201 protein-coding genes (2 of these 201 only partly in view) are annotated in these 227,417 nt (G+C 68.0%); 72 read left to right on the top strand and 129 right to left on the bottom strand.

Going from position 1 to position 227,417, the window contains the following annotated elements; all coding sequences use genetic code 11:
- The 12 genes from WIX39_RS09995 to WIX39_RS09940 form a co-directional block, all read right to left on the bottom strand.
- A protein-coding gene (locus WIX39_RS09995) for a BolA family protein (RefSeq protein ID WP_093048598.1) crosses the window boundary here: on the bottom strand, positions 1-224 show its 5' portion. 19 nt of this gene lie to the left of the window's left edge; only the first 224 of its 243 coding nucleotides appear in the window; the start codon lies at positions 222-224; its stop codon lies beyond the left edge, outside the window.
- Positions 225-245: 21 nt separating this feature from the next.
- Positions 246-1,010, bottom strand: coding sequence for an ABC transporter permease (locus WIX39_RS09990; protein WP_081266453.1), 765 nt, complete (start codon positions 1,008-1,010; stop codon positions 246-248).
- A complete protein-coding gene (locus WIX39_RS09985; RefSeq protein ID WP_081266454.1) occupies positions 1,007-1,954 on the bottom strand; it encodes an ABC transporter ATP-binding protein in 948 nt (315 codons plus the stop codon). Before WIX39_RS09985 ends, WIX39_RS09990 begins: the two co-directional genes overlap by 4 nt.
- A 33-nt stretch (positions 1,955-1,987) precedes the next feature.
- Positions 1,988-2,263 carry an STAS domain-containing protein gene (locus WIX39_RS09980; RefSeq protein WP_081266455.1) on the bottom strand — a complete coding sequence of 92 codons (276 nt, stop codon included), beginning with the start codon at positions 2,261-2,263 and terminating at the stop codon, positions 1,988-1,990.
- Positions 2,264-2,273: 10 nt separating this feature from the next.
- Positions 2,274-2,930, bottom strand: a complete 657-nt coding sequence (locus WIX39_RS09975) for an MlaC/ttg2D family ABC transporter substrate-binding protein (RefSeq protein ID WP_081266456.1) — start codon at positions 2,928-2,930, stop codon at positions 2,274-2,276.
- 165 nt (positions 2,931-3,095) lie between these two features.
- Positions 3,096-3,803, bottom strand: a complete 708-nt coding sequence (locus tag WIX39_RS09970) for an MlaA family lipoprotein (RefSeq protein ID WP_409194992.1) — start codon at positions 3,801-3,803, stop codon at positions 3,096-3,098.
- 35 nt (positions 3,804-3,838) lie between these two features.
- Positions 3,839-4,330: an outer membrane lipid asymmetry maintenance protein MlaD gene (gene mlaD, locus WIX39_RS09965; RefSeq protein WP_081266458.1), complete on the bottom strand. Its 492-nt coding sequence runs from the start codon at positions 4,328-4,330 to the stop codon at positions 3,839-3,841.
- A 38-nt stretch (positions 4,331-4,368) separates the two neighbouring features.
- A complete protein-coding gene (gene mlaE / locus WIX39_RS09960) occupies positions 4,369-5,151 on the bottom strand; it encodes a lipid asymmetry maintenance ABC transporter permease subunit MlaE (protein ID WP_081266459.1) in 783 nt (260 codons plus the stop codon).
- Entirely contained in the window at positions 5,148-6,008 is an 861-nt protein-coding gene (locus WIX39_RS09955; RefSeq protein ID WP_106935545.1) for an ABC transporter ATP-binding protein, read from the bottom strand. Before WIX39_RS09955 ends, mlaE begins: the two co-directional genes overlap by 4 nt.
- Before the next feature lie 67 nt (positions 6,009-6,075).
- The gene (locus tag WIX39_RS09950) at positions 6,076-7,554 is read right to left on the bottom strand and encodes a glutamate synthase subunit beta (RefSeq protein ID WP_409194991.1); all 1,479 of its coding nucleotides are present in this window, start codon (positions 7,552-7,554) and stop codon (positions 6,076-6,078) included.
- 34 nt (positions 7,555-7,588) lie between these two features.
- Positions 7,589-12,346, bottom strand: a complete 4,758-nt coding sequence (locus WIX39_RS09945) for a glutamate synthase-related protein (RefSeq protein WP_081266462.1) — start codon at positions 12,344-12,346, stop codon at positions 7,589-7,591.
- A gap of 185 nt (positions 12,347-12,531) precedes the next feature.
- The gene (locus tag WIX39_RS09940) at positions 12,532-13,227 is read right to left on the bottom strand and encodes a transposase (RefSeq protein WP_081266463.1); all 696 of its coding nucleotides are present in this window, start codon (positions 13,225-13,227) and stop codon (positions 12,532-12,534) included.
- Positions 13,228-13,295: 68 nt separating this feature from the next.
- Between WIX39_RS09940 and WIX39_RS09935 the strand changes: the two genes are divergently transcribed.
- On the top strand, positions 13,296-14,033 hold the full coding sequence (locus WIX39_RS09935) for a DUF1266 domain-containing protein (RefSeq protein WP_409194990.1): 738 nt from the start codon (positions 13,296-13,298) through the stop codon (positions 14,031-14,033).
- On the opposite strand, the gene WIX39_RS09930 is transcribed toward WIX39_RS09935, so the two are convergent.
- The 11 genes from WIX39_RS09930 to WIX39_RS09880 are packed head-to-tail and all read right to left on the bottom strand — an operon-like array spanning position 14,020 to position 24,656.
- Positions 14,020-14,904, bottom strand: a complete 885-nt coding sequence (locus tag WIX39_RS09930) for a class I SAM-dependent methyltransferase (RefSeq protein ID WP_106935549.1) — start codon at positions 14,902-14,904, stop codon at positions 14,020-14,022. The two genes, WIX39_RS09935 and WIX39_RS09930, sit on opposite strands and share 14 nt — an antisense overlap.
- Positions 14,901-15,476, bottom strand: coding sequence for a DUF1415 domain-containing protein (locus tag WIX39_RS09925; RefSeq protein ID WP_285414973.1), 576 nt, complete (start codon positions 15,474-15,476; stop codon positions 14,901-14,903). Before WIX39_RS09925 ends, WIX39_RS09930 begins: the two co-directional genes overlap by 4 nt.
- Positions 15,473-16,717 (bottom strand): CynX/NimT family MFS transporter, encoded by a 1,245-nt coding sequence (locus WIX39_RS09920; protein WP_409194989.1) that lies wholly within the window; start codon positions 16,715-16,717, stop codon positions 15,473-15,475. Before WIX39_RS09920 ends, WIX39_RS09925 begins: the two co-directional genes overlap by 4 nt.
- A gap of 8 nt (positions 16,718-16,725) precedes the next feature.
- Positions 16,726-17,856 carry a deoxyguanosinetriphosphate triphosphohydrolase gene (locus tag WIX39_RS09915; protein WP_081266468.1) on the bottom strand — a complete coding sequence of 377 codons (1,131 nt, stop codon included), beginning with the start codon at positions 17,854-17,856 and terminating at the stop codon, positions 16,726-16,728.
- A complete protein-coding gene (aroB, locus tag WIX39_RS09910) occupies positions 17,853-18,962 on the bottom strand; it encodes a 3-dehydroquinate synthase (RefSeq protein WP_409194988.1) in 1,110 nt (369 codons plus the stop codon). The genes WIX39_RS09915 and aroB overlap by 4 nt, the downstream gene beginning before the upstream one ends.
- A gap of 34 nt (positions 18,963-18,996) precedes the next feature.
- Entirely contained in the window at positions 18,997-19,545 is a 549-nt protein-coding gene (locus WIX39_RS09905; RefSeq protein WP_081266470.1) for a shikimate kinase, read from the bottom strand.
- A gap of 23 nt (positions 19,546-19,568) precedes the next feature.
- Positions 19,569-21,740 (bottom strand): type IV pilus secretin PilQ, encoded by a 2,172-nt coding sequence (pilQ, locus tag WIX39_RS09900; protein ID WP_081266471.1) that lies wholly within the window; start codon positions 21,738-21,740, stop codon positions 19,569-19,571.
- On the bottom strand, positions 21,737-22,276 hold the full coding sequence (locus WIX39_RS09895) for a pilus assembly protein PilP (RefSeq protein ID WP_081266472.1): 540 nt from the start codon (positions 22,274-22,276) through the stop codon (positions 21,737-21,739). Before WIX39_RS09895 ends, pilQ begins: the two co-directional genes overlap by 4 nt.
- Positions 22,273-22,950 carry a type 4a pilus biogenesis protein PilO gene (locus WIX39_RS09890; RefSeq protein ID WP_081266473.1) on the bottom strand — a complete coding sequence of 226 codons (678 nt, stop codon included), beginning with the start codon at positions 22,948-22,950 and terminating at the stop codon, positions 22,273-22,275. Before WIX39_RS09890 ends, WIX39_RS09895 begins: the two co-directional genes overlap by 4 nt.
- 6 nt (positions 22,951-22,956) lie before the next feature.
- Complete coding sequence (locus WIX39_RS09885) at positions 22,957-23,580, bottom strand: PilN domain-containing protein (protein WP_081266474.1); 624 nt, start codon at positions 23,578-23,580, stop codon at positions 22,957-22,959.
- Entirely contained in the window at positions 23,577-24,656 is a 1,080-nt protein-coding gene (locus tag WIX39_RS09880) for a pilus assembly protein PilM (protein WP_081266475.1), read from the bottom strand. The genes WIX39_RS09885 and WIX39_RS09880 overlap by 4 nt, the downstream gene beginning before the upstream one ends.
- 239 nt (positions 24,657-24,895) lie before the next feature.
- On the opposite strand from WIX39_RS09880, the gene WIX39_RS09875 reads away from it, so the two are divergent.
- Complete coding sequence (locus WIX39_RS09875) at positions 24,896-27,307, top strand: penicillin-binding protein 1A (RefSeq protein ID WP_409194987.1); 2,412 nt, start codon at positions 24,896-24,898, stop codon at positions 27,305-27,307.
- 12 nt (positions 27,308-27,319) lie between these two features.
- On the opposite strand, the gene cyaY is transcribed toward WIX39_RS09875, so the two are convergent.
- The gene (cyaY, locus tag WIX39_RS09870) at positions 27,320-27,652 is read right to left on the bottom strand and encodes an iron donor protein CyaY (protein WP_081266477.1); all 333 of its coding nucleotides are present in this window, start codon (positions 27,650-27,652) and stop codon (positions 27,320-27,322) included.
- 12 nt (positions 27,653-27,664) lie between these two features.
- Here cyaY and lptM point away from each other — a divergent pair, with 12 nt between their 5' ends.
- Together lptM and lysA are read left to right on the top strand one after the other, a co-directional pair.
- A complete protein-coding gene (gene lptM, locus WIX39_RS09865; protein ID WP_409194986.1) occupies positions 27,665-27,952 on the top strand; it encodes an LPS translocon maturation chaperone LptM in 288 nt (95 codons plus the stop codon).
- A complete protein-coding gene (gene lysA, locus WIX39_RS09860) occupies positions 27,949-29,238 on the top strand; it encodes a diaminopimelate decarboxylase (RefSeq protein ID WP_409194985.1) in 1,290 nt (429 codons plus the stop codon). The genes lptM and lysA overlap by 4 nt, the downstream gene beginning before the upstream one ends.
- 27 nt (positions 29,239-29,265) lie before the next feature.
- On the opposite strand, the gene WIX39_RS09855 is transcribed toward lysA, so the two are convergent.
- The 5 genes from WIX39_RS09855 to WIX39_RS09835 form a co-directional block, all read right to left on the bottom strand.
- Positions 29,266-29,928: a sulfite oxidase heme-binding subunit YedZ gene (locus tag WIX39_RS09855; RefSeq protein ID WP_409194984.1), complete on the bottom strand. Its 663-nt coding sequence runs from the start codon at positions 29,926-29,928 to the stop codon at positions 29,266-29,268.
- A gap of 28 nt (positions 29,929-29,956) precedes the next feature.
- Complete coding sequence (gene msrP, locus WIX39_RS09850; protein ID WP_409194983.1) at positions 29,957-30,979, bottom strand: protein-methionine-sulfoxide reductase catalytic subunit MsrP; 1,023 nt, start codon at positions 30,977-30,979, stop codon at positions 29,957-29,959.
- Positions 30,980-31,095: 116 nt separating this feature from the next.
- Positions 31,096-32,412 (bottom strand): c-type cytochrome biogenesis protein CcsB, encoded by a 1,317-nt coding sequence (gene ccsB, locus WIX39_RS09845; protein WP_106935557.1) that lies wholly within the window; start codon positions 32,410-32,412, stop codon positions 31,096-31,098.
- Positions 32,409-34,580, bottom strand: coding sequence for a cytochrome c biogenesis protein ResB (locus WIX39_RS09840; protein WP_409194982.1), 2,172 nt, complete (start codon positions 34,578-34,580; stop codon positions 32,409-32,411). Before WIX39_RS09840 ends, ccsB begins: the two co-directional genes overlap by 4 nt.
- 121 nt (positions 34,581-34,701) lie before the next feature.
- Positions 34,702-35,382 carry a c-type cytochrome gene (locus tag WIX39_RS09835; protein ID WP_081268055.1) on the bottom strand — a complete coding sequence of 227 codons (681 nt, stop codon included), beginning with the start codon at positions 35,380-35,382 and terminating at the stop codon, positions 34,702-34,704.
- Between the two features lie 73 nt (positions 35,383-35,455).
- Between WIX39_RS09835 and yihA the strand changes: the two genes are divergently transcribed.
- Positions 35,456-36,196: a ribosome biogenesis GTP-binding protein YihA/YsxC gene (gene yihA, locus WIX39_RS09830; protein WP_409194981.1), complete on the top strand. Its 741-nt coding sequence runs from the start codon at positions 35,456-35,458 to the stop codon at positions 36,194-36,196.
- Between the two features lie 86 nt (positions 36,197-36,282).
- The gene (locus WIX39_RS09825) at positions 36,283-37,194 is read left to right on the top strand and encodes an alpha/beta fold hydrolase (protein ID WP_106935559.1); all 912 of its coding nucleotides are present in this window, start codon (positions 36,283-36,285) and stop codon (positions 37,192-37,194) included.
- A 95-nt stretch (positions 37,195-37,289) separates the two neighbouring features.
- Here WIX39_RS09825 and WIX39_RS09820 read toward each other — a convergent pair whose 3' ends face one another.
- Entirely contained in the window at positions 37,290-38,174 is an 885-nt protein-coding gene (locus WIX39_RS09820) for a lipid A biosynthesis acyltransferase (RefSeq protein ID WP_081268058.1), read from the bottom strand.
- On the bottom strand, positions 38,171-39,061 hold the full coding sequence (locus WIX39_RS09815; RefSeq protein ID WP_409194980.1) for a lysophospholipid acyltransferase family protein: 891 nt from the start codon (positions 39,059-39,061) through the stop codon (positions 38,171-38,173). The genes WIX39_RS09820 and WIX39_RS09815 overlap by 4 nt, the downstream gene beginning before the upstream one ends.
- 217 nt (positions 39,062-39,278) lie before the next feature.
- Here WIX39_RS09815 and metK point away from each other — a divergent pair, with 217 nt between their 5' ends.
- Entirely contained in the window at positions 39,279-40,466 is a 1,188-nt protein-coding gene (metK, locus tag WIX39_RS09810) for a methionine adenosyltransferase (RefSeq protein ID WP_081268060.1), read from the top strand.
- Positions 40,467-40,487: 21 nt separating this feature from the next.
- Here the strand turns inward: metK and WIX39_RS09805 are convergent, their stop codons facing one another.
- Both WIX39_RS09805 and WIX39_RS09800 read right to left on the bottom strand, forming a co-directional pair.
- Positions 40,488-41,915, bottom strand: a complete 1,428-nt coding sequence (locus tag WIX39_RS09805) for a sensor histidine kinase (RefSeq protein WP_409194979.1) — start codon at positions 41,913-41,915, stop codon at positions 40,488-40,490.
- Between the two features lies 1 nt (position 41,916).
- Positions 41,917-42,591, bottom strand: coding sequence for a response regulator transcription factor (locus WIX39_RS09800; protein WP_081268062.1), 675 nt, complete (start codon positions 42,589-42,591; stop codon positions 41,917-41,919).
- Positions 42,592-42,765: 174 nt separating this feature from the next.
- On the opposite strand from WIX39_RS09800, the gene WIX39_RS09795 reads away from it, so the two are divergent.
- The 3 genes from WIX39_RS09795 to WIX39_RS09785 are packed head-to-tail and all read left to right on the top strand — an operon-like array spanning position 42,766 to position 45,523.
- Positions 42,766-43,800 carry an ABC transporter substrate-binding protein gene (locus WIX39_RS09795; protein WP_409194978.1) on the top strand — a complete coding sequence of 345 codons (1,035 nt, stop codon included), beginning with the start codon at positions 42,766-42,768 and terminating at the stop codon, positions 43,798-43,800.
- A 2-nt stretch (positions 43,801-43,802) separates the two neighbouring features.
- On the top strand, positions 43,803-44,624 hold the full coding sequence (locus WIX39_RS09790) for an ABC transporter ATP-binding protein (RefSeq protein ID WP_409194977.1): 822 nt from the start codon (positions 43,803-43,805) through the stop codon (positions 44,622-44,624).
- A 20-nt stretch (positions 44,625-44,644) separates the two neighbouring features.
- Positions 44,645-45,523 (top strand): ABC transporter permease, encoded by an 879-nt coding sequence (locus tag WIX39_RS09785; RefSeq protein ID WP_081268065.1) that lies wholly within the window; start codon positions 44,645-44,647, stop codon positions 45,521-45,523.
- A gap of 284 nt (positions 45,524-45,807) precedes the next feature.
- Here WIX39_RS09785 and WIX39_RS09780 read toward each other — a convergent pair whose 3' ends face one another.
- The 4 genes from WIX39_RS09780 to WIX39_RS09765 form a co-directional block, all read right to left on the bottom strand.
- A complete protein-coding gene (locus WIX39_RS09780; RefSeq protein ID WP_409194976.1) occupies positions 45,808-47,931 on the bottom strand; it encodes a TonB-dependent receptor domain-containing protein in 2,124 nt (707 codons plus the stop codon).
- Positions 47,932-48,005: 74 nt separating this feature from the next.
- Positions 48,006-48,194: a hypothetical protein gene (locus WIX39_RS09775; protein ID WP_106935565.1), complete on the bottom strand. Its 189-nt coding sequence runs from the start codon at positions 48,192-48,194 to the stop codon at positions 48,006-48,008.
- Positions 48,191-49,339, bottom strand: coding sequence for a PepSY-associated TM helix domain-containing protein (locus WIX39_RS09770; protein ID WP_081268067.1), 1,149 nt, complete (start codon positions 49,337-49,339; stop codon positions 48,191-48,193). The genes WIX39_RS09775 and WIX39_RS09770 overlap by 4 nt, the downstream gene beginning before the upstream one ends.
- A gap of 30 nt (positions 49,340-49,369) precedes the next feature.
- The gene (locus WIX39_RS09765; RefSeq protein ID WP_409194975.1) at positions 49,370-51,490 is read right to left on the bottom strand and encodes a TonB-dependent siderophore receptor; all 2,121 of its coding nucleotides are present in this window, start codon (positions 51,488-51,490) and stop codon (positions 49,370-49,372) included.
- Between the two features lie 178 nt (positions 51,491-51,668).
- On the opposite strand from WIX39_RS09765, the gene WIX39_RS09760 reads away from it, so the two are divergent.
- From WIX39_RS09760 to WIX39_RS09750, 3 genes are all read left to right on the top strand, one after another.
- Positions 51,669-53,261 carry a phospholipase D family protein gene (locus tag WIX39_RS09760; RefSeq protein ID WP_409194974.1) on the top strand — a complete coding sequence of 531 codons (1,593 nt, stop codon included), beginning with the start codon at positions 51,669-51,671 and terminating at the stop codon, positions 53,259-53,261.
- 111 nt (positions 53,262-53,372) lie between these two features.
- Positions 53,373-54,041, top strand: coding sequence for a response regulator transcription factor (locus WIX39_RS09755; protein ID WP_081268070.1), 669 nt, complete (start codon positions 53,373-53,375; stop codon positions 54,039-54,041).
- Positions 54,038-55,432, top strand: a complete 1,395-nt coding sequence (locus tag WIX39_RS09750; RefSeq protein WP_409194973.1) for a sensor histidine kinase — start codon at positions 54,038-54,040, stop codon at positions 55,430-55,432. Before WIX39_RS09755 ends, WIX39_RS09750 begins: the two co-directional genes overlap by 4 nt.
- On the opposite strand, the gene WIX39_RS09745 is transcribed toward WIX39_RS09750, so the two are convergent.
- The 6 genes from WIX39_RS09745 to WIX39_RS09720 form a co-directional block, all read right to left on the bottom strand.
- A complete protein-coding gene (locus WIX39_RS09745; protein WP_409194972.1) occupies positions 55,420-56,244 on the bottom strand; it encodes a MipA/OmpV family protein in 825 nt (274 codons plus the stop codon). The genes WIX39_RS09750 and WIX39_RS09745 overlap by 13 nt on opposite strands.
- Positions 56,245-56,409: 165 nt before the next feature.
- Entirely contained in the window at positions 56,410-59,025 is a 2,616-nt protein-coding gene (locus tag WIX39_RS09740) for a PepSY domain-containing protein (RefSeq protein WP_409194971.1), read from the bottom strand.
- Between the two features lie 13 nt (positions 59,026-59,038).
- A complete protein-coding gene (locus WIX39_RS09735; protein WP_106935571.1) occupies positions 59,039-59,758 on the bottom strand; it encodes a hypothetical protein in 720 nt (239 codons plus the stop codon).
- The gene (locus tag WIX39_RS09730; RefSeq protein WP_106935572.1) at positions 59,759-62,239 is read right to left on the bottom strand and encodes a TonB-dependent siderophore receptor; all 2,481 of its coding nucleotides are present in this window, start codon (positions 62,237-62,239) and stop codon (positions 59,759-59,761) included. It lies immediately after the preceding gene.
- Between the two features lie 130 nt (positions 62,240-62,369).
- Complete coding sequence (locus WIX39_RS09725; RefSeq protein WP_106935573.1) at positions 62,370-63,395, bottom strand: FecR domain-containing protein; 1,026 nt, start codon at positions 63,393-63,395, stop codon at positions 62,370-62,372.
- The gene (locus WIX39_RS09720; protein WP_106935574.1) at positions 63,395-63,904 is read right to left on the bottom strand and encodes a sigma-70 family RNA polymerase sigma factor; all 510 of its coding nucleotides are present in this window, start codon (positions 63,902-63,904) and stop codon (positions 63,395-63,397) included. The genes WIX39_RS09725 and WIX39_RS09720 overlap by 1 nt, the downstream gene beginning before the upstream one ends.
- A 254-nt stretch (positions 63,905-64,158) precedes the next feature.
- On the opposite strand from WIX39_RS09720, the gene WIX39_RS09715 reads away from it, so the two are divergent.
- Both WIX39_RS09715 and groL read left to right on the top strand, forming a co-directional pair.
- Positions 64,159-64,449, top strand: a complete 291-nt coding sequence (locus WIX39_RS09715; RefSeq protein WP_007835162.1) for a co-chaperone GroES — start codon at positions 64,159-64,161, stop codon at positions 64,447-64,449.
- Positions 64,450-64,478: 29 nt separating this feature from the next.
- On the top strand, positions 64,479-66,131 hold the full coding sequence (gene groL / locus WIX39_RS09710) for a chaperonin GroEL (RefSeq protein ID WP_081268077.1): 1,653 nt from the start codon (positions 64,479-64,481) through the stop codon (positions 66,129-66,131).
- Between the two features lie 109 nt (positions 66,132-66,240).
- On the opposite strand, the gene WIX39_RS09705 is transcribed toward groL, so the two are convergent.
- The 14 genes from WIX39_RS09705 to WIX39_RS09640 all read right to left on the bottom strand — a co-directional run bounded on the left by WIX39_RS09705 (position 66,241) and on the right by WIX39_RS09640 (position 82,187).
- Positions 66,241-67,359 (bottom strand): metallophosphoesterase family protein, encoded by a 1,119-nt coding sequence (locus tag WIX39_RS09705; protein ID WP_106935575.1) that lies wholly within the window; start codon positions 67,357-67,359, stop codon positions 66,241-66,243.
- Complete coding sequence (locus WIX39_RS09700) at positions 67,356-68,702, bottom strand: MFS transporter (RefSeq protein WP_106935576.1); 1,347 nt, start codon at positions 68,700-68,702, stop codon at positions 67,356-67,358. Before WIX39_RS09700 ends, WIX39_RS09705 begins: the two co-directional genes overlap by 4 nt.
- Before the next feature lie 21 nt (positions 68,703-68,723).
- The gene (locus tag WIX39_RS09695; RefSeq protein WP_106935577.1) at positions 68,724-69,974 is read right to left on the bottom strand and encodes an arsenic transporter; all 1,251 of its coding nucleotides are present in this window, start codon (positions 69,972-69,974) and stop codon (positions 68,724-68,726) included.
- 157 nt (positions 69,975-70,131) lie between these two features.
- The gene (gene xylB, locus WIX39_RS09690) at positions 70,132-71,601 is read right to left on the bottom strand and encodes a xylulokinase (RefSeq protein WP_106935578.1); all 1,470 of its coding nucleotides are present in this window, start codon (positions 71,599-71,601) and stop codon (positions 70,132-70,134) included.
- A 33-nt stretch (positions 71,602-71,634) separates the two neighbouring features.
- A complete protein-coding gene (locus WIX39_RS09685; RefSeq protein ID WP_081268082.1) occupies positions 71,635-72,591 on the bottom strand; it encodes an AraC family transcriptional regulator in 957 nt (318 codons plus the stop codon).
- A gap of 11 nt (positions 72,592-72,602) precedes the next feature.
- Complete coding sequence (locus WIX39_RS09680) at positions 72,603-73,571, bottom strand: carbohydrate kinase family protein (RefSeq protein WP_409194970.1); 969 nt, start codon at positions 73,569-73,571, stop codon at positions 72,603-72,605.
- Between the two features lie 30 nt (positions 73,572-73,601).
- A complete protein-coding gene (locus tag WIX39_RS09675; RefSeq protein WP_106935580.1) occupies positions 73,602-74,273 on the bottom strand; it encodes a transaldolase family protein in 672 nt (223 codons plus the stop codon).
- Positions 74,274-74,416: 143 nt separating this feature from the next.
- A complete protein-coding gene (locus WIX39_RS09670; protein WP_106935581.1) occupies positions 74,417-75,205 on the bottom strand; it encodes an L-iditol 2-dehydrogenase in 789 nt (262 codons plus the stop codon).
- Positions 75,202-76,596: a D-arabinitol 4-dehydrogenase gene (gene dalD / locus WIX39_RS09665; protein WP_106937543.1), complete on the bottom strand. Its 1,395-nt coding sequence runs from the start codon at positions 76,594-76,596 to the stop codon at positions 75,202-75,204. Before dalD ends, WIX39_RS09670 begins: the two co-directional genes overlap by 4 nt.
- An 85-nt stretch (positions 76,597-76,681) precedes the next feature.
- A complete protein-coding gene (locus WIX39_RS09660) occupies positions 76,682-77,722 on the bottom strand; it encodes an ABC transporter ATP-binding protein (RefSeq protein ID WP_106935582.1) in 1,041 nt (346 codons plus the stop codon).
- Positions 77,723-77,892: 170 nt separating this feature from the next.
- Entirely contained in the window at positions 77,893-78,729 is an 837-nt protein-coding gene (locus tag WIX39_RS09655; RefSeq protein WP_106935583.1) for a carbohydrate ABC transporter permease, read from the bottom strand.
- 12 nt (positions 78,730-78,741) lie between these two features.
- On the bottom strand, positions 78,742-79,599 hold the full coding sequence (locus WIX39_RS09650; RefSeq protein ID WP_081268489.1) for a carbohydrate ABC transporter permease: 858 nt from the start codon (positions 79,597-79,599) through the stop codon (positions 78,742-78,744).
- 153 nt (positions 79,600-79,752) lie between these two features.
- Positions 79,753-81,063, bottom strand: coding sequence for an ABC transporter substrate-binding protein (locus tag WIX39_RS09645; protein ID WP_106935584.1), 1,311 nt, complete (start codon positions 81,061-81,063; stop codon positions 79,753-79,755).
- A gap of 194 nt (positions 81,064-81,257) precedes the next feature.
- Positions 81,258-82,187: a LysR family transcriptional regulator gene (locus WIX39_RS09640; protein WP_199851947.1), complete on the bottom strand. Its 930-nt coding sequence runs from the start codon at positions 82,185-82,187 to the stop codon at positions 81,258-81,260.
- 93 nt (positions 82,188-82,280) lie between these two features.
- Between WIX39_RS09640 and WIX39_RS09635 the strand changes: the two genes are divergently transcribed.
- The gene (locus WIX39_RS09635; RefSeq protein WP_106935585.1) at positions 82,281-83,264 is read left to right on the top strand and encodes a Bug family tripartite tricarboxylate transporter substrate binding protein; all 984 of its coding nucleotides are present in this window, start codon (positions 82,281-82,283) and stop codon (positions 83,262-83,264) included.
- A gap of 38 nt (positions 83,265-83,302) precedes the next feature.
- On the top strand, positions 83,303-84,352 hold the full coding sequence (locus WIX39_RS09630) for a 4-hydroxythreonine-4-phosphate dehydrogenase PdxA (RefSeq protein WP_081268492.1): 1,050 nt from the start codon (positions 83,303-83,305) through the stop codon (positions 84,350-84,352).
- Positions 84,353-84,419: 67 nt separating this feature from the next.
- On the opposite strand, the gene WIX39_RS09625 is transcribed toward WIX39_RS09630, so the two are convergent.
- The 3 genes from WIX39_RS09625 to tal all read right to left on the bottom strand — a co-directional run bounded on the left by WIX39_RS09625 (position 84,420) and on the right by tal (position 87,404).
- A complete protein-coding gene (locus WIX39_RS09625) occupies positions 84,420-84,752 on the bottom strand; it encodes a DUF805 domain-containing protein (RefSeq protein WP_081268493.1) in 333 nt (110 codons plus the stop codon).
- 139 nt (positions 84,753-84,891) lie between these two features.
- Positions 84,892-86,445 carry a glucose-6-phosphate isomerase gene (gene pgi / locus WIX39_RS09620; RefSeq protein ID WP_409194969.1) on the bottom strand — a complete coding sequence of 518 codons (1,554 nt, stop codon included), beginning with the start codon at positions 86,443-86,445 and terminating at the stop codon, positions 84,892-84,894.
- A 2-nt stretch (positions 86,446-86,447) separates the two neighbouring features.
- A complete protein-coding gene (tal, locus tag WIX39_RS09615; RefSeq protein ID WP_106935587.1) occupies positions 86,448-87,404 on the bottom strand; it encodes a transaldolase in 957 nt (318 codons plus the stop codon).
- 256 nt (positions 87,405-87,660) lie between these two features.
- On the opposite strand from tal, the gene WIX39_RS09610 reads away from it, so the two are divergent.
- Positions 87,661-88,329: a lipocalin family protein gene (locus WIX39_RS09610; RefSeq protein ID WP_106935588.1), complete on the top strand. Its 669-nt coding sequence runs from the start codon at positions 87,661-87,663 to the stop codon at positions 88,327-88,329.
- Here the strand turns inward: WIX39_RS09610 and WIX39_RS09605 are convergent.
- The 4 genes from WIX39_RS09605 to WIX39_RS09590 are packed head-to-tail and all read right to left on the bottom strand — an operon-like array spanning position 88,275 to position 93,294.
- The gene (locus WIX39_RS09605) at positions 88,275-88,937 is read right to left on the bottom strand and encodes an HAD family hydrolase (RefSeq protein WP_409194968.1); all 663 of its coding nucleotides are present in this window, start codon (positions 88,935-88,937) and stop codon (positions 88,275-88,277) included. The two genes, WIX39_RS09610 and WIX39_RS09605, sit on opposite strands and share 55 nt — an antisense overlap.
- Positions 88,938-88,949: 12 nt before the next feature.
- Positions 88,950-90,002, bottom strand: coding sequence for an ABC transporter ATP-binding protein (locus WIX39_RS09600; protein ID WP_409194967.1), 1,053 nt, complete (start codon positions 90,000-90,002; stop codon positions 88,950-88,952).
- 16 nt (positions 90,003-90,018) lie between these two features.
- A complete protein-coding gene (locus WIX39_RS09595) occupies positions 90,019-92,280 on the bottom strand; it encodes an ABC transporter permease (protein ID WP_106935590.1) in 2,262 nt (753 codons plus the stop codon).
- Positions 92,281-93,294: an ABC transporter substrate-binding protein gene (locus WIX39_RS09590; RefSeq protein ID WP_081268500.1), complete on the bottom strand. Its 1,014-nt coding sequence runs from the start codon at positions 93,292-93,294 to the stop codon at positions 92,281-92,283.
- Positions 93,295-93,437: 143 nt separating this feature from the next.
- Here WIX39_RS09590 and zwf point away from each other — a divergent pair, with 143 nt between their 5' ends.
- On the top strand, positions 93,438-94,910 hold the full coding sequence (zwf, locus tag WIX39_RS09585; RefSeq protein WP_081268501.1) for a glucose-6-phosphate dehydrogenase: 1,473 nt from the start codon (positions 93,438-93,440) through the stop codon (positions 94,908-94,910).
- A 24-nt stretch (positions 94,911-94,934) separates the two neighbouring features.
- Here the strand turns inward: zwf and ygiD are convergent, their stop codons facing one another.
- From ygiD to WIX39_RS09545, 8 genes are all read right to left on the bottom strand, one after another.
- On the bottom strand, positions 94,935-95,843 hold the full coding sequence (ygiD, locus tag WIX39_RS09580) for a 4,5-DOPA dioxygenase extradiol (RefSeq protein ID WP_106937545.1): 909 nt from the start codon (positions 95,841-95,843) through the stop codon (positions 94,935-94,937).
- Between the two features lie 76 nt (positions 95,844-95,919).
- The gene (locus WIX39_RS09575; protein WP_081268502.1) at positions 95,920-96,966 is read right to left on the bottom strand and encodes an ABC transporter ATP-binding protein; all 1,047 of its coding nucleotides are present in this window, start codon (positions 96,964-96,966) and stop codon (positions 95,920-95,922) included.
- Positions 96,963-98,033: an ABC transporter ATP-binding protein gene (locus tag WIX39_RS09570; RefSeq protein ID WP_106935591.1), complete on the bottom strand. Its 1,071-nt coding sequence runs from the start codon at positions 98,031-98,033 to the stop codon at positions 96,963-96,965. Before WIX39_RS09570 ends, WIX39_RS09575 begins: the two co-directional genes overlap by 4 nt.
- Before the next feature lie 22 nt (positions 98,034-98,055).
- On the bottom strand, positions 98,056-98,967 hold the full coding sequence (locus WIX39_RS09565; protein WP_081268504.1) for an ABC transporter permease: 912 nt from the start codon (positions 98,965-98,967) through the stop codon (positions 98,056-98,058).
- A gap of 123 nt (positions 98,968-99,090) precedes the next feature.
- Complete coding sequence (locus WIX39_RS09560) at positions 99,091-100,674, bottom strand: ABC transporter substrate-binding protein (protein WP_106935592.1); 1,584 nt, start codon at positions 100,672-100,674, stop codon at positions 99,091-99,093.
- Positions 100,675-100,705: 31 nt separating this feature from the next.
- Positions 100,706-101,977 carry a M20 aminoacylase family protein gene (locus WIX39_RS09555; RefSeq protein ID WP_106935593.1) on the bottom strand — a complete coding sequence of 424 codons (1,272 nt, stop codon included), beginning with the start codon at positions 101,975-101,977 and terminating at the stop codon, positions 100,706-100,708.
- A gap of 1 nt (position 101,978) precedes the next feature.
- On the bottom strand, positions 101,979-102,959 hold the full coding sequence (locus tag WIX39_RS09550) for an ABC transporter permease (RefSeq protein ID WP_081268507.1): 981 nt from the start codon (positions 102,957-102,959) through the stop codon (positions 101,979-101,981).
- Positions 102,960-103,144: 185 nt separating this feature from the next.
- Positions 103,145-104,410, bottom strand: a complete 1,266-nt coding sequence (locus tag WIX39_RS09545; protein ID WP_106935594.1) for a porin — start codon at positions 104,408-104,410, stop codon at positions 103,145-103,147.
- 281 nt (positions 104,411-104,691) lie between these two features.
- Here WIX39_RS09545 and coq7 point away from each other — a divergent pair, with 281 nt between their 5' ends.
- Entirely contained in the window at positions 104,692-105,321 is a 630-nt protein-coding gene (gene coq7, locus WIX39_RS09540) for a 2-polyprenyl-3-methyl-6-methoxy-1,4-benzoquinone monooxygenase (RefSeq protein ID WP_106935595.1), read from the top strand.
- A gap of 15 nt (positions 105,322-105,336) precedes the next feature.
- Here coq7 and WIX39_RS09535 read toward each other — a convergent pair whose 3' ends face one another.
- Positions 105,337-105,786, bottom strand: coding sequence for an OsmC family protein (locus tag WIX39_RS09535; protein ID WP_106937546.1), 450 nt, complete (start codon positions 105,784-105,786; stop codon positions 105,337-105,339).
- Between the two features lie 271 nt (positions 105,787-106,057).
- Between WIX39_RS09535 and WIX39_RS09530 the strand changes: the two genes are divergently transcribed.
- Entirely contained in the window at positions 106,058-107,299 is a 1,242-nt protein-coding gene (locus tag WIX39_RS09530) for a porin (protein WP_106935596.1), read from the top strand.
- 109 nt (positions 107,300-107,408) lie between these two features.
- On the opposite strand, the gene WIX39_RS09525 is transcribed toward WIX39_RS09530, so the two are convergent.
- Positions 107,409-108,539 (bottom strand): hypothetical protein, encoded by a 1,131-nt coding sequence (locus WIX39_RS09525; RefSeq protein ID WP_106935597.1) that lies wholly within the window; start codon positions 108,537-108,539, stop codon positions 107,409-107,411.
- Positions 108,540-108,589: 50 nt separating this feature from the next.
- Here WIX39_RS09525 and ilvA point away from each other — a divergent pair, with 50 nt between their 5' ends.
- On the top strand, positions 108,590-110,194 hold the full coding sequence (ilvA, locus tag WIX39_RS09520) for a threonine ammonia-lyase, biosynthetic (protein WP_106935598.1): 1,605 nt from the start codon (positions 108,590-108,592) through the stop codon (positions 110,192-110,194).
- A gap of 73 nt (positions 110,195-110,267) precedes the next feature.
- Here ilvA and WIX39_RS09515 read toward each other — a convergent pair whose 3' ends face one another.
- Positions 110,268-110,852, bottom strand: coding sequence for a type II secretion system protein N (locus WIX39_RS09515; protein ID WP_106935599.1), 585 nt, complete (start codon positions 110,850-110,852; stop codon positions 110,268-110,270).
- A gap of 49 nt (positions 110,853-110,901) precedes the next feature.
- Here WIX39_RS09515 and gspG point away from each other — a divergent pair, with 49 nt between their 5' ends.
- From gspG to WIX39_RS09450, 13 genes are all read left to right on the top strand, one after another.
- Positions 110,902-111,342 (top strand): type II secretion system major pseudopilin GspG, encoded by a 441-nt coding sequence (gene gspG, locus WIX39_RS09510; protein WP_081268515.1) that lies wholly within the window; start codon positions 110,902-110,904, stop codon positions 111,340-111,342.
- The gene (locus tag WIX39_RS09505; RefSeq protein ID WP_081268516.1) at positions 111,317-111,823 is read left to right on the top strand and encodes a GspH/FimT family pseudopilin; all 507 of its coding nucleotides are present in this window, start codon (positions 111,317-111,319) and stop codon (positions 111,821-111,823) included. Before gspG ends, WIX39_RS09505 begins: the two co-directional genes overlap by 26 nt.
- Positions 111,820-112,215: a type II secretion system minor pseudopilin GspI gene (gspI, locus tag WIX39_RS09500; protein WP_081268517.1), complete on the top strand. Its 396-nt coding sequence runs from the start codon at positions 111,820-111,822 to the stop codon at positions 112,213-112,215. Before WIX39_RS09505 ends, gspI begins: the two co-directional genes overlap by 4 nt.
- On the top strand, positions 112,215-112,913 hold the full coding sequence (locus WIX39_RS09495; RefSeq protein WP_106935600.1) for a PulJ/GspJ family protein: 699 nt from the start codon (positions 112,215-112,217) through the stop codon (positions 112,911-112,913). Before gspI ends, WIX39_RS09495 begins: the two co-directional genes overlap by 1 nt.
- Positions 112,910-113,881: a type II secretion system minor pseudopilin GspK gene (gene gspK, locus WIX39_RS09490; RefSeq protein ID WP_106935601.1), complete on the top strand. Its 972-nt coding sequence runs from the start codon at positions 112,910-112,912 to the stop codon at positions 113,879-113,881. Before WIX39_RS09495 ends, gspK begins: the two co-directional genes overlap by 4 nt.
- Before the next feature lie 126 nt (positions 113,882-114,007).
- Positions 114,008-115,219 carry a type II secretion system protein GspL gene (gspL, locus tag WIX39_RS09485; RefSeq protein WP_106935602.1) on the top strand — a complete coding sequence of 404 codons (1,212 nt, stop codon included), beginning with the start codon at positions 114,008-114,010 and terminating at the stop codon, positions 115,217-115,219.
- Positions 115,216-115,764 (top strand): type II secretion system protein GspM, encoded by a 549-nt coding sequence (gene gspM, locus WIX39_RS09480; RefSeq protein ID WP_409194966.1) that lies wholly within the window; start codon positions 115,216-115,218, stop codon positions 115,762-115,764. Before gspL ends, gspM begins: the two co-directional genes overlap by 4 nt.
- A 10-nt stretch (positions 115,765-115,774) precedes the next feature.
- Positions 115,775-116,575 (top strand): type II secretion system protein N, encoded by an 801-nt coding sequence (gene gspN / locus WIX39_RS09475; protein ID WP_409194965.1) that lies wholly within the window; start codon positions 115,775-115,777, stop codon positions 116,573-116,575.
- A gap of 5 nt (positions 116,576-116,580) precedes the next feature.
- The gene (gene gspD / locus WIX39_RS09470) at positions 116,581-118,884 is read left to right on the top strand and encodes a type II secretion system secretin GspD (protein ID WP_106935605.1); all 2,304 of its coding nucleotides are present in this window, start codon (positions 116,581-116,583) and stop codon (positions 118,882-118,884) included.
- 58 nt (positions 118,885-118,942) lie between these two features.
- Positions 118,943-120,334 carry a GspE/PulE family protein gene (locus WIX39_RS09465; RefSeq protein ID WP_409194964.1) on the top strand — a complete coding sequence of 464 codons (1,392 nt, stop codon included), beginning with the start codon at positions 118,943-118,945 and terminating at the stop codon, positions 120,332-120,334.
- Between the two features lie 19 nt (positions 120,335-120,353).
- Positions 120,354-121,592 carry a type II secretion system inner membrane protein GspF gene (gene gspF, locus WIX39_RS09460; RefSeq protein ID WP_409194963.1) on the top strand — a complete coding sequence of 413 codons (1,239 nt, stop codon included), beginning with the start codon at positions 120,354-120,356 and terminating at the stop codon, positions 121,590-121,592.
- A 25-nt stretch (positions 121,593-121,617) separates the two neighbouring features.
- Positions 121,618-122,517: a 5'-nucleotidase gene (locus WIX39_RS09455; RefSeq protein WP_081268526.1), complete on the top strand. Its 900-nt coding sequence runs from the start codon at positions 121,618-121,620 to the stop codon at positions 122,515-122,517.
- 56 nt (positions 122,518-122,573) lie between these two features.
- Positions 122,574-123,965: an 8-oxoguanine deaminase gene (locus WIX39_RS09450; RefSeq protein WP_409194962.1), complete on the top strand. Its 1,392-nt coding sequence runs from the start codon at positions 122,574-122,576 to the stop codon at positions 123,963-123,965.
- A gap of 12 nt (positions 123,966-123,977) precedes the next feature.
- On the opposite strand, the gene WIX39_RS09445 is transcribed toward WIX39_RS09450, so the two are convergent.
- The 10 genes from WIX39_RS09445 to WIX39_RS09400 all read right to left on the bottom strand — a co-directional run bounded on the left by WIX39_RS09445 (position 123,978) and on the right by WIX39_RS09400 (position 134,072).
- Positions 123,978-125,267 (bottom strand): c-type cytochrome, encoded by a 1,290-nt coding sequence (locus WIX39_RS09445; RefSeq protein WP_409194961.1) that lies wholly within the window; start codon positions 125,265-125,267, stop codon positions 123,978-123,980.
- Positions 125,268-125,281: 14 nt separating this feature from the next.
- A complete protein-coding gene (locus WIX39_RS09440; RefSeq protein WP_081268528.1) occupies positions 125,282-125,998 on the bottom strand; it encodes a c-type cytochrome in 717 nt (238 codons plus the stop codon).
- Positions 125,995-126,183, bottom strand: coding sequence for a DUF2970 domain-containing protein (locus WIX39_RS09435; RefSeq protein WP_106935607.1), 189 nt, complete (start codon positions 126,181-126,183; stop codon positions 125,995-125,997). The genes WIX39_RS09440 and WIX39_RS09435 overlap by 4 nt, the downstream gene beginning before the upstream one ends.
- Positions 126,184-126,279: 96 nt before the next feature.
- Complete coding sequence (locus tag WIX39_RS09430) at positions 126,280-127,551, bottom strand: MFS transporter (RefSeq protein WP_409194960.1); 1,272 nt, start codon at positions 127,549-127,551, stop codon at positions 126,280-126,282.
- Between the two features lie 141 nt (positions 127,552-127,692).
- Positions 127,693-127,827 carry a hypothetical protein gene (locus tag WIX39_RS09425; RefSeq protein WP_267898692.1) on the bottom strand — a complete coding sequence of 45 codons (135 nt, stop codon included), beginning with the start codon at positions 127,825-127,827 and terminating at the stop codon, positions 127,693-127,695.
- Positions 127,828-127,900: 73 nt separating this feature from the next.
- Positions 127,901-128,725 (bottom strand): phosphonoacetaldehyde hydrolase, encoded by an 825-nt coding sequence (phnX, locus tag WIX39_RS09420; protein ID WP_409194959.1) that lies wholly within the window; start codon positions 128,723-128,725, stop codon positions 127,901-127,903.
- Positions 128,726-128,774: 49 nt separating this feature from the next.
- Positions 128,775-129,914: a TIGR03364 family FAD-dependent oxidoreductase gene (locus WIX39_RS09415; RefSeq protein WP_409194958.1), complete on the bottom strand. Its 1,140-nt coding sequence runs from the start codon at positions 129,912-129,914 to the stop codon at positions 128,775-128,777.
- Entirely contained in the window at positions 129,914-131,629 is a 1,716-nt protein-coding gene (locus tag WIX39_RS09410) for a putative 2-aminoethylphosphonate ABC transporter permease subunit (protein WP_409194957.1), read from the bottom strand. Before WIX39_RS09410 ends, WIX39_RS09415 begins: the two co-directional genes overlap by 1 nt.
- A gap of 303 nt (positions 131,630-131,932) precedes the next feature.
- The gene (locus WIX39_RS09405; protein WP_081268534.1) at positions 131,933-133,012 is read right to left on the bottom strand and encodes an ABC transporter ATP-binding protein; all 1,080 of its coding nucleotides are present in this window, start codon (positions 133,010-133,012) and stop codon (positions 131,933-131,935) included.
- 25 nt (positions 133,013-133,037) lie between these two features.
- Positions 133,038-134,072, bottom strand: a complete 1,035-nt coding sequence (locus WIX39_RS09400) for a putative 2-aminoethylphosphonate ABC transporter substrate-binding protein (protein ID WP_285413307.1) — start codon at positions 134,070-134,072, stop codon at positions 133,038-133,040.
- Between the two features lie 267 nt (positions 134,073-134,339).
- On the opposite strand from WIX39_RS09400, the gene WIX39_RS09395 reads away from it, so the two are divergent.
- Both WIX39_RS09395 and WIX39_RS09390 read left to right on the top strand, forming a co-directional pair.
- The gene (locus WIX39_RS09395) at positions 134,340-134,900 is read left to right on the top strand and encodes a phosphonate degradation HD-domain oxygenase (protein WP_409194956.1); all 561 of its coding nucleotides are present in this window, start codon (positions 134,340-134,342) and stop codon (positions 134,898-134,900) included.
- Between the two features lie 95 nt (positions 134,901-134,995).
- Positions 134,996-136,795, top strand: a complete 1,800-nt coding sequence (locus WIX39_RS09390; protein ID WP_409194955.1) for an ABC transporter ATP-binding protein/permease — start codon at positions 134,996-134,998, stop codon at positions 136,793-136,795.
- On the opposite strand, the gene queC is transcribed toward WIX39_RS09390, so the two are convergent.
- Positions 136,777-137,481 (bottom strand): 7-cyano-7-deazaguanine synthase QueC, encoded by a 705-nt coding sequence (gene queC / locus WIX39_RS09385; RefSeq protein WP_409196335.1) that lies wholly within the window; start codon positions 137,479-137,481, stop codon positions 136,777-136,779. The genes WIX39_RS09390 and queC overlap by 19 nt on opposite strands.
- 79 nt (positions 137,482-137,560) lie before the next feature.
- Between queC and WIX39_RS09380 the strand changes: the two genes are divergently transcribed.
- From WIX39_RS09380 to WIX39_RS09365, 4 genes are all read left to right on the top strand, one after another.
- A complete protein-coding gene (locus tag WIX39_RS09380) occupies positions 137,561-137,971 on the top strand; it encodes a DUF2177 family protein (protein ID WP_081268539.1) in 411 nt (136 codons plus the stop codon).
- A 191-nt stretch (positions 137,972-138,162) separates the two neighbouring features.
- Entirely contained in the window at positions 138,163-139,629 is a 1,467-nt protein-coding gene (locus WIX39_RS09375) for an alkaline phosphatase (protein WP_106935615.1), read from the top strand.
- Positions 139,630-139,661: 32 nt separating this feature from the next.
- A complete protein-coding gene (locus tag WIX39_RS09370) occupies positions 139,662-141,194 on the top strand; it encodes an alkaline phosphatase (RefSeq protein WP_234382077.1) in 1,533 nt (510 codons plus the stop codon).
- A complete protein-coding gene (locus WIX39_RS09365; RefSeq protein ID WP_409194954.1) occupies positions 141,191-141,901 on the top strand; it encodes a hypothetical protein in 711 nt (236 codons plus the stop codon). Before WIX39_RS09370 ends, WIX39_RS09365 begins: the two co-directional genes overlap by 4 nt.
- Before the next feature lie 80 nt (positions 141,902-141,981).
- Here WIX39_RS09365 and WIX39_RS09360 read toward each other — a convergent pair whose 3' ends face one another.
- Entirely contained in the window at positions 141,982-142,461 is a 480-nt protein-coding gene (locus WIX39_RS09360; protein WP_409194953.1) for a DUF1854 domain-containing protein, read from the bottom strand.
- Positions 142,458-144,749, bottom strand: coding sequence for an ABC transporter ATP-binding protein (locus tag WIX39_RS09355; RefSeq protein ID WP_106935618.1), 2,292 nt, complete (start codon positions 144,747-144,749; stop codon positions 142,458-142,460). Before WIX39_RS09355 ends, WIX39_RS09360 begins: the two co-directional genes overlap by 4 nt.
- Before the next feature lie 139 nt (positions 144,750-144,888).
- Between WIX39_RS09355 and cphA (WIX39_RS09350) the strand changes: the two genes are divergently transcribed.
- From cphA (WIX39_RS09350) to WIX39_RS09330, 5 genes are all read left to right on the top strand, one after another.
- Complete coding sequence (cphA, locus tag WIX39_RS09350) at positions 144,889-147,126, top strand: cyanophycin synthetase (protein ID WP_409194952.1); 2,238 nt, start codon at positions 144,889-144,891, stop codon at positions 147,124-147,126.
- A 37-nt stretch (positions 147,127-147,163) separates the two neighbouring features.
- The gene (gene cphA / locus WIX39_RS09345; protein ID WP_409194951.1) at positions 147,164-149,731 is read left to right on the top strand and encodes a cyanophycin synthetase; all 2,568 of its coding nucleotides are present in this window, start codon (positions 147,164-147,166) and stop codon (positions 149,729-149,731) included.
- 158 nt (positions 149,732-149,889) lie between these two features.
- Entirely contained in the window at positions 149,890-150,294 is a 405-nt protein-coding gene (locus tag WIX39_RS09340; RefSeq protein ID WP_409194950.1) for a hypothetical protein, read from the top strand.
- 66 nt (positions 150,295-150,360) lie between these two features.
- Positions 150,361-150,798 carry a hypothetical protein gene (locus tag WIX39_RS09335; protein WP_285413299.1) on the top strand — a complete coding sequence of 146 codons (438 nt, stop codon included), beginning with the start codon at positions 150,361-150,363 and terminating at the stop codon, positions 150,796-150,798.
- A gap of 162 nt (positions 150,799-150,960) precedes the next feature.
- Entirely contained in the window at positions 150,961-151,239 is a 279-nt protein-coding gene (locus WIX39_RS09330) for a hypothetical protein (RefSeq protein ID WP_081268548.1), read from the top strand.
- Positions 151,240-151,284: 45 nt separating this feature from the next.
- Here WIX39_RS09330 and WIX39_RS09325 read toward each other — a convergent pair whose 3' ends face one another.
- From WIX39_RS09325 to WIX39_RS09280, 10 genes are all read right to left on the bottom strand, one after another.
- Positions 151,285-152,202 (bottom strand): dihydrodipicolinate synthase family protein, encoded by a 918-nt coding sequence (locus tag WIX39_RS09325; protein ID WP_081268549.1) that lies wholly within the window; start codon positions 152,200-152,202, stop codon positions 151,285-151,287.
- Positions 152,203-152,213: 11 nt separating this feature from the next.
- Entirely contained in the window at positions 152,214-153,950 is a 1,737-nt protein-coding gene (locus tag WIX39_RS09320; RefSeq protein WP_409194949.1) for an IlvD/Edd family dehydratase, read from the bottom strand.
- 8 nt (positions 153,951-153,958) lie between these two features.
- On the bottom strand, positions 153,959-154,996 hold the full coding sequence (yjfF, locus tag WIX39_RS09315) for a galactofuranose ABC transporter, permease protein YjfF (RefSeq protein ID WP_409194948.1): 1,038 nt from the start codon (positions 154,994-154,996) through the stop codon (positions 153,959-153,961).
- On the bottom strand, positions 154,993-156,027 hold the full coding sequence (locus WIX39_RS09310) for an ABC transporter permease (protein ID WP_409194947.1): 1,035 nt from the start codon (positions 156,025-156,027) through the stop codon (positions 154,993-154,995). Before WIX39_RS09310 ends, yjfF begins: the two co-directional genes overlap by 4 nt.
- 139 nt (positions 156,028-156,166) lie before the next feature.
- Positions 156,167-157,690, bottom strand: a complete 1,524-nt coding sequence (locus tag WIX39_RS09305; RefSeq protein ID WP_285413296.1) for a sugar ABC transporter ATP-binding protein — start codon at positions 157,688-157,690, stop codon at positions 156,167-156,169.
- Between the two features lie 9 nt (positions 157,691-157,699).
- Complete coding sequence (gene mmsB, locus WIX39_RS09300; protein ID WP_285413295.1) at positions 157,700-158,914, bottom strand: multiple monosaccharide ABC transporter permease; 1,215 nt, start codon at positions 158,912-158,914, stop codon at positions 157,700-157,702.
- Entirely contained in the window at positions 158,901-160,427 is a 1,527-nt protein-coding gene (mmsA, locus tag WIX39_RS09295) for a multiple monosaccharide ABC transporter ATP-binding protein (protein WP_081268572.1), read from the bottom strand. Before mmsA ends, mmsB begins: the two co-directional genes overlap by 14 nt.
- 41 nt (positions 160,428-160,468) lie before the next feature.
- Positions 160,469-161,539, bottom strand: a complete 1,071-nt coding sequence (gene chvE, locus WIX39_RS09290; protein ID WP_081268555.1) for a multiple monosaccharide ABC transporter substrate-binding protein — start codon at positions 161,537-161,539, stop codon at positions 160,469-160,471.
- A 12-nt stretch (positions 161,540-161,551) separates the two neighbouring features.
- Positions 161,552-162,517, bottom strand: coding sequence for an ABC transporter substrate-binding protein (locus tag WIX39_RS09285; RefSeq protein ID WP_081268556.1), 966 nt, complete (start codon positions 162,515-162,517; stop codon positions 161,552-161,554).
- Positions 162,518-162,592: 75 nt separating this feature from the next.
- On the bottom strand, positions 162,593-164,059 hold the full coding sequence (locus WIX39_RS09280) for an aldehyde dehydrogenase family protein (RefSeq protein ID WP_409194946.1): 1,467 nt from the start codon (positions 164,057-164,059) through the stop codon (positions 162,593-162,595).
- Between the two features lie 144 nt (positions 164,060-164,203).
- On the opposite strand from WIX39_RS09280, the gene WIX39_RS09275 reads away from it, so the two are divergent.
- Positions 164,204-165,163, top strand: a complete 960-nt coding sequence (locus WIX39_RS09275) for a LysR family transcriptional regulator (RefSeq protein WP_081268558.1) — start codon at positions 164,204-164,206, stop codon at positions 165,161-165,163.
- Between the two features lie 21 nt (positions 165,164-165,184).
- Here the strand turns inward: WIX39_RS09275 and WIX39_RS09270 are convergent, their stop codons facing one another.
- On the bottom strand, positions 165,185-165,958 hold the full coding sequence (locus WIX39_RS09270; protein WP_081268559.1) for an SDR family NAD(P)-dependent oxidoreductase: 774 nt from the start codon (positions 165,956-165,958) through the stop codon (positions 165,185-165,187).
- Positions 165,959-166,099: 141 nt separating this feature from the next.
- On the opposite strand from WIX39_RS09270, the gene WIX39_RS09265 reads away from it, so the two are divergent.
- Positions 166,100-167,041, top strand: coding sequence for an SMP-30/gluconolactonase/LRE family protein (locus WIX39_RS09265; protein WP_409194945.1), 942 nt, complete (start codon positions 166,100-166,102; stop codon positions 167,039-167,041).
- Positions 167,042-167,052: 11 nt separating this feature from the next.
- On the opposite strand, the gene WIX39_RS09260 is transcribed toward WIX39_RS09265, so the two are convergent.
- The 4 genes from WIX39_RS09260 to WIX39_RS09245 form a co-directional block, all read right to left on the bottom strand.
- Positions 167,053-168,132, bottom strand: coding sequence for an aldose epimerase family protein (locus WIX39_RS09260; RefSeq protein WP_409194944.1), 1,080 nt, complete (start codon positions 168,130-168,132; stop codon positions 167,053-167,055).
- Positions 168,129-169,097 (bottom strand): alpha/beta hydrolase family protein, encoded by a 969-nt coding sequence (locus tag WIX39_RS09255; protein WP_409194943.1) that lies wholly within the window; start codon positions 169,095-169,097, stop codon positions 168,129-168,131. Before WIX39_RS09255 ends, WIX39_RS09260 begins: the two co-directional genes overlap by 4 nt.
- Positions 169,094-173,857, bottom strand: a complete 4,764-nt coding sequence (locus WIX39_RS09250) for a CapA family protein (RefSeq protein ID WP_409194942.1) — start codon at positions 173,855-173,857, stop codon at positions 169,094-169,096. The genes WIX39_RS09255 and WIX39_RS09250 overlap by 4 nt, the downstream gene beginning before the upstream one ends.
- A gap of 150 nt (positions 173,858-174,007) precedes the next feature.
- Positions 174,008-175,207 carry a cation:proton antiporter gene (locus WIX39_RS09245; RefSeq protein WP_409194941.1) on the bottom strand — a complete coding sequence of 400 codons (1,200 nt, stop codon included), beginning with the start codon at positions 175,205-175,207 and terminating at the stop codon, positions 174,008-174,010.
- A 171-nt stretch (positions 175,208-175,378) separates the two neighbouring features.
- Between WIX39_RS09245 and WIX39_RS09240 the strand changes: the two genes are divergently transcribed.
- From WIX39_RS09240 to WIX39_RS09230, 3 genes are all read left to right on the top strand, one after another.
- Positions 175,379-176,110 carry a hypothetical protein gene (locus WIX39_RS09240; RefSeq protein WP_155742526.1) on the top strand — a complete coding sequence of 244 codons (732 nt, stop codon included), beginning with the start codon at positions 175,379-175,381 and terminating at the stop codon, positions 176,108-176,110.
- A gap of 309 nt (positions 176,111-176,419) precedes the next feature.
- Positions 176,420-176,791, top strand: a complete 372-nt coding sequence (locus WIX39_RS09235) for a hypothetical protein (protein ID WP_409194940.1) — start codon at positions 176,420-176,422, stop codon at positions 176,789-176,791.
- Between the two features lie 53 nt (positions 176,792-176,844).
- Positions 176,845-177,201 (top strand): hypothetical protein, encoded by a 357-nt coding sequence (locus WIX39_RS09230; RefSeq protein WP_081268427.1) that lies wholly within the window; start codon positions 176,845-176,847, stop codon positions 177,199-177,201.
- A gap of 184 nt (positions 177,202-177,385) precedes the next feature.
- Here the strand turns inward: WIX39_RS09230 and WIX39_RS09225 are convergent, their stop codons facing one another.
- Positions 177,386-178,255, bottom strand: coding sequence for a helix-turn-helix domain-containing protein (locus WIX39_RS09225; protein WP_409194939.1), 870 nt, complete (start codon positions 178,253-178,255; stop codon positions 177,386-177,388).
- 182 nt (positions 178,256-178,437) lie between these two features.
- Between WIX39_RS09225 and WIX39_RS09220 the strand changes: the two genes are divergently transcribed.
- The 5 genes from WIX39_RS09220 (at position 178,438) to WIX39_RS09200 (ending at position 183,271) form a co-directional block, all read left to right on the top strand.
- Positions 178,438-179,307, top strand: coding sequence for a fumarylacetoacetate hydrolase family protein (locus WIX39_RS09220; protein WP_409194938.1), 870 nt, complete (start codon positions 178,438-178,440; stop codon positions 179,305-179,307).
- A 10-nt stretch (positions 179,308-179,317) separates the two neighbouring features.
- Complete coding sequence (locus tag WIX39_RS09215; RefSeq protein ID WP_081268430.1) at positions 179,318-180,106, top strand: alpha/beta fold hydrolase; 789 nt, start codon at positions 179,318-179,320, stop codon at positions 180,104-180,106.
- A 61-nt stretch (positions 180,107-180,167) separates the two neighbouring features.
- Entirely contained in the window at positions 180,168-181,508 is a 1,341-nt protein-coding gene (locus WIX39_RS09210) for a metal-dependent hydrolase family protein (protein WP_409194937.1), read from the top strand.
- A 217-nt stretch (positions 181,509-181,725) separates the two neighbouring features.
- The gene (locus tag WIX39_RS09205; protein WP_409194936.1) at positions 181,726-182,397 is read left to right on the top strand and encodes a tRNA-uridine aminocarboxypropyltransferase; all 672 of its coding nucleotides are present in this window, start codon (positions 181,726-181,728) and stop codon (positions 182,395-182,397) included.
- A gap of 571 nt (positions 182,398-182,968) precedes the next feature.
- A complete protein-coding gene (locus tag WIX39_RS09200; RefSeq protein ID WP_081268433.1) occupies positions 182,969-183,271 on the top strand; it encodes a putative quinol monooxygenase in 303 nt (100 codons plus the stop codon).
- A gap of 25 nt (positions 183,272-183,296) precedes the next feature.
- On the opposite strand, the gene WIX39_RS09195 is transcribed toward WIX39_RS09200, so the two are convergent.
- Positions 183,297-183,596: a hypothetical protein gene (locus tag WIX39_RS09195; RefSeq protein ID WP_409194935.1), complete on the bottom strand. Its 300-nt coding sequence runs from the start codon at positions 183,594-183,596 to the stop codon at positions 183,297-183,299.
- Between the two features lie 494 nt (positions 183,597-184,090).
- Here WIX39_RS09195 and WIX39_RS09190 point away from each other — a divergent pair, with 494 nt between their 5' ends.
- Complete coding sequence (locus tag WIX39_RS09190) at positions 184,091-185,224, top strand: NADH:flavin oxidoreductase/NADH oxidase (protein WP_409194934.1); 1,134 nt, start codon at positions 184,091-184,093, stop codon at positions 185,222-185,224.
- Here WIX39_RS09190 and WIX39_RS09185 read toward each other — a convergent pair.
- Genes WIX39_RS09185 through WIX39_RS09175 form a run of 3 tightly spaced genes read right to left on the bottom strand, consistent with a single transcriptional unit; the run spans position 185,221 to position 187,499 of the window.
- Complete coding sequence (locus WIX39_RS09185; protein WP_409194933.1) at positions 185,221-185,754, bottom strand: GNAT family N-acetyltransferase; 534 nt, start codon at positions 185,752-185,754, stop codon at positions 185,221-185,223. The genes WIX39_RS09190 and WIX39_RS09185 overlap by 4 nt on opposite strands.
- A gap of 5 nt (positions 185,755-185,759) precedes the next feature.
- Positions 185,760-186,356, bottom strand: a complete 597-nt coding sequence (locus WIX39_RS09180; RefSeq protein WP_409194932.1) for a helix-turn-helix domain-containing protein — start codon at positions 186,354-186,356, stop codon at positions 185,760-185,762.
- Positions 186,357-186,413: 57 nt separating this feature from the next.
- The gene (locus WIX39_RS09175) at positions 186,414-187,499 is read right to left on the bottom strand and encodes a hypothetical protein (protein ID WP_409194931.1); all 1,086 of its coding nucleotides are present in this window, start codon (positions 187,497-187,499) and stop codon (positions 186,414-186,416) included.
- 175 nt (positions 187,500-187,674) lie between these two features.
- Here WIX39_RS09175 and putA point away from each other — a divergent pair, with 175 nt between their 5' ends.
- Complete coding sequence (putA, locus tag WIX39_RS09170; protein ID WP_409194930.1) at positions 187,675-191,415, top strand: trifunctional transcriptional regulator/proline dehydrogenase/L-glutamate gamma-semialdehyde dehydrogenase; 3,741 nt, start codon at positions 187,675-187,677, stop codon at positions 191,413-191,415.
- Between the two features lie 9 nt (positions 191,416-191,424).
- On the opposite strand, the gene WIX39_RS09165 is transcribed toward putA, so the two are convergent.
- Together WIX39_RS09165 and WIX39_RS09160 are read right to left on the bottom strand one after the other, a co-directional pair.
- A complete protein-coding gene (locus WIX39_RS09165) occupies positions 191,425-191,817 on the bottom strand; it encodes a carboxymuconolactone decarboxylase family protein (RefSeq protein WP_409194929.1) in 393 nt (130 codons plus the stop codon).
- Positions 191,818-191,865: 48 nt separating this feature from the next.
- Positions 191,866-192,306, bottom strand: a complete 441-nt coding sequence (locus WIX39_RS09160) for a YbaN family protein (protein ID WP_234382081.1) — start codon at positions 192,304-192,306, stop codon at positions 191,866-191,868.
- 191 nt (positions 192,307-192,497) lie between these two features.
- On the opposite strand from WIX39_RS09160, the gene WIX39_RS09155 reads away from it, so the two are divergent.
- Positions 192,498-194,636, top strand: coding sequence for a TonB-dependent siderophore receptor (locus WIX39_RS09155; protein ID WP_409194928.1), 2,139 nt, complete (start codon positions 192,498-192,500; stop codon positions 194,634-194,636).
- A 33-nt stretch (positions 194,637-194,669) separates the two neighbouring features.
- Here the strand turns inward: WIX39_RS09155 and glmS are convergent, their stop codons facing one another.
- Positions 194,670-196,550: a glutamine--fructose-6-phosphate transaminase (isomerizing) gene (glmS, locus tag WIX39_RS09150; RefSeq protein ID WP_081268439.1), complete on the bottom strand. Its 1,881-nt coding sequence runs from the start codon at positions 196,548-196,550 to the stop codon at positions 194,670-194,672.
- Positions 196,551-196,688: 138 nt separating this feature from the next.
- On the opposite strand from glmS, the gene WIX39_RS09145 reads away from it, so the two are divergent.
- Positions 196,689-197,183 (top strand): Lrp/AsnC family transcriptional regulator, encoded by a 495-nt coding sequence (locus WIX39_RS09145; protein ID WP_409194927.1) that lies wholly within the window; start codon positions 196,689-196,691, stop codon positions 197,181-197,183.
- A 9-nt stretch (positions 197,184-197,192) separates the two neighbouring features.
- Here the strand turns inward: WIX39_RS09145 and glmU are convergent, their stop codons facing one another.
- Positions 197,193-198,620, bottom strand: coding sequence for a bifunctional UDP-N-acetylglucosamine diphosphorylase/glucosamine-1-phosphate N-acetyltransferase GlmU (glmU, locus tag WIX39_RS09140; RefSeq protein WP_409194926.1), 1,428 nt, complete (start codon positions 198,618-198,620; stop codon positions 197,193-197,195).
- A 31-nt stretch (positions 198,621-198,651) separates the two neighbouring features.
- Here glmU and WIX39_RS09135 point away from each other — a divergent pair, with 31 nt between their 5' ends.
- Positions 198,652-199,506: a DUF6279 family lipoprotein gene (locus tag WIX39_RS09135; RefSeq protein WP_409194925.1), complete on the top strand. Its 855-nt coding sequence runs from the start codon at positions 198,652-198,654 to the stop codon at positions 199,504-199,506.
- Between the two features lie 16 nt (positions 199,507-199,522).
- Here WIX39_RS09135 and WIX39_RS09130 read toward each other — a convergent pair whose 3' ends face one another.
- Genes WIX39_RS09130 through WIX39_RS09100 form a run of 7 tightly spaced genes read right to left on the bottom strand, consistent with a single transcriptional unit; the run spans position 199,523 to position 207,615 of the window.
- Complete coding sequence (locus WIX39_RS09130; protein WP_106935648.1) at positions 199,523-200,785, bottom strand: CoA transferase; 1,263 nt, start codon at positions 200,783-200,785, stop codon at positions 199,523-199,525.
- A 15-nt stretch (positions 200,786-200,800) separates the two neighbouring features.
- The gene (locus tag WIX39_RS09125) at positions 200,801-201,997 is read right to left on the bottom strand and encodes an acetyl-CoA C-acetyltransferase (RefSeq protein ID WP_106935649.1); all 1,197 of its coding nucleotides are present in this window, start codon (positions 201,995-201,997) and stop codon (positions 200,801-200,803) included.
- A gap of 4 nt (positions 201,998-202,001) precedes the next feature.
- On the bottom strand, positions 202,002-202,814 hold the full coding sequence (locus WIX39_RS09120) for an enoyl-CoA hydratase/isomerase family protein (RefSeq protein WP_081265682.1): 813 nt from the start codon (positions 202,812-202,814) through the stop codon (positions 202,002-202,004).
- Positions 202,807-203,556, bottom strand: coding sequence for an SDR family NAD(P)-dependent oxidoreductase (locus WIX39_RS09115; RefSeq protein ID WP_106935650.1), 750 nt, complete (start codon positions 203,554-203,556; stop codon positions 202,807-202,809). Before WIX39_RS09115 ends, WIX39_RS09120 begins: the two co-directional genes overlap by 8 nt.
- Before the next feature lie 37 nt (positions 203,557-203,593).
- Positions 203,594-204,463 carry a MaoC/PaaZ C-terminal domain-containing protein gene (locus WIX39_RS09110; protein WP_409194924.1) on the bottom strand — a complete coding sequence of 290 codons (870 nt, stop codon included), beginning with the start codon at positions 204,461-204,463 and terminating at the stop codon, positions 203,594-203,596.
- A 12-nt stretch (positions 204,464-204,475) separates the two neighbouring features.
- A complete protein-coding gene (locus WIX39_RS09105; RefSeq protein ID WP_409194923.1) occupies positions 204,476-206,632 on the bottom strand; it encodes an acetate--CoA ligase family protein in 2,157 nt (718 codons plus the stop codon).
- Complete coding sequence (locus WIX39_RS09100; RefSeq protein ID WP_081265678.1) at positions 206,629-207,615, bottom strand: tripartite tricarboxylate transporter substrate binding protein; 987 nt, start codon at positions 207,613-207,615, stop codon at positions 206,629-206,631. Before WIX39_RS09100 ends, WIX39_RS09105 begins: the two co-directional genes overlap by 4 nt.
- Positions 207,616-207,745: 130 nt before the next feature.
- Between WIX39_RS09100 and WIX39_RS09095 the strand changes: the two genes are divergently transcribed.
- Entirely contained in the window at positions 207,746-208,693 is a 948-nt protein-coding gene (locus tag WIX39_RS09095) for a LysR family transcriptional regulator (protein WP_081265677.1), read from the top strand.
- Here WIX39_RS09095 and WIX39_RS09090 read toward each other — a convergent pair.
- Positions 208,677-209,447, bottom strand: a complete 771-nt coding sequence (locus WIX39_RS09090) for a Crp/Fnr family transcriptional regulator (RefSeq protein ID WP_172839755.1) — start codon at positions 209,445-209,447, stop codon at positions 208,677-208,679. The genes WIX39_RS09095 and WIX39_RS09090 overlap by 17 nt on opposite strands.
- A gap of 92 nt (positions 209,448-209,539) precedes the next feature.
- Between WIX39_RS09090 and WIX39_RS09085 the strand changes: the two genes are divergently transcribed.
- Positions 209,540-209,944, top strand: coding sequence for a BLUF domain-containing protein (locus tag WIX39_RS09085; protein ID WP_081265675.1), 405 nt, complete (start codon positions 209,540-209,542; stop codon positions 209,942-209,944).
- A gap of 65 nt (positions 209,945-210,009) precedes the next feature.
- Here WIX39_RS09085 and WIX39_RS09080 read toward each other — a convergent pair whose 3' ends face one another.
- Positions 210,010-210,333, bottom strand: a complete 324-nt coding sequence (locus WIX39_RS09080; protein WP_106935654.1) for a DUF2917 domain-containing protein — start codon at positions 210,331-210,333, stop codon at positions 210,010-210,012.
- A 173-nt stretch (positions 210,334-210,506) separates the two neighbouring features.
- Here WIX39_RS09080 and WIX39_RS09075 point away from each other — a divergent pair, with 173 nt between their 5' ends.
- Positions 210,507-211,490, top strand: a complete 984-nt coding sequence (locus tag WIX39_RS09075; protein ID WP_081265673.1) for a LysR substrate-binding domain-containing protein — start codon at positions 210,507-210,509, stop codon at positions 211,488-211,490.
- A 9-nt stretch (positions 211,491-211,499) separates the two neighbouring features.
- Here WIX39_RS09075 and WIX39_RS09070 read toward each other — a convergent pair whose 3' ends face one another.
- Positions 211,500-212,117 (bottom strand): 5-formyltetrahydrofolate cyclo-ligase, encoded by a 618-nt coding sequence (locus tag WIX39_RS09070; protein ID WP_409194922.1) that lies wholly within the window; start codon positions 212,115-212,117, stop codon positions 211,500-211,502.
- Between the two features lie 9 nt (positions 212,118-212,126).
- Between WIX39_RS09070 and WIX39_RS09065 the strand changes: the two genes are divergently transcribed.
- From WIX39_RS09065 to WIX39_RS09055, 3 genes are all read left to right on the top strand, one after another.
- Entirely contained in the window at positions 212,127-214,157 is a 2,031-nt protein-coding gene (locus WIX39_RS09065) for a lytic transglycosylase domain-containing protein (RefSeq protein ID WP_106935656.1), read from the top strand.
- A 10-nt stretch (positions 214,158-214,167) separates the two neighbouring features.
- Complete coding sequence (locus tag WIX39_RS09060) at positions 214,168-214,728, top strand: MgtC/SapB family protein (RefSeq protein WP_106935657.1); 561 nt, start codon at positions 214,168-214,170, stop codon at positions 214,726-214,728.
- A gap of 98 nt (positions 214,729-214,826) precedes the next feature.
- Positions 214,827-215,510, top strand: coding sequence for a glutathione S-transferase family protein (locus tag WIX39_RS09055; RefSeq protein ID WP_409194921.1), 684 nt, complete (start codon positions 214,827-214,829; stop codon positions 215,508-215,510).
- Between the two features lie 21 nt (positions 215,511-215,531).
- Here WIX39_RS09055 and WIX39_RS09050 read toward each other — a convergent pair whose 3' ends face one another.
- Positions 215,532-216,257, bottom strand: coding sequence for an OmpW/AlkL family protein (locus tag WIX39_RS09050; RefSeq protein WP_106935658.1), 726 nt, complete (start codon positions 216,255-216,257; stop codon positions 215,532-215,534).
- Positions 216,258-216,421: 164 nt separating this feature from the next.
- On the opposite strand from WIX39_RS09050, the gene WIX39_RS09045 reads away from it, so the two are divergent.
- From WIX39_RS09045 to otsA, 4 genes are all read left to right on the top strand, one after another.
- A complete protein-coding gene (locus WIX39_RS09045; RefSeq protein ID WP_409194920.1) occupies positions 216,422-217,690 on the top strand; it encodes a multifunctional CCA addition/repair protein in 1,269 nt (422 codons plus the stop codon).
- Between the two features lie 76 nt (positions 217,691-217,766).
- Positions 217,767-218,567 (top strand): trehalose-phosphatase, encoded by an 801-nt coding sequence (gene otsB / locus WIX39_RS09040; RefSeq protein ID WP_409194919.1) that lies wholly within the window; start codon positions 217,767-217,769, stop codon positions 218,565-218,567.
- A complete protein-coding gene (locus tag WIX39_RS09035; protein ID WP_409194918.1) occupies positions 218,564-220,486 on the top strand; it encodes a glycoside hydrolase family 15 protein in 1,923 nt (640 codons plus the stop codon). Before otsB ends, WIX39_RS09035 begins: the two co-directional genes overlap by 4 nt.
- A complete protein-coding gene (otsA, locus tag WIX39_RS09030; protein WP_081265665.1) occupies positions 220,483-221,868 on the top strand; it encodes an alpha,alpha-trehalose-phosphate synthase (UDP-forming) in 1,386 nt (461 codons plus the stop codon). Before WIX39_RS09035 ends, otsA begins: the two co-directional genes overlap by 4 nt.
- A 122-nt stretch (positions 221,869-221,990) precedes the next feature.
- Here otsA and WIX39_RS09025 read toward each other — a convergent pair whose 3' ends face one another.
- A complete protein-coding gene (locus WIX39_RS09025) occupies positions 221,991-222,332 on the bottom strand; it encodes a hypothetical protein (protein WP_409194917.1) in 342 nt (113 codons plus the stop codon).
- 181 nt (positions 222,333-222,513) lie between these two features.
- Between WIX39_RS09025 and WIX39_RS09020 the strand changes: the two genes are divergently transcribed.
- Entirely contained in the window at positions 222,514-224,034 is a 1,521-nt protein-coding gene (locus WIX39_RS09020; protein ID WP_234382087.1) for a PLP-dependent aminotransferase family protein, read from the top strand.
- On the opposite strand, the gene WIX39_RS09015 is transcribed toward WIX39_RS09020, so the two are convergent.
- The 5 genes from WIX39_RS09015 to WIX39_RS08995 form a co-directional block, all read right to left on the bottom strand.
- On the bottom strand, positions 224,007-224,933 hold the full coding sequence (locus tag WIX39_RS09015) for an ROK family protein (protein WP_081265662.1): 927 nt from the start codon (positions 224,931-224,933) through the stop codon (positions 224,007-224,009). The genes WIX39_RS09020 and WIX39_RS09015 overlap by 28 nt on opposite strands.
- A gap of 36 nt (positions 224,934-224,969) precedes the next feature.
- Positions 224,970-225,164: a DUF2905 domain-containing protein gene (locus WIX39_RS09010; protein WP_056509065.1), complete on the bottom strand. Its 195-nt coding sequence runs from the start codon at positions 225,162-225,164 to the stop codon at positions 224,970-224,972.
- Between the two features lie 10 nt (positions 225,165-225,174).
- A complete protein-coding gene (gene hisN, locus WIX39_RS09005; RefSeq protein WP_081265661.1) occupies positions 225,175-225,960 on the bottom strand; it encodes a histidinol-phosphatase in 786 nt (261 codons plus the stop codon).
- Positions 225,961-226,053: 93 nt separating this feature from the next.
- The gene (locus WIX39_RS09000) at positions 226,054-226,923 is read right to left on the bottom strand and encodes an ABC transporter permease (protein WP_081265660.1); all 870 of its coding nucleotides are present in this window, start codon (positions 226,921-226,923) and stop codon (positions 226,054-226,056) included.
- 118 nt (positions 226,924-227,041) lie between these two features.
- Positions 227,042-227,417 carry the 3' portion of an ABC transporter ATP-binding protein gene (locus tag WIX39_RS08995; RefSeq protein ID WP_409194916.1) on the bottom strand. It continues 482 nt past the right edge of the window, so the window shows 376 of its 858 coding nt (coding positions 483-858); its start codon lies off the right edge, out of view; it ends in the stop codon at positions 227,042-227,044.

Genomic DNA, 227,417 nt, shown 5'->3' with positions numbered 1-227,417 from the left:
CATTCGGCCGGCGTGTAGGTCTTCATCGAAAGCGCGTGCACCTCGTCGGTGTGCATTTTCGCACCGAGGGTGGCGTAGACCCGCTGATGGCGCTGGATCGAGCGCTTGCCCTCGAATTCGGCCGAGACGATGGTGGCGTACCAATGCCGGCCGTCGCCCTCGAGCGTGATGTGCTCGCATGGGAGATGGGACTGGATCAGGGCCTGGAGTTGTTCGGCGGTCATGGGATTTTGGGGAAGAGGCGCTCAGCTACGGATCTTGTAGCCGATGCGCAGCAGGTGGACGGCAATGGCGCTCACCACCAGCCAGGCGGTGCCGACGATGCCCAGGCTCAGCCACGGCGAGGCGTCGCTGACGCCGAAGAAGCCGTAGCGGAAGCCGTCGATCATGTAGAAGAACGGGTTCAGGTGGCTCACCTTCTGCCAGAAAGGCGGCAGCGAGCCGATCGAATAGAACACGCCCGACAGGAAGGTCATGGGCATGATCAGGAAATTCTGGAACACCGCCATCTGGTCGAACTTCTCGGCCCAGAGGCCGGCGATGAGGCCCAGCGTGCCCAGCATGGCCGCGCCCAGCAGCGCGAACACGATGATCCACAGCGGCGCCACGAAGTCGGGCACTGCGAAGAGCATGGTCACCAGGAACACGCCCAGCCCCACGGCCAGCCCGCGGATGATCGACGAGCCCACGTAGGCGAAGAACCAGCCCCAGTGCGACAGCGGCGTGAGCAGCACGAACACCAGGTTGCCCATGATCTTGCTCTGGATGATCGACGAAGAGCTGTTGGCGAAGGCGTTCTGCAGCACGCTCATCATCACGAGGCCAGGCACCAGAAAGGCCGTGTAGCCGACCGTGCCGTAGACCGTCACGCGGCCCTCGAGCACATGGCCGAACACCATGAGGTAAAGCAGCGCGGTGAGCACCGGCGCGCCGACGGTCTGGAAGCCGACCTTCCAGAAGCGCAGCGTTTCCTTGTAGAGCAGCGCGCGCCAACCGGTTACCGCCATCATCTTGCAACCTCCAGCGGGGTCTGCTCGCCCGCCATCAGGTCGATGAACACGTCTTCCAGGTCGGCCTTGCGCATTTCCACGTCTTCCACCGCGACGCCGGCTTCGCGGATCGCGGCCAGCAGTTGTTCGACTTCATGGGCGTTCTGCGCCGGCAGCTGCACGATGCGCCCGGTGATGCGCGCGTTCTTCGCGATCTCCCAGGGCAGCATGGCGTCGGTCTTGAACCGCAGCACGTTGCTCGCAGCCGATTTCAGCAGTTCGCTGGTGCGGGCCAGCGCGATCACGCGGCCCAGCTTGAGCATGGCGATGCGGCTGCACAGCGCCTCGGCCTCTTCCAGGTAATGGGTGGTGAGCAGCACGGTGCTGCCCTGCTTGTTGAGCCTGGCGACGAACTGCCAGAGCGTCTGGCGCAGTTCGACGTCGACGCCGGCGGTGGGCTCGTCGAGCACGATCACCGGCGGCTTGTGCACCAGCGCCTGCGCCACCAGCACCCGGCGCTTCATGCCGCCGGAGAGCTGGCGCATGTTGGCCGTGGCCTTGTCGGCGAGGCCCAGGCTCTGCAGCAGCTCGTCGATCCAGGCCTCGTTGTTCTTGATGCCGAAGTAGCCCGACTGGATGCGCAGCGACTCGCGCACGTTGAAGAAGGGGTCGAACACCAGCTCCTGCGGCACGATGCCCAGCTGGCGGCGGGCCTGCGCGAAGTCGCGCTGCACGTCGAAGCCGTGGACGCTGATGGCACCCGACGTGGGACGCGAGAGCCCCGCGAGCATGCTGATCAGGGACGTCTTGCCGGCGCCGTTGGGACCGAGCAGGCCGAAGAATTCGCCCGGTTCGATCTGGAAGCTGACCTCGTCGACAGCCTTCAGCCCTTGCTTGCCTTGGGCTTTCTGCTGTTTGGAGGGGGGGTAGGTCTTGGAGACCGATTGGAATGAGATCGCGGGCATGGGAGCCCGCGATTTTACGGGGCTGTTACTTTTTCAGGGCGCGGCGGGCAAAAGGCCCGCAACGCCGTACAGGGTGGCCAGTTCGCGCAGCCGCGGGGAGAGGCCCTTGACCGAGAACCCCCGGCCCAGCGCGCTCGATTCGCGGCGGCACTCCAGCAGCACGGCCAGCGCCGACGAATCGAACTGGGCCAGCGCGCTCGCGTCCACCACGGTGGAAGACGAATCGGTCTGGCCCTTCAGCCCCTGCTGCAGCATGCGCATGCAGGCGGGGGCCTCGTCATGGGTGAGCCGGGTGGGCAGGACCAGCATCGCTCGGCCCTCAGCCCTTGGCGTTGCCCTTGTTTCGCGCGGCCAGCGCGGCGATCAGGCCGTCGATGCCGCTCTTGTTGATTTCCTGCGCGAACTGGGTGCGGTAGGTATCGACCAGCCACACGCCCAGCACGTTCAGGTTGTAGACCTTCCAGCCGGCGCCCTGGCCGGGGGTCTTTTCAAGGCGGTAGTCCAGCTGGACCGGGTCGCCACGGCCCGTGACCTCGGTACGCACCAGCACGTCGGTGTCGCTTGGCGAGCCGCGGAACGGGCGAACGGTGACGGTCTGGTCGGTCACCTGGTCGAGCGCGCCGGCATAGGTGCGCACCAGCAGGGTCTTGAACTCGTCCTGCAGGCGCTTTTGCTGCTCCGGCGTGGCGGTGCGCCAAGCCGGGCCGACGGCCGAGGCCGTCATGCGCTGGAAGTTGACGTTGGGCATGATCTTGCTGTCGACCAGCACCATGATCTTGTTCACGTCACCCGACTTGATGCTGGTATCGGACTTGATGGTCTCGAGCACGTCGGTCGAGAGGCGCTTGACGAGCGCATCGGGCGCTTCGTCGGCTGCGCGCGCGGGCTGCACGAAGGCGACAGCGGCACCGAACAGCAGGGCGCCGGCCAGCACCAGGCGGCCGAGATCGCGTCGTTGCAAGGTCTTGTTGTTCATGGAGAGTCCCTCAATCAAGTTTGAAAATCTGCGAAGCACGTCAAAGCAGCGGTGTGCACAGACAAGAACGGGTTCGAGCGGCACGGCGCCTACCGGGTTCCTGTCCGGGAGGTGAAGCCTTGCAACCGGATGCAAGCAGCTCAGCCTCCCGAGCGCGCCGCACGCTTACTTTCCGGCGCCGTCGTCAGGCGGGTTGCCGTCGTAGATCTGGCTTTGGCGGCGCTGCAGGAAAGCGTCACGCGTGAACGAATACTTGTCGAGCGCCGCGTCGCCGAGCAGGCGGCCGGCCCGCAGGTACTGGGAACGGGTGTCGACCACGTCCAGCACCGTCAGCGAATTGCGCCAGGCAACGTCGTGAATGTGGTTCACCGGGTCGCCCCAGAAATCCAGCGGCTTGGCCGCAGCGTCGCGCACGGTGGACGGGCCCAGCAGCGGCAGCACGAGGTAGGGGCCGGGGGCCACGCCCCAGTAGCCGAGCGTCTGGCCGAAGTCTTTCTCGTGGCGGGGAATGCCCGCTTCGGTCGCGACATCCAGCAGGCCGCCAAGGCCGAAGAACGTATTGACGTTCAGGCGCATGAAGGTTTCCGCGCTGTCCTGCAGCTTGAGCTGGGCCACGTTGTTGGCCAGGCTCCAGACGTCGCCGATGTTGCCGAAGAAGTTGTTCACCCCGGTACGCACCATGGAGGGCAGCACCTTCTGGTAGGCCGTGGCTACCGGGACGAGCACCGCGTCGTCGACGGTGTCGTTGAAGCGGGTGACACCGCGGTTGAACGGCTCGAGCGGGTCGGCCGGGTTGGCATTGGGGCCGGTGGCGCATCCGGCCACGAACGCGAGGACCGCTGCGGCACTTGCCCAGCGCAGGCCGCTACCCATGCGGTGCACGGGGCTTGACAGATTTGATCGTGTTTTCATTTTTTGTTGGCTGTTCCGGCCGACGAGGTATTACCTTCCGCCGCCTTGCTGTACAGGAACTGACTGATCAGGTTCTCCAGCACCACGGCCGACTGGGTCGCGGTGATGGTGTCGCCTGCCTGCAGGTTCTTGTCGTCGGCGCCCGCCTCGATCCCGATGTACTGCTCGCCGAGCAGGCCACTGGTCAGGATCTTCAGAGAGCTGTCCTTGGGAAAACTGTAACGGTTTTGCAAAGCCAGTGTTACGTTGGCCTGAAAGGTCTTGTCGTTGAAGGAGATCGACTCCACGCGGCCGACCACCACGCCGGCGCTCTTGACCGCGGTCTGGGGCTTGAGCCCGCCGATGTTGTCGAAGCGCGCCGTCACCGAGTAGGTCTTCTGGAAGTTCAGGCTCAGCAGGTTGGCCGACTGCAGAGCGAGGAACAGCAGCGCAGCCGCGCCGATCAGGACGAACAGGCCGACCCAGATGTCGTTGTTGGAACGTTGCATGGTTTGCACTCTCTAGAACGATTGGGGCCCGGCCCCTTTTAGATACTGAACATCATGGCGGTGAGCAGGAAATCGAGCCCCAGTACCGCCAACGACGCCGTGACCACAGTTTTGGTGGTCGCCCGCGAAACGCCCTCGGGCGTGGGCTGGGCCTCGTAGCCCTGCAGCAGCGCGATGAAAGTGACGGTGAAGCCGAACACGATGCTCTTGATGACGCCGTTGCCGACGTCGCGCCACACATCGACGCCGCCCTGCATCTGGCCCCAGAACGCGCCCGGGTCGACGCCCAGCATCAGCACGCCCACCACGTAGCCGCCCATGATGCCGACCGCGCTGAACACCGCCGCCAGCAAGGGCATGGTGATGACGCCGGCCCAGAAACGCGGCGCAAGGATGCGCTGCACCGGATCGACCGCCATCATTTCCATGGCGCTCAGCTGCTCGTCGGCCTTCATGAGGCCGATTTCTGCGGTGAGGGAAGTACCGGCGCGCCCGGTGAACAGCAGCGCCGCCACCACGGGGCCCAATTCGCGCACCAGGCTCAGCGTGACCAGCAGGCCCAGCGCCTCGGACGATCCGTACCGCTGCAGCGCGTAATACATCTGCAGCCCCAGCACGAATCCCACGAAGAGCCCCGACACGCCGATTATGGCGAGCGAGTAGTTGCCCAGGAAATGGATCTGGTCGCGCACCAGGCCGAAGCGCCGCATGATCCGCGCGCCGGGGCCGACCAGGCGCATGAAGAGCTTCGCGCCGTGGCCCAGGTTGGCCAGATGGCTGCGCACCGCAAAGCCGACATCGGCAGGCTTCCACCAACTCATGAGCGGCCCCCTTCGACATTGCCGAAATCGGCTTCGATGCTGACGCCGGGGTAGTGGAAACGAACCGGCCCGTCGGGCAGCGCATTCACGAACTGGTGCACCAGCGGATCGTCGCTGTTGCGCACGTCGTCGGGCGCGCCCTGCGCCGCGATGCCGCCGTTGGCCAGGATGATCACGTGATCGGCGATGCGGAAGGTCTCCTCCAGGTCGTGCGACACGATGATGCTGGTGAGCCCGAGCGTGTCGTTGAGCTGCCGGATCAGCCGCGCGGCGGTGCCGAGCGAGATCGGGTCCAGCCCGGCGAAGGGCTCGTCGTACATCACGAGGTCGGGGTCCAGCGCGATCGCGCGTGCCAGCGCCACGCGGCGCGCCATGCCGCCCGAGACCTCGCTGGGCATCAGGTCGCGCGCACCGCGCAGGCCGACCGCGTCGAGCTTCATGAGCACGATGTCGCGTACCAGCGCTTCGGAGAGTTGTGTGTGCTCACGCAGCGGGAAAGCCACGTTGTCGAACACGCTCATGTCGGTGAACAGCGCGCCGAACTGGAAGAGCATGCCCATGCGCCGACGCGCCGCATAGAGCGCCTTCGCGTCGAACCTGACGACATCCTGACCATCGAAAAGGACCGCGCCGCGCTGTGCGCGCTGCTGCCCGCCGATCAACCGCAGGACCGTGGTCTTGCCGCCACCCGAAGCGCCCATGAGCGCCGTCACCTTGCCGCGCGGCACACTGAAGGACACGCCGTCGAGGATGGCGCGCGCACCGTAGCCGAACGTGACGTCGCGAAACTCTACGAAAGGATGTGGCTGTGTAGCAGGGTCCATCTCAATAAAAAAGCCGGGCGCCCTTTCAAGCATCCCGGCATGCGGTTTTGCAGCGGATGATAACGGGGCCGCGACGGCGACCACGAAACTGAAACAAAATTCAGCGCGGCAAGTAGCTGAATCCCATCAGAAACTCATCCACCGACCGCGCGGCTTGACGGCCTTCGCGAATCGCCCACACAACCAGCGACTGCCCGCGGCGGATGTCGCCGGCGGCAAAAACCTTCGGTACGTTGGTGGCATAGCCGCCGATGAAGTCGACCGTCGCCTTGGCGTTGCCGCGTGCATCCTTCTCCACGCCGAAGGCGTCGAGCACGGTGGCCACGGGGCTCACGAAGCCCATGGCCAGCAGCACGAGGTCGGCCTTGAGCACCTGCTCGCTGCCGGCGACTTCCTGCATCTTGCCGTCCTTCCATTCGACGCGAACGGTCTTCAGGCCGGTGACCTTGCCCTTCTCGCCGATGAATTCCTTGGTGGAGATGGCGAACTCGCGCTCGCAGCCCTCTTCATGGCTGGAGCTGGTGCGCAGCTTGATCGGCCAGTAGGGCCAGGTCAGCGGGCGGTTTTCTTCTTCGGGCGGCTGGGGCATCAGCTCGAACTGCGTGACGCTCACGGCGCCGTGGCGGTTGCTGGTGCCCACGCAGTCGGAGCCGGTGTCGCCGCCGCCGATGACGATGACGTGCTTGCCGTCGGCGCGCAATTGGCCCTTGACCTTGTCGCCCGCGTTGACGCGGTTCTGCTGCGGCAGGAACTCCATCGCGAAATGGATGCCGTCGAGGTCGCGGCCGGGCACCGGCAGGTCGCGCGACTGCTCGGCGCCGCCGGTGAGCAGCACGGCGTCGAACTCTTTCTGCAGCTGCTCGGGCGTGACGGTTTCCTTGGCCAGGTTCGTGACCTTGGAGCCCTTGCCCAGCGGGTCTTTCGCGGCGCCGACCATCACGCCGGTGCGGAACACCACGCCTTCGGCCTTCATCTGCTCCACGCGGCGGTCGATATGCGACTTCTCCATCTTGAAGTCGGGAATGCCGTAGCGAAGCAGGCCGCCGATGCGGTCGTTCTTCTCGAACAGCGTCACGTCGTGGCCGGCACGCGCCAGTTGCTGCGCAGCCGCCATGCCGGCCGGGCCCGCGCCCACCACGGCCACCTTCTTGCCGGTCTTGTGCTTGGCGACGCGCGGCGCCACCCAGCCTTCGTCCCAGGCACGGTCGATGATCGCGTGCTCCAGCGACTTGATGCCGACCGCGTCGTCGTTCACGTTGAGCACGCAGGCCGCCTCGCAGGGCGCGGGGCAGATGCGGCCGGTGAACTCGGGGAAGTTGTTGGTCGAGTCGAGCACCGCGAAGGCGTTCTGCCAGTCGTTGCGGTACACCAGGTCGTTGAAGTCCGGAATGATGTTGTTGACCGGGCAGCCGCTGTTGCAGAACGGCGTGCCGCAGTCCATGCAGCGCGCACCCTGCACCTTGGCCTGCTCGGCGTTCAGGCCGACGACGAATTCCTTGTAGTGCTTGACGCGCTCGTCAACGGGCTTGTAGCCCTCTTCGATGCGCTCATGCTCCATGAAGCCGGTGATCTTTCCCATCGTGCTTTCCTTTGTTCTCTGTACTCGTGGGCGCTCAGACCGAAGCCGGGGCCGTTTGCGGTGCGGGGGCCGTCAGCGCATGCGGCTCGAGGCCGATGTGCGCGTTGTTGCCGGTGCTGGTGAGCTCGACCTTGCGGTCGTGCAGCTCGGCCAGCGCGCGCTTGTATTCGTTCGGGAACACCTTCACGAACTTGGTGCGCGACACGGCCCAGTTGTCGAGCAGCTCGCGCGCGCGCTTGCTGCCGGTCCAGCGATGGTGCTCTTCGAGCAGCTTCTTGAGCTGGGCTTCGTCGGTCTCGCCGCCGTGCCAGATCTTGCGGTGCACGCTCGCGGTCTGCTCGGCCGAGGTCAGCACCTTGTCGAGCGACACCATCGAGAGGTTGCAGCGCGAGGCGAACTGGCCGTCCTCGTCGTACACGAAGGCGACGCCGCCGCTCATGCCGGCCGCGAAGTTGCGGCCCGTCTTGCCGAGCACGGCCACCGTCCCGCCGGTCATGTATTCGCAGCCGTGGTCGCCGGTGCCTTCGATGACCGCCGTGGCGCCCGACAGGCGCACCGCGAAGCGCTCGCCGGCCACGCCGCACAGGTAGGCCTCGCCGGTGGTCGCGCCGTACAGCGCGGTGTTGCCGACGATGGTGTTGCGTACCGCTTCGCCGCGGAAGTCGAGGCTGGGTCGAACCACCACGCGGCCGCCCGAGAGGCCCTTGCCGGTGTAGTCGTTGGCGTCGCCGATCAGGTACAGCGTGATGCCGCGCGCCAGGAAGGCGCCGAACGACTGGCCGCCCGTGCCTTCGAGCTGGATGCGGATCGAGTCGTCGGGCAGGCCCTGCGGATGCACCTTGGTCAGCGCGCCCGAGAGCATGGCGCCCACCGAGCGGTTGACGTTGCGCGCCACCTCGATGAACTGCACCTTCTCGCCCTTCTCGATGGCGGGGCGCGACTTCTCGATGAGCTTCACGTCGAGCGCCTTGTCCAGGCCGTGGTCCTGGTTCTCGACATGGAAGCGCGGCACGTCGGCTGGCACGCTCGGCAGCGCGAACAGGCGGCTGAAGTCGAGGCCCGAGGCCTTCCAGTGCTCGATGCCCTTGCGCATGTCGAGCAGGTCGGCACGGCCGATCAGGTCGTCGAACTTGCGGATGCCCAGCTGGGCCATGATCTGGCGCACTTCTTCGGCAACGAAGAAGAAGTAGTTGACGACATGCTCGGGCTTGCCGGAGAACTTCTTGCGCAGCACCGGGTCTTGCGTGGCCACGCCCACCGGGCAGGTGTTCAGGTGGCACTTGCGCATCATGATGCAGCCCTCGACCACCAGCGGCGCCGTGGCAAAGCCGAACTCGTCGGCGCCCAGCAGCGCGCCGATGGCGACGTCGCGGCCGGTCTTCATCTGGCCGTCGGCCTGCACGCGGATGCGGCTGCGCAGGCGGTTGAGCACCAGCGTCTGCTGCGTCTCGGCCAGGCCGATTTCCCACGGGCTGCCCGCATGCTTGATGGACGACCAGGGCGATGCGCCCGTGCCGCCGTCATGGCCGGCGATCACGACGTGGTCGCTCTTGCACTTGGCGACGCCCGCGGCGATGGTGCCCACGCCGATCTCGCTCACCAGCTTCACGCTGATGCTGGCGTGCGGCGCGGTGTTCTTCAGGTCGTGAATCAGCTGTGCCAGGTCTTCGATCGAGTAGATGTCGTGGTGCGGCGGCGGCGAGATCAGGCCCACGCCCGGCACCGCATAACGCTGCTTGCCGATGTACTCGGTGACCTTGCCGCCCGGCAGCTGGCCGCCCTCGCCCGGCTTGGCACCCTGTGCCATCTTGATCTGGATCTGGTCGGCCGAATGCAGGTACTCGGCCGTGACGCCGAAGCGGCCCGACGCGACCTGCTTGATGCGCGAGCGCAGCGAGTCGCCGTCGCGCAGCGGCATGTCGACCTCGACGTTGGCCGCGCCGATCACGCTCTTGAGCGTGTCGCCCTGCTTGATCGGGATGCCCTTGAGTTCGTTGCGGTAGCGCGCGGGGTCTTCACCGCCTTCGCCGGTGTTGCTCTTGCCGCCGATGCGGTTCATGGCCACGGCCAGCACCGAGTGCGCCTCGGTGCTGATCGAGCCGAGCGACATCGCGCCGGTGGCGAAGCGCTTCACGATTTCGGACGCAGCTTCGACCTCGTCGACCGGAATGGCCTTGGCGGGGTCGATCTTGAACTCGAACAGGCCGCGCAGCGTGAGGTGGCGGCGGTTCTGGTCGTTGATGAGCTGGGCGTATTCCTTGTACGTGTTCCAGTTGTTGGCGCGCGTGCTGTGCTGCAGCTTGGCGATGGCGTCGGGCGTCCACATGTGCTCCTCGCCGCGCGTGCGCCAGGCGTATTCGCCGCCGGCGTCGAGCATGTTGGCGAGCACCGGGTCGTCGCCGAAGGCCGCCTTGTGCATGCGGATGGCTTCCTCGGCGATCTCGAAGACGCCGATGCCTTCCACGCGGCTGGCGGTGCCGGTGAAGTACTTGTTGACCGTCTCGCTGTTCAGGCCGATGGCTTCGAACAGCTGGGCGCCGCAGTAGCTCATGTAGGTGCTGACACCCATCTTCGACATGATCTTCGACAGGCCCTTGCCGATGGCCTTGACGTAGTTGTAGACCGCCTTGTCGGCGCTCAGCTCGCCCGGCAGGTCGGCATGCATGGCCACCAGCGTTTCCATGGCGAGGTAGGGGTGCACGGCTTCCGCGCCGTAGCCGGCCAGCACGCCGAAGTGATGCACTTCGCGCGCCGAGCCGGTCTCGACCACCAGGCCGGCCGTGGTGCGCAGGCCTTCGCGAACCAGGTACTGGTGCACGGCCGACAGCGCCAGCACGGCGGGAATGGCCACCTGCGTCGGGCTCACGCCGCGGTCGCTGATGATCAGGATGTTGTGGCCGCCCTTGATGGCGTCCACCGCTTCGGCGCACAGCGAGGCCAGCTTGGCTTCGACGCCTTCGTCGCCCCACGCGAGCGGGTAGGTGATGTCGAGCACGTAGCTCTTGAACTTGCCCTGCGTGTACTTGCCGATGTCGCGCAGCTTCGCCATGTCGGCGAAGTCGAGGATCGGCTGGCTCACTTCGAGCCGCATCGGCGGGTTGACCTGGTTGATGTCCAGCAGGTTGGGCTTGGGGCCGATGAAGGACACCAGCGACATCACGATGGCTTCGCGGATCGGGTCGATCGGCGGGTTCGTCACCTGCGCGAACAGCTGCTTGAAGTAGTTGTACAGCGGCTTGTTCTTGCTGGAGAGAACGGCCAGCGGGCTGTCGTTGCCCATGGAGCCGATGCCCTCTTCGCCGGCCTGCGCCATCGGGCTCATCAGGAACTTGATGTCTTCCTGGGTGTAGCCGAAGGCCTGCTGGCGGTCGAGCAGCGCGACTTGCGAGAGCGGCGCGGAGACCGGCTCGGCCTTGACGCTGTCGAGCTTGATGCGCAGGTTTTCGATCCACTGCTTGTAGGGCTTGCTGTTGGCGAGGTTGGCCTTGACCTCCTCGTCGTCGATCATGCGGCCCTGTTCCAGGTCGATCAGGAACATCTTGCCGGGCTGCAGGCGCCACTTGCGCACGATCTTCTGCTCGGGCACGGGCAGCACGCCCGATTCGGAGGCCATGATGACCAGGTCGTCGTCGGTCACGCAGTAGCGCGAGGGACGCAGGCCGTTGCGGTCGAGCGTGGCGCCGATCTGGCGGCCGTCGGTGAACACGATGGAGGCCGGGCCGTCCCAGGGCTCGAGCATGGCGGCGTGGTACTCATAGAACGCGCGGCGGCGCGGATCCATGGTGGCGTGCTGTTCCCAGGGCTCGGGAATCATCATCATCACGGCCTGGCTGATGGGGTAGCCGGCCATCGTCAGCAGCTCGAGGCAGTTGTCGAAGGTGGCGGTGTCGGACTGGCCGGCGAAGCTGATCGGGTAGAGCTTCTGCAGGTCGGCGCCCAGCACGGGCGAGGACATCACGCCTTCGCGGGCCTTCATCCAGTTGTAGTTGCCCTTGACCGTGTTGATTTCGCCGTTGTGGGCGACGTAGCGGTACGGGTGGGCCAGCGGCCACTCGGGGAAGGTGTTGGTGGAGAAGCGCTGGTGCACCAGGCCCAGGGCCGAGACGCAGCGCTTGTCCTGCAGGTCGAGGTAGTAGGTGCCGACCTGGTCGGCCAGCAGCAGGCCCTTGTAGACCACGGTGCGGCTCGACATGCTGGGAACGTAGTATTCCTTGCTGTGCTTGAGCTTCAGGCGCTGGATGTTGGCGCTGGCGGTCTTGCGGATCACGTAGAGCTTGCGTTCCAGCGCGTCCTGCACGATCACGTCGTTGCCGCGGCCGATGAACACCTGGCGCAGCAGCGGTTCCTTTTCGCGCACGGTGGGCGACATGGGCATGTCGCGGTTGACCGGCACGTCGCGCCAGCCGAGCAGCACCTGGCCTTCGGCCTTGATGGCGCGTTCCATTTCCTGTTCGCAGGCTTCGCGCGAAGCGTGTTCCTTCGGCAGGAAGATCATGCCGACGCCGTACTCGCCCGGCGGGGGCAGCGTGACACCCTGCTTCGCCATTTCTTCGCGGTACAGGTGGTCGGGCAGTTGGATCAGGATGCCGGCGCCGTCGCCCATCAGCTTGTCGGCACCCACAGCGCCGCGATGGTCGAGGTTTTCGAGGATCTTCAAGCCCTGCAGCACGATGGCATGGCTTTTCTCGCCCTTGATGTGTGCGACGAAGCCGACGCCGCAGGCATCGTGCTCGTCGGCACCGGAATACAGACCGTGTTCTTGGAGATGTTGAATCTCGGCAGCCGTCGTCATGGGCGCGCTCCTTCAGTTTTCGCAGGGAAAGGGAGCATATTGCGATGCACAAAGAATGCCAAACACTTTAATGGGGGTCAGATTCGAATTAAATCTTGAGTTTTCTTGTCAGAATTTAATTGGGGACACATTAAAAAAAGTAGCAAAGGCCTGAGACGGGTCAAAGGCTTGGCGTCGATCCGGCTTCAGGAAACGGTGCCTGAAGGCGGCCGGCCCGCCTTGGCCTTCACCACCCGCCGCTCCGTCGACTTCTGCAAAGTGCCCAGAAAATCATCGTCGCCCGCCGCCCAGCCGCGCAGGGTGGCCTCGGTGAGCGCATCCTGGTCGGCCATGCGTACGCCGGCGCGCACCAACTCGACATAGGCGGCCTCGCGCGCGAACGGCGTATTGCCGAGTTCCCAGTACAACGGGTGCGGCGTCAGCAGCTTGTCGTGCCGCAGCCCCGCGTAGTGGCCGTGGCTGGACCAGGGAAAGTCGCGCGCGTCGGCCACCATGCCGGCCCGCACCGGGTTGAGGTCGATGTAGGCCATGCAGGTCAGCAGGTAGCGCTCGGTCTGGATCAGCGTCGACCTGTAGCGCCCTTCCCACAGGGTGCCGCTGCGGCCGTGGCGGTCATTGAAATAGCGCACGTAGCTTCGCCCCACCGACTGCATGAACTGCGGCAGGCCGGTGGTGCTGTCGGGCGTCGCCAGCAGGTGGAAGTGGTTGTCCATCAGCACGTACGCATGCACCGCGACGCGGAAGCGCACGGCGTTCTCGGCCATCAGCGCGAGCAGCTTCTCGTGGTCCGCCCGGTCCACGAAGATCGGCTGGCGGTTGTTGCCGCGCTGGATCACGTGGTGCGGCATGCCTGCCAGGGTGAGACGGGGAAGACGGGCCATGGATGGTGTTGACGCTCGGGACTTGTATGCTAAGCGGCCCGTTTACAAACAATTGGTGGGAGCCGCGAATGTTCAAGCTTTTCAAGGAATTGATCGATTCGGTGAAGGAAGGCATGGCGGAGGGAAGGGCCGAACTGGCGCAGGAAGCCGCCGAGCGCGAGGCGAAGCTGCAGGAAACCGGTGCGGCGCTGGACGCGCGCCTCGCCGCCTCGTCCCGCTTCGAGAACTTCGCCGTGGCGCTGGCGGCCGTGTACCGGGAGACCTTCGCGTCCGACCTGCGGGAGGCCGAGGAAGCCCGTCGCAGCGCGGTGCATCTGCTGTGCATCGGCATTGCAGACAAGGAGATCGAGCCCTGGAAGAAGCTGCTGGACCGCGACTTCTCCGTCACGGACGGCGAAAGCGCCGAAGCCACGGTGGGAACCATCGCCGGCGACCTCCCCTCCCAGCCCAACGACGGCGACCTGGCGCTGTGGATCGGCCGCGCCAGCCACCTCGCCACGGGCGCGGCGGCAGTCGGCCATGTGGAAGCCCATACGGCACTGGCTTGGCTGGTGCCCGTCGTGGAACTGGCCGTCGAGCGTTTCAGCGGCTGGGACGACTACGCACGCAACTTCCTCGCGGGCGAACGCGACGCGCCGGGCAGCAATTTCGTCGGGCGCAAGCTCCTGGCTTCAGTGACGGAGAAACTGCTCGAAAACGAGCGCAGTCCCTGGAAGACCGTGGCCTGGCCCACGCGGGACGAGCTGCCCGCCCTGCTGGCCTCACGTCCCGCCCGAGAGAACACCGCGGGGCTCAGCCCAGCTTGAAGCGCGTGTCGCCCAGCGCGTCGAGCCCGAACTGCGACAGCAGCTCGCCCAGGCGCGCCGCCGCGCTCGCCTTGCGCTGGCCCGTGTAGCGCGCCAGGATCAGCTCGTTCTTCATGCTGTGCTCCCAGCCGACCAGTTCGGTGACGGTGACGCTGTAGCCGTTGGCTTCCAGATACAGGCAGCGCAGCACGTTGGTGAGCTGGCTGCCGATCTCGCGCGTGTGCAGCGGATGGCGCCACAGCTCGGCCAGCGGGGTGCGCGAGAGCGCCAGCGCCTTGGTCTCGCGCAGGCAGGCGGCCACCTCGGCCTGGCAGCAGGGCACCAGCACCATGCAGCGTGCTTTCTTGGCAAGGCCGAAGGCAATGGCGTCGTCGGTGGCCGTATCGCAGGCATGCAGCGCGGTGACGACGTCGATCTGCGCAGGCAGCTCGCTCGCCTGCGCGGATTCGGCCACGGTGAGATTCAGGAACGACATGCGGCCGAAACCCAGCCGCTGCGCCAGGGCGCGCGAGCGCTCGACCAGCTCGCTGCGCGTCTCGATGCCGTACACATGCCCGCCCTGCCGCGCGCGGAAGAACAGGTCATAGATGATGAAGCCCAGGTACGACTTGCCCGCGCCATGGTCGGCCAGCGTGGCCCCGGCGCCTTCTTCCGGCAGCTCGCGCAGCAGCTGCTCGATGAACTGGAACAGGTGGTAGACCTGCTTGAGCTTGCGCCGCGAATCCTGGTTGAGCCGGCCCTCGCGGGTGAGGATGTGCAGCTCCTTGAGCAGCTCCACCGACTGGCCAGGCTTCAGCACTTCGGCCAGCTCGGCGTCGGCCTTGGCGAGCTTGTTCGTCTTTGCCGCCTTGGGGGCGAATCTGGTGTTCATGGCTTGGCACTCCCGGGGCCGACGTCGAGCGCCGCCCAGCCCGTCGGGCCGAGAGCTTCGAGCGTGTCGATGTTGCGCTCGAAGATCGCTTCCGCCTCGGGAAACGCATCGACCGCGCGGTCCACGCTCTCCTCGCGCAGCAGGTGCAGCGTGGGATACGGCGCGCGGTTGGTGGCGTTGCCGATGTCGTCCGGCTCCGTGCCGGCGAACTGGAATTGCGGATGGAAGCTCGCCAGCTGGAACACGCCGTCGAAACCTGCGCGGGCGAGCCGGCGCTCGGCACGCGCCGTGAAATCGTTGAAATCCAGAAAATCGGCCAAGGTGTTCGGTGCAATCAAAAGGGTGGTGTCGCGCACGGCGGCGTCGAGCGCCGCGAGGTCTCTGGCTTCGGCCAGCAGCGCGTCCATCAGGTCGGCTTCTTCGGCGGGTTCGTACACGGCGTAGTGGATCTGCCCCTTCACGTGCACCGCCTTCGCAAAGGGGCACAGGTTCAGGCCGATCACCGCTCGTTCGAGCCAGCGCCGCATGTCGGCGCAGGCCTGGGCGGCCCCGATTGTCGCCGGGCCGCTCATGCCATCCCCGCCGCAGGGCGAATCCGCCCCAGTCGCCGCGCGATCGTCATGCCGACCAGCGAGCAGGCCAGCGTGGCCGCCCAGGTCCAGTGCCAGCCGCCGACGCGATGCGCCACCCAGGCGACCGCCGGCGGCGCCAGAAACTGGCCCAGCGAGGAGGCCTGCTGCATCAGGCCGACGGTGGTGGACACCGTGGCCGGCCCGGGCGCGAACCGCACGCCGAGCAGAAACAGCGTCGCCGGCACCATGCCCCCGCCCAGCGAGAAGGCGCAGACCGCGACGTAGCGCAGCGCAGGCGGCAGGCCCAGCGCATCGGCGCCCTGCCCGGCCTGGGCGAAAGCCGCGACGCCGCCGAGCGCCATCGCGAGGAAGCCCCATTGGAGCAGCCGCTCGGGCGCCACGCCGCGCTGCAGCCAGCGGCCGCCGGCAATGTTGCCGACGATGTTCATGGCGGCTGCCAGCGCGGTCAGCAAGGCATTCCAGCCGGACGGCACGCCGGCGCCGGCATAGATGGCCGGAAGAAAGCCGATCACCGCCATCCATTGGGCGGAGTAGACGGCGAAGGTCAGCGCGACCAGCCAGGGCGCGCGCGCACCCACCGTGGCGCGCAGCCGGGACGACCAGGCCGTCGAAGCGCCGCCCGCAGCGGCCGGGCGCAGCCGGTCGGCCGGCACCGCCAGCCAGAGCCAGAGCGCGGCCACGGCCGAAACCACCGACAGCGCCCACCACCAGTCAGGCCATCCGCCCCAGCCGATCAGGGCCGGCCCAACCAACAGCGCCAGCGCAACGCCGAGCGGCATGTAGGCGCCCCAGAGCCCCAGCGCGGCCTTGTCGGCGCCCGGAGGCGTCAAGGCGCGGATCAAGCCCGGGCCCGGCATGACGGTCAGCAGAAAACCCACGCCTTCGACGGCCCGCAGCACAAGCAGCCACCGCACCGCAGGGGAGCCTTCAACCGCGCCGCTGCCGACCCAGCCGCCCAGCAGGCTGGCGACCGTCAGGACCACGAGCCCCGTCAGCATGCTGCGCCGCAGGCCGATGCTGTCGGCCGCGAGCCCGGCAACCAGCCCCAGCGTCATGCTGGCGACCTGCACCAGCGACAGCAGGAAGCCAGCCTCGACCAGCCCGATGCCCAGCGAAGCCTGCAGCGCGGGCACCGCGGGCGGCAGCTTGCCGAGGTGCAAGGCGCCGCTCACGCCACCCAGCAGCACGGCGAAGGCGGCAACCGGAACGCGGGGACGCACGGCCGGGCTCACGCGATCCCCCGCCGTCCGGTGAGCCTTTCATGCTCGCGCACGGCGAAGCGGTCGGTCATGCCGGCGATGTAGTCGGCCACCGCGCGGGGCCGGTCACGGCGGTCGGCATACGAGGCGGGCATCTCTCCGCCGCGCTCGATGTAGGCGTCGAACAGCTCCCGCACCACCTGCTGCGCCTGGTCGGTGGTCTGGGTGACCTGCGGATGGCGGTACAGGTTGCGAAAGAGAAAGCGCTTGAGCGCTTCGGATTGCGCCTGCATCGTCTCGCTGAAGGCGACGAGAGGCGGGGCATGCCGCACGGCGTCGGCATCGGCCGGTGCAACGGCTTCGATCGCAGCGCGCGTCGTGTCGATCACGTCGTAGACCTGCGCGCTGAGCATGCGCCGGATGGTCTCGTAGAGCACGCGGCGGCCCTGCAGCCGGGGGTATTCGGCGAGCGCTTCGCGGCGATAGCGCTCGAACAGCTCCACTTCGCCCAGTTGCTCGACGCCGATGAGCCCGGAACGCACCCCGTCGTCGATGTCGTGCGCGTTGTAGGCGATGGCGTCGGCCAGGTTGCACAGCTGCGCCTCCAGGCCCGGCTGCGTACGGTCCAGGAAGCGACGGGCCACGCCATGGGGCTCGGCCGCCTCCAGCCGTTCGGCATTGGCGCGCGAGCAGTGCTTCAGGATGCCTTCGCGCGTCTCGAAGCTCAGGTTCAGGCCGTCGTACTGCGGATAGCGATGCTCCAGCGCATCGACCACGCGCAGGCTCTGCAGGTTGTGCTCGAAGCCGCCGTGCTCGGCCATGCAATCGTTGAGCGCATCCTGGCCCGCGTGGCCGAAGGGCGTGTGGCCCAGGTCGTGGGCCAGCGCGATCGCCTCGACCAGGTCTTCGTTGAGGCGCAGCGCCCGCGCAATCGAGCGCCCCAGTTGCGCGACTTCCAGCGAATGCGTGAGCCGCGTGCGGAACAGGTCGCCTTCGTGGTTCAGGAAGACCTGCGTCTTGTAGACCAGCCGGCGGAAGGCCGTGGAATGCACGATGCGGTCGCGGTCGCGCTGGAAGGCGTCGCGCGTGGGCGCGGGCGGCTCCGCATGGCGCCTGCCGCGCGACTGCGCGGGCTGGCAGGCATAGGCCGCGAGGCTCATCCCTCGCAGCACTGCGCGAGCACTTCGCGCACGAGCGCGTCGGGCGCGCTGCGAACCACGGCCGAGCCGGGCTTGTCGATCACCACGAAGCGGATTTCGCCGGCTTCCGACTTCTTGTCGACGCGCATCAGTTCCAGGTAGCGCTCCGCGCCGAGGGCCGGGCCGACGATCGGCAAGCCGGCGCGTTCGATCAGCCGCGTCAGGCGCTCGACGAATGCGGCATCGACGCCGCCCAGGCGCTGCGACAGATGGGCCGCCATGACCATGCCGCAGCCGACCGCCTCGCCGTGCAGCCACTCGCCGTAGCCCAGGCCCGATTCGATGGCATGCCCGAAGGTGTGGCCGAAATTGAGGATGGCGCGCAGGCCGGTCTCGCGCTCGTCCTGCCCGACGACCAGCGCCTTGATCTCGCAGCTGCGCTTGACGGCATGGGCCAGCGCGGCCGGATCGCGCGCGGTCAGCGCCTCGATGTTGGCCTCGATCCAGTCGAAGAAGGCCATGTCGTAAATCGGGCCGTATTTGATGACCTCCGCCAGCCCCGCGCTGAGCTCGCGCGGCGGCAGCGTCTGGAGCGTGCCCAGGTCGCACACCACGAGCTGCGGCTGGTAGAACGCGCCGATCATGTTCTTGCCGAGCGGATGGTTGATGGCCGTCTTGCCGCCGACCGAGGAGTCGACCTGCGCCAGCAAGGTGGTCGGCACCTGCACGAACGGCACGCCGCGCATGTAGCTTGCGGCGGCGAAGCCCGTCATGTCGCCCACCACGCCGCCGCCCAGGGCGAACAGCACGGTCTTGCGGTCGCTGCCGCGGCCCAGCAGTTCGTCGAAGATCAGGTTCAGCGTCTGCAGGTTCTTGTGCGCTTCGCCATCGGGCAGCTCGAGCAGGTGCACGGTGCGGAAGCGGCCGGCCAGCACGGCCTGCAGCGCCTTGGCGTAAAGCGGCGCCACCGTGGTGTTGCTGACGATCAGTGCGCTGGCCGCGGCCGGCGTGGCGGCAAAGCTCGCGGGGTCGTCCAGCAGGCCGGCGCCGATGAGGATCGGGTAGCTGCGGTCGCCGAGCTGGATGTCGACGCGTTCTGGCGGAGCGGAAAGTACGGACAGGGACATGGCAGCGAGTTTAGGCGCTGCGGCCGGGGCCGGCTCAGTCGGAGGGCTCTTCCGGGTGGGCACCCGGCTCGACGATCCCGGCCAGCTCCAGCTGCATGACGATGATGTTCACCAGCATGGCGATGGACGGACGGCCGGTGTCGACCACGTCGTGCGCCGTGGCCCTGTAGAACGGATCGCGCGCGTCGTGCAGTTCGCGCAGCCGGCCCAGCGGGTCGGCCACCTGCAGCAAGGGGCGCTTGACGTCGTGGCGCAGGCGCCGGAACAGGTCTTCGGGCGAGGAGCGCAGATAGATCACGTGGAAGTGATCGCGCAGCTGGGTGCGGTTGGCTTCCCGCAGCACCGCGCCGCCGCCGGTGGCCAGCACGCCCTGGGCGTTGGCCGCCAGGTCGGCGATCACGGTTTGTTCGAGGTCCCGGAAGGCGGCCTCCCCTTCGCGGTCGAAGTAATCACGGATCGAGCAGCCGATGCGGTGCTCGATCACGTGGTCGGTATCGACGAATGGAAGGTTCAGCCGCATCCCCAGGCGCCGGCCCACTGCGGATTTTCCGGCGCCGGGCAAGCCGACGAGTGCGACCGCCACGCGGTGGCTGCTACGCCCGCGCGTCAGCGCGCGGCGTTGCGGTCGGTAATCATCTTCGGGGTGATAAAGACGAGCATTTCAGTCTTGTTGGCAACGCGTTCGCGCTTGCGGAACAGTGCACCCAAGTAGGGCACTTCACCCAGCACCGGCACGCGCGATTCGTCATTGGTTTCGGTGAGTTCGAAGATACCACCGATGACGACCGTGCCGCCGTTCTCGACCAGCACTTCGGTCTGCACGTGCTTGGTGTTGATGGCCGGGCCGGCGGAAGTGTTGACGCCGCGCGCATCCTTGCTCACGTCCAGGGTCAGGATGATGTTGCCCTCGGGCGTGATCTGCGGCGTCACTTCCAGCTTCAGCACGGCCTTGCGGAACGAAATGGAGGTCGCGCCGCTGGACGTGGCCTGCTGGTAGGGAATTTCCTCGCCCTGCTCGATCAGCGCCTTGGTCTGGTCGGCCGTGATCACGCGGGGGCTGGAAACCAGCTTGCCCTTGCCATCGGCTTCGAGCGCGGAGATTTCGAGGTTCAGCATGCGCGAGAAGCTCGAATTGAAGAGCGAGAACGCGAAGGAACCGGCCGAGTTGCCCGTGCCGCCCGCATCGCCTGCAGGCAGGTTGATGAAGTTGCTGCTGGTCGGCGAGCCGAAAGTGACGGTCGGGCTCGTGGTGGTCGAGCTCAGCGTCGTGGTGCCGCCGGTCGTCGTGGACGAAGAGGTGGTTCCCCCGCCGGTCACCGAGGGCCAGGTGCCGAACGAGTTGTTGCGGTTGATCACGCCGCCGCCCAGCTTGACGCCCAGCGACTTGCCGAAGGTGTCGGAAGCTTCGACGATCCGGGCTTCGATCAGCACCTGCCGCACCGGGATGTCCAGCTTCTGGATGAGGTCGGCGATCTGCGCGAGCCGCGACGGGATGTCCGACACGAACAACTGGTTCGTGCGGGATTCCGCGATCACGCTGCCACGGGGGCTCAGGATACGGGTGGTGGTACCACCACCGCCCCCGCCACCGCCGGAGGCGCCCGTGCCGGTCAGGCCTTGCGCAATGGCAATGGCCTTGGTGTAGTTGAGCTGGAACGACTGGGTCCGCAGCGGCTCCAGGTTCTCGATCGTGGCCTTGGCCTCGAATTCGAGCTTTTCCTTGGCGTTGATCTCATCCTTGGGCGCGATCCACAGCACGCTGCCGTTCTTGCGCATGCCCAGGTTCTTCGCCTGCATGATGATGTCGAGCGCCTGGTCCCAGGGCACGTCCTTCAGGCGCAGCGTCAGGGCGCCGGTCACCGAGTCGGAGGTCACGATGTTGAAGTTCGTGAAGTCGGCGATCACCTGCAGGAGCGAACGGATCTCGATGTTCTGGAAGTTCAGCGAGAGCTTTTCGCCGTTGTAGCCGACGCCCTGGGTCAGCTTGGTCGGATCGACCTTGCGGGCCCGCATCTCGACCACGAACTGGTTTTCGCTCTGGTAGGCGCTGTGCTCCCAGTCGCCCTTGGCCTCGATGGTCATGCGAACGCGGTCGCCGGCCTGCTGCGAGGTGATCAGCTGCACCGGGGTACCGAAGTCCGCCACGTCGAGGCGGCGGCGCAGGCCTTCGGGCAAGGTCGACTTGGTGAACTCCACGACGAGGTTCTTGCCCTGCTGCTTGACGTCGACGCCGACCTGGTTGTTCGGCAGATCGACGATCACGCGGCCGGTGTTGTCGGAGCCGAGGCGGAAGTCGACATCGCGCAGCGGCAGGGTGTCGCGGTTGCGGTTTTCGGCGAAGGTGGTGGCGGCGGACACGGCAAGCGCCGTACCGGCCACGGGCTCGAGCACGACCAGCAGCGACTTGCCCTGGATTTCGGCCTTGTAGGCGGTTGCCTGTTTCAGGTTCAGCACCACGCGGCTGCGGTCGCCGGCCTGGACCACGTTGACCGAGCGCAGGTTGCCCTGGTTCACTTCGATGGCGGAGCGTCCGATGGCGTTCGTGACGCCCGGGAAATCAAGCGCGATGCGTGCAGGCGTCTGAACGGCGAATCCCGCCGGAACCGCGGCGAGCGGCTGCGCGAGGTCGATGCGGATCACTTCCGCGCCGGATTGCGTCGAGCTGGTGACGGATTCGATCGCGTTCTGCGCATGGGCCACGGCCCAGGCGCCCAAGGTCAGCAGACCCAGCCCGGCAGCGCGCAGCCACTGTGCCATCGTTGATTTTTTCTGGTTCATTTCGCACTCTCTTGCAACTGCAGCGTGGCTACGCGTTCGATCCATTCACCGGCGGCGTCCTGCACGATTTCGCGCAAGGCCACTTCGGTTTCGTTGATACGGGTGATGCGCCCGTAGTTGAGCCCCAGGTATTCGCCGACGCGCACCTTGTAGAGCAGCTTGTCGACACGCACCAGCGCCACCGGCTGGCCGTTGCGGTTCATGCTGCCGACCATCGCCATGGCGTCGAGCGGGAAGGCTTCGAGCGCTTCCTTGCGGCGCGCCAGCTCGGGCGCGATCAGCTCCGAGGTGCTCGGCTGGTTCGATTCGCGGCGCAGCGCCTGCGTGAGCTTCAACATGTTGAACGGCTCGAACGAGGAAGCTTCGGTGTAGGTCTGCGGCGTGAACTTCTTGGGCTCCGTGATGCGGGGCACCGAGGGCTTCACCTGGGCGCGCTGCTCGGCCATCCAGCGCTGCAGGTCTTCCTGGTCGGAATCGCAGGCGCTGAGGCCCGCGGCGACCAGCATGACCCCTATGACTTTGGTGGCGACTTTCATTTCTTCGCCTTCGGTGCTGCAGCGCGCTTCTGGGCAGCCCGCTCGTCATCGTCGAGATAGCGGAAGGTGCGCGCCGTGGCGTCCATCGTCAGCGTGTCCTTGTCCTTCAGCGGGGTGATCGTCACGCCGTTGAGCGTCACGATGCGCGAGAGGCCGGCGACGTCGGCCACGAAGGCGCCCATGTCGTGGTACTTGCCGGTGACGCGGACCGCGATCGGCAATTCGGCGTAGTAGTCCTTGACCACCACCTGCCCGGGCCGGAACAGCTCGAACTGCAGGCTGCGGCCAAGCCCGGCCTGGTTGATGTCCGAGAGCAGCGCATCCATTTCCGCCTTGCTGGGCAGCTGCTTCTCGAGCAGGGTCACGTACTGCTGCACCTGCTCGCGCTGCTTCTTCAGCAGGTCGAGGTTGGCGGCCTGCGCGACCTTCTTCTGATAGTCGGCCTTGAGCGTGACTTCCTTGTTGCGCTCGGCTTCGAGTTCGTCGTTCGAATTGGTCAGCCAGACGAACCACAGGGCCACCAGCACCAGTGCGGTCACCGCCAAGCACAGCGCATAGCGCGGTATGGCCGGCCACACGGAGGGGTCGTTCGGATTGAGCCCGCGGAACTGCTCGCTGAAACGCTGCAATGCAGCGCCGACATCCACTTTGGGTAAGGATCGTTTGCTTGCCATGATCGGTTACCCCTTGGATTGCGCCGCGGCGGGCGTCAACGCCTTGTCGGCGGCTTCCTTCTGGGCGTCGGTGGGCCGCTTCAGGCCGATGCGCATCGTGAAGTTGGCGACGCGTCGCTGGTCACGCTGGCTCAGGTTGACGTTCGCCGAAGTGATTTCGACCAGTTCCGGCTTCACGAGCCAGGGGCTGTTGTTGCCCAGGTTGCGCAGCAGTTCGGACACCCGCTCGTTCGACTGCGCCATGCCTTGCAGCGTGACGGTCTGGTTGTCCTGCTTCATGCTGGTCAGGTAGACGCCGTCGGGCAACTGCCGCACCAGTTCGTTGAAAAGGTGGACCGGAAGATTCCGGTCGCCCTGGAGGTCTTCGACCGCCTGCTGGCGTGCGCGCAGGGCCGCGATTTCTTCCTGCAATGTCGAGATTTCCTTGATCTCGACTTCGAGCTTCTTGATCTCCGCCTGGAGAAAGCTGTTCTTCGATTGCTGGGCGGAAATCTGGGCTTCGTACCAGAGGTATCCCAGCACGGAAATCAGTACACCCAGAAGAGCCGCGGCGCCCAGGGTTCCATAGAACGCCTCGCGCCGCCGCTTGCGGGCGGCTTCGCGGTGCGGGAGCAGATTGATCAGGATCACTGCAGAAATCTCCGCATGGCCAGCCCGCACGAGGTGAGGTAGGAAGGTGCTTCGCGCCGCACCTTCTTCTCCCGGATGTTCGGGCCGAAGTCCATGCCGTCGAAGGGATTCACCAGGGAACAGGCGAACGAGGTCTGGCGCGTCACCGCGTTGGTCAGCCCGGGCAGCGACGAGGAGCCGCCCGCCAGCAACACATAGTCCACGCGGTTATGCGGCGTGCTGGTGAAGAAGAACTGCAGCGCACGCGCGATTTCCTGGGCGATGCTTTCCACGAAGGGCTTGAGCACGCCGGAGCCGTAGTCGTCGGGCAGGTCGCCGCTGCGCTTCTTGGCCTCGGCCTCTTCCGCGGAAAAACCGTACTGCCGGACGATCAGCTGGGTCAGCTGGGCGCCGCCGAATGCCTGGTCGCGGTCGTACAGCACTTCCTGATTGCGCAGCACCTGCATGCTGGTGGTGAAAGCGCCCACTTCGAAAAGCGCGACGACGGCGTCGACGCCCTTGCCGGGCAATTGCTCGATCAGCCGGGCGGTCGCCAGGCGCGATGCATAGGACTCGACGTCCAGGATCATCGCCTTCAGACCCGCCGCTTCGGCCAGGCCTTCGCGATCCTGGACCTTCTCCTTGCGGGAAGCCGCAATCAGTACTTCCACGTCGCCGGCCGAAGTCGCACTCGGGCCGGTCACGCAGAAGTCGAGGCTCACCTCATCCAGGGAGAACGGGATGTACTGATTGGCTTCCGACTCGACCTGAATCTCGAGCTCCTGCTCGCTCATGCCGCCCGGAAGAATGATCTTCTTGGTGATCACCGCGGAAGGGGGCAAGGCGAGCGCGACGTTGCGCGTGCGCGTACCGCTCTTGCGGACGACGCGGCGCACGGCTTCGGCCACTTCGTCGAATTTCTCGACGTTGCCGTCGGTGATCCAGCCACGCTCCAGGGGCTCGATGGCACAGCGTTCCAGGACCAGCTTGCCGCTGGCCTCACGGCCGAGCTCGACCAGCTTGACGCTGGACGAACTGACGTCCAACCCCAGCAGGGGAGCGTTCTGACGACGAAACAATGATCCAAGAGAAGCCAAGTGAGGTCCCTTTTCCCCTGTATTTGTAACCAATGGAAAAACTTGCGTTCGGTTGCATGCTAGCAGCAGGCGTAGCGGCAACCAAGCGACGCCAGGGGGCAAAGTTCCGGAGCGTTGTCAAAAGCTGACGGCAAAGCCGCATTCTGTAACTTTTGAATTAGCGCGTCGCGAGGGTAACAAAGATCGGATGGTTCGAAGGGAGCGGCTTTTTATAATGTCGGGTGACTCCCCGGCCCTCCATGCAAGAAAAAACTTCAAGCCCCACAGGGCCAGCCAAGACCCCTCCCCCCAAACGCCCAGCCTGGCTGAGATGGCTGCTGCGCCTGTTCTTCTGGGGATTCGGCATTGCCGCGGCCGGCGTGCTGTCGGTCCTGTGCGTGGTGGCGGTGGCCCTGGCGGTCGCGTATCCCAACCTGCCGGACATCAGCGAGCTGTCGGACTATCGGCCCAAGCTGCCGCTGCGGGTGTTCTCGGCGGAAGGCACGCTGATCGGGGAATTCGGGGAAGAGCGCCGCAACCTGACGCCCATCTCCGCCATTCCCAAGGTCGTGAAGGACGCCGTGCTGGCCGCCGAAGACTCGCGCTTCTATGACCACGGCGGCGTCGACTACAAGGGCATGGTGCGCGCCGGCCTGGCCAACCTGAACCGGGTGAAGAGCCAGGGCGCATCGACCATCACCATGCAGGTCGCGCGCAACGTCTACCTGAGCTCCGAAAAGACGCTGACCCGCAAGGTCTACGAAGTGCTCCTGACCTTCAAGCTGGAGCACCTGCTGACCAAGGACCAGATCTTCGAGATCTACCTGAACCAGATCTACCTCGGCAACCGCGCCTATGGCTTTGCCGCCGCGTCCGAAGCGTATTTCGGCAAGCCCCTGCAGGAACTCACGATCGCCCAGGCCGCCATGCTGGCCGGCCTGCCGAAGGCGCCTGGCGCGAACAACCCGGTGAACAACCCGCAGCGCGCGCGCGGCCGTCAGTTCTACGTGATCGACCGCATGCAGGAGGCCGGCTTCATCACCGCCGAACAGGCGGCCGAGGCCAAGAAGGAAGAGCTGCACCTGCGCGACGCCGCCGACCCGAACCGCCTGCATGCCGAATACGTGGCAGAGACGGTGCGCCAGCTGATGTACGCGCAATACGGCGACAGCACCTACACGCGCGGCCTCAAGGTCTACACCTCGCTGGTGGCGGCCGACCAGGCTGCCGCCTACAAGGCGCTGCGCAAGGGCATCATGGATTACGAGCGCCGCCAGATCTATCGCGGACCCGAGAAGTTCGTCGACCTGCCCGCCGACGCCAAGGACCTCGACGAAGCGGTGGACGACGCGCTCAGCGACCACCCCGACAACGGCGACGTGATGGCCGCCGTGGTGCTCAAGGCCACGCCCAAGCAGATCGACGCGGTGCGCGCCAACGGCGACGCAGTGCAGATCACCGGCGAAGGGCTCAAGCCCGCGCAGTCGGGCCTCTCCGACAAGGCGCCGCCCAACATCAAGATCCGTCGCGGCGCGGTCATCCGCGTGGTGAAGACGCCGAAGAACACCTGGGAAATCACCCAGCTGCCCGAAGTGGAAGGCGCCTTCGTCGCCATGGATCCGCGCGACGGCGCCATCAAGGCGCTGGTCGGCGGCTTCGATTTCGGCAAGAACAAGTTCAACCACGTGACCCAGGCCTGGCGCCAGCCGGGTTCGAGCTTCAAGCCGTTCATCTACTCGGCGGCGCTCGAAAAGGGCTTCACCCCCGCCACCGTCATCAACGACGGCCCGCTGTTCTTCGATGCGGGCACCACCGGCGGCCAGCCCTGGGAGCCCAAGAACTACGGCGGCGGCTACGACGGCCCGATGTCGATGCGCACCGCGCTCATGAAGTCGAAGAACCTCGTGTCGATCCGCATCCTGCAGTCCATCGGCACGCGCTACGCCCAGGAGTGGATCACCAACTTCGGCTTCGACAAGGACAAGCACCCCGCCTACCTGCCGATGGCGCTGGGCGCCGGCTCGGTCACGCCGATGCAGATGGCGGTGGGCTACTCGGTGTTCGCCAACGGCGGCTACCGCGTCAACCCCTACCTCGTGACCCGCATCACCGACCACAAGGACAAGGTGCTGGTCGACAAGCAGCCGCCGCTGCTCAACGAGTCGCTGCGCGCCATTCCACAGCGCAACGCATTCATCATGGACACGCTGCTGCAGTCGGTGGCGCGCGCCGGCACCGCCGCCAAGGCGCAGGCCATGCTCAAGCGGCCCGACCTCTACGGCAAGACCGGCACCACCAACGACTCACTCGACGCCTGGTTCGCCGGCTTCCAGCCGACCATGACCGCCATCTCGTGGATCGGCTACGACACGCCCCGCAACCTGGGCGACCGCGAAACCGGCGGCGGCCTGAGCCTGCCGATCTGGATCAACTACATGGAAACCGCCATCAAGGGCGTGCCGGTGACCGACATCGCGACGGCACCGCCCTCCGGCATCGTGAACTTGGGTGGCGAGTGGTACTACGACGACTACGCACCGGGCCGCGGCGTGGCATCGCTCGGCGTGGAAGCCGCGCCCGTGGCACCGGTCGAAGCCCTGACCGGCGCACCGGTCAGCCCGCCGGCCCCGCCCGAGGAACGCAGCCGCATCCTCGATCTCTTCAGGAACTGACGCGGCGGCGGATCAGGCAGCCGCGAATTCCAGCGGCTGCCCGGCCTGCAAGGTCGCTTCGCGCGAGAGATTGGCGAAGAGTTCTTCGCCGGTCTTGGTGTCGACCCAGGCCTTGCCGTCGTGCCGGTAGTGATAGCCGCCCGAACGCGCGGCCAACCAGATTTCCTGCAGGGGCTTCTGCAGATTCACGATCAACTGGCTGCCGTTCTGGAATGAAATCGTGATCATCCCGCCAACCCTCTGGTTGTCGATGTCGGCATCGGTCGCGTCGTTGATGCGGTCGCAGCTCTCCTCGATGGCGGCGAGCGCGGCTTCGGCGCGGTCCATGTACTCAATGTCGGTCATTACAATTTCGCTATGTTGAACGTTCGCCAAATTCTAGTGAGCACCCGCGTCCGCGCTGCGCTCATGGTCTGCCTCGCCGCAGCCACCAACGGTCTGGCCGCTTGCGGCCAGAAGGGGGCCCTGTACCTCCCAACCGATCCTGCGGCGGCCCAGCGGGCGACGTTGCCCCAACTGCTGACGCCGGGCGGATCGGATTCCACTTCGAGCACGAACACCCCCCCCACGCCAGCCTCGCCGGCCACACCAGCCAGCGGCACCACCACGAACAACACCAACGACAGCAGCGGAACCCGCAAATGACCGGCAGCGTTTCTTCGTCCTCATCCCTGCCCGGCCAACCCCACATCGCCGAGCGCGATGGCGCGCTGCACGTCGAAGGTGTCGCGCTCGACGCGCTGGCCCGCGAGCACGGCACCCCCCTCTTCGTCTACTCGAAGCAGTGGATGCTCGACGCCCTGGCCGCGTACCAGCGCGGCTTCGAGGGGCGCGATGCCCTCATCTGCTACGCCATGAAGGCCAACTCGTCGCTCGGCGTGCTGCGCGTGTTCGCCGAGGCGGGCTGCGGTTTCGACATCGTCTCCGGCGGCGAGCTGTCGCGCGTGCTGGCGGTCGGCGCCGATCCGAAGAAGATCATCTTCTCGGGCGTCGGCAAGACGCGCGCCGAGATGCGCCAGGCCCTCGCGGCCGGCATCGCCTGCTTCAACGTCGAGAGCGAGGCCGAACTCGACGTGCTCAACGAGGTTGCCGCCGCCGAAGGCCGGCGCGCGCCGATCAGCATCCGCATCAATCCGAACGTCGATCCGAAGACGCATCCGTACATTTCCACCGGCCTGAAGGGCAACAAGTTCGGCATCGCGCATGACCGCGCGGTGGAGGCTTACCGCCACGCCGCGAGGCTGCCGGGCCTCGAGGTGGTCGGCATCGACTGCCACATCGGCTCGCAGATCACCGAAGCCTCTCCATACCTCGACGCCTGCGACCGCGTGCTGGACCTCGTGGAGGCCATCGAGGCGGCCGGCGTGCCGATCCATCACCTCGACTTCGGCGGCGGCCTGGGCATCGACTACAACGGCGAAGTGCCGCCCAAGGCCGATGCGCTCTGGCAGCAGCTGCTCGCCAAGCTCGACGCGCGCGGCTTCGGCGGGCGCAAGCTGGTCATCGAACCTGGCCGCTCGCTCGTCGGCAATGCGGGCGTGTGCGTGACCGAGGTGCTCTACACCAAGCCCGGCGAAGACAAGAACTTCTGCATCGTCGACGCGGCCATGAACGACCTGCCAAGGCCCGCGATGTACCAGGCTTTCCAGCGCATCGTGCCGGTGCGCGCCCGCGCCGGCGACGCACCGGTCTACGACGTCGTCGGCCCGGTCTGCGAAAGCGGCGACTGGATCGGCCGCGACCGCGCACTCAACGTGGTGGCTGGCGACATGCTCGCCGTGCTGTCGGCCGGCGCGTATTGCATGAGCATGTCCAGCAACTACAACACGCGCGGCCGTGCCGCCGAGGTGCTGGTGAGCGGCGCGACCGCCAAGCTGATCCGCCGCCGCGAGACGATGGAAGACCAGCTGCGCGCCGAGATCGACGGCTGATCCGTCCTTGCCCGGCAGTCCCGCCGGTCAGCCGGTGCGCAGCGGCTTGCTGCCGCCGCGCGCCGTGGCAGCGCCAGCGGCAGCCCTTGCCTTGCGCTTGCGCGCGAAGTCCCACACGCGCCAGGCAAGCAGCACCGCGATGATCGCCGCGTAGACGAACACTTCGGCGAAGTTGTTCTTGCCCGCGCGCATCCAGAAGAAGTGCAGCAGGCCGAGCCCCGCGATCACGTACACCAGCTTGTGCAGCATCTGCCAGCGCTTTGCGCCCATCGCCTTGATCGCGCGGTTGAACGAGGTGGCGGCCAGCGGCGTCAGCAGCACGAAGGCGGTGAAACCCACCAGGATGAACGGCCGCTTCGCAATGTCCTTGACGATGTCGCCCCACTCGAAGCCCATGTCGAACCAGCTGTAGCACAGCAGGTGCAGCACCACGTAGAAATACGCGAACAGGCCCAGCATGCGGCGATACCGCGCGAGCGCGTTCCACTTGCTCATCACGCGCAGCGGCGTCACCGCCAGCACGATGCAGATGAAGCGCAGCGTCCAGTCGCCCGTGGCACGGATCAGGAACTCGGCCGGGTTCGCGCCGAGCCCGTCGGTGAAGGCTCCGTAGGCCAGCCGCGCGAACGGCAGCAGGCACAGCAGGAAGATGACCGGCTTGGTGGCCGGGTGCATGAGCAGCTTGTTCATGGGGCAGCGGCCGGACGGCGACGCAGGCTCAGTAGTTCTTCTTCAGGTCCATGCCGGCGTAGAGCTGGCCGACCTGGGCTTCGTAGCCGTTGAACATTTCCGTCTTGCGGCGCTTGGCGAACAGGCCGCCGCCGTCGCCGATGCGGCGCTCGGTGGCCTGGCTCCAGCGCGGATGGTCGACGTTCGGGTTCACGTTCGAATAGAAGCCGTATTCGTTGGCGGCCGCCTTGTTCCAGGCCGTGCTGGGCTCCTTCTCGACGAAGCGGATCTTGACGATCGACTTGGCCGACTTGAAGCCGTACTTCCACGGCACCACCAGCCGCACCGGCGCGCCGTTCTGATTGGGCAGCACCTCGCCGTACATGCCGAAGGCCAGCAGCGTGAGCGGATGCATCGCCTCGTCCATGCGCAGGCCTTCGGTGTAGGGCCAGTCGAGCACGCGCGAGCCGACGAAGGGCATGGTCTTGGGGTCGGCCAGGGTGACGAACTCGACGAACTTGGCGTTGCCCTGCGGCTCGACCTTCTTGATCAGCTCGGCCAGCGAGTAGCCGACCCACGGAATCACCATCGACCAGCCCTCGACGCAGCGCAGGCGGTAGATGCGCTCTTCCTGCGCGCTGAGCTTGAGCAGATCTTCGATGCCGTACTTGCCCGGCTTCTTGACCAGGCCCTCGACCTCCACCGTCCACGGCCGCGTCTTGAGCGTGCCGGCGTTCTTGGCCGGGTCGGCCTTGTCGGTGCCGAACTCGTAGAAGTTGTTGTAGGTGGAGGCGTCCTTGTAGTCGGTGAGCTTGTCCATGGACATGGCACCCGGCACCGCCGACTTGGCGCCAGGCAGCGCCGCGAGCTTGCCCGGCGCCGCCGCCTGGGCCCACGCCTCGCGCGCCGCGAAGCTCGCCAGCGCCGCGCCCGCCGCGCCGCCGGCCATGAGCTTCAGCAGGTCGCGCCGGCTCTCGTATGCAGCGCGCGGCGTGATTTCGCTCGGCACCGGATGGATGAAACCGTTGTCGTCGCTGCTGTGGCGGCGAAGCGGACGGGAATGAAACGACATGGCAAGCCTTTCGCTGGAATCTTTGTGCTCAGGGTAGTTCGTGACCAGCCCCGATTTGGTTACGCGCCGGCAGGGCGCGCGGTTTCAATTCTTCGCGAAAGACTGCGGGCGCGCGCCTACAGCGTTCCGTAGCTGTGCAGGCCGCTCAGGAACATGTTGACGCCCAGGAAGGCGAAGGTGGTGACCGCCAGGCCGCCCAGCGCCCACCACGCGGCCACGGTGCCCCGCAGCCCCTTCACGAGCCGCATGTGCAGCCAAGCCGCGTAGTTGAGCCAGACGATCAGCGCCCAGGTTTCCTTCGGGTCCCAGCTCCAGTAGCCGCCCCAGGCATCCGCCGCCCACAGGGCGCCGAGCACGGTGGCGATGGTGAAGAAGGCGAAGCCGACCGTGATCGACTTGTACATGACGTCGTCGAGCACGTCGTTGGCCGGCAGCCGCGCCGCGATGCGCTTGCGACCGAGCAGGATGCCCGCGGCGATCAGCGCCGAGATGCCCGCGTAGACCACCCAGTAGCTGCCGCCGGCTTCCTGCACGCGCTGGCGGAAGGCCACGGGCACGAAGCACAGCGCCACGCCCAGCAGCCAGATCGGCGTGAGCTTGTACCAGCGCTTCTCGTCGGCCTGTTCCTTGATGAGATATGCGAAGGCCACCATGGCCGCCAGCGCGAAGGTGCCGTAGCCGATGAAGTTGGCCGGCACGTGCAGCTTCATCCACCAGCTCTGCAAGGCGGGTACCAGCGGCTGGATTTCGTGCGCCTCGCGCACGATGGTGTACCAGAGCAGGAAACCGACCGCCGCGCTCACGACCAGCATCACGAAGGCGCCGAGCGCGCGCGTGTTGTAGCGCTCTTCGAAGTACAGGTAGAACGCCGCCGTGAGCCAGCAGAACAGCACGAACACTTCGTACAGGTTGCTCACGGGGATGTGTCCGATGTCCGGGCCGAGCTGGTGGCTCTCGTACCAGCGCACCATGGTGCCGATCAGCGCCATCGTCACGGCGGCCCAGGCGAGGCGCGAGCCGATCATGTCGAAGGTGTCGGACTGCCTGCCGCCGAAGAAGCCGAGCCAGTAGAACAGCGTGCTCATGAAGAACAGCACGCTCATCCACAGGATGGCCGACTGGCTCGACAGGAAGTACTTGAGCCAGAACACCGTGTCGGCACGCGCCAGGTCGCCCTGGTACGAGCTGATGGCCAGCAGCGACGCGGCCGCCACCACGATGGCCAGCACCCGCAGCGGGCGCCAGAACCAGCCGATGGCGATCATCGAGATCACCGCGGCGGCGAGGATCGGCTTCTCGTAGTAGTCCATCGACCCCGCATAACGCGTGAACGCGAACAGGCCGCCCGCCAGCACCAGCGCCGCGAACACCCAATCGAACAGGTTGCGGCGCGAGAGCCAGCTTTCATTGAGCGTGAGGGTCGTGGTGTTCATGTTGTCTCGGGTTCCGTCTTCTTCAGGGCGAGCAGCTTGTGCTTGAGGTGCTCGAATTCGCGGTCGCTGTCCATGGTCTTGCGATTGACCGAGAACGCCATCGTGGCAGTGGTGGCGCCGTCGGCCGCGCTGCCATCGGGCGTCAGCCACACCCAGAGGCGCCGTTCGCGCACATACAGCATGGCAAAAATCCCGATGATCAGCAACAGGCAGCCCAGATAGACGACGTTCTTGCCAGGGGCGCGCGCCACCTGGAACACGCTGGCCTGCACCTGGGTGAAGTCGGTCATCATCATCGCGACCGGGGCCGGGTAGAAGTGCGCGTCGCTGATGGCCAGCACGGCCTGCGTGAGGTAGGCCTGCGACTTCTCGTCGTTCGGCAGCACGGCCAGGCCGGCGCCTTCGCGGCTCAGGTTGAGCACCTCGAACAGCACGTCGTTGAGGATGCGCACCAGCACGCCGCCCGCGCGCTCGCGCTCGGCCTCGGGCACGTTGACTTCCATGAACTCCGCGATCGCCTGCCAGCCGCCCAGGGCGGTGGCGTCCGGCCTGGCGCGCTCGCTGCCCGAGAACAGCGCCAGCGCGCGGGTGGCCGACACGCGCAGCTGCTCGGCCATTTCGGGGCGCTTCGGGTCGGTGGCCTTGGCGATGTAGCGCTCGATGGCGCGCGCGCGGATGTCGGGGTCGGCGAGCGCGGCGCGCATGCGCACGAAGCCGTCCATGGAGCCCTGCTCGTCGGCCGGCACGCGCAGGTAGCGGAACGGGTCGTCGGGCTTCTCGCGCATGCCGAGCAGGAACACCGGCTGGCCGTCGCCGGTGTCGACCGGCACCATGTAGTTCTGGTACTCGCGCGCCTGGCCGGCGGCGTCGCGCAGCTTGTAGCCGATGCTCGGGCCGATGTTGCGCAGCACCTTCGGCTTGTTGACCTTGTTGGCAGCGCCCAGGCGCGACTCGATGTCGTGGCGCAGGTCGACCTTGCGCACGTCGGCGCCGCTGCTCATGGCGCCGGCGTCGGCGAAGTTCTCGACGTTGATCACGCGCAGCGCGGCGTATTCGAGCGTGAGCTTGTCCTTGCCGTTGGTGATTTCGGTGCTCGGGCCGCCGATGATGCCCTCGACCTCGAAGGGCTTGGCCGCGGCCGCCATCGGCACCGCCTTGAGCTTCACCTTGGAGCCGCCATCGTCGAAGCTCGACTGGTAGATCTCCACGCCCTTGTAGCTGGCCGGATGGTTGACCTCGATGCGCGCCGGCACCTGCTCGCCGGTTTCGCGGTCGTGCAGCACCACTTCGCTGGCGAACAGCTTGGGCATGCCGGTCGAGTAGTAGTCGACGATGAACTTCTTCAGCTCGATGGAGAACGGGAGTTCCTGCAGCAGCACGCCGTCGGCCTGGTTCAGGATGGCCACGCTGCCCTGCCCGCCCTCGGGCACGAGGATGTTGCCGCGGAAGGTCGGGTTGCTGGCTGACAGGCGGTGCTCGGGCGCCACGTCGGCGATCATGCCGCCGCCGGTGAACACGCTCTTGCCGTTGAACCAGGTCTGCGCGCGCACGATGAGGTCGCCGTCCAGCAGGCCGCCGATGCACACCAGCACGATCGCGCTGTGGGCTGCGATGTAGCCCAGCTTGTGGGCGCCGCCCGCGCGCGCCGCGACCATCCAGCCCGCGCCGGTCGGGCGGCTGCCATGGGTGGCCTCGCGCTGCTGCAGCTTGACCTTCCAGCCGCCGCTCACCAGCAGTTGCCCGATGCGCCTGGCGGCGGCCTCGGGGGTTTCGCCCAGGCGGCTCTCGGCGCGCTGGCCGAAGGCCTTCAGGCTCTGCGCGCGGATGTCTTCCTTGAAGGTCTTGAGGTCGACCAGGATGCGCGGCGTGTTGCGCGCGACGCACAGCGAAGTGCTGATCACCAGGAACAGCAGGATCAGCATGAACCACCAGGCGCTGTAGACCGTGTCGAGACGCGCCGCGCGGAAAAGCTCGGCCCAGAAGGGCCCGAACTGGTTGATGTAGTTGTTGATCGGCTCGTGCTGCTTGAGCACGGTGCCGATGATCGACGCGATGCAGATGACGGTGAGCAGCGCGATCGCGAAGCGCATCGACGACAGCAGTTCCACCGCAGCGCGAAGCATTTGCGGGCCGCGATGAACGCGAAGGCCATGGGTGGAGACGGACATCGGGGCGAAAAGTATGGGAGGACGGGAAAAAAGCAAAAGGGCGGGCCATCCTGGTGGATCGGCCCGCCCTTTGTTTGGGGTTGTTGTCGGCGGTTAGTTCACGCTCGGGGGCGCGCCGTCATCAGCGCAGGCCGGCGATGTAGTCGGCCACGGCGGCGATTTCGCGGTCGTTGAGCTTGGCGGCGACGCCGGTCATGGGCGCGCTGTTGGTGCGCACGGGGGTGCCGTCGCCGCGGAAGGCCTTGAGCTGGGCCACGGTGTATTCGGCGTTCTGGCCACCCAGGCGCGGGTATTGGGCCGGCAGGCCGGCACCGTTGGGGCTGTGGCAGCCGGCGCAGGCGGGAATGGAGCGCTCGCCGATGCCGCCGCGGTAGATCTTCTCGCCCAGCGCCACGGTGTCCTTGTCCTTCGAGAAGCCGGTCTTGATCTTCTTGGAGGCCACGAACCAGGCGATGTCGCGCATGTCCTGGTCGCTCAGGTTGGCGGCCATGGGGCTCATGATGCTGTTCTTGCGCTTGCCGGACTTGAAGTCCTGCAACTGCTTGAGGATGTATTCGGGGTGTTGCTGCGCCAGCTTGGGGTTCGCCGCGATGGTCGAGTTGCCGTCGGCGTTGTGGCACGAGGCACAGCTCTGGACCGTGGGCGTGCTCGCGCTGAACAGCGTGTCCCCCTTGGCGGGGTCCGGCTTGGCCGGTTTGGCCGGCGCCGCAGCGGGAGCCGCGGCGGGTTCATCGGCTGCAGAACTCACGCTGGATGCGAGGCCCACGAGGGCCGCAAGCACAATATTGGCAAACAACTTCATATCGGGGGCTTCGAATTTATTGGCGCAAAACCTCACGATTCTACAATGTGGGTCTAGTTTCGAAAGTCCGTAGATGCCCTCCCCGCGCGCCAAGCCCGCTGCCTATCCTCCCCGCGCGGCGCCCGCCGCGGACCCCCAGGTCGCCGAACGCGAGCGCGTGGCGCTGGGCTGGCTGCACACAGCCCACTTCCTCACCAGCGCCCCGCAGCTGGAGCACCTCCCCCCTGTAGACCTGCCCGAGATCGCCTTCGTCGGCCGTTCCAACGCGGGCAAGTCGACCGCCATCAACACGCTCACGCAGCAGACGCGCCTGGCCTTCGCCTCCAAGACGCCCGGCCGCACGCAGCACATCAACCTGTTCGGCATCGGCAAGCAGAAGGTCGACGACGCCGTGCTGGCCGACCTGCCCGGCTACGGCTACGCGGCCGTGCCGCGCGAGGCCAAGCTGCGCTGGCAGCGCGTCATGGGCAACTACCTGATGACGCGCGAGAGCCTGCGCGGCGTGGTGCTGATGTGCGATCCGCGCCAAGGCCTGACCGAACTCGACGAAATCCTGCTCGACGTGATCCGACCGCGCGTGGAACAGGGCCTGAAGTTCCTGGTGCTTCTGACCAAGTCCGACAAGCTCACGCGCAGCGAAGCCGCCAAGGTGCTGTCGATTACGCGACTGAACGCCGGCGGCGGCGAGGTGAAACTGTTCTCCGCGCTGAAGAAGCAGGGCGTCGGCGAGGCTGCCGAACTGCTGTGGCGCTGGGTGCACCCGGAAGGCGGCGAGGCGCCGCCGGAGCCACCCGCGCCACCACCGGAGGCCTGACCCGGCAACAGGCTGCACCGGTCGTCCCATCTGCATAGTTCACTATCAAAAGAATAGCGACAGTCAACCCGAAGGAGACAAGAAGCATGATCGAGACATTCCAACGCAGCCTGCCCAATGGCACCACCCTGAGCTGCCGCGCCACCGGCGAGCCGGGCCGGCCGCTGATGGTGTTCCTGCACGGCTTTCCGGAGGCCGCGTTCATCTGGGACGAACTGCTCGAATATTTCGCGGATCCCGCCCACGGCGGCTACCGCTGCGTGGCACCCAACCTGCGCGGCTTCGAGAAGTCGAGCGCGCCGACCGACGTGGCGGCCTACAAACCGCACCTTCTGATCCAGGACATCCAGCAGCTCGCCGCCACCGAGAGCGCCGACGGCACCATGGCCGCGCTGGTGGCCCACGACTGGGGCGGCGCCTTCGGCTGGGGCTACGCCAACGCTTACCCGCAGCAGGTCGGCAAGCTGGTCATCATCAATTCGCCGCATCCGGGCACCTTCACGCGCGAACTGCGCAACAGCGCGGCGCAGCAGCAAGCCAGCGCCTACATGAACTTCCTCGCGCGCCCCGACGCCGAGGCGCTGCTCGCGGCCGACGACTTCAAGCGCATGTGGCCCTTCTTCACGCTGATGAAGGCCGGCCCGGACGGCTTCGGCTGGCTCACCGAAGAAGTGAAGCAGAAGTACCGCGAAGTCTGGGGCGCGGGCCTCACGGGCGCCTGCAACCTGTACCGCGTGACGCCCATGAAGCCGCCGCTGCCGGGCCAGACCATCGACGGCATTCCGGTGCTGCCGCGCGAACGGCTCACGGTGAATGTGCCGACCTTCGTGTTCTGGGCGCTCGACGACGCGGCGCTGCTGCCCGGCCTGCTCGACGGCCTGGAGGACTACGTGCCGAAGCTCGAGATCAAGAAGGTGCCGGACGCGACCCACTGGATCGTGCACGAGCAGCCGCAGTTGGTCGCCCGCGAGATCGAGGGCTTCCTGCAGCGCAACTGAGGCGGCCGCCGCCGGGCCGCCCCTAGGCGAGCCGCGCCTCCCCCATGGGGGGTGGAGTTACACGCAGCGAAGCGAAGTGAAAAGCCGGGGGGCTTTCAATATATAGGAGGCTCGCCCTCGGGGCGCGTTTTGAAGCGGCGATGCACCCAGTAGTACTGGGAAGGCATCGTGTCGATGTAGCCCTTCAGCCGCTCGTTCATGAGCGCCGTGTCGGCCTCGACATCGTCGGTCGGAAAGTTCTGCCAGGTCGGCAGCACCTGGATCTCGTAGCCGTCGCGCGTGAGCTTCGACACCACCGGCACCACCTTGGCCTTGCCCAGCCGCGCAAAGCGCGACAGCGAAGGCACGGTGGCCGCCTGCACACCGTAGAACGGCACGAAGATGGTCTGGTCGCGGCCGAAGTCCATGTCGGGCAGCAGGTACAGCAAGCCGCCCTTGCGCAGGCCCTGCAGCACCGGCTTGATGCCGTCCACCCGGTTGAGCGCCGCCACGTCGCCGAAGCGGGTGCGGCCTTCGCGGATCCAGGCATCGACCATCGGGTCGCGCTGGGTCGTGTAGATGGTGGCCGAGGGGCGCGCCGTGTGCATGGTCAGCGCGGTGGCCGCGGCGTCGAGGCCGTAGAAGTGCGGCGCGAACAGGATCATCGGCGCGTCGCCCTCGGCGATCTCGCGGATCTCCGAAGCCGCGCCGACCACCTTCAGCCGGCTCGCCACCACCTTTTCAGGGGCATGCCAGAGCCAGCCGCGGTCGAGCCACGACTGCGCCACGAAGACGAAGGTCTCGCGCGCGATGGCGCGGCGCTCGGCCTCCGACTTCCCGGGGAAGCAGACCGCGAGGTTGGTGTCGACCACGCGCCGCCGCGGCACGGCCACGGTATGCAGGATGCGGCCGAGGATCGCGCCGAAGCCGCGCACCAGCGGCAGGGGCAGCGGCGCGATCGCACGCATGAAGCCGATGCCGAGTCGGGAACCGAGGCTCATGCGGCCTCTCCGGTGGCGGCGGCCACGCGCTCGGCGCGCGGCTCCTTGTAGCGGGCGTAGTCCCACACGTACTGGCCGGGCAGGCTGTGGATCAGCCGGCCGATGCCGTCGTTCATGGCCGCGGCGGCCTCCTCGATGGAGGCGGAGGGGTCGGTCAGCGCGGTGCCGACGATCGGCTCGAAGCGGATCACGTAGCCGGCCCCCTTGGGCAGGCGTTCGCAGACGCTCAGGAAGCAGGCCGCGCCAGTCTGTTGCGCGAGGCGGGGAAGCAAGGTCATGGTGTAGGCGGGGCGGCCCAGGAACGGCGCCCAGACGCCCTGCCCCAGCGGGGGCACCTGGTCGGGCAGGATGCCGGTGTAGCCGCCACTGCGCAGCGTGCGGATGAGGCCGCGCACGCCGCTGTTGTTGGTGGGAAGCGTCTGCAGACCGGGCCGGTCGCGCGAGCCGGCGGCGATCAGGTCGGCCATCCATTTCTTGCGCGCCGGGCGGAACAGCGCGGTGATGGGCCCGTAGGCCGCCAGGAAGCGTTCGCCGATGGCCTGGCCGCACATTTCCCAGCTGCCCAGGTGCGGCGCGACGAGGATCACGCCCTTCTTCGCCTGCATGGCGGCCTCGAAGGCCTCGACGCCTTCCCAGCGCACCACGCGGTCCAGCACGGTCTGGCCGTGCGGGCGCAGCCAGAGCCAGGGCAGTTCGGAGGCCATCTTGCCGGCGGCGGCAATGGCGGGACGGTATTGGCCCGGAGCGAAGCCCGCGCTCTCGGCGTTGGCCTTGAAGCGGCGGCGGTAGCCCGGCGCGCACCACCAGACCAGCCAGCCCAGCATGGCGCCGAGACGATGCATCAACGGCATCGGCAAGCGGGCAAGCAGGCGAAACAGGGTGATCATTGAAAACGGGAGGGGGTCAAAAAACGGACGCGCGCGCATGGTAGGCACGGCTCGAATAGAATCCAAATTGTCGCCGAGTTACGGAACAACTTGCAGGGCGACAAACACAAGCGCCGAGGCGATTGTGCCCCGCCGGGCAACCGGCATCTGCTAAAGCGTTCGCCAGGGCTCCGCAGAGTTGGCAACGCGCCAAATCACTTCAAGGAGTTTTGAACAAATGGCGAACGATTTCCTCTTCACTTCCGAATCCGTCTCCGAAGGCCACCCCGACAAGGTCGCCGACCAGATCTCGGATGCCATCCTGGACGCGATCTTCGAGCAGGACCCCCGCAGCCGCGTGGCCGCCGAGACGCTGACCAACACCGGCCTCGTGGTGCTCGCCGGCGAAATCACGACCAACGCGCACGTCGACTACATCCAGGTCGCGCGCGACACCATCAAGCGCATCGGCTACGACAACACCGACTACGGCATCGACTACAAGGGTTGCGCCGTGATGGTCTGCTACGACAAGCAGTCCAACGACATCGCCCAGGGCGTGGACCACGCATCCGACGACCACCTGAACACCGGCGCCGGCGACCAGGGCCTGATGTTCGGCTACGCCTGCGACGAAACGCCCGAGCTGATGCCCGCGCCCATCTACTACGCGCACCGCCTCGTCGAGCGCCAGGCCCAGCTGCGCAAGGACGGCCGCCTGCCGTTCCTGCGCCCCGACGCCAAGAGCCAGGTCACGATGCGCTACGTGGACGGCAAGCCGCACAGCATCGACACCGTGGTGCTCTCCACCCAGCACAGCCCCGACCAGAGCGAGACGCCGACCAAGATGAAGGCCTCGTTCAACGAAGCCATCATCGAGGAGATCATCAAGCCCGTGCTGCCCAAGGAGTGGCTCAAGGACACGCGCTACCTGATCAACCCGACCGGCCGCTTCGTCATCGGCGGCCCGCAGGGCGACTGCGGCCTCACCGGCCGCAAGATCATCGTCGACACCTACGGCGGCGCATGCCCGCACGGCGGCGGCGCGTTCTCGGGCAAGGACCCGTCCAAGGTCGACCGCTCGGCCGCCTATGCCGCGCGCTACGTGGCCAAGAACATCGTGGCCGCCGGCCTGGCGCGCCAGTGCCAGATCCAGGTGGCGTACGCCATCGGCGTGGCCGAGCCGATGAACATCACGGTCTACACCGAAGGCACCGGCGTGATCTCCGACGAGAAGATCGCCGAACTCGTGCGCGAGCACTTCGACCTGCGCCCGAAGGGCATCATCCAGATGCTCGACCTGCTGCGCCCGATCTACCAGAAGACCGCCGCCTACGGCCACTTCGGCCGCGAAGAGCCCGAGTTCACCTGGGAAGCCACCAACCAGGCAGCCGCCCTGCGCGCAGCCGCCGGCATCAAGGGCTGACGAGCCCCGGCCGCCGCTTCCTCAGGCGGCGGCAGCCGAAGGAAAACGCACAGTGACCAGCAGCCCCCGCGCCTCGCGCGGATTGGCTGCCAGGTCCACGTTCGCATCGAAGGCGCGTGCGATCTCCCGCACGATGGCCAGCCCCAGGCCCGTGCCCTCGGTGTCCTGCGACACCCGGTAGAAGCGCTCGAACACGCGCTCGCGCGCCTCGGCCGGAATGCCGGGGCCGTTGTCTTCCACGGTCAGCTCGACCACCCCCTCCACCTTCCGCACGCCGACCGTCACCCGGCCGCCTTCCTGCGTGTAGCGCAAGGCGTTGTCCAGCAGGTTCGTGGCCAGCGCATCGAGCAGCGCCGGCTGGGCCTGCACCACGGCCTCGCCCGGCGCGGCCTCCGACTCCAGCCCCAGGTCGATGCCGCGACGGTCCGCCAGCGCCGCGAGCTGCTCGACGCAGCGCAGCGCCACCGCCGCAAGGTCGACAGGCTCCAGCCGCGTGTGTGCATCGCCGTGCTCGGCCTGCGCCAGCAGCAGCAGCTTGTTGGTCACGTCGACCAGCCGGCGGTTGCTGGTCTGCATCTCCTGCCACATCGCGTCCATGTCGGCGCGGCGCGTGTCCCATTCGCCGCGGTGCTGCCGCGTGTAGCGCGCGAACTCGATCTGCGAGGCCTGCATGGCCAGCGGCGTGCGCAACTGGTGCGCCGCGTCGGCAATGAAGCGCCGCTGCGCCTCCGAGTGCGCCTTCAACTGCGCCACGAAGCGGTTGATGGTGTCGGCCACCGGCCGCAGCTCGGAGTGCAATGCGCCGGGGTCCACCACCAGGTCGAGGTGCAGCGGGTCGCGCTGCGCGAGCTGCTGGCTCAGCCGCACGATGGGGCGCAGCTCGAGCGTCAACGCCGCCACGGCCAGCGCGATGGAGAGCGCCAGCGCCACCAGCAGGTACTCCATCGACGGCCACCAGAGCGTGCGCAGCATGTGGTCGCGGCTGCCCTCGGTCTTGCCGACGGCGATGGTGATGTCGCGCGCGCCACCGGCCTCGTACATCGCGCGCGTGGTGACCACGGCGCGCAGCGGCACGCCGGCGAAGCGGGTGTCGTACCACTGCGCACGGTCGATTCCCACGGGCTTGCGCACGGCGGGCAGCGGAAAGTCGGCCGAGCCGGCCAGCACCTCGCCGTTGGCGCCGGTCACGCTGAGGAACACGCGGTCGCGCTCGGGCGACACGAACAGGCTCAGCGCCGACGGCGGCACGCTGGCCTTCACGTCCTCGTCTTCCCAGATCAGGCGGTCCGACAGCACCTTGGCCGACGACAGCAGGTCGTGGTCCTGCACATAGTCGGCCACCTCGGCGGCGTTGCGCCAGTTGAGGTATCCGCAGATGGCCACGAACACCGACATCGGCAGCAGCAGCCACAGCGCAAGGCGCAGGCGAAGGCTGGCGCGCCCGGGCACCCTAGTCTTCCTGGCGCGTGCGCAGCAGGTAGCCCACGCCGCGCAGCGTGATGATGGTCGCCTGGCTGGCCTCGAGCTTCTTGCGCAGCCGGTGGATGTAGATGTCGACCGCATCGGCGCTGGGCTCGTCGTCCAGGCCGAACATCGCGTCGATCAGCGCCTGCTTCGACACGGTGCTGCCGGCCTTCAGCATCAGCGTTTCCAGCAGCGTGCGTTCGCGCGGCGGCAGCGACAGCTCTTCGCCCGCCAGCGCGAACTGCCGCGTGCGCAGGTCGTAGCGCAGGTCGCCGCAGGCGATGTCGTTGGCCTTGCCGGGCATCTGCCGGCGCACCAGCACCTTGATGCGCGCCACCAGCTCGCGGATCTCGAAGGGCTTGACGAGATAGTCGTCGGCGCCGATCTCCAGGCACAGCACCTTCTGGTCGAGCGACGCGGTGGCCGTGAGGATGATCACCGGCACCGTGTCGCCGCGCTCGCGCAGCCTGCGAAGCACGGCCTTGCCGGAGAGCTGCGGGATGTTCAGGTCGAGCAGCACCACGTCGTAGGCCGTCTGCGTGAGCAGCCTGTCGGCGGCGTCGCCGTCGTCCACGTGGTCGACCACGAACTCCTGCTCGCGCAGCAGGCTGGAGAGCCAGTGCGCGAGTTGCGGGTTGTCTTCGATGAGCAGCAGCTTCATGGGGTCGGGGGTGGTGGCCGTGGATTCTAGGAAGCATCGGCAAGTCCTAGGGATAACCATGACAAATCATGCGGACCGCCGAAAGCTGGCCGAAAGACGCCGCTTCCTAGACTGGCCCCGTCCCGCGGCAGATGTGCGCGGCCCCCCGATCCAATACCAACACGGAGAGACACCATGTCCCTGTCGCCATTCGCCACCCGCCGCACCCTGCTGGCCGCCGCCCTGTGCACCGCCCTTGCCGCCACCGCGCCGCTCGCGCAGGCCGCCGATGCGCCCATCACCATCATGGTGGGCGGCATCAACAAGATCATCTACCTGCCGGCCAAGCTCACCGACGCGCTGGGCTACTTCAAGGACGAAGGCCTGAACGTCGAGCTGCAGTCGCAGCCGGCCGGCGTCGACGCCGAGAACCAGCTGATCGCCGGTGCCGTGCAGGGCGTGGTGGGCTTCTACGACCACACCATCGACCTGCAGAGCAAGGGCAAGGAAATCCAGGCCATCGCCGTGTTCTGCAAGGTGCCGGGCGAAGTCGAGCTGGTGTCGACCAAGGCCGCGGCCGCCGGCTTCAAGACCATGGCCGACGCCAAGGGCGGCAAGACGCTGGGCGTGACCGGCCTGGGTTCTTCCACCGACTTCCTCACGCGCTACCTGGCCGACCGCGCCGGCGTGGCCTCCAAGGACTACTCGCTGCTGCCCGTGGGCGCGGGCAACACCTTCATCGCGGCCATGAAGCAGGACCGCATCCAGGCCGGCATGACCACCGAGCCCACCGTGTCGCAGATGCTCAAGACCGGCGACGCCAAGGTGCTGGTCGACCTGCGCACCGAGCCCGACACCGTCAAGGCGCTGGGCGGCCTCTACCCCGCGGCCAGCCTGTACGTGCAGAACACCTGGGCCGAATCGCACAAGGCCGAGGCCACCAAGCTGGCCCGCGCCTTCGCCCGCACCATGGAGTACATCCACACCCACAGCGCCGAGGAGATCGCCGAGAAGGTGCCGCGCGACTACTACGGCACCGACAAGGAGCTCTACGTGCAGGCGCTGAAGGCCTCGCTGCCGATGTTCACCACCGACGCCAAGATGCCCGCCGGCGGCCCCGAGACCGTGCTGAAGGTTCTGGCCACCTACAAGCCGCTGGTCAAGAGCAAGAACATCGACCTGTCGAAGACCTACACCAACGCCTACCTGTCGGCAGCGGCGGCCAAGTGACCATGCGCAACGGAACACCCCCCAGCAGCAACAACAGCAACGGCGCCGTGACGTCGGCGATCGACTTCAACGACGTGTCGCTGCGCTTCATCTCGCAGGACGGCAACGCCACCGTGGCGCTGCGCAACTTCAGCATGTCGGTGGCGCGTGGCGAGTTCGTCGCCATCGTCGGGCCCACGGGCTGCGGCAAGTCGACCACGCTGAACATGATCACCGGCCTGCTCAAGCCCACCGTGGGCGACGTGAAGGTGATGGGCAAGCCCGTGACCGGCGTCGATCCGCGCATCGGCTTCGTGTTCCAGGCCGACGCGGTGTTCCCGTGGCGCAGCGTGGAAGACAACGTGGCCGCCGGCCCGATCTTCCGCGGCAAGCCGAAGAAGGAAGCGATGGAACTGGCCCAGGAGTGGATCCACCGCGTCGGCCTCTCTAAGTTCGGCAAGCACTACCCGCACCAGCTCTCGGGCGGCATGCGCAAGCGCGTGGCGCTGGCGCAGACCTTCATCAACAACCCCGAGATCCTGCTGATGGACGAGCCCTTCTCGGCGCTGGACATGCAGACCCGCACGCTGATGCAGGACGAGCTGCTGCAGCTGTGGTCGGGCAACGGCGGCAGCGTGGTGTTCGTCACGCACGACCTGGAGGAAGCGATTGCGCTGGCCGACCGCGTGTTCGTGCTGTCGGCGCGCCCCGCCACGCTCAAGCGCGTGTACGAGATCGACCTACCTCGCCCGCGCGTCATGTCCGAGGTGCGCTACGACCCGCAGTTCATCGAGCTCTCCAAGCACATTTGGGACGACCTGCGCGAAGAAGTGGTGATTCAGTGAACACGACGACGACAAGAACCATGACCACACCCTCCACCACCACACCGACGGCAGCCGTGCTGCCCTCGTCGCTCAGCGACGCCGCGCTGGCGCGCGAATCCGAGGTCGCGCAGGCGGCCATCCGCGGACGCCGCCGCATGATCATCGGCCTGCGGCTGGCGGTGCTGGTGATCGCGCTCGGCGGCTGGGAGATCGCGGCGCGCCTGAAGTGGATCGACCCGTTCTTCTATTCGATGCCTTCGATGATCTACGACCAGCTCGTGGAGTGGATGCGCGACGGAACCTCGCAAGGCTCGCTGTGGATGCAGGTGGCGGTGACGCTCGAGGAAACGGTGATCGGCTTCCTGATCGGCTCGATCGCCGGCGTGCTGTGCGGCATCGTGCTGGGCCGCAACAAGCTGCTGTCGGATGTGTTCAGCCTCTACATCCAGATCGCCAACTCGATTCCGCGCGTGGTGCTGGGCTCGATCTTCGTGATTGCGCTGGGCCTGGGCATGGCCTCGAAGGTGGCGCTGGCGGTGGTGATGGTGTTCTTCGTGGTGTTCGGCAACGCCTTCCAGGGTGTGCGGGAGGCCGACAAGTACATGATCGCGAACGCGCAGATCCTGGGCGCTTCGCCGCGGCAGGTGACGATGTCGGTGGTGATTCCGTCGGCGATGTCGTGGATCCTGGCAAGCCTGCACGTGAGCTTCGGCTTTGCGCTGGTGGGTGCGGTGGTGGGCGAGTTCCTCGGCGCGAAGGAAGGCATCGGGCTGCTGATCTCCACGGCCCAGGGCGCTTTCAACGCCAGCGGTGTGTTCGCGGCGATGATCGTTCTGGCCGTGGTTGCGTTGGCGGCCGATTTCCTGCTCAGTTCGCTGGAGAAGCGGCTGTTGAAGTGGCGGCCTGCTGCGTTCTGATTCTTTCTATTCGGTTTTTTTCAGGGCGTGTACGAAGGCCACCGGGTAGCTCCCTCCGCGAATGTCCCCCGGGCTTCGCCCTCCTCCTTTATTTCGCTGCGGGAGCTACCCGGCGCCCTTCGCACATGGACGCAGCGCTTGTTCGGCTCGACCAACCAGTGCTCTGAACGATCCCGCTGGCGGGGTGCTCTGCGCAGCGAAATAAAGGAGGAGGCCGCAGGCCGGGGGACATTCGCGGAGCAGAGTACCCCGTCGGCGGGATCGCGCCCCGAACGACCACACCGTCAGAACCTGTAGGCGCCGCTCAACCCCACGGTCCAGTTCCGGCCCAGCGCCGGTTCGTAGAAACGCCCGTTGCCTTCATTGACGATCACCGAGCCTACGTAGCGGCGGTCGAACAGGTTGTCGACGCGCGCGAAGGCGTTGAGCTCCCAGCGCTCCCACTTCTTCAGGTAGCCGGCATAGACGGCCGCCACCGCATAGCCCGACGCCACGGCCGTGTTGACGTCGTTGGCCAGGATGCGCCCGAGCGCGCGCACTTCCGCGCCGGCACGCCAGCCCTCGGGCGGCACCCAGCCCAGCGACGCGAACAGCGATTGCCTCGCGATGCCGGGAATGCGGTTGCCCGCCGCCACGGTGTTGGCCGTGCCGCAAGGCGACGGCGAGCAGAAGGCATCGCGGTAGGTCGCGTCCAGCCACGTGTAGGCCAGCTGCGTGCGCCAATGGCTGGCGGTCTCGTGCTGCCAGCCCAGTTCGAAGCCGTTGCGCTTGGTGCGGCCCGCGTTCTGGAAGGTCGCGCGGCCGCCGATGTTGGTGTCGGTCACGATCTCGTCGCGCGTGCGGGTCTGGAACAGCGCCGCCGTCAGCAGCCCGCCCGCGAGCCGGGCCTTGGCGCCGACCTCCAGGCTGTCGTTCACCGAAGGCTGCAGCGCGAAGTTGAGGCCGCTGGCGCCGTTCGCGCGGTATGACAGCTCGTTGAGCGTCGGCGTCTCGAAGCCGCGGCCGGCGGAGCCGTACAGCGCGAGGTCGGGCGTGGCCTGGTAGCGCAGCGACGCCACGGGCAGGGTCTTGCTGTAGCGCGCGCTGCCGCTGTCGTCGCGGTTGGCGCCGATGATGTAGCGGTCGTGCGAATCGAAGTGCACGCTGCTGCGGCGCACGCCGGCCTCCAGCGTCCAGCGCTCGGCAAGGCGCCATGTCGCCTGCGCGTAGGGGTCGAGGTTCCAGACGGTGTTGAGCTCGTTGCGGCGCAGGCGCCCCTGCACGCCGAGGACCGGGTTGGCGAGCGGACCCAGGTAGTTCTCGTAGCCGCGCCGCTTTTCGCGCAGGTTGTCGTAGCCCAGCCCGGCAACCACGTCGAGCGGCCGGTCGGCAAGCTGCAGCGCGGCGCTCCAGCGCAGGTCGATGCCGCCGTACTGCCGCGACAGGTCGATCACGCCGCCCGCATGCAGCGGGTTCTGCTGCGCCGAAGGCGGAATCGACTGGTACTGCGTGGTCTCGCGCTGCCCCCCATAGACCATGAGGCGCAGCGCCTGGCCGGCATCGATGCGCCGCTCGTAGAGCAGCCCGGCCTGCGTCTGCTCGACCGTCTTGCGCGTGTCGTACTGGGTGGCGAGCGGCGCGTTGCGCGGCGCCAGCGCGTACTGGTCGGCCGTGAGGCCGAGCGGGTCTTGCGCGTCGATGCGCACGCTGTTCATCACCAGCGTGAGCTTGTCGCCGTTGTCCAGCGCGATGCCCAGCTTGCCGTTGGCGATGTCGCGCCGCGCGGCGCTGTGCTCGCGCCAGCCGTCGGTGCGGAAGCGGCTGGCGTCGAGCATGTAGTCGACCGCGCCCTGCGAGCCGCTGAGCTGCAGCGACTGCCGCCAGGTGCCGAAGCTGCCGCCCGCGAGCGAATACGCCAGCCGCGGCGCTCCCTCGCCCGATGCGGTGAAGGCCTGCACCACGCCGCCGGAAGAATTGCCGTAGAGCGCGGAGAACGGTCCGCGCAAGACCTCGACACGGTCCACCGAGCCGATGTCGATGTTCGAGGTCTGGCCCTGCCCGTCGGGCAAGGTGGCGGGAATGCCGTCGACGTACAGCCGCACGCCGCGCACGCCGAAGGTGGAGCGCGCGCCGAAGCCGCGGATCGACAGTTGCAGGTCTTGCGCGTAGTTCTGCCGGTTCTGCACCTGCAGCCCGGGCACGGCGCCCAGGCTTTCGGAGAGATTGACCTGCAAGCGGCTGTCGCGCATTTCTGCGCCGTCGACCCGGTCGACCGAACCGGGCACGTTGAAAGGCGTGACCTCGCCGCGCGGCGTGGAAACCGTGATCTCGCGCAGTGCGGCCGGTGCCGCCTCCTGCGCATCGGCCGGCGACGGGACATGAAGCGACAGGCAGGCAACGGCGGCGGCGGCAACGGGCGAGAGTTTCATCGCGCCCATTCTGGGGCCATGCCGCCCGCCCGGGACCTCAGGCTTTCACCGGGTGCCGGCGCAAGCCGGGCGTCCTAGCGGGCGGAAGACCGCAGCCAGCCGAACCAGACGCACACGACAACCGGAACGCCCAGCGCGATCCAGGCAAGGATGTCGCCGAAGCCGCCGTCGCTGAAGAGCGCGGAGACCAGGCCCAGTGTCGTGAGCAGGCCGAGCACGATCGGCCAGCCCCACATGCGCCAGAAGCCGTGTCGATGCTTCATGCCCGGGCCTTCATTGCCGCGGCCGGCTCGGGTGGCTGCGTGGCGGGTGCGGCGCTGCCGCGCTTGAGCCAGAGGTACAGGCCGCTGCCCAGCACGATGATGGTCGCGATGTCGAGCAGCGCCCACAGGATCTGCATCGGCATGCCCCCGTAGTCGCCGAAGTGCAGCGGCTGCGACACCAGCAGCGCCGTGAGGTACCAGGGCAGCTTGGGCGCCGCCGTGACCTCCGCGGTCTTGGCGTCGACCAGCACCGGCTGGAACAGCTTGGAGCTGAAGGGTTCGTTGCCGCGCAGGAAGAAGGTGTTGTGGTGCGGACTCGAGAACGAGGTGCCCGGGAACGCGATGAAGGACAGCTTCATGCCGGGCGCGCGCTGCAGCGCGGCTTCCATCGAGCTTTGCACCGAGCCGCGCTGCGACACCGCCACCACCGGCTCGTTCTTGTAGGGCGCCAGCAGCGCGCTGAGCTGGTCGTACTGCCAGTACTTGATGAGCAGGTCGGCCCATGTGTTGATCATGCCGGTGGAGCCCACCACGAACAGCCACACCAGCGTGACCACGCCCAGCAGGTTGTGCAGGTCGAGCCACTTCAGGCGCGGGCGCTTGTCGCGCCGCACCGTGCCGAAGTCGAGCTTGCGCATGAACGGCGAATAGAGCACCACGCCCGAGACGATGGCCACCAGCAGCAGCAGGCCCATGAAGCCGAGGAACAGCTTGCCCGGCAACCCGGCGAACAGGTCGACGTGCAGCTTGAACATCACGTACATGAAGCCCTCGTCGAACTTGGGCTGGGCGAGCACGTCGCCCGTGCGCGCGTCGACCGCGACCGACTTGAAGTCGTCGGTGGGCGCCGGCGTGGGCGTGAGCGTGACGAACCACAGGCCGTCGTCGTCCTCGGGCTGCGAGGCGAACTGCACCACGCGGTCGGGGTGCTTGGCCTTGGCGATCTCCAGCACGCGGTCGAGGCTGATGCGCGGCGTGTCCGCCGGCATCTTCGGCGCCTCGACCTCGGTGCCGAGCAGGTGGCCGATCTCGTGGTGGAAGATCAGCGGCAGGCCCGTGATGCATAGCAGCAGCATGAACACGGTGCACACGAGGCTGCTCCACTTGTGCACCCAGGCCCAGGTCTTGATTGTTCGGCTGTTCATGTGGTGGCGGCTCCGCTCGAAGGGCGGCGATCAGAAGCGATAGGTGGCGCTGGCCACAACGCTGCGGCGCGCACCGAACCAGCAGTCGCCGCGCGACAGGCAGGTGCTGAAGTAGGTCTTGTCGGTCGCGTTGTTGATGTTCAGCGCGTAGCGCCACCTGTCCGACTCGTAGGCCAGCATCAGGTCGAGCAGGGTCACCGAGGGAACGCGAGGCCCGGCGCTGGAGCCGTCCACGTCGGTGAAGCCGCTCATGTAGCGCACGCCCGCACCGGCGGAGAAGCCCGGCACCCCCGCGATGGAGAAACGGTACTTGCCCCACACCGAGGCCTGGTTGCGCGGCTGCTCGGTGAGCTTGGCGTCGACGTCGATGTTGGTGTAGTTGGCGATCAGGTCGAAGTTGCGGCCCAGCGTCGTCTTCAGCTCGAGCTCCACGCCCTTGTTCTTCGTCGCATCGACCTGCCGGCCGTAGTTGGGGTTGCTGCTGTCGGAGACGAGGCGGTTCTTTTCCTTCAGCGAGAAGACCGACGCGGTGAAGCTCGTCGGCGAGCCGGCGGGCTGGTACTTGACGCCGGCCTCCACCTGCTCGCCGCGCAGCGGCTTGAACAGGTTGCCCTCGGCGTTGGTGCCGGCCTGGGGCGTGAAGGATTCGGTGTAGCTCAGGTACGGCGACCAGCCCGAAGGCAGCGTGTACATCACGCCCAGCCGGCGCGAGGTGGCGCTGGTCGTCTCCGAGGCGCTGCCCGCGGTGCCGGCGGTGCTGCGGTCGTAGCGCAGGCCGGCCACGAAGATCCAGTTGTCCAGCTTCATCTGGTCCTGCACGTAGATGCCGGCATTGCGCTGGGTGGTGCGCGGCCTGCGCGTCAGCTCGGTGACCGGCACGTAGCCGACGCCATAGACCGGCGCGTAGGCATCGATGGTGCTGTAGACGGAGCCTTCGGTCTTGTCCTGGCGCTGGCGCGAATACTCCGCGCCCACCAGCAGCGTGTGGCGCAGCGCGCCGGTGTCGAAATGGCCTTCGACGTGGTTGTCGATGCCGGTCATGCTGGTCCATGCCAGCGACTTGTCGTTGTAGCGGCCGAGCAGGCGCTGGCCGGCCGGGTCGAGCGACCAGCCGCCGGGCACGGAGAAAGAATCGGCGTAGTGGTAGTGCGAGTCGTTGAAGGTGCGCGATGCGCGGAAGTTCTGCCTGAAGGTCCAGCGCTCGTTGAACTTGTGCTCGAACTGCCAGCCGAAGGTCTTGCGCTCGGTGTCGTAGCCGTCGCCCGGCTCGCCGATGAAGCGGCTGGACGGCAGCGGGCCGTTGATGTTCGGCAGGATGGTGCCCTGCCAGGGGAAGAACTGCGAGGTGCTGCCGGTCTTGTCCTTCTGCCACAGGGCCTGCAGCGTCAGCGAGGTCGCGGCGCTGGGGCGCCAGGTGAGCGACGGCATGATGAGCGAGCGGTCGTCCGGCACGTAGTCGACCTGCGTGTCGGACTTGCGCTGCAGCGCCACCAGGCGGTACGACCATTGGCCGTCGGCGGTCAGCGGGCCGGTCAGATCGGCCTGGAGCTGCTTGCGTCCGAAGGAGCCGAGCTGCACGCCCACCTCGCGGTAGGCCTGCTGCTGCGGCAGCTTGCTGACCATGTTGATCACGCCGCCCGCGGTGCCTGCGCCGAACAGCATGCCGGCCGGCCCGCGCAGCACTTCGAGGCGCTCCAGCGTGTACGGGTCGGGCCGCGCCGTGGCGGTGTACCAGCCGGAAGAATAGGTCTGCAGCCCGTCGAGGTAGACGGAGGGATCGCTGCCGCGCACCGAGAAGCTGTCGGAGCGCGAATCGATGCCGTAGGCGTCGGAGCGCACGCCGGCGGCGTAGGTGAGCGCGTCCTGAAGGTTGGTGGCGCCCTGGTCGACCATCTGGTCGCGGGTGACGACGGTCACCGACTGCGGCGTCTCGGCCAGCGGCGTGTCGGTCTTGGTGGCCGTGACCGCATTCTTTGCGCGGTAGCCGATCACCGACGTCTTCGCGGTCTCGGCTTCGGCATTCGCGTCCACCCTCACTTCCGGCAGGGAAGCTGCGTTCGCCGTCTGGGCCAGCACCTGGTGCTGCGTGTAAATAGCCAGGCACCCCACCAGCACCGATGCGGCCTTGCGCCGCGCCACCAATCTAGACATTCCTTCTCCACTCCAAGACACAATTAAGAAGCATTCTCATTCTAATTGTCAAAAAGTCTCGGCCGGCCGATTTCCAACAGGTTCGCAAGGGCGTTGCGTTGCGAAATTGCGTCTTCAAAAAAGGGCCGAAAGGCTACGATCCCGCCCGCACGCTTCCTCTCATGCGTCGGCAGGCCCCATGTTCATCAAGCTCATTGCCTTTCTGTTTCCCGCGCTGCGCGGTCCGGCTCTGTGGCTGATTGCCCTTGCACTGACCGGCTGCGCCGGCCTGCCGCCGCGCGCGCCCGAGCCGCCGGTGAAATTCATCGCCGCCTCGCCGGCCACGGAGCTCGGCCGCGCGGCCATCGCCCTGAACACGCCGCCGGACGGGCTGACGAGCATGCGCCCGCTGATCGAGGCGTCCTACGCGCTCGATGCGCGGCTCGAGCTGATGCGGCGGGCCCAATCCTCCCTCGACGTGCAGACCTACCAGCTCGGCAACGACAAGACCGGCCGCCTGCTGCTGCGCGAACTGCGCAATGCCGCGCGGCGCGGCGTGCGCGTACGGCTGCTGCTCGACGACTTCTACACCGCCGGCATGGACCGCCTGCTGCTCGGACTGGCCGCAGAACCCAATGCCGAAGTGCGGCTGTTCAACCCCTTCGTGAATGCGCGCGAACATTCGTCGGGCCGCTGGCTGGAGTTCTTCTCCGACTTCCGCCGGCTCAACCACCGCATGCACAACAAGCTGTTCCTGGCGGACGGCGCGATGGCCATCGCGGGCGGACGCAACCTCGCCGACGAATATTTCCTGCGCAGCGAGAGCGCCAACTTCATCGACTTCGAACTGCTGCTGGCCGGCCCGGTCGTGCCCGAGGCCGCGGCCATCTTCGACACCTACTGGAACAGCGACGTGGTCTACCCGCTGCAGCGGGTCGCCAGCACCAGCCGCTCGACCGAGACGCTGAAAGCCGACTTCGAGGCGGCCACCTCCCCGGCCAACGCCCCGCCGCCCGGTCCCCTGCCCCTCACCGACCTGCTCGGCGACCCGCCCCTGGGCGCCCAGCTCGCCAACATCGACGAAGCGAAATGGATGCGCGCCGAGGCCAACGCCTCCGCCGACAGCCCCAACAAGGCGCTGGGCGTCATGGCGCATCCCACCGAATCGCTGGCGCAGCGCTTCCATGAGATGCTGGCCACGGCGCAGTCGAACGTGGTGGTGATCTCGCCCTACTTCATTCCGGGCGACGAGGGCATGGAGCGCATCCGCATGGGCCGCGAGCACGGCGTGAACATCACCGTCATCACCAACTCGCTGGCCGACAGCGACGAGCCGCTGGTCAACATCAACTACAACCGCTACCGCGTCGACATGCTCAAGCTGGGCGTGAACCTGTACGAGGTCAGCACCCAGCAGCTGCGGCGCAGCGGCCAGTTCCGCGACCTGCTGAAGAAGGCCCGCGGCCGCCTGCACGCCAAGCTGGCGCTGGTGGACCGCCAGTGGGTGCTGCTCGGCTCGATGAACCTCGACCCGCGCTCGGCCCGGCTGAACACCGAGTTCGGCGTGCGCGTGCGCAGCTTCGACCTGACGCAGGCCCTGCTTTTCGCCTACCAGCTCGACGACATCGAAGGCGTCTACCGCGTCACGCTCAAGCCCGACGGCCAGAACGTGCAATGGGTCGGCACCGGCGACGTCGACAACGAAGTGCTCGACAGCGAACCCGACTCCAGCATGCTGACGCGGCTGCAGCTGCTGCTGTTCTCCTGGTTCGTGCCGACCGACCAGCTGTAGCAGCCGTGACGCGGCGACGCCGTGCCGCGCATCGAATCTTAAAAAGCGACTAACAATCCCCGGGCATCATTCGGGCAGCCGCACCTGGTCACAAGAAATCCTGTCCCTTCGATGCACCTGCTTCTCGTGGAAGACGACGACATGCTGGGCGAAGCCGTGTGCGACGGCGCCCGGCAAGGCGGCTGGTCGATCGACCGCGTCGACTGCGCCTCCGCTGCCCGCGTCGCCCTGATCGATCACGCCTATGCCGCCGTGCTGCTGGACCTGGGACTGCCTGGCGGCGATTCGGGGCTGACGGTGCTGCGGTCGATGAGAACCCGCTACGACCCGACCCCGGTGCTGATCCTTACGGCGCGCGACCAGCTCAGCGAGCGCATCCATGGCCTCGATGCAGGCGCCGACGACTACCTGGTCAAGCCGTTCCAGTTCGACGAGCTGTGGGCTCGCTTGCGTTCGGTCATCCGCCGCAGCCGAGGGCGTGTGATCCCGGTCTTCACGCGGGGCGACGTCGAGGTCGACCGCAGCCGCCGCATGGTCACCAGGGCCGGAGTCGAGGTGCCGCTGAGCGCGCACGAGTACCGCACGCTGCTCGCCCTGCTCGAGCGCCCCGGCCACGTCGTCACCCGCGACCAGCTGCAGGACGCGGTCTACGGAAACGCCAGCGTGGTCGAGAGCAACACCATCGCCGTCTTCATCCACCAGCTGCGTCGCAAGCTCGGCGACGACCTGATCCGGACCGTCCATGGCCACGGCTACGTCGTCGGCCAACGTTCGCCGTGAAGCCCAAGTCGCTGCATGCGCAGATGATCGCAATGATCGGTGCGACCATCGTGCTGTGCTGGGTCGGGGCGCTTGCGCTGCTGTTCGCATACCTCGCCCACAACAAGACCAGCACCTGGGACGACAAGCTCAAGACCATCGCCATCCGGCTGCTCACCACGATCCCCGCCGACGCCGACCTGACGGTGACGGGGCCCGCCCTTCGGCTGCGCAATCCGGCGCTGGAGCGCAGCGAGAAGCTGGCCTTCCAGGTCTGGATCAACCGCCGGCAACTTGCGGTGCCCTCGCCGGGCGCACCGGCAACTCCCCTGCGGCCCGACTTCGAGGATGGTCCCGCCACGACGGAAATTGCAGGCCAGCGCTGGCGCGTCTATTCGGTCTCGGATGCCGACGGACGAGTCCATGTGCAGGTCGGCAATCCCCATAGCGTGGTGGACGCCGAAATCCGCAACGACGCGCTGACCGGCTTGGTGCGCACATCGATCGTGCTGCTGGTCGTGGGAGCCCTCATGTGGATGGTCGTGCACACCTCACTGAAACAGGTGGTGGCGCTGGAGGCCGCGATGCGCGGCCGCCGCAAGTTCGACCTCACGCCGCTGTCCCCGGATGCCTTGCCTCGCGAACTCCATCCGCTGGTGGCGTCGTTCAATCATCTGCTACTGCAGCTTGCCGAATCGATCGAAGGCGAGCGCCGTTTCATCGGCGATGCCGCACACGAACTGCGCACGCCGCTGGCCGCGCTGCAGGCACAGGCGCAGATCGCGCTACGCGCGAACACCGTGGCAGACAAGGACCTGGCACTGACCAAGCTTCTTCGCGTCGCGCAGAGCAGTTCGCGGCTGTCGGAGCAGTTGCTCGACCTGGCGCGCCTGAATGCCGGTGCCAATGCGCCGCAGCATACGCCGGAGGATCTCGGCGATCTCGTCCTGCACGTCGCGCGCGACTTCGACACGCATGCGCTGCAGCACGAGCGCTCCTTGCTCCTCGAAATAGGCCGGTGCACCATCCGCTGCAACGTCGATGAAATAGGCATCCTGCTGCGCAACCTGATCGACAACGCGCTTCGCTACACCTCGAAGGGCGGCCGCGTCAGGGTCGGCTGCGGCTACCAGCCGGACGCCGAGCCGGGGCAAGCGCCAAAGGTGTATCTCGACGTGGCCGACGACGGCCCGGGTGTGGCGCCGCCGGAACGCCAGGCGATCTTCGAGCGCTTCCATCGGGCCGCCGGCACCTCGGCGCGCGGAAGCGGCATCGGCCTGTCACTGGTGGCCGGCATCGCGCAATCGCATCACGCGACGATCGAAACCGGGAACGGACTGGACGGGCGCGGCTTTGCCGTCCGGATCGTGTTCCCTGCCGCAACGGCGGGCGCCGACGTTCAGAACCCGTAGACGTATCCGAGTCGCACGCCGGCCTGGTTCGCGCGACTGACCAGGGGACTGCTCTTGATGCCGCTGCCGAAGCGGGTCGTACCCAGGTCCAGGAAGACTTGGTGCTGCGGCCCCAACGCATAGTCCACGCGCAGGCCTGCTTCGACATTGGCGGTGGCCTTGCCGGCATATTGGGCGCGGCCGCGGCGGACCTCGGCAGTCTTCACACCGTAGTAATAGTCGACGTATCTGCGGTCGACCCGCTGCAGCGCCACGCGCGGCGTGAAGCCGAACGAACCCGCGGAAAAGCGCCGGTCCAGCTGCACCTCGAACCTCGTGCCCTTGCTGTTGCCCGAACCATCGGCCAGCAATTCGGCCGAGAGGTTGGCGATGTCGGAGCGCCAGATGGCCGCCCCGCCCAGCCAGATGCTGCCCTTGCGCTTGTCCATGCCGGCGAGGTAGGGCGAATCCTTGGACTCGTAGCCGTCGCTGGCGTAGCGTGCACGCAGACGCAGCAGCACAGGCCCCGCGGACGGCAACTTCACTTCGATGCCCGGGGGTCCCACGCTTATCCAGCTGTTCTCGTAAGCCACGAAGGGGATGGCCAGGGTCTTGTCCTTGAAATCGCGGTAAGGCTTGCGCTCCGTGATCGCGCCGAAGCCAACTCCCCATTGCGGCGAGGCCACCTCGCCCGCGATGTATTCCGCGATCTGAGTCTGCGCCCATGCCGGCGAAAGACCGGCGGCGCAGGCAGCGCTCATCGCGATGAATGTGAAAGATGCGCGCGCGTGGCGCTTCCTGCCCGGGCTCGAAAGGCGGCTTGGCTTGGTCATGAAGATCCTCGGTTGAAAAATCCAGTGCTCCTGGCGAGCGCTGCCGTTCCGTAAGCGTGGTTGGACCGCGAAACAGAACACGCCGCTGCCTGCGACGTGGATCCTGACGGGACGGCTTTAAGGACTTTTTAGGGATTCACTTCACGGATGCTTCGCTCTCGTCGCCTAGTAAACGTCCCGCCGATAGCGCCCTTGCGCAATGAGGTCTTCCAGCGCGGAGCGCCCCAGCACTTCCTCGAGCACGGCATCCACGCCGGCCGCCATGCCGTGCAGGCTGCCGCACACGAAGACCACGGCGCCGTCGCCGATCCAGCGCTGCAGTTCGGGCGCCGCCTCGCGCAGCCGGTCCTGCACGTAGATACGCTCGGGCTGGTCGCGCGAGAACGCCAGGTCGATGCGCGCAAGAGCACCCTGCGCGCGCCACCGCGTGAGTTCGTCCATGAAGAAGGCATCGCACGCGCTCTGGCGTTCGCCGAACAGCAGCCAGTTGCGATGAAGCCCCCGCGCCGCGCGCTCGCACAGATGCCCGCGCAACCCCGCATAGCCCGAACCGTTGCCGATGAAGATGCAAGGCCGCTCGTCCGCCACCGGCTCGAAGCCCGGGTTGGCCAGCAGGCGCAATTCCACTTGCGCCGACGGCATCGCATGTACCGTGAGCCAGCCCGAGGCGAGCCCCAGGCCCGACTCATGGCGCGCCTGCCGCACCAGCAGCCGGATGCGCCCTTCTGCCGGCACCGAGGCAATCGAGTAGCGACGCGGCGCCAGCGGCACGAGCGCATCGGCCAGCGCCTGGGCATCTGAAACCTGCGACAGCTCATCCGGCGCCGGCATCGCGCTGCATGCCAGGGCCTCGCGCAGCATGCGGTTGCGGCCTTCGAACCGCACCTGCGCATCGCCGTCCAGCGATGCCGAGCGCAGCAGGGCAGCCACCGTTTCCGGCGCATGGCGCGGCCGCAGTTCGGCCAGTGCGCCCGGTCGCCATGAAGGCAGTTCGCCCTGCACCGAAGGCGTCAGTTCGATCTCGCAAAGCGGATGCCCCAGGCTGCGCGGGTTGAGCAGGCGGCGCGCGCACAGCGTCCATGCGCCGAAAAGCTGCTCCTCGGGCACGGCGCCGAGCGCATCGGGCATCGCGCCGCCCCGGGCCCCGGGCATCGCGCCCAGGTGCCGCCGCCACACGGCCAGCGCACTGGCGTCGCCGTTGTCGACCTCGACCATCGGAAACAGCGACTGCGCACCGGCCGCGACCAGCGCATGGTCCAGCGTGTGTCCGAAGCCGCAGAAGCGCGCGTAGTGCCGGTCGCCCAGCGCCAGCAGGCCGTAGCGCAGGTGCGACAGCGCCTCGCCGCCGACCTGCGCAAGCCGCTGCGCGAACCGGCGCGCGGCATCGGGCGGGCCGCCCTCGCCGAAGCTGCTGGCGACGATCAGCACGTGCCGGTGGTGCCGCAACTGCTCGGGGTCCAGACGCGCCAGCGACGCCACGGTCACCGGCAGCCCCGCGCCCTCGAGCGCGGCGGCGCTGCGCATGGCGAGGCCCTCGGCCGTGCCCGACTGGCTCGCGAAGGCCACCAGCACGCGTTCCGACGCAGGCTCCTCCATGCCGCCGGCCGGCCGCAACGCCGCTTCCAGCGCCGCGCGCTCGGCCCGCACCGCGCGCTTCTTGCGGCGCCTGTCGAGGTACAGCAGCCAGCCGGTGATGGAAAACACCGGCAGCATCAGCGCCGCCAGCAGCATCGCGATGCGCCCCGGCATGCCGAAGTAGGTGCCCATGTGAAGCGGATAGATCGCCGCCAGGAAGCGCCCGCCCGCCGTCTTGCCGGCATGGCGCTCGTCCTGCGTCACCTCGCCGCCCGGCAGCCGCACCGTCATGCGGTTGCGCGCGCGTTCGTGGGCGGGCGCCGTGTCGAGCCAGGTGAACAGCACCGACGGCGCGGCGCCCGAGGGCACGCGCAGGATGACCTCGCTCCAGCCGCCGGCCTCGCGCGCCTTCTGCTCGAAGACGGCCCAGGCGGGCGCGACATCCACCACGGCGGCATCGTCGCGCGCCACGTTGCGCATGCGCGGCGCGGTGCGCGCCTGCTGCGCGGCCACGCGGGGATGGCCGGCCATCGCATCGACACGGTCGCGCACCGCGTCGAAGGCCCAGTACAGCCCGCTGGTGGTGAACACGATGTACATCAGCAGCGCGCAGGTGCCCATCACCGAATGCAGGCCCCACAGAAACGAGCGCCCCTTGAGCGCCGGATCGAAAGTGAGCCACGCGCGCCAGTCGAGCGGGCGGCGCGGCCATCGCAGATAGAGGCCCGAGAGCGACAGCAGCAGCAGGCCCATCGCGAGCACGCCGGCCACCACCCGCCCCGGCTCGCGCGGCAGCAGCAGCCAGCGATGCAGCGACTCGACCCATTCGAAGAAGCCGGCGCCCGCGAGCGGCGGCAGCGCGGTGCCCGCGTAGGGGTCGAGGTAGACGGTTTCGCCGCGCCGCTCACCCGGCGGCGGCGCGAAGATCACCCGCGCGGCCGCGCCCGGCTCGGCGAACAGCGCAAGCGTGCCGACCTGGCGCCCGGGCCACGCCTGCCTTGCCGCCGCGAGCAACTGCGCCGGCGTGAGCTCGGGCACGGCCTGCGCCGGCACGTGGCGCCCGTGCGGGTTGAGTGCATCGATGATTTCCTCGCGGAACGACAGCACCGCGCCGCTCAGGCCGATGACGATCAGCACCGTGCCGGCCGTGATGCCGATCAGCCAGTGCAACTGGAACCAGAGCTGGCGCAGCGCGGGGAATTTCATCGATTCTTTGTTTTCAGCGGATGCCGGCGGTCCAGTCGACGGCCGCGTCGAACAGCATCCGGCCCGCGGGCGAAAGGTTGGTGAAGGTCTCGTTGCCGAGGAAGAACATCACGCGGCGCGCCGGCGCGAGCGACTCGTAGTCCATGGTGGCGCCCTTCTCATAGCCGAAGATGGCCGCCTTCTCTGGCTGGCCGTACAGCGTGGCGATGGTGGTGGCGCCCAGGCCCGGCTTGCCCCAGCTCATGCCGCCCTGCCTGGCGTAGACGTTCGTCACGCCGGCCGGCAAGCCCGCCGACATGGGATGCGGCGCATTGACCAGCCACAGGTAGCGCTCCTTGGCGGCTTCGCCGAAGTCCGTGTCATGCCGCTTGCCGGTCATGGCCAGGTCGTCGAGCAGGTCATTCTCCCAGGTGAGCAGCGGCACCGGCAGTTGGCGCCAGGCGCCGCTCACGTCCTTGGCGGCGACGGTGGACGAGATCACGACGAGGTCCGCGCCGGCCGCCACCGACGGCGCGGCCGACTGGTCCTGCAGCGTCACGGCAAAGCCGCGCGACTCGAGGTGTGCCTTGACCTTCTCGTCGGCCGGAAGGCTGGGGCCGTCGCGCTGCACCAGCAGCACGACCTTGCGGCCCTGCCCCGGCAACTCGGCGGCGCTTGCGTCTGCCGTCGAGAGGCCGCACGCCATCAGAAGAACGACGGCCACGCGGCGGGTGATGTGAATGAGCGGCTTCATCTAGAACTCGAAGGTCGTGAGGAACGAGACTTGGCGCGCATCGCCCATCGAGATGAAATAGGTGTTCGCTGCCGACGGGTAGTAGGTCTTGTCGAACAGGTTCTTCACGTTCAACTGGAACTTGACCTTCTTGCCATACAGGCGCGTGTCGTAGGTGGCGAAGGCATCGACCGTGGTGTAGCCCGGCAGCACGAAGCTGTTGGCCGAGTCGCCCGCGCGCTTGCCGACGTAGTGCGCGCCGGCGCCCATGCGCAGCCTTCCTTCGCCGCCGAACACCTGGCCGAAGTCGTACACGGCCGAGAGCGACGCGGTCTGCCGCGCCACGTTCCAGAGCCGGTTGCCGGCGTACAGCGGGTCTTCCGTGGTCTTGGCGTCGATGTAGGCGTAGCTCGCGATCGCGCTCCAGTTCTTGCTCAGCTGGCCCGCAACGTCCACTTCGAGGCCGCGCGAACGGGCCGCGCCCGAGGTGCGCCAGTCGGTGAGCTTGGTCACGTCGTTGAACTGCGAGACCAGCACGTTGCGCTTGTGGATGTCGAACAGCGCCACGGTGCCGGTCACGCCGCCGGGCATGTCGAACTTGGCGCCGAGCTCCCACGACTTGGCTTCCTCGGGCTTCACCGAAGCATCGAGCACGTAGCCGCTCGACAGCGGCGCGATGGTCGACGCCGGCTTGAGCGACTGGGTGTAGCTGCCGTAGAACGACACGGTATCGGTCCACTTGTAGATCAGCCCCAGGCGCGGCAGCAGCTTGGAGCCGTAGGTGTCGGTGTTGACCTTGAAGGGCCGCCCGCGCCCCGCAAGCTGCGACCACGCCTGGTAGCGCAGCGCGGCCACCGCGATCCAGCGGTCGTTCAGGTGAATGGAGTCCTGGAAGAACAGCGACTGGTTGTGCAGCCTGTCGGTCTGGTCGCTGTCGCTCGCCGACACGGTGCTCGACGGCGCCTCGAGGCCGTACACCGGCAACAGGTAGCTGAAGGTGCTCCTGGCGGCCTGGCGCAGCAGGTCGGCGCGGTAGATCCTGCGGTACTCGGCGTCCCAGCCGAACTGCAGGTCGTGGCGCATGCCGCCCAGCTCGACGGTGCCGTCGACATACGCGGTGGCGTAGCTGTCGGTGCTCAGCGCGCCGTGGGTGGCGTCGTTGCTGCGCGCGAGCGTGCCGCGCGTGGTGTTGATGCCGTTCACCCGCAACTGGTTGGCGTCGTAGGTTTCCTGGTTGTAGCTGAGGTTCAGGTGGCCGGCCCAGCCGCCGCCGAACTGGTGGTCGACCGAGAGCTGGCCCAGGTGCGTCTCGCCGCGCATCTCGTTGAAGGGCTCGTCCAGGCGCTGCGTCCTGGGCAGCGCCAGCGGGCGCTGGGTGCGCGGGTCGAGCGCGGTGCCGCGGTCGAAGGGCGTGACGTACCTGCGGTACTCGTACCAGAGCACGGCCTGGGTGTCGTCGCCGTACCAGGCCAGCGACGGCGCCACCAGCGTCTCGCGGTGCTTGCCGAAGTTGCGCCAGTAGTCCTCGTCCACATGGTCGACGATCAGCCGGTAGGCCAGCCCGTTCTCGCCGATGGGGCCGGTGGTGTCCAGCGTGGCGCCGCCGCCGTCGCGCCCGCCCGCGTAGCCCGAGCCCAGCAGCGACAGGCTCGTGCGCTGCCGCAGTTGCGGCTTCTTGCTCACCACGTTGATCACGCCGCCCGGGTCCATCAGGCCGTAGAGCTGCGACGACGGGCCCTTGAGCACTTCGACGCTCTCGGCCGCCGCGTTCATGCCGCGGCCCTGCACCAGCGGCATGCCGTTGTGCATGATCGAGCCGTCGCGGTTGCCGCCGAAGCCGCGCTTCATGATGGTGTCCTGCGTGCCGGCCAGGGTGTTGCCCTGGTTGATGCCGCTGACGTTGGTGAGCGCGTCGTCGATGTTGCGCGGACGCTGGTCGCGGATGACCTGCGCGGGCACCACGTTCACCACCTGCGGAATCTCCAGCACCGGCGCGGTGGTCCGCAACGTGGAGGCGTCGGGCGTGGGCTGGTAGCGGTCGTCCGCGTCGGCGGGTGCCGGCGCCGCGCGGGCCACCACGCGCACCGCCGGCAGCGTGCCGTCGGCCTCGCCCGATTCGCCCGCCGATGCCTCGGGCGCCGCGGCGCTCTTGCGCAGCGTGAATTCACCCGCCCCGCCTTCCACCGCCTCCAGCCCGGTGCCCGAGAGCAGCGCCGCAAAGCCCGCGCGCACCGTGTAGCTGCCTTGCAGGCCGGCGGAGTTCAGCGCCCGCGTGCTCGCGGGGTCGAAGGACAGCGCCACGCCCGACGCCGCGGCAAAGCGCCCGAGCACCGTGGCCAGCGGGCCGGCGTCGATGCGGTAGCTGCGGGCCGCCTGGTTCTGCGCGCGGGCGCCGTCGGCGGTGTCGGCGGCCACGGCCGCGATCGGCAGGGCCATCGTCGCGGCGAACAGGCACAGCAGCGCCTTGCGGACGGGGTTGGGTGATGAGGGGTGCGCGTGCATTCTTCGGAATTCCTTCGGCATTGATTGCGGATTCATGGTTCTCAATGGGTAGGCCGAACGAAATCGAAAAACATGAAAGGCGGCGGCCAAGAAAATGCAAATGCGCCGAAGCGCATGGCCGCATGCGGAATCAGGCAGGCACCAGCGACACCCAATAGCGCGTGAGGCCGCTCACGCGCACCGGAAACGCCCGCACGATGACAGCCAGCGCCTTGCCGGTGTCCATGACCGGAAAGGCGCCCGACACCCGGATGTCCGCGACGGCGGGGTCGCAGGCCAGCCGGCCGCGGTGGTAGCGCGCAAGCTCGGCCACCACGTCGCCCAGCCGCCAGTCGTTGACGACGAGGCTGCCGTGCTCCCAATCGGCCGATGCGGGATCGGCCGGCTGCGGCGCATCGACGCTGTCGCCGGTGAAGGCCACCTGCTGCCCGGCCTCCAGCCGCACCACGTTGCCGGGCGCGTGCGAGGCGCGGACCTCGACGGCGTCTTCGAGCACGCTCACCACCGTGCGCGCGCCGTCGCTGCGCACCGTGAAGCGCGTACCCAGCGCGAGGATGCGGCCATGCGGCGTCGCGACCAGGAAGGGGCGGCTGTCGATGCGCGCCGCACCCGGCAAGCCGCGGTGCCTTGCCGTCTCGGCCAGGATCTCGCCTTCGCGCAGGGTGACGAGCCTGTGCGCGGCGTCGATGGACACATCCACCGACGTGCGGGTGTTGAGCTTCAGCAGCGAGCCGTCGGCCAGCGTGACGGAACGCTGCTCGCCGGTGCCCGTGCGGTAGTCGGCCAGCCAGGCGCGCCAGCCGCCGTCGGTGCCGGCCACCTGCCACGACACGTATGCCAGCGAACCACCGCCCGCCAGCACGGCAATGCCGCGCAGCACCCGGCGCCGGTCGGCATGCGCAGCCCGCAGCGTGGAGGCCGCCACGTGCGCCGGCACGCGCTTGAACGTCGCCTGCATGGCCTCGAAGCGCTGCCAGGCGCGCTGGTGGTCGGGGTGAGCGCGATGCCAACGGCGCCAGTTCTCGCGGTCGGCCTCGGTGGCATCGCCGGAGCACAGCCGGGCGTACCAGGCGATGGCCTCCTTGCGGACCTCGGCTTCGCTGCGCGAGGGCGCGCCGATGCCGTCGGGCGTCAGCTCGAAGCCGGACTTCATCATCACGGCGCGAGCATGTAGCAATGCTCGAGCGCCTTGAGCATGTAGTTGTTGACCGTGCGCACCGTCACGCCCAGGCGGGCGGCGATTTCCGCATAGGTGAGTCCGTCGAGCTGCGACAGCATGAAGGCCTGCCGCACCGGCGGCTTCATGCCGTCGAGCATGGCGTCGATGGCCACCAGCGCCTCGAGCACGATGGCCCGCGCTTCGAGCGACGGCAATTGGGGTTCGGGCAGCGCGGCGAGGGTGTCGAGGTAGGCACGCTCCAGTGCCCGGCGCCGGTGGAAGTCGACGACCAGCCCGTGCGCGATGGTGGCCAGGTAGGCGCGCGGTTCAGCCGCGGCAACGGGCTCCCTCCTGCTCAGCAGCCGCACGAAGGTGTCGTGCGCCAGGTCGGCGGCGTTGTGCGAGCAGCCCAGCTTCTTGCGCAGCCAGGCGTGCAGCCATCCGTGATGGTTGCTGTAGAGCGTTTGCACCTCGTGCTGAACTAACGCGAACTCGCCGGCCGGCATGGGTGGGATCTCCGCGCAGCCGCGATGGCTTCGCTCGGTTATTAATACGAATAGTTCTCAATTGTACGCTTTCGCCGGATGCCTTCCAACCAGCTGGCACGCACACTGCCCTTGAAACGTCATCGATTGCCCTTATGATTAGCACTCGCTGCTGACGAGTGCTAACAGCCCTCGCTTCCAGTCGATGGGCTGCCGGCCTCCGGTCCGGCGCCCGACCACAAACCCGTTTCTTATCCATACATCCAGGAGATGCAATGAAACTTCGTCCTTTGGCCGATCGCGTGATCGTCAAGCGTGTTGACAGCGAAACCAAGACCGCCTCCGGCATCGTCATCCCCGACGCAGCCGCCGAGAAGCCCGATCAGGGCGAAGTCCTGGCCGTGGGCCCGGGCAAGCGCAACGACAAGGGCGAGCTGGCCGCACTGACCGTCAAGGTCGGCGACCGCGTCCTGTTCGGCAAGTACAGCGGCCAGACCGTCAAGGTCGGCGGCGACGAACTGCTGGTCATGAAGGAAGACGACCTGTTCGCGGTCGTCGAGAAGTAATTCAAACATCCCATTCGGAGTAATAAAACATGGCAGCAAAAGACGTAGTCTTCGGCGGTGAAGCCCGCGCACGCATGGTCGAGGGTGTGAACATCCTGGCCAACGCAGTCAAGGTCACCCTGGGCCCCAAGGGCCGCAACGTGGTGCTCGAGCGCTCGTTCGGCGCCCCCACCGTCACCAAGGACGGTGTGTCGGTCGCCAAGGAAATCGAACTCAAGGACAAGCTGCAGAACATGGGCGCCCAGCTCGTGAAGGAAGTGGCCTCCAAGACCAGCGACAACGCTGGTGACGGCACCACGACCGCTACCGTGCTGGCTCAAGCCATCGTTCGCGAAGGCTTCAAGTACGTGGCCGCAGGCATCAACCCGATGGACCTGAAGCGCGGCATCGACAAGGCCGTGACGGCCCTGGTCGAAGAGCTGAAGAAGGCTTCGAAGCCCACCACCACGTCGAAGGAAATCGCTCAAGTCGGCTCGATCTCGGCCAACAGCGACGAAACCATCGGCAAGCTCATCGCCGACGCGATGGACAAGGTCGGCAAGGAAGGCGTGATCACCGTCGAAGACGGCAAGTCGCTCGAAAGCGAACTGGACGTCGTCGAAGGCATGCAGTTCGACCGCGGCTACCTGTCGCCCTACTTCATCAACAACCCCGAGAAGCAATCGGCGCTGTTGGACAACCCCTTCGTGCTGCTGTTCGACAAGAAGATCAGCAACATCCGTGACCTGCTCCCCACGCTGGAACAAGTCGCCAAGGCCGGCCGTCCGCTGCTGATCATTGCCGAAGAAGTCGAAGGCGAAGCCCTGGCTACGCTGGTCGTGAACACGATCCGCGGCATCCTGAAGGTCGTGGCCGTCAAGGCTCCTGGCTTCGGCGACCGCCGCAAGGCCATGCTGGAAGACATCGCCATCCTGACGGGCGGCAAGGTCATCGCTGAAGAAGTGGGCCTGACGCTCGAAAAGGTGACGCTGGCCGACCTGGGCCAGGCCAAGCGCATCGAAGTGGGCAAGGAAAACACCATCATCATCGACGGCGCCGGCGCTGCTGCCGACATCGAAGCCCGCGTGAAGCAAGTGCGCGTGCAGATCGAAGAAGCCACGAGCGACTACGACCGTGAAAAGCTGCAAGAGCGCGTGGCCAAGCTGGCCGGCGGTGTTGCCGTGATCAAGGTCGGCGCCGCCACCGAAGTCGAAATGAAGGAAAAGAAGGCTCGCGTCGAAGACGCCCTGCACGCTACCCGCGCCGCAGTGGAAGAAGGCGTGGTTGCTGGTGGCGGCGTGGCTCTGCTGCGTGCCAAGCAAGCCGTGGGCGACCGCGTCAAGGGCGACAACGCCGACCAGGACGCCGGCATCAAGCTGGTGCTGAAGGCCATCGAAGCCCCCCTGCGCGAAATCGTGAACAACGCCGGCGGCGAAGCCTCGGTGGTGGTGAACGCGGTTCTGGCCGGCAAGGGCAACTACGGCTTCAATGCCGCCAACGACACGTACGGCGACATGCTCGAGCTGGGCATCCTGGACCCGACGAAGGTCACCCGCACCGCACTGCAGAACGCCGCTTCGGTGTCCTCGCTGCTGCTGACGACCGAAGCCATGGTGGCTGACGCTCCGAAGGACGACGCTCCTGCCGGCGGCGGCATGCCCGACATGGGTGGCATGGGCGGCATGGGCGGCATGGGCATGTAAGCCCGAAGGCCGGGAACACTTTCCCGGCCGAGCCGCTCGATCCGTCGAGCAACAAGAAGAGCCGGGCATGCCCGGCTCTTTTTTTTTGCCCGCGGGGCCGCGCGCCCGCCTACCAGCCGCCGCCGTTGCGGTTGGGTCCGCGCTGCGTGCCGTCCATGCCCGCGGGCGCCCAGGCTCCGATGGTGTGGCAAGCATGGCCCGGCGCGACCAGCTGGTGGCGCCGGGGCAGGTCGTCCACCGGCCTGACCAGCACCTCGACGCTGTCACGCGCCTCGCCGCATGCGACGACGACTCGGTGCAGGCCGGCACCGACACCCTCCAGGCTGGCCTGCCAGAGGCCGGCGCCCGCGTCCTGCATGGGAGACGGTGCGCCCGCGTCCAAGGACACCTCCATCGGCGCCGTGGCGTGGCCGATGCGCCGTGCCACGACCTGCAGCGTGCCGGGCCGCGGCACCTGGCGCGGGTCGGTCACGCGGGTGAGCAGGCGCACATCGCAGGGGCTCACGATCTGCACGTGCGGCCAGGGTTGGCCGATGCGGCGGAACCGCACGCTCGGCACCGAGTCGTGCACGCACACGAGCGAGAAGCCCGGCCGGCCGTCGTCCTCCTCGATCTGCGCGGTGGAGCGCGTGGCGCCGTAGACCACCCAGCCGTCGTTGAGCAGCTCGTTGTAGTGCGTGTGGCCGGTATCGACGAAAGCGACCCGGGCATCGGCGAACAGGCGCGCCAGTTGCTCGCCACCGTCCGCCATGTCGCCCGGAAAGGTGTGCATGAATACCAGCGGCGTCTGCCCTTCGGCCTGCGCCCGCGCGAGTTCGCGGGTGGCCCGATGCAGGTGGTGCGCGCTGAGCCGGAAGTCGGGGCCGCCCTGGCCCGCGCTCACCACATCCAGAAAGATGCAGCGATGACCGCCGAAGACTTCGCACTCCGGCCGCTGCGCCGGCGCGAAGGAAGCCTCGTAGGTCGCCAGGCTGCCGCCCTCGAAGTCGTGATCACCGGGGATCGCCCGCCAGGGCAGCGTCAGCGGGCTCAGCGCCTGCACGATCGCCGCGTACTGCGCTGCGATGGCGTGGTTGGCGTTGTCGCCCGGCAGGTAGACGAAGGCGGCATCGGCGGCATGTGCGTTGGCCTCCTGCACGATCTGCCGCAGCCGCGGCAGCGCGGCCCAGTCGTCGGCCTCGTCCATGTGCAGGTCGCCGACGTGGAGCCAGTAGATGGAGGAAGTCATGCGCCGGCCCTCCTGCGTTCGGCACCGCGAGCCGCCTCGCCGCCCGCGCCCGCACAGGCCGGCATCAGCAGCGCGCCGAAGCCGACCCACAGCGCCACCGAGACCAGCGCGAAGCCGCCCAGCACATAGAAGGCCAGCTGGTAGCCGAAGAGCTGGGCCAGCCAGCCGCCGATGGCTGGCGAAAGGCTCGCGCCCAGGCCCTGCACCGTCATCACCGCGCCCTGGCCGACGTTGACGCGGCCGGTGCCGTTGAGCAGGCAGGCCACCAGCCCCGGCACCGCCACGCTCTGCAGCCCGGCGCCGATGCCGTCGAGCGCCTGCACCGGCCACACACCCCACGACTCGATGAAGCTGCCGGCCAGCAGGCCGCGCACCGGCAGCGCAATGAAGGAGACCAGCATCACCAGCCAGTAGCCGCGCCCGGCCGCCATGCGCATCGCGATCAGCGCGGTGACGATCATCACGCCCTGCGCGACCACCACGGTGAGCGCCGTGAAGGCGGCCGGATCGCCCTTCCCGGCACCGACCACGGCCAGGCCGTAGAGCGGCAGCATCGCGCCGTTGCCGAGGTGGAAGCAGGCCAGCGCGGCGGCCAGGATGAGCATCGGCCGGTTGTGCAGCAGCGTGCGAAAGCCCTGGGCCTGCCCGGGTTCGCCGTCCTTCCTGTCGCCCTCCTCGTCTTCCAGGCCGCGCGCCGCGCGATGGTCGATCACGCGCCCGGGAATCGCCAGCACCGACGCGATCGCGAACACGCCGAAGGCCGCCGCGAGGAAGAAGATGGCCGGCATGCCGTACCTGTAGCCGAGCCAGCCCGACAGGCCGGCGCCGATCATGTTGCCGGCGTGGTTCCAGGCCTGGTTGCGGCCGTTCTGCGCATTGAAGCCGCGCTGGCGCACGATGCCCAGCGTCATGCCGGCGACTGCCGGACCGATGGCCGCACCGGCGATCGCCGTGGCGATCTGGCTGGTGGTGACGACGATCCAGGCCTGCGACCACAGGATCAGGAACGAAGCCAGCACGGTGCAGATGCCGGTGACGACGACGACCAGCCGCTTGCGCGTGGTGCTGTCGATGAAGGCGCCTGCCGGCACCGTCATCAGCATCCCGGCGATGCCGCCGGCGGTCATCACCGAGCCGATGGCGCCGGTCTGCCAGCCGCGCTGCTGCAGGAACACGCCGAGGAACGGCCCGATGCCGGCCTGCATGTCGGCCATGAAGAAGTTGAGCGAGCACAGCGCGCGCGTGGCGCGCTTGCGGTCGGCATCGCCATCGTTGCCGGGGTTGCCGACGCCGGGGGGTGCGCCGGATGGTGCGCCGGGTGCGGCGAGAGTCGAGGTGGACATGGTGAGGTCTCCTTGAAAAACTCAAGCCGTCAACAGCCGTGCGCCCAGCGCCAGGCACAGGGCCGGCGGCATCACGAGCACGCCGACCTTCAGGAAGCGCACGAAGCCCACGTCCTCGCCTTCGCGGCGAATCGCGATGAGCCAGAGGATGGTGGCGAGCGAACCGGTGATCGAGAGATTGGGGCCGAGATCGACACCGATCAGCAGCGCATCGACGATGGAGGCGGGCGGGTGGGCCTGCTGCACCATGGTGCTGGCCAGCAGGCCGGCCGGCAGGTTGTTGACCAGGTTCGAGCCGAAGGCCAGCAGCGTCCCGGCGATGGCCCCCGTGGCGCGTTCGCCGTGCTGCGCGCCCGCCATGAGCCACTGCGCCAGCCGCTCGGTCAGCCCGGTCCTGGAGATCGCCTCGACCAGCACGAACAGGCCCGCCACCAGCGGCAGCACCGTCCAGGACACCTCGCGCAGCAGCGGCAGCGGACTGGAACGGTCACGCAGCAGCACCACGGCAGCGGTGAGCACGCCCATCACGCAGGTCGGCAGGCCGAGCGACCAGTCCATGGCCGATACGGCCATCAGCACCACGGCGGTGGCGATCAGGCCGGCCAGCGCGGTGCGCCCTCCGCTCGATAGCGGCGCCATCCGCGACGGTACCTCGCAGCCGCCCGCCAGCTCGCGCCGCTGGGTGAAGCGCAACACCAGGAAAGTGCTCCCGATGGCCAGCACCGAGGGCAGCGTGAAATGCAGGAGCCAGGGCCACAGCGCCGGCATGTGCTCGCCGTAGAGCACCAGGTTGGCGGGGTTGGAGATCGGCAGCACGAAGCTCGCCGCGTTGGCGACGAAGGCGCAGATGAACAGATAAGGCAACGCCGGCGCGCGGGCCTGGCGCGCGGCGGCGAAGACGGCCGGCGTGAGCACCACCGCGGCGGCGTCGTTCGAAAGGAAGGCGGTGACCACCACGCCGACCAGATAGACCAGCAGGAACAGGCGGCTGCGCGAGCCCTTCGCCTGCCGGACCGCATGGCTTGCGACCCAGTCGAACAGGCCTTGGCGGCGTGCCGTTTCCGACAGCAGCATCATGCCGATCAGGAACAGGTAGACGTCAGTGCCCTTGCCGACGGCGGTGAGCGCGTCCGACAGCGGCAGCAGGCCCAGCGCCACCGCCAGCACGCCGCCCGTGACCGCCCACACCGCCTCCGGCCAGTTGAAGGGGCGAAGCAGCACGCCGGCCGTCACGGCCGCCGTGAGGCTCCAGAGGGACAGATGACTCGACATTGCAAACGCCTCGCGATGGGTTGTTTGTGTGACAGGCGAGGCGGAGTCTGGGCGACCGGACGCACGCGTCCTGTCGGCCAATGTCGCAGTGCGGCGCGGCCAGCGGGCGCACCTTGGCGCAGTCGCTGTGCGCGATCGATGTGGCAGGCCCGAAGAGTCAGCCTGCGCTCAGCAATTGGAAGCTATGGCGCAGCGACAGATACAGCGCGCGAAAGCGCGCATGCCGCGCGCGATGGCCTTCGGCGCCGGCGGTCCGGGGCTCGAAGCGCTGGCGCACCGCGGGCGGCGTGCACACCGCCTCCAGCGTGCCGCCATCGGCCAGCCAGGCCAGTCGCGCCGCGCCCAGCGCACCGCCGGCTTCACCGCCTTCGCCAAGCGTGAGCGGCACTTCGAGGATGTCGGCCAGCAGCTGCGACCACCAGGCGCTGCGCGCGCCGCCACCGACCAGGGCCAGCGCGCCCTCGGGCAGCCGCAGGGTGTCGAGGCCGTCGCGCAGGCCGAAGCTCACGCCCTCGACCACGGCGTAGGCGATTTCCGCCGGCCCGTGTGCATGCGTGAGCCCGAAGAGCACGCCCTGGGCATCGGGGTTGTTGTGCGGCGAGCGTTCGCCCGACAGGTACGGCAGGAACAGCGGGCACCGCTCGCGTTGCGCCGACGGCACCAATGCCGCCGCTTCGAGCAGCGCGGCCTCGTCGGCAAACTTGAAAGCCTTCGCGGCCCAGCTCACCGCGCTCGCGGCGGAGAGCATCACCGACATCTGGTGCCAGCGCTTCGGCAGCGCATGGCAGAAGGCGTGCATCGCCTGCGCCGGGTTCGGCAGGAAGCGGTCGGTCGACACGAACACCACGCCTGAAGTACCCAGCGAAACGAAGCCCTGCCCCGGCTCGACCAGCCCCATGCCGACCGCGCTGGCGGCGTTGTCGCCGGCACCGCCCGCGATCTTCACGCCGCCCGGCATGCCCCAGCGCGCCGCGAGTTCGGGCTTGAGCAGCGCCGAAACCTCGCTGCCTTCGACCAGCCGCGGCATGTGCGCGCGCGTCAGCCCGGTGGCGGCGAGCAGTTCGTCGGACCAGTCGCGCGCACCCACGTCGAGCCACAGCGTGCCGGCCGCGTCGGACATCTCGCTGACCGCCTCGCCGCTGAGCATGAAGCGCAGCCAGTCCTTCGGCAGCAGCACGCGCGCCACGCGGGCAAAGAGTTCGGGCTCATGCTCGCGCACCCACAGCAGCTTGGGCGCGGTGAAGCCCGGCATCGCGAGGTTGCCCGCGATGTCGCCGAGCCGCGGCACGGCGCGCGTGAGCGCTTCGCACTGCGCGCCGCTGCGGCCGTCGTTCCACAGGATCGCGGGCCGCAGCACCTCGCCGGCCGCATCGAGCAGCGTGGCGCCGTGCATCTGCCCCGACAGGCCGATGGCGCGCACCGCCGACAACGCCTCGCCGTGCGCCTCTCGCAACTGCGCCATGACCTGCTCGAGCGCCTGCCACCACTGGGCCGGCGCCTGCTCCGACCACAGCGGATGCGGCCTCTGGACCGTGAGCGGCGCGCGCGCCACGCCCACGATGCGGTGATCGTCGGCGAGCAGCAGCGCCTTGAGCTCGGACGTGCCGAGGTCGAGTCCAAGATACAAGATGACCCCCTGGTTTCGTGCTTGGTGGCAAGCTTAGGAAGAGATGCCGCCGCCGAAGCGCGTGTCGGCCTGGCGGCGGAATTCGCTGGGCGTCATGCCCTTGATCTCGAGAAAGCGCCGGTTGAAGTTGGCCACGTTGTTGAAACCCACCTGGTAGCAGATGTCGGTCACGTAGTGGTCGGTCTGCATCAGCAGGTGGCAGGCGCTGTTGATGCGCACGCGGTTGACGAAGTCGGTGAAGCTGTTGCCGGTGGAGCGCCTGAAGAAGCGGCTGAAGCGGCTTTCGCTCATGCCCAGTTCGGCCGCCACGTCGGACATCGAGATCGGGTCCGCCATGTTGTTGGTGATGCGGTTGACGATGCCGTTGATCTGGTCGACCTGCGCGTCGCCGTCCGCGCCCTGCGCGCCCTGCATCTGCACGCTCGACAGCAGCCGATAGTCGGTGCATTGGGAGAGATCGGCCATGAAGTCGAGGAACAGGCCCAGGCGCCGCACGCCGCGCGCGGCCTTGATGCGGTCCCAGTGCGCCTGTGCCTGCTGCGACATGCCGAAGAACTCGATGCCGTGGCGCGCGCGCTCCAGCAGCTGCATCACCTCGCGCAGTTCCGGAATGCCGGCGGCCGCGCTCTCGATGGGTTCGTGGCGGAACTGGATCACCCGGTCGCGCCCCGCCGCGCCGCCTTCGGGCACGTCCAGCGAGATCCAGTTGTGCGGCAGGCGCGGCCCGCACAGCACCAGGTGCCCGGGCTGGAACGGCCCGATCCAGTCGCCGATGAAGGCCTTGCCCGATGTCTCGGTGATCAGGTGCAGCTCGTAGTCTTCATGGAAGTGCCATCGCACCAGCGGGCTGGGGAAGCCGTGCGCCAGGCAGCGCACCAGGCCGGTTTCTTCGGGCGCCTCGTAGCCCAGCGAGGGGGAGCGCGCGAAGTCGCGTTCCAGCTCGGGTTGGCGCTGGCGGGGGACCGAGCGTTTGCGTGTGGACGTCGTCATGGCGGCACGGTTCAGGACCGGGAAGCAACAGCCGTATTTTCTTCCTTCGCCAGCGCGGCGTGAACCGCCTCCAGCGTGGGTGGATCGGCACCCTCGCGGGTGCAGTTGAGGGCGGCGGCGGTGGCGGCGAAGGCCATCACCTCGCGCCATGCGTCGTCGCCCAGCTCGCCGAGCTGCTCCGGCCGCTCGACGCCGTGCGCCAGCAGCGAGACCGACAGCCCCGCCGTGAAGGTGTCGCCCGCGCCGATGGTGTCGACCACCTCGACGCGCGGCGCGGCCACCGTGACCGGCGCGCGACCCGCGCGCCAGAGCGTGGCGCCGTCGCCGCCGCGCGTGACGATCACCGCGCGCGCGCCGGCCGCGAGGCAGTCGGCGGCCAGCGCGTCCACCGGCTGGCCGGGCGCGAGCAGCGCCGCGTCCTCGTCGCTCAGCTTGACCAGGTCGGCCATGCCGAACCAGCCGGCCACGCGCTTGCGGTAGGCGGCCATGTCGGTGATCAGGCTGGGCCGCACGTTGGGGTCGAACACGACCACGCGCCGCCCCCGGTTCGCGGCGACGAGGTCGGCGATGCGCGTGGCGGCCGGGTCCTGCAGCAGCGAGATCGACCCGAAATGCAGGAAGCGGCACTCCGGCGGCAGCTGCGGCAGCGGCTCGGGCGCCCAGGTGGCGTCGGCGCTGCCCTGCGTGTAGAAGGCGTAGCGGTTGGTCTGCGGCGTGCGTTCGACGAAGGCCAGCGTCGATGGCGCGCCGCTGCGCAGGATGAAGCTGGTGTCCACGCTGTTCTTCTGCAGGAAGCCCATCAGCCGTTCGCCGAACAGGTCGGTCGACAGCTGCGTGAGAAAGCCGGTCGGCTGCCCGAGCCGCGCGCAGGCCACGGCGGTGTTCAGCGGCGAGCCGCCTTCATGGCCCAGGAATGCCAGGGTGCCCGCCTCGCCGGCGGTGAAATCGATCAGGGCTTCGCCCGTGAGTGCAATGCGCATGGTGTGCGGGTCGGGATTCGGTGTCGTCGGTCAGGGCAAGGTGCGCGCATCGGCCAGGAAGCCGCGCTCGGCGGACAGTGTCGCGGAATGGTCGAGCAGTTCGGCAAACAGCCGCGGCGGAATGGTGATGGCGCCCACGCCGAGCCCCAGCAGCGAAAGATACGCCTCGCGCGACCGGATGCTGGCCACCAGCAGCCGCGTACCCGAGGCCGGCCGCCGCGCGACCAGCGACTGCATCTGCGCGATCAGCGCCAGGCCGTCGATGCCCGCGTCTTCCAGCCGGCCGAGGTACGGCGCCGCATAGGCCGCGCCCAGCTGCGCCGCGAAGTGGGCCTGCTCGGGCGCGTACACGGCGGTCCAGGTGACGGGCACGCCCTGCGCGATGAGCCGCGCGCCGGCGTCCAGGCCCTGCCGCGTGGCGGGGATCTTGATGACGAGTTGGCCGCGGTCGAAGTGCGGCAACAAGGCTTGCGCGTCTTCGAGCATGCCGTCGACGTGTTCGGAACAGACCTGCGCCTGCACTTGGCGCGCGCCCAGTTCGATGCAGCGCGCGAGCAGTCCGGGCACGGCAGCGCGGCCGACGCCCGCGCGCTTGAGCAGCGTCGGGTTGGTCGTCACGCCGTGCACCACCGGGTGGGGCAGGCAGGTCTGTATCTCGGCCAGGTCGGCGCTGTCGAGGTACAGGTGGAAGTCTTCAATCATTTGTTGCTTCCTGTGGGGCGAGCTGTTTCGGGGTGAGTGCGCAGGGCACCGGGTACTCCCCTCCGCGAATGTCCCCCGCCGGCGTGAGCGCCCCACGAACAAAGCCCATGAAAAACAAAAACCGATCTCATCGACAACCCAGCTCAAGACATGACATTACCGCCATCGACATTCAAGGTCTGCGCCGTGATGTAGCGCGCCTCGTCGCTGGCCAGGAACACCGCCGCCCCCGTGATGTCTTCCGGCACGCCCATGCGGCCGAGCGGCACCGCCAGCCCGACCTGCCGCTTCTTCTCTCCGGGCGGCAGGCCCTCGGCCTTGGCGAACAGGCTGTCGACATGGTCCCACATCGGCGTATCGACCACACCGGGCGCAATGCCATTGACACGTATGCCGTGCGGCGCCATCGCCAGCGCGGCGCTCTGCGTGTAGCTGATGACCGCCGCCTTGGTCGCGCAGTAGTGCGACACCAGCGCCTCGCCCCGGCGTCCGGCCTGCGAGGCCATGTTGATGACCGAAGCGCCCTGCGTGCCCGCTTCCACCATGTGCCGCAGCACCGCCTGCATCACGAAGAACATGCCCTTCACATTGACCGCGAACAGCTTGTCGAACGACGCCTCGTCGCTGTCCAGCAGCGGCGCGAGGTCGAACACCGCGGCGTTGTTGAACAGCGTGTGCACCGGCCCGAAGGCGACCTGCGCCTGCGCCAGCATGTGGGTGATGGCGGCGGTGTCGGTCACGTCGGCAGCGATGTAGGCAAGCTTGCCCGGCTGCTTTTGCTGCAGCGCGCGCACCGCGTCGGGCGCGGCGGTGGCGCGGTCGACCACCGTGCAGCGCGCGCCCTCGGCGATGCAGGCTTGCGCCACGGCCAGGCCGATGCCGCCTCCCGCGCCGGTCAGCAGCACATGACGGTCTTGAAGGCGGGCGTTCATGGCTTGCTCCCTGTTTTTTCTGCGACGAAGCGCGCAACGCGCTCGTCGGCGCGGCGCACCGCGTCGACCAGCCGGGCGTCGCCGGCGATGTTGCCCCACAGCCCCGCATCGGCGCACAGCGCAGCAAACGGGTCGGCCGCATCGCAGATTGCATGCGCCACCGCTTCGTCCATGCCCTGGTCCTGGTAGGCGTAGGGCAGCGCACCCTGGTGCCAGCGCTGCAGGAAGGCCAGGAACAGCGCGGGCAGCATCGCCACGCTGTCGATGCCCTGGCCCGCCGCCAGCCGCTCGCGCACCGTCGGGGCGATGAAGCCGGGAATCTTCGAGAAGCCGTCCGCCGCCACGCGCTGGTTGGTGTCGCGGATGGCGGGGTTGCCGAAGCGGTCGAGCACCACGTCGCGATAGGCCGCGAGGTCGATGGGGCTGGGAGTCAGGCACGGAATGACGTCGTCGGTGACGTAGTCGAAGGCCATCCTGCGGATGGCCGCGTCGTGCGTGCCTTCGTGGATGAAGCCGAGCCCGACCAGCGTGCCCGCCCAGGCAATGCAGCTGTGCGTGGCGTTGAGGATGCGGATCTTGGCCTCTTCGTACGGCTGCACCGACTCGACCAGCTCCACGCCCACGCGGCCCCAGTCGGGCCGGCCGGCCGCGAAGTCGTCCTCGACGACCCACTGGATGAAGCTCTCGCCGGTGATGGCCGCCGGGTCGTCGCGCCCAGTGGCCGCCTTGACGCGCGCGCGCAGCTCGGGCGGCGGGCGCGGCGTGATGCGGTCGACCATCGCGTTCGGACAGCGCGTGTTCGCGTTCACCCAGGCCAGCAGGCCGGCGTCGCCCGCGAGTTCGATGAACTCCAGCAGCCCGGCGCGAAAGCGCTCGCCGTTGTGGCGCAGGTTGTCGCAGTTCAGCAGCGTCACGGCGCCGGCATCGGCCGCCTTGCGCGCGCGCAGGATGGCGCAGACCGCGCCGTAGATGGTCACGTTGTCGCCGCCGGCCTCGCCCTTGCGCGCGCGTTCCACATCGGCCGCGAGGTCGCTGAACGACAGGTCCAGCCTGCCCTTGTTGTCGAGGTAGTAGCCGGCCTCGGTCACGGTGAAGGACACGATGCGGGTCGACGGCGCCGCGCCGCGCGCGACCACGTTCGCCAGCGAGCGCTCCCACGGCAGCACCTCGCGGATGGCGTCGATCTGCTCGTAGCGGTATTCGCCCGCGGGCGACACGGTCTCGAGCGTGTAGCGCCCGCCCTGCGCCTGCAGCGCCGCGACGATGTCGGCCATATCCGGCCGGATGTTGGCGCCCGACAGCGACCAGCGGGTGTCGCCCGCGTCGATCAGCCGCTGCAGGTACACCGCCTGGTGGGCCCGATGGAACGAGCCCAGGCCGAGATGAAGCACCGTGAACTCCGTGGGAGCCGGTGGAATTTGCGCGATGGTCACGGGAATGTCCGTTGAAAAGGCGTTGGAAGAAATCTGGAATCGATCACGCGCCGACCGAGCGGCCTTCGCGGTTGAACAGGTGCAGCACCGACGGATCGAGCTCCACGGCCACGTCGTCGCCGGCCTGCAGCGGCGTGCGGTCGTTCTGCCGCGCGATCAGCGGCACGCCGCCCACGTCGACGTGGATCAGCGTGTCGGCGCCCAGCGCCTCGATCAGCTCGACGCGGCCCTGCACGTCGCTCACCGGCGCGCCCTGCTTCGGATGCACGCGCAGGCCTTCCGGCCGCACGCCCAGGAAGCCGTCGCTCGGCAGCCTGCCGCCGGTGGCGGCCGAGAAACTGGGAATGGCATTGGCCGCCACCATGTTCATCGACGGCATGCCGATGAACTGCGCGACGAACTGGTTGGCCGGGTGGTCGTACAGCTCCAGCGGCGTGCCGACCTGCTCGATCAGCCCGTCCTTGAGCACCACCACGCGGTCGGCCAGCGTCATGGCCTCCACCTGGTCGTGCGTGACGTAGATGGTGGTGGCGCCGAGCGCGCGGTGCAGCTTGTGGATTTCCACCCGCGTGTTGCCGCGCAGCGCCGCGTCGAGGTTCGACAGCGGCTCGTCGAACAGGAAGACCTTGGGCGCGCGCACGATGGCGCGGCCGATGGCCACACGCTGGCGCTGGCCGCCCGAGAGGTCCTTGGGCGTGCGGTCGAGGTACTGCGTGAGATTGAGCGTCTTGGCCGCGTACTCGACCTTGGTCTTGATCTCGTCCTTCGGCACGCCCGCCAGCTTCAGCGCGAACGACATGTTGTCGTACACGCTCATGTGCGGATACAGCGCGTAGCTCTGGAACACCATCGCCAGGTCGCGCTTGCCCGAAGGCGTCCAGGTGATGTCCTTGCCGTCGAGCAGCAGGTTGCCGCTGGTGATGGGCTCCAGCCCGGCAATCAGCCGCAGCAGCGTCGACTTGCCGCAGCCCGAGGGCCCGACGAAGACGATGAACTCGCCCTTCTTTATCTGCAGGTCGACGCCCTTGATGATGTGGATGTCACCAAAGCTCTTCTTGATGTTCTTGAGTTCCAGGTAGGCCATTCACGACTCCTTGATGTTTTGTGAGCGGGCAAACGAGGTGCCCAGAGCGCTTGAGAGCGCGCAGCGCAATCCGGGAGCTGCCGCGGAACCGGCTTTGCCGGGCCGCTGGCGGCGCCCCCGCGAGGGGGTTGGCGAAGCGACACGAAGTGCGCGAAGACTGGGGGTGGTGTTCATTTCACGGCACCGAAGGTCAGGCCTTGGACGAGCTGCTTCTGGCTGAACCAGCCGAACACCACGATGGGCGCGATGGCCATCAGCGAGGCGGCCGACAGCTTGGCCCAGAACAGGCCCTCGGGGCTGGAGTACGAGGCAATCAGCGTGGCCAGCGTGCCGGCCTTGGCCGAGGTGAGGTTGAGCGCCCAGAAGGCTTCGTTCCAGCTCAGCACCAGGCACAGCAGCCCGGTCGATGCGAGCCCGCCCACTGACAGCGGCAGCACCACGTGGCGGAACTCGGTCCACAGGCTGGCGCCGTCCATGCGCGCGGCCTCCAGGATCTCGTTGGGAATGTCCTTGTAGGCGCTGTAGAGCATCCACACCATGATCGGCAGGTTCGACAGCGTGAACACGATGGTCAGCGCGGGCAGCGAGTCGAGCATGCCGGCGGTCTGCGCCAGCACGTAGATCGGCACCAGCGCGCCCACGGCCGGCATCATCTTGGTGGAGAGCATCCACATCAGGATGTCGCGCGTTCTCTTCGTGCGAAAGAACGCCATCGAATACGCCGCCGGCGCCGCGATCAGCAGGCCGATGACGGTCGAGCCCAGGCTGGTGATGAGCGAGTTGCGCGCATACAGCAGGTAGTCGCTGCGGCGCTGCACCTCGCCGAAGTTGTCGAGCGTGGGCTCGAAGATGAAGAGCGGCGGCACGTGGATGGCCTGCAGTTCCGTCTTGAAGGCTGTGAGGAACAGCCAGCCGAGCGGAAAGAACAGCAGCAGCGCGACGGCCCACGCGCCCACGGTGCGAATGGCCTGCGGCAGGAAGTTGCTGGGGGCTTGTTGTTGTTGCATGACGTGTGCGCCTCAGTCGAGGTTCTTGCCGATGATCCGGATGAGGAACACGGCAACTATGTTCGCCAGCACCACCGCGAACAGGGCGCCGGCCGAAGCCACGCCCACGTCGAAGTTCATGAGCGACTGCTTGAAGATCATGTAGGTCATGTTCGTGCTCGCGTTGCCCGGGCCGCCATTGGTGGTGATGGCGATCTCCGCGAACACGCTGAGCAGGAAGATCATCTCGATCATGATCACCACCGCCATCGGGCGGCCGAGGTGCGGAATGGTGAGATAGAAGAAGCGCTGCACCGGGCTCGCGCCGTCCATGCGCGCGGCCTCCATCTGCTCGCGGTCGAGCGACTGCAGCGAGGTGATGAAGATCAGGCAGGCGAAGGGCAGCCACTGCCAGGCCACCATGATGATCACCGACAGCAGCGGGAAGTCGGTGAGCCAGTCCACCGGCTGCGCACCGAAGAAGCGCCACAGGTCGGCCAGCACGCCGTAGATGGGGTTCATCATCATGTGCTTCCACAGCAGCGCGTTGACCGCGGGCATGACGAAGAACGGCGAGATCAGCAGCACCCGCACGATGCCGCGCCCGGGGAAGGGCTCGTTCACCAGCAGCGCGAGCAATACGCCCAGCACCACGGTGATGACGATCACGCTGCCGATCAGCAGCAGCGTGTTCCATGTGGCGGGCCAGAAGTCGGGGTCGGTGACGAAGTAGTGAAAGTTCTCGATGCCCGCGAACGTGCGCTCGCCGGGCTGCATGAGGTTGTAGTTGACGAACGAGAAGTACAACGTCATCAGCAGCGGCACGATCATCCAGAGGAAGAGCGTGAGCACCGCGGGCGCCATGAGGGCGCGGGGCAGGAGTCTTTTCATGGGCAAGTCCCTTCTTGTTGTCTCTGGCTCCTTCCCCCTTTGGGGGAAGGCTGGGATGGGGGCTGCCCCTGTTCAGGCGCGGCGTTGTCGCGAGCGCCGCGTGCCCCCACCCCGACCCTCCCCCAGCGGGGGAGGGAGCAAGCCCGGCTTGGCTTACTTGTAGTAGCCCGCCTTCTTCATCTCGCGTTCCGCCGCCGTCTGCGAGGTCTTCAGCGCCTGGTCCACCGTGACCTTGCCCGACAGCGCCGCGCTCATCTGCTGCCCCACCGCCACGCCGATGGCCTGGAACTCGGGAATCGCCGCGTACTGCACGCCGACGTACGGCGACTTGGGCAGCGTGCTGTCGGTCAGGTTGGCGCTGTCGATGGCCTTCTTCTCGGCTTCGGCGAACTTCGCGACCTTCTGGAACTCGGGGTTCGCGTAGGTCGACTTGCGCGTGCCGGTCGGCACCGAGGCCCAGCCGGTTTCCTTGGCCACCAGGTTGATGTAGTCCTTGGAAGTGGCCCACTTGATGAACTTCTGCGCCGCGTCGTCCTTGGTCGAGCTGGCGGGAATCGCGAGGTTCCACGACCACAGCCAGTTGGCGCCCTTGGGCGTGACGGCGGTCGGTGCCTGCGCGAAGGCCACCTTGTCGGCCACCTTCGACTGCTTCGGGTCGCTGATGAACGAAGCCGCGATGGTGGCGTCCACCCAGGCCGCGCACTTGCCTTCATTGAAGAGCGCCAAGTTCTCGTTGAAGCTGTTGGCCGAGGCGCCCGGAGGGCCGTCCTTCTTCATCATGTCGACGTAGAAGGTGATCGCATCCTTCCAGGGCTTGGTGTCGACCTGCGGCTTCCACTGCATGTCGAACCACTGGCCGCCGTTGGTGTTGACCAGCGTGGTCAGGAAGGCCATGTTGTCGCCCCAGCCCGGCTTGCCGCGCAGGCACATGCCGTACACGCCGTTCTTGGGGTCGTTGGCCTTGTCGGCGAACTCCTTGACCTGCGCCCAGGTCGGCTGGTCGGCGAACTTCACGCCCACCTTGTCGGCCAGGTCCTTGCGGTACATGAGCATGGAGCTCTCGCCGTAGAACGGGGCCGCGTAGAGCTTGCCCTCGTAGGACAGGCCGTTGCGGATGGCCGGCAGCAGGTCGTCGATGTCGTAGGCGGCATCGGTGGCGATGGGCTTGAGCCAGCCCTTCTTCGACCAGATCGGCGCCTCGTACAGGCCGATGGTCATCACGTCGAACTGGCCGCCCTTGGTGGCGATGTCGGTGGTCACGCGCTGGCGCAGCGTGCCTTCTTCCAGCGTGACCCACTTGAGCTTGATGTCGGGGTTGGCCTTCTCGAAGAAGGGCGTGAGCTTCTGCATCTCGATCATGTGGCCGTTGTTGACGGTCGCGATCACGAGTTCGGTGGCGGCCTGGGAAACGACGCCCGTGCCGATGAGTGCGAGGACGAAGCCCGCTTTCAGAAAACGCTTCATGTTGTCTCCTAGAGGTGAGCGACGCCCTGTTGTTGTCGGGTCGCCGTGCCGGGAATTCTGGAGAAGCGCGCCTGCGGCTTTGGTACTTCGAATGTCGGCACTGGTACTTTCATGCACCAGTTGACTGGGAGATTCCCTAGTCAGCGCAATACAGCATGCATACGGGGCGGTCCAAAGGCCTCAAACACACCGCCTCACACGCCGCCGAGCAGCTGGCGCCGGAACTGCACCGCCGCCGGCGACAGCGGCCGGCCCTCGCGGGTGATGAGGCAGATGGGCGGCACGCGCACCGGCAGCTCGATCGGCACGGTGCGCAGCACGCCCAGCCGGGCGTAGTGGCCGGCCTGCGAGGCGGGCATCACGGCCGCCATGTCGGAGTTCTCGAGCAGCGCCGTGATGGCGATCGGCGATGCCGTTTCGATGATGTCCAGCCGCGCCCGGATGCCGGCCTCGCGCATCGCCGCCTCGAAGCGCCCGCGCTGCGGCGAACCCGGCGGCTGCAGCACCCACGACCAGTGCGCCATGTCCGCCAGCGTGAGGTTGGCGCGCTCGAACACCGGATGCCCGGCGCGCACCACCACCACCTGCGACTCGCCCAGCAGCGGCACGCTCGCGTACCTGGCCTCGTCGTGCCCGTCGGTGAGCCGGCCCAGCACGAGGTCGACGTCGCCCTGCTCCAGCTGCGCCTGGATCACGTCGCTGGTCTCGACCACCACCGACACGGCCACCTGCGGATGGCGCCGGTGGTACTCCACCAGCGCCGGCGCCAGCAGCTCGGGCACCGCGCCCGGCACGCTGCCCACGCGCAGCGCGCCGCTCAGGCCGGAGCGCAGCGCCAGCATCTCCTCGCGGGCGGTGCCGAAGTCGCTGAGCACGCGGTGGGCATAGCGGATCAGGATCTGGCCGTAGGGCGTCGGCTCCATGCCGCGCGCAAGGCGCTCGAAGAGCCGTTCGCCGAGCGAGTCTTCCAGCTGCTGCAGCAGCTTGGTGGCCGCCGGCTGGCTGATGTTCATGGCCTCCGCCGCGCGGCCGAGGTGCCTGTGGGTGTCGAGCCGGGCCAGCAGGAGCAGCTGGCGTGGCCGCACATGGAGCATCAGCGAAGCGTCTGTGAGGCCGGGAGTCATGCACAAAAGTATATGGATTCCCCGGCTTTTTCGATTGGATCGCAAACCCGAAGCTCCGTACGCTCGGCGCCATAACATGCTGGAGACAACCCGATGAAGCTTTCTTTGCTGGCCCGCGCGGCGGGGCTCGCGGCGGCCCTGCTGGCCCCGATGGCGCCGCTCACGGCCGTTGCGCAGGCGCCCTACCCCGACAAGCCGATGCGCATCATGGTCGGCGCCTCGCCCGGTGGCGGCACCGACATCCTGGCGCGCGTGCTGGCCGACAAGTTCTCGCAGACCCTCAAGCAGACGGTGGTGGTCGAGAACCGCCCCGGCGCCTCGAACACCATCGCGGGCGAACTCACGGCCCGCGCGCCGGCCGACGGCGCCACCCTGCTGCTGGCCACCAACACCGCACAGGCGGTGGCGCCCCACATCCTCAAGCTCAAGTACGACCCGCTCAAGGACCTGCAACCCATCGGGCTGGTGGCGGTGATGCCCAACGTGCTGGTGGTGTCGGCCAGCTCGCCCTACAGGTCGGTGAAGGATCTCGTGGCGGCCATGGCTGCCAAGCCGGGCGGCTTCAAGTACGCCTCTTCAGGCATCGGCAGCACGCAGCACGTGGGCGGCGAGGCCTTCAACCTGTCCACCGGCATGAAGTCGATCCACGTGCCCTACAAGGGCAGCTCGCAGGCGCACGTCGACATCATCGCGGGCGAGGTCGACATGATGTTCGACAGCACCTCCTCGGCCATGGGCCAGATCAAGGCCGGCAAGTTCCGCGCGCTGGCCGTGAGCGCGCCCCAGCGCTCGCCCGAGTTGCCCGACGTGCCCACGCTGGCCGAGCAGGGCATCAAGGGCGCCGACGTGTCCACCTGGTACGGCCTGTACGTGACGGCCGGTACGCCGCGTCCCGCGGTCGAGCGGCTGAGCGCCGAACTCGGCCGCACGCTGAAGCTGGCCGACGTGCAGGCGCGCATCAAGGCGCTGGGCGGCGAACCCGGCGGCCTGACGGGCGAGCCCTTCGCGGCCATGAACCGGCAGGAGTTCGAGCACTACGGCCAGCTCGTGCGCGAAGCCAACATCAAGGCCGAGTGAGCCGGCCGCTACCTTTTTTCCACAACGCATCCGACAACATGCCCACCCCATCCCCAACCCCCGGCGTGACACTCGCCAAGCCCCGCATCGCCGTGCTGCTCGGCGACCCGAGCGGCATCGGCCCCGAAATGGCCGTGAAGCTGCTGGCGCGCCAGCGCAACCTGGATGCGGCCCGCGTGCTGCTGATCGCCGACCCGGTCGTGCTCGCGGCCGGCGAGCGGGTGGCGGGCGCGAAGCTCGATGTGCTGACGGCCGACAGCCTCGACACGCTGCGCTTCGAGGACGGCCGGCCCACCCTGCTCGCGAAGGACTGGATGCAGGGGCAGGAGCCGGTGCTGGGCGAATCGAACGAGCCATCGGGCCGGGCGTCGTTCGAGGCGCTGGAGCTGGCCACCGCCGCCGTGCGGCGCGGCCAGGCCGACGCGATCCTGTTCGCGCCGCTCAACAAGCATTCGCTGCGCCTGGGCGGCCTGGTGCACGAGGACGAGCTGCGCTACATGCAGGAGCGCTTCGCCGTCACCGGCTTCGTCTGCGAGTTCAACCTCACCGGCTCGCTCTGGACCTCGCGCGTGACCTCGCACATTCCGCTGAAGGACGTGGCGAGCCACATCACCGTGCAGGGCGTGAGCGACGCGGTGAAGATCATCGCCGCCGCGTTGCGCCGCTCGGGCGTGGCGCATCCGCGCATCGCGGTGACGGGGCTCAACCCGCACGCGGGCGACGGCGGCTCGATCGGCATGGAAGAAATCGAAATCATCGCGCCAGCCATCGAGCGACTGCGCGCCGAAGGCTTCGACGCGCGCGGCCCGTTCTCTCCCGACACGGTGTTCATCGGCGCGCGGCGCGGCGACGTCGACGCAGTGGTGTCGATGTACCACGACCAGGGCCAGATCGCGATGAAGCTCATGGGCTTCGAGCAGGGCGTGACCCTGCACGGCGGCCTGCCGGTGCCGGTGGCCACGTCGGCCAGCGGCAGCGCCTTCGACATCGCGGGCCGGGGCATCGCGCAGATCGAGGGGCTGCAGCAGGCCTTCGACCTGTGCGTGCGCATGGCCAGCGGCGCGCCGGTGCGCGTGCCGGCCGGCTGAGGCAAACAAAAAGGGCCGCTTGCGCGGCCCTCGGAAACCATGGCGCCTAACGGCGCCGCTTCAATGTTCAGGCGGCCGGCGGCGCACCGTGGGCGTTGGGCTCCGGCTGCGTCGGCTGCACGTAGAAATAGATCAGCACGAGGTTGATGACCGGGATCAGCATCAGCAGCTGGAGCCAGCCGCTCTTGCCAATGTCGTGCAGGCGGCGCGCGCCCACCGCCAGCGCGGGCAGCAGGAAGGCCAGCGCGGCGATCACGTACACGTATTGGTGGATAAGGCTCGCCACGATGAGAACGACCACCTCGGCAAGCACGAACCACCAGTACTCCGAGCGCGTGGCCCGGCCGGTGAAGTCGGCGTACTTGTTGAAGCAGGTCTTGACCGCTGTTTGAAAATCCATTTATCGGCTCCTCTTGATTGATCCCAGGGAAATTTCCCTGGGCCGATCATATCGGCGCATCTTTCAACCACAAATACAGCCAAAAACAGCCATCTGCTCGCAAACAAACGGCTTATTCAGTGCATTCCGGGCGGTCGATTCAGCTGCCGAGGCGCTTGAGGAGGCCGGCCGTGGAGGCGTCGAGGCCGGTGATGTCGCCCGAAGCCAGGCGCGGTTCGATGTCCCTGGCGAGCACCTTGCCCAGCTCCACGCCCCACTGGTCGAAGCTGTTGATGCCCCACAGCGCGCCGCTGGTGAACACGCGGTGCTCGTACATCGCGAGGAAGGCGCCCAGCGATTCGGGCGTGAGCTTCTCGAACACGAAGAAGGTGCTCGGCCGGTTGCCCGGGAAGTTCTTGTGGCCGCCCTCGTCGAGCTTGCCGACCATCAGCGCCTGTGCCTGCGCGAGCGCGTTGGCCAGCAGCTTGGGGTGATGGCCTTCGAGGTCGTGCGAGGCGTCGCGCACCGCCAAGAATTCGAGCGGGATCACGTCCGTGCCCTGGTGCAGCATCTGGAAGTAGGCATGCTGGCCGTTGGTGCCCGGCTCGCCCCACAGCACCGGCGAGGTGCCGAATGCCACCGGCTTGCCGTCCGCATCGACCTGCTTGCCGTTGCTTTCCATCTCGAGCTGCTGCAGGTAGGCCGGCAGGCGCTTCAGGGCGCTGTGGTACGGCGCGATGCCGCGGCTGGTGAACTTGTGGAAGTTGCGATACCAGACGTCGAGCAGGCCCAGGCGCACCGGCAGGTTCTGCGCGAGCGGCGCGGTGCGGAAGTGCTCGTCCATGGCATGTGCGCCTGCCAGCAGCCGGCGGAAACCGTCGGCGCCGATGGCCAGCGCAATCGGCAGGCCGATGGCCGACCACAGCGAATAGCGCCCGCCCACCCAGTCCCAGAAGCCGAAGGTGGTGTCGATGCCGAACTTCTTCGCCGCTTCCACGTTGGTGGTGAGCGCCGCGAAGTGGCCCGCGATGTCGGTGCCGCCCGATTGCTCGTACCAGCGCTTGGCCGACTGCGCGTTGGTCATCGTCTCGGCCGTGGTGAAGGTCTTCGAGGCAATGAGGAAGAGCGTGTGCTCCGGCGCCAGGCCCTTCAGCACGCCCGCCAGTTCATGGCCGTCGACGTTCGACACGAAATGGAAGCGCTTGCCCGGCGCGGCGAACTCGGCCAGCGCCAGCACAGCCATCTGCGGTCCGAGGTCGGAGCCGCCGATGCCGATGTTCACCACGTCGGTGATCGTGTGGTCGGCGCGGACCTTCTCGGCATAGGCCAGCATCGCGTCGAGCGTGGCGTGCACCTCGCGCAGCTCGTTCGCGGTCTTCGGGCCGGTGGGCGCATCGGCCGGCGCGCGCAGCAGCGTGTGCAGCACGGCGCGGTCTTCGGTGTTGTTGATGTGCTCGCCGGCGAACATGGCGTCGCGGTGCGCCTCGAGGCCGCATTCGCGGGCCAGCGTGAGCAGAAGCTCTTCCGTGCGCGCGTCGATCAGGTTCTTCGACAGGTCGGCGAACACATACGGCGCCTCCTGGCTGAAGCGCTCGAATCGGCCGGCGTCGTCGACGAAGGCGTGGCGCACGTCGAACTGGCGGCCCGCGATATCGAAGGCGGATTGCAGCTGCGCCCAGGCCGGCGCACGGTCGCAGCGAAGTTGCATGGCCATGTCTACTTGCCGCTTTCCTGCATGAGCTTTTCAAGCTTCACCGCGTCGGCCGCGAAGGCGCGGATGCCTTCGGCGAGCTTCTCGGTGGCCATGGCGTCTTCGTTGAGCGCGAAGCGGAAACCGGCTTCGTCGTAGCTCACCTTGGGCGCGTCGCCCTTGGCCGCGGCCTTGGCGTCGAGCGCATGTTCGAGCGGCTCGTTGCTGGCGGCCAGCTCGGCCAGCAGCTCGGGGCTGATGGTCAGCAGGTCGCAGCCGGCCAGCGCCTTGATCTGCCCGACGTTGCGGAAGCTCGCGCCCATGACTTCGGTCTTGATGCCGTGCTGCTTGTAGTACTCGAAGATCTGGCGCACCGACTTCACGCCGGGGTCGTTCGCGCCGGCGCTGGCGGCCTCGTCCCACTTGGCGCCGGCCGTCTTCTTGTACCAGTCGTAGATGCGGCCCACGAAGGGCGAGATGAGCTGCACGCCGGCCGCACCGCAGGCCACGGCCTGCGCGAACGAGAACAGCAGCGTCAGGTTGGTGCGGATGCCCTTCTGCTCGAGCGCGCGCGCGGCCTCGATGCCTTCCCACGTGGAAGCCACCTTGATGAGCAGGCGCTTCTCGGTGTCGATGCCTTCGGCCTTGTAGAGCGCCACGATGCGCTCGCCGCGCGCGATGGTCGCGGCGGTGTCGAACGACAGGCGGGCATCGACTTCGGTCGACACGCGGCCCGGGATGATGGAGAGGATTTCGGTGCCGAAGCGCACCAGCAGGCGGTCGATGACCTCGTCGAGCGGCTTGCCCGCGTGCTTCTTCACGGTCTCGTCGAGCAGCGGGCGGTATTCGGGCTTCTGCACGGCCTTGAGGATCAGCGACGGATTGGTGGTCGCGTCCTGCGGCTTGGAAACGCTGAGTTGCTTGAAGTCACCGGTGTCGGCGACGACGGTGGTCCACTGGCGGAGGGCATCGAGTTGGTTCATGAAATCATTATCCTGTGCGGGTTATGACAAGTCCTGCACGCAGTTGCGCGTTGGCCGATGTTTTCATGCGCACCGTAGCACGGGTTTCCGCGCGGCTCCATCAGCCTGATGCCCGTGGGGTTGTCCGCTTCTTCATGGGGCGCGTCCGGCCTCCTCGCCCTACAGCGGCTGTGGTCCGCGACTGACGGCCGGGCGCCCGCCCCCCACTTACCCTGAAGCGGATGCTGAACTTTTCCATCCCTTCCAGGAGTGCCCCATGACCCAACGCCCGCGCCCCACGGCGCCCGCCGTCCGACCTTTCGACGACCGCCGCACCAGCCATGCGATCGGCGCCATGGCCACGGCCTTCGTGGTGGGCGGCGTCGCGACCTGGCTGGCGCTGGGGGCGGCGCGCACCGCACGTGCCCAGCCGGCCGGCCCGGCTGATGGCGCTCCGCTGATGCGCGCGCCGCTGCAGGTGGTGGCCCCGGTCGACCTGCAGCGCTATGCCGGCATGTGGCACGAGCAGGCCCGCCTGCCCAATCGATTCCAGAAACAATGCGCCGGCCCCGTCACCGCCGAATACACGCCGCAGCCCGACGGCACCGTGCAGGTGGTCAACCGCTGCGTTCGGGAGGACGGCAACTTCGACGAGGCCGTCGGCACCGCGCGCGTGGTGCCCGTGGCGGGACAGCCCGGCGCGGGCCGCCTCGAAGTGCGCTTTGCGCCGGCATGGCTCAGCTGGCTGCCGCTGGTGTGGGGCGACTACTGGATCCTGAAGCTCGACCGCGAATACCAGGTCTCGCTCGTCGGCACGCCGGACCGGCAGTACCTCTGGGTGCTGTCGCGCGCGCCGCGGCTCGATGCTGCGGTGCTCGAAGCCGAACTCGACTACGCCCGCAGCCTGGGGTTCGACACCGACAAGGTCGTGCTGACCGGCAGGTAACGCTGCAGCTGCGACGGCAGCATGGCCGGCGAGGTGCAATGGATGGCGTGCCAGCCGAAGGCACGGGCCATTTCCACGTTGGCGGCGGAATCGTCGATGAACACCGTCTGCTCGGGGTCGAGGCCATGGCGCATGGCCAGCACCTCGTAGATCTCGCGCTCCGGCTTGAGGAATTTCACGTCGCCCGAGAACACACCGCCGTCGAAGCGCCGCATGAAGGCATGCCGGCGCTCGATGGCCCTGGCGTAGGGCGCGGGCATGTTCGACAGGTAGTACAGCCGCAGCGGCTGGCCGGCTTCGCGGTATTCCATGAGCTGCTCGAGCATGGCCACCGTGACCGGGATGGGCTCCAGCCGCTCGCCCAGACCCTGCAGCATCGCGTGCAACGGCTCCGGCGGCAGTGCCAGCCGGGCCGACATGCGGGCGATGGCGTCATCCAGCGTGCGGGTGCCGCAGTCGAAGCCGGTCCAGTCGTCGTGATGGAAAAGCGCCCGCCCCATCGCGGCCGCGGCGGCCTCGGTGGGTGCATGGGACGCCAGGTGAGCCTGTACCAGGCGGGCGGGCTCCCATGCGAACAGCACGGCGCCCAGATCGAAAACCACGTTCATGGCGCCATTGTTTCATGCGCCGGGCACCACGCTCACGCCGTGGGCTCCCAGGGACAGCGTCGCCTGGGCACCTGCGGCCAGCGGCCGCGACAGGTCGGTCGACACCACGAAGACCGGCCCCAGGGTGGTGTCGAAGCCATATTCATAGAAGCTGCCCAGGTAGGCCGACTTGCGCAACGTGGCCGGCAGGCCGTCCGCCGCGCCGTGGGCGCCGATCTGCCAAGCCTCGGGCCGCACCGCCACCTTCACCGTGCCGGGCGCCACCGCGTAGCGCGGCTGCAGGCGCAGCGGCCCCAGCGCCACGCTGCCGTCGGCCTGCGCCGTGGCGGGAAACACCATCGCCTCGCCCATGAAGCCGGCGACGAACTCGCTCTCGGGCCGGCCGTAGAGCTGCTCGGGCGTGCCGCGCTGGGCGATCACGCCATGGTCCATGACGATGATCTGGTCGCTCACGGCCAGCGCCTCGCTCTGGTCGTGCGTGACGTAGGCCACCGTGAGCTTCAGCCGCTGCTGCAGCGTGCGGATCTCTTCGCGCATCTCGCGCCGCAGCCGGGCGTCGAGGTTGGACAGCGGCTCGTCGAACAGCAGCACCGCCGGCTCCAGCACCAGCGCGCGCGCCAGGGCCACGCGCTGCTGCTGGCCGCCCGAAAGCTCGCTGGGCAGGCGCTCGTCGAAACCCACCAGGCCCACGCCGCGCAGCGCCTCGCGCGCCCGCGAAGTGGCCTCGTCCTTCTTCACGCCGCTCATGCGCAGGCCGTAGCCCACGTTCTCGATCACGTTCATGTGCGGGAACAGCGCATAGCTCTGGAACATCATGCTGACGTTGCGCTCGGCCGGGCCCAGCGTGGTCACGTCGCGGCCGCCCATGAAGATCGAGCCCGAGGTCGGCGACTCCAGCCCCGCGATCATGCGCAGCGTGGTCGTCTTGCCGCAGCCCGAGGGGCCGAGAATGGTGGTGAGCGTGCCCACGGGCACCTCGAAGCTGATGCCCTTGACGGCCAGCGGCGCGTTCTTGTCGGTGCCGTAGCGCTTGGTGACGTTGCGGAATTCGATGCCGTTGCTCATGTGTTGTTCTCCCGTTTCAATGCACCGGCGCGGCCACCACGGGTGCCGCTCCCGCCTTGCGCCGCCCCAGCTTGCGCTCCCCCACCACCCACTGCACCAGCGCAATCGCCAGCGACATCAGGATCATGAGCACCGTGCAGTAGGCCAGCGCAATGCCGTAGTCGCCGTTGCCGACGCGGCCGATGATGTAGGTGGTGGCCAGTTCGTTCTCGGCCGTGACCAGGAAGATCACCGCGCTCACCGTGGTCATGGCGCGCACGAAGCTGTAGACCAGCGCGGCCACCAGGGCGGGCTTGAGCAGCGGCAGCACCACCTTGAAGAGCGTCTGCGAGGTCGATGCGCGCAGCATCAGCGAGGCTTCGTCGAGCGAGCGGTCGAGCTGCTTGAATGCCGCGGTGCCGGCGCGCACGCCCACCGGCAGATTGCGGAACATGAAGCACAGCACGATGATCAGCCCCGTGCCCGTGAGCTCGAAGGGCGGTACGTTGAACGCCAGGATGTAGCTCACGCCCAGCACCGTGCCCGGAATCGCGAAGGCCAGCAGCGCGCCGAACTCGAAGAGCCCCTGCCCCTTGAACTCGTTGCGCGCCAGCAGCCAGGCAATGAGCAGGCCCAGCGCGGCGGTGATCGGCGCCGAGATGCCCGCGAGCTTGAGCGTGGTGATCAGCGAGTTCCACGCCGTGCCCGCCCACACCAGCCCGAACTGCCCCCACTCCAGCGCGAAGGCGCTCTTGAAGTGGTTCAGCGTGAAGCTGTAGTCGCGCCCCCAGGTCTGCACGAAGCCGCCCGCGAAGGCGAACAGGTAGACCACCGCGGTGAACGCGATCCACGGCATGGCGATGCAGTAGATGGCGCGGCGCACGCCGTCGGGCAGCGCCATCGCGATGCCGGCGTCGCCCTTGCCGCTCACGGTGGTGTAGTTCTGCTTGCCCAGCAGGCCGCGCTGCAGCGCGAACACGCCGAGCGCGAACAGCGTGAGCACCCAGGCCAGCGAGGCCGCGCGGCCCTGGTCGTACTGCGCGCCGACGATGGCGAAGAAGATGTCGGTCGACAGCACCGAGAACTGCCCGCCCACCACCACCGGGTTGCCGAAGTCGGCAATGCTTTCGATGAAGCCGACCAGGAAGGCATTGGCCAGCCCGGGCTTCAGCAGCGGCAGCGTGATGGTGAAGAAGGTGCGGCGGCGGTCGGCGCGCAGCATCTGCGCCGCCTCTTCCAGGCTGGGCGCGATGCCCTGCACCACGCCGCGCATGATCATGAAGGCGATGGGCGTGAAGGCGAACAGCTGCGCCACCAGCACGCCCGGCATGCCGTAGAACCAGCGTGTGGGCTCGATGCCGAACACGCTCTCCAGCACCTGGTTGACGATGCCGGCGCGGCCGAACAGCAAGATGAGCCCGAGCCCCACCACGAAGGGCGGCGTGATGATCGGCAGCAGCGCCAGCACCCGCAGCGCGCCCTGCCCGCGCTTGCTGCCGCGCTCGGCCATCAGCGCCATCAGCGTGCCCAGGAAGGTGGTGCCGGCGGCCGTGAGCAGCGCCAGCACCAGCGTGTTCCAGGCCACGCCGCAGCGCACGCCGCCGCTCAGGCAGCCCAGGCCCCAGATGCGTTCGGTGAACACGCGGGCGACGAAGGCCGTGATCGACCACTGCCCGTCTTCATTGAAGAAGGCGCCCGACAGCGCCTTGCTTACCGGGTAGGCGATGAACAGCGCCATCAGCACGCCGCAGCCGACGACGGCAGCCGCCACGAACAGGTCGCCCTTGAACAGGCCCAGCCGCGCGATGCCGAAGGCCATCAGCAGCACCAGGGCCGTGAGCGCCACGAAGCCGCCCGCGCCGATGCCGAACTGGTTGACCGCCAGCTCGCCGAACTGCGCGTTGAGCGCGGCAAAGCTCCAGCCGCGCGCACCGATGGTGAAGCCCGCCACCGCCAGCCCGAGCGCGCCTGTCAGCCCACCCGCCAGCAGCCATCGCCCTTGCGCCTTGCCGGCCGGCAGCCAAGCGCCCACGGCGCACAGCAGCAGCCCCGCCAGCCCGATGAAGAGCCAGCCGCGCCCCTGCGTGGCCGCCTGCATCAGTCCGTTGGCGCCCTCCGCCTGGCTGAACACCTGCGGAACGGCTTCGTACCAGGTCGAATCCTGGATCGCATACCAGGGCAGCAGCAGGTAGGCCGCCAGGCCCAGCGCGACCCATGCCCAGATCCAGCGCTGCGAACGCCGGGCGGCGGCCAGCGACGCCGGATTGACCGGCGCGCCTTCGATAGCGCGCGCTTCCACTTAGCGGGGCAGCGAATTGACGTCTTTTTCCCAGCGCGCGATCAGGCGGCGGCGCTCGGCGCTGGCGCCGTACTTGGCGTAGTCGTAGTTGATGAACTTGATCTTCTTGAAGTCGGGAATGCGCGGGTCGAGCTTGGCGTTCACGTTGCTCGGCAGCTGGAACTGCTTGTTCGCGGCGCCCAGTTCCTGCGCGGCGGGCGTCAGCGCCCATTCATAGAACTTCTTGGCGGCGTCGAGGTTGCGTGCTCCCTTGATGATGCTCATGGAGCCGATCTCGGCGCCGGTGCCGTCGCTCGGCGTGATGGTCTCGACCGGGAAGCCCTGCATCTTCTCGCCGGGGCCGTCATGCACGAAGCTGATGGAGATGGCGGTTTCGCCGCGCGCCACCGCCTTGATCGGGCCGGTGCCCGAGCGGGTGTACTGGCCCACGTTCTTGTGCAGCGCCTTCAGGTACTCGAATGCCTTGTCCTCGCCCATCATCTGCACCAGCGTGGCGATCATGGTGTAGGCGGTGCCGCTCGACGCGGGGTTGGCCACCTGGATGTCGCCCTTGTATTCGGGCTTGAGCAGGTCGGCCCAGGTCTTGGGCACCGGCAGCTTCTTCTTGGCCAGCAGCTCGGGGTTGTAGCCGAAGCCCAGCGGGCCCGAGTAGATGCCGACAGTCTTGTAGCCCGACTGCTTGGCCTGCTGCTGCGCCCAGGGGTGCAGCTGCGACAGCGTGGGCGACTTGTATTCGAGCGTCAGGCCCTGTTCGGCCGCCTGCAGGTGCGGGTCGCCGGTGCCGCCGAACCAGACGTCGGTCTTGGGGTTGTCCTTCTCGGCGATCAGCTGGGCCAGCGCCTCGCCGGAACCCTTGAGCGCCATGTTGATGCGCACGCCGGTGGTACGCGCGTAGACGGTGGAAATCACGTTGCACCACTCGGCCTGGACCGAGCAGATGACATTGACGGTCTGCGCCGACGCCGCGGCCGACAGACCCAGCAGCGCGGCTGCGGTAAAAAGCTTGCTCTTCATTCGAAATCTCCACCTCGGCATAAAAAAATGGCCTTGCGGCCGTGGTGCAGCGTAGCTTTAGTACAGGTCTCGCGAATCGGTACAAGTACCATCGCGACTGGCACATCGGCCTGCTCGGCACTCAGACAAAGGAAAGTTTTCTCATGAGCTTCGATCTCGTTCTGTTCGGCGGTACTGGCGACCTCGCATGGCGCAAGCTCATGCCCGCGCTGTTCCAGGCATTCCGGCACGGCAGCCTGCCGCAAGACGGGCGAATCATCGGGGTGGCTCGCGACGATCACTCCGACGACCAGTACCGCGAGCTCATCCAGTCGCGCTTCAATGCGGTCGAAGGCGCCAAGCGGCCCTCGCCCGACGAGTTCAAGAAGTTCGCGTCGATGCTGCACTACCTGCGCATGGACCTGTCCAAGACCGAAGACTACGCGCGCCTCTCCGAACTGCTCAAGCAGCGCGACGCCGACACGGTGGTGATGTACGTGGCCACCGCGCCCGCGCTCTTCACGCAGGTGGTCGAGCAGATCGCCGCCGCCGGCATGAACGGCCCCAGGACGCGCATCGTGCTGGAAAAGCCGCTGGGCCACGACCTGGCTTCCAACCGCGCCATCAACGCGGCCGTGGGCAAGGTGCTCGAGGAAAAGCAGGTCTTCCGCATCGACCACTACCTGGGCAAGCCCTCGGTTCAGAACCTGTTTGCCATGCGCTTCGGCAATGCGCTGTTCGAGCCCATCTGGCGCCGCGAGCACATCGCCAACATCCAGATCACCATCGCCGAAGACCTGGGCGTGGAAAAGCGCGGCGCCTTCTACGACCAGACCGGCGCGCTGCGCGACATGGTGCAGAACCACGCGCTGCAGCTGCTGTGCGCCATCGGCATGGAGCCGCCGATCAACTCGCACGCCGACGCCATCCGCGACGAAAAGCTCAAGGTGCTGCGCGCGCTGAAGCCCTGGACGCCCGAGAGCCTGAGCCTGCACGCGGTGCGCGGCCAGTACACGGCCGGCACGGCCTACGGCGAGCGGGTGCAGGGCTACCGCGACGAGCCGGGCGTGAATCCCGACAGCCGCACCGAGACCTTCGTGGCGCTGCGCACCGAAATCGCCAACTGGCGCTGGGCCGGCGTGCCCTTCTACATCCGCACCGGCAAGCGGCTGGCCTCGCGCGACGCGCGCATCGAAGTCAATTTCAGGCCCACGCCGCACGCCATCTACCGCGCGCCGGCCGGCAACGTGAACAAGTTCGTCATCAACCTGCAGCCCAAGGACGGGCTGGAGCTGCACATGCTCGCGCAGGCCCAGGACAACCGCCAGCGCAGCAACGGCAACCAGAGCTCGGCCAACCAGCTGGCGCCGGTGCAGCTGGACCTGGACTTCGACAAGCGCTTCGGCGCCGAGCGCGTGGGCGCCTACGAGCGCCTGCTGCTGGACGTGATCGACGGCCGGCTCAACCTGTTCGTGCGCAGCGACGAGCAGGAAGAAGCCTGGCGCTGGGTCGAGCCGCTGATCGACAGCTGGGAATCGGACGGCGGCCCGCGCCCCTATGCGGCCGGCACCTGGGGCCCGAGCGCGTCGAGCGCGATGATCGCGCGCGACGGCTTCTCCTGGGGCGAGGAGCAGTAAGGCCAGCTCGGGCCCGGGCCGCGCTCAACCGAACTGCAGGCAACGCATGCTGAGCGTGCCCGACTGGAACCCCTCGTAGACCGTCTTCGCGCGCTCGCCGCTGCTGGCCGCGCCAAGGGCGTAGAGAAACGGGTAGTAGTGGTCGGGCGTGGCCACCGCGGTCGACGCGCCTTCGAGCTTGGCGTAGTCGACCAGCGCGCGGTCGTCGCGGCCGGCCAGCGCGGACTTCACCGCATCGTCGAAAGACTGCGCCCACGGGCGGCTGGCGCTCGGGCCGTCCGGCGTTCCGCGGTCGGTGGCGCGCAGGTTGTGCACCACGTTGCCGCTGCCCATCACCAGCACGCCCTTGTCGCGCAAGGCCGCCAGATCCCGCCCCACCGCATAGTGGAAGGCCGCCGGCTTGTCGTAGTCGATGCTGAGCTGGAACACGGGCACGTCGGCCTTCGGGTACAGGTGCTTCAGCACCGTCCAGGTGCCGTGGTCCAGGCCCCACTGGTCGGTGCCGATCACCGGCGCCTGTTTCACCGCGCCGACGGTTTCCCGCGCGAGCGCCGGGTGGCCGGGCGCGGGGTATTCGACGTCGAACAGCGCCTGCGGGAAGCCGCCGAAGTCGTGGATGGTCTTCGGCCGCTCCTGCATGCCGACGCCCGTGGCGCCCCGGCTCAGCCAGTGCGCCGACACGCTGAGGATGGCCGACGGCCGCGGCAGCTCCCGCCCCCACGCCGACAGGCGCCGCGTGAAGGCGTTGTCGGTGATGGCGTTCATGGGCGAGCCGTGCCCGATGAAGACGACCGGCATGCGCCGCGTGGCCGCGCCGGCGGCCTGCACGCTGCAGGCCAGGGAAGCCAGCACGGCGGTTGCGCCAAGGGCGGTGCCCATGAGGAAGCCGCGGCGGCCCAGTTCGGAGCTTGCAAGAGTGGTCGTGATCGGCATGGCGGCACTCTGCAACAGTTTTCTGCGCAAGGCGGTGCCTTTGCGCACACTTTTTCGAAGATGGGCGGCCGCCGCGCTAGATGCGCCCCTCTTCGACCGCGTGGCAAGCCACCTGCACGCCCTTGATGCCCAGCAGCTTCGGCCGCTCCGCCGAACAGCGCGCATTGGCATGCGGGCAGCGCGGATGGAAGGCGCAGCCCGTGGGCGGGTTCAGCGGATTCGGCACCTCGCCCTGCACCGGTGTGCGGGAGCGGCCGGTGTGCTTCATCTGCGGAATGGCGTCCAGCAGCATGCGCGTGTACGGATGCTGTGGCGCGGCAAACAGTTTCTGCTTGTCGGCCACCTCGACCAGCCGGCCCAGGTACATCACGCCGACCTGGTCGGCCACGTGGCGCACCACCGCGAGGTTGTGCGAGATGAAGAGGTAAGTCAGGCCCTGCTCGCGCTGCAGGTCCTTCATGATGTTGAGCACCTGCGCCTGCACGCTCACGTCGAGCGCCGAGGTGGGCTCGTCGCACACCAGGAACTCGGGCTGCGTGGCGAGCGCGCGGGCAATGGAAATGCGCTGGCGCTGGCCGCCCGAGAACTGGTGCGGATACTTGCTCATGTCCAGCGGCGACAGGCCGACCGACTTCAGCAGTTCGCCCACGCGTTCGCGCAGTGCGGCCTTGTCGCTGATGATGCCGTGCTCGCGCAGCGGCTCGCCGATGATGTCCTCCACGATCCAGCGCGGGTTCAGGCTCGCGTAGGGGTCCTGGAAGATCATCTGGATGCGGCGGCGCAGCTTGCGGCCTTCGGGGGTCTTGAACGCGGCGTGCGCGTCCTGCCCGTCGAACTGCAGGCCGCCGCGCGTGGGCGCATACAGGCCCACCAGCAGGCGGGCCACCGTGCTCTTGCCGCAGCCCGACTCGCCCACCAGCGCCAGCGTCTTGCCGCGCTCTATGGAGAAGCTCACGCCGTCCACCGCATGCAGCAGCACGCGCGGCTTGCGTTCGAGCACGCGGTTGAGCCAGGGCGGCGAAACGTCGAAGGTGCGGGCCAGGTCGTGGGCCACCACCAGCGGTTCGCCTGCCGCGGCGGGTGCGGTTGCGTTGCCGCGGGGTTCGATCACTGCTGCGCTCATCGCGTCACCTCGCTCAGGGGTTCTGCCGCTTCGGGCGTGGCGCGTTCGCCGGCCGCCAGGGCGTCGTGGTGCCGCGCGGCCAGTTCGGCCTGGCCGGTGTGCGGGTCGGTGGCGTCGTGCAGCCAGCAGGCGGCGCGGGTGGCGCCGGCGTGCATGAGTTCCGGCCGATCGGTCAGGCAGCGTGCAAAGGTGCGCGGACAGCGCGGGTTGTAGGCGCAGCCCGTCGGAATGGCGTTGAGCCGCGGCATGGCGCCGTCGATCTGGTTGAGCCGCTCGCGGTCGCTCGCCATGTCGGGAATCGATGCCATCAGGCCCGAGGTGTAGGGGTGCGCGGGCTGGTGGATCACCTCGTGCACCGGGCCGATCTCGGCGATGCGCCCGGCATACATCACGGCCACGCGGTCGCAGGTCTCGGCGATCACGCCCATGTCGTGGGTGATGAGCATCACCGCCGCGCCGCGCTCCTTGCAGATGCGCTTGAGCAGCTGAATGATCTGCGCCTGGATCGACACGTCCAGCGCGGTGGTCGGCTCGTCGGCCACGATGAGCTTGGGCTCGGCCGCCAGCGCCAGCGCGATCACCACGCGTTGCCGCATGCCGCCGGAAAACTGGTGCGGAAAGTGGTCGATGCGCTGCTCGGCGGCGGGAATGCCGGTGTCCTGCAGCAGGCCGATGGCACGCTTGCGGGCTTCGGCGTCGGTCACCGGCAGGTGCGCGCGGATGGTCTCGACCAGCTGCCGGCCCACGGTGTAGAGCGGGTTCAGCGAAGTCAGCGGGTCCTGGAAGATCGCGCCGATCTTGCGCCCGCGGATGGGCCGCATCGCATCGAAGCCGAGGTTGTCGATGCGCTGGCCATCGAGGCGGATTTCACCGCCCGCCACGCGGCCCGGCGCTTCGAGCAGGCCGATGATGGCCGCGCCCGTGAGCGACTTGCCGGCGCCCGACTCGCCCACCACGCCGAGGATTTCCCCGGGCGCGATGTCGAAGGAAATCCGGTCGAGCGCGCGCAGCGTGCCTCGGCGGTGCGGAAACTCGACGACGAGGTCTTTGACCTGGAGCAGCGTCATGGTGGCGTTCTCCTTCTTGTCTTCAGCGCAGGCGTGGGTTCAGCGCGTCGCGCAGCCAGTCGCCGAGCAGGTTCACGCTGAGCGCGATGAGCACCAGCATCAGGCCCGGAAACACCGTGATCCACCATTCGCCCGAGAACAGGTACTGGTTGCCGATGCTGATGAGCGTGCCCAGCGACGGCGAAGTCGGCGGCACGCCGACGCCCAGGAACGACAGCGTGGCCTCGGTGATGATGGCCGTGGCCACCTGGATCGTGGCCAGCACCATCACCGGCCCCATCACGTTGGGCAGCACGTGGCGCAGCATGATGCGCAGCGGCGCCACGCCGGTGACGCGCGCGGCCTGCACGTATTCCTTGTTGCGCTCCACCAGCGTGGAGCCGCGCACCGTGCGCGCGTACTGCACCCAGCCGGTCAGCGAGATGGAAATGATCAGCACGCCGAAGGCCAGCGACTCCTGCGCGTTGGGAAAGAGCGCGCGGCCGACACCGGCAATGAGCAGTGCCACCAGGATGGGCGGAAACGACAGCATCACGTCGCACACGCGCATGAGGAACGAATCGAGCCAGCCGCCGAAGAATCCGGCAACCAGGCCCAGCACCACGCCCACCACGACCGACAGCACCACCGACACGAGGCCGACGATCAGCGAGATGCGCGCGCCATAGATGACGGCCGAGAGAATGTCGCGCCCCTGGTCGTCGGTGCCCAGCAGGTACTTGGACGAGCCTTCGGCGCTCCAGGCGGGCGGCAGCCGCGCGTCGCCGAGTTCGAGGGCGGCCAGGTCGAAGGGGTTGTGCGGCGACACCCAGCCGGCGAACACCGCGCAGACCACGCAGACCAGCGCGATGAGCGCGGCGGCAATGGCGACCGGCGAGGTGCGAAAGCTGTAGCCGACATCGCTGTCGAGCCAACGGGCAAATGTTTTTTTCATCGTGAAGCAAATCCGCGTAAGGCCGCCGCCGGGCCGCCCCAAGGCGGCCGTGCCACCCCCTTTGGAGGGGGGTGGCGAAGTCACATGCAGCGCAGCGGAGTCAAAGCCGGGAGGCAGGCATCCTTACGGCTTGATGCTCATCCACTTGAAGTACATGAAGTTGTCAGCCAGCTGCACCAGCTCGACCTTCTTGCTCACGCCCCAGGCCAGCGACTGCTGATGCAGCGGCAGGTGGCCCACGTCGTCGGCGTGCATCTTGAAGGCTTCCTTGATCAGCTCGTTGCGCTTGGCCTTGTCGGTCTCCGACTGGATCTGCTTGGTCAGCTCGTCCAGCTTGGGATTGCAGTAGGCGCCCAGGTTGAACTGCCCGGTGCCCTTGTCGTCCGGGCAGGAGGTGAGCGAGCTCAGCGCGTTGTGCGCGTCGTAGGTGGTCGGGGTCCAGCCCAGCATGTAGAAGCTGGTGTCGCGGCGCAGCACCTTGGGGAAGTAGGTGCCCTTGGTCTCGGCCACCAGGTTGATCTTGACGCCGATCTTCGCGAGGCTGGACGCCACGCTCTGGCAGATCTGGCCGTCGTTCACGTAGCGGTCGTTCGGGCAGTTCAGCGACACCTCGAAGCCGTTGGGGTAGCCGGCTTCGGTCAGCAGCTTCTTGGCGGCTTCGACGTCATAGGGCAGGCGCTTGTCCTGCTCTGCGGTCCAGCCGTTGATGCCGGGGCCGACCAGCAAGGCGGTGGGGCGCGAGGCGCCGCGCATCACGGTGCGCTGGATGCCGGCGATGTCGATGGCCTGGTAGAAGGCCTGGCGGACGCGCTTGTCCTTGAACGGGTTCTTGCCCTTGATGTTCGAGTACTGCAGCTCGTCGCGCTTCTGGTCCATGCCCAGGAAGATGGTGCGCAGCTCGGGGCCGGTGATGACGCGGGCGTTGGGCGCGGCATTGATGCGGGCGATGTCCTGCACCGGCACGGGTTCCATCACGTCCACTTCGCCGGAGACCAGCGCGGCCACGCGGGTGGCGGGGTTGGCGATGGGCGTGAAGATGATCTCCTGCGCGTTGCCGTCGATCTTGCCCCAGTAGGTGCCGTTGCGCGTGAACACGGTGCGCACGTTGGGCTGGCGCTCGCGCACGCGGAACGGACCGGTGCCGTTGGCCTTGAACGAGGCAGTGTTCTCGATGCCCTTGCGGCGGTCGACCGGCTTGGTGGCCTGGTTTTCCTCGCACCACTTCTTGCTCATGATCATCGTCAGCGAGATCACGTCGGGCAGGATGGGGAACGGGCCGTTGGTCTCGATCTCGACCGCGAGGTCGCCGACCTTGCGCACGGCCTTGATGTCGCTCAGCGTGGCGCGCATGTCGGAGCCGTCGCCCTGGGCGCGCGCGAAGCTGAACACCACGTCGTCGGCGGTGAAAGGCGTGCCGTCATGGAACACCACGCCCTTGCGCAGTTCGAAGCGCCAGACGTTCGGCGAGGTCTGCTTCCAGCTGGTGGCCAGCAGCGGTGCGAGGCTCAGGTCCTTGTTGCGGCCCACGAGGGTTTCATACACGTTGGCGGTGACGCTCAGCTGCAGCGATTCGTTGAGCGAGTGCGGGTCCAGCGATAGCGCGTCCCCCTGGTTCGCGATGCGGATGGTCTGCGCGCCGGCGACCATGCTGACGGCGCTCAGGGCGCACAAAACGGCGGCCGCGGCCACATTCTTCTTGAAACTCATGGGAACACTCCTCGGGTTGGAATCAAACAAATCACGGCGCCGCGGTAGCGGCGGCTTTCCCTGGCTGCGCGCCGCGGGTGGCGGCAAGCGGCATGCCCTGCTCGATCAGGCCCGCGTGCAACGCGGCGCCCAGCGGCAGGATCTCGTCATTGAAGTCGTAGCGGCTGTTGTGCAGGAAGGCGCCGTCGCGCACGTCCTGGCCGATGCGCAGATAGGCGCCCGCCTTCTTCTGCAGCATGAAGGAGAAGTCTTCGGCGCCCATGCTGGGCTCCATGCTGCGGTCGACGTTCTTCGCGCCGACCAGCGACTCGGCCACGTCGGCCGCGAACATGGCCTCGGGCGCGGTGTTGATGGTGGCGGGGTAGATGCGCTCGTACTTGATGGTGGCGGTGGCGCCGAAGCCCGACGCGATGGCCGCGCACAGCTCGTTCAGCCGCTGCTCGACCTGCGCCTGCACCCGCGCGCTGAAGGTGCGCACGGTGCCCACCAGCGTGGCCTCGCCGGGCACCACGCTCATCGCGCCGAGGTCGCCGGCCTGCATCGCGCAGATGCTGATGACGGCGGCATCGATCGGGCGCACGTTGCGCGAGACGATGGTCTGGGCCGCGGTGATGATGTGCGCCGCGACCACGACCGGGTCGACGGTCAGGTAGGCATGCGCACCATGGCCGCCCTTGCCCTTGATGTTGATCGTGATGCGGTCGGCCGCGGCCATCATTGCGCCGCGGTTGATGCCGACGGTGCCGGCCGGCATGGCGGGCCAGTTGTGCATCGCGTAGACGGCGTTCACGGGGAAGCGGTCGAACAGGCCGTCCTCGATCATCACGCGCGCGCCGGCGAAACCCTCTTCGCCGGGCTGGAAGATCAGCACGGCGGTGCCGTCGAAGTCGCGCGTCTCGGCAAGGTAGCGTGCCGCGCCGACCAGCATGGCGGTGTGGCCGTCGTGGCCGCAGCCGTGCATCAGGCCGTCGCTGGCGGAGCGCCAGCCGAAATCGTTGTCCTCGCGCATGGGCAGCGCGTCCATGTCGGCGCGCAGGCCGATCATCCGGCCGCTGGCCGTCGAGCGCCCGCGGATGACGCCGACCACGCCGGTCTTGCCGATGCCCTCGTGGATCTCGTCGACACCGCAGGCGCGCAGGGCCTCGCGCACGCGGCCGGAGGTGTAGACCTCTTCGAAGCCGAGTTCGGGGTGGGCGTGCAGGTCGCGGCGAAAGGCCGTGATCTCGGGGTAGAAGCTGGCGATGTGCGCGAATGCGCGGCCGGATGCCTTCAGGCGCGGAGCTTCTGCTGTCGCTGCGGTCATGTCAGTGCCCTCCCGCCTTGCCGACGCGCAGCCGCGGATCGACCACGAAGTACAGCAGGTCGACCACGAGGTTGATCACCACGAAGATCAAGGCAATCAGGCACAGGTAGGCGGCCATCACCGGAATGTCGGCGAAGGTCACGGCCTGGATGAACAGCAGGCCCATGCCGGGCCACTGGAACACCGACTCGGTGATGATCGCAAAGGCGATGAGGCCGCCGAGCTGCAGGCCGGTGATGGTCATCACGGGCACCAGCGTGTTCTTGAGCGCATGGCCGAAATGTATCGCGCGGTTCGACAGGCCGCGGGCGCGCGCGAACTTGATGTAGTCGGTGCGCAGCACTTCGAGCATCTCGGCGCGCACCAACCGCATGATGAGCGTGAGCTGGAAGATCGCCAGCGTCACCGCCGGCAGCACGATGTGCTGCCAGCCGTCGACGCTGAAGAGACCGCTGCTCCACCAGCCGAACTTGACGGTCTCGCCGCGCCCGAAGCTCGGGAACCAGCCCAGCGTCACGGCAAAGACGAGGATCAGCAGGATGCCGATCAGGAATGTGGGCAGCGACACGCCGAGCAGCGACACCGTCATGAAGAACTGGCTCAGGAAGGTGCCCCGGCGCAGTGCGGTGTAGACACCCATCGGAATGCCGATGAACAGCGCCAGCACGGCAGCCACGAGCGCCAGTTCGAGCGTGGCCGGGAAGCGCTCGCCGATCAGGCGCGACACCTTCGCGCCCTGGCGCAGGCTCAGCCCGAACTCGCCTTGGGCGGCATTGACCAGGAAGTGCCAGAACTGCACGAAGAAGGGCTGGTCGAGCCCCAATGCGGCGCGCAATTCACGGATCTGGTCGGGCTTCGCGTCCTGCCCCAGGAGGAACACGACGGGATCACCGACATATTGGAACAAGAGGAAGGCGATGAACGCGACCGCGACCATCACGATCACGGCCTGGATCAGGCGGCGCAGTACGAAGGCAATCATTCAGTAAACAAAGTGAACTGGCATGCTAGCAGTGCAAGGTGCGTGCCCGCACGGTGGTTCCCCGAGGGTGCAGTCCGTGATTTCCCCAAGGGCAGCATGAAAACCGCAGACGAAAAAAAGCCACTCGACTTTCGCCGAGTGGCTTTTGGCTTTTTCATTCGAAGCTGGCTTGCGCCAGCGTCAAATTAGAAAGCGTGACGGATACCGAAGTCGTAGCCGGTCGAGGTCTTCGGGGTGAAGGTGCCAGCTGCGTTTTGGTAGAAGCCAGGGCCGCCAACGGTCAGGCCAGCGCCGTTCTTGTTGCTGATGCGAGCAACCGTAGCGTACAGAGCCGTGCGCTTCGACAGGTTGTGCACGTAGCCCAGAGCCAGCTTGTTAGCCTTCGGGTCGGCGTTGTTGTTCAGCACGAACGGGTTGTAAGGCTGGTTCGTGTCGTACTTGACTGCCGAGTACGAAGCGCGGATCAGGCCGGCACCGACGGGAACCGTCACGCCGATCAGGTAGCCCTTCAGGTCGATGTCGTTGCGGCCGCCCAGGAAAGGCGTCACTTCGTAGTCGATCTTGTTCTTGGCTTGCGACACTTCACCGAACAGCTTCACGGGACCGAAGTCATACGAAGCGCCCAGGTTCAGGGTGTTGACCTTGGTGGTCGTGCCAGCGTAGTAGTTGTCGCCAACAGTGCTCGAACCGTAGGCCAGAGCCACGTCCAGAGGACCGTTCGCGTAGCCGAAACGGCCACCGACGTAACGACCTTGACGAGCGGCGTTAGCCGTCGTGGGCGTGTAGATGCCGTTGTCGTACTTGGTCTTCTCGCTCATGCCGTACATCACTTGGCCATAGAAGCCGCCGAGGTTCGGGGGCAGGAAGTAGCCAATGGTGTTGCTTGCGCGAACGTAGTTGCTGGAGCCGACGTTGGTGAACGCGCCGGTCGAAGCTGCGGGGGTACCGAAGTTGCCGAACGTGCCATTGGCCGTCGAGATCAGGTTGGTGCCAACGCCGTTGGTGCCGAACGGATCGAACACGGTGTCGTTCCAGAACGTCGGGGTGTAGTCACGACCCAGGCGGATTTCACCGAAACCACCCGACAGGCTCACGGTAGAGCGACGTGCGAACGTAGCGATACCTTGTTGGCCGTCGTCGTTGGAGATCGGGGCTTCGAGCCAGAAGCTGGCTGCCAGGCCACCACCGAGGTCTTCCGTACCACGGAAGCCCAGACGGCTGGAGTTGTAGCCCGAGTTAGCCAGTTGACGGCTGCTGGTCTTGACCGAACCTTGGTTCAGGTAGACGGGAATGCCGAAAGCATTGGGGAACACGGTCGGGTTCAGGTCACGTGCCGTGCTCGAATAGCCGCTGATCGACGCGTCGACCACACCAAACAGAGTGACGGACGACTGAGCCGAGGCAACACCGGCGACAGCCAGGGCAGCCAGAGCAACTAGAGATTTTTTCATTGCAAGTTTCTCCAAGGTTAAACATAGGGCTCCGGTGCGAAGGGCTCACCGTGACTGGCACATTTGTGCTCCCACCGGACCCCGGGCCAACCTCCTTTTGGGAAGTTGATGCTATTGCACCAGAGCCGCTGCGGCAGGGCAAAACAAATCTCCCGAAATGTTGGCTGGTCTGCGCGTTTCGTTGCAGTCCTGCAACAAAGGTCTTAGGGCAGCTTCGCTCCACTATATGAAATGCAATGCCCGTTCGATCCGGGGTTTCCCGTGTGCGGTCAAATAGGAGCATGACTGCTTTGTTTGATCCCGTCCTGACCGCGGCGGACGCGGCATTGCGCACCCTGTTTGCCCGTCCCCATGCAACCCGGGCACTGCCTGCGCCTTCCCAGGCACCGGGCGAAATGAGCGAGGCGGAGCGCCGCGAAGCCGGCGCGTTGATGCGCGTGAACCATGTCGGTGAAGTCTGCGCGCAGGCGCTTTACACGGCCCAGGCCGCCGTGGCACGTGATCCCGCCCTGCGCGCGCATTTCATCGAGGCCGCGCATGAGGAAACGGATCACCTGGCCTGGACACGCCAGCGCCTCGATGATCTGGGGGCGAGGCCGTCCCTCCTGAATCCGATCTGGTATGCCGGGGCATTCGGCCTCGGCCTCGTTGCGGGGCGTCTTGGAGACCCATTGAGCCTGGGCTTCGTCGCGGAGACGGAGCGCCAGGTGGAGGCCCACCTGGACAGCCATCTGGACCGGCTTCCGCCCGCGGACAGCGCCTCTAGAGCCGTGGTCGAGCAGATGAAGGTTGACGAAGCACGCCACGCCGCGCAAGCCGTCGATGCAGGCGCCGCGGAGCTGCCCGCCCCGGCCAAGGCGTTGATGCGCATGGCTTCCCGCGTGATGACCACGCTGGCGCACCGCATCTGAGGGCGGCCGCCAGCTTCAGGTCTCGATCAGGTCGAAGCTGGTCGTGATTTCAGCGGTCTTCGCCAGCATGATGCTGGCCGAGCAGTAGGTTTCGTGGCTCAGCGCAATCGCACGCTCCACAGCGGCGGCCGGAATGCCCTTGCCGGCCACGGTGAAGTGCATGTGGATCTTGGTGAAGACCTTGGGATCCTTTTCAGCGCGCTCGCTGGTGAGCTTGACACTGCATCGCTCCACCTGGTGACGCCCGCGCTTGAGGATCAGCACGACGTCATAGGCCGTGCAGCCACCCGTGCCGGCCAGCACGGTCTCCATCGGCCTGGCGGCCAGGTTCTGGCCGCCGTTCTCGGGTTTTGCGGCGTCAGGGGCGCCATCCATCATCAGGACGTGGCCGCTGCCCGTCTCGGCCACGAAGCCCATGGCCGACCTGGTGCCCGAGTCGCCGGTCCAACTTACTGTGCATTCCATGAAATATTGGGTTTCCATTGAGGGATGTCGGGCAAAAATGCACGCCGACACCCGCTTGTGTGTGGGAAAAGCATCACTCGCTTGTTGCATCGCAACAAACAGCCGATATACTTTATTTCATTGCGCAAACGTATGCGCACCCAGTTGTCTCCTCCACCCTTCCAATTGGTGGATTTAGCCCCGAGCTGCAAAGCTCGGGGCTTTTTTCTTTCCGCGCCACCCTTGCGCCCCCTGAGGCCACTCTAGTTTTCGCGCCGAAAGGGCAGTTGCTCTGGCTGCCCTGGCTGTCGCCGGTGTTGCCTCGGCCCAGTCGTCCGTCACCCTGTTCGGTGTGGTCGACGCATCGATCAGCGGCTATTCGAGCACCTCGCGTGACCTGAAGCCCACCGTTCTGAACAACAACTTCGGCGCTGCCACCTATACGAACCGGGGCAGCGTCAAGGTCAGCCGTACGGCCCTGGCCAACTCTGGCTACAACACCAGCCGCCTGGGCTTCCGTGGCACGGAAGACCTTGGTGGCGGCCTGGCAGCCAGCTTCTGGCTCGAAGCCCCCGTCTCCAACGACGACGGCGCCACTGGCGTTTCGACCTTCTCGCGTCGCTCGACCGTGAGCCTGTCGGGCGGTTTCGGTGAAATCCGCCTGGGTCGTGACTACACCCCGACCTTCTGGAACGACACCGTGTTCGACCCGTTCGGCACCAACGGCGTGGGCTCCAACCTGATCAACACGGCCAGCGGCTACAACTTGAGCACGGGCGGCGCCAAGGACACCGGCGGCTTCGGCGGCAACCAGAACTACTCTCGCGCCAGCAATTCGATCGGCTACTTCCTGCCGCCGAACCTCGGTGGCTTCTATGGTCAAGTGATGTACGCGTTCCACGAGAACGACAAGTACAGCAGCGGCCGATTCACCCCGGAAGACAGCGCCACCTCGAAGAGCCGCGCAGGCCGTTACATCGGCGGTCGCATCGGCTACGCCAACGGTCCCCTGGACGTGGCAATGGCCTATGGCAATAGCACGGTCGGCGATCAGTTCTACGCAGGCACCACCGACTCGGTGAAGACCTTCAACCTGGGCGCCTCGTACGACTTCGGCCCCGCGAAGCTGTTCGGCGAACTGTCGCGCCTCAAGAACTCGCGCGACTACGCAATCAGGCCGATCACCGGTGCGCGTTCCGACGTCGATCTGACCGGTTACCTGATCGGTGTGACCGTGCCGGTGGGCGCTGGCCTGATCCGCGCGTCGTACTCGGCAGTCAAGTACGACCGCAACCTGCCCTTCGACTACTTCAACCCCGCCAACAACCTTGATCCGAAGGCCAACAAGCTGGCTCTTGGCTACGTGCACAACCTGTCGAAGCGCACCGCTCTGTACGCAACGATCGCTCGCGTCAGCAACAAGAACGGTGCCGCCCTGACCGTTGGCGGCCCTGGCTTCTACAAGGTTACGGATCGCGTGTTCACGCCGAAGACCTCGACGGGCTACGACTTCGGCGTCCGCCACGCTTTCTGATCTTCTCGGTCTGATCCCGATGCTGGCTCCTGCCAGTTCGAATCAACAGCAAAGCCTCGAGTCGCCCGGTTCACGCCGGGCGGCTTTTTGGCCTTTCCATCCCACTTTTTCAGCTGCCCCGGCTACGCCGGCTTTGCAGCAACCCCACATTCATTTCTCCGCTCAACACCGATGCGTAGAAACGTTCGACCATGTTGACGCTCGTACGCGCATTGCGCGCCAAGGTCAGCATGTCGATCCCCTGCCCGTACAAGAGCCGCAGCGTGATTGCGGTATGGCGCAAGCAATACAGCGTCCTCGACTGGCCCAACGGCCCTTTCTCGAGACCGGCCTTTTCGAGCACCCAGTGAAAGAAGAAGTTGAGCACCGCCAGCGCATGCTCGCGGTTTTTCAACTGCGGCATGAAGATGTAGTCTTCCGCGCCGCCGTACCCATGCTCGCCGCGATAGGCGAGCAAGCATTCGTACACGCGCACCGCGGGACGAAGACTCACGATGGGCTGGCTGTGCCGCTTGGTCTCCGGCAAGTTCATCCGCAGATACACGTGCTTGCCGCGCACGATCTCGATGTGCTTGTGCTTCATGAGCTTGATGTCGCTCGGACGCACGAAGGTGTTAACCATCCATCGAATCAGCCAGGGCAACTCGTCCGGCATCACAAGCAACTCGCGCGCTATCCAGAAACGTTCGCCGGCAGCAAGTTGATCGAGCACCGGATGCGATTGCCCTCGCAAGCTGCGCGCGGTTTCGATGATCGTCCGGTACTCCGCCACGCTGAAGCTCCCACGCGGCTGGCTGCGCACCTTGACCTTTGGAAAGGCAGGCGCATCGCGAAGCACGCCGATGTGAACGCCGTGCATGACCACCTTGCGCAGCAACACGAGGTACTGGGCAATCGTCGTACTGGTGAAGCCCTGCTCACCCAGGTGATCGATCAAACGTTGCGCGTCCGCAGTTGCAAACGACTGCGCAGGCACATCACCCAACAGCGGAACGATGTGCGCGCGCAATCTGTTGCCCATCACCTGCCAGGTGGCACGCCCGATTTCCTTTCGCTGAACGCGCGCGGCCTCCGCCTGCATCAGCCCTTTCGAAAGATCACTGACAGAAATTGATAACAGATTTTGCTCAATCGTAAATTGATTGGCGGTGGTATGAATCGCGGGATAGGTGCGTCCAAAAAATCCCGAATCATTAGCGGCAGGGGCTTTGTTGAAGAGGTTTATGACATTTGTGTCCATGTCATATCCCGCATGCAATCGCGATGCCTCTTATCATCGACAGTTAACAACTGAAAACTCCCTTGGAAAAAATCGTGCGCAATGCACCTGTTACTCCGGCGCTGACGCCCGCCGACTATCTCAGAAAAATACTCAACGCCCGGGTCTACGACGTGGCCGTCGAGTCCGCGCTCGAGAAGGCGCGTGCGCTCAGCGCGCGACTCGGCAACACGGTGCTGCTCAAGCGCGAAGATCAGCAGCCGGTCTTCAGCTTCAAGCTGCGTGGTGCCTATAACAAGATGGCGCACTTGAGCGCGGCGCAATTGGCGAGCGGCGTGATTTGCGCATCGGCCGGCAATCACGCGCAAGGCGTTGCATTGGGCGCGCGCAAGCTCGGTACGCGCGCCGTCATCGTCATGCCGGTGACGACACCCAAATTGAAGATCGACGCAGTGCGCGGTTTCGGCGGCGAAATCGTCTTGCATGGCGACAGCTATTCAGATGCGTATCTGCACGCACTCGAACTGCAGGCTCAACAAAACCTCACCTTCGTTCATCCGTTCGACGACCCCGATGTCATTGCAGGCCAGGGCACGATCGCAATGGAAATCCTGCGCCAGCACCAGGGCCCGCTCGATGCGGTGTTCGTCGCGATCGGCGGCGGCGGACTGATCTCGGGCGTGGCCAACTACATCAAGGCCGTGCGCCCCGAGATCAAGGTGATCGGCGTGCAGATGAACGACTCCGACGCGATGATGCAATCGGTCGCGGCACACCAGCGCGTGAACCTGCCGGACGTCGGCCTGTTTTCGGACGGCACTGCCGTCAAGCTGGTGGGCGAGGAGACCTTCCGCATCGCCAACGAACTCGTCGACGACTACATCGCAGTGGACACCGACGCCGTGTGCGCAGCCATCAAGGACATCTTCGTCGACACGCGCAGCATCGTCGAGCCCGCCGGAGCGCTGGCCGTGGCCGCGATCAAGGAATACGCGGCGAAGCACGGCCGCCAGGGCGAGACCTACGCGGCGATCCTCTGCGGCGCCAACATGAACTTCGACCGGCTGCGCTTCGTGGCCGAGCGCGCCGAGGTCGGCGAGGAACGCGAGGCATTGTTCGCCGTCACGATGCCCGAAGAGCGCGGCAGCTTCCGCCGCTTCTGCGAGCTGATCAGCGAAATGCCGGCCAGCGATTCCGAGGGCGGTGGCGCGCCGCGCAACGTCACGGAGTTCAACTACCGCATCAGCGATGCCGCCAAGGCGCATGTGTTCGTCGGCCTCACGACCTCGGCGCGCGGCGAGTCGGCCACCATCGCACGAACCTTCAACGACCACGGCTTCGACTCGCTCGACCTCACGCACGACGAGCTTGCGAAAGAGCATCTGCGGCACCTGGTCGGCGGACGCACGGGCCTCGCGCACGACGAGCGCCTGCTGCGCTTCGTGTTCCCGGAACGGCCGGGCGCGCTGCTCAAGTTCCTGAGCCTGATGCAACCGAACTGGAACATCAGCCTGTTCCATTACCGCAACCAGGGCGCCGACTACGGCCGCATCCTCGTCGGGCTGCAGGTTCCGGCCGGCGAGTCGACGGAGTTCACGGCCTTCCTCGAAACGCTGGGCTATCCCTACGTCGAGGAAACGGCAAACCCCGCATACCGGCTCTTCCTGCAAGCCTGAGCGGAAGACCGAAAAACGAAAGCCGGCGCAAGGCCGGCTCGATTCGTCGTTCGCGTGGTGCGCGTGGTTGGCGTTATTGCGCTTGCGCCGGCATCGGCTGCGGCGCCATGGCCGCGGGCGGCGCGGCCTGCGGCAGTCCGACAGGCGACACGACGACCGGCGTGGGAGAAGTCACTGTGGGAAGCACCGGCGACGCGCTCACGCTGATGGGCGCGCGCACCGGCAGTTGCAGGGTGAACGCCGCCGGCCCGTCGACCTGCGCGCCCAGCGTTGCCGAACGCAGGCCCACGGACTGCAGCACGTAGTTGTCGCCCACCTTGGAGCCGACGCGGAACGGGCGCGGCGGCTTGCCGTCGATGGCAATGAGCGCCGCCCCCTGCTTCGACGGGTCCGCGACCACGCCCGACAACGCGAAGCGGCTCGCTGCTTCCGGCGCTACCGGCGCCGCGCTCGACGCGGGCAGCACGCCCAGCAGGCGGGCCACCGCATCGGAATCAGCCGCCACCGAAGGGCGCGGCATCGATGCCGCTGCGGCCACCGCGTCGGCGGGCGAAGCCAGCCGGAGTACCCAGAACACCGCGGCACCGGCGGCCAGCGCCCAAACTCCCGTGGTTGCAAGTGGGGCATGCCAGCGGGCGGCGGAGTAAGGACTTGTCATGGCCGCGGATTATCATGCAGCGCGCTTTCCGAATCATGTCGTCCAACCTATGAACAAATTCCTTCGTGCCGCCACCCGCACCGCCCAACGCGGCTTCACGCTGATCGAGCTGATGGTGGTGCTGGTCATCATCGGTGTGCTGGCCGCACTGATCGTGCCGAACGTGATCGAGCGCGCCGACGACGCCCGCGTGACTGCCGCACGCACCGACATCAACAATCTCATGCAGGCGCTCAAGCTCTACCGCCTGGACAACCAGCGCTACCCCACCGCCGAGCAAGGGCTGCAGGCGCTGCTCACGCGCCCGACCACCGGCCCGGCCGCGCCCAACTGGAAGCCCTACGTGGAGAAGCTGCCCAACGACCCGTGGGGCCACCCCTACCAGTACATGAACCCGGGCATCAAGGGCGAGGTCGATGTGCTTTCGTTCGGCGCCGACGGCCAGAGCGGCGGCGAAGGCAAGAATGCCGACATCGGCAGCTGGCAGTAGCGGCATTGGCGCGCGGCGCCGCAACCAGCCTCCGCGCTGCTCATCCTCCGGCTTCACGCTGCTGGAGCTGATCGTCGTGATCGCGATCATCGCGATCGCCACCGCCGCCGTGAGCTTCGCGATGCGCGACACCAACGCAGCCAAGCTCGACCGCGAAGCCGACCGGCTCGCCGCCCTGCTCGAATCGGCCCGCGCGCAGTCGAGGGCCAGCGGTGTCGCTGTGCGCTGGCGCCCCGTGGAAGGCAGCTTCGTGTTCGACGGCCTGCCGCCCGACGCACTGCCCAGCGGCTGGGCCGCCGAAGGCATCACGGCCCAGCCCGCGCTTGCCAACGGCACGCCGGTGCCCGTGTTGCAGCTCGGCCCCGACCCGATCATTCCGGCGCAGCAGGTCACGCTCTTTTCCGCCGGCCCACCCGCACGCACGCTGCGCATCGCCACCGACGGGCTGCGCCCGTTCACCGTCTTTGCGGACGCACCATGACCAGCAGCAGGCCCGCCACATTCGCCTCGCGCAAGGCGCGCATCAGCGGCTTCACGCTGATCGAAGTGCTGATCGCGCTGGGCATCGTCGCGATCGCATTGGCCGCCGGCTCGCAGGCCACGATGTCGCTCACGCGCAACGCGCAGCGCCAGTCCGACCTGGTGCTGGCCGACCTGTGCGCCGAGAACGAGCTCGCCAAGGCCCGCCTCGCACGGCAGATGCCGGCCGTGGGCGACTCGGGCTCCATCTGCGCGCAGGCCGGCCTGTCGTTCAACGTGACGACGACGACCACGCCCACGCTCAACCCGAATTTCCGCCGCGTCGACGTGCAGGTGCGCGACGAGGCCAATGCGCCCATCCTGCGCATCTCCACCGTGGTCGGGCGCTACTGATGCACGACGCCCGCCAGGCCCGTCCGGGCACAACTTCACGCGGCTTCACGCTGATCGAGCTGCTGGTGGCCATCGCGGTGATGGCGCTGCTTTCGCTCGTGAGCTGGCGCGGGCTCGACAGCATGTCGCGCGCCACCACCCAGAACAAGCAGCGCGCCGACGCGGTCCTGACCCTGCAGGCCACGCTCGCGCAGTGGGGCGCCGACCTCGACGCCATGACCACGCTGGCGCAGACCCGTCCGATCGACTGGGACGGCCGCGTGCTGCGGCTCACCCGGCGCGGCGGCGACACCACGTCGCCTTCGGTGCTGGTGGTGGCCTGGGCGCTGCGGGCCGGCCCCGACGGCACGCGCTGGCGGCGCTGGCAGTCACTGCCCTTCACCACGCGCGGCGAATGGCAGCAGGCCTGGAACCTTGCGGCCGCGTGGTCGCAGGACGGCGGCACGCAGACCGGCGGCGCTTCCGACACCGCGCTGGTGCCCGTCAACAGCTGGCAACTCTTCTATTTCCGCGACAACAGCTGGGTGCCCGCCAGCCAGCTGGCCAGTGTCGCGCCCAACCCCAACAACCCGGCGGGCCCCGTCATCGCGATGCCCGACGGCGTGCGCCTCGTGCTGAGCCTGCCGCCGGGCGACGGCCTCTCGGGCACGCTCACGCGCGACTGGGTCCGCCCGACCGTGGGATCGCCCAGATCATGAGCACGACGACCCGCCGCAACCAGTCGGGCGCCGCGCTGCTGGCGGCGATGCTGACCGTCATGCTGGTCGCGACCTTCGCGGCCGCCGCGCTGTGGCAGCAGTGGCGCGCTTCGGAGGTCGAAGGCGCCGAGCGCGCGCGCGTGCAGGCGGCATGGGTGCTGATCGGCGCGCTCGACTGGTCGCGCCTGATCCTGTCCGAGGACGGGCGCGCCGGCGGCCCCGACCACCTGGGCGAGCCGTGGGCCGTGCCCCTCGAGGAAGCGCGGCTCACCAGCTTCCTGTCGGCCGAGAAGAACGTGGCCAGCGACAACCTCGAGGGCCTGCCCGACGCGTTCCTCTCGGGCCGCATCGTCGATGCGCAGTCCAAGCTCAACGTGCTGTCGCTGGTCGACGGCGGCAAGCCGGTGCCGGCCAGCGTGGCCACCTTCACCCGCCTGTTCAACCTGCTGGGCCTGCCGCTGTCGGAGCTCAACCGCATGACGGCGGGGCTCGCGGGTGCGCTGGCCAGCGACAGCGGTGCCGACGGCAGCGGCGCGCCGCTGATGCCGCAGGAAGTCTCGCAACTGGTGTGGCTCGGCCTCTCGCCTTCCACCGCCGCGGCACTGGAACCCTACGTGACGATCCTGCCGGTGCGCACCACGCTGAACATCAACACGGCCAGCGCCGAGGCCATCAGCGCGAGCATGGAGTCGCTCAGCATCGCCAATGCGCGCCAGCTCGTCGAGCGGCGCACGCGCGCCTTCTTCAAGGACCTGGCCGCCGCCAATGCCGCGCTGCCCAGCGGCGGCGCTCCATTCAATGCCGCGCAGCATGGCGTGGGCACGCAGTTCTTCGAGGTCTACGGCAAGCTGAGGCTCGACCGCACCTGGGTCGAGGAGCACTCGCTCCTACAACGCAACGGTGTCACGGTGACGACGGTCTGGCGCACGCGCGGCGCCGGCGCAACGAACTCTCCGGTCAAACCCTGATTTCGAGCGCATTTTTGTTAACAAAAGGTCCTCCAACGCCCGTCACGTCAACAAGTTACGCTATCGAAATCAGAGCGCCAGCCTGTAAGACGCCCACCTACAATCACCGGCTTTTCCAACATCGACATGACTCCCCTGCTGCTCATTGCCCCCCTCCCTCCGGCAGATGCCGCGAGCGAGTACGACTGGGCCCAGGCAGGCGACGACGGCATTGCATTGCGCAACCAAGGCCGCGCGCTGCTGGCGCTCCTGCCATCGAGCACTGAAGTCATGCTCGGCATTCCCTCCGCGGCGCTGTCGTGGCACCGCGTCACCCTGCCCAAGGGCAGCACCGGCAGCGCCTCGAAACTGCGCGCCGTGCTGGACGGCCTGCTCGAAGAACACCTGCTCGACGAACCCGAAGCCCTGCACTTCGCGCTCGAGCCCGACGCCAAGGCCGGCGTGCCCGTGTGGGTCGCGGCCTGCAACCGCATCTGGCTGCGCAGCATCGTGCAAGGGCTCGAAGCGGCCGGGCGGCGCGTGGTGCGCATCGTCCCGGAGTTCGCACCGCAGCCGGCCGACGGCCCGCCGCTGCTGCAGATCACAGGCGAGCCCGAAGCACCGCAGCTCACGGTGTGCGACGCCGACGGCGTGGTCTCGCTGCCGCTGGCCGGCGCGGGGATGGCCCTGTCGGACGGCCTTCCGCTGGACACCGCGGTCATCACCACCGAGCCCGCCGTGGCAGAGGCCGCCGAGCACCTGCTGGAGCGCCGCGTGCCGATCGTGCAGACGCCGCAGCGCTGGCTGCAGGCCGCGCGCACGCCGTGGGAACTCGCGCAGTTCGACCTTGCCGCGACCGGCCGCGCGCGCGCCGGCAAGAAGTTCGCGTCGGTGCTGCAGACGCTGCGCTACGCCCCCGAATGGCGCGCCGTGCGCTGGGGCGTGGTCGTGCTGCTGCTGACGCAGCTGATCGGCCTGAACGCCTGGGCCTGGAAGGAGCGCAACGCGCTCGACGCCAAGCGCCAGGCCGCCAGGGCCATGCTGACCCAGACCTTCCCCTCGGTGAAGATCGTGGCCGACGCCCCGCTGCAGATGCAGCGCGAAGTGGCGGCGCTGCAGCAGGCCGTGGGCGACGTGGTCGGCAGCGACTTCGAACCCATGGTCGGCGCCCTCGCCACCAACCTCCCGCCCGGCAAGACCCCGACCGCCGTCGACTACAGCGCCGGCCAGCTGCGCCTGCGCGGGCTCGGCCTGCAGCCCTCCGAGGTCTCGCAGATCACCAACGCACTCACGCCGCGCGGCTACAACGTGCGCACCGAAGGCGACCTGCTGCTGGTCCAGGCCGAGGCCACCCGATGAACTTCAGCGAACAGCTCAAGGCCCGCTGGGCCACTCTTGAAACGCGCGAGCGGCGCATGGTCGCGGTCGCCGTCACGCTCGTGGCGCTGGCCCTGCTCTGGTGGATCGCGCTGGCGCCCGCCCTGCGCACGCTGGCCGCGGCGCCGGCCGAACACGCGCAGCTCGACGCCCAGCTGCAGCAGATGGCCACCCTGCAGAACCGCGCGAAGGCGCTGCAGTCGCAGCCGCGGCTGAACCGCGACGACGCGATGCGCGCCCTCGAAACATCCGTGCGCGAAGGCCTGGGCAACGGCAACGCCCAGCTCATGACGACCGGCGGCGACGGCGCCGCCACCGTCACGCTGCGTTCGGTGCCCGCGAATACCGTCGCCCAATGGCTCGCGCAGGCACGCGGCAACGCGCATGCCGTGCCGCGCGAGGCGCACCTGACCCGCGCCCCCGTCGCCTCCGCGCCCACGCCCTCAGCCGGCAACAAGGACGCTTCGTCCGCGCCGCAGGTCCGCTGGGACGGCACCGTCGTCATGGCGCTGCCCGCAGCACGATGAGCCATCCCGCATGGTGACCCGGCCTCCCTCCTCCGGTCCCGCGCCGCGCCGTGGCTGGCGCTGGGCGCTGCTCGGCATCGCGATCGGCGTGGTGCTGACGGTGCTGATGTTCGCGCCGGCGCGCTGGCTGTCGGCGGCGCTGTCGGGCTGGAGCCAGGGCCGGCTGGTGCTGGCCAACCCGCGCGGCACGGTCTGGAACGGCACGGCCGCCGTGGTGTTCGCCAGCGGTGCCGGCGGCGCCGAGGCGGTGTCGCTGCCCGGCCTGCTGCACTGGCGCATGCGTCCGGACTGGGGCGGCATCTCCGCCAGCCTCGACCTGCCCTGCTGCGCGGCCCAGCCGCTGCAGCTGCGCGCCAGCCCGCGCGCCGGCGGCGTGCTGCTCGAATGGCAGGACAGCCGCTCGCGCTGGCCCGCCAGCATGCTCACCGGCCTGGGCGCGCCCTGGAACACGCTCAAGCTCGACGGCGCGCTCGACCTCACCACCAAGGCCTTCGCGATGCAATGGGACGGCCCCGCGCTGCGCATCGCGGGCCAGGCCACGCTCGACGCCACCGACGTTTCCTCCAGCCTGTCGACCTTGCGTCCGATGGGCAGCTACCGGCTCACGCTCGAAGGCGGCAACCGCCCCACGCTGCTGCTCAGCACGCGCGAAGGCAGCCTCGAACTGAACGGCAGCGGCAGCTGGAACGGCACCACCTTCCGCTTCAACGGCGAAGCCAATGCCGCGCCCGGCCGCGAAGACGCACTTTCCAATTTGTTGAACATCATCGGACGGCGCGACAACGCGCGTTCGATCATCACCCTGGGTTGATCCTCATGATGAAGCCACTGTTTTCGACCGGCACCGTCGCGCTCGCGGTGCGCGTGCTGATCGCCGCCACGTTCCTGCAGGCCGCGCCCGCGGCCTTCGCGCAGGCCGGCGACGCGCCGCGCCGCGGCGAGCCGATCACGCTCAACTTCGCCAATGCCGACATCGAGGCCGTGGCCCGCACCATGGCCGTGGTCACGGGCCGCGACGTGGTGGTCGATCCGCGCGTCAAGGGCACCATGAACCTCGTCACCGACCGCGCCATCCAGCCGGCGGCGGCGTTCAACCAGTTCGCCTCGGCGCTGCGCCTGCAGGGCTTCGCGGTGGTGGAGGCCGACGGCCTCTACAAGGTGGTGCCCGAGGCCGACGCCAAGCTGCAGAGCAGCGCCGTCAACACCTCCATCGGCGCCGTCTCGTCCAGCGGCAGCAACCAGATCGTCACGCAGATCTTCCGGCTCAACTACGAGTCGCCGAACAGCCTGCTGCCGGTGCTGCGTCCGCTGATCCCGCCGAACAACACCATCAACGTGAATCCGGGCAACAACTCGCTCGTGATCACCGACTACGCCGACAACATGCGCCGGCTGGCCCGCATCATCGCGTCGCTCGACGTGCCGAATGCGTCCGACGTCGAGGTCATCCAGCTCAAGCACTCGGTCGCCACCGACATGGTGCCGCTGCTCACGCGGCTGGTCGACGGCAGCGGCTCGGGCGCACCGGGCGCGGCCGCCGCCCCGGGTGCCGCCGATGCATCGTTCCGCACCACGCTGCTGGCCGATCCGCGCAGCAATGCGCTGATCCTTCGCGCCGCCAACCCGGCGCGCGTGCAGCTGGTGCGCACGCTGGTCGAGAAGCTCGACCGGCCCGCCGCCGAAAGCAGCAACGGCGCGGCCGGCAACATCTACGTGGTCTATCTGAAGAACGCCGATGCGGTGCGCCTCGCGGCCACGCTGCGCGCGGCCATGGCCGCCAACCAGCAGTCCGGCACCCCGGGTCAGCCCGGCGCGACGGGCGGCAGCTCGGTGCCGCAGCAGAGCGCGCCGCAGGCCATGCAGGTGAACCTGAACAGCGGCGGCGGCCAGAACGGCAGCTCGCCCGCCGCCAGCGCACCGCTCAACAACGCCAACCAGCCCTCGACCGGCGGCCAGATCCAGGCCGATCCGTCGACCAATTCGCTCATCATCACCGCGCCCGAGCCGCAGTACCGCCAGATGCGCGCCGTGATCGACCGGCTCGACGGCCGCCGCGCGCAGGTCATGATCGAGGCGCTGATCGTCGAAGTGGGCGACACCGCCGCCGCGAAGTTCGGCGTGCAGTGGCAGAGCGCGCTGGGCAACAACGCCGTGCTCGGCACCAACTCGTCGGTGGCGGGTGCCAACCTGCTGACGCTGACGCAGGCGCTGGCCACCAAGAACCCGGCCAACCTCAACCTGACCTCGGGGCTGAACCTGGGCATTGCCGGCAAGATCGGCGGCCAGTACATCCTGGGCGCGATTGCCAGCTTCTTCGACAGCGACAAGGACTCCAACGTGCTGTCCAAGCCCAACCTGCTGACGCTGGACAACGAAGAGGCCAAGATCGTGATCGGCCAGAACGTGCCCTTCGTCACCGGCCAGTACGCGAGCACCTCGGGCTCCGTGGGCGTCAACCCGTTCACCACCGTCGAGCGCAAGGACGTCGGCCTGACGCTGCGCGTGCGCCCGACCATCAACGAGAACGGCACGGTGAAGCTGACGATCTTCCAGGAGACCTCCACGGTCGACCCGAACACCGTCAACAACCCGAACGGCCCCACCACCAGCAAGCGCTCGATCGAATCGAGCGTGCTGGTGGAAGACGGCGGCCTCGTCATGCTCGGCGGCCTGCTGTCGGACACCTACAACAACACGGTCGAGAAGGTGCCGGTGGCCGGCGACATTCCCGTGCTCGGCAACCTGTTCAAGAGCCAGGCGCGCACGCGCGAGAAGCTCAACCTCATGATGTTCCTGCGCCCGGCGGTGATGCGCGATGCCGTTTCCACCGAGGCCTTCGCCTACGACCGCTACGACGAGATCCGCGGCATGCAGCAGCGCTCGCAGCCCGACACCTCCAACGTGATGCTGCGCGGCGTCGACGGCGCGAACGTGCTGCCCGAGCTTGCCCCGCCGGCGCGCGCGGCGGAGCCGCCCCGGCGCGTCGAGTCGCGCATCGAAGGCACCCAGCTCATTCCGCCGCCGCGCCCGGCTGCGGACAACCGCCGGCTGGCTCCGAGCCCGCTGCGCGGCACGCTGCCGCCCACGGCCGACCCCGCCACGGCGCGCGAACTGCCCTGATGCCTCTACCATTCCCCGTCGCCAAGCCAAGAACGCACACGCCCCGCTGATCCCGCCCATGCGCTATCCCCTGCCCTACGCGTTCGCACGCAGCCAGCAACTCCTGCTCGAGGAGACCGACGACGGCAGCTACACGCTGTGGATGTCGAGCCATCCGGCGCGCAGCGCGGTCGGCGAGGTCTCGCGCAAGTACGGCGTGCGGACCTTCGAGGTGCTGGCCGACGGCCCGCTGGCGCAGCGCATCAGCGCGGCCTATGCGCAGGGCGAGTCGAGCGCGGCCGCGGTGGTGAGCGAGGTGCAGAACGAAGCCGACCTCTCCCGCATGATGCAGGAGCTGCCCGCGGTCGAAGACCTGCTGGCCAGCGCCGGCGACGCGCCCATCATCCGCATGCTGAACGCGCTGCTCACGCAGGCCGCGCGCGACGGCGCCAGCGACATCCACATCGAGCCCTACGAGCGCACGTCGTCCGTGCGCTTTCGCATCGACGGCACGCTGCGCGAGGTGGTGCAGCCCAACCGCGCGCTGCACGCCGCGCTGATCTCGCGCCTGAAGATCATGGCCGACCTCGACATCTCCGAGAAGCGGCTGCCGCAGGACGGGCGCATCAGCTTGCGCATCGGCACGCGCGCGGTCGACGTGCGGGTGTCGACGCTGCCCAGCGCCCACGGCGAACGCGCCGTGCTGCGCCTGCTGGACAAGAGCGAATCGAAGCTCACGCTCGAGTCGGTCGGCATGCAGGGCGACACGCTGGAGCGCTTCGAGAAGCTCATCGCGCAGCCGCACGGCATCATCCTGGTGACCGGGCCCACGGGCTCGGGCAAGACCACCACGCTGTACGCCGCGCTGGCCCGGCTGGACGCGAGCCGCAGCAACATCATGACGGTGGAAGACCCCATCGAATACGAGCTGCCGGGCGTGGGCCAGACGCAGATCAACGCCAAGATCGAACTCACCTTCGCGAAGGCCCTGCGCGCCATCCTGCGGCAGGACCCCGACGTGATCATGATCGGCGAAATCCGCGACTTCGAGACCGCGCAGATCGCCATCCAGGCCTCGCTCACGGGCCACCTGGTGCTGGCCACGCTGCACACGAATGATTCCGTCAGCGCCGTCACGCGCCTGACCGACATGGGCGTGGAGCCCTTCCTGCTGAGTTCGTCGCTGCTGGGCGTGCTCGCGCAGCGCCTCGTTCGCAAGGTGTGCACGGCATGCGCCGGCGCCGGCTGCGAAATCTGCGGCCAGACCGGCTACCAGGGCCGCACCGGCATCTTCGAGCTGCTGGTGGCGGACGAGACCGTGCAAGGGCTGATCCACGGCAAGGCCGCCGAAAGCGAACTGCTGCAGGCCGGCGCGCGCGGCGGACTGCGCCTGATGCGCGAAGACGGCGAGCGGCTGGTGCAGGCCGGCATCACATCGCGCGCCGAACTGCTGCGCGTCACGCGCGACTGACCAGCGCCCCGGCCGCCCCATGCCCGCCTATTCCTTCGAAGCCATCGATGCCAGCGGCCAGTCGCGCGAAGGCGTGCTGGAAGCCGACACCGCCCGCAGCGCGCGCAGCCTGCTGCGGGCGCAGGCGCTCATACCGCTGTCGGTCAAGCCGGTCGGCAGCGACCACGTCAACGGCACCGGCCAGCGCAGCGGCATGTCGCGCTGGCTCGGCGGCGGCAAGCGGGTCTTCAACTCCACCGGCCTCGCCGTGTGGACGCGCCAGCTCGCGGGCCTCGTGTCGTCCGGCCTGCCGCTGGAACGCGCGCTCACCGCGCTCACCGACGAAGCCGAATCGGAGCCGCAGCGCAACCTCGTCGCCTCGCTGCGCGCGGAAGTCAACGCGGGCTCGCCGTTCGCGCGGGCGCTGTCGGCGCATTCGCGCGAGTTCTCGCCCATCTACACGGCGGTGATCGGCGCCGGCGAGCAGAGCGGCAACCTCGGCCTGGTGCTCGACCGCCTGGCCGACGACCTCGAGGAGCGCCAGGCGCTGCAGCAGAAGCTGATCGGCGCGGCGCTTTATCCGGCCATCGTCACGCTGGTGGCGATCGTGATCGTGATCTTCCTCGTGAGCTACGTGGTGCCGCAGGTGGCGCAGGTGTTCGCGGGCACCAAGCGCTCGCTGCCGTTCCTCACCACGGTGATGCTGTCGCTGAGCGCGGGCGTGCGCAACTACGGCTGGTGGATGCTCGGTGCCGTCGTTATTGGTGCCGTCGGCATGCGGATGGCGCTGGCGCAGGAAGCCTTCCGCCTCAAGTTCGACGCGGCCTGGCTCAGGCTGCCGCTGGTGGGCAAGCTCGCGCGCGGCTACAACGCGGCGCGCTTCGCGAGCACGCTGGCCATGCTGGCCACGGCCGGCGTGCCCATTCTTCGCGCACTGCAGGCCGCCTCCGAAACGCTGGGCAACCGCGCGATGCGCGCCGACGCGCTCGACGCGCTGGTGCTGGTGCGCGAAGGCGCGCCGCTGGCCTCGGCGCTCGCGCAGAAAAAGCGCTTTCCGGGCCTGGTGTCGATGTTCGCGCGCCTGGGCGAGCAGACCGGCACCCTGCCGCTGATGCTGCAGCGCGCGGCCAACCAGCTCGGCGCCGAAGTGCAGCGCCGCGCGATGCACCTGGCCACCATCCTCGAACCGCTCCTGATCGTGGCGATGGGCGGCGTGGTCATGCTGATCGTGCTGGCCGTGATGCTTCCCATCATCCAGCTGAACCAGTTCGTCAAGTGACGGCCACCGCCAGGCAGGACGCAACATGCCCGTAACCCTCGAAGACAAGCTCGTGGTCGCGATCTCCTCGCGCGCCCTGTTCAACCTCGAAGAAGAAAACACGATCTTCGAGTCGGGGGACAACGAGGGCTACATGAAGCTGCAGCTCGACCGCATCGACGTGCCGGCCGCGCCCGGCATCGCGTATTCGCTGATCCGCAAGCTGCTGCGCTTCAACGACGACGGCGTGCAGCGCGTGGAGGTGGTGATCCTCTCGCGCAACGACCCGGTGTCGGGCATGCGCATCTTCAGGTCGAGCGCTGCCGCCGACATCAAGCTGCAGCGCGGCGTGTTCACGCAGGGCCGCCCGCCCTTCGGCTACCTGCGCCCGCTGCGCGCCCACCTGTTCCTGTCGGTCAACGCGCAGGACGTGCGCGAGGCGCTCAATGCCGGCTTTCCGGCCGCGCGCGTGCTGGTCGAATCGGTGAAAGCCAGCGACGCATGGCCGAACGAAGTGCGCATTGCCTTCGACGGCGACGCCGTGCTGTTCTCCGACGAGGCCGAGCGCGTGTTCCAGGCCGAGGGCCTCGACGCCTTCCAGGCGCACGAACTCAGCAAGGCCGACCTGCCGCTGCCCGAAGGCCCTTTCAAGCCGCTGCTGATGGCGCTGCACAGGCTGCAGATGGCCGGCAATGCGCAGATGCGCATCCGCACCGCGCTGGTCACCGCGCGCAGCGCCCCGGCGCACGAGCGCGCCATCCGCACGCTGATGAAGTGGAACATCCGCGTCGACGAGGCCATGTTCCTCGGCGGCCTGCCCAAGGGCGAGTTCCTGCGCGAGTTCGAGCCCGACTTCTTCTTCGACGACCAGACGGGGCACGTCGACGCGGCCTCGCGGCATGTGCCTGCCGGGCACGTGAGCAGCGGCATCAGCAACGAGCCCTGAACCGAGCACCCGGCCCCGTGCTTGCCCCCGCTGCTGACCGGGGCAAGAATGCCGGCATGCTGATCCTCCGACACGCCGACATCCTGGTCACCATGGACGCCGCGCGGCGCGAAATCGCCGACGGCGCCGTGGTGTGCGACGGCCCCGCCATAGCCTGGACGGGTCCCACCGCCGACTTGCCCATCGCATATCACGAAGCCCTGCGCGACGGTCGCGCCGAGGCCATCGACATGCGCGGCCACGTGGTGATGCCGGGCCTGGTCAACACGCACCACCACATGTACCAGAGCCTCACACGCGCCGTGCCCGAGGCGCAGGATGCCGAGCTGTTCGGCTGGCTCACCAACCTGTACCTGCTGTGGGCGCGCATCACGCCCGAGATGATCCGCGTGTCGACGCAGACCGCGATGGCCGAGCTGATGCTCTCTGGCTGCACCACCACCAGCGACCATCTCTACCTGTTTCCCAACGGCTCGCGGCTCGACGATTCGATCGAGGCGGCCGACGCCATGGGCATGCGCTTCCACGCGGCGCGCGGCAGCATGAGCGTGGGCCGCAGTGCAGGCGGCCTGCCGCCCGACGAGGTGGTGGAGACCGAGGAAGCCATCCTGCGCGACAGCGAACGCCTCATCGGCCGCTGGCACGACGCCTCGCGCCATTCGATGCGCCGCATCGTGCTGGCGCCCTGCTCGCCGTTCTCGGTGTCGCGCGACCTGATGCGCCTGTCGGCAGAGCTGGCACGCGAGCGCGGCGTGTCGCTGCACACGCACCTGGCCGAGAACGACAACGACGTCGCCTACTCGCGCGAGAAGTTCGGCATGACGCCGGCCGACTACGCCGAAGACCTGGGCTGGGTCGGCCGCGACGTGTGGCACGCGCACTGCGTGAAGCTCGACGAAGCCGGCATCGCGCTGTTCGGCCGCACCGGCACCGGCGTGGCGCACTGCCCCTGCTCCAACATGCGGCTGGCCTCGGGCATCGCGCCCATCGGTGCGATGCGCCGCGCAGGCGTGCCGGTGGGGCTGGGCGTGGACGGCAGCGCGTCGAACGACGGCGCGCACATGCTGGGCGAGGCGCGGCAGGCGATGCTGCTGCAGCGCGTGGGCCACGGCCCGGCGGCGATGACGGCGCGCGAAGCGCTGGAGATCGCCACGCTCGGCGGCGCTCAGGTGCTGGGGCGCGACGACATCGGCTCGCTCGCACCCGGCATGTCGGCCGACATCGTGGCCTTCGACATGCGCGGCGTCGCGCACGCGGGCGCGGGGCACGACCCGGTGGCGGCGCTGGTGTTCTGCACGCCGGCATCGGTGTCGCTGAGCGTGATCGGCGGCGCTGTGCGCATCCGCGGCGGCGAGTTCACCGGGCTGGAACTGGCGCCGCTGCTGGCAAGGCACCGCGATCTCGCGCGCACGCTGTACGAGGCCGCGCGGCACCCGCACACCGCCTGAGCCGTGCGGCGTTCAGCGCCGCATCGTGTCGAGCTGCGTGACGGGGGCGCTGTCGTTGCCCCATGAACCACGGATGTAGGTGAGCACCGCCGCCACTTCGGCGGCATCGAGCGTCTGGCCGAACGGCGGCATGCCGTAGGGGCGCGGGTTGCCCGCCGTGGTGGGCAGGAAGCCGCCGTGCGCGATGACCTGCATCAGGTTGGTCGGCCGCGCCATGTTCACGGCGCGGTTGCCCGCAAGCGGCGGGTAGGCGCCGATGGCACCCTGGCCCTGGTCGCCGTGGCAGTAGGCGCAACGCTGGTCGTAGATCTTCGCGCCGCGCGCCATCGTGCCGGCATCGCGGCGGATGGGCGCCTTGGGGCCGGTGGACGCGGCCGGCGTGGCGGCCGTGTCGGGCAGGTCTTTCAGGTAACTGGCCATTGCGCCCAGGTCCGCATCGCTCAGGTATTGCGTGCTGCGGAACACCACGTCGGCCATCGGGCCCATGACCGAGCCGCGCGGCGCAACTCCGGTCTTGAGCAGCGCGACGACGTCGGCGCTCGGCCAGTCGGCCACGCCGGCTTCGTGCGGATCGGTGAGCGACGGGGCGTACCAGTTTTCCACCGCGATCAGCCCGCCCGACAGGCCGCGCTTGGTTTCGGTGGCGCCCAGCGAATTGCGGCTGCCGTGGCAGGCGATGCAATGGCCCAGCCCGTCGACCAGGTAGGCGCCGCGGTTCCACTCGGCCGGCTTGCCGGCATTGGCGACGAAGGGCTCAGGCTTGAAAGAGAGCGCACGCCACACGGCCAGCGCGGCCTGCGTGTCGTATGGAAAGCGCAGCCGGTGCTCGCGGTTCTGCTCCGACGCCGGCGCCAGGCTGCGCAGGTAGGCGTAGATGGCGTCCGAATCCTCGCGCGTCACCTTGGTGAAGTTCGGATACGGAAATGCCGGGTACAGCAGGCGCCCGTCCTTGCTGCGCCCGTTGTGCATCGCGCGCCAGAAATGCGCACTGCTCCAGCTGCCGATGCCGGTCTGCGCATCGGGCGTCAGGTTGCTCGAATAGATGGTGCCGAAAGGCGTCTCGATGGGCAGGCCGCCCGCATAGGGCCGGCCGCCGCGCGTGGTGTGGCAGCCCGCGCAATTGCCGGCCAAGGCGAGGTAGCGGCCGCGCTCGACCAGCTGCGGCGTGGCGTTGAAGCTCTCGGCCTGCGCGGGCAGCGCGTCCTCGCCGCGCAGGTTCATTGCCACCAGGACGCCGGAGACCAGCGCCAGCAGCACGATCAGCGCCAGCAACACCCAGACGGTGCGCCGCAGCAGGCTCATGGGTGCTTCTTTCGTCACTTCGCGGTACCGCCGCAGGCGATCGGCATCGGTGCCGGCAGCGACGCAACGGCCTTGGTGTTGGCCGGCATCGGCTGCGTTGCCAGCCAGCTCGCCACCGCGTTGACGTCCGAGGTCCACATGCGGCGGCCGACTTCGGCCATGCAGTCGGGCGCGATGGCATGCCGCTCGTTCGTGAGCCAGGCGCCGAGCTGCGACGCCACATAGAGCCGAGGCAGCCCCAGCAGGCCCGGGGTGGCGGGCTGCACGCCGGTCAGGGCCGCGCCGTGGCACTGCACGCAGGCCGGCAGCCGGCGCTCGGCATCGCCTTGCAGCGCGAGCACGCGGCCGCGCTCCAGCACTTCGGGCTTGGCGTCGCTGACTGGCGAGATCGGCGGATAGGGCAAATCGAGCCCGGCAAAGTATTCGGCAATCTCGCGCAGGTAGGCGTCGGACATGTGCTGCACCATGTACGCCATGTCGCTGTTGGAGCGCCGCCCGTCGCGGAAGCTCACGAGCTGGTTGAAGAGGTAGCCGGCCGGCTTGCCCGCCAGGCGCGGAAAGTAGCCGGCATTGGTGGTCGCGCCTTCGCGGCCGTGGCAGGCGATGCATGCGGCCACGCGCTGCTCGATGGTGTCGGGCACGGCGGCGGGCGTCGCGGCACCTGCAGTCCCGGCCAGGCCGGACACCACAAGCAGCAGCGCGGTCGCGGCGAATCGGAGGCCGGCCTTCATGCGCCGGCTGCGAAGTGCGCCAGGGCCAGCAGCCCGGCGATCAACAGCAGCACCAGGACCAGCGCCACGCCGATGAGCGGCAGGATGCCGACCTGCGCGGTCCGCTTGTCGGCATCGGCACGGCGGCCGCCCAGCCCGATGAAACTCCAGAGAACGGCGCGCACCGCGCCCAACAGATTCGACATGAGGACTAGTGTGGCCCCGCCGGGCCAAAAAGAACAGATGCAGATTCGCCTCAATTGACCGGTGCAGATGAAGTGCTGCCCCGCAACGGCATGCGCTCAGCGAGCGGGCAATGCAAACACTCGGCAGCCTGATCGCCGAAGCGTCCTGAACAGCAGGAAGGACGCGATGCTCACGTTCACCAGGTTCCAGCCGATGCCGTTCAGGAAGGCCGCGTGGTAGCTGCCCGTGAGGTCGAACACCTTGCCCGACATCCAGCCGCCCAGCGCCATGCCGAACAGCGTGAACATCAGCACCGTGCCCACGCGCGCGCCCGCTTCCGCCGGCGGAAAGTGCTCGCGCACGATGATCGCGTACGAAGGCACGATGCCGCCCTGGAACAGCCCGAACAGCGCGGAGATCACATAGAGCGGCACCAGCGCGTCGAAAGGCAGGAACAGCAGCAGCGCCACGCACTGCAGCACGCCGCCCAGCAGCAAGGTGCGCAGCCCGCCGATGCGGTCGCAGATGGCGCCCGACACCAGCCGGCTCACGATGCCGAAGCCCAGCATCAGCGACAGCATCATCGCGCCCTGCGCCGGACCGTAGCCGAGGTCGCCGCAGTAGGCCACGATGTGCACCTGCGGCATCGCCATCGCCACGCAGCACGCCACGCCGGCCACGCACAGCAGGCCCTGCGCCGTGCCCATGCTCAGGCCGAAGGGCCCTGCCGGGTCTCGCGGGAGTGCCGTTCTCGATGCACTGACCTCGGCAGGCGCCTGCGCAAGCGCCGGCGGCCGCGCACGGAAGCACAGCGCCAGCAGCGCCATCGTGATTCCGCAGAAGACGCCCATGCCGATGTATGTCTGGCGCCAGCCCACCAGCTCGACGAAATGCTGCGCGATCGGTGGCCACACCGCGCCCGCCAGGTAGTTGCCGCTCGCGCACACCGCGACCGCGATGCCGCGCCGCTTGACGAACCACAGCGAGGTGTCTGCCACCAGCGGCGCGAAAGCCACCGAACTGCCGAGCAGCCCCACCAGCAGCGCCTGTGCGACGGTGAACGATACGATGCCGCCCGACATGCCGGTCGCGATGTACCCCGCGCCCAGGAACACCGAGCCGAACAGCAGCGGCCACATCACGCCGACGCGGTCGGCCAGCTTGCCCATCAGCACGCCACCGAGGCCGAAGCCCAGCATCAGCAATGTGTAGGGAAGCGAAGCATCGGCGCGGGCGATGCCGAATTCGGCCTGCACCGCGGGCAGCATGACCGACACCACGTACATGCCGCTGCTGCCGACCGTCATGATCAGCAGCGTGAGTCCCAGGCGCAGCATGGCGTAGCGCGAATCCGCCTGGTGGGCGGTTGTCTCTCGGGTCGTCGTCATTGTTCTTCTCCGCGCCGGGAAGGGCCAGCGCATGCCGCGTGGCATTCTCGCGGAAGACAGCCGCAGGCCTGGTGCTGCACTGCAACGTCTGACGCGCGCAGCGTCCGCGCCGAAGGCGCCGCAACCGCCTGCCTGCGGGGGTCAGCCTTCGGCCAGCACCGGCACCGCGACACTCACGGAAGCCTTCGGCACCGGCACACCGGGCTTCGGCTTGTCGTCGCAGGCGCCCACGAGCAGGCCCAGACAGAACAGAAGAACAAAGGATGTGCTTCGCATGCGGGCCATGCTATGCCTGCCTCGCGGCGCGTCAAGTCGGACGCCGCCGCGTGCCGGGGCCGCGCGGCTTCGATCAGGCCGTGGGGCGCTCGCCGCGCTGCAGCCGCTGCTCGATGTACTCGAGCACCTTCGGCAGGTCGGCCACGCTGTCGATCACGTAGTGCGCACCGGCGGCCTCGAGTTCGGCGGTGGCGCGCGTGCGGCGCTCCTGCTGCTGCGCTTCGTCGAGCGCCTGCCACTCGGCCAGCGTGAGACCGTTGGCGTTGCCGCTGATGGCCACGCCCACGGCCCAGGTGCCCGCGTTCAGCCCTTCCTGCAGGCCGACGCCGGTGTCGTCCACCTTCACGACCGTGTGCGGCGGCCACACGCCGAGGTCGGCGAAGCAGCGGTACATCATGAGCGGCGACGGGCGGCCTTCGGCGAGGTCGCCGCCGCACACCAGGTTGTCGGGCGCATAGCCGCCGGCCGCGGCGATGGGCACCACCACTTCCATGATCGGTCGGTTGTAGCCGGTGGTGGAACCGATCTTCAGGCCACGCTGGCGTGCCACGTTCACCGCTTCGACCGCGCCCGGAATGAAGGTGGCGTGGTCGCGCGCGCTGGCTGCGCTCATCGGCGTGAAGATTTCGTAGAGCCTGTCGACGTCGGCATCGCTGAAAGCGTGGCCTTGCCTGGCTTCCCACTGGGCGGCGATGCGCGGCAGCGTGCCGAGCGCCTTGATGTGGTCCCACTTGGCCACGCCCATCGGGCCGCGCGCCTCGGCGATGGTGATGTCCACGCCGAACTGTTCGAACAGCTTCACGAAGGCGCCCATGGGCGCGCAGGAGCCGAAGTCGAGGATGGTGCCGGCCCAATCGAAGACGACGGCCTGGAGCTGGGAATGGTTGTGGGCGTTCATGGCTGCAAGGACAGGAAGAATGGGAACGGAGGCAAGCGCGGCGGGCGCATCACCATTGCTCGAAGACGTCGTGCGCAATGCCGAAGGCGGTGCTGGCGCCGCTGCCGCTGGTGACGATCACCACGCGCGTGGCGTCGTCGGGCGCGTCGATCACGCAGGGCGTGGTCTTCGACGAGGGGTACACGCCGGTCCAGCGCTCGGTGACCCGCGCGGTCTCGAGGTTGAGCGTGCTGCGCAGATGGCGCAGGATGAGCTGGTCGACCTCTTCCATCGCGAAGGGCTCGGGCGCGTCGCCATAGTGATGCGAGTCGCCCACCACCAGCGAGCCGTCGGCGCTCTGTACCACGATCAGGTGGATGCCGTGTTCCAGCGAAGCGGCCTCCTCCTGCTGCAGGCGGGCACGCAGCGCAGCGGCTTCGGGCAGCGTGCTGTAGCCCTCGTAGCGCACCAGGCTCAGATCCGTCATCACCGAGCCCGGCAGCTGGAAGCCCGCCTCGGGCTTCACGCGCAGCATCTGCAGGCGGCACAGCGTGAGTTCGTGCGCGGCCATGCGATCGGCAAAGAGGCCGTGAAGATCGGTGTTGGTGCAGACAGCCACGCGCTCGGCATGCAGCGTGCCGCGCGAGGTGCGCACGCGCGGCGCCTGCACCTCGAGCACCGCTTCGCCGAAGCGGAACGTCACGCCGTGCGCTTCGGCCAGCCAGCGGGCGAGCAGACCGATGGCGGTGCGCGATTCCACGCGCAGCTCATGCGGGCTGAACAGCACCGAGCATGCGTCCGACAGGTTCAGCGCCGGTGCCTTGGCTTGCGCATCGGCGGCGTCGAGCAGCTCGCAGGCTTCGCCCATCGGCGTGCGCATGAAGGCTTCGAGCACGTCGTGCGCCTCGGGCCGGCAGGCCGCGAGCCAGAGGTTGCGGTGCACGATGTCGATGCCCGCACAGGGCGCGATGCGCTGCCACACGTCGCGTGCGTGCATGGCGCGGCGCCAGGTGTCGCCGGGCGCCTGCCCGGTGATGGTGATGAAGCCGAAGTTGCGGATCGAGGCGCCGATGCAGGCCGCGTCGCGCTCCACCACGCAGACCTTGAGGCCGCGCTGCGCGGCGGTGTAGGCATGGGCCAGGCCGACGATGCCGGCGCCGACCACGACGAGGTCGAAATGATCGGGATGATGGGCTTGGGTACCGGGCATTACCGGTGCCTCCAGTTCTGGGTGCGCTTGAGCACCCAATGCCCCGCCAGCGCGAACACCCCGCGGCCGATGGCGGCCGTGAGCATGATCAGCGAGGCCATGGCCGCGGCGGGCGCGACGTCGCCGGCATCGTCCATGTTGAGCACGGCAATCGCGGCCAGCGAGGTCTGCGGCGAATAGAGGAACACGACGGCCGACACGGTCGTCATCGCGTTGACGAAGAAATAGCCGCCCACGTTGAGCACGGTGGGCAGCGCCACCGGCAGGTGCACGCGCCACAGCGTGCGCCAGAACGGCACACCCATCGACTCGGACACCAACTCGTACTCGCGGTCGAGCTGGCGCAGCGCGGTGAGCGACGTGAGGTGCGCCACCGAGAAGAAGTGCGCCACGGTGCACACCACCAGGATGGTCATGCTGCCGTAGATGGCGCGCAGCGGGTTCGAAGGCGAGATGAAGAAGAAGATGTAGCCCACGCCCAGCACCAGCCCGGGCACCGCCAGCGGCAGGTTGGCCAGCAGGTTGAGCAGTTCGCGCAGCAGGCCGAAGTGGCGCGGCTTCTCGACCAGGTAGGCCGAGATGAAGGTGATGAACGCGCCCGCGACGGCGGCGCACACGGCCAGCCGCAGCGAATTGAAGTAGCTGCCCCAACCGCCGCCGTCCATGTTGCTGAAGTCGTAGTTCTTGAACGAAGGCGCCAGGTTGTAGGGCCAGTAGGTGGCCAGCGACGCGAACACCGCCATGCCGATCATCACCAGGATGCCGCAGGCCGTGAGCACGCAGAAGGCCAGCAGCGCACGGTCGCGCGCCTTCACCGGCTCGGGCTGGTAGGGCGTGGCACGCGCCGACAGCGCCGCCGCCTGCTTGCCGCGCACATGCCGCTCGACCAGGAAAGACAGCACCGCCGGAATCAGCAGCACCAGGCCCACCACCGCGCCCATCTGGAAGTTCTGCTGCCCGACCACCTGCTTGTAGATGTCGGTCGCGAGCACGCCGGTCTGGCCGCCCACCACCTTCGGCACGCCGAAGTCGGTGATGACCAGCACGAACACCACCATCGCGGCCACGATCAGGCCATAGCGCGAGGACGGCAGCGTCACCGTGCGGAAGATGCGCCAGCGCGAGGCGCCCAGCGTCTGCGCGGCCTCGTAGAGCCGTCCGTCGGAGGTGGCCATGGCCGTGGTGAGGATCAGCAGCGCATGCGGCAGCGTCCAGAACACCGAGCCCAGCACGATGCCCAGCGGCCCATAGATCGACACGCCGCCCATCAGCCCCTTGAACAGGCCCTGGTTGCCGAACAGGTAGACCAGGCTGATGGCCGGCAGCAGCGACGGCGCCAGCAGCGGCACCAGCGCCACCGCGCGCAGCAGGCCCTTGGCCGGCATGCACGACAGCGTGAGGCCGTAGGCGTAGACGTAGGCGATGGCGGTGCAGATCACCGCGCTCAGGGCCGCGAGCCCCAGGCTGTTGAACGCCGACTGCACCAGCGCAGGGTTGTCGAGATAGCGCGCGAAGTTGGCCAGGCCGACGAAGGCCCCCGCGCGGTCGAAGAAGCTCTGGCCGACCAGCGCGCCGACCGGCAGCGCGACGATCACGACCAGCAGCAGCACGACCAGCAGAACGGCCGCGCCGGTGATCCAGCGTTCTCGATCGAACGCGCTTGCGTGCTTTGCCATGGGGGGCACCATGGCGATGGTGTCTGGGGAACTGTTCATGTCGGGTCGCGACGCTGTTGTTCGGGGCGCGCGCACAGGCCGCCGGGTACTCCCCTCCGCGAATGTCCCCCGGGGCTGCGCCCCTCCTCCTTTATTTCGCTGCGGGGAGCACCCGACGCCCTGCGCACGGGGCACGCCGCTGGTGCTCGGCCGATCAACCGGCGCTCTGTCCCACGATCACGCCGATGGGGTGCCTTGCGCAGCGAAATAAAGGAGGAGGCCGCAGGCCGGGGGACATTCGCGGAGCAAGGTACCCCGTCGGCGTGAGCGCGCCCTGAAAGGCCCAAAGGACAACCGCTCATCTCAATGCGCCAGAACGGACAGCGCATTCAACGGCAACTGGATGTGCACCATGCTGCTCGGCACCAGCGGCTCGCCGCCACCGCCGCGCGCGTCGGCGGGCAGCTCGGCTTCGATCTCGATGCCCAGCGGCTCGCAGGCCAGGCGGGCCGAGGTGCGGTTGCCGAAGAATTCGGTGTCGAGCAGGCGCGCCGCGAAGCTGTTGGCGCCGAGTTCGGTGCCGTAGCGCTTCACCACCACGTGCTCGGGGCGGATGCCCACGGTGGCCTGCGCGCCGACGCTCAGGTTGCCGGGGGCGCAAAGCAGCTCGCTGTCGCGCACGCGTACCTTGCCGTCGGCCAGCACCGTGGCGGGCAGCATGTTCATGCGGCCCACGAAACCGGCCACGAAGCGGGTACGCGGCTGGCGGTACAGCTCGTCGGGCGTGCCGGCCTGCTCGATGCGGCCGTTGTGCATCAGCACCACGCGGTCGGCCATCGACAGGGCTTCTTCCTGGTCGTGCGTGACCATGATGGTGACGATGCCCAGGCGCTTCTGGAGCGCGCGGATTTCGCTGCGCAGGCTGGCGCGCACCTGCGCGTCGAGCGCGGAGAGCGGCTCGTCGAGCAGCAGCAGGCGCGGATTGGGCGCCAGCGCGCGTGCCAGCGCCACACGCTGCTGCTGGCCGCCCGAAAGCTGCACGGGGTATTTGTCGGCATGCGCGGCCAGCCCGACCAGGTCGAGCATCTCGCGCGAGCGCTTGGCCATCTCGCGGGCCAGCGCGCCGGTGGGGTGCAGGCCGTAGGCGATGTTCTGCGCGGCCGTGAGGTTGGGGAACAGCGCATACGACTGGAACACCACCCCGAAGCCGCGCGCCGCGGGCGGCAGGCCCGCGATGTCCTGGCCGCCCAGAAGGATCCGGCCGCTGTCGGCACGCTCGATGCCGCAGACGATGCGCAGCAGCGTGGTCTTGCCGCAGCCCGAGGGGCCGAGCAGGCACACGAACTCGCCGGGCTCGATGTCGAGGTCGATGCCGTCGAGCACGCGGGTGGCGCCAAAGGACTTGCCGATGCCGCGAAGGGAAAGAAAGCTGCTGCTCGTCATGGCCGGATACCGCTTGAGAGTTGGATCAGAGGGGCTTCTTTTCCGACTTGGACTCGTAGCGCTTGGACCACTCCGTCAGGATGCGGTCGCGGTTGGCGGCAGCCCAGGCGAAGTCGTTCTTGGCCAGCAGCTTCTCGACGTCGCCCGGCACGAACTCGAGCTTTTCCTGCACGCCCGGCAGCGCCAGCACGGCGAAGTTCTTGGCATACAGCTCGTTGGCCTGCCTGGTGACGGCCCAGTCGGCCAGCGCCTTGGCGGCTTCCTGCTTCTTGCTGGTCTTGATGATGCCGGTGGCTTCCATGTCCCAGCCGAGGCCTTCCTTCGGCAGCACGATGTCGATGGGCGCGCCTTCGCGCTTGGTCTTGTTGGCGCGGTATTCGAAGGACATGCCCAGCGCGAACTCGCCGGCGCCGGCCTGGCGGCAGGGCTTGCTGCCCGACTGGCTGTAGATGCCGATGTTCTGGTGCAGCGCGTCCATGTACTTCCACGCCTTTTCTTCACCCATCATCTGGATCCAGCCCGAGACCATCAGGTACCCGGTGCCCGACGCGGCGGGGTTGGGCATGGTGATCTGGCCCTTGTAGACCGGGTTGGTCAGGTCGGCCCAGCTGGTGGGCTTGGGCAGGTTCTTCTTCGCGGCTTCGGCGGTGTTGAAGCAGATGGCCGACGACCACACATCCATGCCGACCCACTTGGGCGGGTTGGCCGCATCGCGCATGTTGGGCTTGATGGCGTCCAGGCCCTTGGGCGCGTAGGGCTGGAGCATGCCTTCCTTGTCGAGCAGCATCAGCGAGGTGGCGGCCAGGCCCCACACCACGTCGGCCTGCGGGTTGGCCTTTTCGGCCAGCAGCTTGGCGGTGACGATGCCGGTGGAGTCGCGCACGAACTTCAGTTCGATGCTCGGGTTCTCCTTTTCGAACGCGGCCTTGTAGGCCTGCACCTGGTCGGCCTCGAGCGCGGTGTAGACCAGCAGTTCGGTGCGGCCCTGGGCCGATGCGGCAAATGCCAGCGAGAACAGGACGGCCGGCACGAAGGCGCGGCGGAGTTGACGGTGCAGCATGGTGGAGATTCCCAAGTGGAAAAAGAAGTGAGGCAATTCGGAAGACGCTGCGGGCAGGAGACCGAAAGTACGCAAATCCTGTCCAGCGACGAATGCGGCGATGCTGGCAGCGGCATGTGACAGGGATTTGTCAGATGCCTCAAAAAAACACAAATCCCCAAAATGGCGCCAGGGGCAACGGGCGTCGTCATCCGCATGTCACCGCTGCGCGCCAGACTTCGCGCGCTGTCACCCGCGCTTTTCCTCCGCCCGCTGCGTTCCACTTCCATGACACTCGACCTCGCCGAGATCGCCCGCCTGTTCGCCGAACGGGGCGGGGTTGCCTATGCGGGCGAGCCCGTCACGCAGCTGGAACACGCGCTGCAATGCGCCTGGCTCGCCGAACAGGCCGGCGCCAGCGACTCATTGGTGACGGCCGCATTGCTGCACGACCTGGGCCACCTGCTGATCGCCGAGCACCAGACGCTATCGCACTCTCCTACAGAGCTCGGCATCGACGACCGCCACCAGTACATCGCCCTGCCCCTGCTGCGCGGCGCCTTCGACGCCGAGGTGCGCGAGCCCATACGGCTGCACGTGGACGCCAAGCGCTACCTGTGCGCCACGCGGCCCGGCTATTTCTCGAAACTCTCGCCCGACTCGGTGCGCAGCCTCGCGCTGCAGGGCGGCGTGATGGACGACGAGGCGGCCCGGCGCTTTGCCGAGCACCACTGGGCCGATGACGCCGTGCGGCTGCGCCTGTGGGACGAAGAGGCGAAGACGGAAGGACTGAAGACGCCCCCGCTGGCGCATTTCCTGGCCGTCGCGGCGCGGGTGATGCTGAACTGAGCGGTTCTCGAGGCGGCGGGAGCGATTCAGCCCCGTCTAAGAAACATATGTTTTCCTCATGGCGAGCGGCGCACGAGCGCCGAGAGGAAAACCGCATGTCTTCATCCCCCTCCATCACCGCGCGCACGGGCACGCTGGTCCAGGTCCTGCGCCGGGTATTCAAGCTCGCGGCGCCCTACTTCAGCTCCGAGGAAAAATGGCGCGCCCGCGCGATGCTGCTGACCATCGTCGCGCTCAACCTGTTCTATGTGTACGTGGCCGTGCTCGGCAACGAGTGGTACGGCCGCTTCTACGACGCGCTGCAGAACAAGAACGCGGCGGTCTTCTGGCACGAGGTGGGCGTGTTCGGCTGGATCGCCTTCGCCAACATCGCGGTGCAGGTGCTCAAGTTCTACGTGACCCAGCTGCTGCAGCTGCGCTGGCGCACCTGGATGACGCGCAGCTACCTGTCGCGCTGGATGGCCGACCGCACCTTCTATCACCTGGAACTGGCGCGCTACGCCGGCAAGGACGGGCAGACGCCGGACAACCCGGACCAGCGCATCCAGGAAGACATGCAGATCTTCACCAGCGCCACGATGTCTCTCTCCATGGGCCTGCTGAACGCCGTGGTCACGCTCATGAGCTTCATCGGGCTGCTGTGGGGGCTGTCGGGCAATTTCTCGTTCACGTTCAATGGCACCACCCACCAGATCGTCGGCGCGATGGTCTGGGTGGCGCTGGGATATTCCGTGCTGGGCACCGTCATCACGCATTTCATCGGCCGCCCGCTGATCGGCCTGAATTTCAGGCAGCAGCGCTTCGAGGCCGACTTCCGGCACCACCTGGTGCGGGTGCGCGAATACAGCGAGGCCATCGCGCTGGACCACGGAGAGAAGGTCGAACGCGACCAGCTCGACCTGCGCTTCAGCAACGTGCTGCGCAACTACCTGCTGCTGATCAAGCAGCAGAAGAACCTGGTCACCTTCACCTCGTTCTTCGGGCAGGCGGCCGTGATCTTTCCGTTCCTGGTGGCGGGGCAGCAGTACTTTGGCGGCGCGTTCCAGCTGGGCCACCTGATGCAGATCGGCTCGGCCTTCGGCAAGGTGCAGGAGTCGCTCAGCTGGTTCGTCGACAACTACGACAGCGTGGCCGTGTGGCGCGCCACCACCGACCGTCTCACCAGCTTCGACGACAGCATGGCCGCCCATGCCGCGCAGGACGACGGCCTGCAGCGTGCGCCCGCCGCGGTGCTGCACAGCGATGACCTGGGCGTCGCGCTGCCCGACGGCACGCCGCTGCTCGCCGGCGCCGCCCTGGCGGTCAAGCCCGGCGACAGCGTGCTGCTGCAGGGCCCGTCGGGCAGCGGCAAGTCGACGCTGTTCCGCTCGTTCGCGGGCATCTGGCCGTTCTCGAACGGCCGGCTGCAGGTGCCCGACAACGTCGCCTTCATGCCGCAGCGGCCCTATGTGCCCGACGGCAAGCTGCGCGACGCGCTGACCTACCCCAACCCGGCCACGAACTTCAACGACGACCAGTTGCGCCAGGCCCTGGCCGACGCCCTGCTGCCCGACCTGGTGAACCGCCTCGACGAGAGCGACGCCTGGAGCCAGAAACTCTCCGGCGGCGAGCAGCAGCGCCTGGCCATTGCGCGCGTGCTGCTGAAGAAGCCGGCGTGGCTGTTCGCCGACGAGATCACCAGCGCGCTGGACGCGCAGGCCGAGGGCGTGCTCTACAAGCGCCTCGCGGCCACGGTGCAGGCGGCCGGCGGCGCGATGGTGTCCATCGCGCACCGCGCGGCCGTGGGCGACTTCCACAACCAGCGCTGGACCATGGTGCCGCAGGCGGAGGGCGCGGCCGGCGGCGGGCCGCGCTACCGGCTGGACACCGCGGCCGTTCAGCCGGCGGCGGCGTAGCGCTCCCAGCCCTTCTTGCGCAGGTCGCAGGCGGGGCACTCGCCGCAGCCATAGCCCCAGGCCTGGCGGTGCGTGCGGTCGCCGAGGTAGCAGGTGTGCGTTTCCTCGACGATCAGGTCGACCAGCGGCTCGCCGCCCAGGCGGTGGGCCATCTGCCAGGTCTCGGCCTTGTCGATCCACATGAGCGGCGTCTCGATGACGAGGCGGCGCTCCAGCCCGAGCGACAGGGCGAGCTGCATGGCCTTCATGGTGTCGTCGCGGCAGTCGGGGTAGCCGGAGAAGTCGGTCTCGCACACGCCGGTGACGATCACCTGCAGCCCGCGCCGGTACGCCAGCGCGCCGGCCAGCGTGAGGAACAGCAGGTTGCGCCCCGGCACGAAGGTGTTGGGCAGGCCGTCGGCCTGCATCGCGAAGGCGACCTCCTCGGTCAGCGAGGAGCCGCCGAGCTGCGCCAGCGCCGCCAGCGTGAGCACGTGGTCTTCGCCCAGGCGGGGCGCCCACTCGGGAAAGCACTCGCGCATCTTCGCGAGGATGGTGCCGCGCACGTCGAGCTCGACGCGGTGGCGCTGCCCGTAGTCGAAACCCAGGGTTTCGACGCGCTGGTACTTCGAGAGCGCGTCGGCGAGGCAGGTGGTCGAGTCCTGGCCGCCGGAGAAAAGAACGAGGGCGGTGGTGTGCAGGGGCATATCCGTCAACGGCGGGCCGTTGTAGTCCAAAGGCGCAATTTTCGCAGGCCGCCCAGGCTGCGCGGATACCATGCCGCGAATGAGCACTAAACACTTGGTTGCATGGGCAGTCACCTTCGTGGTGCTGTTGGTGATCGACATGATCTGGCTGGGCGTGGTCGCCAAGGGCATGTACCAGGAGGCCATGGGCGACCTGATGTCGCCGAATCCGCGGCTGGCCTTTGCCGCTGTTTTCTACCTGGTCTACCCGATAGGCCTGCTGCTGTTCGCGATCATGCCCGGCGTCGAGGCGCAGAGCGTGGTTCGCGCGGCCGTGCTGGGCGCGCTGTTTGGCATGTTCTGCTACGCCACCTACGACCTGACCAACCTGGCGGTGATCCGCAACTGGCCGCTGGCCCTGTCGTTCATCGACATCGCCTGGGGCACGGTGGTGAGCGGCGTGGCAGCGGCGGCGGGCGCGGTGGCCTGGCGCTGGATGGCGGCGCGCTGAGCAAGCGCCCTCCCCGCTAGCAAGCGGGCATGACACGCCGGAGTCTTCCGGGGTGTTTCTTTCTTGAAATTCGCTGAACTTTTTCAGCGGACATGCGTCGTCATGGCCGAGTCACGCGACGTCTTTAGATTTCACCTCCGGAACATCTGTGCGCCACGCGCACTACTCAAACAATCCTCCGGAGGAGTCGCATGACCCAACGCTTCATCGCCCCAGCGCTGCTGGGCGCTTCGCTATTGCTGTCCGCCTGCGGCGGCAGCAACCACGGCCCCCAGCTGCTGCCGCTGCCGCAGCAACCGCAGCAGCCCGCCGCACAGCCCCAGAAGAACGTGCTGTTCTTCCTAGGCGACGGCATGGGCATCACCACCATGACCGCCGCGCGCATCTACAAGGTCGGCGAAGACGGCGACCTGACGATGGACACGCTGCCCGAGACGGCCTTCGTCCACACCTATTCGAACGACGCCCAGGTGACCGACAGCGCGCCGTCGATGTCGGCGTACATGACCGGCGTGAAGATGAACAACGAAGTCATCTCCATGAGCCCCGAGACCAAGGCCACCGACGCCTCGGGCAAGGCCTATCACGTCAACTTCGACAGCACCTGCCCCTCGGGCAACGGCCAGGCCGTCGAGACCCTGCTGGAGCAGAGCAAGGCCAAGGGCTATGCGACCGGCGTGGTGACCACCACGCGCATCACGCACGCCACGCCCGCCGCCACGTACTCGCACGTGTGCCACCGCGACGCCGAGAACACCATCGCCGCGGCGCTGGTGCCGGGCGGCGCGGGCTACAACGGCAAGCTGGGCGACGGCGTCGACGTGTTCTTCGGCGGCGGCACGGACTACTTCCTTTCCAAGGAAGCGGGCGGCAAGCGCAACGACAAGCGCGACCTGATCGCCGAACTGAAGACCGCCAAGTACAGCTACGCCGGCAGCAAGACCGAGTTCGACAAGCTGCCAGTCGACGGCACCACCAAGATCGCCGGCCTCTTCACCAAGAGCCACATGGCCTACGACCTGGACCGCGACGCCACCAAGGAGCCGAGCCTGGCCGAAATGACCGGCAAGGCCATCGACGCACTGGCCGCGCGCAAGAAGGGCTTCTTCCTGATGGTGGAGGGCGGCCGCATCGACCACGCGCTGCACGCCACCAACGCGCGCCGCGCGCTGCAGGACACCGGCGCCTTCGACGACGCCATCAAGCTCGCGCTCGACAAGATGCAGGCCATCGACCCGGGCCTGAAGAACACGCTGGTGGTGGTCACTGCCGACCATGACCACACGCTGCAGCTCAACGGCTATGCGGCGCGTACCGGCAAGACCGAGCCGGGCAAGCCGGGCGTGCTGGGGCTGGTGAAGGACTACGTCGACAACAGCAAGACCAGCAAGGACGTGGACGGCAACCCGTACACCATCATCGGTTTCGGCAACGGCCCTGTCCGCCTGGCCACGCGCGGCCCCATCGACAGCACCGCGCTGGAAAGCAAGGACTACCGGCAGGAAGCTGTGGTTCCCACGGACGCGGCCAGCGACTCCGAAACCCACGGCGGTGCCGACGTGTTCCTCGGCGCGCAAGGCCTGGGCGCCGACAACTTCTCCGGCGTCATCACCAACACCGACGTGTTCGGCCTGATCAAGAAGGCGGTCGGCCTGTGAGGGGCCGCAAGCGCTCATCGACGAACACCAACATGAACACGACCATGAACCGCATCACCCGCAAGACCCGCCTGGCCGCCGCCCTCTTCTGCGCCGCCGCCGGCACCCTGGCCGGCAGCGCACACGCCGCCGGCGAAGCCAAGAACGTCATCTTCTTCCTCGGCGACGGCATGGGCCCGGTCACCGTGACCGCCGCGCGCATCTACAAGGGCGAAAAGCAGCTGGCGGCCAAGCCCGGCTCGCTGGTGAGCCCGGAGCGCGCGAACCTCGTCATGCAGTCGCTGCCGTACGCGGCCCGCGTGAAGACCTATTCGCTCGACGGCCAGACCACCGACAGCGCCCCCTCGATGGCCGCCTACATGACCGGCGTGAAGATGCGCAACGAGGTGATCTCGATGTCGAGCGACACCGTTGCCGTGGACAGCACCGGCAAGCAATACATCAACGGCGAGAACACCACCTGCCCGCCGACCAACGGCAAGGCCGCCGACACGCTGCTCGAGCTGGCCAAGGCCAAGGGCCGTTCGGTGGGCGCCGTTTCGACCACGCGCGTGGGCCACGCCACGCCGGCCACCACCTATGCCCACATCTGCAATCGCAACGGCTACAACACCATTGCCGAGCAGAGCGTGCCGGGCCATGCCAACTACAACCCCAAGCTGCTCGACGGCGTCGATGTGCTGATGGGTGGCGGCCAGCGCAACTACCTGCCGGTGGCGACCAACCCCAGCAGCAAGCGGACCGACGGCGTCGACCTGGTGGCCGCAATGAAGGCCAAGGGCTACACCTACGTCGACACCGGCACCAAGCTCAAGGCCGTCGACACGGCCGCAACCGGCAAGCTGCTGGGCCTGTTCTCCCAAAGCGAGATGGCCTACGAGCTCGACCGCACGAAGCAGAGCCTGGACCAGCCCAGCCTGTCGGACATGACCGAGAAGGCCCTCGGCGTGCTCAGCAAGAACGACAAGGGCTTCTTCCTGATGGTGGAAGGCGGCCGCATCGACCACGCACTGCACGGCACCAATGCCAAGCGCGCGCTGGAAGACACGCTGGCCTTCGACGCGGCCATCCAGACCGCGCTCGACTTCATGAACAAGAAGGACCCGGGCCTGAAGAACACGCTGGTGGTGGTCACCGCCGACCATGACCACGCGATCGCCTTCAACGGCTATCCGAAGATCGGCAACCCGATCCTCGGCCTGGTCAACGGCTATGCCGACGGCAAGCCCACGAAGGCGGCGGACGGCAAGCCGTACACCACGCTGGTGTTCGGCAACGGCGGACGCCCCAACGCGACCGCCGGCAGCGACGTCAACGCGGAAGACGGCAACAAGAAGTGGATCGCGCCCGCGCGCGCCGCCTCGCGCGACGACCAGACCGCCATGGACACCACCGACGACAACTTCCTGCAGGAAGTCGGCATCAACCTGGGCTCGCCCGGTGCTGAAACCCACGGCGGCGGCGACGTGATGCTGTTCGCCGGCGGCGCCGGCTCGAAGATCTTCAAGGGCACCATGGAGAACATCAAGGTGTTCAACAAGGTCAAGGAAGCGGCCGGCCTGTGACCGCATCCTCGACGCTCAAGAAGCTGCTGGCGGCCACCGCCCTGGTGACCTTGCCGCTGGCAGCCAGCGCCGCGGGCGATGCCGAGGCGCCGGACCAGAACCTGCGCATCCAGCACCACATGATGTCGATCGGCAAGGACGGCGTGCAACGCGAAAGCCGCTACGCCGACCTGATGTTCCGCCGTGCCGGCTCGGTGTGGGTCGAGCGCGAATTGCCGCCAGCGCTGCGCGAAGACCACGACCACGAAGCCCGCGAGGGCAAGGTGCACATCGGCCACGCGCATGCGGACAACACGGCCGCCCCGCTGTGGGTGCGCCGCGACGCCGCAGGCAAGGTGCAGGTGGGCATGGTGCTGCGCGAGCAGCGCAAGCTGATCGACATCGACGCGGCCAACTACGGCAACGTCGGCTACAGCGGCTCGTGGGCCAACTCCTACTGGCTGGTCGATCCCGCGAGCCTGGCGCGCATGAAAGACCTGGGCGCGGCCGGCAAGGGCGTGCAACGCTACGAACTGAAGCAGGGCGAGGGCACGCTTCGCATCGACTGGGACACGGCCGGCCGGTATGCACGCAAGATCGAGCAGCGCAACGCGCGCGGTACTTCGATCAATGTGATGACCGCCTCGGCCATCCCGGCGCCGAAGACCTTGCCGTGGAAGGCCATCGAGGCCTACGAGCGCGGCGACTACTCGGACCTGCTGGACTGACCGGGTTCAGCCCAGCTTGCGCGGTATTCCACGCATGGCCCCGAGCTCCTGAAAAGGCTGCGGGGCTTTTTCTTTGGTGCTCAGAGAAAGCGCTCGAGCAGCTTGCGCGAGGCCCGGTCGAGCGTCTTCACATCGGGAATGCGGAACTGCACGCCGTGCGCGCTCGCAATGAGCAGCGCCCCGCCTTCGAGCCGGCGGATGTCTTCCTCGGCCTTCAGCACGAAGGTGGTGTCGCCACGGTCGGTGCTGATGGTCCAGGTGCTGGGCACGCCGAAGCTCGACACGCCGTGCAGGCGCAGCAGCGTGGGGGCGAAGTCGCGCACCGCGAGTTCTTCCTCGAGCAGCGCCTTGGCCTGCGCCGGCAGTTGATCGACGCTGTCGATCCAGACCAGTTCGCGCCCTTCGCTGCCCACCAGCGACACGCCGTGGCCCGGCGCGCTCAGCGGAAAGGCCCGCACCGGCACGACGCCGGCGTGGCGTTCGCCTTGCGCGTCGGTCAGTACGAGGCGGCCGAAGGCGTCGCGCTCCAGTTGGAAGTCGTTGCTGCTATGGCTATTCATGCGTCCCCCGCCGGATGGGCTGCGTGGGCGATGGGCAAAGGTGCCTGCGCGCTGGCGCGCTCGTTCGCGGCTCCTTCGCTCGCATCGTCGTCGGCCTGGCGCAACTGCGCCTGGTAGAGCCGCCAGTAGGCGCCCTGCTTCGCCATCAAGGCGTCGTGCGGCCCGACCTCGACCACTTCGCCGCGGTCCATGACCACGAGCCGGTCGGCCTTGCGCAGTGTCGACAGGCGGTGCGCGATGGCGATGGTGGTGCGGCCCTGCACGAGGTTGTCGAGCGCCTTCTGGATTTCCTTCTCGGTCTCGGTGTCCACCGCCGAGGTGGCCTCGTCGAGGATCAGGATGCGCGGGTCGATCAGCAGCGCCCGCGCGATGCTGATGCGCTGGCGCTCGCCGCCCGACAGGCCCTGCCCGCGCTCGCCCACCAGCGAGTCGTAGCCGTGCTGCAGCCGCAGGATGAAGTCGTGCGCGTGCGCGGCGCGAGCGGCGGCCACGATCTCCTCGCGCGTGGCGTCGGGCTTGCCGTAGGCGATGTTCTGCGCGATGGTGCCGAAGAAAAGGAACGGCTCCTGCAGCACCAGCCCCACGTGGCGCCGGTAGTCGGCCACGGCGAAGCGCCGGATGTCGGTGCCGTCGACCTTGATGGCGCCGTCGGTCACGTCGTAGAAGCGGCAGATCAGGTTGACCAGCGTGCTCTTGCCCGAGCCGCTGTGGCCCACCAGGCCGATCATCTCGCCGGGCTCGATCACCAGGTCGAGGTCGTGGATGACGGCGCGCGAGCCGTAGCGGAAACCCAGCCCGCTCATCTCGATGCGCCCCTGCACGCGCTCCACCTTCACCGGGTTGGCCGGCTCGGGCACGTTGCTCACGTGGTCGAGGATGTCGAAGATGCGCTTGGCGCCGGCCGCCGCCTTCTGCGTGACCGAGACGATGCGGCTCATGGAGTCGAGCCGCGTATAGAAACGGCCGATGTACGCGATGAAGGCGGTGAGCACGCCCACCGTGATGCTGCCGCGCGCCACCTGCCAGATGCCGAAGGCCCAGACCACGAGCAGGCCGATTTCGGTGAGCAGCGACACGGTCGGCGTGAACAGCGACCAGGTGCGGTTGAGCTTGTCGTTGACCTGCAGGTTGTAGGCGTTGGCGACGCGGAAGCGCTCGGCCTCGCGGCGTTCCTGCGCGAAGGCCTTGACCACGCGGATGCCGGGAATGGTGTCGGCCAGCACGTTGGTCACCTCCGACCAGACGCGGTCGATCTTCTCGAAGCCGGTGCGCAGGCGGTCGCGCACGACGTGGATCATCCAGGCGATGAAGGGCAGCGGCACGAGCGTGACCACCGCCAGCAGCGGATTGATGGAGATCAGGATGACGGCGGTCATCACGATCATCAGCACGTCGTTGGCGAAATCCAGCGCGTGCAGCGACAGGAAAACGTTGATGCGGTCGGTTTCCGAGCCGATGCGCGCCATCAGGTCGCCGGTGCGCTTGCCGCCGAAATAGTCGAGCGGCAGGGTCAGCAGGTGCTCGTAGGTGGTGGTGCGCAGGTCGGCGCCGATGCGCTCGGACACCAGCGCCAGCAGGTAGGTGCGCGCCCAGCCCAGCCCCCAGCCGACCAGCGCCGCGACCAGCAGTCCGCCCAGGTACAGGCCGACGCGCATGGTGTCGATCTTCTGCCCGTTCTGGAACGGAATCAGGATGTCGTCCATCAGCGGGATGGTCAGGTACGGTGGCACCAGGGTGGCGGCGGTGGAAATCAGGGTCAGGACAAACCCCAGGATCAGCTGCTTGCGGTACGGCTTGGCGAAACGGCCCAGTCGCAGCAGCACCCAGGTCGAGGGCGGGGTCTGGAGTTCGGTGTCGGCAACGGCGGCATCGTCGCCGTCGGCGGCCTCGGCCGGCTCGGGTGTCGCCTTGGCGACATCGGACATGCGCTGGCCGAAAAGCTTGAGCAGGCGCAGTGCCGCCACCTGGTGGGCCAGGGTGTAGCGCCAGCGGCCCAACCGGCCCTCGGAGCCCGTCAAATCAAGGGTTCCGACGCCGGAATGGTCGGAAAGCCGCAGCGCCAGGGAGGCGTCCGTCAGTGGCCACTCACGCCATTCGCCGCCCGGATCGAGCGCGATCAGGCGCCGGTCAGTCAGGGCGACTAGGCCGCAAGCGAAGCGAAGTTGGTCGTCGAGGTCAACCGACAGTATTACCAGAACGTTTTCCGCGACTGCGAGCCGGTTTTTCAGCGCGTCTGAAGCCGCCTCTGTTTCGCCCTCCCGGGTGCCGACTGGATCGTGATGTTGCATTGTGTTTCTTTGACTCTTGCCCGTCGCGGGCCGCATGGACCGCGTCATGGCGCCCTTGGTCGGGCGCCGATTCTGACCGATCGCCATGGGCGCGCTTGAAGGCGCCGCGGTGCTCGGCCAAAGCACATCGAACGTTTGCATGACCCGTTTCGACGACATCCAATTGCTGCGCATCAATTATTTGCGCGGTCCCAATCTCTGGACCTACCGTCCGGTGCTCGAAGTCTGGCTCGATCTGGGTCAACTGGAAGACTACCCCTCCAACAAGATAGACGGCTTCACCGACCGCCTGACCGGGCTGCTGCCGGCGCTCATCGAGCACCACTGCGGCGTCGGCGAGCGCGGCGGCTTCATCCAGCGCCTGACCGAAGGCACCTGGTCGGGCCACGTGCTCGAACACGTGGTCATCGAGCTGCTGAACCTGGCCGGCATGCCGACCGGCTTCGGGCAAACCCGCAGTACTTCCGAACACGGCGTGTACCGCATGGTGTTCCGGGCGCGCGACGAGCAGGTCGCCCGCGTGGCGCTCGCCGAGGGCCACCGCCTGCTGATGGCTGCCATCAACAACGACCCGTTCACCGCCGCCGACGTGCAGAAGGCCGTCGACGCGGTCAAGGCCAAGGTCGAGGACTGCTACCTCGGCCCGAGCACCGCCGCCATCGTGGCCGCCGCCACCGACCGCGGCATTCCCCACATGCGGCTGAACAGCGGCAACCTGGTGCAACTGGGCTACGGCGCCAACCAGCAGCGCATCTGGACCGCCGAAACCGACTACACCAGCGCCATCGGCGAATCGATCGCCAGCGACAAGGAACTGACCAAGTCCCTGCTCGCGAGCTGCGGCGTGCCCGTGCCCGAGGGCCAGGTGGTCGCCAATGCCGAAGAAGCCTGGGAAGCCGCCGAGGACATCGGCCTGCCCGTGGTCGTGAAGCCATCCGACGCCAACCACGGCCGGGGCGTCTCGCTCGAGCTGACCACCCGCGAGGAAGTCATTGCCGCCTTCGCGGTCGCCGAGCCCGAGGGCAGCGACGTGATGGTCGAGCGCTTCATCCGCGGCCACGAACACCGCCTGCTGGTGGTGGGCGGCGAAGTGGTGGCGGCCGCGCGCGGCGAGATCATCACCGTGACCGGCGACGGGCAGGCCACGGTGCGCGAACTGATCGAGAAGCAGCTCAACAGCGACCCGCGCCGCGGCGCCGAGGAAGAGTTCCCGCTCGATGTGATCGTCATCGACACCGACGCCAAGCTGCAGCTCGAACTCAAGCGCCAGGAGCTGGACGCCGACGCCGTGCCGGCCGCCGGCCGCGTGGTCACGATCCAGCGCAACGGCAACATGGCCAACGACTGCACCGACCAGGTCCACCCCGAAGTCGCGCATGCCGCCGTGCTGGCCGCGCGCGTGGTGGGCCTCGACATTGCCGGCATCGACCTCGTGGCGCTGGACATCTCCAAGCCGCTGGGCCCGCAGCGCGGCGCCATCGTCGAAGTCAACGCCGGCCCCGGCCTGCTGATGCACCTGAAGCCGGCCGTCGGTTCGCCGCGCCCGGTGGGCCGCGCCATCTGCGACCACCTGTTCCCCAACGACGCGCCCGGCCGCATTCCCGTGGTCGGCGTGGCCGGCTCGCGCGACACCGCCGTGCTGGCGCGCCTGGTGGCGTGGCTGGTCGGCCTGGGCGGGCGCCACACCGGCCTGGCCTGCCGCGACGGCCTGTTCCTGGAGCGCCGCCGCGTCGACGCGCGCGACAGCGCCAACTGGGACGCCGGCCACCGCCTGCTCGTGAACCGCGCCGTGCAGGCCGTGGTGATCGAGAACGGCGCCGAGACCATCCTGCGCGACGGCCTCTCCTACGACCGCTGCGAAGTCGGCATCGTCACCGACCTCGACGGCTGCGAAGCCCTGGCCGACTACGACATCACCGAGAGCGACCAGATGGTCAAGGTGCTGCGCACGCAGGTCGACGTGGTGCTGTCCGAAGGTACCGCCGTGCTGAATGCCGACGACGCCCGCGTGGCAGGCCTCGCGCCGCTGTGCGACGGTGCCGTCATCCTCTATGCGGCCGACCCGCAGGCCGCCGCGCTCACCGCGCACCAGGCCGCCGGCGGCAAGGCCGTGCTGGTGCGGCAGGACCGCGTGGTGCTGGCCAACGGCAGCAGCGAGTCGTTCCTGCCCGGCCTCGGCCGGCTGACCGTGTGGCGCGCCGCCCACGCCGGCGTGAGCCTCGAGAGCCTGCTGGCCGCCGTGGCCGCGGCCTGGGCCATGGGCATTCCGCTGAACCTGATCGGCGCCGGCGTGGAGGCCTTCGAGGCCGACCTGCAGGCCGCGCTGGCCTCGCTCCAGCTGTCGCAGACCCAGCCCCTTCAACCCCAGCTGGCCTGAGCCCCCGCGCCAGCCCGCAAGCAGTCCCACGCCGACCATGAAAGTCACCCGCATCCGGGCCCTCCGCGGGCCCAACCTCTGGAGCCGCCACACCGCCATCGAGGCAGTCGTGGCCTGCCACGGCGACGAGAACGCCGTCAGCCGGCTCGCCGGCTTCGAGGACCGCCTGCGCGCCCGCTTCCCCACCATCGGCGAGCTGCACCCGATGGTGCTGGGCCAGCCGCTGGCGCTGGCCCACGTGCTGGAGAACGCCGCCGTCGCGCTGCAGGCCCAGGCCGGCTGCGCCGTCAACTTCGGCCACACCTCGCCCACGGTGGAAGAAGGCGTCTACCAGGTCGTGTTCCAGTACACCGAGGAGGCCGTGGGCCGCCGCGCCGCCGAACTGGCCGAACAGCTCATCGCCGCCGCCCAGGCCGACACCCCGTTCGACGCCGAAGCCGCCATCACCGAGCTGCGCGACCTCGACGAGTCCGAGCGCCTGGGCCCGAGCACCGGCTCCATCGTCGACGCCGCAGTGGCGCGCGGCATTCCATACCGCCGCCTCACGAGCGGCAGCCTGGTGCAGTTCGGCTGGGGCTCCAAGCAGCGCCGCATCCAGGCCGCCGAGGTCGACAGCACCAGCGGCGTGGCCGAATCGATCGCGCAGGACAAGGAACTGACCAAGCAGCTGCTCAATGCCGCCGGCGTGCCGGTGCCGCTGGGCCGCCCCGTGCGCGACGCCGAAGACGGCTGGGCCGCCGCACTCGAAATCGGGCTGCCCGTGGTGGTGAAGCCGCAGGACGGCAACCAGGGCAAGGGCGTCACGGTCAACATCAACACGCGCGAAGAGCTTTTATCGGCCTACGACTCGGCCGCCGCCTACGGCGAGGTGATGGTCGAGAAGTTTCTCCCCGGTTTCGACTTCCGCCTGCTGGTGGTGGGCGATCGCCTGGTGGCCGCCGCGCGCCGCGATCCGCCGCAGGTCATCGGCGACGGCGTGCTCACCGTGCGCCAGCTGGTCGACACCGTGAACCTCGACCCGCGCCGCGGCGAGGGCCATGCCACCTCGCTCACCAAGATCCGACTGGACGACATCGCCATCGGCCGGCTCGAATCGCAGGGCCTCACGCCCGACAGCGTGCCCGCGCGCGGCCAGCGCGTGGTGCTGCGCAACAACGCAAACCTTTCCACCGGCGGCACCGCCACCGACGTGACCGACACCGTGCACCCCGAAGTCGCGGCGCGCGCCGTCGACGCGGCGCAGATGGTCGGCCTGCACATCTGCGGCGTCGACATGGTCTGCGAGAACGTGCTGCGCCCGCTCGAGGAGCAGCACGGCGGCGTGGTCGAAGTAAACGCCGCGCCCGGCCTGCGCATGCACATCTCGCCTTCGTTCGGCCGCGGCCGCGCGGTGGGCGAAGCGGTGATGGACACGCTCTTCGCCCACGGCGACGACGGCCGCATCCCCGTGGTCGCCGTCACCGGCACCAACGGCAAGACCACCACCGCGCGCCTCATCAACCACCTGCTGGCTTCCAGCGGCCTGCGCACCGGCATGACCAACACCGACGGCGTGTACGTCGACGGACGCCAGACCGACAGCGGCGACTGCAGCGGCCCCAAGAGCGCGCGCAACGTGCTCATGCACCCCGACGTGGACGCGGCGGTGTTCGAAGTGGCCCGCGGCGGCGTGCTGCGCGAGGGCCTGGGCTTCGACCGCTGCCAGGTGGCCGTGGTCACCAACATCGGCAGCGGCGACCACCTGGGCCTGAACTACATCACCACGGTGGAAGACCTCGCGGTGCTCAAGCGCGTGATCGTGCGCAACGTGGCCGCCGACGGCTACGCCGTGCTCAACGCCGCCGACCCGAACGTCGCGGCCATGGCCGCGGGCTGCCCGGGCCACGTGATCTTCTTCACCGCCGACCGCATGCACCCGGTCATGGCCACGCACCGCGCGCAAGGCAAGCGCACCGTGTACGTCGACCAGGACACGCTGGTGGCCGCCGAAGGCTCGTGGCGCGAACGCATCGCGCTGCGCGACGTGCCCATCACCCGCGGCGGCACCATCGGCTTCCAGGTCGACAACGTGATGGCCTCGGTGGCCGCCGCATGGGCCGTGGGCCTGGACTGGGACACCATCCGCAGCGGCCTCGCGAGCTTCATGAACGACGCCGCCGGCGTGCCCGGGCGTTTCAACGTCATGGACTACCGCGGCGCCACCGTGATCGCCGACTACGGCCACAACACCGACGCCATGCGCGCGCTGGTGTCGGCCGTGGACACCATGCCCGCGAAGAAGCGCTCGGTGGTCATCAGCGGCGCGGGCGACCGGCGCGATTCCGATATCCGCGACCAGACCGCCATCCTCGGCCAGGCCTTCGACGACGTGATCCTCTACCAGGACGCGGCGCAGCGCGGCCGTGCCGACGGCGAAGTCATGGCGCTGCTGCGCCAGGGCCTGCAGGGCGCCGCGCGCACGCGCTACATCGACGAGATCCGCGGAGAGTTCGTCGCCATCGACACCGCGCTGGCCCGCCTGCAGCCCGGCGATCTTTCGCTGATCCTCGTCGACCAGGTCGAGGAAGCGCTCGCTCACCTCGCGCAGCGCATAGCAGCGGGCTGACGCCCGCCTTGCCGGACACGTCCCACACCGATGGGCGCGTCCGGCCCGGCGGTACGGTGCGGCCTGTCCCACAGACGCGCACCCCACGCCGACACCACACTGTGGCTCCGGTCACGCACCTCCTTTCGCGGATGGCGTGGCCCAACCAAGGAGCCCGCATGACAAAAACAGTTCGTTCACTTCTCTCCGCCACGGCACTCTTCGCCGCCAGCGGCTTCATCGTTTTCGGCGGCCAGACGGCCAGCGCGCAGGCACCGGGCTCCGACGCGCGGATGCAGAAGGAACGCGCCACCTGCGACGGCGTTCAGCAAGACCGCGCCGCGTGCCTGCGCGAAGCCGGCGCCGCACGCCAGGAGGCCAGGCGCGACGGCCTGACCACGCCGAGCGCCCCGCGCGAGCAGGTCAACGCACTCGCCCGCTGCAGCGAGCAGCCCGGCCCCGACCAGGCCGAATGCGAAGCCCGCATCAAGGGCGGCGCGCGCACCACCACCGAAGGCAGCGTGATGGGCGGCGGCGTGATCCGCGAGACCGTGACGCCGCTGCCGGCACAGCCCGCACGTTGAACCCGGCACATCCACGCCGGTCCAACATTTCCCGGTTTTCTTTTAGCTGACTCCAAGGAGCCGTCCATGAAAAGCAATACGCGTTCGATCATCCTGGCCCTGCTCGCCGCAGGCGGGCTGACCGCCACCACCATCGCCTCGGCCGCAGGCGAATCCTCCAGCACGTACCAGCGGGAACTGGCCGTCTGCGGCCACAACCAGCAGGACCGTGCGGCCTGCATCCGCGAAGCGGGCGCGGCGCGCCAGGCAGCTGCCCGCGGCGGCCTGACCAGCGCCCCGGACTACCGTGCCAATGCCCTGGCACGCTGCAGCCTGCAGCCGCCTACCGAGCGCTCGGCCTGCGAAGCCCGCGTGCTCGGCAGCATGGGCGACACCCGCGCCATGGTCGACGGCAGCGTGATGGGCGGTGGCGTGATCCGCGAATCGGTGACCACCACCCTGGTGCCTGTCGTGCCGGCGCCGCCGCCGGAACCGATGCCCATGCCGATGCGTCCCATGCGCTGATCGGCTACCCGGGGCTGGCCCGCCGCATGAGGCAGGACCGGCCCTTGTGTGCAATTGAGGGGAAACCCCAATGGATACCCTCCGTTGTCACACGACTGTCATAAAAGGCAAAGGAGTGCTAGCTATAGTTCTCGGTCCCTGCCTACCGAGGAACCACTCCCCATGAATGCCATCAAGGTCGCTCGCCGATTCATAGAAACGGACCCGGCCAACGAATCGGCCAAGATTCTGGCCCAGCTCGTGTTGGCGCTCGAGTCCGAACGCAGCTTCGAACTGATCACGCTCTACAACCTCGACTACAAGAGCTTCCAGCTTGCCATGGACATCCTGAAGGAATGGCGGCTCGACCGCTATTACGCCAGCAAGTCCAAGCTGTTCGACCTGTCCCTGCAGGTCAGCGAACTCGAAAAAGCCAGCGCCACGCCCACGCCCGAAGCCTGAACGGCCCCCGAGGCCCGTTCGCGTTTTCTCCTTCTCCCCGCCTCCTCATTTCCCCCAGCGCAGCACCATCGGATCGAGCCGCCTTGCGGTCTCGATCAGTCCGGTGCGCGTGTCGGGGTGCATCGGCGGCAGCGGATGACGCGGCGCTTCGCATGCGATCACGCCGCCCTCCTTCATCAGCGACTTGCAGGCCAGCAGGCCGGCTTGCCGGTTCTCGTAGTTGATCAGCGGCAGCCACTGCTGGTAGAGCGCGAAAGCCTTGTCGCGGTCGCCTGAACGGTGCGCCTCGATGATCGGCCTGATGCCGTCCGGATAGCCGCCACCGGTCATCGAACCGGTCGCTCCCGCGTCGAGGTCGGGCATCAGCGTGATGGCTTCTTCGCCGTCCCACGGCCCTTCGATGGCGTCGCCGCCAAGGCGGATCAGCTCGCGCAGCTTCGACGCCGCGCCGGCCGTCTCGATCTTGAAGTACGCGACCTGCTCGATCTCCTTGGCCATGCGCGCGAGGAACGGCGCCGACAGCACGGTGCCGCTGGCCGGCGCGTCCTGGATCATGATCGGAATGCCCACCGCGTCCGACAGCCGCGCATAGAACTCGAAGATCTGCGGCTCGGGCACGCGGAAAGTCGCGCCGTGGTAGGGCGGCATCACCATCAGCATTGCAGCGCCCATGTCCTGCGCGCGGCGGCTGCGCTCGGCGCACACCTTGGTGCTGTAGTGCGTGGTGGTCACGATCACAGGCACGCGGCCCTTCACATGTTCGAGGATCGCGCGCGTGAGCACCTCGCGCTCCTCGTCGGACAGCACGAACTGCTCCGAGAAATTCGCGAGGATGCACAGGCCGTCCGAACCGGCGTCGATCATGAAGTCGACACAGCGCTTCTGGCTCTCGATGTCGAGCGCGCCCTGTTCGGTGAAGGTGGTGGGCACCACCGGGAAAATGCCGCGGTATCTGGGGGTCATGCTGGTGTGATTCAGTGTGAATGGCGGGGAACGGCGGCGCCGCGGCAGCCGACAAGAAAATCGAAGTCGCAGCCCTCGTCGGCCTGCAGCACATGGTTGACGTAGAGCTTCTGGTAGCCGCCGCCGCGCGTGCTCATCGGCTGCGCGTCCGAAGCGGACAACGAAGCCAGGCGCGCCGCCAGCTCCTCGTCGCTGATGTCCAGATGCAGCCGCCCCGCGTCGCAGTCGAGCTCGATCCAGTCACCGTCGCGCACCGCCGCGAGCGGGCCGCCATCGGCCGCCTCGGGCGCCACGTGCAGCACCACCGTGCCGTACGCCGTGCCGCTCATGCGCGCATCCGAGATGCGCACCATGTCCTTCACGCCCTGGCGCAGCAGCTTGGGCGGCAGGCCCATGTTGCCCACCTCGGCCATGCCGGGATAGCCCTTGGGGCCGCAGTTCTTCAGCACCATCACCGAGCTCGCGTCGATGTCCAGGTCTTCGTCGACGATGCGCGCCTTGTAGTGCTCCAGGTTCTCGAACACCACCGCCTTGCCGCGATGCTTCAGCAGCGCGGGCGTGGCGGCCGATGGCTTCAGCACCGCGCCGCGCGGCGACAGATTGCCGCGCAGTATGCGGATGCCGCCATCGGCGATGAGCGGCTTGTCGAGCGGGCGGATCACCTCGTCGTCGAGGCTGGGTGCCTCGCGCACGTTGTCCCAGATCGACTGGCCGTTGACGGTGAGCGCGCCCGGATGCGGCAGCAGGCCGGCTTCGCCGAGCCTGCGCAGCACGGCGGGCAGCCCGCCGGCGTAGTAGAACTCCTCCATCAGGAAGCGCCCCGAAGGCATCAGGTCGACGATGGTCGGCGTGTGGCTGCCGATGCGCGTCCAGTCTTCCAGCTCCAGCTCGACGCCGATGCGCCCCGCGATCGCCTTCAGGTGGATCACCGCATTGGTCGACCCGCCGATGGCCGCATTCACGCGGATGGCGTTCTCGAAGGCTTCGCGCGTGAGGATCTTCGACAGCGTGAGCCCTTCCTTCGCCATCTCGACCACGCGCATGCCCGACATCTGCGCAAGCACGTAGCGCCGCGCATCCACCGCCGGAATGGCCGCGTTGTGCGGCAGCGAGGTGCCCAGCGCCTCGGCCATGCAGGCCATGGTCGAGGCCGTGCCCATGGTGTTGCAGGTGCCCGCCGAACGCGACATGCCACCTTCGGCCGAGAGGAACTGGTGCAGGTTGATCTCGCCCGCCTTCAGCGATTCGTGCAGCTGCCATACGGCCGTGCCCGAGCCGATGTTCTTGCCGTCGAGCTTGCCGTTGAGCATCGGCCCGCCCGTGACCACGATGGCCGGTATGTCGCAGCTCGCCGCGCCCATCAGCAGCGCGGGCGTGGTCTTGTCGCAGCCCGTGAGCAGCACCACCGCATCGACAGGGTTGCCGCGGATCGCCTCTTCCACGTCCATGCTCGCGAGGTTGCGCGTGAGCATGGCGGTGGGCCGCAGGTTCGATTCGCCGTTGGAGAACACCGGGAACTCCACCGGAAAACCACCCGCCTCGGAGATGCCGCGCTTCACGTGCTCGGCGATCTTGCGGAAGTGCGCGTTGCACGGCGTGAGCTCCGACCACGTGTTGCAGATGCCGATGATCGGCCGGCCGTCGAACTCGTGGTCGGGAATGCCCTGGTTCTTCATCCAGCTTCGGTACATGAAGCCGTTCTTGTCGGCCGAGCCGAACCATTCGGTCGAACGAAGTTTCTTTGTCATGGGTTGAATCAGCGCCGTGGAGAGCGCGAGGTAAAGAAGCGTTGCAGCAAACAGAAGACGAACAGCAGCGCGCCGACCACGATGCGGGTCCACCACGAGCTCAGCGTGCCGTCGAAGGAAATCAGCGTCTGGATGATCCCGAGCATCAGCACGCCGAACAGCGTGCCCGCCACGTAGCCCACGCCGCCCGTGAGCAGCGTGCCGCCGATCACCACCGCCGCGATGGCGTCGAGCTCCAGCCCCACCGCATGCAGGCCGTAGCCCGAGAGCATGTAGAACGTGAAGATCACGCCCGCCAGCGCCGAGCAGAAGCCCGAGAGCGTGTACACGCCGATGAGCGTGCGGCGCACCGGCAGGCCCATCAGCATGGCCGAATGTTCGCTGCCGCCGATGGCGTACACCGCGCGGCCGAAGGGCGTGCAATGCGCGATGAAGATCGCCGCCAGCAGCACCGCCACCGCGATCACCGCGCTGATGGACACCGAGGCCTCGCCCCAGACCGGAATGCGGATCTGCGAAACCTCCGAATAGAAAGTGTTGGTGATGCTGATCGAGTCGATGCTGATGAGGTAGCACAGCCCGCGCGCCAGGAACATGCCCGCCAGCGTGACGATGAAGGGCTGCAGCCGGTAGCGTTCGATCAGCAGCCCCATGAAGGCGCCGAAGGCCGTGCCCATCACCAGCACCAGCGGAATCACCACGCCGGGGCTCCAGCCGTGTTTTTCTACCAGCGAGGCCGACACCATGGTGGTCAACGCGATCACCGAGCCCACCGACAGGTCGATGCCGCCCGAGAGGATCACGAAGGTCATGCCCACCGCCACGACGATGAGGAAGGCGTTGTCGATCAGCAGGTTGAGGAACACCTGCGCCGAAAAGAACCCGTCGTAGAAGACCGAACCCAGCGTGGCCACCAGCACGAACAGCGAGATGGTCGCCGCCAGCGGCAGGTACTTGGGGTTGAGCCCCTTCCTGCTTCCTTTCCCGCGCGCGGGAGAAGCGGGAGAAGGTTGCGGCGAGGGTGTCACGTCGATCACCGCGCTCATGACCGCGCTCCTTCATGCGCAGGCCGCTGCACGAGCGCCCGCACTTGCGCCCTGAACTCCGGCGACTGCAGCAGCATCACCGCGAACACCACGCCCGCCTTCACCACCAGGTTGATCTCCGGCGGCACGCCCAGCGAATAGATCGCATAAGTCAGCGTCTGGATGATCAGCGCGCCGATCACGCTGCCCACGAGGCTGAAGCGCCCGCCGGTGAGCGCCGTGCCGCCCAGCGTGACCGCCAGGATCGCATCGAGCTCGATCAGCTGCCCCGCGTTGTTGCCGTCCGCGCTCTTCACGTTGGAGCTGATCAGCAGGCCCGCCACGCCGGCGCAGGCACCGCAGAACGCATAGGCCCCGACGATCAGGCGCCGCGCCTGCACGCCCGCCACCCGCGCCGCCGTCGGGTTGATGCCCACCGCCTGGATGAACAGCCCGAGCGCGGTGCGCGTGATGGCCAGGTACAGCAGCACGAACACCGCCGCCGCGATAAACAGCGAGAACGGCAGCCCCAGCAGGTAGCCGCTGCCCAGGAAGAAGAAGGGCTTGTAGTAGATCGTGATGATCTGTCCGTCGGCAATGAGCTGCGCGATGCCGCGCCCCGCCACCATGAGGATCAGCGTCGCGATGATCGGCTGCATGCCGACCTTGGCGACCAGAAGGCCGTTCCACAGCCCGCACAACAGCGCGATGCCGATGGCCGCGACGATGGCGAGCGACATGGGGAAGCGGCTCACGTCGCTGGCCACCGAGCCGCCGATCATCCAGGCCGCGAGCGCCGCCGCGATGGCCACCACCGCGCCCACCGAAATGTCGATGCCGCGCGTGGCGATGACCAGCGTCATGCCGAGCGACACCAGCACCAGCGGCGCCGCGCGGTTCAGGATGTCGATCAGGCTGCCGTACAGGTGCCCGTCGCGCCATTCGAGGTGCAGGAAGCTGGCGTTGAAGGCCGTGTTCACCGCGAGCAGGAGCACGAGGGTGACGATGGGCCAGGCCAGGCGATGGCTCATGAGAGATGAAAGGCGGTTCATGTGTTCTGCCTTGCTCCTTCCCCTTTCGGGGGAAGGCTGGGATGGGGGCATGCGGCGTCGAACGCCGCGCGAAGGTGGAGGCCGCCTGCCCCCACCCCTGCCCTCGCCTGGAAGGGGAGGGAGAAAGAAAGGAGATGCATCATGCGGCGGCAATCATTTCGTAGACCTCGTCCTCGGTCGCACCACCCGGCAGCTCCCCCACCTTCTTGCGGTCCCGCAGCACCACGATGCGATGCGCCACGCGCACCACCTCGCTCATCTCCGACGAGATGAAGATCACCGCCATGCCCGCCTTCGCGAGCCGCAGGATCTCTTCCATGATCTCCTGCTTGGCCGCCACGTCGATGCCGCGTGTCGGCTCGTCGAGTATCAGGAGCCGCGGCTCGGTCGCGAGCCAGCGCGCGATCATGGCCTTCTGCTGGTTGCCGCCCGAAAGCAGCCCGATGGGCGTCTCGACGCTGGCCGTCTTGATGCCCAGCGACTTGACGAAACGCTGCGCCATCTCGGTCTGCTCCGCATGCGACAGGAAGCGCCGCGTGCCCAGCCGCGCCTGCAGGGCGAGCGCGATGTTCTCGCGCACCGACAGCTCCGCAACGATGCCGTCGGTCTTGCGCTCCTCCGGGCAGAGGGCGAGGCCTTCGCGGATCGCATCGGCCGGGTTCGAGAAACTGACGGAACGGCCATCGACCTTCAGCACGCCACGGTCGGGCGACTCCAGCCCGAACAGCAGCCGCGCGAGCTCCGTGCGGCCCGCTCCCAGCAGGCCGGCGATGCCGACGACCTCGCCGGCACGCACGCGCAAGTCCGTCGCCTGCAGTTGACCGGCCTGGCCCAGCCCCTCGGCCTGCAGCAACGCAGGGGCGGCTTCGTCGAACGCGGGCAACGCCGCGGGCCGTGCCGACTGCGCCGCCAGTTCGCGCCCCAGCATCGCGGCAATCAGCGCCTGCGGCCCCAGGTCGGCCGCCTTCCACTCGCCGATCCAGCTGCCGTTGCGCAGCACCGTGATGCGGTCGGACACCGCATACATCTGGTTGAGAAAGTGCGTGACGAAGACGATCGCCAGTCCCTCGCCGCGCAAACGCCGCAGCACCTCGAACAGCTTCTCGACCTCGTCGTCGTCCAGGCTCGAGGTCGGCTCGTCGAGGATCAGCACCTTCGACGACACGCCCAGCGCCCGCGCAATGGCCACCATCTGCTGCACCGCCACCGAGTAGCTCGACAGCAGCCGCGTCACGTCGATGTCCAGGCCGATGCGCGCCAGCAGCTCTTCGGCGCGCCGATTGACGCTGGCCCAGTCGATGCGAAAGCCCTGCGCCACACCGCAGCGCGGATAGCGCCCCGCGAACACGTTCTCCGCCACCGACAGGTTCGGGCACAGGTTCACCTCCTGGTAGACCGTGCTGATGCCCAGCTTCTGCGCCTCCAGCGGCGAATGCGGGTGAATCGGCTGGCCGTCGAGGAATATCTGGCCGCCGCTCGATGGCAGCACGCCCGTCAGCACCTTGATCAGCGTCGACTTGCCCGCGCCGTTCTGTCCCATCAGCGCATGGATCTCGCCCGGGTACAAGCGCAGCTGCACGTCGCGCAGCACCGGAATGCCGCCGAACTGCTTGTGGATGCCCTTGAGCTCCAGCACGGGCGAGGGAGTGTCGTCGTCAGCCATGCGAAGCCGTCACTTGTTCTTGTTGTAGACGTCGATGAACACCGCCGCCAGCAGCACCAGGCCCTTGATGACCTGCTGGTAGTCGATGCCGATGCCCAGGATCGACATGCCGTTGTTCATCACGCCCATGATGAAGGCGCCGATCACCGCGCCCATCACCCGGCCCACGCCGCCCGAAGCCGAGGCGCCGCCGATGAAGCAGGCCGCGATCACGTCCAGCTCGAAGCCCAGGCCCGCCTTGGGCGTGGCCGTGTTGAGCCGCGCCGCGAACACCAGGCCCGCCAGCGCCGCCAGCGCGCCCATGTTCACGAAGGTGAGGAACGCCAGACGCTGCGTCTTCACGCCCGACAGCCGCGCCGCCTTCTCGTTGCCGCCCAGCGCATAGATGCGCCGGCCGAGGGTGGTGCGGTTGGTGACGAAGTCGTACACCACGATCAGCACCGCCATCACGATCAGCACGTTCGGCAGGCCCTTGTAGGTGGAGAGCAGGTAGCTGAAGAACAGGATGATGGCCGCGAAGAACAGGTTCTTCACCAGGAAGAAGGCATACGGCTCCTGCTCCATGCCGTGCGCCGCCAGCTTTGCGCGGCCCCGCAGCTTGAAGAACACCAGTGCCACGGCGGCCAGCGCGCCCACGATGAGCGACGTGAGGCGCAGCGTGTCGCCTCCCAGCGGATCGGGAATGAAGCCCGAGCTGAGCCGCTGGAACGCCACCGGAAACGGCCCCACCGACTGCCCCGCCAGCAGGGCCAGCGTGAGCCCCTTGAACACCAGCATGCCCGCCAGCGTGACGATGAACGAGGGGATCTTGCGGAACGCCACGAACCAGCCCTGCGCCGCGCCGATGACGGCGCCCGCGAGGATGCTCACGATGGCCGTCGGCACGAAGTGCCACTCGTACTCCACCATCAGCACCGCCGCCAGCGCGCCGATGAAGCCGCACACCGAGCCCACCGAAAGATCGATGTGCCCCGCCACGATCACCAGCAGCATGCCCAGCGCCATGATGACCACGTAGCTGTTCTGCAGCAGCAGGTTGGTGAGGTTGAGCGGGCGCAGCAAGGTGCCGTCGGTCAGCACCTGGAACAGCACCATGATCGCGACCAGCGAGATCAGCATGCCGTATTCGCGCAGGTTGTTCTTCAGGAAGCCTGCATGCAGCCTGGCCGCCCCTTCCTGCACCGGCACCGCCGGCTTCATCGCGTTGACTTCAGGCTGCGACATGGACGGAACTCCCCGCGCTGACGATGGCATGCATGATGCGTTCCTGCGAAGCCTCGGCCGCAGTGAACTCGGCCACGAAGCGGCCCTCGTTCATCACGTAGATGCGGTCGCACATGCCGAGCAGTTCCGGCAGTTCAGAAGAAATCATGAGAATGCCTTTGCCCTCGCTCGCGAGCTGGTCGATGATGGTGTAGATCTCGTACTTGGCGCCCACGTCGATGCCGCGCGTGGGTTCGTCCAGAATCAGCAACTCGGGTTTGGTGAAGAGCCACTTGCTCAAGACCACCTTCTGCTGGTTGCCGCCCGACAGGTTGACCACCAGCTGCTCCACGCCGGAGCAGCGGATGTTGAGTGCCTTGCGGTATTCGTTGGCCACCTTGAATTCGCGGCCGGTGTCTATCACCGCCGAATCGGCCACCGCCTCCAGGTTGGCCAGGCTGATGTTCCTGCGGATGTCTTCCTCCAGCACCAGCCCCAGCCCCTTGCGGTCTTCGGTGACGTAGGCGATGCCGTGGTCGATGGCCTTGCGCACCGTGCTCACGTCCACCGGCTTGCCGTGCATGAACACCGAGCCGCTGATGCGCTGGCCGTAGGACTTGCCGAACACGCTCATGGCCAGCTCGGTGCGGCCCGCGCCCATGAGGCCCGCGATGCCGACGATCTCGCCCTGTCGCACGTTCAGGCTCACGCCCTTGATCTGTTCGCGGTCGGCGTGCAGCGCATGGTGCACGCGCCAGTCGCGCACCTCGAACACGGTCTCGCCGATCTTCGGCGCGCGCTGCGGATAGCGATGCGCCATGTCGCGCCCCACCATGCCGCGGATGATGCGGTCCTCGCTGATCGGCTGCGCGCGGCAGTCCATGGTCTCGACCGTCGCGCCGTCGCGCAGCACGGTGATCGAGTCGGCCACCTTGGCGATCTCGTTGAGCTTGTGCGAGATCAGGATCGACGCGATGCCCTGGCGCTTGAGTTCCAGCAGCAGCATCAGCAGCGCGTCGCTGTCGCGCTCGTTGAGGCTGGCGGTGGGCTCGTCGAGGATCAGCAGCTTCACTTCCTTGGCCAGCGCCTTGGCAATTTCCACCAGCTGCTGCTTGCCCACGCCCAAGTCGGTCACCAGCGTGGTCGGCGGCTCCTGCAGGCCCACCTTGGCGAGCAGCTCGCGCGTCTTCGCATAGGCGGCGAACCAGTCGATCACGCCGCCGCGCGTGATCTCGTTGCCCAGGAAGATGTTCTCGGCAATCGACAGCAGCGGCACCAGCGCCAGTTCCTGGTGGATGATGATGATGCCGAGCTTCTCGCTGTCGGCAATGCCCCGGAAGCGGCGCACCTCGCCCTCGAAGCGGATCTCGCCCTCGTAGGAGTCGCACGGGTAGACGCCGCTGAGCACCTTCATGAGCGTCGACTTGCCCGCGCCGTTCTCTCCCACCACGGCATGGATCTCCCCGGCGCGCACGCCGAGGTTGACGTTGCTCAGCGCCTTCACGCCGGGAAACGTCTTGGTGATGCCGCGCATCTCCAGGATGGCGCCGGCATCGGCGAGGCTGCCTTCGGTGCTCACTTGATCTGGCTTTCCTTGTAGTAGCCGCTGTCGACCAGCACCTGCTTCCAGTTCGACGCATCCACGCTCACCGGCTTGAGCAGGTAGGAGGGCACCACCTTGATGCCGTTGTTGTAGGTCTTGGTGTCGTTCACCTCGGGCGTCTTGCCCGAGAGCATCGCGTCCACCATCGACACCGTCACCTTGGCCAGCTCGCGCGTGTCCTTGAACACGGTCGAGGTCTGTTCCTTGCGCAGGATCGACTTGATGGAAGGCACCTCGGCGTCCTGCCCCGACACGACGGGCATCGGCTGCGAGCCCGAGCCGTAGCCCACGCCCTTGAGCGACGACAGGATGCCGATGGAAAGGCCGTCGTACGGCGACAGCACCGCATCCACCCGGTCCTTGGTGTAGTAGGCCGACAGCAGGTTGTCCATGCGCGCCTGCGCCACCGCGCCGTCCCAGCGCAGCGTGCCGACCTTGTCCATGCCCATCTGCTTGCTGCGCACCACCAGCTTGCCGCTCTTGATGTACGGGTCGAGCACCGACATCGCGCCGTTGTAGAAGAAGAAGGCGTTGTTGTCGTCGGGCGAGCCGCCGAACAGCTCGATGTTGAACGGCCCCTTGCCGCTCTTCAGGCCCAGCGCCGCCTCGATCGACTGCGCCTGCAGCACGCCGACCTGGAAGTTGTCGAAGGTGGCGTAGTAGTCGACGTTCTTCGAGCCCTTGATGAGCCGGTCGTACGCAATGACCTTCACGCCCTTGTCGGCCGCCTTCTGCAGCACGTCGGACAGCGTGGTGCCGTCGATGGCCGCGATGACCAGCACCTTGGAGCCCTTGGTCACCATGTTCTCGATCTGCGCGAGCTGGTTGGGAATGTCGTCGTCGGCGTACTGCAGGTCGGTCTTGTAGCCCTTGTCCTTGAAGTACTTGACCATGTTGGCGCCGTCGGCGATCCAGCGCGCCGACGACTTGGTGGGCATCGAGATCGCGATCAGGCCCTTGTCCTGCGCGCTGGCCAGCGGCGAGAAGCCGACGATGGCGAACGCGATGCCCGCGAGCGATGCCTTGAGGAATTTTCGTTTCATGTCGGGGTGTCCTCAGTACTTGCGGTTGGGGAATTCTTTGGCGGCGACTTCCATGGGGAAGATGCTTTCGACGGTCACGATGCGCTTGGGCAGCGTCTTGCCGTCCTTGATGTCCTTCACCGCCTGCATGAGCTGCGGGCCGAGCAGCGGGCTGCACTCCACCGACACGTTGAGCTTGCCGGCGATCATGGCCTCGAAGGCGCCCTTCACCCCGTCGATGGAAATGATGACGATGTCCTTCGCGGGCTTCAGGCCTGCCTCTTCGATGGCCTGGATCGCACCGATGGCCATGTCGTCGTTGTGCGCGAACAGCACATTGATCTTCTTGCCGTCGGCCTTCAGGAAGGCTTCCATCACCTCCTTGCCCTTGGCGCGGGTGAAGTCGCCGGTCTGCGAGCGGATGATCTTGAACTTCGGGTCGGCCTTGATGATTTCCTCGAAGCCCTTCTTGCGGTCGATGGCCGGGGCCGAGCCCACGGTACCCTGAAGCTCGACGATGTTCACGTCGCCCTTCTGGTCCTTCATCTTCTCGACCAGCCAGCGGCCGGCCTTGCGGCCTTCCTCGACGAAGTCGGAACCCATGAAGGTCACGTAGAGCGAGTCGTCCTTGGTGTTGACGGAGCGGTCGGTCAGCACCACCGGAATCTTGGCGGCCTTGGCCTCGCGCAGCACGGTTTCCCAGCCCGACTCGACCACCGGCGAAAAGGCGATCACGTCGACCTTCTGCGCAATGTAGGAGCGGATGGCCTTGATCTGGTTCTCCTGCTTCTGCTGCGCGTCGGAGAACTTCAGCTCGATGCCGGCGTCCTTGGCGGACGACTTGATCGACTCGGTGTTGGCGGTGCGCCATTCGCTTTCGGCGCCCACCTGCGCGAAGCCCAGCACGAGCTTCTTCTGCGCGAAGACGGACACGGGCAGCATGCTGCCCAGGGCTGCGGCGGCGAGCGCGGTGTTGAGGGTGCGGCGATTCATGGTCATGGGATGTCTCCTTCTCGATGTCGTGAGGACTTGCAGTTGACTGTTGGTAGTAGTGATGAACGAAACCCCGTCAGGTCAGGCCAGCATGTAGCCGGTCTTCACCGTCGTGTAGAACTCCGCGGCGTGGCGCCCTTGTTCGCGCGGCCCGTAGCCCGACCCCTTGCGGCCGCCGAAGGGCACGTGGAAGTCCACCCCCGCGGTCGGCAAATTGACCATCGTCATGCCGACCACGGCATGGCGCCTGAAATGCATGGCGTGCTTCAGCGAATTGGTGCAGATGCCCGCGCACAGGCCGAAGGGCGTGTCGTTGCACAGCGCCAGCGCCTCGTCGTAGTCGTCGGCGCGCAGCACGCAGGCCAGCGGCCCGAAGACTTCCTCGCGCGCGATCCGGTGCGAAGGCTTCGCCAGGAACAGCGCGGGGCTCATGTAGTGGCCGCGGGTGGCACGCTCCAGCGCCTCGCCGCCCCACACATGCTCGGCGCCTTCCTCGCGCGCGATGCCGACCCACGCGAGGTTCTGCGCCAGGCGCTCCTCGTCGGCCACCGGGCCGATGTCGATGCCGCGTTCCAGCGCATGGCCGATCTTCAGCGCCTTGAGGCGCTGCCGCAGCTTTGCCACGAAGGCGTCGTGCACCGGGGCTTCGACGATGAGCCGGCTCGACGCGGTGCAGCGCTGGCCGGCGGAAAAATACGCGCCCTGCACCGCGCAGTCGACGGCGCGGTCGAGGTCGGCATCGGCCAGCACCACCAGCGCGTTCTTGCCGCCGGTTTCCAGCTGCACCTTCGCGCGCCTCGCGGCGGCGGTCTGCAGGATGCGCTCGCCGTTGGCCACCGAGCCGGTGAAGCTCAGCGCATCGACCAGCGCGCTGTCGACCAGCGCCTGCCCCACCTCGCGGCCGCTGCCCATCACAAGATTGAATGCGCCGGCCGGCAGGGCGGCGCGGCTGATGATCTCGGCCAGCACCCAGCCGCAGGCCGGCACCAGCTCGGCCGGCTTGAACACCACGCTGTTGCCATGGGCCAGCGCGGGCGCGATCTTCCAGGCGGGAATGACGAAGGGCGAGTTCCACGGCGTGATGAGCCCGACCACGCCCACCGGTTCGCGCGTGACGTCGACCTGCACGCCCGCGCGCACAGAGGCCACGTTCTCTCCGCCGCCGCCGCCCGCACCGCCACGGATGGCCTCGCCGGCGAAGAACTTGAAGATCTGGCCGGCGCGGGCCACTTCGGCCACGGCCTCGGGCAGCGTCTTGCCTTCCTCGCGCGCCAGCAGCAGGCCCAGTTCGTCCTTGCGCGCCAGCAGCTCGGCGCCGATGCGGTCGAGCACGTCGGCGCGCCGCTGCGGCGTGCTGTGGCTCCAGTGCGGAAAGGCCTCGGTGGCGGCGCGAATGGCCGCTTCGGCCTGGCGGCGGTCGGCACGTGCGTACTCGGCCACCACTTCGCTGGTGTCCGACGGATTGGCGCTCACACCGGTGGTCGCGCTGGTTTCCCAGCGGCCATTGATGTATTGCCGCACGTGCAGATGAATCTCGCCGTGAATCACCGTGGCGTCGACCTTGTCTCTGTTGTTCTTGAATTGGAGGGCAGTCTAAGAACAGAATCGATATCGATCCAATCGTTTTTTACGCAAAATGCATATCAATCGCTGGATTCTGGAAAACCCGATCAGTCCTTGGTCTTAAGAAAAATGACGAACTACAACCACTGGTTCATCCGCGCCCGGCTCAAGACGCGGCAACTGCTGCTGCTCGTGGCCCTGGCCGAGGAAGGCAACATCCACCGTGCGGCGCAGGTGCTCAACATGACGCAGCCGGCCGCGTCCAAGCTGCTGAAGGACCTGGAAGATGTGCTGGAGGTGCCGCTGTTCGACCGCCTGCCGCGCGGCATGCGCCCGACCTGGTACGGCGAGACCATGATCCGCCACGCCCGCGTCGCGCTCGCCAGCCTGAATCAGGCGCACGACGAACTCACCGCGCTGAAGGCCGGGCGCTTCGGCCAGGTGAGCGTGGGCGCCATCACCGCGCCGGGGCTCACGCTGCTGCCGCCGGCCGTGGCCATGGTCAAGCGCGAGCAGCCCGACCTGCGGGTGTCGCTGGAGATAGAAACCAGCCCGGTGCTGATCGAGCGGCTCGAGCAGGGCAAGCTCGACATCCTGGTGGCGCGCCTGTTCGCCGAGCACGACAAGGCGCAGCTGCGCTACGAGGCCTTGAGCGAAGAGCCGGTGTGCGCGCTGGTGCGGCCGGGCCATCCGCTGCTGGGCGTGAGCGGCCTCACGCTGCGCGACGTGGTGAGCGCCGGCTGGATCGTGCCGCCCGCGGGCAGCGTGCTGCGCCACCGCTTCGAGCTGATGTTCCAGGAAGAAGGCCTGGCGCCGCCGACCAACACCATCGAGAGCCCCGCCCTGCTCTTCATCACGCGCATGCTGCAGCAGAGCGACATGGTGGCGGTGCTGGCCACCGACGTGGCGCGCTACTACGCATCGCACGGCATCGTGTCGCTGCTGCCGCTGAACATGCCCTGCCACATGGACGCCTTCGGCATCATCACGCGCACCGACCGGCTGCTGTCGCCGGCAGCCAGGGTGATGATGAAGGCGCTGAAGACCGCGAGCCTCAGCGTGTACGGCCGCAAATTCGAGATCGACTGAGGGCGGATGGCCGCCGCGGCTTCAGGTCCAGCCGGCGTCCACGGTGAATTCCTGAGCGGTGCACATCTTCGCGTCATCGGATGCGAGGAACAGCACCATGCGCGCGATGTCTTCCGGCATCAGCTTGTCGGGCAGGCACTGGTTGCGGTGCAAGGCCTTCTCGCCCTCCTCGTCGAGCCACAGCTTCACCTGCCGCTCGGTCATCACCCAACCGGGCGACACGGTGTTGATGCGGATGCGGTCGCGGCCCAGGTCCACCGCCAGCCCGCGCGTGAGGCCGTTCACCGACGACTTGGCGATCGCATAGCAGGGGTAGCCCGAGCCCTTGGTCTGCCAGCCGGTGGAGCCCAGGTTCACCACCGAGCCGAAGCCCAGCCGCTTCATGCCCGGCACCACCGACTGGATCGCGAACAGCGCCGGCCGCTCGTTGATGGCCATGCGGTTGTCGTAGTAGTCGGGCGTGACCGACTCGAGCGTGTGGCGGTCGTCGCTCGCCACGTTGTTGACCAGCACCGCGAAGTCGCCGAGCTCGCCCGCCGCATCGGCAATGGCCTGCTGCAGCGCGGCGATGTCGCGCACGTCGCAGGTGCGCCACCACGGCGCCGCATGGCCGGCCGCCACGATCTGCCGCGCGAGTTCCGCGCTGGCGCTCTCGGCGATGTCGACGAAGGCCACGCGCGCGCCCTGCGCCGCGAAGGCAGAGACGATGGCCGCGCCGATGCCGCTGCCGCCGCCGGTGACGAACACCGTGCGGTCTTTCAGGCTCGGATGAATGGAAAGCTGAGGGGAATTCAAGAAATGGTCTCCAGATGCCCGGCAACTGACATTGCAATATGAATATCAATCGATGCCAGTATTTTTGATTTCAGTTATCAATATGCCTTGATACGATCCGCCGCGTCAAGAAGACATGACACCGAGCAACGGAAACAACAAATGAACAAGCACGAGACAAACACCTCTTCCTCCTACTCCCCGCCGGTCGTCGAAGGCCCGCCCGAATGCATCTGGCCCGCGGGCGCCAACCTCGGCGAAGGCACGATGTGGTCGCAGCGCGAGCAGGCGCTCTACTGGATCGACATCCTCACGCCGCGCCTGTTTCGCCTGGACCCCGCCACCGGCGCGCAACGCACCTGGACCTTCGACGAGGAGATCACCGCCATCGCCGAGCGCGCCTCGGCGCCGGGCCTCTTCATCACGCTGCGGCGCGGCTTCGCGCTGCTCGACACCACCGTGCCCGGCGAAGAGGCGAAGCCGCGCTACCTGCACCAGCCCGAGACCGAGCGCACCGGCAACCGCTTCAACGACGGCAAGTGCGACGCGCGCGGCCGCTTCTGGGCCGGCAGCATGGACTTCGACTGCAAGGCCCCCACCGGCGCGCTCTACCGCTACGACGCCGACGGCCGCTGCACCCGGCATGACGACGGCTTCGAGGTGACCAACGGGCCGACATGGTCGGGCGACGGCCGCACCATGTACTTCAACAACACGGTGCTCAACAAGCTCTACGCCTACGACTTCGACATGGAAGCCGGCAGCGTGTCGAACCGTCGCGAGTGGCACCGCTTCCCCAAGCCCGACGGCCTGCCGGACGGCATGACCACCGACGCCGCCGGGCGCCTGTGGATCGCGCACTGGGGCGGCGCCTGCGTCACCTGCCACGACCCGGTGAGCGCGGCCGAGTTGTGCCGCATCGCCATACCCGCGAGCCACGTCACCGACTGCGCCTTCGGCGACACCGACCTGCGCACGCTCTACATCACGACCGCGCGCAACAGCCTCACGCCCGAGCAGCAGGCCGCCGAGCCGCTGGCCGGAGGCCTTTTCAAGGTGCGCATCGGCAGCCCCGGCGTGCCGGCGGCGCTTTTCGCGGGCTGAGCTTCGCTGCTTCAGCCGATGCCGAACCGGTGCTCGGTCGCGCTGCGGAACACCTCGGACGGTCGCATCACCGTGGACGGAAAGTCCGGCCGGTTCGGCGAATCCGGGAAGTGCTGCGTTTCCAGGCACAGCCCGTCGCCCTGCCGCAGGCTCGCGCCGCCGCTGCCCAGCAGGGTGCCGTCGAGGAAGTTGCCCGAATAGAACTGCACGCCGGGCTCGCTGGTGTGCACTTCCATCACGCGGCCCGACGCCTCGTGCGCGAGCCGCGCCGCCAGCGCCAGCCCCTGGTGCGCGGGGCTCCGGTCCAGCACCCAGTTGTGGTCGTAGCCGTGCGCGAGCAGCAGCTGCTCATGGCCCTGGCGGATGCGCTCGCCGATGAGCGTGCCGGCGCGAAAGTCGAACGGCGTGCCGGCCACGTCGGCCAGGCCGGTCGGTATGAGCGTGGCATCGACCGGGCAATAGCGGCTTGCCGGCAGCGTGAGCCGGTGGTCCATGACAGAGCCGCCGGCATTTCCTGCAAGGTTGAAGTAGTCGTGATGGCTCAGGTTCAGCACCGTGGGCCGGTCGGCCAGTGCGCTGTAGTCGATGCGCCAGGTGTTCGCCGTCGCGCTCAGGGTGTAGCGCACCGTGGCCCGCAGTTCGCCGGGGTAGCCCTCTTCGCCATCGGGGCTGGTGTAGCGCAGCTCGATGGCGATGTCGCCGCCGGCCTCTTGCACCGTCAGCGGCACGATGTCCCAGAAGCGCGTGCCGAAGCCCTTCGCGCCGCCGTGCAGCGAGTTGGGGCCGTCGTTCAGCACGAGTTGCCGAGCCACGCCGTCGAGCGTGAAGCGCCCTGCCGCGATACGGTTCGCGAAGCGGCCGACGATGGTGCCGAAGTGCGGATGCGGCTTCAGGTATTCGGCCAGCGACGGCAGCCCCAGCACGATGTTCGCGGGCTGCCCGTGCCGGTCGGGCACGCGCAGCGCGGTGACGATGCCGCCGAGGTTGATGGCGCTCAGGCTCAGGCCCCGGCCGTTGTCGAGCGTGTATTCGGTCACGGCGCGGCCGTCGGGCATGCGGCCGTAGGCGCGCGAGGTGATGGAGCTGCTCATGGGGGTGTGCGTTCTGGAAGCTGGGGAAACAGCGCCTCGCGCGCGCACAGCGAGGCGGTGCGCAGGCCGATGCGGTCGGTGAGGTCGTGATATTCGGGCGGCTCGGCCGCGTGCGTGCGGATCTCCACGCGGTGCCCGGCCTTGCCCACCGCGTCGGCAAAGCGCTGCTGCAGCGCGAAGGGCGTGTTGCGGTCGTCGCGGTTGCCGATCAGCACGATGCGCCGCGACGGGTCGCGCGCGATGCCGCCCACGTGGTCGAGCGGGTCGTAGAACTGCGCGCTGCCGGTGGTGTCGGTGCGCCCGCCGTTCGAGCGGCCCAGCAGCGTCGCGCGCTCCAGCAGCCCGAAGGCGCCCGATGTCAGCACGGCGCAGGCCACGCGCGTGCGCCCCAGCGTGAGCAGCGCGGCGCCCGCCGTGGCGCCGCCGCTGTGGCCGAGGATGACGATGCGCTGCAGCTTGTGGCGCTGCATCAGCGCGTCGAGCGCGGCGTCCAGCGCATGGAACTCCACCAGCTCGCGGCGCTTGCGGTGGTCGCCCGACGAGCCGTAGGTGCCCGGCCGCGCGACGAAGACCCAGGGCACGCCGGCGCGGTCGCGGCTGCGCTGCGCGTCGAGCGTGCGCAGCGGCTCGGTGTTGCCGGGAATGCGCGTGGGCGCCTGGTCCATCACGCTGTCGCGGTCGCCCGAGAACTGCACGATGGCGATGCGCGCGCCGTCGATGTCGTCGCTCGCGAAGTAGCGGATGCACGCCGGCCCCTCGACCGGCTGCACCCACAGGTAGCCGGCACGGTCGGGGCAGCTCGCGCGGTCGGCGGGCTGGTTCCAGTGCAGCACCTCGTCGTTGCCGGCGGCAAAGGGGCGCGGCACGTCGGGGCCGGTGCGCTGCGCGCAGGCGGCCTGCGCCAGCGCGCACAGCACGACGAAGGCGCCGCGGGCGTGCCGCCGCAGGTAGCCGAGCATGCTCATAGCTTGCGCAGCAGCACGGGCACCTCGCCGAAGTCGGACCCGATGCGGTCGCCCTTCACCAGCACCAGGTCGCCGTCGCGCAGGAAGGCGCCCAGGTAGCCCGCGAGCTGAGCCGCGTCGTCGAAGTGCGGGCCGAGCAGCTCGGCCGGCACTTCCTCGCGCAGCCAGCGCATCTCGTCGCCGTGCGTCACCACGTGCGCGATGCCCGACTGCAGCAGCGGCGCGGCCAGGCTGCGGTGCATGGCCTCGGCGTCCTTGTCGAGGTTGATGATGCGGCCCAGCACGCCGATCTTGCGCACGACCGGGCCCTGCGCCGCGTGCTGGAAGCCGCGCACGAACTCCATGGCATTGCGCATCGACAGGACCTCGGCGTTCCAGCTGTCGTCGATCAGCGTGGCCTGCACGCCGGCCTGCGTGCGCAGCGGATGCACCTGCATCACCGAGGCCGGCAGGCGCACATGCGGCATGCGCGCGCAGGCGGCTTCGGCGTCGAAGCCCATGGCCACCAGGGCCGCGAAGGCCAGCGCCGAATTGCGCACCAGCCCCGCGCTGTGCAGCGGGAACGAATACGCCACGGTGCGCCCCGCCATCGCGATGCGCACGCGGCAGCCGCCGCCGGGCTCGGGCTGCGTATCGACGATGCGGATGTTGGCGTCGGGCCCCGGGCCCACCACCCAGATCGCGCCGGCCGTTCGCGCCGCCGCCTGCACCACCTGCTGCAGGCAGGCGATGTGGTCGGGCACGATGGCCACGCCGCCGGGCTCCAGGCCCAGGAAGATGCGCGACTTGTATTCGGCCGTGAGCTCCAGCGTCGAGGCCTGCCGGGTCTGCGACAGCCCGATCTCGGTGATGACGGCCACGTGCGGCCGCGCCACCAGCGATATGGGCCCGCGCTCCATCCACAGGCCGCTCTGCGCCATTTCGAGGATGCACACGTCGGCGTCTGCCGCCAGGTTGGCCAGCATGGCCGGCACGCCGACGCGCGAGTTGTAGTTGTCGATGGTGGTGTGCACGCGCGCGCGTTCGGGCAGCAGGTCGCGCAGCATGGCGATGGTGGACGACTTGCCCACCGTGCCGGTCACGCCCACCAGCAGGCCCTTGTAGCGCGCCCGCGCGGCGGCGCCCAGCGCGAGCATCGCGGCAATCGGGTCGTCCACCTTCAGCAGCGGGAAGTCCGCGTCCAGCCCATCGACCTCGTGCGCGACCACGGCGCCGGCCAGCGCTTGCTGCAGCCTGGGGAGTTCGAGGTGGCGGTCCCAGTTGTCGGTACGCGGCTTGCTGTAGCTCTCGTGCACGGCGAGCGTGCGGTAGTCGGAAGCCACGAAGAGCGACGGCGCCGGCAGCATCGACATGTGGGTGGGCCCGCGCACCACCGAGTTCACGAACCAGCCCGGGGGCGGCTCCACCAGCCAGCGGCCGCCCGTGACCTGCTGCAGCTGCGCGGCGGTCCACACCGGCGCGGGCTCGTTGCCCTCGCCCAGGCGGTCTGCAGCCAGCACGGGCGCGGGGCGCTCGGGCAGCGGCACAGGAAGTTCCGGCACGCGCAGGCCGCACCACACAGGCAGGCGCCGTGCGCTCGATATTTCTGGCGGCAGGCCGGGCAGGCTGCCGCGCAGGCGCACCTCGATCTGCAGCACGTCGCTTTCGAGCAGGCCGGCGCGCGGCGGGCGCAGGCCGTAGCGGTCGCGGTAGATGCGCCCGGGCTCCCAGCGGCTGGTGGGCCACATCCAGTCGCAGGGGTCGTGGTCCATGCCCTCGCCCCAAGGCGGCATCGTGCGGCTGCGCATCGGCAGCGCGCGGAACTGCAGCCGCAGGTCGGCCGCCACGGGCTCGTCGGCGCACCAGAAAGACTCGACCCACAGCATGCGCCGCCCGGCGATCTGCCGGGGCGCGATGCGCAGCCCCAGCAGGCGCAGCGGGCCGAACTGCAGCGGCTTGATGTGTGCGTCGAACGGCACCGCATCGACCAGCCATTCGGAGCGCGGCGCGCGCACCGGGCCGACGACCGGCGTGGGCCGCGCGGGCCGGGAGGGCGGCGCCTCGGCCGCGGCCGGGTCGGCCTGGAACACCGGGCGCTGCGGCGGCGACAGCCGCAGCGTGCAGCGGCCATCCTGCGCCACCGCCAGTTCCGTCCCGAGCGCGCGGCATTGCGCCGCGAAGCGCGCGCCGAGCGCCTCGGCCTCCGCGCCCGCCAGCTGGCGCGAAAAGCCGTAGCCGACGCCGACCGGCGTGAACACCACCGCCTCCACGCCGTGCAGGCCCAGCGCCAGCGTGAACACGCCCGAGTCGCCGAAGTCGTTGCGCACGGAGTCGAACAGCAGGTCGCCCGCGTCATGCAGGATCGGCCGGCCGCGATAGACCTCGATGCCCTGCAGCACATGCGCCGAAGTGCCGAGCACCGCGTCCGCGCCCGCATCGACGATGGCATGGCCGACGGCGATCTCGGCCGCCGTAGGCTCGGTCTCCAGGTTGGCGCCCCAGTGCACCGCCACCAGCACCACGTCGGCCTCGCGGCGCGCGGCTTCGATGCGCGGGGCGAGCTCGGCGCTCCATGCGGCGGGGTCGTCGAGCGGCAGCCAGGCGGCGCCCGCGCGTTCGGCGGTGGCGGCAAAGCGCGGCTGCGTGGCGTCGAGCGAGAACAGCGCCACGCGCACGCCGCCCGCACTGCGGAACGCGGGGCGCAACGCGGCCTCCAGCGTGCGGCCGGTGCCGGCATGGGCGATGCCGGCGGCGTCGAGGTGCGCCCGCTGCTCCAGCAGCGCCTCGGCGCCGTAGTCGCCGCTGTGGTTGTTGGCGGTGGCGACCATGCCGATGCCGGCCTCGGTCAGCACCGCGAGCATCTCGGGCCGCGCGCGGTAGTAGTACGGCCCGGCCTCGCCCTTGTCCACGCCCTGCTCTCCCGTGGTGGCGACCACGCATTCGAGATTGACGATGCGCAAGTCGGCATCGCGCAGCGCGGCGATGTCGCCGAGCATCCTGCGCGCGCCGCCCAGCTCGTGCATGCGGAAGTGCTGGCGCCGCCCCAGGTTCACGTCGCCGCCCCATGCGACCGTGCCGGCGCGCCGCCCTTGCTGCAGGCCCTCGCTCGCCTTCAGCATGCGGTGATAGGCCATGTAGCCCGACAGGTAGTGCTCCACGTCGTCGATGCGCACCCGGAAGCTGTGGTGCTTGATGAAGAACGAGCCCGCGATGCGGTCGGGGTTGCGGAAGAACATCGCCAGCTCGGGCCAGAAGTGGCCGTTGGCGAGGTAGCGCGCGCGGTAGGCCAGCGCGCGGTCGAACTTGTCGCGGTCGAGTTCGGCCAGCAGCGGGCGCAGGGCCGGGTCGGCTTCGAGCCGCAGCACCATGTCGCGCGCGGCCATCATCAGCTCGAGCAGCGTGGGGAAGGTGGTGATGCGCTCGAGCACGAAGTCCAGGTAGCCCGCCACGTTGCGCAGGCCGAACTGGTAGTAGCGCGTTTCGGGCCGGTAGCGGGTGAGCTCGTTGACGCAGTAGCTCAGCCAGTGGTCGTGCGCGCGCCAGTGCTCGGCCGCGATGAAATGCTCGAAGGCTTTCTCGACCACCGCGAGCCAGCGCGCGTCGCGCGTGAGGCCGTACAGCCGCATGAGGCCGAATGCGGCCTCGCCGTCGTAGTAGATGACGCGGAACTTGTCCTTCACGTCGAGCGCGGGCGCATTCAGCACGTGCACGAAGCTGCCGGTCTCCGCGTCCTGCATGTGGCGGATGCCGAGCGCGAGCTGCTCCAGCAGCGGCAGGAACTGCCTGTCGCCCGTGAGCTCCGTGTACTTGACCAGCGCGAGCAGGCACACGGCGCTGCCGCCGAGCTTGATCTCGTTGCCGATGTCCAGCAGGTAGGCCGCGCGCGTGCCGTCGGGCAGCACGGCCGGGCGGATCAGCGTGCCCGTGAGGAAGCCGATCGAGCGGTCGATGGACGCTTTCAGAGTGTCGTCGCGCGTGAGCTCCCAGGCCTCGAGCATGGCGTAGGTCGAGCTTGCGTGGCGCAGCGTGTTGTAGGTGGGAATGAGGCGGTCGAAGCAGGGAAACCAGCCGTAGTCGAACTCGCCCGTGGGCTTGACCTGGGCGGCGAGGTAGGTGCTGGCGTCTTCGATGAGCGTGCGGATCTGCGGCGCGTTCCAGTCGGTGAGGGTGCGAAAGCCCGCCGCCTGCCCTTCGGCGGTGATGGGCCATGCGCCCTTGGCGTCGACGTACACGGCGCGGGTGGTGAAGCACCAGACGGGCGTTTCGTCGTCCGCCGGAAAGTCGATCTCGCGGCCGAAGCGGCGTTTGCTAAGCAGGTGCAGGTTGCCGGGGTTGGGCTCGGCGTGGTCGACGTCGCCGTTGTAGAGCACCGCGCCGCCGTGCATTTCCTGCGCGAGCAGGGCCATCTCGAAGCGCGCGTCGAAGGCGATGCCTTCGTTGAAGTAGTTGCGCTTGGTTTGCGCCAACTTCGCCTTGAGCTCGCGCCAGCGCATGGGGCTGACTTTGTCGACGACTTCGGCGCGCAGGCGTTGCGGCGGGTTTTCGCCGCGGGCGGCCTGCGCCGCGATGGCTTCGGCGGCGGCTTGCCATGCGGCCTCGACGTCGGCGCCACGGCCGGATGCCACGCGGGCGCGGCTGCCGCCTTCGCCGGTGGCAAAGAACACGACGCATCCGGCCTCCGGGGTGGCGGGGTTCGCTACCGGCAGCATGCCCGCCGGGTCCGCCAGGGCTTGCCTGGCTCGGTTCAACAGATCGGCGAGGGGGTTCGGATCGATGTTCATGCAGCGGCGAATGATGACAGGGCGTTGCGCGGCTTGCCATCCCGTCAATCCATGGGATTGGCCTTGTCGACGGCCAATCAATAGCTGACGCTCACAGGAAGCGTGGCTTGCCCAAGACCACCGCGAGGACGAGCCGACGAGCGGGACCGGTCAACGCGAGCGAAACACGATCTCTTGCATCCTCCGGAGCTTTGGCGTCACCGCGGGCACGGTCAGCATGGTGCTCGCAACTGCCATGACGAGAAGCGCCGTAAAGGTCTCGTTGGTGATGATCGCCTTGTCCAGCAGGACGTTGGCGAAGATGATCATGATGAGGGCTTTGGTCTGGAGCAGCCAACCGATCAGAGAGCCCTCGCCCGGCTGCCATTTCAACAGCCGGCCGGCCATGCCGAGTCCGATGAGCTTGCCGGCCACCGAGGCCACCAGCAGTACCGCCGCGACCAGGAAGACCGCCGTGCCGCCCACCTGCCAGTTGGTGCGCAGTCCGGTGCTCAGGAAAAAGACCGGCATCACCACCAACAGGACGTTGTGGCGCAGCCAGTCCATTTGCTCCTGATCGAACCACTCCCCGTCCATCACCGCGCCGGCAATGAATGCGCCGACCATGTAGTGCAGGCCGCACCAGTCGGCGCCCAGACCGCAGGCCGCAAGCCAGATAAGACCCGCATACCACCGGTCGCGCTCGGGCACGCGCACCATCAGCCAGCGAAACGCGGCCGCGGAGACTGCGAAGACCACGAGGAAGCCAGCCTGCTTGCCCACCCGCCCCCAGTCCATGAGAATCAGCGCCAGCACACCCCAGATGGCGATGTCGTCCAGGCTCGCGTAGCGCAGGATGCGCTGGCCGATTGGCTGGCGAAGAATCTGCAGCTTCTCCATCAGCAGAATCAGGATCGGCAACGCGGTCACGGCGCACGACATGCCAATGCCCAGCACGAACTGCCAATGCGTCGCCTTCGCCCCTATCCAGCCTGGATAGGAAAGCAGCGCCAGTGCCGCCGCCGCGCCAAAGACAAGAGGCACGCCAAGCGCAAGGCCAGCCGTGATCCCGCTCTCGCGACGATGCTCCCAAGCCTTGCGCAGATCCAGCTCGATGCCTGCGATCCAGACGAACATCATCACGGCCCACTGCGCGACTCCATTGAGCGACTGGATCACCGGCCCGTTGAAGACGAACTTGTAGTAGTCGGGGAACATCGCCCCCAGCACGCCCGGGCCAAGCACGATGCCCGTGATGATCTGCACCACGACAAGCGGCGCGAAATAATCGGTTCGACCAAGACGCCACACCAGATATGGGAGCGAAAAGATGATCAGCATCGCGATCAGGAAAATCTCAGAAGTGCTCACTTGACCGCCGTCAGCCTGAAGTTGAATCGCGGCGAGTCTGCCATACGCCGAGCGGCCCCGAAGGGGCTTTTGCGATGGCTGACACAGGCTACAGTCGGCCAAGTCCGGACTCTCATCACGGCGAGCTGGCAAACGACACGACGGCTACAAAAGCATGCGTACCGAATTCCGATGAAATTCAATGATCTTGCTCGCAAGGCCGCCAAGGGCCCCGGACCGCTGTCCTACGGTGGCTCGGTTCATCCAGAAGATTTGATTCGGTTTTCTCTGGCGTATGGCGCTGACGGCGCCGATGAGATTGAGCGGCTGTCCAAGCAACACGGATGGCACGAAGACGGTCTGCTTGAGGACGGCTCGAGGGTGGCGCCGCTCGCGCGCTGGGCCGTGGCCTGCGTCGCGTACGGCCGCGGCGGCGTTGCGTCGCTGCAGCACTTGCTGACCGATCGGACGCTCGCGACGTTTGCCATTGCGGTTCTTGAGCAAGTTCGCACCGCGTCTTGCGTCACGGCTCTGTTGGACTACTGCATGTCGACCACTGCGCTTTCAGACGAGCCAAGCGATCCATTCTGGCAAGCGCTCAGCGCGCTGAATACGTTGACGAGTTTCGACGACGGTCTGGTACTGCCGCAAGATCAGCAGGAGAAGTTGAGAGACCTGGTGATCGAGACATTCGCCAGCGCCACCACATCACATCAGCAGACACTTTGCCTATGTGCCTTGAGAGGGGCTCCAATAGAGGGAGCGCTGGAGTGGGCAGAGGCGCAGACGGTGACCGACCCGACCGTAAGGCGCGCAAAATCCGCCGCGTTGAAGTCGCTCCGACGCCGTCTTTCCGGCGCCTACAAGCCACCCAGTGCCGAGCAGAAACGTCAGATCCGCAGGCAGCGAGCCCTCGATGTCTAGAGTGCTTCCGGCCACAACCGGACCTTCGCCATGAAGCCAGAAAATTGCCCAGTACCTGCAACAGTGGACTATGTCAAAGTAGGTCGTGAGTCGCACGAGCTGGCGATTCGCCACGGACGAGATGCACACAGGTATGCGCTGCGCCTGTCTGAGAAAGCCAAGGACGCTGGCGATGCTGGGGCAGCCGCATTCTGGTACGCGGTCAACCGGGCGCTAGAGCCGAGGACATAGCGAGTCACTTGTAAGGCCTGCTTTGAGCCTTCGCGACGGCAGAGCGACCGGCTACAGTCGGCCAGAACCGGCCGTTCGATGACTGCTCAGAATTTTCACGGAGAAGGGACTATGTGGAAGCGTGGCGATGTCGCTGAAGGTCAGGACTATCAGCTGGTGTTGGTCCAACGGCGCGACGGTGCTCGCACATACGTGCTGTGTGAAGTCGGCCAATGCGAGGGCGTCGAGGAGCGAGTGTTCGTCACAGCCGTCGTACCCCGGGAGCTTTTAGTGAAAGGCGACCTCTTCGGCATCGCCAAGGCAGTGAAATTGGCAGACGGCTCCTCCTTCGGCGTCGAGGCCCATGGCGTGTGGTTGACACCAGAGGAGTGCGCCGCTTTTGAACGCCACGTGACTTGGTACGAAATGCCTTGGCTGAACGGGTTGGCTCCTGTTCTCCCCCCAAAATAGGCGGTGACTCGCGACAGCCGTACATGGCCAGAAGCAGAGGTTGAGGAAACGGAATGATTGAATTGCAAGTGCGCGACGAGTTGCTCCAGGCGGAGCATGTTCTCGATACGAAGTTTTCTTTCGATCAGGCTGAGCCGTTCTACCGCCGCTGCCTTGCGCACATCGAATCTGCACCACAAGACCGCGAGGCCATTGAGCAGCTGCTGATCCGTCTGTTCCGCGACCGGCAGATCAGCAGCGAGCCGTTGGCATACCTCATGCACGTCCTCCGCTGGGAAGGTGTGCGCCATGCAATCGAGGCAGACTTGCGAAGCCAAGCTTCGCCCATCATCACTGGTGTCGAGCACGGGAAGGTGCTGGATGGCTTCGATACGGAATGGGGCAACAAGGTTTTCTACCGATTCTCGTGACAGCCTATGCTCGGCACTAAGAGTCACATGACCGTTCTAGGCATCTAGCTGTCTCGCCCCTGTGGCAGGATCCGGCGGCGGATTCAACCGGTCATTCGTTGGCATCGTTTGATTTGCGATCCAAAACGGACCGACTTACCGCCTCACTGTTCGCCGCTTTAGATCCTGAAACCTGAAAGCACGCCTACGAAGACTGTCCCTCGCGCGGGATGCCTGTGACGGTGACAGGATACGGAGCGCGCGTGGCCCGCTTGAAGATCGACGGCGAGATGCCGGTGTGTTCCTTGAAGAAGCGCGAGAAATTGCCCGGCGCCGAGAAGCCCAGGTCGAGCGCGACGTCGGTCAACTCGCCGCCTTCGCTGACGCGGCGCATGGCTTCCTCGACGCGCACGCCGCTCCAGAACACCTGCGGCGTCGTGTGCAACTGATCGCGGAACAGCGCGAAGAAATGCGCGCGCGACAACCCGACCTTTGCGGCGATCTCGTCGATGCTCGTTTTCTCGGAGACATGCGTGCGCATGTGAGCGATGGCGGCGCGCAGGCGATGGTCCAGCGTCACGCCGATGCCCCCGGGCACCGGAGCGGCATCCGCGCCCGTCGTGGATGCAGCGATGGCGGCCTCCAGTAAGCGCTCCACCTCCTTGTCCACCTGCTCGCGCCCTGCACCGGCGGAGATCATTAGGTCCAGCACCCGCCAGCATGAACGCCGCAACGCGTCGCTGATGAGAACTCGCGGAGACGGGAACCGAAAGCTCCGATCCTTTGCCTGGCTGAGGTCGTCGAGCCAGTCCTTTTTGATCATGAAGACGATGAAGAGGCTTGATCCGCTGTCTTCCAGCCGCACCATGTCATGCGCCTCGAAAGCGTTCACACCCAAAGCCACGCCTTCGCCGTAAGGCACGACCTCAGAGCCCACATGGGCACAGGCGCGCGCACCGCCCAGCCATAGGGCGAGCTGTGTTTCCGAATGAGCATGCGACACCAGGTTGGCGCTCGCCTCCAGGACGATTGCCGTGCCGAACGCGCCTTCATGGAGTGCATAGGCTTCCTGCATCTGTCTCTCATCGAAGTCGTTTGCGGCGATTGTTCCCTCGCACGCATCGGGCCAACACAGCGCCCCGGGTAAGTCCTTAGAACGACACCAGACGATTCGATACGTCGCCGGATCGGTCGATAAGCGCTCCTGGGCCACAATTTTTAAAGTTGGCGCATCGCAAAAACACAGGAGCAAACCTCATGCGAATCGCCACTTTCACGAGCGAGGGACACCGCAAGGTCGGCCTCGTTTCCGCCGACGGCACGACCGTCACCCCGCTGAAGCTCACACAGGCCCAGGCGGACACCGGCGTGCTGACGCTGATCGAAACCCTGGCCGAGGGCGGCCCGCTTCCGGAGCCAGCCGGTCCCGCAGTCAACCTGGGCGACGTGGTGCTTGATGCGCCACTGCCCAAGCCGCGACGCAACCTCTGGTGCGTGGGGCGCAACTACCATGCGCACGCCAAAGAACTGTCTGCTTCGGTGTTCAAGGACAACGCGGCCAGGACCGACGAATGGCCCATCGTCTTCACCAAGGTGCCCGAGTGCGTTGTCGGCCCGCACGACGACGTGCTCGTGCCTTCCGAGGTGTCGACGCAGATCGACTACGAAGCCGAACTGGCCGTCATCATCGGCAAGGGCGGCAAGAACATCACGCGCGCAGCTGCGATGGCGCACGTTTTCGGCTACACAGTCGTCAACGACGTGACCGCGCGCGATGTGCAGATGCGCCACGGGCAGTGGGACATGGGAAAGTCCTTCGACACCTTCTGCCCTATGGGCCCATGGATCGTCACGGCCGACGAGTTCGACGGCACGAAGACGCGGGTGCGCTGCTGGGTCAACGGCGAGCTGCGCCAGGACGGGCCGACCGAGAACATGATCTTCGACATCCCGACGCTGATCGAGACCATCTCGCGCGGCATCACGCTCTACCCCGGTGACGTGATCGCGACCGGCACACCGGCAGGCGTGGGCATGGGCATGAGCCCGCCGCGCTACCTGCGTGCAGGTGACGTGGTGCGAGTCGAGATCGACCGGCTCGGCGCCATCGAAAACAAGTTCGTCTGAAAGGCTGCGCATGACGACTCATGTTCTGAACGGCCTGACTGTCGAGATCGACGGTGAAGGCGAGGCGCTGCTGTGCATCCACGGACTCGGCGGCTCATCGAACAACTGGACCCCACTGTTGCCGGCGCTTGGCGGTTTTCGCCGTATCAGGCCCGACCTGCCAGGCAGCGCGAGATCGCCACTGCCGGCTGACGGAAAGGCTTTGTCAATCAAGGGCTACGTGGATGCAATGTCGCAGCTGCTTGCGGAGCTCGGCATCGGGTCGGTGCATGTGATGGCGCACTCGATGGGCACGATCGTCGCTCAACACTTGGCACTGCGCGATCCCGGTACAGTGAAATCGCTGGCACTCTTCGGCCCGCTGGCTGCGCCTCCCGATGCCGCGCGCCCCAACATCGCGGCCCGGGCCAACGCGGCGCGGGGCGGTGTGTCGGCCATGCAGGAGATCGCCGACGCCATCGTGAAGGGCGCGACGAGCACGCGAACGAAGGAGCAGCAACCGGCGGTGCTCGCGCTGGTGCGTGAGAGCGTGATGCGCCAGTCGCCCGAGGGTTACGCGCAGAGCTGTGCGGCGCTCGCCGATGCGCAGTCGGCCGCGCTCGAACGCCTTGATGTGCCGACGCTCTTGGTCACCGGCGACCAAGACGGAGTAGCCCCGGCGGCAAACGTCCGCGCCATGCAGGAACGCATCGCCGGCAGCCGCCTCGTCATCCTCGACGGGTGCGGTCACTGGACGACTTTCGAGCAGCCGCAGCGCTGCATACAAGAACTCGAAGCCTTCTACGCGGCACTCCGCTGAGACGTCGCGAGACTCCATTTCGACAACCCATTGCCGGCACCGCATGCCGGAGGAGACAACGATGACCCGTATTGCATTCACCAATGTCCGCATCTTCGACGGCACGGGCGAAGACCCTTTTACCGGTGACCTTCTCGTCGAAGGAAAGCGCATCGTAGAAGTCGCTCGCTTTCCGAAGCGCGTGAGCACCGATGACGCGCGCGTGATCGACGGAAAGGGGCGCTTCCTCATGCCCGGCATGACCGAGGCCCACACGCACTTTTCGTGGAATGACCAACCCTCGCTCGCGGCCATCCAGTTCATGCCGCCCGAAGAACACATGCTCTGGTGCGTGCGCGTCGCCAAGCGCTACCTGGACATGGGCTGGACCTCGGCGATTGGCGCAGCCGCAGCCAAGCCGCGCCTGGACGTGGTGCTGCGCAATGCCATTGAAGCAGGCGAGTTCCCAGGCCCGCGCTACTTGGCCGGCAGCCAGGAGATCACCACCATCGGCGCGTTGGGCGACAACACGCTGCCACACATGAAGTTCGAAGAACTCAGCTTCGGCAGCGTGTGCAGCGGCCCCGAAGAGATCCGCAAGTCGGCGCGCACCTTCATCAAGTACGGTGTCGATCACCTGAAAATCAATCTGTCGGGCGAGTACATTGCTGGCCTGCCCGCCGAGATGTCACCTTTCGCGGAAGACGAGGTGGCCATGCTCGCGCAAGAGGCCAAGCGCTACGGCAAACGCATGGCTGCGCACGCGCGCTCGAGCGAGTCGGTCAAGCAGTGCGTGCGCCACGGCATCGAGATGGTCTATCACGCCAGCTTCGCAGATGCCGAAGCACTTGACATGCTCGAAGAGGCAAAAGACCGGCATTTCGTGGCGCCCGGCATCGGCTGGCTCATTCGCACGACTTACAACGCGGCCGAATACGGCATCACCGAAGCCGTGGCGACGCAGATGGGCTACAAGCGCGAGCTGGAGGTGGCATCGGCTTCACTGCGCGAAATGCACAAGCGCGGCATCCGCATCCTGCCCGGCGGTGACTACGGCTTTGCCTGGATGCCGCACGGCACCAACGCCAACGACCTGCAATATTTCGTCGACTACATCGGCATGACGCCGAAGGAAGCGCTGATGGCGGCTACACGGCTGGGCGGCCAGATCATGCTCCGGCCCGACGAGCTGGGGCAGTTGAAGGCGGGCTTCCTGGCGGACATCGTGCTGGTCGACGGCGATCCGCTGCAAGATCTTTCGTTGCTCACCGATCCGGCCAAGGTGCAGCTCGTGATGAAAGACGGCGTGATTCACAAGGATTGTGCGACGCCCGTACCTTCGGATGCCGCTCTGCACTTGGAAGGCGGCGATACACCGCTGCGGGAACAGGGGGTCAAGGAGGCATTGGCGGAGATGCACTGAAAGCAGTCCTTACCAACGATGGCTTTGCCAAACGCGGAGCCATCGCTTCGGGGCCATCAAAATTCGAGGCGCGAACGGCAGCTTTCGAGCGCTGCGCACTTCCGCAATGGCCCCACCGCGGTCTTCCCACATTGTCCAAAGCTGCCGGTCTCGCCAAAGCCAAAAGACATCTCCCTCCATGCACTGTCTAGCTAGGCACACTGAATAAACTCCAGCCATGTCCGCCGCTCTAGCCCCACGCGCCAAATGCACCGCTTGCCTGCGTCCGCTGAGCGGCTGCATTTGCCGCTGGGTCGCGCCCATCTCCCATGCGGTGGAGGTACTGGTGCTGCAGCACCCGCTGGAGGTACACCAAGCCAAAGGCAGTGCGCGCCTGCTGCATCTCAGCTTGGCGCACTGCCGCCTGGTGGTGGGTGAGGCATTCGCCGTGCCGGTCTGGCCGGTGGACGGGAAGCACACGCTGCTGCTGTACCCGGACAGTCTGCAAGATACCGCCCCGGACTTGCGGGTCCCACCCCAGCTACCGCCCGAGTGGCTGCAAGCCCAGTCGCGCCTGCGTCTGGTCGTGCTGGACGGCACCTGGCGCAAAAGCCGAAAGATGCTTTACCAAAGTCCGCCACTGCAACAGTTGCCCCGCTTGGCCCTGCGCAACCTGCCGCCTTCGCACTACCGTATCCGCAAAGCCCATGGACCCGACCAACTGTCCACGCTGGAGGCGACCTGCTACGCCTTGAGCCAACTGGAAGGAGACGCGGAGCGGTTCCAGCCCTTGTTAGATGCCTTCGACGGGTTTGTCGAGTACTTGGAGCAAGCTGGCGGGCAGCGAGACGCGCAAACCTGCAAGTCCTGCCCTCCAAAGCTTACGGGGTTCATCCAAGTGGCCAGCTGAATGGCTGGTTGGGCCACAGACCCACAAGCCACCTCAATCAAGCCGAATTTCCTCCATCACGGAAGCTTCAGCTGTCGCACCTGAATCTGCGGCCCGCAGATCGACCGCTGTCAGCCGGGCTCGGGCGCTCCGCGTCGCGCTTTCTCGCTCACCTGAAACAGCTCTCCCGCCTTGCGAGCCATATCAGCCGCAAGCCAGAGCAGATTGCCCAGTGCCGAGGCGCTGCACCGTTGTGCCAGTCGATGCCTTCGCCGTGGCATACCTTCCACGGCAGCACCGAACGCTCACGCCGATGAGGTGGCCTGCGCAGCGAAATAAAGGATGGGCGGAGGACATTCGCTGAGGGGAGCACCCGGCGTCCTGCGCACGGTGAGTGCGGCTGTGGCGTTGGGGGTTCGAACGCTGGGACGAGTTGCAGATGGATATGCGCGGGTGCGCCGCTGAGCTTTTTACGAACGGCGAGCGCCGATGAACCAAAAATAGTCGGCAACATGGACATTGAAATGGCGCAGACTGCGATTCCCTATGCGACCAGGACCGGTCGCATTTTTTGAAAGAAAGGAAGCATGTCATGGTCACAGTCGCGTTGTTCGTTCGCCTGGAAGCGAAGCCCGGGAAAGAGAAAGAGGTCGAGAGTTTTCTCAAGGGTGGTCTTCCTCTCGTCATGGAAGAGCCAGCCACTACCGCCTGGTTCGGCATTCGCCTTGGGCCGTCGACCTTCGGAATCTTCGATGCCTTTCCGGATGACGCAGGCCGCCAAGCGCATCTGTCGGGCAAGGTTGCGGCGGCTTTGATGGCACAGGCGGGGGAGTTGTTCTCCGAGCCGCCATCCATTCAAAGTGTCGACGTGCTTGCGGCAAAGCTACCCGGCTAGGCAACCCATCAGAGCGCGCCAGCCGCTAGCCGCCGGTCTCAGGCGCTGCGCGTCGCGCCGTCTCGCTCACCTGAAACAGCTCCCCCGCCTTGCGAGCCATATCAGCCGCAAGCCAGAGCAGGTTGTCCAGTTGCCGAGGCCCTTCACCGTTGTGCCAGTCGATGCCTTCGCCATGGCAGACCCACAGCAGGGCTTCGAGTTGCGAGAGGGTGTTTTCGAGAAGATCCGCCGGGTCTTGGGCGTTGTCTTCGAAGCTACCGGCGTAGTTGGCCGGGCTATAGTCTTGGTAGCCATTTTTGTGCGGTTCCTTCCAAGGTGGTTGCACGAACTTGGTTAGACGGTCGGGGTGCTCGATACACCTCGGCCGTCGCCTTTTGATACCTCGCATTTGCGTCGCTGCTTTCGCACCGACGACCTGCCGCGAGGCAAGCAGCCTTCGAACATTTCGGTGTTGGGTGTGTTGGCTTCCTTCTCCCCTTGGTGGGACATCGAGTGACAGGGGCATCCACTCTAGCGAAGAACCCGGCGAAACAGCCGCTCGACAAAGCACGAAGTCCCCCAGAGCGCCAACAAATGCAGCTTCCACAGCAGCACGAACGCTCACGCCGATGGGGTGCCTTGCGCAGCGAAATAAAGGAGGAGCCCGAAGGGCGGGGGACATTCGCGGAGCAAGGCACCCCGTCGGCGTGAGCACGCCCTGAAGGCATCCGACACACACGCATTCGATACCGCATCGAGCCGCAAGGCTTCTGCGCCGGCCGGCATGCGAATCGCGCCCGCGCCGCAGAATTGCCGCTCCTGTGGAGCCGCATCGTCATCATGAGTCAACCAACATTCCCGCCCCGCCTGTTCGAGCCCCTGAAGCTCGACCAGCTTGAGATAGATAACCGCATCATCATCGCGCCGATGTGCCAGTACTCCGCCACGGAGGGCACGCCGGGCGACTGGCATCTGATCCACCTCGGCCACCTGGCGCTTTCCGGCGCGGGGCTGCTGATCATCGAAGCGACGGCAGTGGAGGCCGAAGGGCGCATCTCCCCCGGCGACCTCGGCCTTTATTCCGATGCCAATGAAGAAGGCCTGGCGCGGGTGCTGCATGCCACGCGCGCTTTTTCGCCCATCAAGATCGCCATGCAGCTGGGGCACGCGGGGCGCAAGGCGTCGAGCCGCGCGCCCTGGGAAGGCGGCAAGCAGATCCGCCCCGGCGAGCCCGGCGGATGGAAGGCATATGCGCCCTCGCCCGTGCCGCATTCGCCCACCGAAGACCCGCCCATCGCACTCGATGCCGCCGGCCTGCGGCGCGTGCGCGATGCCTTCGTGGCGGCGGCACGGCGCGCGGCGCGGCTGGGCATCGACGGCATCGAGATCCACGCGGCGCACGGCTATCTGCTGCACCAGTTCCTGTCGCCCATCGCAAACCACCGCGACGATGAATACGGGGGCAGCCTGGAGAACCGCATGCGCTTTCCGCTCGAAGTGTTCGACGCGGTGCGCGAAGCCTTCCCGGCCGAGCGGCCGGTGTGGGTGCGCGTGTCGGCCAGCGACTGGGTGCCCGGCGGCTGGGACCTCGACGGCACGGTCGCGTTCTCGCAAGCACTGAAGGCGCGCGGCTGCGCGGCCATCCATGTGTCGAGCGGCGGCGTGTCGCCGCAGCAGGCCATCACGCTGGGCGCGGGCTACCAGGTGCCGTTCGCGCAACGCATCAAGGCCGAGGTCGGGCTGCCGACCATTGCCGTGGGGCTCATCACCGAGCCGGCCCATGCCGAGGCCATCATTGCCGACGGGCAGGCCGACGCGGTGTCGCTGGCCCGCGCGATGCTGTACGACCCGCGCTGGCCGTGGCACGCGGCGGCCGAGCTGGGCGCGCAGGTGAAGGCGCCGCACCAGTACTGGCGCTCGCAGCCGCGCGAGTTCAAGGACCTGTTCGAGAACGCGGCGTTCGGCGCGCGCTAGGCCCCGGCCAGGTCCAGATAGAAAAAGGTGGTGGCGCACGGCTCGCCCCGCGGCAGCAGCGCGAAGCCGGGAACGCTGCCCACCCGCGTCCAACCCGTGCGGACGTAGAGCCGCTCGGCCTCGGGGCTGGAGGTGTCGAGCACCAGCAGCGTCTTGCCGCGCTCGCGCGCCTGCTGCTCGGCTGCGCGCATCAGCAGCTCGCCGATGCCCCGGCGCCGCGCCCTGCGGTGCACCAGCATCTTGGAAACCTCGCCGCGGTGCGGCTGGTTCTCGGGCTGCGCCAGCACCACCTGCACGGTGCCGACGATGCCTTCGGCGTCTTCGGCCACCAGCAAGTCGCGCTCGCCGGCGGCGACGCCCGCGGCCACGTTGCGCCAGAAAGCCTGTGCGCGCTCGGGCGTGAGCGGATGCATGAAGCTGACCGACGCGCCGCCCTCGACGCAGTCGATCAGCAGGTCGGCCAGCGCCTGCAGCTGGTCACCATCCACCGCCGAAAGAAGACGGATGCGCGGCGCTTCGAAGTTGGTCATGTCGCTCATTTCCAGGAAAAAGGCAGGGTCGCGATCACCACGGCGTAGCGGGTGGTCTCGCGCGAGGGGTTGTAGTAGCTCATGGGGCGGTCCAGCACCATCGCCAGGCAGTCGCCGGTGGAAAGCCGGTGGTTCTCGTCGCCCAGCGTGAGTTCGATGACGCCGTCGAGCACCCACACCTGCTGGTGGATGAGCGGCTCGCGCGCCGAGCTTTCGTAGGCCACGCGGGCCTTGGGCGGAAACAGCACCTCGACGATCTGTATGGGCGAAGCGAAGCCGCTGGGCGACACGTTGCGCCGCACGTAGCCGGAGTGCGGGTCGCGCCACTGCAGCTGGCCGGCCAGCCGCGACACCGGATCGGCGGCGGGCGCCGGCGCCTCGAACAACGAGGCCAGCGACACGCCGAGACCGGTCGCGAGTTTTTCGAGCAGCACGGCGGTGGGACTGCTTTCGCCGCGCTCGATCAGCGAGATCATGGAACGGCTCACGCCGCAGTGCGTGGCCAGCGCGTCGAGCGAAAGGCCGCGCTGCGCGCGCAGGTCGCGTACGCGCTGCGCGATGCGGTCGTTCAGCCCGGATGAGCCTTCTTCGATTTCCTTCATATTGGATGAAATATCCACCATGAAGGAATCCCAGTCAAGCCTCCAGGCAGTTCGCCCTCACCGGGAAGGGCCGATCAATGCGGCACGCGCGGCTTCCGAAGGAAAGACGCAGGCCACGTCGTGCGCGCAACCCGGCACGACCACGACCTGGCGCTGCTTCTCGGGCGCGAGCACCGAGCGGTCGTACTGCGCATAGGCCAGGCCGCGCTGCAGGCGGAAGGTGCCTTGCGCGAGCGCCGCGCAGGAGCGGTCGAGAACGCGGTAGGCCGTGCCCTTGGCATCGTTGCTGTCGAGCGCGCCTTCGAGGTAGCTGATGTCGGCTTCCGCGTACTGCCGGCGGGCCTGTTCGGCGCCGCGCCCGAGGTGCGCGGGCAGGTCGTCGGTGCCGTACTTCCAGCGGTTCGTTTCGGGGCATGCGGCGGCGTCGGGCACCGCGAATCCCGCGACCGACGTGCCGTCGAGTGCGAACCGAGGGCGCACCGGGTCGAAATAGAGCCACGTGCTCGGGTCGGCGACCACGTAGCGGATGGCGACCTTGCCCGCCGTGCCCGCAGTCCCGCCGGTCCGCGCGAAGGCGGCATAGCGCTGCACGAACTGCCCGCCGGCCGAGAAGCCCGCGATGGTGATGGTGCGCAGGCCCGGCCAGCGCTGCACCAGCTCGGCCACGAGCGCGTCCATGACCGCGAACGAGCCGATGCGGCTGCCCGATGCCGAACGGCCGCCTTCGAGCCAGGAGCCGCAGGTCCACAGCAGGTCGCCGGGCTGCGGCGCGGGCAGGCCCGGCGTGTTGCAGCGGCCTGCCGCGGCTTTGTCGGCGGGCACCTGGAACAGCGGCGCGATGACCAGCGTGTCGTCCAGCGTGCCGGCGTTGCGAACGGTGCGCAGCGTTGCCTCGAAGGTCTTGTTGGCGTCGCGCGAATGGCCGTGCATGGCGATGAGCGCCTTGGTCGGGCCGGCTGCGGGATCGAGCGAGGCGTAGTAGTGCAGCGCACCTGCGGCACCGTCCGGCGTGAAGCTGCGCAGGCATTCCGCGGCCGCCGAGGCCGTGCAGGCGGAGGAGTCGGCTGCCGCCGCATAGGCCGGCCAGCACACCGGCAGGCACGCGGCCGCAAGGAAAAGAAGGAGCCTTCTGCAGCTGGGCATGTTCGCGAAATTCCAAAAAGGGATGGATGGCGGATTCTCTGCCTGCCGCCATCTGCGAACCTGACTGCGCCAGTCGCTCTGAACCTAGCGATTTACTCTGCCAAACAACAAATCTTCGAACACAAATTCGGCGATCAGGCGCAGATCATCCAACATATCTCCAGCACGAGCCGCCATGAGCACCACCACCGACTCCGACCCCCTGCCCTCCTCGTTCGCGGCATTCGCCGACGGCCTGCCGCCCGGCCCTTCGCCGCTGCGCGAGCAGATCACCGCGGCCTGGCGCCGCGCCGAACCCGAGGCATTGCCGCCGCTTCTCGAACAGGCCCGCCTGCCGCGCGGGCAGGCCGAAGAGGCGCATGCGCTGGCGCATCGCATCGCGCGGCAACTGCGCTCGCGCAAGAACGCGAGCGGCCGTGCCGGCCTCGTGCAGGGTCTGCTGCAGGAGTACGCGCTGTCGTCCCAGGAAGGCGTCGCGCTCATGTGCCTGGCCGAAGCGCTGCTGCGCATTCCCGATGCCGAGACGCGCAACGCGCTGATCCGCGACAAGATCGCCCACGGCCAGTGGCAGACGCATGCGGGCCGCAGCCCGTCGGTGTTCGTCAACGCCGCCACCTGGGGCCTGCTGCTGACCGGCAAACTGGTGGCCACGCACAGCGAGACCGGCCTGTCGGCCGTGCTCACGCGCCTGATCGGCAAGGGCGGCGAGCCGCTGATCCGCAAGGGCGTGGACATGGCGATGCGCATGATGGGCGAGCAGTTCGTCACCGGAGAAACCATCGCGCAGGCGCTGGGCAACGCGCGCGAACTGGAGGCGCAGGGCTTTCGCTATTCGTACGACATGCTGGGCGAGGCCGCGCTCACCATGGAAGACGCCAGGCGCTACAAGCTCGCCTATGAAGAGGCGATTCACGCGATCGGCAGGGCCTCGGATGCGCGCGGCGTGTATGAGGGCCCGGGCATCTCCATCAAGCTGTCGGCGCTGCACCCGCGCTACAGCCGCGCGCAGCACGCGCGCGTGATGGCGGAGCTGTACCCGGTGCTGCGCGAACTGACGCTGCTGGCGCAGCGCTACGACATCGGCCTGAACATCGACGCCGAGGAAGCCGACCGGCTGGAGCTGTCGCTCGACCTGCTGGAGCGCCTGTGCTTCGAGCCTGCGCTCGCGGGCTGGAACGGCATCGGCTTCGTGATCCAGGCCTACCAGAAGCGCTGCCCCTTCGTGATCGACTACGTGATCGACCTCGCGCGCCGCAGCCGCCACCGGCTGATGGTGCGGCTGGTGAAGGGCGCCTACTGGGACAGCGAGATCAAGCGCGCGCAGATCGACGGCCTCGACGGCTACCCGGTCTACACGCGCAAGGCCTACACCGACGTGTCTTACCTCGCCTGCGCGCGCAGGCTGCTCGCCGCGCCGGAGGCGGTGTACCCGCAGTTCGCCACGCACAACGCGCACACGCTGGCCGCCATCTACACCATGGCCGATCCGTCGCGCTACGAGCCGGGGCAGTACGAGTTCCAGTGCCTGCACGGCATGGGCGAGCCGCTGTACGAGCAGGTGGTCGGCCCGCTCGGGCGGCCGTGCCGCATCTATGCGCCCGTGGGCACGCACGAAACGCTGCTGGCCTACCTGGTGCGCCGCCTGCTGGAGAACGGCGCGAACACCTCGTTCGTGAACCGCATCGCCGACCCGACGATTTCGCTCGAAGCGCTGGTGGAAGACCCGGTGGCAACGGTGGAACACATGGCCGCGCAGGAAGGCACGGTGGGGCTGCCGCATCCGGCCATCGCGCTGCCTGCGGCGCTGTACGGCACGCAGCGCCGCAACTCGCGCGGGCTCGATCTCGCGAACGACGACAGCCTGCGCCTGCTGGGCCAGAGCCTGGAGGCCACCGCGCATGAGGGCTGGCATGCCGGGCCGATGCTGGCGGTGGATGCCGTCACGCAAGCCGAACCGGCCGATGTGCTGAACCCCGCCGACCATCGCGATGTGGTCGGGCAGGTGCGGGAGGCCACGCCGGCCGATGTCGAATCCGCCGTTTCGCAAGCCGCGGGCACTGCCGGCGCCTGGGCCGCCACGCCGCCCGCCGAGCGCGCCGCCGTGCTCGAGCGCGCCGCCGGCCTGCTCGAAGAACAGATGCCGCGCCTGCTCGGGCTGCTGGCGCGCGAGGCCGGGAAGACCTATGCCAACGCCATTGCCGAAGTGCGCGAGGCGGTGGACTTCCTGCGCTTCTATGCGGCGCAGGCGCGCAGCGATTTTTCGAACGACACGCACCGCGCGCTCGGCACGATGGTGTGCATCAGCCCGTGGAATTTTCCGCTCGCGATCTTCACCGGCCAGGTGGCGGCCGCGCTCGCGGCCGGCAACCCGGTGCTCGCCAAGCCGGCCGAGCAGACGCCGCTGGTCGCCGCCGAGGCGGTGCGCCTGCTGTGGCAGGCCGGCGTGCCGCGCGCCGCGGTGCAGCTGCTGCCGGGACGCGGCGAGACGGTGGGCGCCAGCCTGGTCGCCGACGCGCGTGTGCAGGGCGTGATGTTCACCGGCTCGACCGAGGTCGCGCGCATCCTGCAGAAGACGCTGTCGCAGCGCCTCGGTGCCCACGGCGCGCCGGTGCCGCTGATCGCGGAGACGGGCGGGCAGAACGCGATGATCGTGGACTCCTCCGCGCTGGTGGAGCAGGTCGTCACCGACGTGATGGCCTCGGCCTTCGACAGCGCCGGCCAGCGCTGCTCGGCCCTGCGCGTGCTGTGCGTGCAGGAAGAAGCGGCCGACCGGCTGGTCGAGATGCTCGAAGGCGCGATGGCCGAGGCCTGCATCGGCAATCCCGCGCGGCTGGCCGTGGACGTGGGTCCGGTGATCGACGCCGAGGCGCGCGACGGCATCGAGCGCCACATCGCAGCCATGCGCGCGCGCGGCCACAAGGTCTACCGCCAGGGCCGCGAGCATGGGCAGGACACGCGCCACGGCACCTTCGTGATGCCCACGCTGATCGAGCTGGACAGCATTTCGGAACTGCAGCGCGAAGTGTTCGGCCCGGTGCTGCACCTGGTGCGCTACCGCCGGCGCGACCTCGGCGCGCTGGTCGGGCAGATCAACGGCACGGGCTACGGCCTGACGCTGGGCGTGCACACGCGCATCGACGAGACCATCGCGCAGATCGTGCAGCACGCGAAGGCGGGCAACGTGTACGTCAACCGCAACATCGTGGGCGCGGTGGTGGGCGTGCAGCCCTTCGGCGGCGAAGGGCTGTCGGGCACGGGGCCGAAGGCGGGCGGGCCGCTGTACATGCTGCGCATGCTGTCGAAGCGGCCCGACGATGCGATGGCGCGGGCGATGGGTGGCGAAGGCGCTTGCGAGGCGGTGCCGAACGCAGGCCTGTCGGCGCTGGCCCGCTGGGCCCGGAAGACCGGGCGCGACGCGCTGGCCGCGCAATGCGCGCGCTTCGCATCGCTGTCGCGCGCCGGCGATTCACGCACGCTGGCCGGCCCGACCGGCGAGCGAAACGTCTACACGCTGCTGCCGCGCGAGGCAGTGCTCTGCCTGGCCCGCACCGAGGCCGACCGGCTGGCGCAGCTGGCGGCCGTGCTGTCGGTGGGCAGCACCGCCATCTGGCCGGCCGATGCCGACACGCAGGCCCTGCGTGCGTCGCTGCCGGCCGAGGTGCAGCAGAGCGTGGCCATCGCCAGCGACTGGCGCTCGCCGACCGTGGCCTTCGACGCCGCGCTGCACCACGGCGACGAAACCGGCCTGGCCGATGCGATGCAGCGCATTGCCGCGCGGCCCGGCCCCATCGTCGGCGTGCGGGCCTTCGCGCCGGGCGACGCGGACATTCCGCTCGAAAGCCTGGTGGTGGAACGCGCGCTCAGCGTCAACACCGCGGCAGCGGGCGGCAACGCAAGCCTGATGACGATCGGCTGATCCGGCCTTCTACTTGTCGAACGCCGGATCGATCGGCACGCGGTAGCCGTTGACCAGCCGGTTGGTCTCGTTGGCCATGCCGACCACGGCCATCAGCTCCGCGAACATCGCCGGCGTCATGCCGGCCTTGGCCGCGCCCGCATGGTGGCTCGCGATGCAGTAGCCGCAGTTGTTGGTGACGCTCACCGCGAGGTAGACCATTTCCTTGACCACCGGGTCGAGCGCGCCGGGCGCCATCACCTCCTTGAGGCTGCCCCAGGTGCGCTTGAGCGTGGCGGGATCGTTGGCGAGGTACTTCCAGAAGTTGTTGACGTCGGGCACGTTGCGCGAGGTCTTGATGTCGTCGAACACGGCCTTGACGTCGTCGGAGGCGGCGGCGTACTCGATGGGTTGTGGCTTCACTATTCAATCTCCTGGAACGAAGGCCGCATTGTGGAGCGGCCGTCGCCATCAGTCAGGCACCGCCGGCTCCGGCCGCCGCCAGAGCCACGCGAGCACGACGGCCATCGAGCCGATGCCGAGGCCCGCAAGCCAGGCCTTGTGCGCGGTGAGCGCGATGACGACGGCGCAGAACGCCATCGCCGCGGTGGCGCTCCACTTGGCGCGGCGGCTCACTGTGCGCCCGTTCTCCCAGTTGCGCAGGATGGGGCCGAACAGCCGGTGCTCCAGCAGCCAGCGATGCAGCCGCGGCGAGCTGCGCGCCGCGGCCCACGCGGCCATCAGCACGAACACCGTCGTCGGCATGCCCGGCACGATCACGCCGATGACGGCCAGCACCAGGCACAGCGCGGCAAAGGCCAGCAGCAGCCAGCGGGCGGCCAATGGCAACGGGCGCGGCACGGCGACGGCGGCATCCGCGGCGGGCGGGTTCTTTTCTTCGGCGGGGATCACGGGCCGATTGTCTTTCAGCGCACGACGCGCATCGCCACCGGCCGTTGCAGTTGCCGGCCAAGGCGTCTTGATAACAGGAATTCACAAATGAGATTCATTATCATCACGACCCTTCGCGGCGTTGTTTCGACGTCGCGACCCGGGCTTCTCCTGTCGCCCGGCCATCGGCCCTCTCACAGCGCAACTTTCCCGTGATTTTTCCAACTTCTTCTTCTCCTCTTCCTTTCGCGCGTGCTTTTGCCGCCCTGCTGGCGCTGTCCCCTGTCACCGAACTGCTCGCGCAGCAGGCGCCGGATGCCGGCTCCGCCAACACGCTCAAGACGACCGAGATCCACGACCAGTCGGAGGGCGCGGCTTCCGGCTATGCAGGCCCGCGCGGCGGCACCGCGGCAACGCGCACCGAGACCCCGCTGATCGAAGTGCCGCAGGCGGTGCGGGTGGTGCCGCGCCAGTTGATCGAAGACCTGGGCGCGACACGGCTGGGCGACACCATCGACTACGTCAGCGGCATCGCGCGGCTCAACGACTTCGGCGGCACCTGGGACAACTTCGCGATCCGGGGCTTCAGCAACACCGAAGGCGGCTCGCTGCTGAACGGCTTCCCCTCGGGGCGGGGCTATGGACCGCAGCGCGACGTGGCGAGCGTCGAACGCGTCGAATTCCTCAAGGGCCCGGCCGCGGCGCTCTACGGCAGCAGCGAGCCCGGCGGAACCATCAACATCGTGACCAAGAAGCCGCAATTCACCGCCGCGCACAACGTCGGCGTGGAGTTCGGCACGCTGGGCTTCCGTCGCACGACGCTGGACACCACCGGCCCGCTGGGCAGCAGCTTCGCCTATCGGCTCAATGCGGTGGCCGAGGACGGCGCCAGCCGCAGCAGCTTGATCGACAGCCGCAAGCAGGTACTGGCACCGGCGCTCACCTGGACTCCCGACAGCCGCACGGTGGTGCAGTACGAAGCCGAACTCGTCCGCATCCGCGCGCCGCTCGACCGCGGCCTGATCCAGATCAACGGCAATGTCGGCGTTCTTCCGCGCGACCGCTTCCTGGGCGAGCCCGACCGGGACAACATGCACATCGAGGGCGACACCCATCAGCTGACGGTGGACCGCGAGCTGGGCCAGGGCTGGCGCGCCCGGGTCGGCACGTCGTACCGCGAGACCCGCTACTTCGGCGACGCGGTCGACCTCAACAGCACGCTGCGCGCCGACAGCCGCACCCTCAATCGACGGGACAGCTGGCGCAGCCTGCCGTCGCGCGACACGTCGGTGCAGGCCGAGGTCGAGGGCAAGTTCAGCACGGGCGGCATCGGCCACACGCTGCTGGCGGGCGTGGAGTCCTGGCGGCTCTTCATGGGTCAGTACGGCGAATATTCGAGCGTGGCCAGGGCGCCATATGCGATCGATATCTACCAGCCGCTCTACGGCCAGGCCCGCACGGCGCCGCTCTCGCCCCTGTTCAACACGCGCGACGACCAGCGCGCCACCGGCGTCTTCGTGCAGGATCAGATCGACCTGTCGCCGCAATGGAAGCTGCTGGCCGGCGTGCGCTTCGACCGCTTCCACCAGGACTACGACGACCTGCTGGCACGCAAGTCCACCGCCCAGAGCCATTCGGCCACTTCGCCGCGCGTGGGCATCACCTACCTCGTGAGCGACCGGCTGTCCTTCTATGCCAGCGCCGGCAAGTCCTTCAAGCCCAATTCGGGCGGAGACGAGAACGGCAAAGCGTTCGCGCCGCAATCGGGCCGCGCGCTGGAAGCCGGCGCCAAATGGCTGTCGGCCGACGAGCGGCTGACCGCCACGATGGCGGTGTTCGACATCCGCAAGAGCAACGTGCTCACCCGCAGCCCGACCAACGCCAACTTCAACGTGGCCGCCGGCCAGGCGCGCAGCCGCGGCATCGAGGCCGACGTTGCCGGCCAGCTCGATGCGCACTGGCGCCTGACCGGCAACCTCGCCTATACCGACACCGAGGTCACGCGCGACAACAACCCCGCCATGCTCGGCCGTCGGCTGGCCAACATTCCGCGCGTGAGCGGCGGCCTGTTCGCCATCCGTGAAGACAGGCTGCTCGACGGCCGCTACGGCATCGGCGGTGGACTGGTGCATGTGGGTGAGCGCACCGGCAACGCGACCGACACCTACCGCCTGCCTGCCTACACGACGGTGCGCCTGACGGCCTACTGGCAGGTCAATCCGCGCGTTCGGGTCACCCTCGATGTCAACAACCTGTTCGACAAGACCTTCTACGTCGCTTCGTGGAACAACCTGACGGTGCTGCCCGGACTGGGCCGGCAAGTGGTGGCGGGCCTGCAGGCGAAGTTCTGACGGGCTGCGACGACGGCACCGCAGCCCGCAGCCTCACTCCACCGTCACGCTCTTCGCCAGGTTGCGCGGCTTGTCCACGTCGGTGCCCCGCGCACCCGCCGTGTGATACGCCAGCAGCTGCAGCGGCACCACGTGCAGGATCGGCGAGAGCGCGCCGTAGTGCTCGGGCATGCGGATCACGTGCAGCCCTTCGCTGCTGGTGATCTTCGTGTCGCCGTCGGCCAGCACGTAGAGCACGCCGCCGCGCGCGCGCACTTCCTGCAGGTTGCTCTTGAGCTTTTCGAGCAGCGCGTCGTTGGGCGCCACGGCCACCACGGGCATTTCGCTCGTCACCAGCGCGAGCGGGCCGTGCTTGAGTTCGCCGGCGGCGTAGGCCTCGGCGTGGATGTAAGTCACTTCCTTGAGCTTGAGCGCGCCTTCGAGCGCGATCGGGTAGTGCAGCCCGCGGCCCAGGAACAGCGCGTGGTCCTTGCGCGCGAAGTCTTCGGCCCAGCCGATGATCTGCGGCTCCAGCGCCAGCACCGACTGCAGCGCGACGGGCAGGTGGCGCATTTCCTTCAGATAGCGCGCCTCGTCGGCTTCGCTCAGGTGGCCCTTGCTTTGCGCGATGGCGAGCGTCAGCAGGAACAGGCCGGCGAGTTGCGTGGTGAAGGCCTTGGTCGACGCCACGCCGATTTCCACGCCGGCGCGCGTGATGTACGCCAGCTTGCACTCGCGCACCATCGCGCTGGTGGCGACGTTGCAGATGGTCAGCGTCTGCTCCATGCCCAGCGAGCGCGCATGCTTCAGCGCGGCCAGCGTGTCTGCCGTTTCGCCCGACTGGCTGATGGTGACGACCAGCGTCCTGGGGTCGGGCACGGAGTCGCGGTAGCGGTACTCGCTCGCGATCTCGACCTGCGTGGAGATCTTCGCGATGCTCTCGAGCCAGTACTTGGCGGTGCAGCCGCTGTAGTAGCTGGTGCCGCAGGCGAGGATGAGGATCTTGTCGATGTCCTGGAACACGCGGTGCGCGCTGGCTCCGGTGGCGCCGTCCTGCCCGATGCCGTCGAACAGCTCGGGCACGATGCCTTCCACTCCCTCGAGCGTGTCGCCGATGGCGCGCGGCTGCTCGAAGATTTCCTTCTGCATGTAGTGGCGGTAGGGGCCCAGTTCGGCCGCGCCGCTGTGGGCGAGCACGGTGCGCACCTGGCGCGTCACCGGCTTGTGGTTCCTGTCGACGATCCAGTACTTGCCGGGCTGCAAGTCGACCACGTCGCCTTCTTCCAGGTACACGATCTGGTCGGTCACGCCGGCCAGGGCCATCGCGTCGCTCGCGAGGAAGTTCTCCGCGCCGTCCTTGCCGGCGCCCAGGATCAGCGGCGAGCCTGCGCGCGCGCCGACCACGCGATGCGGCTCGTCGCGGCAGATCACGGCAATGGCGTAGGCGCCGTGCAGCTGCAGTACCGTGGCCTTGACGGCTTCGAACAGGTCGCCGTCGTAGAGGCTGTCGACCAGGTGGGCGATGACTTCGGTGTCGGTCTGGCTCTCGAACACATAGCCCTTGGCTTCGAGCGCGGCGCGCAGCGGCTCGTGGTTCTCGATGATGCCGTTGTGCACCAGCGCGATGCGGCCCGGGCGCGCGCCCTGCGCACCGGCGCCGGGGCCGTGGCTGAAGTGCGGATGCGCGTTGTGCACGACCGGCGCGCCGTGGGTGGCCCAGCGTGTGTGGGCGATGCCGGTGAGGCCTTCGACCTTGTCGTCGCGCACCTGCGCCACGAGGTCGGCCACGCGCGAGGTGGTGCGCGCCCGCGTCAGGCCGCCGGCATGCACCGCCACGCCGCACGAGTCATAGCCGCGGTACTCGAGCCGCTGAAGGCCCTGTACCAGGACCGGAACGATGTTGCGATGGGACGCTGCCCCGACGATGCCGCACATGGTGATCTGCCTTTGAATGAAGAAGAGGCTCGATGGTAGGAAGACATCCAAGAAATATGCATTCGAAATTCATCTGATTTCGGACTTTTATTTCTCTCTTTCAGCTATTTGAATATTTATTCCATAATTCGATTGAATATGGAATCAATCACCCTCGATTCAACCGACCTGCGCCTGCTCGACGCCCTGCAGCGCGACGCCTCGCAGACCAACCAGCGCCTGGCCGCCAACGTCGGCATCTCCCCGCCCACCTGCCTGCGCCGCGTGCAGCGGCTGCGAGAAGAAGGCCTCATCGAGCGCCAGGTCGCGCTGCTGTCGCCCGACCGGCTGGCCACGGTGCTGGGTCACGGCCTGCAGGCGGTGGTCGAGATTTCGCTCGACAGGCAGGACGCAGGCTCGCTCGACGCCTTCGAGGCGCGCGTGATCGCAGACGACGCGGTGCAGCAGTGCTGGCGCGTGTCGCCCGGCCCCGACTTTGTGCTGATCGTCGCGGCGCGCGACATGCCGGACTACGGCGCGCTCGCGCAGCGCCTGTTCACGGCCGATGCGAACGTGCGCAACGTCAAGGCTTTCTTCAGCCTCAAGCGCGCCAAGTTCGAGCCCCGGCTGCCGCTGTCGGCACCCGGGGCCTGAAGGCCGTCCTCAGGCCTTCGGCTTCTTCTGCGGACGCTTCCAGTTGGGAAAGCTGACCTGCTTGGCGCGCGAGACGGTCAGCGCCCCGGGCTCGGTCGACTTGTTGATGGTCGAGCCGCCGCCGATGGTGCCGCCCGCGCCCAGGGTGATGGGCGCGACCAGCACGCAGTTGCTGCCCACGTGCACGTCGTCGCCGATCACGGTGCGGTGCTTGTTGGCGCCGTCGTAGTTGGCCGTGATGGAACCCGCCCCGTAATTGACGCGCTCGCCCACGGTGGCGTCGCCCAAGTAGGCCAGGTGGTTGGCCTTGGCGCCGGCGGCCAGCGTGGAGTTCTTGACCTCGACGAAGTTGCCGATGTGCACCTCCGCGCCCAGTTGCGCGCCGGGCCGCAGCCGCGCGAACGGGCCGATGAGCGCGCCCGCGCCCACGCTCACGCCGGCCTTCTCGCCTTCGATGTGCGTGAACGGGTGGATCACCGCGCCGGCCTCGATGCGCGCATTGGCAATGACGCAGTTGGCACCGATGCGCACGCCCTCGCCCAGCGACACGGCGCCCTCGAAGATGCAGTTGACGTCGATCTCCACATCGCCGGCGCACTCGAGCGTGCCGCGCAGGTCGAAGCGCGCCGGGTCGGCCAGGCGCACGCCCTGCTCCATCAGCGCTTGGGCCTGGCGCAGCTGCCAGGCGCGCTCCAGCGCGGCGAGCTGTGCCGGGCTGTTGATGCCGGCCACCTGCAGCGCGTCGGTGGTGACGTGCGCGACCACGGGCACGCCGTCGGCGGCCGCGAGCTTCACGACGTCGGTCAGGTAGTACTCGCCCTGGGCGTTCTTGTTGTCCAGCCGCGCGAGCCAGCCCTTGAGCAGCCGTGCCGGCACGGCCATCACGCCGCTGTAGATCTCGCGCACGGCGCGCTGGGCCTCGGTGGCGTCCTTGTGCTCCACCACGGCGGTCACGTCGCCGGCGGCGGCCGAGCGGATCACGCGGCCGTAGCCGGTGGGGTCGTCGAATTCGATGGTCAGCAGCGCCAGCTTGCCGCCCGCGCTGGCCGCCACCAGCGCGCGCAGCGTCTCTTCGCCGATGAGCGGCACGTCGCCCGACAGCACGACCACCGTGCCGTCGTCGGGCAGCAGCGGCGCCGCCTGCAGCACCGCGTGGCCGGTGCCCAGCTGCGGCTCCTGGCGCGCGAAACGCAGCGTGGCGCCGGCAATGCCGCCTGCCATGGCCGCCTCGACCTCGGCGGCGCCGTGGCCCGTGACCACCACCACATCGCGCGCGCCGATGCGCCCGGCGGTGCCCGTCACATGCGCCAGCAGTGCGCGGCCGGCCAATCGATGCAACACTTTGGGCAGCCTGCTCTTCATGCGCGTGCCCTTGCCGGCGGCCATGATGACGATGTCGACCGGTCCCGGCGTGTGTTGTTGCGGAGTCTGATTCATGCGTTTTTCTTCCCGATTTCGTTGCGCGGCAATGGCGCGGATTATCGGCGTGCTGCTCCTGGCCGCCGCGCTGGGGGCCTGCAGCGCGATCCGGCTGGCCTACAACAACCTGCCCACCGTGAGCTACTGGTGGCTGGACGGCTACCTCGATTTCGACAGCGAGCAGGCCCCGAAGGTGCGCGACGAACTCGCCCAGCTGCTGGACTGGCACCGGCAGAACGAGCTGCCGCGCATCGCCTCGCTGCTGCAGGAAGCACAGGCGCTGGCGCCCGGCGAGGTGACGCCGGCGCAGGTCTGCATCATGGCCGACCGCATCCGCGAGCGCCTGCTGGCCGTGACCGACCATGCGGAAACCGCCGGCGCCCAGCTCGCGCTGAGCCTGACGGCCGCCCAGCTGCAGCAGCTGGAACGCAAATACGCCAAGAACAACGCCACCTATCGCAAGGAATGGCTCGACCGCACGCCGGCCCAGGTGCAGGAAAAGCGCTACGACCAGTTCCTCGACCGCACCGAGGACTTCTACGGCCGCCTGAGCACCGAGCAGCGCGAGTTGCTCAGGCAGCAGGTCGCGCAGTCGGTGTTCGACCCGAAGCTGGCGGACGCCGAACGCCGCCAGCGCCAGCAGGAAGCGCTGGCGCTGCTGCGCGGCTTCGTCGCCGACAAGCCCACGCCGGCCGAGGCGCGCGCCGCGCTTCACGCCTACATCCAGCGCGTCGCCGAGCCGCCGCCCGGCCGCTGGCGCGACCAGCAGCAGGCGCTGCTGGAAGAAGGCTGCCGCAACACCGCCGCACTGCACAACGGCACGACCGCCAGCCAGCGCGCACAGGCGGTGCGCCGGCTGCAGGCCTACCAGGAGGATCTGCGCCAACTGGTGGCGGCGCGCTGAAGGCGCCGGGCGGCCCCTAGGGAGCGACCGGGTCCGCCACCGTCGGATCGCGCTGCGGTCCAGCCACGAGGCGTGCGTCGTGCAGCCGCCCGATGGCTGCGCCGCTCAGGCCCAGTACTTCATGCAGCACCTCGTCGGTATGGGTACCGAGCAGCGCGGCCGGCGACGTGGCTTCGCGTTCCATGCAAGTTGCACGCACCGCCGCACCCGCCGCGAGGTGGGCGCCGATGCCGGGGGTGTCGATGCGCTCGAACACCGGGTTGGCCAGGCTCGCGCGTGCATCTCCCGCCAGCGCTTCGCACACCGTGCCGTAGCGGCCCCAACAGACCTTGTACTGTTCGAGCGCCGCTTCCGCCGCCTGCTGCGTACGAGCGGCGAACCAGGGCTCGACCAGTTCCGCGATGGCGTCGCGCGCCTCGAAGCGCTGCGCCTCGTCTGCAAAGTCGAGGCCAAGACGTTGCTGCAGCGCGTCGACGGGTTCCGCGATGCCGCAGCACGCCACCAGCGCCTTCCATTGGCCGGCGGAGATTGCCGCCACCATGATGCGGCCGCCGTCCGCGGTTCCGAAGTCGCGCCCGAAGGCACCGTAGAGATGGTTGCCGATGGAAGGCCGCTCCTGCCCCAGCAGCTCCGCTTCGGCCAGCACGCCGAGGTGCGACAGCATGCCGAAGGCCATGTCCGAGAGTGCCAGCTTGAGTTCGGCGCCCTGCCCGCCGCGGCGCCGATGGTCGACCGCGGCAAGCACCGCGAAGGCCGCCTGGTACGCGCACGCGATGTCCCAGGCGGGCAGCACATGATTGACCGGATGCTCGCGCGAGCCGCCGCCCGTGACGGCGGGATAGCCGGTGGCGCAGTTCACCGTGTAGTCGACCGCCGTGCTGCCGTCGCCATTGCCCTGGATGGTGCAGCTGATCAGGTCGGGGCGCCGCGCGGCCAGCATCTCGTGGGCCAGCCAGGGCGTGCCGATGTTGGTCAGCAGCACGCCGGCATCCGGGCCCGGCGCGGTGGCCAGCGCCTGGATCAGCTCGCGGCCTTCCGGCCGGCGCAGATCGACCGCCACCGAGCGCTTGCCCTTGTTGAGCCCGGTCCAGTAGAGGCTGCGGCCCTGGCCACGCGGGTGCGGCATGCGGGGCATGCGCGCGTAGTCGATGCCGCCGCCGATCATGTCGACACGGATCACGTCGGCGCCGAACTGCGCGAGCGTCAGGCCCGCCAGCGGCGCAGCGATGAAGGCCGAACTCTCGATGACCCGGAGCCGGCCGAGAAAGGGATAGGTCATGCGCGCGGCTCCGGCTCAGGCGCGCTCGAACACCGCGGCCAGGCCCTGGCCGCCGCCGATGCACATGGTCTCCAGGCCATAGCGCACGCCGCGCCGTTGCATCTCGTGCAGCAGCGAGGTCATGATGCGCACGCCGGTCGCGCCCACCGGATGACCGAGCGAAATGCCCGAGCCGTTGACGTTGAATCGCTCCGGGTCGTTCCAGCCCCAGCCCTTGGCGCAGGCCAGTGCCTGGCAGGCGAAGGCCTCGTTCAGCTCGACCAGGCCCATGTCGTCGAAACCCAGGCCGTTGCGGCCGAACAGCTTCTTCACGGCGGGCACAGGCCCGATGCCCATGTGCGAAGGCTCGCAGCCTGCGGCGGCCCAGCTGTGCAGGTATCCGATCGGCGCGAGCCCGAGTTCCTCGAGCCGGTCCTCGGCCACGATCAGGCAGGCGGCGGCGGCGTCGTTCTGCTGGCAGGCGTTGCCCGCGGTGACGATGCCGTCCTTGACCAGCGGCTTGAGCCCGGCCAGTTGCTCCAGCCTCAGGTCGGCGCGGATGCCCTCGTCGCGGTCGACCACCAGCGCCTCGCCCTTGCGTTGCGGCACGCTCACCGGCACCACCTCGTCGGCGAACTTGCCCGACGCCCATGCCGCCGCCGCGCGCCGATGGCTGCGCAGCGCAAAGGCGTCGGCCTCCTCGCGCGTGATGGCGTAGTCGCGCGCCAGGTTCTCGGCGGTCTCGATCATTCCGGAGATGCGGCCGAAGCGCGACTCGGGCTGCGAGCGCTCGCGCCCGCGTTCGAGCCGGTCGTGAAACTTGACCGTTCCCGCGCGCTTGCCCCAGCGCATGTCGGTGGTGTAGTACTCGACATTGCTCATGCTCTCGACGCCGCCGGCCATCACCACGTCGGCGGCGCCGGTCTGCACCATCATCGCGGCGGTGGCGATGGCCTGCAGGCCGCTGCCGCAGCGGCGGTCGAGCTGCATGCCGGCCACCTCGACGGGAAAGCCAGCCTGAAGCGCCACCCAGCGGCCGGTGCACGGCACCTCGCCGTTGGCGTAGGAATGGGCGAAGACCACGTCTTCGATGCGCGCGGGGTCGAGCCCGGTGCGGGCGATCACGGCGCGCGCGACCGTGGCGCCGAGTTCTTCCACGGGCACGCCGCGCAGCGAACCGCCGAAGGCGCCGATGGGGGTGCGGAGGGGGGAGACGATGGCAGCGCGTTTCATGGTGTCACTCTTTCTCGGAATGCAGTGCGTTGGGAAAATCCGGCGCCTCCTTGGCAAGGAAGGCGCGCACGCCTTCCCTCGATTCGGCCGAAGTGAAGACGCGTTCGGACAGCGGCAGCGCGGCCGCTATTGCCGCGTCGCGCGGCATGTCGAAGCTGAAGCCGATGGCCTGCTTGCACAGCGCCAGTGCCAGCGGCGGCCGGCCGGCGAGCGTGGCGGCGAGCGCCAGAGCGGCCTCGAGCGCCGTGCCCTGCGGCACCACGCGGTCGACGAGGCCCCAGGCCATCGCCGTGGCCGCGTCGACGGGTTCGCCGAGAAACATCATCTCCTTGGCCCGGCCCTGGCCCACGCGGCGGGTGACGCGCACCGGCCCGCCGCTGCCGGGAAACACCCCCAGCTTGATCTCGGGCAGCGCGAAGCGCGCGCGCTCGTCGCTCACGATGAGGTCGCAGCACACCGCGATCTCCAGCCCGCCGCCGAAGGCCAGGCCATTGACGGCCGCCACGGTGGGCTTGGGAAAGTCGTCGAGCCGGGCGAACACCGCCTGCTGCAACGCGAGCTTTTCCGGACCGATGCGCCCGGGCTGCATCAACGGCTGGAACTCGGCGATGTCCGAGCCTGCGCAGAAGGCGCGCGTGCCGGCACCGGTCAGGACCACGGCGCGCACGTCGGCGTCACGCGCCAGGGCATCGAGCGCACTGCCCAACGCCTCGGTGAGGCCGCGGAACACGACGTTGAGCGGCGGGTTGTCCAGCGTCAGGACGGCCACGCCGCCCTGCATGCGGCAGCGCACCGGGCCGCACTCGATCTCAACCATAGCGCCCGCCCGTCACGTGAAGCACCTCGCCGGTGATGAAGCCGGCGCGCTCCGAAGCCAGGAAGGCCACCGCGTCCGCGATGTCGGCGGGCTTGCCCACGCGCTTGATCGGCTGCATGGCCACCGCGCGCTCCTTGATGGTTTCGTAGGTGGCCAGCGCCTGCACCATCTCGGTTTCCATGAAGCCCGGCGCAACGCAATTCACAGTGATGCCGTAGCGCCCCTCCTCGATGGCCAGCGCCTTGGCCATGCCGATCAGGCCGGCCTTCGCGGCCGAATAGTTGGCCTGCGTCGGATTGCCGAAATGCGCGCGCGAGCTGATGTTGATGACACGGCCCCAGCCCTGTTCGATGAAGCGCGGCATGACGGCCTTGCTGGCGAGGAAGGCGCCCTTGAGCATCACCTCCATCACCAGGTCCCAGTCGTCCTCGCTCATCTTCACCAGGTAGCGGTCGCGCGGGAAGCCGGCGTTGTTGACCAGGATGTGCAAGCCGCCGAAGTGCGCGACGGCCTCGTCCACCAGGCCCTGCACCTCGGCGCCCTTGGTGATGTCGGCGACGATGCAATGCGCCTGCAGGCCGTCGTCGCGCAGCGCGGCGGCGGTGGCTTCGGCCTGCTCGCGCAGGATGTCGGTGATGACGACCTTCGCGCCCTCCTCGGCCAGGCGGCGCGCGGTGGCGGCGCCCAGGCCCCGCGCCGAGCCGGTGACGATGGCGACTTTGTCCTTGATCTGCAGGTCCATGCTTGTTTCTTTCCTTCGATGCTTGGGGGGTGTTGGTTCAGGCCAGGTCCACGCGGCCCGCGTTCAGCACCAGGGTGTTGCGCTCCAGTGCCGTGGTTCGCAGCGACACCAGGCAGCCGTCGCGCCAGAGTTCGGTGCGCAGCGTCTCGCCCGGCAGCACCGGCGCCGTGAAGCGCACGCGCATGCCGCGCACGGCCGAGGCGTCGTAGCCCAGCAGCGTGCGGAGCACCGCGTGCAACGCGATGCCCATCGTGGCAAGGCCGTGCAGGATCGGCCTTGGAAAACCGGCGGCGAGCGCAACGCCAGGGTCGGCGTGCAGGGGATTGAAGTCGCCGCTCAGGCGGTAGAGCAGCGCGGCTTGCGGCAAGGTCGACAAGTCGCAGACGGCGTCGGGCGGCCGGGCCGGCATGGCGTGCGGCGCCGCCAACGGCGCGCCATGCGCTCCGCCGAAGCCGCCGTCGGCGCGCAGCATGCTGGTCTGGCTGACGCTGGCCAGCAACTCGCCGCTGGCTGCGTCCGTGACGCGGCGCTCCTGCAGCATCAGCGCGCCCTTGCCGGCGCCCTTGTCGTGCAGCGCGGCGACGCGGTTCGTGCCCAGCACGCGGCCTTCGACCGGCAGCGGACGCTGCAGCACGAAGGCCTGCTCGGCATGCACGAGCTGGCGCCAGTTGATGCCGGTGTCGGGCTGGTCGGCCCAGAAGCCGCCGTAGCCGAGCACGTTGACCAGCGTGGGCAGCGCCCGAAGCCCGCCTTCGGCGCGTTCGTAGACATAGCGCAGCTGCCCGGCATCGAGCGGGTCGGCGCCCAGGCCGACGCCGAGCGCATAGAGCTGCGTGTCGCGCATGCCATAGGCGTGCTCGACCGGTGCGAATTCACGCGCGAGCAGGCGCTTCACATCGAGAGCCATGCGACGCTCCCGTCAACCCTGCGCCGGGTCGGACGCGGACGAAAGCACGACCACGGCATCGGCGGCGAAAGCGCCCTGCCCCTGCGGCAAGGCCAGCACGGGGTTCAGGTCGATCGACTGCAGGCGCGGGCCGGCCTGGTGCGCGAACACAGAAAGGCGCGAGAGCATCGCGGCCAGCGCCTTCACGTCCGCCACCGGCTTGCCGCGCGCGCCCAGCAGCAGCGGCGCGCCCTGAATGCCGCGGATCATCTGCTCTGCCACGTCCTCGCCAAAGGGGCAGCGGCGCAGCACCACGTCCTTCATCACCTCGACGAAGATGCCGCCCAGGCCGAACATGGCCACTGGGCCGAACACCGGGTCGCGCTGGATGCCCAGGATGCATTCGACACCGCCGCTCAGCTGCTTCGCGACCAGAACGCCTTCGATGCGCGCATCGGGCGTGGCCAGGGCGGCGCGTTCCATCAGCAGGGCGAAGCCCTCCCGCACGGCGCCCGCGTTCGCCACGTTCAGCAGCACGCCACCCATTTCAGACTTGTGCACGATGTCGGGCGACAGGATCTTCAGCACGACCGGAAAGCCGAGCGCTTCGGCTGCGGCCACCGCGTCCCGTGCGTTCGCGCAGGCCCGCTCCGGCGCCACGGCAATGCCGGCTTCGGCCAGCACACGCTTGGCCTCGGCTTCGCTGGGGGTGGCGCCCGGCAATGCCACCGCAGGCACCCGCGGGGGCTCCTGCGCGGGCCGGCGCGCGAAAGCCCGGCCGAAACGGCCCATGGCCTCGATGGCGACCACGGCGCGCGCCGGGTCCTCGAACACGGTGAAGCCGTCGGCCTCGTACTGCTGCACACGTTCCCTGGACGCCAGGATCGACAGCACGAAGAGCCGGTCCGGATGCTTGTCGCGCACGGCCTTGAGCTGCGCGCGCAGGCCATCGGCAATGGACTCGGCACCCACCGTGTAGGTGAAGAAGCCCAGCACCGACCGGTAGCCGCCCTCGGCCACCACAGCCTCGGCAAAGCGCCCGGCAATGCTCAGGTCGTTCATGAACTGCGCGGTGCAGTCCACGGGATTGCGCGGCGCGGCGAACGGGATCAGCGCCTTCAGGTGCCGCTGCGCGGCGGCGGGCATCTCGGGCATCGGCAGGCCCGCGAGTTCGGCCGCGTCGGACACGATCACGCCCGCGCCGCCGCTCACGGTGATCACGCCCAGCGAGTTGTCGGCCGGGTAGATGCGGCGCGTGGCCAGGCGAGCCACGTCGAGCATGTGCTCGGTGGAGCGCGCCCGCACCACGCCGAACTCGGCCAGCACGGCATCGGTCACCGCGTCGTTGCCCGCGATGGACGCGGTGTGCGACTGCGCCGCTGCGCTGCCCACGGCGCTGGTGCCGACCTTCATCATCACGACCGGCTTGCGGGCGAGCCGGGCCGCCTCGAGCGCTTCCAGCAGGCGCGCGCCGTCGCGGATGCCTTCCGAATACACCGCGATCACATCGGTGTCGCCGTCGTTCACGAAGGCCTGCACGAGGTCGCCCAGGCTGATGTCGCATTCATTGCCGCTCATGACGCATGACGACACGCCGATGCCGAACTCGCGCGCAATGCCCAGGATGTGGCTGCCATAGGCGCCCGACTGGCTGGCGATGCCCACGCGCCCGGGCTTCGGAAAGCCCATTTCCACGACCGAGCTGAAGCTGCCGTAGAAGCCGATGCGCGGGTTGAGCACTCCCAGCGAATTGGGGCCGAGCAGCCGAACGCCGTGGGCGCGCGCCGCCTCCACCATGCGCCGCTGCAGCCGCTCGCCGTCCTCGCCCATCTCGGCGAAGCCGGCCGAGAACACGATGGCCGCGGGCGTGCCGCGCGCGCCGAGGTCGGCCACCACCTGTGGCGCGAGGTGCGCCGCCACGGCCACGATGGCCACGTCGGGCGTCTCGGGCAGTGCGGCCACGCTGGCGAAGGCGGGCAGGCCCTGTATCTGCGTGCGGTTCGGGTTCACCGGCATCAGCCGGCCCGAAAAGCCCTGCGACCGCATGTAGGCGATGGGCCTGCCCCCGATGCGCAACGCATCGTCGGAGGCGCCGATCACGGCCACGGAACGGGGATTCAGCAGGCGGCCGAGCGCGAGATCGGCGTGCATGTCCGCAAGGGATCCGGGCATCTGGTCGGCGGCGCTCATTCGGCCTTGGCGCCCGAGGTCTTGACCACCTTCGACCAGCGTTCGATGTCGGCAGCGATGAGTTTGCCGAACTGCTCGGGCGTGTTTCCCGCGGGCTCGTAGCCCTGCGCGGCCAGGCGTTCCTTGAAATCGGCGCTGTCGAGTTCGTGGCGGATCTCGGTGTTGAGCCTGGCGATCACGTCTTTGGGCGTGCCAGCCGGCGCCATCAGGCCGTTCCACACGGTCACCTCGAAACCCGGCAAGCCGGCCTCGGCCACGGTGGGCACGTCCGGCAAGGCGGGCGAGCGCTTCGCGCCGGTCTGCGCAATGGCCTTGAGCTTGCCGCCCTTCACCTGGGGCATGGCCGAATACATCATGTCCATGACGACCTGCGAGTTGCCGGCGATCACGTCCATCATGGCCGGCGCGCTGCCGTTGAACGGGATGTGCGTCATCTTGATGCCGGCCTGCGAATCGAAGTACTCGGTCGCCAGATGGGTCGATGAGCCGTTGCCCGCCGACGTGAAGTTCAGCTCGCCGGGCCTGGCCTTGGCGCGTGCGATCAGGTCCTTCACGCTGTTGATGCCGAGAGCGGGATTCACCATCAGCAGCGCCGGGCCGCTGGTGAGTTCGGTGATGGGCGCCAGGTCGGTGCGGATGTCGTAGCGCAGGTTCTTGTAGAGCGACGGGTGGATGGTGTGCCCCATGGTCACCAGGACCAGCGTGTAGCCGTCGGCCGGCGAGCGCGCCACCAGCTCGGCGCCCAGGTTGCCCGACGCGCCGGGCTTGTTCTCGACGATGAACGGCTGGCCCATGCGTTCGCCCAGGCGCTGCGCGAGCAGGCGCGCCACGCTGTCGTTGGTGCCGCCCGGCGGGTAGGGCACGACGATCTTCACGGACTTGCTGGGGTAAGCGCCCTGCGCCAGAACGGCGGGGGAAATGCCGGCGAGGGCCAGCCATGCGATGCAGCAGCCCACGGCGGCGCGGCGTGTGATGGTGTTCATTTGTCTTGTCTCCTGATGGACGGTGTGCCGCTGACCGCTCAGCGCCACCGTGATGGAGACCGAATCGTAGGGACCACGCTATATTCAATCCAATACTTTTGATGGACTCTCCTATATACGGGGTGTATGGATGGACCTGAGACAACTGCGCCAATTCCTGGCACTCGCCGAAACCGGCAGCTTCAGCGTCGCGGCCGAACGGCTGCACATGGCGCAGCCGCCGCTGTCGGTGGCCATCCGCAAGCTGGAAGAAGAACTGGGCACGCTGCTCTTCGTGCGCAGCTCACGCGGCGTGAAGCTCACGGCCGCGGGCGACGCGGCGTTGAAGGCGGCGCGCGAATGCCTCGATGCGGCCACGCACATCAAGGCCGCGGTGCAGCTCGCGGTAGCGGGCGAGTCGGGCAAGCTGGCCATCGGATTCAGCGGTTCGGTCACGCTGCGCCTGCTGCCACGGCTGGTGCAGGCGTTCCGGCTGCGCCACCCCGCGGTTCACCTCGACCTGAAGGAAGGCACGAATCTGGAGCTGCTCTCCCGCGTGGAGGCGGGCACGCTCGACCTGGGCTTCGTGCGCGTTCCCACCAACCGGCCGCCCGAGCTACGCTTTCAGATGGTCGAGGAAGACCGCTTCTGCCTGGCGCTGCCGCGCGGTCATGCGCTCGCGCGCAAGCCTGCCGTGGCCCTGGCGGCGCTGGAGGGGCAACCCTTCATCGGCTACGCCCCCTCGCCCGTCGGCGGGCTGCATGCGGCGGTAAGCCTGGTGTTCCAGCGCGCGGGCGTGGCGCCGCGCATCACGCAGGAAGCCATCCAAGTGCAGACGGCGCTGGGACTGGTGGCCAGCGGCCTGGGAATGGCCCTGGTGCCGGCTGCCAACACGCCTTACCAACGGTCTCTGGGAGCGGTGTTCAGGCCGATCCTCGACCTGCCGGACGACGCGCGCATCGGCATTGCGCTGGCCTACCGGGCCAACACCGAAAACCCGGCGCTGAAGCGCTTTCTGGAAATCACCGTCGAGAAGAACGAAGGAATGGCGACGCCTGTCGCCGGACCCGCGGGTACCGCCGCTAGATCAGCGGCGTAGGCCGCATCGGCCGCTCGAAGTAGTCGCCCAGCGTCTCCAGCGCATGCGGCTCCATGATGCGCAGCCAGCCGGTGTCGATCTTGTAGAACCCGAGGCGCTGCAGCCGGCGCATCGTCTTGTTGGTGTGCACCAGCGACAGCCCCAGCGCGTCGGCGATGTGCTGCTGGTTGAACGGAAACTCGACCCAGCCGTCGCGCACCATGCCCACGCGCTCGGCGCGGCGGTACAGGTGCATCAGCAGCATCGCCACGCGCTCGCCGGCGTTGCGCCGGCCGGTGGTGACGAGGTTGTCGTCCACCATCTTTTCCTCGCGCGCGGCGAGCCAGGTGATGTCGTAGCCGAGCTTGGGCTGGGCGTGGAACAGGCCCCAGAGCCGGTCGCGCGAGAAGGCGCACAGCGTGACATCGGTGACGGCCTCGACGCCGTGCGTCTGGCCGTCTGCGAACTCGTCCTGCAGGCCGATGAAGTCGCCGGGCAGGAGAAAGCTCAGGATCTGCCGCCGGCCATCGCTCAGCGTCTTGTAGCGAAAGGCCCAGCCCGAATAGAGAGTGAAGAGCTGCGAACTGGGCCGATGCTCCTCGATGATCGAGCTTCCGGCCTCCACGCGCCGGGCCCCGACCCGGAACGACTGGATGGTCTTGAGTTCTTCGTCGGTGGCGGGAAGGAAGGCGTCGAGCTGGCGCAACGCGCACTGGTCGCACGGATTGACGCCTTGAGGCGGCGCTGCGGCGGCGGGGTAGTCCTCGAATTTCACGCTTAACTATAGGCCGTCCGGCTGTGTCTTTTGACATTTCAGGGTGTCTTTTGCGTCACTAGACTGCGCAGCGCCCTCCCTTGACAAGACGCATGACGCAAGACCAGACGCTTTACGAAATCCTCTACTGCAGCACCCTCGTGCAGGACCTGTCACCCCGAACGGTGGGCGCGATCGTCAGCCAGGCGCGTGGGCGCAACGCCGAGCATGGCATCACGGGACTGCTGGTTTTCGACGGCTTGCGGTTTTGCCAGCACCTGGAGGGGCCGCGCGAGGCGGTTCAGGCGCTGATGCAGCGGATCGAACGCGACCCGCGCCATGTCGATGTACGCATCGCCTATGAAGGCGCACTGAGCAACCGGCGCTACACCGGTTTCGGGCTGGGCCTGGCGGAAAGCGAGGGGCCGCATCTGATGTCGGGCGTGCACGCACTGGAAGGCGAAACCGCCCTGCTGCATTTCCTGGCGCTGCGGCCCAGCTTCGACATCAACGGCTGAGGAACGCCCAAGCAAAGAAAAAGGCGGCCGAAGCCGCCTCTCTCGAGCGCAGGGTTGGCGGAGGGTCAGGCGTTGTCCCAGCTGTAGGTCGCGCCGTAGCCGTCCCACGCTTCCATGACGATGCGCTGGCCCGCCGCCACCGTGAGCGATTCCCCGGGTGCGAGCACCAGGTCTTCGCTGGGATTGGCGAGCGTGGCGTCGGGGGTGACCCACACGCGGCCCTGCTTGACCCGCAGCACGCTGGTCGAACGCGCCTTCAGGCTCATCGCCTCGCCGGGGGCGATCTGCCAGGCGCCGCGGCGCACGGCTGGCGGCACTGCGGCAGTGGCGGTGCGGGCGGGAACGGACAGGGACGAGAGCGATTCGGTGGTGCAGACGGCGGTGGACATGATGAGGACTCCTGGGCTTGCCGAAGCGCTTGACAGACAGAAGGCAATTGCGCAGTTCGGGAATGAATGATCGTTTCTGGCCCGTTGGCAGTCCAATGAAAAGGAGGTAGCCTACTGATGCCCGTTTCGCATCAATGCATCCGGCCGCCGGATTGCCGCCCGAAGTCATACTCATGCAACATTCGCAAACCCATTTGCGCTCCCGCCCGATCTCGGCCGGGCATCTGCGCGCCTTCGAGGCCGTCGCCCGCCACCTGAATTTCCGCGCCGCCGCCGAGGAAATGGCGCTCACCCAGTCGGCCGTCAGCCGGCAGATCCAGTCGCTGGAAGAAGAAGTGGGCGTGGCGCTGTTCCTGCGCCACACGCGGGCGGTGGAGCTCACCAGCGCCGGCGCGCAGCTGCTGCTGGCGGTGCAGCAGTCGCTGCCGCGCATCGACACGGCGGTGCGACAGATCAGGCAGAGCGCGGGGCGCAAGAGCGTGTCGCTGACCACCTTTGCATCGTTCGCGTCGATGTGGCTGATTCCCCGGCTGGAAGCCTTCCAGCGCGACAACCCCGAGATCGACATCCGCATCGACGCCAGCGACGTGGCGGTCGACCTCGAAGTGGCCGACGTCGACATCGCGCTGCGCTACGGCCCGCGCGAGGTCATGCCGGCCGGCGCGGTGCGCCTGTTCGGCGAAACGCTGACGCCGGTGGCCAGCCCCTGGCTGCTGAAGAGCAGCCCGCCCATCAAGACGCCGGCCGACATCACCCGGTTCACGCTGATCGAGGCCGGCGACGCCCACCGCACCCACCTCGAGTGGCTGACTTGGCGCCGCTGGTTCGAGGTGAACGGCCAGGAACGCGCGCAGCCCAAGCGCTGGCTCTATTTCAACTACGCCTACCAGATGGTGCAGGCCGCCCTCACGGGCCAGGGCGTGACGCTGGCGCGCAGCTCGCTGATTGCCGAGAGCCTGGCCAACGGCGACCTGGTCGAGGTGCTGCCGCAGCACCGCATGGACTCGCCGATGGCCTACTGGCTCATCGCCGGCCCGCGCAACGCGCTGCGGCCGGAAATCAAGGCCTTCTGGGACTGGCTGCAGACGCAGGCCATCACCACGCGCGAGACCATCGGCGAGGTGCCCGACCCGGACACGGTGGACAACCTCGACTGAGCCGGGGGCTCAGCTGGTGGGCCAGACCACGCCGTTGTCGTTCAGGATGGCGTCGAGCGGCAGGTCGTGCGCCTCGGGCTCGAAGTCGTCCAGGAAGCCGTGGGTGAACCCCAGCCCCACCGTGAACGGCCGCGGCTCCAGCGCCGCCAGCGTGCGGTCGTAGAAGCCGCCGCCGTAGCCCAGCCGGTACCCGCCCGCGCTGTAGCCCACGCAGGGCACGAACAGCAGCGTCGGCACGATCAGCTCGGTGTCCTTGGGCTTGGGGATGCCGTAGGCGTCTTCTTCCATCTGGCAGCCCGGATACCAGGCATGGAAGGTCAGGGTCTTGTGAACTTTGTCGATCACCGGCAGTCCGATGCGGCGGCGCTGCGGCTCTTCCATGAGCTCGCCGTCCTCCTTCCAGCGGTGCAGAGCGGGCAGCGGATCGAACTCGCCCTTGATCGGCCAGTAGGCGCCGATCACGGTGTCGGGCCGGCCGACCAGCCAGATCCGCATCACGCGCTGCAGGAGATCGGCGCGCGCCATGCGGTCGGGCATTGCCAGTCGCTGCTCGATCAGTGCTTTTCGCAGCTGATCCTTAAGAAAACTCGCGGTCGCCGAGGTGTCGGCATCCTTTGACTTGTCCATAATCCCCCGATGCAGTTCCCAAGCATTTTGGCATCCAAGCGCCGCCGCCCGCGCGGCGCAACTCCCGCACTCGTTTTTTCCGCTGTCCTGGCGCTCGCCGCGTTGCTCTCCCAGCAACCCGCCGCGGCCCAGAACAACACCAACGACGACGTGCTCATCCAGATGAAGCAGGCCTTCCAGCGCGGCGACAAGGCCCGCCTGTCGGCCCTGCTGCCGCAGGCCCGCGGGCATGCACTGGAACCTTGGGCCGCCTACTGGGAACTCAAGGCGCGCCTGCAGGAAGCCTCGCCCACCGAGGTGCAGGACTTCTTCGCACGCTATGCCGGCACCTACCAGGAAGACCGCCTGCGCAACGACTGGCTGCTGCTCACCGGCCAGCGCCGCGACTGGGACAACTTCTCCGCCGCCATCGCCGGCTTCCGCATGGGCGACGATGCGCAGGTGCGCTGCTACGCCACGCTGGTCGACACGCTGCGCAGCGGCACCGCCACCCAGGCGCAGGCCGACGAGGTGCGCCGCAACTGGTTCGCGCAGAAAGACGCCGACGACGGCTGCCTCACCGCGGCCGACCGCATGGTCGCCGCCCGCCTCATGACGCCGGCCGACGCCTGGAAGAAGGCGCGCCTGGCCATGGAGGCCAACCGCCCGCAGGCCGCGCGCGGCGCGGTCACCATCGCCGCGCCCGACGCGCTGCCGCTGTTCGAGGAGGTGAACGCCAGCGCCGCCAAGTTCCTGGCCGGGCGTGCCTTCGTGGCCGCCAAGTCGCGCAAGGAGCTCGTGGTGCTCGCGCTCATCAAGGTGGCCATCGCCGATCCCGACATGGCCGCGTCGCAGCTCGACGGCAAATGGGGCCCGATGCTCTCGGCCGAGGAGCGCAACTGGCTCTGGGGCACCATCGGCCGCCAGGCAGCGAACAAGCTGTCGCCGCAGGCCGGCACCTACTTCGCCAACGTCACCAAGAACAGCGACCTGTCGGACGACATGCTCGGCTGGCGCGTGCGCGCCGCCTTGCGCGCCGGCCAATGGAAAGAGGTGGCGCCCGCCATCAACGCCATGAGCGAAACCGCCCAGCTCGACCCCACCTGGGTCTACTGGAAGGCCCGCGCGCTGGCCAACAGCGGCAGCGAAGAGCGCCGAGCCCAGGCCCGCGAGCTCTACCAGAGCATTGCCGGCTCGCGCGGCTTCTACGAAATGCTGGCGCTCGAGGAGCTGGGCCAGCGCACCGTGGTGCCCACCCGCCCCGCCCCGCTCACGCCCGAAGAAAAAGCCGCCGCCCGCGCCAACCCGTCGCTGGCCCGCGGCCTCTATGCCATCGCGATCGGCCTGCGCCCCGAAGGCACGCGCGAGTGGAACTACGCCACCAACCTGCACGACAAGGGCGGCATGGACGACCGCGCCCTGCTGGCCGCGGCAGACTTCGCCTGCCAGCGCGAGGTGTGGGACCGCTGCATCAACACCAGCGAGCGCACCAAGGGCGTGGTCGACGTCGATCAGCGCTTTCCCATGCCCTTCCACGACACGGTGCTGCGCAAGAGCCAGGACATCGGCCTCGACCCGGCCTACGTCTACGGCCTGATCCGCCAGGAAAGCCGCTTCATCATGGATGCGCGCTCGGGCGTCGGCGCTTCGGGCCTGATGCAGGTCATGCCCGCCACCGCGCGCTGGACGGCCCGCAAGATCGGCCTGACCGACTTCTCGCCCAACCAGATCAATGACCGCGAGACCAACATCACCATCGGCACCAACTACCTGAAGCTGGCGCTCGACGACTTCGACGGCTCCATGGCGCTGGCCGCCGCTGCCTACAACGCCGGCCCGGGCCGCCCGCGCAACTGGCGCAACGGCCCGGTGCTCGACGCCGCCATCTGGGCCGAGAACGTGCCCTTCAGCGAGACGCGCGACTACGTGAAGAAGGTGCTGGCCAACACCACCAACTACGCCGCCATCATCAGCGGCCGGCCGCAGTCGTTGAAGGAGCGCCTGGGCCGCATCGGCCCGCGCGACGCCGCCGAGCCCGAACCCAACAAGGACCTGCCTTGAGGCTTGCGGCATGAGCTGGCGCGACGAGGTCCTGGACACCATCGCGTCCGAGTTCTCGGACGTGACCGACGTCGCGCAGCTCACGCGCATCGTGCTGCGCCTCACGCTGGCCGCCGCGCTGGGCTTCCTGCTCGGCTTCGAGCGCGAGCAGGCGGGCAAGGCGGCCGGCGTGCGCACCCACATGCTGGTGGCCATCGGCTCGGCGATGTTCGTGCTGATACCGCAGCAGACCGGCATCGTGCCGGCCGACATGAGCCGGGTGATCCAGGGGCTGGTGGCGGGCGTGGGCTTTCTTTGCGCCGGCACCATCCTCAAGCAGGGCAAGGACGAGAGCCACGTGCAGGGCCTGACCACCGCCGCCGGGCTGTGGATGACGGCCGCCATCGGCATGGCCTGCGGCCTCGGGCGCGAAGCCACCGCGCTGCTGAGCGCACTGCTGGCGCTGGCGGTGCTGTCGCTGGTGCCGCGCCTCGTGGGTCTGATCGAGCGCGTGACCGGCCCTCAGAAGGGCGGCGAAGACGGCACCGCGCCGCGCGTCATCGCCTCGGCCGACGACACGCCCGCGCGCTGAAGGCGCCGGCGCATCAATTCGCGCCGCGTTCGTCATCAATCGGGCCGTGGCGCGCGGCTAGCATTTAGAACTTTGCACCCAACGCCCGGGAGACTCTCATGCGCAAGCTCTACATCGGCAACAAGAACTACTCGTCCTGGTCCATGCGCCCCTGGGTGCTGATGAAGCAGGCCGGCATCCCCTTCGAGGAAGTGATGGTGCGCTTCGATTCCTTCGAAGCCGACTCGAAGTTCAAGAGCGCCATCGCCGCCATCAACCCGGTGGCCAAGGTGCCCGTGCTGGTCGACGGCGACCTGGTGGTCTGGGACACGCTGGCCATCGCCGAGTACCTGGCAGAGACCTTCCCTGAAAAGCAGTTGTGGCCCCGCGACGCGGCGGACCGTGCGCGCGCGCGCAGCGTCTGCGCCGAGATGCACTCGGGCTTCGGCGGCCTGCGCGGCCATTGCGGAATGAACCTCGAAGCCTCGCTGCCCGAAGTGGGCGCGCGGCTGATGAAGGAAGAGCCCACGGTCGCCAGCGACCTCGCGCGCATCGTGCAGATGTGGAGCGGCCTGCTAGACGCGCACGGCGGCCCCATGCTGTTCGGCGAATTCGGCATCGCCGATGCCTACTTCGCGCCGGTGGGCACGCGCATCAAGACCTACGGACTGCCGGTGCCGCCGCACATCACGGCCTACATCGAACGTGTGCAGGCATTGCCGGGCGTCAAGGCCTGGATCGACGGCGGACTGGCGGAGAAGGATTTCCTGCAGTTCGAGGAGCCCTACCGCACGGGGCGGTAAGGTCCTCGAAGAGGATGGCGGTCAGAACCGGTAGGTTGCCGCCAGGTAGGTGACGATCGGGTTCAGCTTCAGGCTGGCCTGGCTCGTGGCCACCGGCAGGCCGGTGATCGAGGTGGTCGTCAGCTTGGCGGTGGTCTTCAGCGGGATGTACGACACCGAGAACGAGATGCCCCAGTGCTTGTCGAACTGGTAGGCCACGCCGGCGTTCAACACGGGTGCGAACTTGCTGTCGAGCTTGGCCGTGGTGTTCACGCGGAACGGCGACACGCCGAACTGCTGCGCCAGCGCACCCTGCAGGTTCGACGTGAGCTGCACGTCGCTGTACCAGACATAGGTGGCGCCCAGGCCCACGAAGGGGCGAAACGCCGAGTTGGCGTCGTTGAAGAAATACTTGCCCAGGATGGTCGGGCTCCACTGGCGGGCCTCGCCCAGCTGGCCGACGCGGCCCAGCGTGCCGGTGCCGTTGAGCTTGAACTTCGGCGGCACGCCGAACACGCCTTCCACGGCCCAGTTGCTGTCGAGGAAATAGGTGGCATTGAGACCCAGGGTGTCGGAGTCGCTCACGCTGGCGCCCGAGCCGGGCAGCACCGCCGGAATCGGGGAGGTCACGGTCAGCGGCTTGCTCGAGTCCTGCGGCGAAAGATGGAACCAGCCCGTGCCGATGACCCAGTCGCCCCCCTGTTGCGCCATGGCGCTGCCGGACGCCAGGGCGCCCAGAGCGGCCAACGCAAACACTGTTTTCTTCATGATGTGAAAGCTCCTTTGGTTGAAAAATCCCTCTGCGCGGCGCAGCCTCGGCTTTTAGCCGCCGCTGACATTCGCCCGCCGGACGAATGGTGGCCCGCTCCGCGCCGGAAATTATCGAACGACCGTTCTATTTTTGAGGTACGGAGTATCCCTACACTGCATTCATGAAAATTTTTCTCGTCGGCGGCGCGGTGCGCGACAGGCTGCTAGGGCGCCCCGTGTCCGACCATGACTGGCTGGTGGTCGGCGCCACGCCCGAAGCCATGGTGGCCCGCGGCTACCTGCCCGTGGGGCGCGACTTTCCGGTGTTCCTGCACCCCGAGACGCGCGAGGAGTACGCGCTCGCCCGCACCGAGCGCAAGAGCGCGCCGGGCTACCGCGGCTTCACCGTGCATGCCTCGCCCGACGTCACGCTGGAACAGGACCTCGCGCGCCGCGACCTGACCGTCAACGCCATCGCGCTGCCCGCCGAGCTGGTGAATGCCGACGGCAGCTTCGACCCCACGCCCGGCACGCTGGCCGACCCCTTCCACGGCCAGCGCGACCTGCGCGACAAGGTGCTGCGCCACGTGACCGACGCCTTCCGCGAAGACCCAGTGCGCATCCTGCGCGTGGCGCGTTTCGCCGCGCGCTTCCACGACTTCGGCGTCGCCCCCGAGACCATGGCGCTGATGCGCGAGATGGTCGCGGCCGGCGAAGTCGACGCGCTGGTGCCCGAGCGCGTGTGGCAGGAGCTGTCGCGCGGCCTCGCCGAAACACGGCCCTCGCGCATGTTCGACGTGCTGCGCGGCTGCGGCGCGCTGGCCGTGCTGCTGCCGGAGGTCGACCGGCTCTGGGGCGTGCCGCAGCGCGCCGAGCACCACCCCGAGGTCGACACCGGCGTGCACCTGATGATGGTGCTCGACACCGCCGCGCGGCTGCAGGCCTCGCTGCCGGTGCGCTTCGCCTGCCTGATGCACGACCTGGGCAAGGGCAACACGCCGGCCGACGTCTTGCCGCGCCACACCGGCCACGAGAAGCGCAGCGCCGAACTGCTGCAGCAGGTGTGCGAACGCTGGCGCGTGCCCGTGGACGTCCGCGAGCTGGCCGAGGTGGTGGCGCGCGAGCACGGCCACATCCACGCCAGCGGCTCGCTCGATGCGGCGGAGCTGGTGCGCCTGCTGGAGCGCTGCGACGCCTTCCGCAAGCCCGCGCGCTTTGCCGAGGCGCTGCTGGCCTGCGAGTGCGACGCGCGCGGGCGGCTCGGCTTCGAGGACACGGCCTATCCGCAACGCCCCCGGCTGCTGGCCGTGCTGGCCACCGCGGCGGCCGTGCCCACCGACGTGGTGGCGCGCGCCGCCCAGCAGGCCGGCGCCGGCGGCCCGAAGATCGGCGAGGCGATCCACCAGGCCCGGGTGGATGCCGTGGCGGCCGTGGCGGCATCGGCGGGCTGAAAGCGCCCAAGGCCCTGCCGCACAGCCGGTTTTGGCCGACACGGGATGCCGGGCGCCCGTGCTATGGTTTTTCCCAATGCCAAAGTCCTCCAGCAACTTGCAGTTGCCTCCTCCGCTGGGCCGGGATTCAGCCCTCTTTCTCGACTTCGACGGAACACTCGTCGGGCTCGCGCCCACGCCTGAAGCCATCGAGATCCCGCCTGCCCTCGTTTCCCTCCTGAGCGACCTGCGCGACCAGCTCGGCGGCGCGCTCGCCGTCGTGTCGGGCCGCCAGATCGACTCCATCGACCGCTTCCTGGCGCCGCTGCGCCTGCCGGCGGCCGGCGAGCACGGCGTGCAGCGCCGCGACGCCAAGGGCCGCATGCAGGAGCAGCGCCCGCCCGACCTTGCCTCCATCCTCGACGTTGCCAACGAGCTCGCGCGCGTACATGAAGGCCTGTTGGTGGAGCGCAAGCATGCCGCCATCGCCCTGCACTACCGGCTCGCGCCGCAGCTCGAGGCGGTGTGCCGCGACGCCATGTCGCGCGCCATCGCGCACGACCCCCAGATAGAACTGATGCACGGCAAGTTCGTGTTCGAGGTGAAGCCCGCGGGCATCAACAAGGGCATTGCCATCAATGCCTTCATGGAAGAGGCGCCGTTCACCGGGCGCACGCCCGTCTTCCTCGGCGACGACACCACCGACGAGAGCGGCTTCGCGGTGGTGCAGCCGCGCGGCGGCGTCGGCGTGAAGGTGGGCTCGGGCCCCAGCCTGGCGCTGCACCGGCTCGAATCGCCGCGCGCAGTCTACGAATGGCTGGTACAGGCACGCGACCTGCTGGCGGCGCCCGCGGCACGCAAGACAACAGACACCGAATCCCCGAGGAACCCCGGATGAGCGAACAGCAACTATCGACGGCCCCCGAAGCGCACGCCGGCGCGGCAGTGGCCGGCGCCGCCGGTCCCGACGACCGCGCACCGGTCGACTTCAAGGCCGCCGCCGCCCCTGGACCGCGCGGCTTCGCGCCGCCGGCCGAGCCGTCGCTCGATGTCGGCGTGATCGGCAACTGCGCCTACAGCGCGCTCATCGACGGACGCGGACGCGCCGTGTGGTGCTGCCTGCCGCGCTTCGACGGCGACCCGGTCTTCAATGCGCTGCTGCACCCGGGCGAGGAAGCCGGCGCGTGGAGCATCGACATCGAGGACTTCGCCGAAGCCAGGCAGTGGTACGAGCCGAACACCGCCGTGCTGCGCACGCAGCTCTTCGACAGCGCGGGCCAGGGCATCGAGATCACCGACTTCGCGCCGCGCTTCTACAGCCGCTCGCGCTACTTCCGCCCGCTGATGATGGTGCGCCGCGTGCGGCCCATTGCCGGTGCGCCGCGCATCCGCGTGTCGCTCGATCCGCGTTTCCAGTGGGGCGCCTCGGCGCCGGTGGAAGTCACGCGCGGCAGCAACCACATCCGCTACGTGGGACCCGACCTCACGCTTCGGCTGAACACCGATGCGTCGATCTCGCACATCCTCTCGCGCCGGCCCTTCGTGATCTCGCGCGAATACAACTTCATGTTCGGCGTGGACGAGACGCTGACGGACGGCATTGCCGACACCGCGCGCAAGTTCGAGCAGGAGACCATCGCCTACTGGCGCACCTGGACCAAGCGCCTGGCGATTCCCTTCGAGTACCAGGACGCGGTGATCCGCGCGGCCATCACGCTGAAGCTCTCGCTGTACGAGGACACCGGCGCCATCGTCGCCGCCATGACCACCAGCATTCCCGAGGCACCCGGCAGCCAGCGCAACTGGGACTACCGCTACTGCTGGCTGCGCGACGCCTTCTTCGTGGTGCGCGCGCTCAATTCGCTGAGCGAAGTGGGCACCATGGAAGACTACCTGCGCTGGCTGGGCAACGTGGTGATCGGCTCGCACGGCGAGCACATCCAGCCGCTGTACGGCATCGGGCTGGAGCGCGAGCTGCCCGAATCCTTCGTCGAAGGCCTGCCGGGCTATCGCGGCATGGGCCCGGTGCGCGTGGGCAACCAGGCGCAGGAGCACTTCCAGCACGACGTGTACGGCAACATCGTGCTCGGCGCTGCGCAGGCCTTCCACGACCACCGGCTGCTCAGCCGCGCGGGGCTGGCGGAGTTCCCGCACCTCGAGGCGGTGGGCGAACAGGCGGTGCGCGTCTACGGCACGCCCGACGCCGGCATGTGGGAGCTGCGCACGCGGGCCCGCGTGCACACCAGCTCGGCGCTGATGAGCTGGGCCGCCTGCGACCGGCTCAGCAAGATCGCCCGCGCGCTGGACCTGCCCGAACGCGCCGCCTACTGGCACGGCCACGCGGCGCGCATGAAGGAAGAGATCCTCACCAAGTCGTGGTGCGAGGAGCGGCAGGCCTTTGCCGAGAGCTTCGGCGGGCACGAGCTCGACGCGAGCATCCTGCTGATGGTGGAGGTGGGCCTGATCGACGCGCGCGACCCGCGCTTCATCTCCACCGTCGACGCCATGGAGAAGTCGCTGTGCGACGGCCCGTACATGCGCCGCTACGAGGCCGCCGACGACTTCGGCAAGCCCGAGACGGCCTTCAACATCTGCACCTTCTGGCGCATCGACGCACTCGCCAAGATCGGCCGCAAGGCCGAGGCGCGCCAGATCTTCGAGACCATGCTGGCCGCGCGCAACCCGCTGGGGCTGCTGTCGGAAGACACGCATCCGGTCACCGGCGAGATGTGGGGCAACTTTCCGCAGACCTATTCGATGGTCGGCATCATCAACGCGGCGGTGCGCCTGTCCGCTCCGTGGGACTCCGCCATATGAGCCGCCTCGTCGTCATTTCGAACCGCGTGGCCGACCCACGCAAGCCCGCGGCCGGCGGCCTGGCCGTGGCACTGGGCGAATCGCTGCAGCAAAGCGGCGGCCTGTGGTTCGGCTGGAGCGGGCAGATCATCGAAGGCGGGCCGACCGGCGAAGGCGAGCTGCACCGGCAGCAGGCCGGCAAGGTGACGCTCGCCACCATCGACCTGAGCCGCGAGGACCACGACAGCTACTACCTCGGCTACAGCAACGACGTGCTCTGGCCGGTGTTCCACAACCGGCTCGACCTGGCGCACTTCGACGCCGGCTTCATCGGCGGCTACCGGCGCGTGAACCAGCTGTTCGCGCGCAAGCTGCTGCCGCTGCTGAAGGAAGACGACATCATCTGGGTGCACGACTACCACCTGATACCGCTGGCGGCCGAGCTGCGCGCGATGGGCTGCAAGCAGCGCATCGGCTTCTTCCTGCACATTCCGCTGCCGCCGCAGATCATCATCGCGGCCATTCCGCAGCACGAGTGGCTGATGCGCTCGCTGTTCGCCTACGACCTGATCGGCTTCCAGGCCCAGCAGGACGTGCAGCACTTCGAGCACTACGTGCGCAACGAGGCGCGCGGCCAGTACCTGGGCGACGACATGTACCGCGCCTACGGGCAGACGGTGCGCTGCAGCGCGTTCCCGATCGGCATCGACGTGGACGAGTTCGCCGCGCTCACGCATGCGAAGGAATCGCGCGACATGTACGAGACCATGAAGCGCGAGTATTCGCAGCGCCGGCTGCTGCTGGGCATCGACCGGCTCGACTATTCCAAGGGCATTCCGCAGCGCGTGCGGGCGTTCCGCGAGTTGCTGGCGCACTACCCCGAGAACCGGCGCAGCGCGACGCTGATACAGATCGCCTCGCCCACGCGCGAGACGGTCGACGCCTACGCCGACATCCGCCGCGAGCTCGAGTCGCTGTGCGGCGCCATCAACGGCGACTACGGCGAACTCGACTGGATGCCGGTGCGCTACATCCACCGCATGGTGGCGCGCAAGCGCGTGCCGGGCCTGTGCCGCGCGGCGGCCGTGGGGCTGGTGACGCCGCTGCGCGACGGCATGAACCTGGTGGCCAAGGAATACATCGCGGCGCAGGACCCGGCCGACCCCGGCGTGCTGGTGCTGTCGCGCTTTGCCGGCGCGGCCGAGCAGCTGAAAGAGGCGCTGCTGGTGAACCCGTACGACACGCACGGCACGGCGGAAACCGTGCAGCAGGCGCTGCACATGCCGCTGGAAGAACGGCGCGAGCGGCACCAGAAGCTGCTGTCGCGCATCCGCGACCAGGACATCCACTGGTGGCGGCGCACCTTCCTGGATGCGCTGCGCGAGGTGGACAGCGAGCGCTGATCTTCTGCTTTTGTTCGTCGGGGGTTTTTCGGGGCGCGCTCGCGCCGACGGGGCACTGGTTGATCGGCCGAGAACCGGCAGCGTGGCCTGTGCACGCGCCATGAAGGACAGTCTCCTCAGCCTCACCAGCCCGTAAGCAGGCGCATCAGCCGCATCACGGGCCGCAGTTCCGGATCGTCCTGCGCGGGCACATGCGGCTGGTACGGCGCGTGGATGCGCAGCGACACGGGTGCGTGCAGCGCCGTCACCTCGATCCAGCCGCCGCGGTCCAGCCGGTGGACATCGCCTTCGTCCAGCGCGGCCTCCGTCATGAACAGCGATTCGCCGAACCAGCTCGGGGGCGACACCAACCGCACCCGGCCTTCGGCCACTTGCAGCGACGTGCCGGCATCGACGGCGGTGCGCAGGGACTGGCCCGGCTCGAGGGTGACCAAGGCGGGGGCTGAAGAGAGCGTGGTGATCATGGCGTGCCTTTGAAAAAAGCGGTGGTCGGGCACTGATCGTAGGAATTCGGCTGCCCAAAAAACAGGCACACGCACCGGCTATTGCGGCCATAACAGCCGACGTCCGGGCGCATCTGTTATGGTGGTTTTCCCGAGCAACTGCATCTGTTTTCCAGTGCCCGATCGGTGGAACATCTGCCCCATGGACTCGCTACCGCTCTACCGCCAGCTTGCCGCCCACTACGTGGACGCGATCCACACCGGCTCGCTCAAGCAGGGCGACAAGCTGCCGTCGCTGCGCAGCCTCATGCGGCTGCACGACATCAGCCTGTCGACCGCGCTGCAGGTCTGCCGCGCGATGGAAAGCGACGGCTGGGTCGAAGCGCGCGACCGTTCGGGCTATTTCGTGCGGCGGCCGCAGCGCATGGCCATCGCGCCCATGGAAGAGCCGGTGGCCGACGTGCCGCCAGACCCCGCGCGGTTCGTCAGCATGCGCGAGCGCATGGCCAACTTCATGGCGCGCGGGCGGCACACAGGCGTGAAGCTCAACTTCGCCATCGCCCGCGCGGCCCCCGAGCTGTACCCGGCCGAAGCGCTGCGCAATTCGATGACGCGCGCGCTGCGCCAGCGGCCCGAGCTGCTGACCACCGCCTCGTCGCAGAAGGGCCACCTGCAGTTCCGCGAAGCCGTGGCGCAGCGCAACCTGCGCATCGGCATGACGGTGGCGCCCGACGAGGTGCTGGTCACCAACGGCTGCATCGAGGCGCTGAACCTCGCGCTGCGCGCCATCGCCAAACCGGGCGACACGGTGGCCGTGGAGTCGCCCACCTTCTACGGCCTGCTGCAGGTGCTCGAGAGCCTGGGCATGCGCGCGCTCGAGATCCCGACCAGCCCGCAGACCGGCATCTCCATCGAGGCGCTGGAGCTGGCCATCCAGACCTACGACGACATCAAGGCCGTGGTGGTGGTGCCGCACCTGCAGAACCCCATCGGCAGCGTGATGCCCGACGCCCACAAGCAGCGGCTGGTGCACCTTTGCGAGGGCCACGGCATCGCGCTGGTCGAGGACGACACCTACAGCGACCTGGTCGAGAGCGACACGCCGCTGCGCGCGCTGAAGTCATGGGACCGCACCGGCAACGTGATCTATTGCGCCTCGTTGCACAAGGTGCTGGCGCCCGGGCTGCGGCTGGGCTGGATCACCGCCGGGCGCTGGCATGCGCAGGTGGAAATGCTCAAGTACGCGCAGACCCGCAACAACGAGGCGCTGGCGCAGATAGCGGCGGGCGAGTTCATCGCGGGCGGCGCCTACGACCGCCACCTGCGCCGGCTGCGCGAGCGGCTGCACGTGCAGCGCGACCAGACGGCGGACGCCATCGCCCGGTATTTTCCGCAGGGCACGCGGCTGAACCTGCCGCGCGGCGGGCTGCAGCTGTGGGTGGAACTGCCGCAGCGGCTGTCGTCGGTCTCGGTGTTCGATGCGGCGCTGCGCGAGCACATGCTGGTGGCGCCGGGCGCGCAGTTCTCGAACTCGCCGCGCTTCGACCACTACCTGCGCATCAACTGCGGCTGGCCGTATTCGGACGCGGTCGATGCCGGGCTGCGCCGGCTGGGTGCCATCGTGGCCGAAGGCTGCGGCGTGGCGCCGCCGGCCACGGCCGAGCGGCGCAAGGCGCCTTCTTCTCCGGCTCAGTCTCAGTCGAGCAGCGCCAGGGCCGCGTAGTCGCCGACCTTGTCGCCGAGGCCGGCGGGCACCAGCAGCACGCCGCGCGTGAGCGGCAGCAGCCTGCCGTCGATCTGCGCCTGCAGGCGCGGCAGCACGAAGTCGCTGTTGTGCGAGAACACGCTGCCGCCCAGGCTGATGCGCTGCAGGTCGAGCGTGATGACCATGTTGTAGAGCATGCGCCCGACGATGCGGCACAGCGCCTCGGCCGTTTCGACGGCCTTGGGCTCCCCCGCCGCGGCCGCGCTGAAAAGTTCGGCCGCCGACTGGCCGAAGCGGTGCTCGATCGAGCTGCCGCTCACCAGCGCCTCGACGTCGCCGTGGTTGCCGCAGCCGCACAGCGCGCCGCTGGCGTCGTCGACCACGAAGCTGTGGCCCGCGTGGCCGGCGTTGCCGTTCTTGCCGCGCAGCGCGCGGCCGTCCACGCACAGGCCCACGCCCACGCCGGTGCTCCAGGTGGCGTAGGCGCAGTTGTCAAGGCCCTTCAGCGCGCCCCAGTGGCGCTCGGCCTCCAGCGCGGCGACGGCGTCGTTCTCGACGCGCACGCTGCCGAAGCGCTTGACCAGCGGGGCTTCGATGATGGCGGTCATCCAGGAATTGGGCAGCCCGCGCGAGGGGCCGGCGATGCCGCCGCAGATGTTGGGCGTGGCCAGCTCGACCAGGCCGTCGCGCAGCTCGAACGGACCGGTGGACGACACGCCCACCCGGTCGACCGTGGCCGGGTCGACGCCCTGCTCCGCGCACACCTCTTCGATCATTCGGATGATCTGCACCGCCACCGCGTCGTTGTCGCCGGTCTTGGCGGTCGGCTCGCTGCGGCGGCCGACCAGCGGCGTGTCGCTCGAGGGGGAAAGGCTCACGGCCACCTTGGTGCCACCGATGTCTACGCAGGCTCTCATTGCGGGGGTCTTCTCTCTCTCAGGTCAGGGGCGCCGCTACAGCAGGCGCGCGACCAGCGCCGCGATCATGCTGAGCACCACGGTGCTCGCTATCGGCAGCTGCCACTCGCGGCCGAAGGCGCGAAACTCGAAATCGCCGGGCAGCCGCCCGAACCCGAAGCGGCGCAGCCAGGCGGTCAGGCCGCTCATGAGCACCAGGGCAAGGACGACGACGATCAGCCAGCGGAACATGCCGGACAGTCTAGGCCGAGAGCAGGGCCATCGCTTGTCGGTGGAGTTCGGGCGTTGCGGCGGCAATGACCCTTCCGTCGGACTTCAGGCCCAGCGGCTGGCCCTGCCAGTCGGTGATGACGCCGCCGGCCGCCTCGATCAGCCCGGCCGGGCCGAGGTAGTCGTAGGGCTGCAGGCCGGTCTCGACCACCAGGTCGATGGTGCCGCCCGCCAGCTGGGCGTAGCCGTAGCAGTCGCCGCCGAAGCGGCGCATCGCGCACTGGCGGCTGAGCCTGTCGAAGGCGGCCCAGTCGGCGGGCGCGAAGATGTCGGGCGAGGTGGTGACGATGCGGGCCTTCGCCACCTCGGTGCAGTTGCTCGCGCGCACCGGCTGGCCGTCGCGCGTGGCGCCCTTGCCGCTGCCGTCGTTGCGGCCGATCCAGCGTTCCTTGAGCACCGGCATGTCGACCATGCCGAACACCACGCGCCCGCCCTGCAGCACGCCGATCAGCGTGCCCCACAGCGGCGAGCCGGTGATGAAGCTGCGGGTGCCGTCGATCGGGTCGAGCACCCAGACGCGTTCGGCCTCGAGCCGCTCGGGACCGTGTTCCTCGCCGTAGATGCCGTCGGCCGGCACGCGGGCGCCGAGGATCTGGCGCATCGCCGTCTCGGCGGCGCGGTCGGCCAGCGTGACGGGGCTTTCGTCGGCCTTGGTGATGATGTCCAGCGGGGTGCGGAAGTAGTGCATCGACTGGGCGGCGGCGGCATCGGCCAGCGCTTCGGCGATCGGCGAGAGGTCGGAAGAGGAAGAACTCATGGGAGAGGAGGAAACGCGTGCCAAAACCTGCGATTAGACCCGAGCCGGGGCCGCTTTGGCACGCCGGGGGCCGGCGCCTGAATCCGCCGGCTGCTAGCGCTGCTGGCCCCAGCGGCGCACCGTCAGCCGCTCCAGCGTCTTGAAGCCGAGGCTCTCCACCAGCAGCCCGATGAGCACCACCATCGCCAGGCCCGCGAACACGCGGTCGGTGTAGAGCTCATTGCGGTTCTGGAAGATGTACCAGCCCAGGCCGCCCTTGCCCGACGAGGCGCCGAACACCAGCTCGGCCGCGATCAGCGTGCGCCAGGCGAATGCCCAGCCGATCTTCAGCCCCGACAGGATCGACGGCAGCGCGGCCGGCACCAGGATCTGCAGCACGTAGCGCAGGCCCTTCAGCCCGTAGTTGCGCCCGGCCATGCGCAGGGTTTCGGGCACGCCCTGGAAGCCCGCATAGGTATTGAGCGCCAGCGGCCACAGCACCGAATGGATCAGCACGAACACCAGGCTGCCCCGGCCCAGCCCGAACCACAGCAGCGCCAGCGGCAGCAGCGCAATGGCGGGCAGCGGGTTGAACATGGACGTGAGCGTGTCCAGCAGGTCGCGGCCGACCTGCGTCGACACGGCCAGCGTGGTGAGCGCAAAGGCCAGCAGCACGCCGGCCAGGTAGCCCTGCAGCAGCACCGCGAGCGAGATGCGCACCTTCTCGATCAGCTCGCCGCTGGCCAGCCCCTCGAACAGCGCGCGCGCCGTGGCGGTGAAGGTGGGCAGCAGCAGGTCGTTGTCCTGCCAGCGGGCGGCCAGCTCCCACAGCACGGCGATGGCGACGAGGATCAGCCCCTTGCGCAGCCAGGCCTGCGACCAGATGCGCGTGCCCAGCGGCAGCGTGCGTTCGACCGGCAGTTCGGTGAAGGGCTCGAGCGTGCGCTCGTACTCGGGGCGGATGGGAGGCGTGAGAGTGCTCATGTATTGCTCCTTCCCCCTCCGGGGGAAGGTCGGGATGGGGGCAGGCGGGGCGCGCGATGGATACGCTGCTTGCCCCCACCCCTGCCCTCCCCCGGAAGGGGAGGGAGAAAGGCGGGGCTCATGCAATGACCTCGTGCTCTTCCTCGAAAAGCATGTCGTGGATGCGCTGCGCCGTGCCCTGGAATTCGGCGCTGCCCAGGCTGTCGAGCGAGAAGCCGTGGCTGTTGATCTCCGCGCGCATGCGCCCCGGGTGCGGCGACAGCAGCGCGATGCGGTTGCCCACCACCAGCGCCTCCTCGATCGAATGGGTGACGAACAGCAGCGTGAAGCGCACCTCGTCCCACAGTTCGAGCAGCTCCTGCTGCATCCTGCGGCGCGTGAGCGCGTCGAGCGCGGCGAAGGGCTCGTCCATCAGCAGCACGCGCGGCTGCATCGCCAGCGCACGCGCAATCGCCACGCGCTGCTTCATGCCGCCCGACAGCTGGTGCGGATGC

The organism is Variovorax sp. AB1(2024) (assembly GCF_037482385.2).
GTDB lineage: Bacteria > Pseudomonadota > Gammaproteobacteria > Burkholderiales > Burkholderiaceae_C > Variovorax.
The sequence above is the reverse complement of the archived record's forward strand: the minus strand, read 5'-3'. Positions and strand labels throughout refer to the sequence as shown.

Excerpts from the sequence above, each read along its gene's own strand:
- WIX39_RS09815 (WP_409194980.1), bottom strand. The coding sequence starts at position 39,061 with ATGATCACCCTGTTTCGCCTGCTTGCCCGCTTGCCGATGCCGTTGATG.
- lptM (WP_409194986.1), top strand. The coding sequence starts at position 27,665 with ATGTTGAACGTTCGCCAAATTCTAGTGAGCACCCGCGTCCGCGCTGCG.
- yjfF (WP_409194948.1), bottom strand. The coding sequence starts at position 154,996 with ATGAGCGCGGTGATCGACGTGACACCCTCGCCGCAACCTTCTCCCGCT.
- WIX39_RS09985 (WP_081266454.1), bottom strand. The coding sequence starts at position 1,954 with ATGCCCGCGATCTCATTCCAATCGGTCTCCAAGACCTACCCCCCCTCC.
- WIX39_RS09825 (WP_106935559.1), top strand. The coding sequence starts at position 36,283 with ATGATCGAGACATTCCAACGCAGCCTGCCCAATGGCACCACCCTGAGC.
- WIX39_RS09535 (WP_106937546.1), bottom strand. The coding sequence starts at position 105,786 with ATGGAATGCACAGTAAGTTGGACCGGCGACTCGGGCACCAGGTCGGCC.
- WIX39_RS09440 (WP_081268528.1), bottom strand. The coding sequence starts at position 125,998 with ATGAAGGCCGGCCTCCGATTCGCCGCGACCGCGCTGCTGCTTGTGGTG.
- otsB (WP_409194919.1), top strand. The coding sequence starts at position 217,767 with ATGCCAAAGTCCTCCAGCAACTTGCAGTTGCCTCCTCCGCTGGGCCGG.
- WIX39_RS09955 (WP_106935545.1), bottom strand. The coding sequence starts at position 6,008 with ATGCTTGAAAGGGCGCCCGGCTTTTTTATTGAGATGGACCCTGCTACA.
- WIX39_RS09675 (WP_106935580.1), bottom strand. The coding sequence starts at position 74,273 with ATGATTGAAGACTTCCACCTGTACCTCGACAGCGCCGACCTGGCCGAG.
- WIX39_RS09835 (WP_081268055.1), bottom strand. The coding sequence starts at position 35,382 with ATGAAGTTGTTTGCCAATATTGTGCTTGCGGCCCTCGTGGGCCTCGCA.
- glmU (WP_409194926.1), bottom strand. The coding sequence starts at position 198,620 with ATGAATCAGACTCCGCAACAACACACGCCGGGACCGGTCGACATCGTC.
- WIX39_RS09790 (WP_409194977.1), top strand. The coding sequence starts at position 43,803 with ATGCGCAACGGAACACCCCCCAGCAGCAACAACAGCAACGGCGCCGTG.
- WIX39_RS09820 (WP_081268058.1), bottom strand. The coding sequence starts at position 38,174 with ATGAGCCTCGGTTCCCGACTCGGCATCGGCTTCATGCGTGCGATCGCG.
- WIX39_RS09185 (WP_409194933.1), bottom strand. The coding sequence starts at position 185,754 with ATGACCAACTTCGAAGCGCCGCGCATCCGTCTTCTTTCGGCGGTGGAT.
- lysA (WP_409194985.1), top strand. The coding sequence starts at position 27,949 with ATGACCGGCAGCGTTTCTTCGTCCTCATCCCTGCCCGGCCAACCCCAC.
- ygiD (WP_106937545.1), bottom strand. The coding sequence starts at position 95,843 with ATGCCGATCACGACCACTCTTGCAAGCTCCGAACTGGGCCGCCGCGGC.
- WIX39_RS09550 (WP_081268507.1), bottom strand. The coding sequence starts at position 102,959 with ATGATTGCCTTCGTACTGCGCCGCCTGATCCAGGCCGTGATCGTGATG.
- WIX39_RS09190 (WP_409194934.1), top strand. The coding sequence starts at position 184,091 with ATGAGTCAACCAACATTCCCGCCCCGCCTGTTCGAGCCCCTGAAGCTC.
- WIX39_RS09945 (WP_081266462.1), bottom strand. The coding sequence starts at position 12,346 with ATGACGACGGCTGCCGAGATTCAACATCTCCAAGAACACGGTCTGTAT.
- WIX39_RS09325 (WP_081268549.1), bottom strand. The coding sequence starts at position 152,202 with ATGACCCCCAGATACCGCGGCATTTTCCCGGTGGTGCCCACCACCTTC.
- WIX39_RS09515 (WP_106935599.1), bottom strand. The coding sequence starts at position 110,852 with ATGACAAGTCCTTACTCCGCCGCCCGCTGGCATGCCCCACTTGCAACC.
- WIX39_RS09705 (WP_106935575.1), bottom strand. The coding sequence starts at position 67,359 with ATGACTTCCTCCATCTACTGGCTCCACGTCGGCGACCTGCACATGGAC.
- WIX39_RS09225 (WP_409194939.1), bottom strand. The coding sequence starts at position 178,255 with ATGCAGGAAGCCTATGCACTCCATGAAGGCGCGTTCGGCACGGCAATC.
- WIX39_RS09275 (WP_081268558.1), top strand. The coding sequence starts at position 164,204 with ATGACGAACTACAACCACTGGTTCATCCGCGCCCGGCTCAAGACGCGG.
- gspK (WP_106935601.1), top strand. The coding sequence starts at position 112,910 with ATGAGCACGACGACCCGCCGCAACCAGTCGGGCGCCGCGCTGCTGGCG.
- WIX39_RS09840 (WP_409194982.1), bottom strand. The coding sequence starts at position 34,580 with ATGTCCGTCTCCACCCATGGCCTTCGCGTTCATCGCGGCCCGCAAATG.
- WIX39_RS09020 (WP_234382087.1), top strand. The coding sequence starts at position 222,514 with ATGGACTCGCTACCGCTCTACCGCCAGCTTGCCGCCCACTACGTGGAC.
- WIX39_RS09560 (WP_106935592.1), bottom strand. The coding sequence starts at position 100,674 with ATGAGTTTCAAGAAGAATGTGGCCGCGGCCGCCGTTTTGTGCGCCCTG.
- WIX39_RS09095 (WP_081265677.1), top strand. The coding sequence starts at position 207,746 with ATGGACCTGAGACAACTGCGCCAATTCCTGGCACTCGCCGAAACCGGC.
- WIX39_RS09935 (WP_409194990.1), top strand. The coding sequence starts at position 13,296 with ATGTTCAAGCTTTTCAAGGAATTGATCGATTCGGTGAAGGAAGGCATG.
- WIX39_RS09505 (WP_081268516.1), top strand. The coding sequence starts at position 111,317 with ATGCCGACATCGGCAGCTGGCAGTAGCGGCATTGGCGCGCGGCGCCGC.
- gspG (WP_081268515.1), top strand. The coding sequence starts at position 110,902 with ATGAACAAATTCCTTCGTGCCGCCACCCGCACCGCCCAACGCGGCTTC.
- WIX39_RS09940 (WP_081266463.1), bottom strand. The coding sequence starts at position 13,227 with ATGGCCCGTCTTCCCCGTCTCACCCTGGCAGGCATGCCGCACCACGTG.
- WIX39_RS09050 (WP_106935658.1), bottom strand. The coding sequence starts at position 216,257 with ATGAAGAAAACAGTGTTTGCGTTGGCCGCTCTGGGCGCCCTGGCGTCC.
- WIX39_RS09455 (WP_081268526.1), top strand. The coding sequence starts at position 121,618 with ATGCCCGTAACCCTCGAAGACAAGCTCGTGGTCGCGATCTCCTCGCGC.
- WIX39_RS09400 (WP_285413307.1), bottom strand. The coding sequence starts at position 134,072 with ATGCTGCACCGTCAACTCCGCCGCGCCTTCGTGCCGGCCGTCCTGTTC.
- WIX39_RS09110 (WP_409194924.1), bottom strand. The coding sequence starts at position 204,463 with ATGGCTCTCGATGTGAAGCGCCTGCTCGCGCGTGAATTCGCACCGGTC.
- WIX39_RS09655 (WP_106935583.1), bottom strand. The coding sequence starts at position 78,729 with ATGCAACAACAACAAGCCCCCAGCAACTTCCTGCCGCAGGCCATTCGC.
- WIX39_RS09025 (WP_409194917.1), bottom strand. The coding sequence starts at position 222,332 with ATGATCACCACGCTCTCTTCAGCCCCCGCCTTGGTCACCCTCGAGCCG.
- WIX39_RS09555 (WP_106935593.1), bottom strand. The coding sequence starts at position 101,977 with ATGACCGCAGCGACAGCAGAAGCTCCGCGCCTGAAGGCATCCGGCCGC.
- WIX39_RS09565 (WP_081268504.1), bottom strand. The coding sequence starts at position 98,967 with ATGAAAAAAACATTTGCCCGTTGGCTCGACAGCGATGTCGGCTACAGC.
- gspF (WP_409194963.1), top strand. The coding sequence starts at position 120,354 with ATGCCCGCCTATTCCTTCGAAGCCATCGATGCCAGCGGCCAGTCGCGC.
- WIX39_RS09980 (WP_081266455.1), bottom strand. The coding sequence starts at position 2,263 with ATGCTGGTCCTGCCCACCCGGCTCACCCATGACGAGGCCCCCGCCTGC.
- WIX39_RS09065 (WP_106935656.1), top strand. The coding sequence starts at position 212,127 with ATGCAGTTCCCAAGCATTTTGGCATCCAAGCGCCGCCGCCCGCGCGGC.
- WIX39_RS09260 (WP_409194944.1), bottom strand. The coding sequence starts at position 168,132 with ATGAGCAGCTCCATCACCTCGCGCGCCTACGGCCGCATGCCCGACGGC.
- mmsA (WP_081268572.1), bottom strand. The coding sequence starts at position 160,427 with ATGCGCGGCATCACCAAGACGTTTCCCGGCGTGAAGGCGCTGAGCAAC.
- WIX39_RS09230 (WP_081268427.1), top strand. The coding sequence starts at position 176,845 with ATGATTGAATTGCAAGTGCGCGACGAGTTGCTCCAGGCGGAGCATGTT.
- WIX39_RS09015 (WP_081265662.1), bottom strand. The coding sequence starts at position 224,933 with ATGAGAGCCTGCGTAGACATCGGTGGCACCAAGGTGGCCGTGAGCCTT.
- WIX39_RS09650 (WP_081268489.1), bottom strand. The coding sequence starts at position 79,599 with ATGAAAAGACTCCTGCCCCGCGCCCTCATGGCGCCCGCGGTGCTCACG.
- WIX39_RS09120 (WP_081265682.1), bottom strand. The coding sequence starts at position 202,814 with ATGGTTGAGATCGAGTGCGGCCCGGTGCGCTGCCGCATGCAGGGCGGC.
- WIX39_RS09340 (WP_409194950.1), top strand. The coding sequence starts at position 149,890 with ATGACAAAAACAGTTCGTTCACTTCTCTCCGCCACGGCACTCTTCGCC.
- WIX39_RS09360 (WP_409194953.1), bottom strand. The coding sequence starts at position 142,461 with ATGAATAGCCATAGCAGCAACGACTTCCAACTGGAGCGCGACGCCTTC.
- WIX39_RS09795 (WP_409194978.1), top strand. The coding sequence starts at position 42,766 with ATGTCCCTGTCGCCATTCGCCACCCGCCGCACCCTGCTGGCCGCCGCC.
- WIX39_RS09060 (WP_106935657.1), top strand. The coding sequence starts at position 214,168 with ATGAGCTGGCGCGACGAGGTCCTGGACACCATCGCGTCCGAGTTCTCG.
- WIX39_RS09035 (WP_409194918.1), top strand. The coding sequence starts at position 218,564 with ATGAGCGAACAGCAACTATCGACGGCCCCCGAAGCGCACGCCGGCGCG.
- WIX39_RS09250 (WP_409194942.1), bottom strand. The coding sequence starts at position 173,857 with ATGAACATCGATCCGAACCCCCTCGCCGATCTGTTGAACCGAGCCAGG.
- WIX39_RS09720 (WP_106935574.1), bottom strand. The coding sequence starts at position 63,904 with ATGCCGGCCGGCGAGTTCGCGTTAGTTCAGCACGAGGTGCAAACGCTC.
- WIX39_RS09075 (WP_081265673.1), top strand. The coding sequence starts at position 210,507 with ATGCAACATTCGCAAACCCATTTGCGCTCCCGCCCGATCTCGGCCGGG.
- WIX39_RS09715 (WP_007835162.1), top strand. The coding sequence starts at position 64,159 with ATGAAACTTCGTCCTTTGGCCGATCGCGTGATCGTCAAGCGTGTTGAC.
- WIX39_RS09200 (WP_081268433.1), top strand. The coding sequence starts at position 182,969 with ATGGTCACAGTCGCGTTGTTCGTTCGCCTGGAAGCGAAGCCCGGGAAA.
- metK (WP_081268060.1), top strand. The coding sequence starts at position 39,279 with ATGGCGAACGATTTCCTCTTCACTTCCGAATCCGTCTCCGAAGGCCAC.
- pgi (WP_409194969.1), bottom strand. The coding sequence starts at position 86,445 with ATGGCCATGCAACTTCGCTGCGACCGTGCGCCGGCCTGGGCGCAGCTG.
- WIX39_RS09890 (WP_081266473.1), bottom strand. The coding sequence starts at position 22,950 with ATGGCAAGCAAACGATCCTTACCCAAAGTGGATGTCGGCGCTGCATTG.
- WIX39_RS09875 (WP_409194987.1), top strand. The coding sequence starts at position 24,896 with ATGCAAGAAAAAACTTCAAGCCCCACAGGGCCAGCCAAGACCCCTCCC.
- coq7 (WP_106935595.1), top strand. The coding sequence starts at position 104,692 with ATGACTGCTTTGTTTGATCCCGTCCTGACCGCGGCGGACGCGGCATTG.
- gspM (WP_409194966.1), top strand. The coding sequence starts at position 115,216 with ATGAACTTCAGCGAACAGCTCAAGGCCCGCTGGGCCACTCTTGAAACG.
- putA (WP_409194930.1), top strand. The coding sequence starts at position 187,675 with ATGAGCACCACCACCGACTCCGACCCCCTGCCCTCCTCGTTCGCGGCA.
- WIX39_RS09210 (WP_409194937.1), top strand. The coding sequence starts at position 180,168 with ATGACCCGTATTGCATTCACCAATGTCCGCATCTTCGACGGCACGGGC.
- WIX39_RS09010 (WP_056509065.1), bottom strand. The coding sequence starts at position 225,164 with ATGTTCCGCTGGCTGATCGTCGTCGTCCTTGCCCTGGTGCTCATGAGC.
- WIX39_RS09525 (WP_106935597.1), bottom strand. The coding sequence starts at position 108,539 with ATGGACACAAATGTCATAAACCTCTTCAACAAAGCCCCTGCCGCTAAT.
- WIX39_RS09255 (WP_409194943.1), bottom strand. The coding sequence starts at position 169,097 with ATGAGCATGCTCGGCTACCTGCGGCGGCACGCCCGCGGCGCCTTCGTC.
- WIX39_RS09660 (WP_106935582.1), bottom strand. The coding sequence starts at position 77,722 with ATGGCCTACCTGGAACTCAAGAACATCAAGAAGAGCTTTGGTGACATC.
- ccsB (WP_106935557.1), bottom strand. The coding sequence starts at position 32,412 with ATGAACACCACGACCCTCACGCTCAATGAAAGCTGGCTCTCGCGCCGC.
- WIX39_RS09310 (WP_409194947.1), bottom strand. The coding sequence starts at position 156,027 with ATGAACCGCCTTTCATCTCTCATGAGCCATCGCCTGGCCTGGCCCATC.
- WIX39_RS09355 (WP_106935618.1), bottom strand. The coding sequence starts at position 144,749 with ATGCAACATCACGATCCAGTCGGCACCCGGGAGGGCGAAACAGAGGCG.
- WIX39_RS09405 (WP_081268534.1), bottom strand. The coding sequence starts at position 133,012 with ATGACGAGCAGCAGCTTTCTTTCCCTTCGCGGCATCGGCAAGTCCTTT.
- WIX39_RS09605 (WP_409194968.1), bottom strand. The coding sequence starts at position 88,937 with ATGAACGTGGTTTTCGATCTGGGCGCCGTGCTGTTCGCATGGGAGCCC.
- cphA (WP_409194952.1), top strand. The coding sequence starts at position 144,889 with ATGACCCGTTTCGACGACATCCAATTGCTGCGCATCAATTATTTGCGC.
- WIX39_RS09080 (WP_106935654.1), bottom strand. The coding sequence starts at position 210,333 with ATGTCCACCGCCGTCTGCACCACCGAATCGCTCTCGTCCCTGTCCGTT.
- WIX39_RS09670 (WP_106935581.1), bottom strand. The coding sequence starts at position 75,205 with ATGAACGCCCGCCTTCAAGACCGTCATGTGCTGCTGACCGGCGCGGGA.
- WIX39_RS09070 (WP_409194922.1), bottom strand. The coding sequence starts at position 212,117 with ATGGACAAGTCAAAGGATGCCGACACCTCGGCGACCGCGAGTTTTCTT.
- WIX39_RS09755 (WP_081268070.1), top strand. The coding sequence starts at position 53,373 with ATGCACCTGCTTCTCGTGGAAGACGACGACATGCTGGGCGAAGCCGTG.
- WIX39_RS09445 (WP_409194961.1), bottom strand. The coding sequence starts at position 125,267 with ATGAGCCTGCTGCGGCGCACCGTCTGGGTGTTGCTGGCGCTGATCGTG.
- WIX39_RS09630 (WP_081268492.1), top strand. The coding sequence starts at position 83,303 with ATGCCCACCCCATCCCCAACCCCCGGCGTGACACTCGCCAAGCCCCGC.
- WIX39_RS09495 (WP_106935600.1), top strand. The coding sequence starts at position 112,215 with ATGCACGACGCCCGCCAGGCCCGTCCGGGCACAACTTCACGCGGCTTC.
- WIX39_RS09930 (WP_106935549.1), bottom strand. The coding sequence starts at position 14,904 with ATGAACACCAGATTCGCCCCCAAGGCGGCAAAGACGAACAAGCTCGCC.
- WIX39_RS09235 (WP_409194940.1), top strand. The coding sequence starts at position 176,420 with ATGACTGCTCAGAATTTTCACGGAGAAGGGACTATGTGGAAGCGTGGC.
- chvE (WP_081268555.1), bottom strand. The coding sequence starts at position 161,539 with ATGAAACGAAAATTCCTCAAGGCATCGCTCGCGGGCATCGCGTTCGCC.
- WIX39_RS09600 (WP_409194967.1), bottom strand. The coding sequence starts at position 90,002 with ATGAGCAACGGCATCGAATTCCGCAACGTCACCAAGCGCTACGGCACC.
- WIX39_RS09125 (WP_106935649.1), bottom strand. The coding sequence starts at position 201,997 with ATGAAACGCGCTGCCATCGTCTCCCCCCTCCGCACCCCCATCGGCGCC.
- WIX39_RS09145 (WP_409194927.1), top strand. The coding sequence starts at position 196,689 with ATGGAATCAATCACCCTCGATTCAACCGACCTGCGCCTGCTCGACGCC.
- WIX39_RS09000 (WP_081265660.1), bottom strand. The coding sequence starts at position 226,923 with ATGAGCACTCTCACGCCTCCCATCCGCCCCGAGTACGAGCGCACGCTC.
- WIX39_RS09545 (WP_106935594.1), bottom strand. The coding sequence starts at position 104,410 with ATGAAAAAATCTCTAGTTGCTCTGGCTGCCCTGGCTGTCGCCGGTGTT.
- otsA (WP_081265665.1), top strand. The coding sequence starts at position 220,483 with ATGAGCCGCCTCGTCGTCATTTCGAACCGCGTGGCCGACCCACGCAAG.
- WIX39_RS09430 (WP_409194960.1), bottom strand. The coding sequence starts at position 127,551 with ATGACGACGACCCGAGAGACAACCGCCCACCAGGCGGATTCGCGCTAC.
- WIX39_RS09735 (WP_106935571.1), bottom strand. The coding sequence starts at position 59,758 with ATGAAGCCGCTCATTCACATCACCCGCCGCGTGGCCGTCGTTCTTCTG.
- WIX39_RS09215 (WP_081268430.1), top strand. The coding sequence starts at position 179,318 with ATGACGACTCATGTTCTGAACGGCCTGACTGTCGAGATCGACGGTGAA.
- gspL (WP_106935602.1), top strand. The coding sequence starts at position 114,008 with ATGACTCCCCTGCTGCTCATTGCCCCCCTCCCTCCGGCAGATGCCGCG.
- WIX39_RS09685 (WP_081268082.1), bottom strand. The coding sequence starts at position 72,591 with ATGACGACGTCCACACGCAAACGCTCGGTCCCCCGCCAGCGCCAACCC.
- WIX39_RS09770 (WP_081268067.1), bottom strand. The coding sequence starts at position 49,339 with ATGAACAGCCGAACAATCAAGACCTGGGCCTGGGTGCACAAGTGGAGC.
- WIX39_RS09320 (WP_409194949.1), bottom strand. The coding sequence starts at position 153,950 with ATGACAAAGAAACTTCGTTCGACCGAATGGTTCGGCTCGGCCGACAAG.
- WIX39_RS09725 (WP_106935573.1), bottom strand. The coding sequence starts at position 63,395 with ATGATGAAGTCCGGCTTCGAGCTGACGCCCGACGGCATCGGCGCGCCC.
- WIX39_RS09045 (WP_409194920.1), top strand. The coding sequence starts at position 216,422 with ATGAAAATTTTTCTCGTCGGCGGCGCGGTGCGCGACAGGCTGCTAGGG.
- WIX39_RS09305 (WP_285413296.1), bottom strand. The coding sequence starts at position 157,690 with ATGGCTGACGACGACACTCCCTCGCCCGTGCTGGAGCTCAAGGGCATC.
- WIX39_RS09115 (WP_106935650.1), bottom strand. The coding sequence starts at position 203,556 with ATGGACCTGCAGATCAAGGACAAAGTCGCCATCGTCACCGGCTCGGCG.
- WIX39_RS09175 (WP_409194931.1), bottom strand. The coding sequence starts at position 187,499 with ATGCCCAGCTGCAGAAGGCTCCTTCTTTTCCTTGCGGCCGCGTGCCTG.
- WIX39_RS09760 (WP_409194974.1), top strand. The coding sequence starts at position 51,669 with ATGTTCATCAAGCTCATTGCCTTTCTGTTTCCCGCGCTGCGCGGTCCG.
- WIX39_RS09395 (WP_409194956.1), top strand. The coding sequence starts at position 134,340 with ATGACACTCGACCTCGCCGAGATCGCCCGCCTGTTCGCCGAACGGGGC.
- WIX39_RS09730 (WP_106935572.1), bottom strand. The coding sequence starts at position 62,239 with ATGCACGCGCACCCCTCATCACCCAACCCCGTCCGCAAGGCGCTGCTG.
- zwf (WP_081268501.1), top strand. The coding sequence starts at position 93,438 with ATGAGCTTCGATCTCGTTCTGTTCGGCGGTACTGGCGACCTCGCATGG.
- WIX39_RS09465 (WP_409194964.1), top strand. The coding sequence starts at position 118,943 with ATGCGCTATCCCCTGCCCTACGCGTTCGCACGCAGCCAGCAACTCCTG.
- queC (WP_409196335.1), bottom strand. The coding sequence starts at position 137,481 with ATGCCCCTGCACACCACCGCCCTCGTTCTTTTCTCCGGCGGCCAGGAC.
- WIX39_RS09380 (WP_081268539.1), top strand. The coding sequence starts at position 137,561 with ATGAGCACTAAACACTTGGTTGCATGGGCAGTCACCTTCGTGGTGCTG.
- WIX39_RS09695 (WP_106935577.1), bottom strand. The coding sequence starts at position 69,974 with ATGTCGAGTCATCTGTCCCTCTGGAGCCTCACGGCGGCCGTGACGGCC.
- phnX (WP_409194959.1), bottom strand. The coding sequence starts at position 128,725 with ATGAACGCCCACAACCATTCCCAGCTCCAGGCCGTCGTCTTCGATTGG.
- WIX39_RS09085 (WP_081265675.1), top strand. The coding sequence starts at position 209,540 with ATGACGCAAGACCAGACGCTTTACGAAATCCTCTACTGCAGCACCCTC.
- WIX39_RS09180 (WP_409194932.1), bottom strand. The coding sequence starts at position 186,356 with ATGAAGGAAATCGAAGAAGGCTCATCCGGGCTGAACGACCGCATCGCG.
- WIX39_RS09330 (WP_081268548.1), top strand. The coding sequence starts at position 150,961 with ATGAATGCCATCAAGGTCGCTCGCCGATTCATAGAAACGGACCCGGCC.
- WIX39_RS09625 (WP_081268493.1), bottom strand. The coding sequence starts at position 84,752 with ATGGATTTTCAAACAGCGGTCAAGACCTGCTTCAACAAGTACGCCGAC.
- WIX39_RS09645 (WP_106935584.1), bottom strand. The coding sequence starts at position 81,063 with ATGAAGCGTTTTCTGAAAGCGGGCTTCGTCCTCGCACTCATCGGCACG.
- yihA (WP_409194981.1), top strand. The coding sequence starts at position 35,456 with ATGCCCTCCCCGCGCGCCAAGCCCGCTGCCTATCCTCCCCGCGCGGCG.
- WIX39_RS09205 (WP_409194936.1), top strand. The coding sequence starts at position 181,726 with ATGTCCGCCGCTCTAGCCCCACGCGCCAAATGCACCGCTTGCCTGCGT.
- cyaY (WP_081266477.1), bottom strand. The coding sequence starts at position 27,652 with ATGACCGACATTGAGTACATGGACCGCGCCGAAGCCGCGCTCGCCGCC.
- WIX39_RS09895 (WP_081266472.1), bottom strand. The coding sequence starts at position 22,276 with ATGAAAGTCGCCACCAAAGTCATAGGGGTCATGCTGGTCGCCGCGGGC.
- WIX39_RS09925 (WP_285414973.1), bottom strand. The coding sequence starts at position 15,476 with ATGAGCGGCCCGGCGACAATCGGGGCCGCCCAGGCCTGCGCCGACATG.
- WIX39_RS09335 (WP_285413299.1), top strand. The coding sequence starts at position 150,361 with ATGAAAAGCAATACGCGTTCGATCATCCTGGCCCTGCTCGCCGCAGGC.
- WIX39_RS09800 (WP_081268062.1), bottom strand. The coding sequence starts at position 42,591 with ATGAAGCTGCTGCTCATCGAAGACAACCCGCAACTCGCGCACTGGCTC.
- WIX39_RS09635 (WP_106935585.1), top strand. The coding sequence starts at position 82,281 with ATGAAGCTTTCTTTGCTGGCCCGCGCGGCGGGGCTCGCGGCGGCCCTG.
- WIX39_RS09855 (WP_409194984.1), bottom strand. The coding sequence starts at position 29,928 with ATGAACAAGCTGCTCATGCACCCGGCCACCAAGCCGGTCATCTTCCTG.
- WIX39_RS09975 (WP_081266456.1), bottom strand. The coding sequence starts at position 2,930 with ATGAACAACAAGACCTTGCAACGACGCGATCTCGGCCGCCTGGTGCTG.
- aroB (WP_409194988.1), bottom strand. The coding sequence starts at position 18,962 with ATGTCCCTGTCCGTACTTTCCGCTCCGCCAGAACGCGTCGACATCCAG.
- WIX39_RS09370 (WP_234382077.1), top strand. The coding sequence starts at position 139,662 with ATGAACACGACCATGAACCGCATCACCCGCAAGACCCGCCTGGCCGCC.
- WIX39_RS09680 (WP_409194970.1), bottom strand. The coding sequence starts at position 73,571 with ATGCGCATTGCACTCACGGGCGAAGCCCTGATCGATTTCACCGCCGGC.
- mmsB (WP_285413295.1), bottom strand. The coding sequence starts at position 158,914 with ATGTCGCAGCCTGAAGTCAACGCGATGAAGCCGGCGGTGCCGGTGCAG.
- WIX39_RS09265 (WP_409194945.1), top strand. The coding sequence starts at position 166,100 with ATGAACAAGCACGAGACAAACACCTCTTCCTCCTACTCCCCGCCGGTC.
- WIX39_RS09640 (WP_199851947.1), bottom strand. The coding sequence starts at position 82,187 with ATGACTCCCGGCCTCACAGACGCTTCGCTGATGCTCCATGTGCGGCCA.
- WIX39_RS09570 (WP_106935591.1), bottom strand. The coding sequence starts at position 98,033 with ATGACGCTGCTCCAGGTCAAAGACCTCGTCGTCGAGTTTCCGCACCGC.
- WIX39_RS09055 (WP_409194921.1), top strand. The coding sequence starts at position 214,827 with ATGCGCAAGCTCTACATCGGCAACAAGAACTACTCGTCCTGGTCCATG.
- cphA (WP_409194951.1), top strand. The coding sequence starts at position 147,164 with ATGAAAGTCACCCGCATCCGGGCCCTCCGCGGGCCCAACCTCTGGAGC.
- WIX39_RS09765 (WP_409194975.1), bottom strand. The coding sequence starts at position 51,490 with ATGTCTAGATTGGTGGCGCGGCGCAAGGCCGCATCGGTGCTGGTGGGG.
- tal (WP_106935587.1), bottom strand. The coding sequence starts at position 87,404 with ATGAACCAACTCGATGCCCTCCGCCAGTGGACCACCGTCGTCGCCGAC.
- WIX39_RS09105 (WP_409194923.1), bottom strand. The coding sequence starts at position 206,632 with ATGAGCGCCGCCGACCAGATGCCCGGATCCCTTGCGGACATGCACGCC.
- WIX39_RS09240 (WP_155742526.1), top strand. The coding sequence starts at position 175,379 with ATGAAATTCAATGATCTTGCTCGCAAGGCCGCCAAGGGCCCCGGACCG.
- WIX39_RS09740 (WP_409194971.1), bottom strand. The coding sequence starts at position 59,025 with ATGAAATTCCCCGCGCTGCGCCAGCTCTGGTTCCAGTTGCACTGGCTG.
- WIX39_RS09425 (WP_267898692.1), bottom strand. The coding sequence starts at position 127,827 with ATGCGAAGCACATCCTTTGTTCTTCTGTTCTGTCTGGGCCTGCTCGTG.
- WIX39_RS09450 (WP_409194962.1), top strand. The coding sequence starts at position 122,574 with ATGCTGATCCTCCGACACGCCGACATCCTGGTCACCATGGACGCCGCG.
- WIX39_RS09100 (WP_081265678.1), bottom strand. The coding sequence starts at position 207,615 with ATGAACACCATCACACGCCGCGCCGCCGTGGGCTGCTGCATCGCATGG.
- pilQ (WP_081266471.1), bottom strand. The coding sequence starts at position 21,740 with ATGAACCAGAAAAAATCAACGATGGCACAGTGGCTGCGCGCTGCCGGG.
- WIX39_RS09415 (WP_409194958.1), bottom strand. The coding sequence starts at position 129,914 with ATGCCCGGTACCCAAGCCCATCATCCCGATCATTTCGACCTCGTCGTG.
- groL (WP_081268077.1), top strand. The coding sequence starts at position 64,479 with ATGGCAGCAAAAGACGTAGTCTTCGGCGGTGAAGCCCGCGCACGCATG.
- WIX39_RS09220 (WP_409194938.1), top strand. The coding sequence starts at position 178,438 with ATGCGAATCGCCACTTTCACGAGCGAGGGACACCGCAAGGTCGGCCTC.
- WIX39_RS09390 (WP_409194955.1), top strand. The coding sequence starts at position 134,996 with ATGTCTTCATCCCCCTCCATCACCGCGCGCACGGGCACGCTGGTCCAG.
- WIX39_RS09780 (WP_409194976.1), bottom strand. The coding sequence starts at position 47,931 with ATGAAACTCTCGCCCGTTGCCGCCGCCGCCGTTGCCTGCCTGTCGCTT.
- WIX39_RS09950 (WP_409194991.1), bottom strand. The coding sequence starts at position 7,554 with ATGGGAAAGATCACCGGCTTCATGGAGCATGAGCGCATCGAAGAGGGC.
- WIX39_RS09410 (WP_409194957.1), bottom strand. The coding sequence starts at position 131,629 with ATGAACAGTTCCCCAGACACCATCGCCATGGTGCCCCCCATGGCAAAG.
- gspN (WP_409194965.1), top strand. The coding sequence starts at position 115,775 with ATGGTGACCCGGCCTCCCTCCTCCGGTCCCGCGCCGCGCCGTGGCTGG.
- WIX39_RS09435 (WP_106935607.1), bottom strand. The coding sequence starts at position 126,183 with ATGTCGAATCTGTTGGGCGCGGTGCGCGCCGTTCTCTGGAGTTTCATC.
- WIX39_RS09970 (WP_409194992.1), bottom strand. The coding sequence starts at position 3,803 with ATGGGTAGCGGCCTGCGCTGGGCAAGTGCCGCAGCGGTCCTCGCGTTC.
- glmS (WP_081268439.1), bottom strand. The coding sequence starts at position 196,550 with ATGTGCGGCATCGTCGGGGCAGCGTCCCATCGCAACATCGTTCCGGTC.
- WIX39_RS09915 (WP_081266468.1), bottom strand. The coding sequence starts at position 17,856 with ATGAGCCTCGCGGCCTATGCCTGCCAGCCCGCGCAGTCGCGCGGCAGG.
- msrP (WP_409194983.1), bottom strand. The coding sequence starts at position 30,979 with ATGTCGTTTCATTCCCGTCCGCTTCGCCGCCACAGCAGCGACGACAAC.
- WIX39_RS09610 (WP_106935588.1), top strand. The coding sequence starts at position 87,661 with ATGACCCAACGCCCGCGCCCCACGGCGCCCGCCGTCCGACCTTTCGAC.
- WIX39_RS09135 (WP_409194925.1), top strand. The coding sequence starts at position 198,652 with ATGGCGCGGATTATCGGCGTGCTGCTCCTGGCCGCCGCGCTGGGGGCC.
- mlaE (WP_081266459.1), bottom strand. The coding sequence starts at position 5,151 with ATGAGTTGGTGGAAGCCTGCCGATGTCGGCTTTGCGGTGCGCAGCCAT.
- WIX39_RS09285 (WP_081268556.1), bottom strand. The coding sequence starts at position 162,517 with ATGACCATGAATCGCCGCACCCTCAACACCGCGCTCGCCGCCGCAGCC.
- WIX39_RS09775 (WP_106935565.1), bottom strand. The coding sequence starts at position 48,194 with ATGAAGCATCGACACGGCTTCTGGCGCATGTGGGGCTGGCCGATCGTG.
- WIX39_RS09785 (WP_081268065.1), top strand. The coding sequence starts at position 44,645 with ATGACCACACCCTCCACCACCACACCGACGGCAGCCGTGCTGCCCTCG.
- WIX39_RS09130 (WP_106935648.1), bottom strand. The coding sequence starts at position 200,785 with ATGACCTATCCCTTTCTCGGCCGGCTCCGGGTCATCGAGAGTTCGGCC.
- WIX39_RS09375 (WP_106935615.1), top strand. The coding sequence starts at position 138,163 with ATGACCCAACGCTTCATCGCCCCAGCGCTGCTGGGCGCTTCGCTATTG.
- gspI (WP_081268517.1), top strand. The coding sequence starts at position 111,820 with ATGACCAGCAGCAGGCCCGCCACATTCGCCTCGCGCAAGGCGCGCATC.
- WIX39_RS09745 (WP_409194972.1), bottom strand. The coding sequence starts at position 56,244 with ATGACCAAGCCAAGCCGCCTTTCGAGCCCGGGCAGGAAGCGCCACGCG.
- WIX39_RS09575 (WP_081268502.1), bottom strand. The coding sequence starts at position 96,966 with ATGAGCGCAGCAGTGATCGAACCCCGCGGCAACGCAACCGCACCCGCC.
- hisN (WP_081265661.1), bottom strand. The coding sequence starts at position 225,960 with ATGAGTTCTTCCTCTTCCGACCTCTCGCCGATCGCCGAAGCGCTGGCC.
- WIX39_RS09990 (WP_081266453.1), bottom strand. The coding sequence starts at position 1,010 with ATGATGGCGGTAACCGGTTGGCGCGCGCTGCTCTACAAGGAAACGCTG.
- gspD (WP_106935605.1), top strand. The coding sequence starts at position 116,581 with ATGATGAAGCCACTGTTTTCGACCGGCACCGTCGCGCTCGCGGTGCGC.
- WIX39_RS09590 (WP_081268500.1), bottom strand. The coding sequence starts at position 93,294 with ATGAAGAGCAAGCTTTTTACCGCAGCCGCGCTGCTGGGTCTGTCGGCC.
- mlaD (WP_081266458.1), bottom strand. The coding sequence starts at position 4,330 with ATGCAACGTTCCAACAACGACATCTGGGTCGGCCTGTTCGTCCTGATC.
- WIX39_RS09700 (WP_106935576.1), bottom strand. The coding sequence starts at position 68,702 with ATGTCCACCTCGACTCTCGCCGCACCCGGCGCACCATCCGGCGCACCC.